At 62.1% G+C, this 230686-nt stretch carries 179 protein-coding genes, 3 tRNA genes, 3 rRNA genes and 3 pseudogenes (2 of these 188 only partly in view); 90 read left to right on the forward strand and 98 right to left on the reverse strand.

All coding sequences use genetic code 11. The annotated features are described in order from the left end of the window. The 3 genes from AC5O5R_RS00625 to rrf (AC5O5R_RS00635) form a co-directional block, all read left to right on the forward strand. A 23S ribosomal RNA gene (locus AC5O5R_RS00625) occupies nt 1–1676 on the forward strand; it begins 1216 nt to the left of the window's first position. Nucleotides 1677–1819: 143 nt separating this feature from the next. Continuing rightward, nucleotides 1820–1935 (forward strand): 5S ribosomal RNA (gene rrf, locus AC5O5R_RS00630). 109 nt (nt 1936–2044) lie between these two features. Next, nucleotides 2045–2160 (forward strand): 5S ribosomal RNA (rrf, locus tag AC5O5R_RS00635). A 67-nt stretch (nt 2161–2227) separates the two neighbouring features. Here the strand turns inward: rrf (AC5O5R_RS00635) and AC5O5R_RS00640 are convergent. From AC5O5R_RS00640 to AC5O5R_RS00655, 4 genes are all read right to left on the reverse strand, one after another. Then, on the reverse strand, nt 2228–4642 hold the full coding sequence (locus AC5O5R_RS00640) for a TonB-dependent siderophore receptor (RefSeq protein WP_172288014.1): 2415 nt from the start codon (nt 4640–4642) through the stop codon (nt 2228–2230). A gap of 167 nt (nt 4643–4809) precedes the next feature. Then, nucleotides 4810–5778, reverse strand: coding sequence for a FecR domain-containing protein (locus AC5O5R_RS00645; RefSeq protein ID WP_172288011.1), 969 nt, complete (start codon nt 5776–5778; stop codon nt 4810–4812). 4 nt (nt 5779–5782) lie between these two features. After that, on the reverse strand, nt 5783–6286 hold the full coding sequence (locus AC5O5R_RS00650; RefSeq protein ID WP_172226834.1) for a sigma-70 family RNA polymerase sigma factor: 504 nt from the start codon (nt 6284–6286) through the stop codon (nt 5783–5785). 111 nt (nt 6287–6397) lie between these two features. Further along, a complete protein-coding gene (locus tag AC5O5R_RS00655; protein WP_172226837.1) occupies nt 6398–7087 on the reverse strand; it encodes a GntR family transcriptional regulator in 690 nt (229 codons plus the stop codon). A 203-nt stretch (nt 7088–7290) separates the two neighbouring features. Between AC5O5R_RS00655 and lapG the strand changes: the two genes are divergently transcribed. Beyond that, nucleotides 7291–8052, forward strand: coding sequence for a cysteine protease LapG (lapG, locus tag AC5O5R_RS00660; protein ID WP_172226841.1), 762 nt, complete (start codon nt 7291–7293; stop codon nt 8050–8052). Nucleotides 8053–8062: 10 nt separating this feature from the next. Then, a complete protein-coding gene (gene lapD / locus AC5O5R_RS00665) occupies nt 8063–10009 on the forward strand; it encodes a cyclic di-GMP receptor LapD (RefSeq protein ID WP_172226844.1) in 1947 nt (648 codons plus the stop codon). A 147-nt stretch (nt 10010–10156) separates the two neighbouring features. Here lapD and AC5O5R_RS00670 read toward each other — a convergent pair whose 3' ends face one another. Next, on the reverse strand, nt 10157–11515 hold the full coding sequence (locus AC5O5R_RS00670) for an HlyD family type I secretion periplasmic adaptor subunit (protein WP_172226867.1): 1359 nt from the start codon (nt 11513–11515) through the stop codon (nt 10157–10159). Between the two features lie 7 nt (nt 11516–11522). After that, on the reverse strand, nt 11523–13679 hold the full coding sequence (locus tag AC5O5R_RS00675) for a type I secretion system permease/ATPase (RefSeq protein ID WP_172226847.1): 2157 nt from the start codon (nt 13677–13679) through the stop codon (nt 11523–11525). Nucleotides 13680–14672: 993 nt separating this feature from the next. On the opposite strand from AC5O5R_RS00675, the gene AC5O5R_RS00680 reads away from it, so the two are divergent. Continuing rightward, nucleotides 14673–42146, forward strand: a complete 27474-nt coding sequence (locus AC5O5R_RS00680) for an immunoglobulin-like domain-containing protein (protein ID WP_494514888.1) — start codon at nt 14673–14675, stop codon at nt 42144–42146. A gap of 300 nt (nt 42147–42446) precedes the next feature. Next, complete coding sequence (locus AC5O5R_RS00685; protein WP_172229823.1) at nt 42447–42788, forward strand: tryptophan synthase subunit beta; 342 nt, start codon at nt 42447–42449, stop codon at nt 42786–42788. A gap of 41 nt (nt 42789–42829) precedes the next feature. Here the strand turns inward: AC5O5R_RS00685 and AC5O5R_RS00690 are convergent, their stop codons facing one another. Then, on the reverse strand, nt 42830–43387 hold the full coding sequence (locus tag AC5O5R_RS00690) for a WYL domain-containing protein (RefSeq protein WP_172229820.1): 558 nt from the start codon (nt 43385–43387) through the stop codon (nt 42830–42832). 207 nt (nt 43388–43594) lie between these two features. Here AC5O5R_RS00690 and AC5O5R_RS00695 point away from each other — a divergent pair, with 207 nt between their 5' ends. From AC5O5R_RS00695 to AC5O5R_RS00720, 6 genes are all read left to right on the forward strand, one after another. Next, nucleotides 43595–44389 carry a tetratricopeptide repeat protein gene (locus tag AC5O5R_RS00695; RefSeq protein ID WP_172288159.1) on the forward strand — a complete coding sequence of 265 codons (795 nt, stop codon included), beginning with the start codon at nt 43595–43597 and terminating at the stop codon, nt 44387–44389. Between the two features lie 245 nt (nt 44390–44634). After that, entirely contained in the window at nt 44635–45087 is a 453-nt protein-coding gene (locus tag AC5O5R_RS00700; protein ID WP_172288157.1) for a MarR family winged helix-turn-helix transcriptional regulator, read from the forward strand. After that, nucleotides 45084–47171 (forward strand): FUSC family protein, encoded by a 2088-nt coding sequence (locus AC5O5R_RS00705; RefSeq protein WP_172288155.1) that lies wholly within the window; start codon nt 45084–45086, stop codon nt 47169–47171. The genes AC5O5R_RS00700 and AC5O5R_RS00705 overlap by 4 nt, the downstream gene beginning before the upstream one ends. After that, nucleotides 47168–47380 carry a DUF1656 domain-containing protein gene (locus tag AC5O5R_RS00710; protein WP_003255905.1) on the forward strand — a complete coding sequence of 71 codons (213 nt, stop codon included), beginning with the start codon at nt 47168–47170 and terminating at the stop codon, nt 47378–47380. Before AC5O5R_RS00705 ends, AC5O5R_RS00710 begins: the two co-directional genes overlap by 4 nt. Then, nucleotides 47377–48252 (forward strand): efflux RND transporter periplasmic adaptor subunit, encoded by an 876-nt coding sequence (locus tag AC5O5R_RS00715; RefSeq protein ID WP_172225497.1) that lies wholly within the window; start codon nt 47377–47379, stop codon nt 48250–48252. Before AC5O5R_RS00710 ends, AC5O5R_RS00715 begins: the two co-directional genes overlap by 4 nt. Next, nucleotides 48249–49667, forward strand: a complete 1419-nt coding sequence (locus AC5O5R_RS00720; RefSeq protein WP_172225494.1) for an efflux transporter outer membrane subunit — start codon at nt 48249–48251, stop codon at nt 49665–49667. The genes AC5O5R_RS00715 and AC5O5R_RS00720 overlap by 4 nt, the downstream gene beginning before the upstream one ends. Nucleotides 49668–49778: 111 nt before the next feature. Here AC5O5R_RS00720 and AC5O5R_RS00725 read toward each other — a convergent pair whose 3' ends face one another. After that, nucleotides 49779–50234: an REP-associated tyrosine transposase gene (locus AC5O5R_RS00725; protein WP_172225491.1), complete on the reverse strand. Its 456-nt coding sequence runs from the start codon at nt 50232–50234 to the stop codon at nt 49779–49781. Between the two features lie 531 nt (nt 50235–50765). Between AC5O5R_RS00725 and AC5O5R_RS00730 the strand changes: the two genes are divergently transcribed. From AC5O5R_RS00730 to AC5O5R_RS00740, 3 genes are all read left to right on the forward strand, one after another. Beyond that, entirely contained in the window at nt 50766–51026 is a 261-nt protein-coding gene (locus AC5O5R_RS00730) for a hypothetical protein (RefSeq protein ID WP_172225488.1), read from the forward strand. Further along, complete coding sequence (locus tag AC5O5R_RS00735) at nt 51023–51274, forward strand: DUF3077 domain-containing protein (RefSeq protein ID WP_172225485.1); 252 nt, start codon at nt 51023–51025, stop codon at nt 51272–51274. The genes AC5O5R_RS00730 and AC5O5R_RS00735 overlap by 4 nt, the downstream gene beginning before the upstream one ends. Nucleotides 51275–51503: 229 nt before the next feature. Beyond that, entirely contained in the window at nt 51504–53435 is a 1932-nt protein-coding gene (locus AC5O5R_RS00740; protein WP_494514889.1) for an FTR1 family protein, read from the forward strand. A gap of 176 nt (nt 53436–53611) precedes the next feature. On the opposite strand, the gene AC5O5R_RS00745 is transcribed toward AC5O5R_RS00740, so the two are convergent. Together AC5O5R_RS00745 and AC5O5R_RS00750 are read right to left on the reverse strand one after the other, a co-directional pair. Then, a complete protein-coding gene (locus AC5O5R_RS00745) occupies nt 53612–53857 on the reverse strand; it encodes a TIGR02647 family protein (RefSeq protein WP_172225479.1) in 246 nt (81 codons plus the stop codon). A 70-nt stretch (nt 53858–53927) separates the two neighbouring features. Further along, nucleotides 53928–54227: a hypothetical protein gene (locus tag AC5O5R_RS00750; RefSeq protein WP_172225476.1), complete on the reverse strand. Its 300-nt coding sequence runs from the start codon at nt 54225–54227 to the stop codon at nt 53928–53930. A gap of 147 nt (nt 54228–54374) precedes the next feature. Between AC5O5R_RS00750 and AC5O5R_RS00755 the strand changes: the two genes are divergently transcribed. Further along, nucleotides 54375–55037: a glutathione S-transferase gene (locus AC5O5R_RS00755; RefSeq protein WP_494514890.1), complete on the forward strand. Its 663-nt coding sequence runs from the start codon at nt 54375–54377 to the stop codon at nt 55035–55037. Between the two features lie 65 nt (nt 55038–55102). Here the strand turns inward: AC5O5R_RS00755 and argH are convergent, their stop codons facing one another. Continuing rightward, the gene (argH, locus tag AC5O5R_RS00760) at nt 55103–56503 is read right to left on the reverse strand and encodes an argininosuccinate lyase (protein WP_494514891.1); all 1401 of its coding nucleotides are present in this window, start codon (nt 56501–56503) and stop codon (nt 55103–55105) included. 296 nt (nt 56504–56799) lie between these two features. Between argH and AC5O5R_RS00765 the strand changes: the two genes are divergently transcribed. The 7 genes from AC5O5R_RS00765 to rsd all read left to right on the forward strand — a co-directional run bounded on the left by AC5O5R_RS00765 (nt 56800) and on the right by rsd (nt 63255). After that, nucleotides 56800–57543, forward strand: coding sequence for a LytR/AlgR family response regulator transcription factor (locus tag AC5O5R_RS00765; RefSeq protein WP_172225467.1), 744 nt, complete (start codon nt 56800–56802; stop codon nt 57541–57543). Nucleotides 57544–57738: 195 nt separating this feature from the next. Continuing rightward, nucleotides 57739–58680 (forward strand): hydroxymethylbilane synthase, encoded by a 942-nt coding sequence (gene hemC, locus AC5O5R_RS00770; protein WP_172225464.1) that lies wholly within the window; start codon nt 57739–57741, stop codon nt 58678–58680. Beyond that, the gene (locus tag AC5O5R_RS00775) at nt 58677–59444 is read left to right on the forward strand and encodes a uroporphyrinogen-III synthase (protein ID WP_372242900.1); all 768 of its coding nucleotides are present in this window, start codon (nt 58677–58679) and stop codon (nt 59442–59444) included. Before hemC ends, AC5O5R_RS00775 begins: the two co-directional genes overlap by 4 nt. A 45-nt stretch (nt 59445–59489) precedes the next feature. Beyond that, complete coding sequence (locus AC5O5R_RS00780) at nt 59490–60590, forward strand: uroporphyrinogen-III C-methyltransferase (protein ID WP_372242899.1); 1101 nt, start codon at nt 59490–59492, stop codon at nt 60588–60590. Further along, nucleotides 60587–61825, forward strand: coding sequence for a heme biosynthesis protein HemY (locus AC5O5R_RS00785; RefSeq protein WP_494514892.1), 1239 nt, complete (start codon nt 60587–60589; stop codon nt 61823–61825). Before AC5O5R_RS00780 ends, AC5O5R_RS00785 begins: the two co-directional genes overlap by 4 nt. Nucleotides 61826–62046: 221 nt before the next feature. Then, nucleotides 62047–62553 (forward strand): disulfide bond formation protein B, encoded by a 507-nt coding sequence (locus AC5O5R_RS00790; protein ID WP_172225458.1) that lies wholly within the window; start codon nt 62047–62049, stop codon nt 62551–62553. A gap of 231 nt (nt 62554–62784) precedes the next feature. Continuing rightward, entirely contained in the window at nt 62785–63255 is a 471-nt protein-coding gene (gene rsd, locus AC5O5R_RS00795; protein ID WP_172225456.1) for a sigma D regulator, read from the forward strand. A gap of 9 nt (nt 63256–63264) precedes the next feature. On the opposite strand, the gene AC5O5R_RS00800 is transcribed toward rsd, so the two are convergent. Beyond that, the gene (locus tag AC5O5R_RS00800) at nt 63265–63903 is read right to left on the reverse strand and encodes an FKBP-type peptidyl-prolyl cis-trans isomerase (RefSeq protein WP_172286903.1); all 639 of its coding nucleotides are present in this window, start codon (nt 63901–63903) and stop codon (nt 63265–63267) included. A 329-nt stretch (nt 63904–64232) separates the two neighbouring features. Here AC5O5R_RS00800 and AC5O5R_RS00805 point away from each other — a divergent pair, with 329 nt between their 5' ends. Further along, entirely contained in the window at nt 64233–65243 is a 1011-nt protein-coding gene (locus AC5O5R_RS00805; RefSeq protein ID WP_494514893.1) for an AlgP family protein, read from the forward strand. Here the strand turns inward: AC5O5R_RS00805 and AC5O5R_RS00810 are convergent. Then, on the reverse strand, nt 65219–65701 hold the full coding sequence (locus AC5O5R_RS00810) for a TIGR02444 family protein (protein ID WP_494514894.1): 483 nt from the start codon (nt 65699–65701) through the stop codon (nt 65219–65221). The two genes, AC5O5R_RS00805 and AC5O5R_RS00810, sit on opposite strands and share 25 nt — an antisense overlap. A 50-nt stretch (nt 65702–65751) precedes the next feature. Here AC5O5R_RS00810 and AC5O5R_RS00815 point away from each other — a divergent pair, with 50 nt between their 5' ends. Beyond that, complete coding sequence (locus AC5O5R_RS00815) at nt 65752–67662, forward strand: ATP-binding cassette domain-containing protein (protein WP_172231820.1); 1911 nt, start codon at nt 65752–65754, stop codon at nt 67660–67662. A gap of 201 nt (nt 67663–67863) precedes the next feature. Beyond that, the gene (locus tag AC5O5R_RS00820) at nt 67864–68496 is read left to right on the forward strand and encodes a LysE family transporter (RefSeq protein ID WP_172287461.1); all 633 of its coding nucleotides are present in this window, start codon (nt 67864–67866) and stop codon (nt 68494–68496) included. A 48-nt stretch (nt 68497–68544) separates the two neighbouring features. Here the strand turns inward: AC5O5R_RS00820 and AC5O5R_RS00825 are convergent, their stop codons facing one another. Both AC5O5R_RS00825 and AC5O5R_RS00830 read right to left on the reverse strand, forming a co-directional pair. Then, nucleotides 68545–69297, reverse strand: coding sequence for a slipin family protein (locus AC5O5R_RS00825; protein WP_494514895.1), 753 nt, complete (start codon nt 69295–69297; stop codon nt 68545–68547). 2 nt (nt 69298–69299) lie between these two features. After that, nucleotides 69300–69782, reverse strand: a pseudogene (locus tag AC5O5R_RS00830) (NfeD family protein); the annotation flags it as partial. A gap of 182 nt (nt 69783–69964) precedes the next feature. Between AC5O5R_RS00830 and AC5O5R_RS00835 the strand changes: the two are divergent. The 3 genes from AC5O5R_RS00835 (at nt 69965) to AC5O5R_RS00845 (ending at nt 71433) form a co-directional block, all read left to right on the forward strand. Further along, entirely contained in the window at nt 69965–70423 is a 459-nt protein-coding gene (locus AC5O5R_RS00835; protein ID WP_172232256.1) for an aminoacyl-tRNA deacylase, read from the forward strand. Between the two features lie 60 nt (nt 70424–70483). Then, on the forward strand, nt 70484–70726 hold the full coding sequence (locus AC5O5R_RS00840) for a DUF2789 domain-containing protein (protein ID WP_172232253.1): 243 nt from the start codon (nt 70484–70486) through the stop codon (nt 70724–70726). Between the two features lie 68 nt (nt 70727–70794). Further along, entirely contained in the window at nt 70795–71433 is a 639-nt protein-coding gene (locus AC5O5R_RS00845; protein WP_172232250.1) for an NADH:ubiquinone oxidoreductase subunit N, read from the forward strand. 8 nt (nt 71434–71441) lie between these two features. On the opposite strand, the gene AC5O5R_RS00850 is transcribed toward AC5O5R_RS00845, so the two are convergent. The 14 genes from AC5O5R_RS00850 to AC5O5R_RS00915 form a co-directional block, all read right to left on the reverse strand. Further along, nucleotides 71442–71879 carry a CBS domain-containing protein gene (locus tag AC5O5R_RS00850; protein WP_172287460.1) on the reverse strand — a complete coding sequence of 146 codons (438 nt, stop codon included), beginning with the start codon at nt 71877–71879 and terminating at the stop codon, nt 71442–71444. A 249-nt stretch (nt 71880–72128) separates the two neighbouring features. After that, nucleotides 72129–73439 carry a VWA domain-containing protein gene (locus tag AC5O5R_RS00855; protein ID WP_494514896.1) on the reverse strand — a complete coding sequence of 437 codons (1311 nt, stop codon included), beginning with the start codon at nt 73437–73439 and terminating at the stop codon, nt 72129–72131. Between the two features lie 8 nt (nt 73440–73447). Beyond that, on the reverse strand, nt 73448–73930 hold the full coding sequence (locus tag AC5O5R_RS00860; protein WP_494514897.1) for a vWA domain-containing protein: 483 nt from the start codon (nt 73928–73930) through the stop codon (nt 73448–73450). Further along, complete coding sequence (locus AC5O5R_RS00865) at nt 73906–74679, reverse strand: hypothetical protein (RefSeq protein ID WP_494514898.1); 774 nt, start codon at nt 74677–74679, stop codon at nt 73906–73908. The genes AC5O5R_RS00860 and AC5O5R_RS00865 overlap by 25 nt, the downstream gene beginning before the upstream one ends. A 46-nt stretch (nt 74680–74725) precedes the next feature. Next, nucleotides 74726–75229, reverse strand: coding sequence for a hypothetical protein (locus tag AC5O5R_RS00870; protein WP_172287457.1), 504 nt, complete (start codon nt 75227–75229; stop codon nt 74726–74728). Between the two features lie 13 nt (nt 75230–75242). Next, nucleotides 75243–75977 (reverse strand): hypothetical protein, encoded by a 735-nt coding sequence (locus AC5O5R_RS00875; protein ID WP_172229668.1) that lies wholly within the window; start codon nt 75975–75977, stop codon nt 75243–75245. A gap of 24 nt (nt 75978–76001) precedes the next feature. Further along, nucleotides 76002–77552 (reverse strand): formylglycine-generating enzyme family protein, encoded by a 1551-nt coding sequence (locus AC5O5R_RS00880; protein ID WP_172229665.1) that lies wholly within the window; start codon nt 77550–77552, stop codon nt 76002–76004. Then, complete coding sequence (locus tag AC5O5R_RS00885; protein ID WP_172229651.1) at nt 77542–78765, reverse strand: ABC transporter permease; 1224 nt, start codon at nt 78763–78765, stop codon at nt 77542–77544. The genes AC5O5R_RS00880 and AC5O5R_RS00885 overlap by 11 nt, the downstream gene beginning before the upstream one ends. Then, the gene (locus tag AC5O5R_RS00890) at nt 78749–79447 is read right to left on the reverse strand and encodes an ABC transporter ATP-binding protein (protein ID WP_172229649.1); all 699 of its coding nucleotides are present in this window, start codon (nt 79445–79447) and stop codon (nt 78749–78751) included. Before AC5O5R_RS00890 ends, AC5O5R_RS00885 begins: the two co-directional genes overlap by 17 nt. A gap of 6 nt (nt 79448–79453) precedes the next feature. Further along, nucleotides 79454–81406, reverse strand: a complete 1953-nt coding sequence (locus AC5O5R_RS00895; protein ID WP_494514899.1) for a vWA domain-containing protein — start codon at nt 81404–81406, stop codon at nt 79454–79456. Further along, nucleotides 81403–82428 carry a hypothetical protein gene (locus AC5O5R_RS00900; RefSeq protein WP_172225923.1) on the reverse strand — a complete coding sequence of 342 codons (1026 nt, stop codon included), beginning with the start codon at nt 82426–82428 and terminating at the stop codon, nt 81403–81405. Before AC5O5R_RS00900 ends, AC5O5R_RS00895 begins: the two co-directional genes overlap by 4 nt. 5 nt (nt 82429–82433) lie before the next feature. Further along, nucleotides 82434–85145 (reverse strand): virulence factor SrfC family protein, encoded by a 2712-nt coding sequence (locus AC5O5R_RS00905; protein ID WP_494514900.1) that lies wholly within the window; start codon nt 85143–85145, stop codon nt 82434–82436. Continuing rightward, entirely contained in the window at nt 85142–88219 is a 3078-nt protein-coding gene (locus tag AC5O5R_RS00910; RefSeq protein ID WP_172225929.1) for a virulence factor SrfB, read from the reverse strand. Before AC5O5R_RS00910 ends, AC5O5R_RS00905 begins: the two co-directional genes overlap by 4 nt. A 20-nt stretch (nt 88220–88239) precedes the next feature. Then, entirely contained in the window at nt 88240–89751 is a 1512-nt protein-coding gene (locus tag AC5O5R_RS00915) for an SrfA family protein (RefSeq protein ID WP_494514901.1), read from the reverse strand. A 207-nt stretch (nt 89752–89958) separates the two neighbouring features. On the opposite strand from AC5O5R_RS00915, the gene AC5O5R_RS00920 reads away from it, so the two are divergent. Continuing rightward, nucleotides 89959–90864 carry an ATP synthase subunit B family protein gene (locus AC5O5R_RS00920; protein WP_172225935.1) on the forward strand — a complete coding sequence of 302 codons (906 nt, stop codon included), beginning with the start codon at nt 89959–89961 and terminating at the stop codon, nt 90862–90864. A 40-nt stretch (nt 90865–90904) separates the two neighbouring features. Here the strand turns inward: AC5O5R_RS00920 and AC5O5R_RS00925 are convergent. From AC5O5R_RS00925 to AC5O5R_RS00935, 3 genes are all read right to left on the reverse strand, one after another. After that, nucleotides 90905–90981 (reverse strand) — tRNA-Arg (locus tag AC5O5R_RS00925). Nucleotides 90982–91057: 76 nt separating this feature from the next. Further along, nucleotides 91058–91921: an ABC transporter ATP-binding protein gene (locus tag AC5O5R_RS00930; RefSeq protein ID WP_494514902.1), complete on the reverse strand. Its 864-nt coding sequence runs from the start codon at nt 91919–91921 to the stop codon at nt 91058–91060. After that, nucleotides 91918–93519 (reverse strand): ABC transporter permease, encoded by a 1602-nt coding sequence (locus tag AC5O5R_RS00935; protein WP_256678480.1) that lies wholly within the window; start codon nt 93517–93519, stop codon nt 91918–91920. The genes AC5O5R_RS00930 and AC5O5R_RS00935 overlap by 4 nt, the downstream gene beginning before the upstream one ends. A gap of 297 nt (nt 93520–93816) precedes the next feature. On the opposite strand from AC5O5R_RS00935, the gene AC5O5R_RS00940 reads away from it, so the two are divergent. Together AC5O5R_RS00940 and AC5O5R_RS00945 are read left to right on the forward strand one after the other, a co-directional pair. Continuing rightward, complete coding sequence (locus tag AC5O5R_RS00940) at nt 93817–94854, forward strand: ABC transporter substrate-binding protein (RefSeq protein WP_494511926.1); 1038 nt, start codon at nt 93817–93819, stop codon at nt 94852–94854. A 37-nt stretch (nt 94855–94891) separates the two neighbouring features. Further along, nucleotides 94892–95797, forward strand: coding sequence for a TauD/TfdA dioxygenase family protein (locus tag AC5O5R_RS00945; protein ID WP_172225944.1), 906 nt, complete (start codon nt 94892–94894; stop codon nt 95795–95797). Nucleotides 95798–96086: 289 nt separating this feature from the next. On the opposite strand, the gene AC5O5R_RS00950 is transcribed toward AC5O5R_RS00945, so the two are convergent. Then, nucleotides 96087–97001 (reverse strand): LysR family transcriptional regulator, encoded by a 915-nt coding sequence (locus AC5O5R_RS00950; protein WP_172230811.1) that lies wholly within the window; start codon nt 96999–97001, stop codon nt 96087–96089. Nucleotides 97002–97193: 192 nt separating this feature from the next. Between AC5O5R_RS00950 and AC5O5R_RS00955 the strand changes: the two genes are divergently transcribed. The 5 genes from AC5O5R_RS00955 to AC5O5R_RS00975 all read left to right on the forward strand — a co-directional run bounded on the left by AC5O5R_RS00955 (nt 97194) and on the right by AC5O5R_RS00975 (nt 105863). Continuing rightward, the gene (locus AC5O5R_RS00955) at nt 97194–99530 is read left to right on the forward strand and encodes a TonB-dependent receptor (protein WP_494514903.1); all 2337 of its coding nucleotides are present in this window, start codon (nt 97194–97196) and stop codon (nt 99528–99530) included. Between the two features lie 17 nt (nt 99531–99547). Continuing rightward, the gene (locus AC5O5R_RS00960) at nt 99548–101224 is read left to right on the forward strand and encodes an aryl-sulfate sulfotransferase (protein ID WP_494514904.1); all 1677 of its coding nucleotides are present in this window, start codon (nt 99548–99550) and stop codon (nt 101222–101224) included. A 338-nt stretch (nt 101225–101562) separates the two neighbouring features. Beyond that, nucleotides 101563–103005 carry an NADP-dependent succinate-semialdehyde dehydrogenase gene (gabD, locus tag AC5O5R_RS00965; protein ID WP_172225001.1) on the forward strand — a complete coding sequence of 481 codons (1443 nt, stop codon included), beginning with the start codon at nt 101563–101565 and terminating at the stop codon, nt 103003–103005. Nucleotides 103006–103186: 181 nt separating this feature from the next. Continuing rightward, nucleotides 103187–104464 carry a 4-aminobutyrate--2-oxoglutarate transaminase gene (gene gabT, locus AC5O5R_RS00970; protein ID WP_172225005.1) on the forward strand — a complete coding sequence of 426 codons (1278 nt, stop codon included), beginning with the start codon at nt 103187–103189 and terminating at the stop codon, nt 104462–104464. A gap of 139 nt (nt 104465–104603) precedes the next feature. After that, on the forward strand, nt 104604–105863 hold the full coding sequence (locus tag AC5O5R_RS00975) for a response regulator (protein ID WP_172225008.1): 1260 nt from the start codon (nt 104604–104606) through the stop codon (nt 105861–105863). Nucleotides 105864–105991: 128 nt separating this feature from the next. On the opposite strand, the gene AC5O5R_RS00980 is transcribed toward AC5O5R_RS00975, so the two are convergent. After that, nucleotides 105992–107020 (reverse strand): GGDEF domain-containing protein, encoded by a 1029-nt coding sequence (locus AC5O5R_RS00980; protein WP_172225011.1) that lies wholly within the window; start codon nt 107018–107020, stop codon nt 105992–105994. A gap of 100 nt (nt 107021–107120) precedes the next feature. Continuing rightward, nucleotides 107121–108305: a delta-9 fatty acid desaturase DesA gene (desA, locus tag AC5O5R_RS00985; protein WP_172225014.1), complete on the reverse strand. Its 1185-nt coding sequence runs from the start codon at nt 108303–108305 to the stop codon at nt 107121–107123. Nucleotides 108306–108451: 146 nt separating this feature from the next. Between desA and dibA the strand changes: the two genes are divergently transcribed. Beyond that, on the forward strand, nt 108452–110347 hold the full coding sequence (gene dibA / locus AC5O5R_RS00990; RefSeq protein WP_494514905.1) for a phosphodiesterase DibA: 1896 nt from the start codon (nt 108452–108454) through the stop codon (nt 110345–110347). A gap of 116 nt (nt 110348–110463) precedes the next feature. Here dibA and AC5O5R_RS00995 read toward each other — a convergent pair whose 3' ends face one another. The 9 genes from AC5O5R_RS00995 to tcyJ form a co-directional block, all read right to left on the reverse strand. After that, on the reverse strand, nt 110464–111108 hold the full coding sequence (locus tag AC5O5R_RS00995; RefSeq protein WP_079230410.1) for a methionine ABC transporter permease: 645 nt from the start codon (nt 111106–111108) through the stop codon (nt 110464–110466). Beyond that, complete coding sequence (locus tag AC5O5R_RS01000) at nt 111098–112207, reverse strand: methionine ABC transporter ATP-binding protein (RefSeq protein WP_494514906.1); 1110 nt, start codon at nt 112205–112207, stop codon at nt 111098–111100. The genes AC5O5R_RS00995 and AC5O5R_RS01000 overlap by 11 nt, the downstream gene beginning before the upstream one ends. A 1-nt stretch (nt 112208) precedes the next feature. Continuing rightward, the gene (locus tag AC5O5R_RS01005) at nt 112209–113015 is read right to left on the reverse strand and encodes a MetQ/NlpA family ABC transporter substrate-binding protein (RefSeq protein ID WP_494511935.1); all 807 of its coding nucleotides are present in this window, start codon (nt 113013–113015) and stop codon (nt 112209–112211) included. Then, entirely contained in the window at nt 113008–114399 is a 1392-nt protein-coding gene (locus AC5O5R_RS01010; protein WP_494514907.1) for an LLM class flavin-dependent oxidoreductase, read from the reverse strand. Before AC5O5R_RS01010 ends, AC5O5R_RS01005 begins: the two co-directional genes overlap by 8 nt. After that, nucleotides 114399–115580: an SfnB family sulfur acquisition oxidoreductase gene (locus AC5O5R_RS01015; RefSeq protein WP_172225032.1), complete on the reverse strand. Its 1182-nt coding sequence runs from the start codon at nt 115578–115580 to the stop codon at nt 114399–114401. Before AC5O5R_RS01015 ends, AC5O5R_RS01010 begins: the two co-directional genes overlap by 1 nt. A 150-nt stretch (nt 115581–115730) precedes the next feature. Beyond that, a complete protein-coding gene (locus AC5O5R_RS01020; protein WP_494511937.1) occupies nt 115731–116972 on the reverse strand; it encodes an SfnB family sulfur acquisition oxidoreductase in 1242 nt (413 codons plus the stop codon). Nucleotides 116973–117235: 263 nt separating this feature from the next. After that, entirely contained in the window at nt 117236–117994 is a 759-nt protein-coding gene (tcyN, locus tag AC5O5R_RS01025; protein ID WP_172287944.1) for an L-cystine ABC transporter ATP-binding protein TcyN, read from the reverse strand. 2 nt (nt 117995–117996) lie between these two features. Then, nucleotides 117997–118665, reverse strand: coding sequence for a cystine ABC transporter permease (gene tcyL, locus AC5O5R_RS01030; protein ID WP_172225041.1), 669 nt, complete (start codon nt 118663–118665; stop codon nt 117997–117999). Further along, on the reverse strand, nt 118662–119456 hold the full coding sequence (tcyJ, locus tag AC5O5R_RS01035) for a cystine ABC transporter substrate-binding protein (RefSeq protein ID WP_172225044.1): 795 nt from the start codon (nt 119454–119456) through the stop codon (nt 118662–118664). Before tcyJ ends, tcyL begins: the two co-directional genes overlap by 4 nt. A gap of 373 nt (nt 119457–119829) precedes the next feature. On the opposite strand from tcyJ, the gene epsC reads away from it, so the two are divergent. Both epsC and betT read left to right on the forward strand, forming a co-directional pair. Next, nucleotides 119830–120762, forward strand: a complete 933-nt coding sequence (epsC, locus tag AC5O5R_RS01040; RefSeq protein ID WP_172224328.1) for a serine O-acetyltransferase EpsC — start codon at nt 119830–119832, stop codon at nt 120760–120762. A gap of 228 nt (nt 120763–120990) precedes the next feature. Then, nucleotides 120991–122994: a choline transporter BetT gene (gene betT, locus AC5O5R_RS01045; RefSeq protein ID WP_172224331.1), complete on the forward strand. Its 2004-nt coding sequence runs from the start codon at nt 120991–120993 to the stop codon at nt 122992–122994. A gap of 134 nt (nt 122995–123128) precedes the next feature. On the opposite strand, the gene tauD is transcribed toward betT, so the two are convergent. The 4 genes from tauD to tauA are packed head-to-tail and all read right to left on the reverse strand — an operon-like array spanning nt 123129 to nt 126634. After that, nucleotides 123129–123962: a taurine dioxygenase gene (tauD, locus tag AC5O5R_RS01050; protein ID WP_172287751.1), complete on the reverse strand. Its 834-nt coding sequence runs from the start codon at nt 123960–123962 to the stop codon at nt 123129–123131. A 48-nt stretch (nt 123963–124010) separates the two neighbouring features. Then, nucleotides 124011–124850, reverse strand: coding sequence for a taurine ABC transporter permease TauC (gene tauC, locus AC5O5R_RS01055; protein ID WP_494514908.1), 840 nt, complete (start codon nt 124848–124850; stop codon nt 124011–124013). Continuing rightward, nucleotides 124847–125635, reverse strand: a complete 789-nt coding sequence (tauB, locus tag AC5O5R_RS01060; protein WP_172287745.1) for a taurine ABC transporter ATP-binding subunit — start codon at nt 125633–125635, stop codon at nt 124847–124849. The genes tauC and tauB overlap by 4 nt, the downstream gene beginning before the upstream one ends. A gap of 27 nt (nt 125636–125662) precedes the next feature. Next, complete coding sequence (gene tauA / locus AC5O5R_RS01065) at nt 125663–126634, reverse strand: taurine ABC transporter substrate-binding protein (RefSeq protein WP_172224342.1); 972 nt, start codon at nt 126632–126634, stop codon at nt 125663–125665. A gap of 543 nt (nt 126635–127177) precedes the next feature. Between tauA and AC5O5R_RS01070 the strand changes: the two genes are divergently transcribed. From AC5O5R_RS01070 to AC5O5R_RS01105, 8 genes are all read left to right on the forward strand, one after another. After that, nucleotides 127178–128512, forward strand: a complete 1335-nt coding sequence (locus tag AC5O5R_RS01070; RefSeq protein ID WP_172287742.1) for an OprD family porin — start codon at nt 127178–127180, stop codon at nt 128510–128512. A gap of 170 nt (nt 128513–128682) precedes the next feature. Further along, nucleotides 128683–129321 carry a peroxiredoxin gene (locus tag AC5O5R_RS01075; protein ID WP_019096904.1) on the forward strand — a complete coding sequence of 213 codons (639 nt, stop codon included), beginning with the start codon at nt 128683–128685 and terminating at the stop codon, nt 129319–129321. Nucleotides 129322–129611: 290 nt separating this feature from the next. After that, on the forward strand, nt 129612–130205 hold the full coding sequence (ssuE, locus tag AC5O5R_RS01080) for an NADPH-dependent FMN reductase (RefSeq protein ID WP_172224348.1): 594 nt from the start codon (nt 129612–129614) through the stop codon (nt 130203–130205). A gap of 84 nt (nt 130206–130289) precedes the next feature. Then, on the forward strand, nt 130290–131255 hold the full coding sequence (locus AC5O5R_RS01085; protein ID WP_494514909.1) for a sulfonate ABC transporter substrate-binding protein: 966 nt from the start codon (nt 130290–130292) through the stop codon (nt 131253–131255). Nucleotides 131256–131314: 59 nt separating this feature from the next. After that, on the forward strand, nt 131315–132463 hold the full coding sequence (ssuD, locus tag AC5O5R_RS01090; protein WP_172224354.1) for an FMNH2-dependent alkanesulfonate monooxygenase: 1149 nt from the start codon (nt 131315–131317) through the stop codon (nt 132461–132463). A gap of 10 nt (nt 132464–132473) precedes the next feature. Beyond that, nucleotides 132474–133271, forward strand: a complete 798-nt coding sequence (ssuC, locus tag AC5O5R_RS01095) for an aliphatic sulfonate ABC transporter permease SsuC (RefSeq protein WP_172224357.1) — start codon at nt 132474–132476, stop codon at nt 133269–133271. Beyond that, nucleotides 133268–134080: an aliphatic sulfonates ABC transporter ATP-binding protein gene (gene ssuB / locus AC5O5R_RS01100; RefSeq protein ID WP_172287267.1), complete on the forward strand. Its 813-nt coding sequence runs from the start codon at nt 133268–133270 to the stop codon at nt 134078–134080. Before ssuC ends, ssuB begins: the two co-directional genes overlap by 4 nt. 44 nt (nt 134081–134124) lie before the next feature. Continuing rightward, nucleotides 134125–134340, forward strand: coding sequence for a TOBE domain-containing protein (locus AC5O5R_RS01105; RefSeq protein ID WP_008095172.1), 216 nt, complete (start codon nt 134125–134127; stop codon nt 134338–134340). Nucleotides 134341–134468: 128 nt separating this feature from the next. On the opposite strand, the gene AC5O5R_RS01110 is transcribed toward AC5O5R_RS01105, so the two are convergent. The 4 genes from AC5O5R_RS01110 to AC5O5R_RS01125 all read right to left on the reverse strand — a co-directional run bounded on the left by AC5O5R_RS01110 (nt 134469) and on the right by AC5O5R_RS01125 (nt 139533). Beyond that, complete coding sequence (locus AC5O5R_RS01110) at nt 134469–135095, reverse strand: TetR/AcrR family transcriptional regulator (RefSeq protein WP_494511944.1); 627 nt, start codon at nt 135093–135095, stop codon at nt 134469–134471. Further along, nucleotides 135095–136672 (reverse strand): glutamate--cysteine ligase, encoded by a 1578-nt coding sequence (gene gshA, locus AC5O5R_RS01115; RefSeq protein ID WP_175586318.1) that lies wholly within the window; start codon nt 136670–136672, stop codon nt 135095–135097. Before gshA ends, AC5O5R_RS01110 begins: the two co-directional genes overlap by 1 nt. Before the next feature lie 153 nt (nt 136673–136825). Next, nucleotides 136826–137209, reverse strand: coding sequence for a PaaI family thioesterase (locus tag AC5O5R_RS01120; protein WP_050580765.1), 384 nt, complete (start codon nt 137207–137209; stop codon nt 136826–136828). Next, complete coding sequence (locus AC5O5R_RS01125; RefSeq protein ID WP_494514910.1) at nt 137209–139533, reverse strand: Tex family protein; 2325 nt, start codon at nt 139531–139533, stop codon at nt 137209–137211. Before AC5O5R_RS01125 ends, AC5O5R_RS01120 begins: the two co-directional genes overlap by 1 nt. 217 nt (nt 139534–139750) lie before the next feature. On the opposite strand from AC5O5R_RS01125, the gene ompR reads away from it, so the two are divergent. Next, nucleotides 139751–140491 (forward strand): osmolarity response regulator transcription factor OmpR, encoded by a 741-nt coding sequence (gene ompR, locus AC5O5R_RS01130; RefSeq protein ID WP_079230429.1) that lies wholly within the window; start codon nt 139751–139753, stop codon nt 140489–140491. A 13-nt stretch (nt 140492–140504) separates the two neighbouring features. Next, nucleotides 140505–141818 carry an ATP-binding protein gene (locus AC5O5R_RS01135; protein WP_172230538.1) on the forward strand — a complete coding sequence of 438 codons (1314 nt, stop codon included), beginning with the start codon at nt 140505–140507 and terminating at the stop codon, nt 141816–141818. Between the two features lie 98 nt (nt 141819–141916). On the opposite strand, the gene rimK is transcribed toward AC5O5R_RS01135, so the two are convergent. Next, nucleotides 141917–142822: a 30S ribosomal protein S6--L-glutamate ligase gene (rimK, locus tag AC5O5R_RS01140; protein ID WP_086976046.1), complete on the reverse strand. Its 906-nt coding sequence runs from the start codon at nt 142820–142822 to the stop codon at nt 141917–141919. Then, on the reverse strand, nt 142819–143301 hold the full coding sequence (gene rimB / locus AC5O5R_RS01145; RefSeq protein ID WP_172230541.1) for a retropepsin-like aspartic endopeptidase RimB: 483 nt from the start codon (nt 143299–143301) through the stop codon (nt 142819–142821). The genes rimK and rimB overlap by 4 nt, the downstream gene beginning before the upstream one ends. A 109-nt stretch (nt 143302–143410) precedes the next feature. Here rimB and AC5O5R_RS01150 point away from each other — a divergent pair, with 109 nt between their 5' ends. After that, nucleotides 143411–143812 carry an RNA-binding S4 domain-containing protein gene (locus AC5O5R_RS01150; protein ID WP_172230544.1) on the forward strand — a complete coding sequence of 134 codons (402 nt, stop codon included), beginning with the start codon at nt 143411–143413 and terminating at the stop codon, nt 143810–143812. 71 nt (nt 143813–143883) lie between these two features. Here the strand turns inward: AC5O5R_RS01150 and AC5O5R_RS01155 are convergent, their stop codons facing one another. Next, nucleotides 143884–144678, reverse strand: coding sequence for a phosphatase PAP2 family protein (locus tag AC5O5R_RS01155; RefSeq protein WP_172285738.1), 795 nt, complete (start codon nt 144676–144678; stop codon nt 143884–143886). 119 nt (nt 144679–144797) lie between these two features. On the opposite strand from AC5O5R_RS01155, the gene hslO reads away from it, so the two are divergent. The 3 genes from hslO to AC5O5R_RS01170 all read left to right on the forward strand — a co-directional run bounded on the left by hslO (nt 144798) and on the right by AC5O5R_RS01170 (nt 148035). Then, on the forward strand, nt 144798–145697 hold the full coding sequence (gene hslO, locus AC5O5R_RS01160; RefSeq protein ID WP_172285737.1) for an Hsp33 family molecular chaperone HslO: 900 nt from the start codon (nt 144798–144800) through the stop codon (nt 145695–145697). A 179-nt stretch (nt 145698–145876) separates the two neighbouring features. After that, the gene (locus AC5O5R_RS01165; protein WP_172226495.1) at nt 145877–147418 is read left to right on the forward strand and encodes a phosphoenolpyruvate carboxykinase; all 1542 of its coding nucleotides are present in this window, start codon (nt 145877–145879) and stop codon (nt 147416–147418) included. A gap of 176 nt (nt 147419–147594) precedes the next feature. After that, nucleotides 147595–148035 (forward strand): acyl-CoA thioesterase, encoded by a 441-nt coding sequence (locus AC5O5R_RS01170; protein ID WP_172285736.1) that lies wholly within the window; start codon nt 147595–147597, stop codon nt 148033–148035. Nucleotides 148036–148091: 56 nt separating this feature from the next. Here the strand turns inward: AC5O5R_RS01170 and AC5O5R_RS01175 are convergent, their stop codons facing one another. Further along, on the reverse strand, nt 148092–148571 hold the full coding sequence (locus tag AC5O5R_RS01175) for a glycine zipper domain-containing protein (protein ID WP_172226501.1): 480 nt from the start codon (nt 148569–148571) through the stop codon (nt 148092–148094). Between the two features lie 209 nt (nt 148572–148780). Then, nucleotides 148781–149611: a formate dehydrogenase accessory sulfurtransferase FdhD gene (gene fdhD / locus AC5O5R_RS01180; RefSeq protein ID WP_172226504.1), complete on the reverse strand. Its 831-nt coding sequence runs from the start codon at nt 149609–149611 to the stop codon at nt 148781–148783. A 170-nt stretch (nt 149612–149781) separates the two neighbouring features. On the opposite strand from fdhD, the gene lysM reads away from it, so the two are divergent. Continuing rightward, nucleotides 149782–150222: a peptidoglycan-binding protein LysM gene (gene lysM, locus AC5O5R_RS01185; protein WP_172226507.1), complete on the forward strand. Its 441-nt coding sequence runs from the start codon at nt 149782–149784 to the stop codon at nt 150220–150222. 112 nt (nt 150223–150334) lie between these two features. On the opposite strand, the gene yrfG is transcribed toward lysM, so the two are convergent. Beyond that, nucleotides 150335–150997, reverse strand: a complete 663-nt coding sequence (gene yrfG / locus AC5O5R_RS01190) for a GMP/IMP nucleotidase (RefSeq protein ID WP_172285735.1) — start codon at nt 150995–150997, stop codon at nt 150335–150337. A 64-nt stretch (nt 150998–151061) separates the two neighbouring features. Here yrfG and nudE point away from each other — a divergent pair, with 64 nt between their 5' ends. Both nudE and cysQ read left to right on the forward strand, forming a co-directional pair. After that, nucleotides 151062–151628, forward strand: a complete 567-nt coding sequence (gene nudE / locus AC5O5R_RS01195) for an ADP compounds hydrolase NudE (RefSeq protein ID WP_494514911.1) — start codon at nt 151062–151064, stop codon at nt 151626–151628. Next, the gene (gene cysQ / locus AC5O5R_RS01200) at nt 151625–152443 is read left to right on the forward strand and encodes a 3'(2'),5'-bisphosphate nucleotidase CysQ (protein WP_172226515.1); all 819 of its coding nucleotides are present in this window, start codon (nt 151625–151627) and stop codon (nt 152441–152443) included. Before nudE ends, cysQ begins: the two co-directional genes overlap by 4 nt. Nucleotides 152444–152581: 138 nt before the next feature. Here cysQ and AC5O5R_RS01205 read toward each other — a convergent pair whose 3' ends face one another. Genes AC5O5R_RS01205 through rfbC form a run of 4 tightly spaced genes read right to left on the reverse strand, consistent with a single transcriptional unit; the run spans nt 152582 to nt 156842 of the window. Next, nucleotides 152582–153037 (reverse strand): thioesterase domain-containing protein, encoded by a 456-nt coding sequence (locus AC5O5R_RS01205; protein WP_494514912.1) that lies wholly within the window; start codon nt 153035–153037, stop codon nt 152582–152584. After that, complete coding sequence (locus AC5O5R_RS01210) at nt 153034–154443, reverse strand: sigma-54-dependent transcriptional regulator (protein WP_172285734.1); 1410 nt, start codon at nt 154441–154443, stop codon at nt 153034–153036. Before AC5O5R_RS01210 ends, AC5O5R_RS01205 begins: the two co-directional genes overlap by 4 nt. After that, complete coding sequence (locus AC5O5R_RS01215; RefSeq protein WP_172226524.1) at nt 154440–156254, reverse strand: sensor histidine kinase; 1815 nt, start codon at nt 156252–156254, stop codon at nt 154440–154442. The genes AC5O5R_RS01210 and AC5O5R_RS01215 overlap by 4 nt, the downstream gene beginning before the upstream one ends. 42 nt (nt 156255–156296) lie before the next feature. After that, nucleotides 156297–156842 (reverse strand): dTDP-4-dehydrorhamnose 3,5-epimerase, encoded by a 546-nt coding sequence (rfbC, locus tag AC5O5R_RS01220; protein ID WP_494514913.1) that lies wholly within the window; start codon nt 156840–156842, stop codon nt 156297–156299. Nucleotides 156843–157109: 267 nt separating this feature from the next. Between rfbC and aguA the strand changes: the two genes are divergently transcribed. Then, entirely contained in the window at nt 157110–158216 is a 1107-nt protein-coding gene (aguA, locus tag AC5O5R_RS01225; RefSeq protein WP_172285733.1) for an agmatine deiminase, read from the forward strand. A gap of 482 nt (nt 158217–158698) precedes the next feature. On the opposite strand, the gene AC5O5R_RS01230 is transcribed toward aguA, so the two are convergent. Continuing rightward, a complete protein-coding gene (locus tag AC5O5R_RS01230; protein WP_494514914.1) occupies nt 158699–160771 on the reverse strand; it encodes a TonB-dependent receptor in 2073 nt (690 codons plus the stop codon). A gap of 425 nt (nt 160772–161196) precedes the next feature. On the opposite strand from AC5O5R_RS01230, the gene AC5O5R_RS01235 reads away from it, so the two are divergent. Then, complete coding sequence (locus AC5O5R_RS01235; RefSeq protein WP_494511952.1) at nt 161197–162516, forward strand: OprD family porin; 1320 nt, start codon at nt 161197–161199, stop codon at nt 162514–162516. Between the two features lie 42 nt (nt 162517–162558). On the opposite strand, the gene AC5O5R_RS01240 is transcribed toward AC5O5R_RS01235, so the two are convergent. From AC5O5R_RS01240 to AC5O5R_RS01250, 3 genes are all read right to left on the reverse strand, one after another. Then, complete coding sequence (locus AC5O5R_RS01240; RefSeq protein ID WP_494514915.1) at nt 162559–164223, reverse strand: FMN-binding glutamate synthase family protein; 1665 nt, start codon at nt 164221–164223, stop codon at nt 162559–162561. Nucleotides 164224–164312: 89 nt separating this feature from the next. Further along, nucleotides 164313–165680 (reverse strand): ATP-binding protein, encoded by a 1368-nt coding sequence (locus AC5O5R_RS01245; RefSeq protein WP_494514916.1) that lies wholly within the window; start codon nt 165678–165680, stop codon nt 164313–164315. A gap of 1 nt (nt 165681) precedes the next feature. Beyond that, the gene (locus AC5O5R_RS01250) at nt 165682–166401 is read right to left on the reverse strand and encodes a response regulator (protein WP_494514917.1); all 720 of its coding nucleotides are present in this window, start codon (nt 166399–166401) and stop codon (nt 165682–165684) included. A gap of 141 nt (nt 166402–166542) precedes the next feature. On the opposite strand from AC5O5R_RS01250, the gene AC5O5R_RS01255 reads away from it, so the two are divergent. The 3 genes from AC5O5R_RS01255 to AC5O5R_RS01265 all read left to right on the forward strand — a co-directional run bounded on the left by AC5O5R_RS01255 (nt 166543) and on the right by AC5O5R_RS01265 (nt 170023). Further along, nucleotides 166543–168840, forward strand: coding sequence for a TonB-dependent siderophore receptor (locus AC5O5R_RS01255; RefSeq protein ID WP_494514918.1), 2298 nt, complete (start codon nt 166543–166545; stop codon nt 168838–168840). 302 nt (nt 168841–169142) lie between these two features. Further along, a complete protein-coding gene (locus tag AC5O5R_RS01260) occupies nt 169143–169496 on the forward strand; it encodes a type II toxin-antitoxin system HigB family toxin (RefSeq protein WP_494514919.1) in 354 nt (117 codons plus the stop codon). Nucleotides 169497–169549: 53 nt separating this feature from the next. Beyond that, nucleotides 169550–170023: a helix-turn-helix domain-containing protein gene (locus AC5O5R_RS01265; RefSeq protein WP_494514920.1), complete on the forward strand. Its 474-nt coding sequence runs from the start codon at nt 169550–169552 to the stop codon at nt 170021–170023. Between the two features lie 395 nt (nt 170024–170418). Here AC5O5R_RS01265 and AC5O5R_RS01270 read toward each other — a convergent pair whose 3' ends face one another. From AC5O5R_RS01270 to AC5O5R_RS01300, 7 genes are all read right to left on the reverse strand, one after another. Beyond that, nucleotides 170419–171813, reverse strand: a complete 1395-nt coding sequence (locus AC5O5R_RS01270; protein WP_494514921.1) for a nucleotide-binding domain-containing protein — start codon at nt 171811–171813, stop codon at nt 170419–170421. A gap of 11 nt (nt 171814–171824) precedes the next feature. Next, nucleotides 171825–172391, reverse strand: coding sequence for a Pycsar system effector family protein (locus tag AC5O5R_RS01275; protein WP_197890321.1), 567 nt, complete (start codon nt 172389–172391; stop codon nt 171825–171827). Nucleotides 172392–172535: 144 nt separating this feature from the next. Then, on the reverse strand, nt 172536–172811 hold the full coding sequence (locus tag AC5O5R_RS01280) for a hypothetical protein (RefSeq protein WP_494514922.1): 276 nt from the start codon (nt 172809–172811) through the stop codon (nt 172536–172538). Next, nucleotides 172808–173788, reverse strand: coding sequence for an integrase domain-containing protein (locus AC5O5R_RS01285; protein WP_494514923.1), 981 nt, complete (start codon nt 173786–173788; stop codon nt 172808–172810). The genes AC5O5R_RS01280 and AC5O5R_RS01285 overlap by 4 nt, the downstream gene beginning before the upstream one ends. 928 nt (nt 173789–174716) lie before the next feature. Then, nucleotides 174717–176036 (reverse strand): tyrosine-type recombinase/integrase, encoded by a 1320-nt coding sequence (locus AC5O5R_RS01290; protein WP_494514924.1) that lies wholly within the window; start codon nt 176034–176036, stop codon nt 174717–174719. A gap of 162 nt (nt 176037–176198) precedes the next feature. Further along, nucleotides 176199–176274: transfer RNA gene (locus tag AC5O5R_RS01295), tRNA-Thr, on the reverse strand. Between the two features lie 98 nt (nt 176275–176372). Next, complete coding sequence (locus AC5O5R_RS01300) at nt 176373–176621, reverse strand: hypothetical protein (protein ID WP_172286329.1); 249 nt, start codon at nt 176619–176621, stop codon at nt 176373–176375. A gap of 570 nt (nt 176622–177191) precedes the next feature. On the opposite strand from AC5O5R_RS01300, the gene AC5O5R_RS01305 reads away from it, so the two are divergent. After that, nucleotides 177192–177479 (forward strand): DUF3077 domain-containing protein, encoded by a 288-nt coding sequence (locus tag AC5O5R_RS01305; RefSeq protein ID WP_494511962.1) that lies wholly within the window; start codon nt 177192–177194, stop codon nt 177477–177479. A gap of 285 nt (nt 177480–177764) precedes the next feature. On the opposite strand, the gene AC5O5R_RS01310 is transcribed toward AC5O5R_RS01305, so the two are convergent. The 5 genes from AC5O5R_RS01310 to AC5O5R_RS01330 form a co-directional block, all read right to left on the reverse strand. After that, a complete protein-coding gene (locus AC5O5R_RS01310) occupies nt 177765–178970 on the reverse strand; it encodes a methyltransferase (protein ID WP_494514925.1) in 1206 nt (401 codons plus the stop codon). A gap of 124 nt (nt 178971–179094) precedes the next feature. Continuing rightward, complete coding sequence (locus AC5O5R_RS01315) at nt 179095–179784, reverse strand: ABC transporter permease (RefSeq protein ID WP_172232923.1); 690 nt, start codon at nt 179782–179784, stop codon at nt 179095–179097. Further along, on the reverse strand, nt 179781–180476 hold the full coding sequence (locus AC5O5R_RS01320; RefSeq protein WP_172226993.1) for an ABC transporter permease: 696 nt from the start codon (nt 180474–180476) through the stop codon (nt 179781–179783). Before AC5O5R_RS01320 ends, AC5O5R_RS01315 begins: the two co-directional genes overlap by 4 nt. A 54-nt stretch (nt 180477–180530) precedes the next feature. Then, nucleotides 180531–181283, reverse strand: coding sequence for an ABC transporter substrate-binding protein (locus AC5O5R_RS01325; protein WP_172226996.1), 753 nt, complete (start codon nt 181281–181283; stop codon nt 180531–180533). Between the two features lie 11 nt (nt 181284–181294). After that, entirely contained in the window at nt 181295–182068 is a 774-nt protein-coding gene (locus AC5O5R_RS01330) for an ABC transporter ATP-binding protein (protein ID WP_172226999.1), read from the reverse strand. Between the two features lie 640 nt (nt 182069–182708). Between AC5O5R_RS01330 and gabP the strand changes: the two genes are divergently transcribed. Next, on the forward strand, nt 182709–184094 hold the full coding sequence (gene gabP / locus AC5O5R_RS01335; RefSeq protein WP_172227002.1) for a GABA permease: 1386 nt from the start codon (nt 182709–182711) through the stop codon (nt 184092–184094). 90 nt (nt 184095–184184) lie between these two features. Here gabP and AC5O5R_RS01340 read toward each other — a convergent pair whose 3' ends face one another. Beyond that, complete coding sequence (locus tag AC5O5R_RS01340) at nt 184185–184628, reverse strand: hypothetical protein (RefSeq protein ID WP_172227005.1); 444 nt, start codon at nt 184626–184628, stop codon at nt 184185–184187. A gap of 131 nt (nt 184629–184759) precedes the next feature. Between AC5O5R_RS01340 and AC5O5R_RS01345 the strand changes: the two genes are divergently transcribed. Continuing rightward, nucleotides 184760–185296, forward strand: coding sequence for a hypothetical protein (locus AC5O5R_RS01345; RefSeq protein ID WP_172227008.1), 537 nt, complete (start codon nt 184760–184762; stop codon nt 185294–185296). A gap of 213 nt (nt 185297–185509) precedes the next feature. Here AC5O5R_RS01345 and AC5O5R_RS01350 read toward each other — a convergent pair. The 4 genes from AC5O5R_RS01350 to AC5O5R_RS01365 form a co-directional block, all read right to left on the reverse strand. Continuing rightward, nucleotides 185510–185585: transfer RNA gene (locus tag AC5O5R_RS01350), tRNA-Phe, on the reverse strand. Nucleotides 185586–185675: 90 nt separating this feature from the next. Continuing rightward, nucleotides 185676–185948 carry an oxidative damage protection protein gene (locus tag AC5O5R_RS01355; RefSeq protein ID WP_172227011.1) on the reverse strand — a complete coding sequence of 91 codons (273 nt, stop codon included), beginning with the start codon at nt 185946–185948 and terminating at the stop codon, nt 185676–185678. Next, a complete protein-coding gene (mutY, locus tag AC5O5R_RS01360; protein ID WP_172227014.1) occupies nt 185945–187012 on the reverse strand; it encodes an A/G-specific adenine glycosylase in 1068 nt (355 codons plus the stop codon). The genes AC5O5R_RS01355 and mutY overlap by 4 nt, the downstream gene beginning before the upstream one ends. After that, complete coding sequence (locus AC5O5R_RS01365; protein ID WP_172227017.1) at nt 187009–189267, reverse strand: AsmA family protein; 2259 nt, start codon at nt 189265–189267, stop codon at nt 187009–187011. The genes mutY and AC5O5R_RS01365 overlap by 4 nt, the downstream gene beginning before the upstream one ends. A gap of 385 nt (nt 189268–189652) precedes the next feature. Here AC5O5R_RS01365 and AC5O5R_RS01370 point away from each other — a divergent pair, with 385 nt between their 5' ends. From AC5O5R_RS01370 to hisF, 6 genes are all read left to right on the forward strand, one after another. After that, on the forward strand, nt 189653–191314 hold the full coding sequence (locus tag AC5O5R_RS01370; RefSeq protein ID WP_172227020.1) for an OFA family MFS transporter: 1662 nt from the start codon (nt 189653–189655) through the stop codon (nt 191312–191314). Nucleotides 191315–191595: 281 nt separating this feature from the next. Then, nucleotides 191596–192189 (forward strand): imidazoleglycerol-phosphate dehydratase HisB, encoded by a 594-nt coding sequence (hisB, locus tag AC5O5R_RS01375; RefSeq protein WP_172227023.1) that lies wholly within the window; start codon nt 191596–191598, stop codon nt 192187–192189. Further along, nucleotides 192190–192828 (forward strand): imidazole glycerol phosphate synthase subunit HisH, encoded by a 639-nt coding sequence (hisH, locus tag AC5O5R_RS01380; protein ID WP_172227026.1) that lies wholly within the window; start codon nt 192190–192192, stop codon nt 192826–192828. Beyond that, complete coding sequence (locus tag AC5O5R_RS01385) at nt 192829–193089, forward strand: DUF2164 domain-containing protein (RefSeq protein ID WP_172227029.1); 261 nt, start codon at nt 192829–192831, stop codon at nt 193087–193089. A 27-nt stretch (nt 193090–193116) separates the two neighbouring features. Further along, complete coding sequence (gene hisA / locus AC5O5R_RS01390; RefSeq protein ID WP_172286324.1) at nt 193117–193854, forward strand: 1-(5-phosphoribosyl)-5-[(5-phosphoribosylamino)methylideneamino]imidazole-4-carboxamide isomerase; 738 nt, start codon at nt 193117–193119, stop codon at nt 193852–193854. 10 nt (nt 193855–193864) lie between these two features. After that, nucleotides 193865–194635 carry an imidazole glycerol phosphate synthase subunit HisF gene (gene hisF, locus AC5O5R_RS01395; protein ID WP_172227698.1) on the forward strand — a complete coding sequence of 257 codons (771 nt, stop codon included), beginning with the start codon at nt 193865–193867 and terminating at the stop codon, nt 194633–194635. Nucleotides 194636–194770: 135 nt separating this feature from the next. Here the strand turns inward: hisF and choV are convergent, their stop codons facing one another. The 3 genes from choV to AC5O5R_RS01410 form a co-directional block, all read right to left on the reverse strand. Then, nucleotides 194771–195949: a choline ABC transporter ATP-binding protein gene (choV, locus tag AC5O5R_RS01400; protein ID WP_172227700.1), complete on the reverse strand. Its 1179-nt coding sequence runs from the start codon at nt 195947–195949 to the stop codon at nt 194771–194773. After that, nucleotides 195946–196794 (reverse strand): choline ABC transporter permease subunit, encoded by an 849-nt coding sequence (gene choW / locus AC5O5R_RS01405; RefSeq protein ID WP_172227716.1) that lies wholly within the window; start codon nt 196792–196794, stop codon nt 195946–195948. Before choW ends, choV begins: the two co-directional genes overlap by 4 nt. Before the next feature lie 81 nt (nt 196795–196875). Then, a complete protein-coding gene (locus AC5O5R_RS01410) occupies nt 196876–197823 on the reverse strand; it encodes a choline ABC transporter substrate-binding protein (protein WP_172227702.1) in 948 nt (315 codons plus the stop codon). Nucleotides 197824–198276: 453 nt separating this feature from the next. On the opposite strand from AC5O5R_RS01410, the gene AC5O5R_RS01415 reads away from it, so the two are divergent. Then, nucleotides 198277–199653, forward strand: coding sequence for an L-serine ammonia-lyase (locus tag AC5O5R_RS01415; protein WP_172227704.1), 1377 nt, complete (start codon nt 198277–198279; stop codon nt 199651–199653). Nucleotides 199654–200160: 507 nt separating this feature from the next. Then, nucleotides 200161–201267, forward strand: a complete 1107-nt coding sequence (gene gbdR, locus AC5O5R_RS01420; RefSeq protein WP_172227706.1) for a choline metabolism transcriptional regulator GbdR — start codon at nt 200161–200163, stop codon at nt 201265–201267. 358 nt (nt 201268–201625) lie between these two features. Here the strand turns inward: gbdR and AC5O5R_RS01425 are convergent, their stop codons facing one another. Continuing rightward, nucleotides 201626–201883 (reverse strand): hypothetical protein, encoded by a 258-nt coding sequence (locus AC5O5R_RS01425; RefSeq protein ID WP_159412923.1) that lies wholly within the window; start codon nt 201881–201883, stop codon nt 201626–201628. 465 nt (nt 201884–202348) lie between these two features. Between AC5O5R_RS01425 and AC5O5R_RS01430 the strand changes: the two genes are divergently transcribed. Further along, nucleotides 202349–203857, forward strand: coding sequence for a zinc-dependent metalloprotease family protein (locus tag AC5O5R_RS01430; protein WP_172227708.1), 1509 nt, complete (start codon nt 202349–202351; stop codon nt 203855–203857). A 52-nt stretch (nt 203858–203909) separates the two neighbouring features. Here the strand turns inward: AC5O5R_RS01430 and AC5O5R_RS01435 are convergent, their stop codons facing one another. From AC5O5R_RS01435 to choX, 4 genes are all read right to left on the reverse strand, one after another. Beyond that, nucleotides 203910–204377 carry a thioesterase family protein gene (locus AC5O5R_RS01435; protein WP_494514926.1) on the reverse strand — a complete coding sequence of 156 codons (468 nt, stop codon included), beginning with the start codon at nt 204375–204377 and terminating at the stop codon, nt 203910–203912. 10 nt (nt 204378–204387) lie between these two features. Next, a complete protein-coding gene (locus tag AC5O5R_RS01440) occupies nt 204388–205353 on the reverse strand; it encodes an L-carnitine dehydrogenase (RefSeq protein ID WP_172227712.1) in 966 nt (321 codons plus the stop codon). A gap of 20 nt (nt 205354–205373) precedes the next feature. Then, a complete protein-coding gene (gene cdhC / locus AC5O5R_RS01445) occupies nt 205374–206258 on the reverse strand; it encodes a 3-dehydrocarnitine:acetyl-CoA trimethylamine transferase CdhC (RefSeq protein WP_494514927.1) in 885 nt (294 codons plus the stop codon). 120 nt (nt 206259–206378) lie between these two features. Further along, nucleotides 206379–207323, reverse strand: coding sequence for a choline ABC transporter substrate-binding protein (gene choX / locus AC5O5R_RS01450; protein WP_172227256.1), 945 nt, complete (start codon nt 207321–207323; stop codon nt 206379–206381). Nucleotides 207324–207469: 146 nt separating this feature from the next. Between choX and AC5O5R_RS01455 the strand changes: the two genes are divergently transcribed. Further along, nucleotides 207470–208432, forward strand: coding sequence for a GlxA family transcriptional regulator (locus tag AC5O5R_RS01455; protein WP_172227254.1), 963 nt, complete (start codon nt 207470–207472; stop codon nt 208430–208432). Here the strand turns inward: AC5O5R_RS01455 and AC5O5R_RS01460 are convergent. From AC5O5R_RS01460 to AC5O5R_RS01470, 3 genes are all read right to left on the reverse strand, one after another. Then, a complete protein-coding gene (locus AC5O5R_RS01460) occupies nt 208423–208911 on the reverse strand; it encodes a hypothetical protein (protein WP_494511969.1) in 489 nt (162 codons plus the stop codon). The two genes, AC5O5R_RS01455 and AC5O5R_RS01460, sit on opposite strands and share 10 nt — an antisense overlap. A 127-nt stretch (nt 208912–209038) precedes the next feature. Then, nucleotides 209039–209755, reverse strand: coding sequence for a hypothetical protein (locus tag AC5O5R_RS01465; protein ID WP_256676230.1), 717 nt, complete (start codon nt 209753–209755; stop codon nt 209039–209041). A 113-nt stretch (nt 209756–209868) separates the two neighbouring features. Then, the gene (locus AC5O5R_RS01470) at nt 209869–210270 is read right to left on the reverse strand and encodes a lysozyme inhibitor LprI family protein (protein ID WP_172285246.1); all 402 of its coding nucleotides are present in this window, start codon (nt 210268–210270) and stop codon (nt 209869–209871) included. Nucleotides 210271–210555: 285 nt separating this feature from the next. Between AC5O5R_RS01470 and AC5O5R_RS01475 the strand changes: the two genes are divergently transcribed. The 8 genes from AC5O5R_RS01475 to AC5O5R_RS01510 all read left to right on the forward strand — a co-directional run bounded on the left by AC5O5R_RS01475 (nt 210556) and on the right by AC5O5R_RS01510 (nt 220674). After that, entirely contained in the window at nt 210556–211533 is a 978-nt protein-coding gene (locus AC5O5R_RS01475; protein WP_172227248.1) for a dipeptidase, read from the forward strand. Between the two features lie 75 nt (nt 211534–211608). Next, on the forward strand, nt 211609–212139 hold the full coding sequence (locus AC5O5R_RS01480; protein WP_016497619.1) for a DUF5943 domain-containing protein: 531 nt from the start codon (nt 211609–211611) through the stop codon (nt 212137–212139). 15 nt (nt 212140–212154) lie between these two features. Then, a complete protein-coding gene (gene dgcA / locus AC5O5R_RS01485; RefSeq protein ID WP_172285247.1) occupies nt 212155–214215 on the forward strand; it encodes a dimethylglycine demethylation protein DgcA in 2061 nt (686 codons plus the stop codon). A gap of 176 nt (nt 214216–214391) precedes the next feature. Beyond that, nucleotides 214392–216344, forward strand: coding sequence for a dimethylglycine demethylation protein DgcB (dgcB, locus tag AC5O5R_RS01490; RefSeq protein WP_172285248.1), 1953 nt, complete (start codon nt 214392–214394; stop codon nt 216342–216344). After that, nucleotides 216344–217576: an electron transfer flavoprotein subunit alpha gene (etfA, locus tag AC5O5R_RS01495; protein ID WP_172285249.1), complete on the forward strand. Its 1233-nt coding sequence runs from the start codon at nt 216344–216346 to the stop codon at nt 217574–217576. The genes dgcB and etfA overlap by 1 nt, the downstream gene beginning before the upstream one ends. A 10-nt stretch (nt 217577–217586) precedes the next feature. After that, nucleotides 217587–218357, forward strand: coding sequence for an electron transfer flavoprotein subunit beta (gene etfB, locus AC5O5R_RS01500; RefSeq protein ID WP_172227241.1), 771 nt, complete (start codon nt 217587–217589; stop codon nt 218355–218357). 788 nt (nt 218358–219145) lie between these two features. Beyond that, nucleotides 219146–219943, forward strand: coding sequence for an RHS repeat-associated core domain-containing protein (locus AC5O5R_RS01505; protein WP_494515455.1), 798 nt, complete (start codon nt 219146–219148; stop codon nt 219941–219943). Then, complete coding sequence (locus AC5O5R_RS01510) at nt 219940–220674, forward strand: RHS repeat-associated core domain-containing protein (protein ID WP_494514928.1); 735 nt, start codon at nt 219940–219942, stop codon at nt 220672–220674. Before AC5O5R_RS01505 ends, AC5O5R_RS01510 begins: the two co-directional genes overlap by 4 nt. 48 nt (nt 220675–220722) lie before the next feature. On the opposite strand, the gene gbca is transcribed toward AC5O5R_RS01510, so the two are convergent. Further along, nucleotides 220723–222015, reverse strand: a complete 1293-nt coding sequence (gbca, locus tag AC5O5R_RS01515; RefSeq protein ID WP_172285252.1) for a glycine betaine monooxygenase oxygenase subunit — start codon at nt 222013–222015, stop codon at nt 220723–220725. A 294-nt stretch (nt 222016–222309) separates the two neighbouring features. Here gbca and gbcB point away from each other — a divergent pair, with 294 nt between their 5' ends. Continuing rightward, nucleotides 222310–223410 carry a glycine betaine monooxygenase reductase subunit gene (gene gbcB / locus AC5O5R_RS01520; RefSeq protein ID WP_172221449.1) on the forward strand — a complete coding sequence of 367 codons (1101 nt, stop codon included), beginning with the start codon at nt 222310–222312 and terminating at the stop codon, nt 223408–223410. A 158-nt stretch (nt 223411–223568) separates the two neighbouring features. On the opposite strand, the gene AC5O5R_RS01525 is transcribed toward gbcB, so the two are convergent. Further along, the gene (locus AC5O5R_RS01525; protein ID WP_404943662.1) at nt 223569–224441 is read right to left on the reverse strand and encodes a methyl-accepting chemotaxis protein; all 873 of its coding nucleotides are present in this window, start codon (nt 224439–224441) and stop codon (nt 223569–223571) included. After that, a pseudogene (locus tag AC5O5R_RS01530) lies at nt 224424–225194 on the reverse strand (MCP four helix bundle domain-containing protein); the annotation flags it as partial. The gene AC5O5R_RS01525 and the pseudogene AC5O5R_RS01530, both read right to left, overlap by 18 nt. 278 nt (nt 225195–225472) lie before the next feature. On the opposite strand from AC5O5R_RS01530, the gene AC5O5R_RS01535 reads away from it, so the two are divergent. The 4 genes and pseudogenes from AC5O5R_RS01535 to AC5O5R_RS01550 all read left to right on the forward strand — a co-directional run bounded on the left by AC5O5R_RS01535 (nt 225473) and on the right by AC5O5R_RS01550 (nt 228089). Then, nucleotides 225473–225703 (forward strand): hypothetical protein, encoded by a 231-nt coding sequence (locus AC5O5R_RS01535; protein ID WP_172221455.1) that lies wholly within the window; start codon nt 225473–225475, stop codon nt 225701–225703. Further along, a complete protein-coding gene (locus AC5O5R_RS01540) occupies nt 225700–226002 on the forward strand; it encodes a cell division protein ZapA (protein WP_172221458.1) in 303 nt (100 codons plus the stop codon). Before AC5O5R_RS01535 ends, AC5O5R_RS01540 begins: the two co-directional genes overlap by 4 nt. Nucleotides 226003–226196: 194 nt before the next feature. Further along, nucleotides 226197–227225, forward strand: a pseudogene (locus AC5O5R_RS01545) (HAMP domain-containing protein); the annotation flags it as partial. A gap of 135 nt (nt 227226–227360) precedes the next feature. Further along, the gene (locus tag AC5O5R_RS01550; protein WP_494515456.1) at nt 227361–228089 is read left to right on the forward strand and encodes a methyl-accepting chemotaxis protein; all 729 of its coding nucleotides are present in this window, start codon (nt 227361–227363) and stop codon (nt 228087–228089) included. 116 nt (nt 228090–228205) lie between these two features. On the opposite strand, the gene AC5O5R_RS01555 is transcribed toward AC5O5R_RS01550, so the two are convergent. Further along, nucleotides 228206–229246, reverse strand: a complete 1041-nt coding sequence (locus tag AC5O5R_RS01555) for a threonine aldolase family protein (protein ID WP_172221464.1) — start codon at nt 229244–229246, stop codon at nt 228206–228208. A 337-nt stretch (nt 229247–229583) separates the two neighbouring features. Here AC5O5R_RS01555 and AC5O5R_RS01560 point away from each other — a divergent pair, with 337 nt between their 5' ends. Then, on the forward strand, nt 229584–230686 hold the 5' portion of the coding sequence (locus AC5O5R_RS01560; protein WP_172221467.1) for a serine hydroxymethyltransferase. It continues 151 nt past the right edge of the window; 1103 of the gene's 1254 nt are visible here — the first part of the coding sequence; its start codon is at nt 229584–229586; its stop codon lies off the right edge, out of view.

Genomic DNA, 230686 nt, shown 5'->3' on the forward strand with positions numbered 1-230686 from the left:
GCTTGCTGGAGGTATCAGAAGTGCGAATGCTGACATGAGTAACGACAATGCGAGTGAAAAACTCGCACGCCGAAAGACCAAGGTTTCCTGCGCAACGTTAATCGACGCAGGGTTAGTCGGTCCCTAAGGCGAGGCTGAAAAGCGTAGTCGATGGAAAACAGGTTAATATTCCTGTACTTCCAGTTATTGCGATGGAGGGACGGAGAAGGTTAGGCCAGCCTGGCGTTGGTTGTCCAGGTTTAAGGTGGTAGGCTGAAATCTTAGGCAAATCCGGGATTTCAAGGCCGAGAGCTGATGACGAGTTGCCTTTAGGCGACGAAGTGGTTGATACCATGCTTCCAAGAAAAGCTCCTAAGCTTCAGATAACTGGGAACCGTACCCCAAACCGACACAGGTGGTTAGGTAGAGAATACCAAGGCGCTTGAGAGAACTCGGGTGAAGGAACTAGGCAAAATGGCACCGTAACTTCGGGAGAAGGTGCGCCGGCGAGGGTCAAGGACTTGCTCCGTAAGCCCATGCCGGTCGAAGATACCAGGCCGCTGCGACTGTTTATTAAAAACACAGCACTCTGCAAACACGAAAGTGGACGTATAGGGTGTGACGCCTGCCCGGTGCCGGAAGGTTAATTGATGGGGTTAGCGCAAGCGAAGCTCTTGATCGAAGCCCCGGTAAACGGCGGCCGTAACTATAACGGTCCTAAGGTAGCGAAATTCCTTGTCGGGTAAGTTCCGACCTGCACGAATGGCGTAACGATGGCGGCGCTGTCTCCACCCGAGACTCAGTGAAATTGAAATCGCTGTGAAGATGCAGTGTATCCGCGGCTAGACGGAAAGACCCCGTGAACCTTTACTATAGCTTTGCACTGGACTTTGAATTTGCTTGTGTAGGATAGGTGGGAGGCTTTGAAGTGGGGACGCCAGTTCTCATGGAGCCATCCTTGAAATACCACCCTGGCAACTTTGAGGTTCTAACTCAGGTCCGTTATCCGGATCGAGGACAGTGTATGGTGGGTAGTTTGACTGGGGCGGTCTCCTCCCAAAGAGTAACGGAGGAGTACGAAGGTGCGCTCAGACCGGTCGGAAATCGGTCGTAGAGTATAAAGGCAAAAGCGCGCTTGACTGCGAGACACACACGTCGAGCAGGTACGAAAGTAGGTCTTAGTGATCCGGTGGTTCTGTATGGAAGGGCCATCGCTCAACGGATAAAAGGTACTCCGGGGATAACAGGCTGATACCGCCCAAGAGTTCATATCGACGGCGGTGTTTGGCACCTCGATGTCGGCTCATCACATCCTGGGGCTGAAGCCGGTCCCAAGGGTATGGCTGTTCGCCATTTAAAGTGGTACGCGAGCTGGGTTTAGAACGTCGTGAGACAGTTCGGTCCCTATCTGCCGTGGACGTTTGAGATTTGAGAGGGGCTGCTCCTAGTACGAGAGGACCGGAGTGGACGAACCTCTGGTGTTCCGGTTGTCACGCCAGTGGCATTGCCGGGTAGCTATGTTCGGAAGAGATAACCGCTGAAAGCATCTAAGCGGGAAACTTGCCTCAAGATGAGATCTCACTGGGATCTAGAATCCCCTGAAGGGCCGTCGAAGACTACGACGTTGATAGGTTGGGTGTGTAAGCGCTGTGAGGCGTTGAGCTAACCAATACTAATTGCCCGTGAGGCTTGACCATATAACACCCAAGCAATTTGCTCATGCAGATTGCGGTGGTGAAGATGACACGAACCGAAAGTTCGCACTGTTCACAAAGCATCACAAACATCACATATCCGAATTCGCTGGGCTGTCCATCTGGACATTCTGGCTACAGAATTTCTTGACGACCATAGAGCATTGGAACCACCTGATCCCATCCCGAACTCAGTAGTGAAACGATGCATCGCCGATGGTAGTGTGGGGTCTCCCCATGTGAGAGTAGGTCATCGTCAAGATTCATTTCGCAAAACCCCTATCTGCGCATGCAGGTAGGGGTTTTGTCTTTAAGTAGGAACTACAGAGATTCGCAGGTACGTCCGAGGGACGGGCCAGCACACAGAATTTCTTGACGACCATAGAGCATTGGAACCACCTGATCCCATCCCGAACTCAGCAGTGAAACGATGCATCGCCGATGGTAGTGTGGGGTCTCCCCATGTGAGAGTAGGTCATCGTCAAGATTCAAACCCAAAGCCCCTGTCTGCGATGCAGACAGGGGCTTTGTCTTTTCCGGGCAGTGGTGGCTGATCAGAACTGATAGCTGACCGTTGCGCTGACGTTGCGCTCTTCACCCATGTAGCAGTAGTTCAGGCTGGCACACGAGGTGATGTAGCTTTCATTGGTCAGGTTGTTGGCGTTCAAGCGTACATCCACACCTGCGAGGCCGATCTTGCCCAGGTCATAGCCGATGGAAGCGTCGAACAGGGTGTAGGAAGGCACCTTCATGCTGTTTTCCGCATCGACCCAGCTGTACCCCACATAACGCACGCCACCGCCCAGCCGCAGGCCATCCAGAGCCCCCTGGTGGAAGTTGTAATCTGCCCACAGCGAGAGCATCTGTTTCGGTGCCTGGGTTGGCGAATTGCCTTTGTTGTCCAGGCTGCCGGACACCAGGCTCGGCATCGACTTGGAATACTCGATGTCGGTAAAGGTGTAGCCACCCAGCAGCTTCAGGCTGTCAGTGAGCTGAACATGCGCTTCCAGTTCAAGCCCTTGCGAACGAACTTCCCCGACAGGGCGATAGAAATCCTCGTTTGGCTGTTTCGACGCCAGGTTCTCCTGCTCGATGCGGAACACCGAAGCAGTGAACAGGTTGTCGCTGCCAGGGGGTTGATACTTGATACCGGCTTCCCACTGGGTGCCCTCCGTAGGTGCCAGCGGGCGGCCGTCCTGATCGGATACGGTATTGGGGTTGAACGACTCCGAATAGCTGATATACGGCGCAATGCCGTTCTCGAACAGGTAGAGCACCCCGGCGCGGGTAGTGAACCTGGAGCGCTGATCGCTGGCCTTGGTATCGCTGTCCCGGTTCTCTTCGGACACCTTTACCCAGTCCTGGCGAAGCCCGAGGGAAAAGCGCCACTGGTCCAGCTCGACCAGGTCCTGCAAGTACACGCCGGTTTGTTGCAAGCGCCGCTGGTAGCGGTTCTCGCCCAGCACCTGAAGGTTGCCATTACCGTACTGCGGGTTGCCGGCATCCAGTGGATCGACTGTGCCGTAACGCCAGGCCACGTCGGCTTTGCGGCGCTGATAGTCAGCACCCAGCAGCAGGGTATGCTTGGCCGCGCCAGTGAAGAACTCCGCCTGCAGCATGTTATCGATGATGTATGAATGCAGGCGCTCGTCGCCCCCGGTGTACGCGCGATTGAGGATGTTGCTGTCGGCATCGGCCCAACCGGCGGAGTACACCTGGTCCATCGACACATCCGAATCCTGATAACGGAAGTTCTGTCGTGCGGTGAAGACGTCGTTGAAGCGGTGCTCGAACTGGTAGCTGAAGGACTGTTGGGTGCGCTCGTAGTGGTCGATACCCGGTTCGCCCTCGAAGAAATGGTCCGACAGCCGCAAGCCGTTGCGCTGGTGCAGCATGCCGTCGGCAGGATTGCCGCCGTGGTACCCGCCGTTCGGGTCGTGTTGCAGGTAGGCTTGCAGGGTGAGCGAGGTGTCTTCGCTGAAGTCGATGCTGATTGCCGGCGCAATGGCGTAGCGTTCTTCCTTACTGTGGTCGAACTGTGTGTCAGAGGCATCCGCCAGGCCTGTCAGGCGGTAGGCGATGCGCTTGTCGTCATCTACAGGGCCGCTGAAGTCAAAACCCATGCCGCGCTGGCCCTGGGTGCCCACCGTCGCCTGCAGTTGATGGTAGGGCGTGAACTGTGGCTTCTTGGTAGTCAATGCCACAAGCCCTCCAGGCGAGCTACGGCCATATAGCACCGAAGAAGGCCCTTTGAGAATGTCGATACGTTCGAGGAAGTACGGGTCGACCTGCATGGTGCTGTAGGTGCCGTTGTCACCCATCGACTTGAGCCCGTCGACGTAGATGTTATCCACCGACCCATCATTGAAACCGCGCATCGCCACGTAGTCATAGCGATGAGTTGCCCCGTAGGGGTTGGTCAGTACACCGGGGGTGTAGCGCATGGCCTGGGCGACAGTCTGCGAGCCCTGATCGTCCATCTGCTGACGGGTAACCACCGACACCGATTGTGAGGTCTCCACCAGCGGCATGCTGGTCTTGGTTGCCACCTGGCTGTGGGTGGCGTTGTAACCCTCCATGCTGCCCAGGGCATTGCCCAGGCTGAAGCTACGGACGTCGGTGTCTGGCAATGACAGTGCAGCGCTTTGAGGTTGTGCCTGCAGCACGTAGTTGCGCTCGCCCTGGCTTATGGCCTGCAGGCCGCTGCCATTGAGCAACTGGCGCAGCCCCTGTTCGGCAGCGTATTGCCCCTGCAAGCCGTTGGACTGCAATCCATCGGTGAGCTGTGGCGTGCTCGACAGGGTGATGCCCGCCTGCCGTGCAAACTGGTTGAGCACGTCATCCAGCGGGCCGGCCGGGATCGCGTAGCTATGGCTGGCCTGGACGACACCAGCGGCGACCGAGAGCTGCGGGGCTGTGATCAGCCCCAAGGCGGTACCGAACAGGGCAGCCCGGACAGCTTTGCGCAAAATAGCTGATTGCAAAACAGGTCGAAAATCATTCAGGGGTGAAATGTGCGTGTGCACAGGGTCGGTTGGCATGAGCGGTCCGTTGGCAAGTTGAGGGGCAGAGGGGATTGCTTTCTGTCCTAGCCGGACCGGCATTCAAAACCCGCCAAAAAATCATCAGGGCCTGATCAAGCCTGCTGTTCTACCCGCACCCACCAGCGGGTACGTTGCAGCAGCCGCACAGGTAACGTCTGTGGCAGCAGCTGCAGCAGCCGCTCCGGGTCTTCGAGGCGGAACACCCCCGACAGGCGCAAATCCGCAATCTCGTCGCTACAGCCCAGATAGCCATGGCGATACCTGCTGACCTGCGCGAGAAAGTCGAACAGGCGCATGTCCCGGGTAACGATCAGCCCTTCGCTCCAGGCCATCGCGTCCATGTCGACATGTTCCAGCCGTTGTGCACCTTGTGCATCCAGGCGCCAGTCCTCCCCGGCTTCTATCCACTGCAGCTGGCCATTGCCTGGCCGGTGGATGGCCAGCCTGCCATGGCTGACGCTGACGCGGGTGCAGTCACTGTCCTGGCGAGCAACAAAGCGCCCTTCGAAACCTTCCAGCAAGCCGTCGCGGGTTTGTATCAGCAAGGGACGCTGCGCGTTCGACGCCTGGCTGCAGGTGATCATCAATTCCCCCTGCTTCAGGCGAACCAGACGCTGCCGGTCATTGAAGGCCAGGTCCACAGCACTGCGGGTATTGAGTTGCATGAGCGAGCCATCGGGAAGGGCATAACTGCGTCGCTCACCCGTATTTGTGGCGTAGTCGGATGCCCAGTCGCTCACCATCTCCAGGTCTTTGCCCAGCCATGCCGTCGTTCCTATCATGGCAACACCGCCCAGCAGCTTCAGTGCCTGCCGCCGCTGCAGGCGCCGCTGGCTGGTTTCCAGGGTGCGCAAGGCGACACCGGCGCCGGGGATGGCGCGCAGGTCGAGGTCCTGTTGCAGGTAAGTGACCCGTTGCCAGGCCAGTTCATGCTCGTGGCGGGCACTGCGCCATTGTGCGCACTGTTGTTGCAGGGCCAGGTCATGGCCGCTTTCGCGCAGCCTCAGCGTCCACTGGATGGCCTGCTTGACCGCTGTTGCGCCAGGCTGTGCGGCAGTCATCGTCTCAGCACTCGTCTTCGTAGCGCAGCACGTAGCAATGGTAGAGCGCATCAGCGATGTAGCGCTCCACGGTACGCACCGAGATGCCCATCTGGTCGGCAATGGCCTGGTGCTTCAGCCCTTCGCACTGGGCCAGCAGGAACGCGCGGCGTACTTTCGGCTTGAGGCCGTCGAGCATGCGTGCGATGCGTTCCAGCAGTTCCAGCAGCAGTTCACGGGTTTCGGCGGAAGGGGCTTGTGCTTCCGGCACGTATGTCAGTGCCTCGAGGTAGGCCCTGTGCAGCTCCTCGCGGCGCCAATGATCGATCACCAACCCACGTGCGACCGTACGCAGGAAGGCTCTGGGCGTGTTCAGCTGGAGGGTTTCTCGCCGCTGCAGCAGGCGCACGAAGGTGTCCTGGGCAAGGTCGGCGGCATCGGCGGCATTGCCCAGCTTGCTGCGTAGCCAGGCATGCAGCCACCCATGGTGATCACTGTAAAGCGTTTGCACGGAGTCATTGCTGGACATGGGAGGAGGGCGCTGAGGTCAATGGACATGAATGATAATTAGTCTCATTGTTGGCATGGCCAGATGAATTTGCAACCCATCTGGTGCGCCGCGAGCTCCGCCGCTGAAGCGTCAGCGCCCCAGTTGGGTATCCAGATACTTGCGGATCACCCTTGCACCGCTATTCAGGTGCTGCTCCAGCACCGCTATCGCCTCATCTATCAGCTTGTCGCTGGCCGCATCCACCAAGGCGTTGTGATCGTCCTGGGTGAGCTTGCCCAGCCCCATGGATGAGAGATGAAAGCGCAGGAAGCGCTCCTCCTCGTTCAGCTCGTTCTCGATCAGGCGCAGCAGCTTCTTGTTCGGCGCCTTGCTGTACAGCGCCATATGGAAAAGGCGGTTCAAACGACCGATTTCGGCATGCCGGGTTTCGTTTTCCAGTTGCTGGATATACCCGCGGGCGCTGGTGATGTCGCTGGCATCGAGCAACGGAATGGACTGGCGCAGCGCTTCGCTCTCGAGCAATACCCGCAGGGCATAGGTGTCCACCGCATCCTCGCCGATCAGCGGCGCGACCACTGCGCCCTTGTGCATCTCCACCTTCAGCAACGATTGCGCTTCGAGTTGGCGCAGCGCTTCGCGCACAGGCATGCGGCTGACCCCGAACAAAGTGGCGAGCTCTTGTTGCCGCACCGCAGTACCTGGAGGTAAGCGGCCATCGAGAATGGCGCTACGCAGGCGTTCTTCGATCACGCCACGCGCCTGATGCGGCAGCAGCTGCTCGCTGGCCAGCACATTGCTCAGTTTGATTTTCTCGGCCACGTGACGCCTGCCTCAACGATGACAAAAGTTGGATCCAATGACACTAGTAACAGCTTGTAGGGGTGTCAAACCTGCTCTGCGCTGGCACGCGCGCCCCAAAAGCGCGGCTATGGTGGATGAAGTCGGCGGCCAAAGGAAGCAGCCTATAGAAGGATATATCCAGAAAGTGGAGGGTTGCTGACCGGCGGGGGCATGATTGCAGGGTGCCATTGTCTTTTGCCCTGGCAAGCCCCACCATCGCTGCTTTCGACTGGCCGGAACAGGGCTTCGCAGTGGCGATATCCTGGATGCTCAAAACCGTTGTGCGACGCGTCGGCCTGGCCGGGCTGCTGGGCTGCCTGCTGCTCGGCGGTTTGCATGCGGACTGGGATTTCTCCCAGATCAGCCGCCAGTCGCAGGCCCTCTATGGGCCGCTGGGTGCCGGGCAAGGCCGCATCGATGCCTGGCAGAACCTGATGGCCACGCAAAAGCAGGGGACCGAGCTTGAGCGCTTGCAAGTGGTCAACCGCTTCTTCAACCAGCAACTGCGCTATGTAGAGGATATCGACCTGTGGCATGAGGTCGATTACTGGGCGACGCCGGTGCAGGCACTGATCAAAGGTGCCGGGGACTGCGAGGACTACGCCATTGCCAAGTATTTCAGCCTGCGGCGCATGGGCATCCCCAGCGACAAACTGCGTATCACCTATGTAAAGGCGCTGCGGCAGAACCGGGCGCATATGGTGCTGACCTATTATTCAAGCCCACAGGCCCAACCCTTGGTACTCGACAGCCTGATGGACGCCATCAAGCCGGCAAGCCAGCGTACCGACCTGCTGCCGGTGTATGCCTTCAATGGCGAAGGGTTGTGGCTGACGGGTGCCACGGGCAACAAGAAAGTCGGCGATACCAAGCGGTTGTCACGCTGGCAGGATTTGTTGAAAAAAATGCAGGCCGAAGGGTTCCCGGCCGAGCCGGTTTACTGAAGGAGCACAGATGTCACTGTTCAAACAATTGCTGTTGGCCATTTGCCTGTTCCTGGTGGTCGCCTTCAGTGGCAGTTTCATGGTCAGCCTGGAAAGCTCGCGCAGCCAGTATGTCAACCAGCTGCGCTCGCATGCCCAGGATGCGGCAACTGCGCTGGCGCTGTCGCTGACGCCGAACATCGATGACCCGGCGATGGTCGAGCTGATGGTCAGTTCGATCTTCGACAGTGGTTACTATTCGAGCATCAAGGTCGTCGACCTGGGCTCCAATGCCGTGCTGGTAGAACGCCACGCCGAGCCTGACCCGGGTGGCGTGCCACGCTGGTTCGTGCAGTTGATCGGCCTGGAAGCAGCCGGTGGCGATGCCATTGTCAGTCGCGGCTGGCAGCAGGCCGCGCGCGTCGAAGTGATCAGCCACCCGATGTTTGCCATTGCCAAACTCTGGCAAAGCGCGCTGGGCAGCCTGGGCTGGTTGCTGGTGTGTGGCGCTGCCAGTGCCGTGCTCGGCGCCTTGCTGTTACGCCGCCAGTTGCGGCCGCTGGACTACATGGTCGAGCAATCCCACGCCATTGCCCGCCGCGAATTCCTCAGTCTGCCAGAACTGCCGCGCACGCCGGAGCTGCGCCGTGTGGTGCAGGCGATGAACCAGATGGTGGAGAAACTCAAGGCCCTGTTTACCGAGCAGGCCGAGCGCAGTGAACGGTTGCGTGCCGAGTCCTATCAGGACAGCCTCACTGGCCTGTCGAACCGGCGTTACTTCGAGATGCAGCTGAACACCCGGGTCAGCAACCTGGAAGAGGCGCGCGCGGGCTATCTTCTGCTGCTGCGGGTGCAGGGTCTGGCGGGTTTGAACGCACGTCTTGGCGGCCAGCGCACCGACCAGTTGCTGCAGGCGGTAGGTGAGCAGTTGCGCCGCACCTGTGCCAGCTTTCCGGAAACCAACGACCTGATTTCCCGCAGCCGCGGTGGCGAGTTCGCTGTGCTGGCGCCGGGCATGGTGCATGAAGAGGCGGTAAACCTTGCCCAGGCACTGGAGGCCACGCTGCAGAGCCTGCATGAGACCGGCGCCAGTGATATCGACCCGGTAGCCTGCATCGGCCTCGCGCCCTTCAGCCCCGGCGATGCGCCGCAGGCGTTGCTCAAGCTGGCTGACGAGGCCCTGGCCCGCGCCGAGAACCAGCCGACGCCAGGCTGGGTGTGCCTTGAGCAAGGTGTCGCCGCAGTTGCTGCAGACAGCCAGCATGCCTGGCACGAGCGGCTGGACCAGGCCTTCAACAACGGGCACTTCGAGTTGTTCTTCCAGCCCGTGGTGGATTGCGACAATGCGCAACGGGTACTGCACCATAAGGTGATTTCGCGCTTGCAGGATGGCCAGGGCGTGGCCTTGCCGGCCGGTCGCTTCCTGCCCTGGCTGGAGCGTTTCGGCTGGATGCCGCGGCTGGACGTGCTGGTGCTGGAAAAGGTGCTGGCCCACCTGCGCGGGCATGACCAAGTGCTGGCGCTGAACTTGTCGGCTGCCACCCTTGCCGACCCCAAGGCCCTGCAGCGAGTCTTCGAACTGCTGGGTCAGAACGCGGCACTGGGGCCCCGCCTGGTTTTCGAAATTGGCGAAGAGCAGTTGCCTGAACAGGCTGCTCTGGAGCAACTGACCCGGCGCCTGCACGCCCTTGGCTTCGGCTTGGCGCTGCAACGCTTTGGCGGGCGCTTCAGCATGATCGGCAACCTGGCGCACCTGGGGCTGGCGTACCTGAAGATTGACGGTAGCTACATCCGCAACATCGATCACGAGCAGCACAAACGGCTGTTCATCGAGGCCATCCAGCGCGCGGCTCACAGCATCGACTTGCCGCTGATTGCCGAACGGGTCGAGACGGAAGGCGAGCGGCGAGTGTTGAAGGAGATGGGTGTGGGCGGGATACAGGGGCAGTTGGTAGGCGAGCCCGCGCCCTGGCGCTGAGTTGTCGTACTGGCAGTTCCGGCCCTATCGCCGGCAAGCCAGCTCCCACAGATACTGCACAGCCTTTGAAGTCGGTGGAGTGCCTGTGGGCGCTGGCTTGCCGGCGATAGGGCCAGAGGAGCCACCAGAAAGCAGTGGCCAAGCTGATTACCGCTCGCGCAGCGCTTCCGAACGCGCCTTCATGATCGGCTTGAGCAAGTAGCTCATGATGGTCTTCTTGCCGGTCATGATGTCCACCGTCGCCACCATCCCCGGGATGATCAGCAGCGGCTTCTCGTCAGTCCCCAGGTGGCTGCGATCGGTGCGCAGTTTGATCAGGTAATACGTGGTCTTCTTGTCCTCATCGGTGATGGTGTCTGCGCCGATCTGCTCCAGCTTGGCCTTGAGCCCACCGTAGATGGTGTAGTCATACGCCGTGAACTTCACCGTCGCTTCCTGGCCAGGGTGCAGGAAGGCGATGTCCTTGGGCAGGATCTTCGCCTCGATGACCAGCGTGTCGTCCAGCGGCACCACCTCGATGATATCGCTGCCAGGCTGGATCACCCCGCCAATGGTGTTGACCAGCATCTGCTTGACGATACCGCGCACCGGCGAAGTGACCAAGGTACGGTGCACCCGGTCGTCCAGCGCCTTGCTGGTGGCGGTGGCCTTGTTCAGCTCGGTGCGCGCCTCGTTCAGCTGGGTCAGCGCCTCGCTGCGGAATTTGCCACGGGTTTCTTCGATCTTGCTTTGCACCTCACGAATGGCCGCCTCGGCACGCGGGATAGCCAGCGCGGTGGAGTCCAGCTGGCCGCGGTTTTCCACTTCGGCACGACGCAGGCGCAGTACTTCTACCTGCGAGATCGCACCTGTGGCCACCAGCGGCTCCGACATGCCGATTTCCTTGCGCAGCAATTCGAGGCTGTTTGCGTACTGCGAGCGTTTGGAGCTGTACTCGCGCAGTTCCTGCTGGCGCTGCACCAACTGTTGCTGCAGGCCGCCAATCTCGTCTTGCAGTTGCTGACGACGGCTCAGGTACAGCGACTCTTCGTTCGCGGCCTGGCTTGGTGCAGCTTTGCGCAGCTCTTCGTCGATTTTCAGCGGGCTGTCCTGCACCTCGGCACTCAGGCGCTCGACCCGCAAGGCCATGGCCAGGCGGTCGGCCTCGGTTTCACCGACGTTGGAGGCAAAGCGGGTTTCATCCAGGCGCAACAGCGGCTGGCCGACTTCGACAATCTGCCCCTCCTTGGCGAATATTTCGGCGACGATGCCGCCCTCCAGGTTCTGGATCTTCTGCACCTTGGAAGACGGAATGGCCTTGCCTTCACCTCGCGTGACTTCGTCGATGCGGGCGACGCTGGCCCACACGATCAGGAACACGAAGAACAGGATCACGCCCCAGATGGTCAGCCGTACTACCCGCGGCGCATCCTCGATCAGGGCTTTGTTGACCTCGGGCAACGGTTGCCCGCCCAACGAGTCGCTGCCTTTGAAATAGCGCCGCAGGCCGCTCTTGAACTGCCCCATATCCAGCTTATGCAACACTGATCTGCCCCTTCTTCAGCGCATCCATGACCGCGGCTTTCGGGCCATCGGCGACAATCTGCCCGCGATCGATCACGATCAGCCGGTCCACCAGCGACAGCAGCGAGGCACGGTGCGTGACCAGCAGCACTGTCTTGCCTTCCACCACCGCCTGCAGGCGCTGCTTGAGGCGTTCTTCACCGGTGTTGTCCATGGCGCTGGTCGGTTCGTCCAGCAGCAGAATCTGCGGGTTGAGCAGCAGCGCTCGGCCCAGGGCGACGTTCTGGCGCTGGCCGCCGGACAGGTTTTGCCCACGCTCGCCCACTTGCAGCTCGTATCCGTCCGGGTGCAGCCTGGCAAACTCGTGCACGCCGGCCAGTTCGGCAGCCTGCAGGATAAGCTCGTCTTCGATGTAGCGGGCGCCGCTGACCAGGTTGTCGCGCAGGGTGCCGGCCAGCAGCTGGATGTCCTGCGGCACGTAGCCGATGTTGTGGCGCAGCTCGCTGACGTCGATCTGGCGGATATCCACGCCATCCACCAGCAACGAGCCACCATCGGCTTCGTACAGGCCGACGATGAGCTTGGCCAGGGAGCTCTTGCCCGAGCCACTTCGGCCAATGATGCCGACCTTTTCGCCGGGGCGTATGGTCAGGTTGATGTTTTTCAGGGCCAGGTTCTGCTGGTTGGGGTAGGTGAAGTCGACCCCGCGAAACTCGACGCTGCCCTGCAGCACTCTGCGGCTGAGTGGGCGCTCTTCGAAGTTGCGCTCTTGGGGCAGCTCCATCATGTGGTCGGTGGAGACCATGGTCACCTTGGCCTGCTGGTAGCGGGCAAGCAGGCCGTTGAGCGACCCGAGCGGGCCGAGCGCGCGGCCGCTGAGCATGTAGCAGGCCACCAGGCCGCCCATGCTCAGGTTGCCGTCGATGATCAGGTACACGCCGACGCAGATCATCGCCACACCTGCCAGTTGCTGGATCAGCAAGGTGATGTTCATCGCCAGGCTCGACAGCACCTTCACGCGCAGTTCCAGCCGGCTGAGGGTGCCGAGGGTCTGCTCCCACATGTACTGGCGTTCGCTTTCGGCGTTGTTGACCTTTACCGCATCCAGGCCGGCCAGGGTTTCGATCAGGCTGGACTGGCGCTCCGAGGCCAGGGCCATGGTCCGCTCCATGGTCGCCATCAGCGGCCGTTGCAAGGCGTAGCCGATTCCCAGAGCCAGCGGGAAGGCGATGATCGGGATCCATACCAGGTGCCCGCCAATGATGGCGATGACGACCAGGATCAGGATGGTGAAGGGCAGGTCGATCAGGCTGGTCAGGGTCAGCGAGGCAAGGAAGTCGCGCAGGCCCTGGAACTCGTGAATATTCTGGGCAAAACTGCCGACCCTTGCCGGCCGGTACTTCATCGACATGCCGACGATGCGTTCGAACAGTGTCGCCGAAATGATCAGGTCGGTCTTCTTGCCGGCCAGGTCCAGGCAAAGCCCGCGCAGGCCCTTGAGGATCAGGTCGAAGATGTAGGCGCCGGCAATACCGATGGCCAGCACCCAAAGCGTCGAGGTGGCCTGGTTGGGTACCACGCGGTCATACACGTTCATCACGAACAGCGGCGCGGCCAGGGCGATCAGGTTGATTACCAGGCTGGCGGCGATGGCATCGATATACAGCCATTTGCTGCGCAGCAAGGTGTCGCGGAACCACGACTTTGTCCGCGGGATGAGATTGCCGTGGTTGACGTCGAACTTGTGTTGCGGCTGGGCGAAGAACACCCGGCCGCTGTAGTCGCTTTGCAGCGCTTCGCGGCTGACGTGCACTTCGCCGCCGTCGCTCTCGCTGAGCAGCAGGCGCGCGGTGTCATCGTTTTCCCAGCCCAGCAGGACGGCGCTGCGGCCTTCTTTGAGCAGCAGCATGGCCGGCATGGCGATTTTCGGGATCTGCTCCAGCTTGCGTTGCAGCAACCGCCCCTGCAGCCCGGCCCGGGCGGCGGCGCGGGGCAGCAGCTCGGGGCTCAGGCGCTGGGCAGGCAGCGGCAAGCCGGTGGTCAGCATGACCCGGCTGGCAGGTTTCTGGTGCAGGACACACAGGCTCAGCAGACTATCCAGCAGGGGGTCGTCATGCTGACTGCGTGGATCGTGGCTGAGTTGGACTCGACTGACTTCGGATTCCACGCGGCGCTCTCTTCATCCTTGTGGGTGGGTGGGGTGGGTGTGCCGCCGTACAGGCTGGCGGGCTCACCCTGGCTCTCTATGGTCTGTACCAGGCTGTGGGGCTGGGGACGCTGGCGTCCTCACGCCGGGGCAGGCCAATGGTCGCCTTGAATCGGTGTTGAGTAAACAATTCTACGTGGTTCATTTCTACCAGACGTGACTGGGTCATGGATGTTTCATTTTTGATCCGGTAGGCGACCTGCTGGAAGTCAGTTTGCAGCATAGCGTTCCTGATGCGAGTGGCAGCGAGGGGGTCACTGTCCAGCTTAGTCATTGTCATTAAACAGGCGCTGCTTTATTGGCGTAACGCTGTAAGTATTTAGTCAAAATTTATCTATAAAAAGCCGATCTCCAGGGACTCTGTGTTCAATAATTGCCGCCCGGATTCTGCAATGGAGTGACGGTAATGGCTGTCCCCACACTCACGTCTTTGATTTACAACATTTTCCCTGTCATTTGACAGCGTGAGGGCAGGTGTCTTTTGGTGATTTTGGCGGCCACGGACCATAGCGCTGCCTGGCCTGCAGGCCGCTATGTGGTTGGCTTCCCGGCAAGGTTTGTGCTTGTGTATCGCCTGTGGGGCAGGTGGCGGAATCTTTGACGCCTCAGACTTTGACAGACCCCATCGAAGGCGTGCCCCGAGGCGTGTTTCACGATCGCCGAAGGGGCTGAAACGGCACCTGAACCGCCAACGTTATCCGCTTTAAATCAAGCACGGAATTTGCCCCCCGGAAACGGTTGGCTAAGGTTCGAATATCAATGTGACATTACATTGCCGATTGTTTAGGATGGCCTGTATAAGGTCAATAGTTTGGCAGTTAAGTAATTCCAAATAGTTATAGACGGAATATTGGCGTCAAAAACGCCAAATGATCAATGACATAGTTCCGCCTGAAGTGGCTTAGAAGTGCCGCTCTGGCAGGGAAGTACCCACAGGGTCACACGGAGAGTCCAATGAGCAGCGTTGTAGCCATCGTCAAAAGTATTGTCGGCCAGGTTATTGCGGTATCCCCAGAAGGCATCCGCCGTGTGCTCATCGAGGGTGACCGTCTGTTGTCCGGTGAGGAGGTCCTCACTGGCCCTGGTGGCGCAGTTACTTTGGAACTGGCTGATGGCCGTCTGCTTGACCTTGGCCGTGACACCCAGTGGAGTGCCGATGCTCCCGACAGCAGCACCGACCTGAGCCAGGCCACCGCACAGGCTGCGCCGTCGGTTGAAGAGCTGCAGCAGGCGATCGCTGCGGGTGTCGACCCTACTACCGAGCTTGAAGCTACTGCGGCCGGCCCGTCGGCAGCAGGCGGTGGTGGCGCGCTGGGCGGCGGCCACAGCTTCGTGATGCTTGAAGAAACCGCAGGCAGGGTCGATCCGACTGTTGGCTTCCCGACTGACGGGCTGGGCTTCGCTGCGGTATTGGACAGTGAAGAGGTTGGCCTGCTGGACACCAATGGCAACAACCTGGTGACTACGCCGACCACAGATACCAACGTTGCTACTGACCTGATTCTTGGCGCCACGCCTTCTATCAGTGAAGCGGGTGGCGTAATCGTCTATACCGCCACGGTTGGCCAGGCACCGACCACCAGCCTGGTAATCACGCTGTCAAACGGTGCCGTCATCGTCATTCCGGCCGGGCAGACCAGCGGTAGCATCAACGTCGTGGTGCCGGCGAACGATACGCCCTATATCGATGGCGGCCAGATTTCGGCGACCGTGACAGGTGCCACCGGTGGCGGTGGGTTGACTGTAACGCTGCCGCAAACGCCTGCGGTTACCCAGGTCACCGATACCATCGACAGCACCACCGCGACACTGACCGCCTCGCCAAGCGTGACCGAAGGCGGCGTGATCACCTATACCGTGACCCTGAGCAACCCTGCCCAGACGCCGGTGACCGTGACCCTGTCCAACGGCCAGACCATCACTGTTGAAGCGGGCAAGACCCAAGGCAGTGTCGACTTCCAGACCCCGGCTAATGACGTCTACAACAACGGTTCCACCGTCAGCGTCACCATCGATAGCGCCACTGGCGGCAACTTCGAGCAGCTGACCCCGAACCCGACCCCTGCTCAAACCACGATCAATGATTCGGTCGATAACACCACTGCGACCCTGACCGCTTCGCCGAGTGTGACCGAAGGCGGCGTGATCACCTACACCGTGACTTTGAGCAACCCTGCTCAGACGCCGGTGACCGTGACTCTGTCCAACGGCCAGACCATCACTGTTGAAGCGGGCAAGACCCAAGGCAGTGTCGACTTCCAGACCCCGGCTAATGACGTCTACAACAACGGTTCCACCGTCAGCGTCACCATCGATAGCGCCACTGGCGGCAACTTCGAGCAGCTGACCCCGAACCCGACCCCTGCTCAAACCACGATCAATGATTCGGTCGACACCACTACCGCGACCCTGACGGCGAGCCCGTCGGTGACCGAAGGCGGCGTGATCACCTACACCGTGACCCTGAGCAACCCTGCCCAGACGCCGGTGACCGTGACCCTGTCCAACGGCCAGACCATCACTGTTGAAGCGGGCAAGACCCAAGGCAGTGTCGACTTCCAGACCCCGGCTAATGACGTCTACAACAACGGTTCCACCGTCAGCGTCACCATCGATAGCGCCACTGGCGGCAACTTCGAGCAGCTGACCCCGAACCCGACCCCTGCTCAAACCACGATCAATGATTCGGTCGATAACACCACTGCGACCCTGACCGCTTCGCCGAGTGTGACCGAAGGCGGCGTGATCACCTACACCGTGACCCTGAGCAACCCTGCTCAGACGCCGGTGACCGTGACCCTGTCCAATGGCCAGACCATCACTGTTGAAGCGGGCAAGACCCAAGGCAGTGTCGACTTCCAGACCCCGGCTAACGACGTCTACAACAACGGTTCCACCGTCAGCGTCACCATCGAGAACGCCACTGGCGGCAACTTCGAGCAGCTGACCCCGAATTCGACCCCTGCTCAAACCACGATCAATGATTCGGTCGACACCACTACCGCGACCCTGACGGCCAGCCCGTCGGTGACCGAAGGCGGCGTGATCACCTACACCGTGACTTTGAGCAACCCTGCTCAGACGCCGGTGACCGTGACTCTGTCCAACGGCCAGACCATCACTGTTGAAGCGGGCAAGACCCAGGGCAGCGTCGATTTCCAGACCCCGGCTAACGACGTCTACAACAACGGTTCCACCGTCAGCGTCACCATCGATAGCGCCACTGGCGGCAACTTCGAGCAGCTGACCCCCAACCTGACTCCGGCGTCGACTGTCATCAATGACAGTGTCGATACCGTCACCGTCAGCATCGTCAGCAATGGCAACGTGACCGAGGACCAGCAGCCGTCCTTCACAGTGAAAGTAAGCCAGGCACTGGACCGTCCACTGACTGTTACCCTGTCCAACGGCGACAAGGTGACTATCGAAGCCGGTAAAACCGAAGTCGAATACAAGGCCTCCGCCCAAGGCGATGATGTCATCAAGGACGCTGGCTCTCTCACCCTCAGCGTCACCAACGCCACTGTCCAGGGTGCCACCTTCGAGCACCTGGTCATCGGTGGCCCGGCTACCGTTGAAATCTCGGACACTATCAGTGAAGTCGTCGCCAGACTGACTGCTACACCTTCGGTAACCGAAGGTGGCGAGATCACTTATACCGTCACGCTGACCAACGAGGACGGCCTGCCGGTGGATAACCACTCGGCGCTGTACTTCACGCTAAGCGATGGCAAGACCGTTGTTGTGGTACCCGCCAACAGCAACACCGGCTCAATTACAGTCACTGCACCAGACAACGTGTATGTTGGCGCCAACGACCCGGTCGTGAAGGCTATTGCCGACGTCAGCGGTGCAGATGCGTGGAAGTTCGAACAACTGACCCTGGACAAGACCCCGGTCAGCACCACGGTTACCGATGAGCCAGGCACGCCAGGCAATCCAAACCCGGGTGGCGGTAACGAAGGTGACATCGTCAAGGTCACCATCACGGCTGACCAGGTATCGGTCGCCGAGAATGTGAAGCCGACCTTCACCGTGCACATCAACACTGCATTGGCCAACGACCTGGTTGTGACGCTGAGCAACAACGCCCAGGTCATCATCAAGGCTGGCGAGACCAGCGTGCAGTACACCCACGATGCGCAGGGTGACGACGTCTATCAGGATGCCGGCGAAATCAGCCTGGGTATCAAGACCGCCGAAGACGCCAAGGGCACCGCTTTCGAGAACCTGCAGTTTGGCGGTGATGCGTCGGTAAAAGTTACCGACACCATCAACGAAGTGGTAGCCAAACTGACTGCCACGCCTTCGGTGAACGAAGGCGGCGAGATCACCTACACCGTCACGCTGACCAGCAAGGACGGCCTGCCGATCAACAACCATTCGGCGCTGTACTTCACCCTGAGCGACGGCAAGACGGTTGTCGTGGTGCCGGCCAACAGCAGCACCGGTTCGATCACCGTCACTGCGGCAGACAACGTCTACGCTGGCGGCAACGACCCGGTCGTGAAGGCGATTGCCGACGTCAGCGGGGCAGATGCGTGGAAGTTCGAACAACTGACCCTGGACAAGACTCCGGTCAGCACCACCGTTACCGACGAGCCGGGTACGCCAGGCAATGAAGGTGATCTGGTCAAGGTCACCATCAGCGCTGACCAGGTGTCGGTCGCCGAGAACGTCAAACCGACCTTCACCGTGCATATCAACGCACCGCTGGAGCACGATCTGGTCGTGACCCTGAGCAACAACGCACAGGTCACCATCAAGGCCGGCGAGACCAGCGCCCCGTATACCCACGACGCTCAGGGTGACGACGTTTACAAAGACTCGGGTGAAATCAGCCTGGGCCTCAAGTCCGCTGCCGATGTCGATGGCCGTACCTTCGAGAATCTGCAGCTGGGCGGTGACGCTTCGGTTCAGGTGACTGATACCACCGACGAGGTGGTGGCCAAGCTGACTGCTACGGCTTCGGTCACCGAAGGCGGTGAGATCACTTACACCGTGACGCTGACCAACAAAGATGGTCTGCCGATCAACAACCACTCGGAGCTGTTCTTCAAGCTGACTGATGGCACCACGGTTGTTGTTCCCGCCAACAGCACCACTGGCTCGATCACCGTTACTGCTCCAGACAACGTGTATGTGGGCGCTAACGAGCCCGTGGTCAACGCCATCGAAGCGGTCAGCGGCGCAGATGCCTGGAAGTTCGAGAACCTGACCCTGGACAAGACTGAGGTCAGCACCACCGTTACCGACGAACCAGGTACCCCGGGCAACGAAGGCGACATCGTCAAGGTCACCATCACTGCAGACCAGGTGTCGGTTGCCGAGAACGTCAAACCGACCTTCACCGTGCACATCAACACCGTGCTGGCGCATGACCTGACCGTGACCCTGAGCAACAACGCGGTTGTGACCATCAAGGCTGGTCAGACTTCGAGCGAGCCGTACGCTCACGAAGCCCAGGGTGACGACGTTTACCAGGATGCCGGCGAAATCAGCCTGGGCATCAAATCGGCTGTCGATGCCACCGGTGCAGCGTTCGAGAACCTGGAGCTGGGCAACCCTGCCTCGGTAAAAGTTACCGACACCATCGACGAAGTTGTCGCCAAGTTGACCGCTACCGCCTCGGTGACCGAAGGCGGTGAGATCACTTACACCGTGACGCTAACCAACAAAGACGGTCTGCCGATCAACAACCATTCGGAGCTGTTCTTCAAACTGACCGATGGCACCACGGTTGTTGTACCGGCCAACAGCACTACTGGCTCGATCACCGTTACTGCTCCAGACAACGTGTATGTGGGCGCTAACGAGCCCGTGGTCAACGCCATCGAAGCGGTCAGCGGCGCGGATGCGTGGAAGTTCGAGAACCTGACCCTGGACAAGACCGAGGTCAGCACCACCGTTACCGACGAACCAGGTACCCCAGGCAACGAAGGTGACATCGTCAAGGTCACCATCACGGCTGACCAGGTATCGGTCGCCGAGAATGTGAAGCCGACCTTCACCGTGCACATCAACACTGCATTGGCCAACGACCTGGTTGTGACGCTGAGCAACAACGCCCAGGTCATCATCAAGGCTGGCGAGACCAGCGTGCAGTACACCCACGATGCGCAGGGTGACGACGTCTACCAGGATGCCGGCGAAATCAGCCTGGGTATCAAGACCGCCGAAGACGCCAAGGGCACCGCTTTCGAGAACCTGGAGCTGGGCAACCCTGCTTCGGTAAAAGTTACCGACACCATCGACGAAGTTGTCGCCAAGTTGACCGCTACCGCCTCGGTGACCGAAGGCGGCGAGATCACTTACACCGTGACGCTGACCAACAAAGATGGTCTGCCGATCAACAACCACTCGGAGCTGTTCTTCAAGCTGACTGATGGCACCACGGTTGTTGTACCGGCCAACAGCACCACAGGTTCGGCAACTGCAGTCGCACCGGACAACGTCTACGTTGGCGCTAACGAGCCGGTGGTCAATGCCATCGAAGCGGTCAGCGGCGCGGATGCGTGGAAGTTCGAGAACCTGACCCTGGACAAGACCGAGGTCAGCACCACCGTTACCGACGAACCAGGTACCCCAGGCAACGAAGGTGACATCGTCAAGGTCACCATCACGGCTGACCAGGTATCGGTCGCCGAGAATGTGAAGCCGACCTTCACCGTGCACATCAACACTGCATTGGCCAACGACCTGGTTGTGACGCTGAGCAACAACGCCCAGGTCATCATCAAGGCTGGCGAGACCAGCGTGCAGTACACCCACGATGCGCAGGGTGACGACGTCTACCAGGATGCCGGCGAAATCAGCCTGGGTATCAAGACCGCCGAAGACGCCAAGGGCACCGTTTTCGAGAACCTGCAGTTTGGCGGTGATGCGTCGGTAAAAGTTACCGACACCATCAACGAAGTGGTAGCCAAACTGACTGCCACGCCTTCGGTGAACGAAGGCGGCGAGATCACCTACACCATCACGCTGACCAACAAAGATGGTCTGCCGATCAACAACCACTCGGAGCTGTTCTTCAAGCTGACTGATGGCACCACGGTTGTTGTGCCCGCCAACAGCACCACTGGCTCGATCACCGTTACTGCTCCAGACAACGTGTATGTAGGCGCTAACGAGCCCGTGGTCAACGCCATCGAAGCGGTCAGCGGCGCAGATGCCTGGAAGTTCGAGAACCTGACCCTGGACAAGACTGAGGTCAGCACCACCGTTACCGACGAACCAGGTACCCCGGGCAACGAAGGCGACATCGTCAAGGTCACCATCACTGCAGACCAGGTGTCGGTTGCCGAGAACGTCAAACCGACCTTCACCGTGCACATCAACACCGTGCTGGCGCATGACCTGACCGTGACCCTGAGCAACAACGCGGTTGTGACCATCAAGGCTGGTCAGACTTCGAGCGAGCCGTACGCTCACGAAGCCCAGGGTGACGACGTTTACCAGGATGCCGGCGAAATCAGCCTGGGCATCAAATCGGCTGTCGATGCCACTGGTGCAGCGTTCGAGAACCTGGAGCTGGGCAACCCTGCTTCGGTAAAAGTTACCGACACCATCGACGAAGTTGTCGCCAAGTTGACCGCTACCGCCTCGGTGAACGAAGGCGGCGAGATCACCTACACCGTGACGCTGACCAACAAAGATGGTCTGCCGATCAACAACCATTCGGAGCTGTTCTTCAAGCTGACTGATGGCACCACGGTTGTCGTGCCGGCCAACAGCACCACAGGTTCTGCAACTGCAGTCGCACCGGACAACGTCTATGTGGGCACTAACGAGCCGGTGGTCAACGCCATCGAAGCGGTCAGCGGCGCGGATGCGTGGAAGTTCGAGAACCTGACCCTGGACAAGACCGAGGTCAGCACCACCGTTACCGACGAACCAGGTACCCCAGGCAACGAAGGCGACATCGTCAAGGTCACCATCACTGCAGACCAGGTGTCGGTTGCCGAGAACGTCAAACCGACCTTCACCGTGCACATCAACACCGTGCTGGCGCATGACCTGACCGTGACCCTCAGCAACAACGCGGTTGTGACCATCAAGGCTGGTCAGACTTCGAGCGAGCCATACGCTCACGAAGCCCAGGGTGACGACGTTTACCAGGATGCCGGCGAAATCAGCCTGGGCATCAAATCGGCTGTCGATGCCACCGGTGCAGCGTTCGAGAACCTGGAGCTGGGCAACCCTGCTTCGGTAAAAGTTACCGACACCATCGACGAAGTTGTCGCCAAGTTGACTGCTACGGCTTCGGTCACCGAAGGCGGTGAGATCACTTACACCGTGACGCTGACCAACAAAGATGGTCTGCCGATCAACAACCACTCGGAGCTGTTCTTCAAGCTGACTGATGGCACCACGGTTGTTGTACCGGCCAACAGCACCACAGGCTCGGCAACTGCAGTCGCACCGGACAACGTCTACGTTGGCGCTAACGAGCCGGTGGTCAATGCCATCGAAGCGGTCAGCGGCGCGGATGCGTGGAAGTTCGAGAACCTGACCCTGGACAAGACCGAGGTCAGCACCACCGTTACCGACGAACCAGGTACCCCAGGCAACGAAGGGGACATCGTCAAGGTCACCATCACTGCAGACCAGGTGTCTGTCGCTGAAAACGTCAAACCGACCTTCACCGTGCACATCAACACGGTGCTGGCGCATGACCTGACCGTGACCCTCAGCAACAACGCGGTTGTGACCATCAAGGCCGGTCAGACTTCGAGCGAGCCGTACGCTCACGAAGCCCAGGGTGACGACGTTTACCAGGATGCCGGCGAAATCAGCCTGGGCATCAAATCGGCTGTCGATGCCACCGGTGCAGCGTTCGAGAACCTGGAGCTGGGCAACCCTGCTTCGGTAAAAGTTACCGACACCATCGACGAAGTTGTCGCCAAGTTGACTGCTACGGCTTCGGTCACCGAAGGCGGTGAGATCACTTACACCGTGACGCTGACCAACAAAGATGGTCTGCCGATCAACAACCACTCGGAGCTGTTCTTCAAGCTGACTGATGGCACCACGGTTGTTGTACCGGCCAACAGCACCACAGGCTCGGCAACTGCAGTCGCACCGGACAACGTCTACGTTGGCGCTAACGAGCCGGTGGTCAATGCCATCGAAGCGGTCAGCGGCGCGGATGCGTGGAAGTTCGAGAACCTGACCCTGGACAAGACCGAGGTCAGCACCACCGTTACCGACGAACCAGGTACCCCAGGCAACGAAGGGGACATCGTCAAGGTCACCATCACTGCAGACCAGGTGTCTGTCGCTGAAAACGTCAAACCGACCTTCACCGTGCACATCAACACGGTGCTGGCGCATGACCTGACCGTGACCCTCAGCAACAACGCGGTTGTGACCATCAAGGCCGGTCAGACTTCGAGCGAGCCGTACGCTCACGAAGCCCAGGGTGACGACGTTTACCAGGATGCCGGCGAAATCAGCCTGGGCATCAAATCGGCTGTCGATGCCACCGGTGCAGCGTTCGAGAACCTGGAGCTGGGCAACCCTGCTTCGGTAAAAGTTACCGACACCATCGACGAAGTTGTCGCCAAGTTGACCGCTACCGCCTCGGTGACCGAAGGCGGTGAGATCACTTACACCGTGACGCTGACCAACAAAGACGGTCTGCCGATCAACAACCACTCGGAGCTGTTCTTCAAGCTGACTGATGGCACCACGGTTGTTGTACCGGCCAACAGCACCACAGGTTCGGCAACTGCAGTCGCACCGGACAACGTCTACGTTGGCGCTAACGAGCCGGTGGTCAATGCCATCGAAGCGGTCAGCGGCGCAGATGCCTGGAAGTTCGAGAACCTGACCCTGGACAAGACCGAGGTCAGCACCACCGTTACCGACGAGCCAGGTACCCCAGGCAACGAAGGCGACATCGTCAAGGTCACCATCACTGCAGACCAGGTGTCGGTCAACGAAGCGACAGAGCCGACCTTCACCATCAGCCTGAACAAGGCGCTGGACAAGCCGTTCACCGTGACCCTGAGCACCGGTGCCACCCTGACCTTCGCGGCAGGCGAGACCACCAAATCCTACGCTGCACCAGCGCAGGGCGAGGACGTGTTCAAGGACGAGGGCAAGATCACCGTCAGCATCAGCAAGGCTGAGGTGGTCGGCGAACAACTGGAAAACCTGGAGATCGGCAAAGCCGCTACCGTGGCCGTCACCGATACGCAGAGCCCGGTCACTGCCGAACTCACTGTGGATAACACCACCGTCACCGAAGGCGGCAAGATCACCTACACCGTGACCCTGGTCAGCGCAGATCCAACCCTGCCGGTTACCAATCACAAGGGCCTGACTTTCACCCTGACCGATGGCACCACTGTAACCATCAAAGCCGGCGAAGCTACTGGTTCGGTTACTGTAAGCGCGCCAGACAACGTCTACGTCAATGATCCGGTGACCATCACCCAAGGTCTGACCGACGTCTCGGGCAAGGGCGCCGACCAGTTCGAACAACTGGAGCTGGGCGCTACCAAAGTAAGCACCCAAGTCACCGATGAGCCATCTGGCGAAGGCGACCTGGTCAAAGTCAGCATCACCGCCGATCAGGTTTCGGTCAACGAAGCGACCGAACCGACCTTTACCATCAGCCTGAACAAGGCGTTGGACAAGCCGTTCACCGTGACCCTGAGCACCGGTGCCACCCTGACCTTCGCGGCAGGCGAGACCACCAAGTCCTACGCCGCTTCGGCGCAGGGCGAGGACGTGTTCAAGGACGAAGGCAAGATCACCGTCAGCATCACCAAGGCTGAAGTGGTCGGCGAACAACTGGAAAACCTGGAGATCGGCAAAGCCGCGACCGTGGCCGTCACCGATACCCAGAGCCCGGTCACTGCCGAGCTGACTGTGGATAACACCACCGTCACCGAAGGCGGCAAGATCACCTACACCGTGACTCTGGTCAGCGCAGATCCAACCCTGCCAGTCACCAATCACAAGGGCCTGACCTTCACCCTGACCGATGGCACCACCGTGACCATCAAGGCCGGTGAGTCGGTCGGCAGCACCACCGTGACTGCGCCGGACAACGTCTACGTCAACGACCCGGTGACCATCACCCAGGGTCTTACTGACGTCGCCGGCAAAGGCGTCGATCAGTTCGAACAACTGGAGCTGGGCGCTACCAAAGTCAGCACCCAAGTCACCGATGAGCCATCTGGCGAAGGCGACCTGGTCAAGGTCACCATCGTGGCTGATCAGGTATCCGTCAACGAGGCCACCGAGCCGACCTTTACCATCAGCCTGAACAAGGCGTTGGACAAGCCGTTCACCGTCACCCTGAGCACCGGTGCCACCCTGACCTTCGCGGCCGGCGAGACCACCAAGTCCTACGCTGCACCAGCGCAGGGCGAGGACGTGTTCAAGGACGAAGGCAAGATCACCGTCAGCATCACTAAAGCTGAAGTGGTCGGCGAGCAACTGGAAAATCTGGAGATCGGCAAAGCCGCGACCGTGGCCGTCACTGACACGCAGAGCCCGGTCACTGCCGAACTCACTGTGGATAACACCACCGTCACCGAAGGCGGCAAGATCACCTATACCGTGACTCTGGTCAGCACAGACCCGACCCTGCCAGTCACCAATCACAAAGGCCTGACCTTCACACTGACCGATGGCACCACCGTGACCATCAAGGCCGGTGAGTCGGTCGGCAGCACGACTGTGGCTGCTCCAGACAACGTCTACGTCAACGATCCGGTGACCATCACCCAAGGTCTGACCGACGTCTCGGGCAAGGGCGCCGACCAGTTCGAGCAACTGGAGCTGGGCAGCACCAAAGTCAGCACCGTAGTAACCGACGAACCGGGTACCCCAGGTAACCCAGGCGGCGAAAATGAAGGCGACCTGGTCAAGGTCACCATCGTCGCCGATCAGGTTTCGGTCAACGAGGCCACCGAGCCGACCTTCACCATCAGCCTGAACAAGGCGTTGGACAAGCCGTTCACCGTCACCCTGAGCACCGGTGCAACCCTGACCTTCGCGGCAGGCGAGACCACCAAGTCCTACGCTGCACCAGCGCAGGGCGAGGATGTGTTCAAGGACGAAGGCAAGATCACCGTCAGCATCAGCAAGGCTGAGGTGGTCGGTGAGCAACTGGAAAACCTGCAGATCGGCAAAGCCGCTACCGTGGCCGTCACCGATACCCAGAGCCCGGTCACTGCCGAACTCACGGTGGATAACACCACCGTGACCGAAGGCGGCAAGATCACCTATACCGTGACTCTGGTCAGCACAGACCCGACCCTGCCAGTCACCAATCACAAAGGCCTGACCTTCACCCTGACCGATGGCACCACCGTGACCATCAAGGCCGGTGAGTCGGTCGGCAGCACGACTGTGACTGCTCCAGACAACGTCTACGTCAACGATCCGGGGACCATCACTCAGGGTCTCACTGACGTCGCCGGCAAAGGCGCCGATCAGTTCGAACAACTGGAGCTGGGCGCTACCAAAGTCAGCACCCAAGTCACCGATGAGCCATCTGGCGAAGGCGACCTGGTCAAGGTCACCATCGTGGCTGATCAGGTATCCGTCAACGAGGCCACCGAGCCGACCTTTACCATCAGCCTGAACAAGGCGTTGGACAAGCCGTTCACCGTCACCCTGAGCACCGGTGCCACCCTGACCTTCGCGGCAGGCGAGACCACCAAGTCCTACGCTGCACCAGCGCAGGGCGAGGACGTGTTCAAGGACGAAGGCAAGATCACCGTCAGCATCAGCAAGGCTGAAGTGGTCGGCGAACAACTGGAAAACCTGCAGATCGGCAAGGCGGCGACCGTGGCCGTCACCGATACCCAGAGCCCGGTCACTGCCGAACTCACTGTGGATAACACCACCGTCACCGAAGGCGGCAAGATCACCTACACCGTGACCCTGGTCAGCGCAGATCCAACCCTGCCAGTCACCAATCACAAGGGCCTGACCTTCACCCTGACCGATGGCACCACCGTGACCATCAAGGCCGGTGAATCGGTCGGCAGCACCACCGTAACTGCGCCGGACAACGTCTACGTCAACGACCCGGTGACCATCACCCAGGGTCTCACTGACGTCGCCGGCAAAGGCGCCGATCAGTTCGAACAACTGGAGCTGGGCGCTACCAAAGTCAGCACCCAAGTCACCGATGAGCCATCTGGCGAAGGCGACCTGGTCAAGGTCACCATCGTGGCTGATCAGGTATCCGTCAACGAGGCCACCGAGCCGACCTTTACCATCAGCCTGAACAAGGCGCTGGACAAGCCGTTCACCGTCACCCTGAGCACCGGTGCCACCCTGACCTTCGCGGCAGGCGAGACCACCAAGTCCTACGCTGCACCAGCGCAGGGCGAGGACGTGTTCAAGGACGAAGGCAAGATCACCGTCAGCATCACTAAAGCTGAAGTGGTCGGCGAGCAACTGGAAAATCTGGAGATCGGCAAAGCCGCGACCGTGGCCGTCACTGACACGCAGAGCCCGGTCACTGCCGAACTCACTGTGGATAACACCACCGTCACCGAAGGCGGCAAGATCACCTATACCGTGACTCTGGTCAGCACAGACCCGACCCTGCCAGTCACCAATCACAAAGGCCTGACCTTCACACTGACCGATGGCACCACCGTGACCATCAAGGCCGGTGAGTCGGTCGGCAGCACGACTGTGGCTGCTCCAGACAACGTCTATGTCAACGACCCGGTCACCATCACCCAGAGTCTGACCGACGTCTCGGGCAAGGGCGCCGACCAGTTCGAGCAACTGGAACTGGGCAGCACCAAAGTCAGCACCACTGTCACTGACGAGCCGGGTACCCCAGGCAACCCAGGCGGTGAAAACGAAGGCGATCTGGTCAAGGTCACCATCGTCGCCGATCAGGTTTCGGTCAACGAAGCTACTGAACCGACCTTCACCATCAGCCTGAACAAGGCGCTGGACAAGCCGTTCACCGTCACCCTGAGCACCGGTGCAACCCTGACCTTCGCGGCAGGCGAGACCACCAAGTCCTACGCTGCACCAGCGCAGGGCGAGGATGTGTTCAAGGACGAGGGCAAGATCACCGTCAGCATCAGCAAGGCTGAGGTGGTCGGTGAGCAACTGGAAAACCTGGAGATCGGCAAAGCCGCTACCGTGGCCGTCACCGATACGCAGAGCCCGGTCACTGCCGAACTCACTGTGGATAACACCACCGTCACCGAAGGCGGCAAGCTCACCTACACCGTGACCCTGGTCAGCGCAGATCCAACCCTGCCAGTCACCAACCACAAAGGCCTGACCTTCACCCTGACTGATGGCACCACCGTGACCATCAAGGCCGGTGAATCGGTCGGCAGCACCACCGTGACTGCGCCGGACAACGTCTACGTCAACGACCCGGTGACCATCACCCAGGGTCTTACTGACGTCGCCGGCAAAGGCGCCGATCAGTTCGAACAACTGGAGCTGGGCGCTACCAAAGTCAGCACCCAAGTCACCGATGAGCCATCTGGCGAAGGCGACCTGGTCAAAGTCAGCATCACCGCCGATCAGGTTTCGGTCGACGAAGCTACTGAACCGACCTTCACCATCAGCCTGAACAAGGCGCTGGAGAAGCCGTTCACCGTCACCCTGAGCACCGGTGCCACCCTGACCTTCGCGGCAGGCGAGACCACCAAATCCTACGCTGCACCAGCGCAGGGCGAGGACGTGTTCAAGGACGAAGGCAAGATCACCGTCAGCATCAGCAAGGCTGAAGTGGTCGGCGAACAACTGGAAAACCTGCAGATCGGCAAGGCGGCGACCGTGGCCGTCACCGATACGCAGAGCCCGGTCACTGCCGAACTCACTGTGGATAACACCACCGTCACCGAAGGCGGCAAGATCACCTACACCGTGACTCTGGTCAGCGCAGATCCAACCCTGCCAGTCACCAACCACAAAGGCCTGACCTTTACCCTGACCGATGGCACCACCGTGACCATCAAGGCGGGTGAATCGGTCGGCAGCACGACTGTGACTGCTCCAGACAACGTCTATGTCAACGACCCGGTGACCATCACCCAGGGTCTCACTGACGTCGCCGGCAAAGGCGCCGATCAGTTCGAGCAGCTCGAACTGGGCGCAACCAAAGTCAGCACCGAAGTCACCGATGAGCCATCTGGCGAAGGCGACCTGGTCAAAGTCAGCATCACCGCCGATCAGGTTTCGGTCAACGAAGCGACCGAACCGACCTTTACCATCAGCCTGAACAAGGCGCTGGACAAGCCGTTCACCGTCACCCTGAGCACCGGTGCCACCCTGACCTTCGCGGCAGGCGAGACCACCAAGTCCTACGCCGCTTCGGCGCAGGGCGAGGACGTGTTCAAGGACGAGGGCAAGATCACCGTCAGCATCAGCAAGGCTGAGGTGGTCGGCGAACAACTGGAAAACCTGGAGATCGGCAAAGCCGCTACCGTGGCCGTCACCGATACGCAGAGCCCGGTCACTGCCGAACTCACTGTGGATAACACCACCGTCACCGAAGGCGGCAAGATCACCTACACCGTGACCCTGGTCAGCGCAGATCCAACCCTGCCGGTTACCAATCACAAAGGCCTGACCTTCACCCTGACCGATGGCACCACCGTGACCATCAAAGCTGGCGAAGCTACTGGTTCGGTTACTGTCAGCGCACCAGACAACGTCTATGTCAATGATCCGGTGACCATCACTCAGGGTCTGACCGACGTCTCGGGCAAGGGCGCCGACCAGTTCGAGCAACTGGAACTGGGCAGCACCAAAGTCAGCACCACTGTCACTGACGAGCCGGGTACCCCAGGCAACCCAGGCGGTGAAAACGAAGGCGATCTGGTCAAGGTCACCATCGTGGCCGATCAGGTATCCGTGAACGAGGCCACCGAGCCGACCTTCACCATCAGCCTGAACAAGGCGTTGGACAAACCGTTCACCGTGACCCTGAGCACCGGTGCCACCCTGACCTTCGCGGCAGGCGAGACCACCAAGTCCTACGCTGCACCAGCGCAGGGCGAGGACGTGTTCAAGGACGAAGGCAAGATCACCGTCAGCATCACTAAAGCTGAGGTGGTCGGTGAGCAGCTGGAAAACCTGCAGATCGGCAAAGCCGCGACCGTGGCCGTCACCGATACGCAGAGCCCGGTCACTGCCGAACTCACTGTGGATAACACCACCGTCACCGAAGGCGGCAAGATCACCTACACCGTGACCCTGGTCAGCGCAGATCCAACCCTGCCGGTTACCAATCACAAGGGCCTGACTTTCACCCTGACCGATGGCACCACTGTAACCATCAAAGCCGGCGAAGCTACTGGTTCGGTTACTGTCAGCGCACCAGACAACGTCTACGTCAACGATCCGGTGACCATCACCCAGGGTCTGACCGACGTCTCGGGCAAGGGCGCCGACCAGTTCGAGCAACTGGAGCTGGGCAGCACCAAAGTCAGCACCGTAGTAACCGACGAACCGGGTACCCCAGGTAACCCAGACGGCGAAAATGAAGGTGACCTGGTCAAGGTCACCATCACCGCCGACCAGGTCTCGGTCAACGAAGCTACTGAACCGACCTTCACCATCAGCCTGAACAAGGCGCTGGACAAGCCGTTCACCGTCACCCTGAGCACTGGTGCGACCCTGACCTTCGCGGCCGGCGAGACCACCAAGTCCTACGCTGCACCAGCGCAGGGCGAGGACGTGTTCAAGGACGAAGGCAAGATCACCGTCAGCATCACTAAAGCTGAGGTGGTCGGTGAGCAGCTGGAAAACCTGCAGATCGGCAAAGCCGCGACCGTGGCCGTCACCGATACGCAGAGCCCGGTCACTGCCGAACTCACTGTGGATAACACCACCGTCACCGAAGGCGGCAAGATCACCTACACCGTGACCCTGGTCAGCGCAGATCCAACCCTGCCGGTTACCAATCACAAAGGCCTGACCTTCACCCTGACCGATGGCACCACCGTGACCATCAAAGCTGGCGAAGCTACTGGTTCGGTTACTGTCAGCGCACCAGACAACGTCTATGTCAATGATCCGGTGACCATCACTCAGGGTCTGACCGACGTCTCGGGCAAGGGCGCCGACCAGTTCGAGCAACTGGAACTGGGCAGCACCAAAGTCAGCACCACTGTCACTGACGAGCCGGGTACCCCAGGCAACCCAGGCGGTGAAAACGAAGGCGATCTGGTCAAGGTCACCATCGTGGCCGATCAGGTATCCGTGAACGAGGCCACCGAGCCGACCTTCACCATCAGCCTGAACAAGGCGTTGGACAAACCGTTCACCGTGACCCTGAGCACCGGTGCCACCCTGACCTTCGCGGCCGGCGAGACCACCAAGTCCTACGCTGCACCAGCGCAGGGCGAGGACGTGTTCAAGGACGAAGGCAAGATCACCGTCAGCATCACTAAAGCTGAGGTGGTCGGTGAGCAGCTGGAAAACCTGCAGATCGGCAAAGCCGCGACCGTGGCCGTCACCGATACGCAGAGCCCGGTCACTGCCGAACTCACTGTGGATAACACCACCGTCACCGAAGGCGGCAAGATCACCTACACCGTGACCCTGGTCAGCGCAGATCCAACCCTGCCGGTTACCAATCACAAAGGCCTGACCTTCACCCTGACCGATGGCACCACCGTGACCATCAAAGCTGGCGAAGCTACTGGTTCGGTTACTGTCAGCGCACCAGACAACGTCTATGTCAATGATCCGGTGACCATCACTCAGGGTCTGACCGACGTCTCGGGCAAGGGCGCCGACCAGTTCGAGCAACTGGAACTGGGCAGCACCAAAGTCAGCACCACTGTCACTGACGAGCCGGGTACCCCAGGCAACCCAGGCGGTGAAAACGAAGGCGATCTGGTCAAGGTCACCATCGTGGCCGATCAGGTATCCGTGAACGAGGCCACCGAGCCGACCTTCACCATCAGCCTGAACAAGGCGTTGGACAAACCGTTCACCGTGACCCTGAGCACCGGTGCCACCCTGACCTTCGCGGCAGGCGAGACCACCAAGTCCTACGCTGCACCAGCGCAGGGCGAGGACGTGTTCAAGGACGAAGGCAAGATCACCGTCAGCATCACTAAAGCTGAGGTGGTCGGTGAGCAGCTGGAAAACCTGCAGATCGGCAAAGCCGCGACCGTGGCCGTCACCGATACGCAGAGCCCGGTCACTGCCGAACTCACTGTGGATAACACCACCGTCACCGAAGGCGGCAAGATCACCTACACCGTGACCCTGGTCAGCGCAGATCCAACCCTGCCGGTTACCAATCACAAGGGCCTGACTTTCACCCTGACCGATGGCACCACTGTAACCATCAAAGCCGGCGAAGCTACTGGTTCGGTTACTGTCAGCGCACCAGACAACGTCTACGTCAACGATCCGGTGACCATCACCCAGAGTCTGACCGACGTCTCGGGCAAGGGCGCCGACCAGTTCGAGCAACTGGAGCTGGGCAGCACCAAAGTCAGCACCGTAGTAACCGACGAACCGGGTACCCCAGGTAACCCAGACGGCGAAAATGAAGGTGACCTGGTCAAGGTCACCATCACCGCCGACCAGGTCTCGGTCAACGAAGCTACTGAACCGACCTTCACCATCAGCCTGAACAAGGCGCTGGACAAGCCGTTCACCGTGACCCTGAGCACCGGTGCGACCCTGACCTTCGCGGCCGGCGAGACCACCAAGTCCTACGCTGCACCAGCGCAGGGCGAGGACGTGTTCAAGGACGAAGGCAAGATCACCGTCAGCATCACTAAAGCTGAAGTGGTCGGCGAGCAACTGGAAAATCTGGAGATCGGCAAAGCCGCGACCGTGGCCGTCACTGACACGCAGAGCCCGGTCACTGCCGAACTCACGGTGGATAACACCACCGTGACCGAAGGCGGCAAGATCACCTATACCGTGACTCTGGTCAGCGCAGACCCGACCCTGCCAGTCACCAATCACAAAGGCCTGACCTTCACACTGACCGATGGCACCACCGTGACCATCAAGGCCGGTGAGTCGGTCGGCAGCACGACTGTGGCTGCTCCAGACAACGTCTATGTCAACGATCCGGGGACCATCACTCAGGGGCTGACCGACGTCGCCGGCAAAGGCGCCGATCAGTTCGAGCAGTTGGAGCTGGGCAGCACCAAAGTCAGCACCGTAGTAACCGATGAACCGGGTACCCCAGGTAACCCAGGCGGCGAGAACGAAGGCGACCTGGTCAAGGTCACCATCGTCGCCGACCAGCTGTCGGTCAACGAAGCTACTGAACCGACCTTCACCATCAGCCTGAACAAGGCGTTGGACAAGCCGTTCACCGTCACCCTGAGCACCGGTGCAACCCTGACCTTCGCGGCAGGCGAGACCACCAAGTCCTACGCTGCACCAGCGCAGGGCGAGGACGTGTTCAAGGACGAAGGCAAGATCACCGTCAGCATCACTAAAGCTGAAGTGGTCGGCGAACAACTGGAAAACCTGGAGATCGGCAAGGCGGCGACCGTGGCCGTCACCGATACCCAGAGCCCGGTCACTGCCGAACTCACGGTGGATAACACCACCGTGACCGAAGGCGGCAAGATCACCTACACCGTGACCCTGGTCAGCGCAGATCCAACCCTGCCGGTTACCAATCACAAGGGCCTGACTTTCACCCTGACCGATGGCACCACTGTAACCATCAAAGCCGGCGAAGCTACTGGTTCGGTTACTGTCAGCGCACCAGACAACGTCTACGTCAACGATCCGGTGACCATCACCCAGAGTCTGACCGACGTCTCGGGCAAGGGCGCCGACCAGTTCGAGCAACTGGAACTGGGCAGCACCAAAGTCAGCACCACTGTCACTGACGAGCCGGGTACCCCAGGCAACCCAGGCGGTGAAAACGAAGGCGATCTGGTCAAGGTCACCATCGTCGCCGATCAGGTTTCGGTCAACGAAGCTACTGAACCGACCTTCACCATCAGCCTGAACAAGGCGCTGGACAAGCCGTTCACCGTCACCCTGAGCACCGGTGCAACCCTGACCTTCGCGGCAGGCGAGACCACCAAGTCCTACGCTGCACCAGCGCAGGGCGAGGATGTGTTCAAGGACGAGGGCAAGATCACCGTCAGCATCAGCAAGGCTGAGGTGGTCGGTGAGCAACTGGAAAACCTGGAGATCGGCAAGGCGGCGACCGTGGCCGTCACCGATACGCAGAGCCCGGTCACTGCCGAACTCACGGTGGATAACACCACGGTCACCGAAGGCGGCAAGATCACCTATACCGTGACCCTGGTCAGCGCAGACCCGACCCTGCCAGTCACCAATCACAAGGGCCTGACCTTCACCCTGACCGATGGCACCACCGTGACCATCAAGGCCGGTGAATCGGTCGGCAGCACCACCGTGACTGCGCCGGACAACGTCTACGTCAACGACCCGGTGACCATCACCCAGGGTCTTACTGACGTCGCCGGCAAAGGCGTCGACCAGTTCGAACAGCTGGAGCTGGGCAGCACCAAAGTCAGCACCGTAGTAACCGACGAACCGGGTACCCCAGGTAACCCAGGCGGCGAAAATGAAGGCGACCTGGTCAAGGTCACCATCGTGGCCGATCAGATATCCGTGAACGAGGCCACCGAACCGACCTTCACCATCAGCCTGAACAAGGCGCTGGACAAGCCGTTCACCGTCACCCTGAGCACCGGTGCCACCCTGACCTTCGCGGCAGGCGAGACCACCAAGTCCTACGCTGCACCAGCGCAGGGCGAGGACGTGTTCAAGGACGAAGGCAAGATCACCGTCAGCATCGATGGTGCCTCCGTCCCGGGCCCAGCGCTGGAAAACCTGGTGATCGGCGACCCGGCCACCGTTCAGGTCTCGGACACCCTCAGCAAGGTCACGGCCGTGCTGTCGGTGGATAACACCGCTGTGGTCGAAGGCGGCAAGATCACTTACACCGTGACCTTGGTGAGTGAAGACACCAACTTGCCAGTGACTGGCCACGGTGGCATCACCGTGACCTTGACTGGTGGTACTCAGGTCGTCATCAACCCAGGTTCCGCCACCGGCACCGTGTCCATCGATGCGCCGAACGACCTGTATGTAGGCGGTCAGGACGCCATCACCAAGGCGATTACCGATATTTCGGTAGCGGGTACCGAGAAGTTCGAAAACCTGGTGCCTGACACGACCCCGGTCACCACCACGGTCAGCGATGACCCGAACGGTACCGGCAACCTGGTCAAGGTCAGCATCACGCCAGTCGTGGACTCGGTGAACGAAGCCACTGCGCCGACCTTCACCGTTACCTTGAACCAGGCCATCGACAAACCACTGACCGTGCTGCTGAGCACCGGTGAGACCGTGGTCTTTGCCGCAGGCGAAACCACCAAGACCATCTCTGCGCCTGCGCAGGGCGATGACGTGTTCATCGACAACGGCAAGATCACCGTCAGCATCGATGGTGCCTCCGTCCCGGGCCCAGCGCTGGAAAACCTGGTGATCGGCGACCCGGCCACCGTTCAGGTCTCGGACACCCTCAGCAAGGTCACGGCCGTGCTGTCGGTGGATAACACCGCTGTGGTCGAAGGCGGCAAGATCACTTACACCGTGACCTTGGTGAGTGAAGACACCAACTTGCCAGTGACTGGCCACGGTGGCATCACCGTGACCTTGACTGGTGGTACTCAGGTCGTCATCAACCCAGGTTCCGCCACCGGCACCGTGTCCATCGATGCGCCGAACGACCTGTATGTAGGCGGTCAGGACGCCATCACCAAGGCGATTACCGATATTTCGGTAGCGGGTACCGAGAAGTTCGAAAACCTGGTGCCTGACACGACCCCGGTCACCACCACGGTCAGCGATGACCCGAACGGTACCGGCAACCTGGTCAAGGTCAGCATCACGCCAGTCGTGGACTCGGTGAACGAAGCCACTGCGCCGACCTTCACCGTTACCTTGAACCAGGCCATCGACAAACCACTGACCGTGCTGCTGAGCACCGGTGAGACCGTGGTCTTTGCCGCAGGCGAAACCACCAAGACCATCTCTGCGCCTGCGCAGGGCGATGACGTGTTCATCGACAACGGCAAGATCACCGTCAGCATCGATGGTGCCTCCGTCCCGGGCCCAGCGCTGGAAAACCTGGTCATCGGCGACCCTGCCACCGTGCAGGTCTCGGACACCCTCAGCAAGGTCAACGCGGTACTGTCGGTAGACAACACCGCTGTGGTCGAAGGCGGCAAGATCACTTACACCGTGACCTTGGTGAGTGAAGACACCAACTTGCCAGTGACTGGCCACGGTGGCATCACCGTGACCTTGACTGGTGGTACTCAGGTCGTCATCAACCCAGGTTCCGCCACCGGCACCGTGTCCATCGATGCGCCGAACGACCTGTATGTAGGCGGTCAGGACGCCATCACCAAGGCGATTACCGATATTTCGGTAGCGGGTACCGAGAAGTTCGAAAACCTGGTGCCTGACACGACCCCGGTCACCACCACGGTCAGCGATGACCCGAACGGTACCGGCAACCTGGTCAAGGTCAGCATCACGCCAGTCGTGGACTCGGTGAACGAAGCCACTGCGCCGACCTTCACCGTTACCTTGAACCAGGCCATCGACAAACCACTGACCGTGCTGCTGAGCACCGGTGAGACCGTGGTCTTTGCCGCAGGCGAAACCACCAAGACCATCTCTGCGCCTGCGCAGGGCGATGACGTGTTCATCGACAAGGGCAAGATCACCGTCAGCATCGATGGTGCCTCCGTCCCAGGCCCAGCACTGGAAAACCTGGTCATCGGCGACCCGGCTACCGTGCAGGTCACGGACACCCTCAGCAAGGTCACGGCCGTGCTGTCGGTGGATAACACCGCCGTGGTCGAAGGCGGCAAGATCACCTACACCGTCACCCTGATCAGCGAAGACAGCAAGCTGCCAGTCACTGGCCACGGCGGCGTAACCGTCACCCTGACCGGTGGCACCACCGTGACCATCCCGGCAGGCTCCGCTACCGGCACTGCCTTCGTCACGGCGCCGAACGACCTGTACGTAGGCGGCCAGCCATCGATCACCAAGGCCATCACCGACATCGCTGTCACCGGTGACCTGAAGTTCGAGAACCTGATAGCCGATCCGAAACCGGTCACCACCACGGTCAGCGATGACCCGAATGGCGCCGGCAACCTGATCAAGGTCAGCATCACGCCAGTCGTGGCCTCGGTGAACGAAGCCACTGCGCCGACCTTCACTGTTAGCCTGAACAAGGTCATCGACAAGCCGCTGACCGTCACGCTGAGCACCGGCGAAGTGTTGGTGTTCAAAGCCGGCGAAACCACCAAGACCATCTCTGCGCCTGCGCAGGGCGATGACGTGTTCATCGACAACGGCAAGATCACCGTCAGCATCGATGGTGCCACTGTCCCGGGCCCAGCGCTGGAAAACCTGGTCATCGGCGACCCGGCCACCGTGCAGGTCTCGGACACCCTCAGCAAGGTCACCGCGGTACTGTCGGTAGACAACACCGCTGTGGTCGAAGGCGGCAAGATCACCTACACCGTCACCCTGATCAGCGAAGACACCAAGCTGCCAGTCACTGGCCACGGCGGCGTAACCGTCACCCTGACCGGTGGCACCACCGTGACCATCCCGGCAGGCTCCGCTACCGGCACTGCCTTCGTCACGGCGCCGAACGACCTGTACGTAGGCGGCCAGCCATCGATCACCAAGGCCATCACCGACATCGCTGTCACCGGTGACCTGAAGTTCGAGAACCTGGTAGCCGATCCGAAACCGGTCACCACCACGGTCAGCGATGACCCGAATGGCGCCGGCAACCTGGTCAAGGTCAGCATCACGCCAGTCGTGGCCTCGGTGAACGAAGCCACTGCGCCGACCTTCACTGTTAGCCTGGACAAGGTCATCGACAAGCCGCTGACCGTCACGCTGAGCACCGGCGAAGTGTTGGTGTTCAAAGCCGGCGAAACCACCAAGACCATCTCTGCGCCTGCGCAGGGCGATGACGTGTTCATCGACAACGGCAAGATCACCGTCAGCATCGATGGCGCCACTGTCCCGGGCCCAGCGCTGGAAAACCTGGTGATCGGCGACCCGGCCACCGTTCAGGTCTCGGACACCCTCAGCAAGGTCACCGCGGTACTGTCGGTCGACAACACCGCTGTGGTCGAAGGCGGCAAGATCACCTACACCGTGACCCTGATCAGCGAAGACACCAAGCTGCCAGTCACTGGCCACGGCGGCGTAACCGTCACCCTGACCGGTGGCACCACCGTGACCATCCCGGCAGGCTCCGCTACCGGCACTGCCTTCGTCACGGCGCCGAACGACCTGTACGTAGGCGGCCAGCCATCGATCACCAAGGCCATCACCGACATCGCTGTCATCGGTGACCTGAAGTTCGAGAGCCTGGTAGCCGATCCGAAACCGGTCACCACCACGGTCAGCGATGACCCGAATGGCGCCGGCAACCTGGTCAAGGTCAGCATCACGCCAGTCGTGGCCTCGGTGAACGAAGCCACTGCGCCGACCTTCACTGTTAGCCTGAACAAGGTCATCGACAAGCCGCTGACCGTCACGCTGAGCACCGGCGAAGTGTTGGTGTTCAAAGCCGGCGAAACCACCAAGACCATCTCTGCGCCTGCGCAGGGCGATGACGTGTTCATCGACAACGGCAAGATCACCGTCAGCATCGATGGCGCCACTGTCCCGGGCCCAGCACTGGAAAACCTGGTCATCGGCGACCCGGCCACCGTGCAGGTCTCGGACACCCTCAGCAAGGTCACCGCGGTACTGTCGGTAGACAACACCGCTGTGGTCGAAGGCGGCAAGATCACCTACACCGTCACCCTGATCAGCGAAGACACCAAGCTGCCAGTCACTGGCCACGGCGGCGTAACCGTCACCCTGACCGGTGGCACCACCTTGACCATCCCGGCAGGTTCAGCCTCGGGCACGGCCTTCATCAATGCTCCGGATGATGTGTACACCGGTGGGCAAAACACCATCACCAAGTCGATCACCGGCATCGCTGTTGCTGGCGACAAGGTGTTCGAGAACCTGGTGACCGGCACCAACAGTGTCAGCACTACCGTCAGCGACGAGCCAAGCGGCCAGGGCGATGTTGCCAAGGTGAGCATCAATGGCACCACTTCGCTGACCGAAGGCGAAACCGGTAGCTACACGCTGACCCTTACCCATGAATCCAAGGCTGAAGTGACTGTCACCCTCAGCTACAGCGGCACCGCCAAAAACGGTGAGGACTTCACCGGCGTGACCACCGTGAAGATCCCGGCCAACAGCACTGGCACCACCTTCACTATCGGTACCATTGACGACAGTCGAGTCGAAGGCACCGAGAATTTCGTGGTCAAGATCGAAACGGCCACCGGTGGCAACTTCGAGAACCTGCAGGTCGACAGCAGCAAGTCGAGCGTGACCACGGCCATCCTCGACAACGACCACCTGCCGGTTTCGCCTGGCGGTGCAGTGTCTGGCGTGGAGGACACCGATTACGTGTTCGGCTGGAGCGACTTCAAAGTCACCGATGCCGATGGCAACAACGGCCTGTCCGTGACCATTACCTCGATCCCGGTCGCCGGCAGCCTGAAGTTCTTCAATGGCACTGCATGGGTGGACGTGACCGTTGGCCAGGTGGTCAGCCAGGCGGACATTACTGCCAAGAACCTGAAGTTCGTGCCTTTGCTCAACCAGTCGGGGACGGACAACTACGGTGGCAGCGGCGTGGGCAACCAGCAGGCCGACTACGCGCAGTTCAAGTTCAAGCCGAACGATGGCACCAACCTGGGCACTGAAGTGACCATGAAGGTCGACATCAGCCCGGTCGCCGACAAACCGACCTTGAGCTTCGGCAGTGCCGATATCGAGTCCAAAGGCCTGACCAAGGAAGTGTGGAACACCCTCAAGGGCCTGGGTACTGGCGGTAACGGCATTACCGGCGACGATCTGAAGACGGTCTTTGCCAACTCCGGCAATGCCAACTCCAGCACTACCACCACCAACGTGCAGTCCGATGCCAGCGTCACCGCCGGCACCGGTTCGAAAACGTCGGGGCTTATCTATCTGGAAGCCGGCAAGACCTATACCTTCAGCGGCAGCGCCGACGACAGCTTCGTGGTCACCATTGGCGGCAAGACCGTGGTCACGGCCACCTGGGGTGCTGGTGGCCAGGTTTCGGGTACCTTCACCCCGAACACCAGCGGCTACTACCCGATCGAGGTCTACCATGCCAACCAGTCGGGCCCGGGCAGCTACGACCTGAACATCCAGTCAGGCTCGGGTGCTGCCGTGGACCTGAGCAGCTCGAACATCAAGATGTACCAGAACGTGACCGCCATGGCCAACGCCGGCCTGGGCGTGTCCGACCTGCACACCGTGAATGGCCAGAGCTACTACGACGGCTACAAACTCAACGAAGGGCCGGAAGGTGGTTCGGTGAAACTGGTGGGTATTTCCACCGGCCTGACCGATACCGATGGCTCCGAAACCCTTAACGTGACCCTGAGCGGTATTCCGAAAGGTACTGTGCTGAGCGATGGCGCGGGCCATACCGTGACGGTTGGTGGCACGCCAGTGGACGTGACTGGCTGGAAGCTCAGCGGCCTGACACTTACCCCGCCTTCGTACTACAAAGGCTCGTTCGACATCACGGTCACCTCGACTGCGACCGAAAGCCTGGGCGGTTCCGACAGCATTACCGGCAAGATTCCGGTGACTGTCTACGGCGCGACTTACAAGGCGGCGGTAGGCACTTCGGGCAACGACACGCTCACCGGCACCGAGGGCAACGACATCATCGTCGCCGACGTGGGTGGCTTGAACGTGGTTCAGGGCAAGAACTACAACATTGCCTTCCTGGTAGACAGTTCTGGCAGCATGAGCGACGACTCGATCGCCGCAGCCAAGACTCAATTGGCGGCTGTGTTCAAAACCTTGAAAGCAAGCTTGGGCTCCGATATCTCCGGGACGGTGAATATCCTCCTGCTCGACTTCGATACCCAAGTTAACAAGAACGTCACCGTTAACCTTGCCGACCCCGACGCCTTGAAGAACCTTCAAGCGGTCCTGAACTCGATGGTGGGTGATACCGGCGGTGGTGGTACCAACTATGAGGATGCGTTCAAGACGGCGGCCAACTTCTTCAAGAGTACCGTCGCTACCAGTAATACCAACGCGGAGAACCTGACCTACTTCATCACCGACGGCAAGCCGACCTACTATCAGAGCGGCGAGTCCATCAACCCTCGTCTGTGGAGCAATGGCCTGTACCTGGATGACGTTGTAAACGTCAATAAGTACAAGGTGGGTGATACCTACAGTGCTATGGTCGATGCGACTCACAAGGTCGAGATCAGCAGTAGCGGCGTTCTGAAAGTACTGACTTATGGATCCTTCTTCGGCACCACGTATCTTGAATCCACTCGAACGGTCGGAACCATTCATGCCCAGGGTGATGGCACTTACGAGCTGTCCAGCCTGGACGGGTCTGGCAAAGGCACCAAGGACAACTGGGCAGAAGCGGCGTCAGGGTCAACGGCAAGCTTTGCCCTGCTGGGCGATAAAGATACGGGTCTGAGCAAGGTAGTGGCGATCGGCCTCAACAGTGATATAAGCCTGAACGATCTCAAGGCCTATGACACCGCTGGCAAACCGCAAGTCAATATCGACCCATCCAAGCTCGCCGCCGCGATTCTCGGGCATTCCGAGGCAACCTTGCCGGGCACGGATACTGTCGATGGTGGCAACGGCAACGACATCATCTTCGGCGACCTGATCACCCTCAACGGCATCGCCAGCGAGGGCTACCAGGCCCTTCAGGAATATGTCGCGCAAAAGAGCAATGTTGATGTCGGCAGCATTACTACCAGCAACGTTCACCAGTACGTCACCGAGCACTACAACGAATTTGATATCTCCGGTGCCAATGACGCCAAAGACTTCCTGTCGGGCGGCAATGGCAACGACATCCTCTTCGGTCAAGGTGGTGATGACACGCTCGACGGTGGCAAGGGTAACGACATCCTGCTCGGTGGTTCTGGCAATGACACCCTGATCGGGGGCCAGGGCAATGACATCCTGATCGGTGGCAGCGGTGCCGACACCTTCGTGTGGAAGGCCGGTGATTTCGGTAACGATGTGATCAAGGACTTCAAGGTTGCCGAGAAAGACAAGATCGATCTTAGCGACCTGCTGCAAGGCGAGAAGGGCAGCACTATCGACAACTACCTGAAACTCACCACGGTGGAAGGCACGACGACGTTGCAGGTCAGCAGCGAAGGCAAGCTCAACGCCGACGGTGGCATTGCCAACGCCGACGTGACCATCAAGCTGGAAGGTGTGAACTGGTCCAACACCACGATCAACTCGTTGATCAGCGGTGCTGACCCGACCATCATCATCCACAACAAGGACAACTGATGCGGTAACTGGCCGCGCCTGACAGGCGCGGCCCTGTAGGAGCGGCCTTGTGTCGCGAAAGGGCCGCAAGGCGGCCCCAGGGTTTCAGCATCAAAGCCGAAATCGCCGGGGCTGCTCCGCAGCCCTTTCGCGACGCAAGGCCGCTCCTACAATGGATCGCGTCAGCCAGGCGGGCGCTACGCAGGCTCTTTTCTGCCTTCTTCCGACAGCGCATACTCTGGCGCCGGCCCTGCGCGGCCGGCGATCTTTGCCTATGCTGCTGTCTACCAACAAGGAACCAACGTGACGAGGGACACCGCCATGTTCTACGTGCAACGCGACGCCACCGGCCAGTTGCAGCGAGTAGAAGCAGCCGCTTTTGACGAATTCACCGAAATGCTCCCCGCCGACCATGCCGATATCCAGGAATGGTTTGCCGATGATGTGGTGGAAAACAGCCTTAATCAGCTCAAGCAAAGTGACCTGGACATGATCCGCGTGCTCGAGGACCTGATCGATGTGCTGACCGCCAAGGGCGTATTCAAGATCACCGACCTGCCTGCCGGTGCGCAGGCCAAATTGCTCAACCGTTCAACGGCGCGAAAGGCGCTCAGCAGCCTCAACAACCTTATCGATGAAGACGAGCAGGGCGGCTTGATCTGATTCTCGGCGCCGCCAATCCTGGTGAGGGCCAGTACAGGTCATCAACTAAGGTACTGCGCCGCCGCATTGCTCAGGATCTTGCCAATCTCTTCCCGCAACGGGCCAGGCTGCTCCACCACCACCCCATCCCCATGGCTCAACAGCCACCAACGCAACGGCCAGCCGTCGCTCACCGTGGCGCGCAACCGATGCCCATGCTCCAGCGCCGTCAACTGCATGTCGCCACTCAGCGGCGTATCCCGCAGCTGCCGCGCCAGTGCATCGCTGATGCGTGCCACCAGCTCCACCCCTTCACCCTGGGTTGGCTGCAACGCATCACCGCGCAGATACGTCAGCAAGTCGAAATTGCTGCGCAACTCGCCGACCGCGCTGGCCGACCAGTGCCAGCCGAACGGGATGCTCTTGTCATTGCGTTCCAGCGGAAAAATCAGCGACAGCTCATTGAGGTCTCGCTCGACCGTACGCTTGCTGACAGAGAAGCCCACATCACGCAGGCGCCATACCAATTCGGCGCTGGTAATGCCTGGGGAGCGGCTGGGCAGCTGGCGCAGCAGCGCCCACTGACGGCTGAGGGTGGCGCGGGTTGTGGCGAACGGCAAAATGTAACGTCCTTGTCTAGGCTTGCCGCAATAGGATGGCGGCACGCGAGGGGCATGGCAATTGGCCACAGCCTGCTCAGATCAAGGAAGTCGCATTTGGTTGCCTCGTGCCGAATCGTTCGCGACAGGTTTTGACGTGACATCACGCAGAATCACGCCTCATCACAGCCGAAGGTTGGGGTTGTGCGTCGTTCAATGAGGATGAACATGTCTGCTGCCAGCAATATCCATTCGCTGCTTGCCCGCCTTCTGCCCGAGCGGGTCATCGCCCCTCCGGCCCCTGTCGGGAGACGACAGCGGCTGTTTGCCGGGGTGGGCTTGCCCAGCCAGCGGTCACTGTTGGTCAACCGCCTGGACGAAGCCAGCGACCTGCAGGCGGTGTATGCCGACCTGCGCCGTCAGGCGTTGCAAGGCAGCGTAGCCGCGCTGAACGACCTTGGCTGGATCTGGCTCAACGGCAAGTACTGGCGCGCCGACACCCTGCTGGCCGGGCACCTGCTGCGCATGGCGGCGCTGCAAGGTAATGCTGCGGCGTGGTTCAACCTTGGGCAGCAGCACTACTTCGGCAAAGGCATCGACGCCTCCTATGTGCAGGCGGCGGAGTGTTACCGCCAGGCCTTCGAGCGGGGCATGCTACATGCCGCCGCGGCCTTGGGTGACTTGTACGAGGAGGAGGTGTGCGATGGCGATCTGGACTGGCAGGTCGACCTGGTGCAGGCCTACCAGTGGTTCATGCGTGGGGCCGAGCGGGGCGAGGCGCGGTGCCGCTTTGAAGTGGGTTACCGGTTGATGCATGGGCTGTATGTGGAGGCCGACCTGAAGGCTGCGCTGTACTGGCTGGAGCTGGCGGCAGCGGCAGGGGTGGTGCAGGCGGCCGAAGAGCTGGCGGTGCATTTCAGCAGCCGTGACGCGATGCGATACCAGGAGTGGCGTGACCGGGCGGTGCAGATGGGCAGCACATTGGCCTTGACCATGAAGCTGGAAGACCAGATTCAGCCCTGAGTTTTGTGTCGCCTGTGCCGTCCTCTTCGCGGGTGAACCCGCTCCCAGATGAAAACCACAAACCTCAGAATTTGTGGAGTACCTGTGGGAGCGGGTTCACCCGCGAAGAGGCCCGAACAGGCAGTGCTAAACCCCCAGCATGAACAACAATTCATCCATACCCCCCGTCACCCCCTGTTGACGACAGGGGGTGGGGCAGGCGTATATTGATAGTTAGCAAACTATGAATATCCTTGGTTCCTTTCATGCCCCTTGATCTCCTGCGCCTGCAAGTCAGCAGCGGCATGGTGGTTGCCGCCCGCCATTGGCGGCGCATCTGCCATACCGCCCTGACGGGCTACGGCATTTCCGAAGCCTGCGCGGCACCCTTGCTGATGATCGTGCGCCTGGGCGATGGCGTGCACCAGGTGGCCGTGGCCCAGGCTGCCGGCCTGGAAAGCCCGTCGCTGGTGCGCCTGCTCGACCAACTGTGCAAGGCCGGCCTGGTATGCCGCAGCGAAGACCCGCTCGACCGTCGCGCCAAGGCTCTGAGCCTGACCGACCAGGGCCGTGCCTTGGCCGAAGCCATCGAAGCCGAGCTGGTGCGCCTGCGCCGCGAGGTGCTGCATGGCATCGACCAGGCCGACCTCGAAGCCGCCTTGCGTGTACTGCGAGCCTTCGAAGCTGCCGGCCTGGGCAGCGCTGGCGGGGCGGCATGAACGGTTTCTTCAGCTCGGTACCGCCGGCCCGTGACTGGTTCTACGGCGTGCGTACGTTTGCCGCGTCGATGATTGCCCTGTACATCGCCTTGCTCTTGCAGCTGCCACGGCCTTACTGGGCCATGGCCACGGTGTACATCGTCTCCAGCCCGTTCGTCGGGCCGACCAGCTCCAAGGCCTTGTATCGCGCGCTGGGCACGCTGCTCGGCGCCGCCGGGGCGATCTTCCTGGTGCCGCCGCTGGTGCAATCGCCACTGCTGCTGAGCATTGCCATCGCCTTGTGGACTGGCACCTTGCTGTTCCTCTCGTTGAACCTGCGCACAGCCAACAACTACGTGCTGATGCTGGCCGGCTACACCTTGCCGATGATCGCCCTGGCGGTGGTCGACAACCCGCTGGCGGTGTTCGACGTCGCGTCCTCGCGTGCCCAGGAAATCTGCCTGGGGATCGTCTGCGCGGCGGTGGTCGGGGCCATCTTCTGGCCGCGCCGGTTGGCGCCGGTGGTGGTGGGCGCCACGGGTAACTGGTTCACCGAGGCCATTCGCTACAGCGACACCTACCTGGCCCGTGAAGCCAGTGCAGACAAGGTCGGCGGCATGCGCGGGGCGATGGTCGCGACGTTCAACTCGCTGGAGCTGATGATCGGCCAGCTCGGCCACGAAGGCGCCGGCCCGCACACCCTCAAGAACGCCCGCGAGCTGCGCGGGCGCATGATCCACCTGCTGCCGGTGATCGACGCCCTCGACGATGCCCTGGTTGCCCTCGACGGCCGTGCCCCGGCGCAGTTCGCCCAGTTGCGGCCGGTACTGGACGCCGCCCGTGAATGGCTGAAGGGCACTGCCGACAGCGCTTCGGTGGCCCGCTGGGCTGCCCTGCACGAGCAGATCGCGCGCTTGCAACCCGGCGCTGCGGCACTCGACCAGCGTGCCGAGCTGCTGCTGTCCAACGCCCTGTACCGGCTGACCGAATGGGCCGACCTGTGGCAAGACTGCTGCACCCTGCAACACGCCCTGCGCAGCGATGACGCCACACCCTGGCGCGCGGTGTACCGGCACTGGCGCCTGGGCCGCCTGACCGCGTTCTTCGACCGCGGCCTGATGCTGTACTCGGTGGCGTCCACCGTACTGGCGATTGTCGTCGCCTGCGGCCTGTGGATCGGCCTGGGCTGGCACGACGGCGCGAGTGCGGTGATCCTCGCTGCCGTATCGTGCAGCTTCTTCGCCGCCATGGACGACCCGGCACCGCAGATCTACAAGTTCTTCTTCTGGACGCTGATGTCGGTCATCTTCTCCAGCCTGTACCTGTTCCTGGTGCTACCCAACCTGCACGACTTTCCGATGCTGGTGCTGGCCTTCGCCGTGCCGTTCATCTGCGTCGGCACGCTGACTGTACAGCCACGCTTCTATCTGGGCACGTTGCTGACCATCGTCAACACCTCGACCTTCATCAGCATCCAGGGCGCCTACGACGCCGACTTCTTCACCTTCCTCAACTCCAACCTGGCTGGCCCCGTAGGCCTGTTGTTCGCCTTCATCTGGACCGTGGTGATGCGCCCGTTCGGCGTAGAGCTGGCGGCCAAGCGCATGACCCGCTTCGTCTGGCGCGACATCGTCGAAATGACCGAGCCAGCCACCCTGGCCGAGCACCGTCAGGTGGGTGTGCAGATGCTCGACCGCCTCATGCAGCACCTGCCGCGCCTGTCGCAAACCGGCCAGGACAGCGGCGTTGCGTTGCGTGACCTGCGCGTGGGGCTGAACCTGCTCGACCTGCTGGCCTACATGCCGCGTGCCGGCCAGCAGGCCCGCGAGCGCCTGAACACGGTGATCGAGGAAGTGGGCGCGCACTACGCTGCCTGCCTGCGTGCCGGCGAGCGCCTGCACGCCCCGGCCGCGCTGCTGCGCAACATGGAACGCGCGCGGCTGGCGCTGAACCTGGACGAGTTGTACGAGCGCGGCGATGCCCGCACCCACCTGCTGCATGCCCTCAGCGGCCTGCGCCTGGCCCTGCTGCCGGGTGTGGAGGTGATGCTCGAGCCCGCCGAACAACCGCAACTGCCCCCCGGGCTCGACGGAGCGCCCCTGTGATTGGTGAACTCGATATCAGCGGGGTGTTCCTGCCCACGCTGCTGGTGATGATGTTTGGCACCTACCTGCTGTTCCTGGGGGTGCACGCGGTGCTGGTGCGCCTGCATTTCTACCGCCTGGTCTGGCACCGGGCGTTATTCAACGTTGCCCTGTATGCCGTGCTGCTTGGCGCGGTGGACCACTTTTGCCGAAACCTGATGCTGCCATGAAAAAACCATTGCTTACCCTGGGCCGTGTGGTCCTGACCTTGCTGGTAGTGACCTTCGCCGCCGTGCTCGTGTGGCAGATGGTGGGCTACTACATGTTCGCCCCCTGGACCCGCGACGGCCACATCCGCGCCGACGTGATCCAGATCGCTCCGGATGTGTCCGGGCTGATCCAGAAGGTCGAGGTGCGCGACAACCAGACCGTCAAGCGCGGCGACGTGCTGTTCACCATCGACCAGGACCGCTTCACCCTGGCCCTGCGCCAGGCCAAGGCTACCCTTGGCGAACGCCAGGAAACCCTGGCCCAGGCTTCTCGCGAGGCACAGCGCAACCGCAAGCTGGGCAACCTGGTAGCGGCTGAACAGCTGGAAGAAAGCCAGTCCCGCGAGGCCCGTGCCCGTTCGGCCGTCAGCGAGGCGCAGGTGGCGGTCGATACCGCGCAGCTGAACCTCGACCGCTCGGTGGTGCGCAGCCCGGTGGACGGTTACCTCAACGACCGTGCGCCGCGTAACCACGAATTCGTCACTGCCGGCCGCCCGGTGCTGTCGGTGGTCGACAGCGCCTCGTACCACGTCGACGGCTACTTCGAAGAAACCAAGCTGGGCGGCATTCACATCGGCGACGCCGTGGATATCCGCGTGATGGGCGACAACACCCGCCTGCGCGGCCATGTGCAGAGTTTTGCCGCCGGCATCGAAGACCGTGACCGCAGCAGCGGCGCCAACCTGCTGCCCAACGTCAACCCGGCGTTCAGCTGGGTGCGGCTGGCCCAGCGCATCCCGGTGCGCATTGCTTTTGACGAAGTCCCGCAAGACTTCCGCATGATCGCCGGGCGCACCGCCACGGTGTCGATCATCGAGGGCCAGCGCCCATGAAACAGCTGATCCTGGCCGGCCTGTGCCTGTCGCTGGGCGCCTGCATGATGGTAGGGCCCGATTATGAGGTGCCGAAGGACGCTGCCGTGCAACGCAGCGACCTGAACGGCCCGCTGCGCCAGGATGCCGATAGCGTGGTGTCGGCACCCGTGCCCGAGGACTGGTGGCAGCTGTATCAGGATCAACGGCTGAACCAACTGGTGCGCCAAGCCTTGAGCGCCAACACCGAACTGCGCGTGGCTGCCGCCAACATCGCCAGGGCCCGCGCCCAGGTTGAAGTGGCTCAATCCCAGGGCGGATTCAACGGTGGTATCAAGGCTGGGGCGCAGCGCCTGCAGGAGTCTGGCGAAGCCTTCCTGCAGCCGGAGAAGGTGCCGGTAGCCAACATCGGCGAGGCCATCATCAGTGCCTCGTACCAGTTCGACCTGTGGGGCACCTTCAAGCGCGGCACCGAGGCCGCCAAGGCCAATGCCGACGCGGTACAGGCCGCTGCGGACACCGCCCGCATCACCTTGGTTGCGGACGTGGTCAGGGCCTATACCCAGGTGTGCTCGGCCAATGAGGAGTACCACATCGCCCGTGAGTCGCTGGATTTGCAGGAGCAGGGCGTGAAGCTCAATCAGCGCCTGCGCGATGCCGGCCGTGGCGACGAAACCCAGGTCACCCGCTCGCAGACCCAGTTCAAATCGCTGCGTGCCGAATTGCCACGCTTCAAGGCCGAGCGCGAGACCGGCATGTACACCCTGGCCGCCTTGCTGGCCAAACCGGTCGATCAGTTGCCTGCTGGCACTGCCGACTGCGCCGAGCTGCCGCACCTGAAGCAGCTGGTGCCAGTGGGCGATGGCGCGGCGCTGCTCAAGCGCCGCCCGGACGTGCGCCAGGCGGAACGCCAGCTGGCCGCTGCCACTGCCTCTATCGGCGTGGCCACGGGTGCGCTGTACCCGGACATCAGCATCGGCGCCCAGGTCGGCACCATTGGTATTCTGGAGAACCTTGGCAAACCGGCGACCAACCGCTGGGGCTTCGGCCCGCAGATCAGCTGGACCATCCCCACCAACGGCACCCGAGCGCGCATCCGCATGGCGCAAGCGTCGACCCAGGCGGCGTTGGCGAATTTCGATGGTGTGGTGCTGAATGCCATTCGCGAAACCCAGACCCGGCTCGCGCAATACAGCGCTCTGCTGGACCGGCGCGATGCGCTGGCCGAGGCGGAGGCGTCGGCCAGGGAAGCCGCGGACCAGACGCACCGGTATTACCAGGCCGGGCGTGAGTCGTTCCTGGCGGATTTGCAGGCCACGCGCACCTATACCGATGTGCGTGCGCAGCTGGCAGCGGCCAATAGCCAGGTGGCGTTGGGGCAGATTGGGGTGTTCCTGGCGTTGGGTGGGGGCTGGAAGGACGCCGCCAGGCCTTGAGGCCCAATCGCCGGCAAGCCAGCTCCCACCTCGACCGCGTCGGCGTAAAGCCATGTGCAATACCTGTGGGAGCTGGCTTGCCGGCGATAGAAACTCCCAGACAACACATGATCAGAGCCAAATCGCATCCCAATGCGGATAATCGCCAACCCTTGAAACCAGCCCCGCCCGCTTTGGGTTCAAGACTATGTACCGAGCCACCGCTTGTACATCGTCCTCCCTGCGCAATGCCCGGTCGTGAAAGCCCTTCTGCCAGAGCCGCCCACTTCGTCCTGTGTGCCTGTTGATCATCACTGTGCTCCGGGATTTAACCCGGCGCATTACACGCCTCAAGCTGGCCGGCCCAAGCTCGACCAGCCAATGAAAGTGGTCAGGCATTACCACCCAGGCCAATGACCTGACATCGCCTTCCTCTTGAGCCTGGCGTAACTCCGCCACCATCAATCTTGCGCAGTGGAAGTCACTGAACATTGGAACCCTGTCCAAGGTTGTGCTGGTGAGCAGATATAACCTGCTGGTCTCCGAAAATCGGCCGAGCCTTAACTGGTCTGAGTGGGGACGATCCATGTGCGCTCTCTCCTGATGAACTGCTCATCAGGCTAGTGGGAATGGACTTACCGGCGATGAATGAATTGGTACCCAGTATTTCCAGTAGCATCGGCGCAGCTTCATCGTTAGCAAGCCAGCTCCCACAGGTACCGCACTAGGCTTGAGAGCGATGCGGTCGGTGTGGGAGCTGGCTTGCCGGCGATCAAGGGCGAAGTCCTTGCCTGGGCCCTAAAGCCGTAGGACATTTCTGAACTTGCAACCAAATGCTTCAGTTCTGATTCTGTGTCGAATTATCCTACGGCCGCTATCGGAAGGTGCTGACTTGGCTGGAATGTGCTCTGGGAATAACGTCCTCGGGTCGCCTCGCAAGGCGATCGGGCGTGAGACACCCGGCTGGTACAGGTTGCATCGCTTATGGCGGTCGTGCACGGGCAGATTTCGGTCTGGCCGGGTCTCCTGTACCCCGGGTCTCAACCCGTGTAACGACTGCCACCCAAATCCGTGAGACGATGCGGAGGGCAGAATTCTTTTTTGTACAGGAGTTCCGCCATGAAAAAGCTCGTCCCCGACCCACCCGTCACCGATCTGCTCCTGCTCGACCCACCAAATCTCTCACTCATCGACTCGCTCAGCATCGACGACTGCAAGCGGCTGACCAGCGCTCTCACCCTGAGTATCGAGCACACCACCACTGTCCTGCTCGGCACCGACCCAGGTGACACGCGCAACGCCATGGGCATGAACATTCGCGTGCTGTGCGCGGTGATCAATGCTTTGTCCGAGCATGTACGGCAAGGGGGCAAGCGATGAGCAACGATCCAAGAGACACTTCCACCGTTGGCGCGGAAACCTTTGACCTGTTTCGCCTGCAGGCCAACGTGCCGTTCAATCATGCATTCTCCCAACTGTCAGTGCTCCTTGGCTGTATCCGGCACCTCACTACCGAGGCGGAAATGGAGAACGACCGCATTGCCGGGAGCGCGGCGCGGATACTCAGCGAGATGGCCAAGGCACTGATCGATGATATGGAGCGCGGAATGAGCAAGGTTCTTCAATAGAAGTACCTGGGGGCCGCTGTGCGGCCCATCGCCGGCAAGCCAGCTCCCACACCGACCGCATCGCCCTCAAGTCAAGTGCATACCTGTGGGAGCTGGCTTGCCGGCGATTGAGGCCCTGGCAGGCCACGCCCCCATCAATCCCGATGCCACCTCGCTTCATCTGATTTGTACCAGGATTTTTCATGAAATCCGCCCAGCACCCTTGAGAGAAGCAAAGTGGAAGTGAACAATGTTCTCTTTCGCATTCCCTTCGAGACTGGCCATGAATACCCGTACCCGTCTGCTTGCCTGGTTGCTAGGCCCGTTGTTGGCGCTGTGCAGCACCCTGGCGCAGGCAGAAGCCCCTGCCGAGGCCACCAAGGCCCTGCACCTGCTGGACTACATTGGCGCCGACTACCCGCCGACCGTGCAAGACGGCAAGGTGATCGACGACAGCGAATACCGCGAGCAGCAGGAGTTCAGCGCGGTGCTGGCCGATCTGGTCAGTGGCCTGCCTGCGCATGCCGAACAGGCGGCGCTGGGCCAAGGCGTCCAGGCGCTGCGCCAAGCCATCGACCAACGTGAAGATGGCGCGACAGTCGCCAGGCAGGCGCGCCAGCTGGGTGCACGCCTGGCGGTGGCCTACGAGGTCAGCCAGGCCCCGGTGATCACCCCGGACCCGGCGCGTGGCGCTGCACTCTACGCGCAGAACTGCTCGATCTGCCACGGCGACACGGGCGCAGGTGATGGCCCGGCGGGCGTGGGGCTGGAGCCTGCACCCGCCAACCTGCGCGATGTCTCGCGCCTCGACCAGTTAAGCCTGTTCGACCTGTACAACACGCTGGCGCTGGGTATCGACGGCACCGAGATGCCGTCGTTTGCCGACCAACTGGATGACCGCCAGCGTTGGGATATCGCCGCTTATATCGCCAGCTTCACCGCCAAGCCGGAAGCCGGCAAAGGCGACAAGACCTGGAACATCGCCGACCTGGCCCGCCAGACTCCGGCCGAGGTCGCTGCCAATGAAGGCGCTGCGGTGCTGGAAGCATTCCGCGCCCAGCGGGCCCAGCCGCCGCAGGTAAAACGCGGCCCGGCGCAGCTGCTCGAATACACCTCCAGCACCTTGGACAAGAGCCTGGCGGCCTACCGTGCAGGTGACCACGACCAGGCCTATGACCTGTCGGTGGCTGCCTACCTGGAGGGCTTCGAACTGGTGGAAAGCTCGCTGGACAACGTCGATACCCAAGTGCGCAAGGACACTGAAAAGTCGCTGATGGCTTATCGTCAGTCGCTGCAGGACGGGTTGCCCGTGGCCCAGGCCGAGCAACGTCTTGGCGAAGCCAAGGCCAAGCTCGACCAGGCTGCCAAGCTGCTGGGCAGTGATGGCCTCAGCTGGTCGTTGAGCTACATCTCCGGTTTGCTGATCCTGCTGCGCGAAGGCCTTGAAGCGATTCTGGTGCTGGCGGCGATCCTCGCGTTCCTGCGCAACACCGGCCAGCAATCGGCTGTGCGCAGCGTCAACGTCGGCTGGGCCCTGGCGCTGGTCGCCGGCTTCGCTACCTGGGCCCTGGCGGCCTATGTGATCGACGTGGGCGGTGCCCAGCGTGAGCTGCTGGAAGGCTGCACGGCGCTGTTTGCCGCGGTGATGGTGCTGTGGCTCGGCGTGTGGATGCACGACCGCCGTCACGCCGCCGCCTGGAAGGACTACATCAAAAGCAGCCTGGTCAGCGGCGGCGGGCGTTTCGGCTTTGCCGTGCTGGCGTTCTTCTCGGTATACCGTGAACTGTTCGAAGTGATCCTGTTCTACGAGACCCTGTGGCTGCAGGCAGGCCCTGCCGGGCATCAGGCGGTGCTGGCCGGTGGCGCTACTGCGCTGGTGCTGCTGGTGGGCCTGGCCTGGGTGATTCTGCGCGGCTCGGCCAAGCTGCCACTGACGCTGTTCTTCAGCATCAACGCCGCACTGCTGTGTGCACTGTCGGTGGTATTCGCCGGTCATGGGGTGAAGGCGTTGCAGGAAGCCGGGGTGCTGGGCACGCGGCCGGTGGCGTTCTTCGAGTTCGACTGGCTGGGGATTCACGCCGATGCCTACTCGCTGTCGGCGCAGGCGGTGGCGTTGCTGGCCATCGTGTGCCTGTATGGGCGCTCTTGGCTGGTGGAAAAGCGCAGGGCAACGGCCAACTGACCGGGGGCCGCGCTGCGGCCCATCGCGGGCAAGCCAGCTCCCACACCGACCGCATTGGCTTCAAACCATGTGCAGTACCAGTTGGATCTGGTCACATCGGTTTCAGGCCATTCGCAGTACCTGTGGGAGCTGGCTTGCCGGCGATGGGCTGCAGCGCAGCCCCTTGCAATCTCGGCTCAGGCCGGTTGTGGCGCCTTGAGAATGTTCTGCAGTAGCTGGACACTATCTACGGCGTCATGACCCAGGCTGGTCAGATAACCGCCATCAGGTTGATCGGTCAGCCCTTTATCATACAGGCGTTGCGCTGCTGCGATCAGGGCAGGTGCGGCGTTGCTGTTTATCTTGATGCCTTCCTGGCTGCTGTCGTGTTTGAACAGCGCGAGTACTTCCAGTTCGTCGATCAGATCGGGGGTAAAAGGCATGGCGACTCCTGACTTCCAGACAAGGATTACGGCACCGTTCAACGGTGCCTGACCTTCGAGTGTAGTCGGGTTATTCGTCGTCGCCTTGATCCATCTCAGGTGGCAGCTCTGGCAGCGCTCGTAGCGCGTTCTCATACCACTCGCGGTCGAACTCGCGATCTTCCTTCAGCATGTTGTCAACCTCGAAGGCCAGCACATGGGCCATCAGGTTGAGAATGTCTTCACGCTCGTAACCGACCAGGCTCAGTTTGTTGAAGGTGGCCTTGGCTGCCGCCGGATCGCCGCTTTCAATCTGGTTTTCGATGGCCTGGGTCAGCGTCGCCTCGGCGAAGGCTTCGTCGTCATTGTCGATGTCGGTTGGCTCGCTCATGGCGGTGCTCCTGTGATGGGATGCACAGTGTGCCATGCCCGTGGCGGCAATGCCTGGTCATCGACCGGGTGCATGACACTGGTCAGGGGCATGCGATAGGGCTATAAAAGCCGGGCCATCCCCATACGGCCTGGAGGCTGTTACCCCATGCTCAAGCTTCACGGATTCTCGGTCAGCAACTACTACAACATGGTCAAGCTGGCCCTGCTGGAAAAAGGCCTGCCCTTCGAGGAAGTCACCTTCTATGGTGGCCAGACCCCAGGCTCGCTGGAAGTCAGCCCGCGCGGCAAAGTGCCCGTACTGGAAACAGAACACGGCTTCCTCAGCGAAACCAGCGTGATCCTCGACTACATCGAGCAGACCCAGCCCGGCAAGGCGCTGCTGCCGAGCGATGCGTTCGGGCAGGCCAAGGTGCGCGAGCTGCTGAAGGAAATCGAGCTGTACATCGAACTGCCAGCCCGTACCTGCTACGCCGAGTCGTTCTTTGGCATGTCGGTGGAACCGCTGGTCAAGGAGAAGGCCCGAGCCGACTTGCTGGCCGGGTTTGCCACGCTCAAGCGCAACGGGCGTTTTGCCCCTTATGTAGCGGGTGAGCAACTGACGCTGGCAGACCTGATGTTCTGCTTCTCGGTCGATCTGGCGTACGCGGTGGGCAAGAAGGTACTGAACATCGACTTGCTGGCGGACTTTCCGCAGGCCAAGGCGCTGCTGCAGCTGATGGGCGAGAACCCGCACATGGCGCGGATCTTGGCAGACAAGGAGGCCTCGATGCCGGCCTTCATGGAGATGATTCGTAGCGGCAAGCGCTAACTGGGCCCAGCGCAAATCCTTGTAGGAGCAGCGCAAGGCTGCTCCTACAACAGCAGGGCAGTGGATCAGCCTTGGCGCGAAGCCAGCAGGGCGTTGCCACGAACAACGGCAGTACGCACCTGCGCCGGCGCAGTACCACCAATGTGGTCACGCGCATTCACCGACCCTTCCAGGGTCAGTACGGCAAACACGTCCTGCTCGATCTGGTCGCTGAACTGGCGCAGTTCGTCCAGGCTCATCTCGGCCAGGTCCTTGCCGGTGTCCACGCCGTACTTCACCGCGTGGCCAACGATCTCATGGCAGTCACGGAACGGCAGGCCACGGCGGACCAGATAGTCGGCCAGGTCGGTGGCGGTCGAGAAACCGCGCAGGGCCGCTTCACGCATGATGGCGTGCTTGGGCTTGATCGCCGGGATCATGTCGGCAAAGGCACGCAGCGAGTCGCGCAGGGTGTCGGCGGCGTCGAACAGCGGTTCCTTGTCTTCCTGGTTGTCCTTGTTGTAGGCCAGCGGCTGGCCCTTCATCAGGGTCAGCAGGCCGGTCAGGGCGCCGAACACGCGGCCGGTCTTGCCGCGTACCAGCTCTGGCACGTCCGGGTTCTTTTTCTGCGGCATGATCGAGCTGCCGGTGCAGAAGCGGTCGGGCAGGTCGATGAACTGGAACTGCGCGCTGGTCCACAGCACCAGCTCTTCGGAGAAGCGCGACAGGTGCATCATCGCGACGCTGGCTGCGGCGCAGAATTCGATAGCGAAGTCACGGTCCGAAACGCCGTCCAGCGAGTTGCCGGCCACGGCTTCGAAGCCCAGCAGCTTGCAGGTGAGTTCACGGTCGATCGGGTAGGTGGTGCCCGCCAGTGCGGCGCTGCCCAGGGGCATGCGGTTGGTGCGTTTGCGGCAGTCGACCAGGCGCTCGTAGTCGCGGCTGAGCATCTCGAACCAGGCCAGCAGGTGGTGGCCGAAGGTGACCGGCTGGGCCGTCTGCAGGTGGGTGAAGCCAGGCATGATGGTTTCGGCTTCACGCTCGGCCTGCTCCAGCAGGCCCTGCTGCAGGCGGGTGATTTCGGCCAGGATCAGGTCGATTTCGTCACGCAGCCACAGGCGGATGTCGGTGGCCACCTGGTCGTTGCGGCTACGGCCGGTGTGCAGCTTCTTGCCGGTGATGCCGATGCGGTCGGTGAGGCGCGCCTCGATGTTCATGTGCACGTCTTCGAGGTCGACGCGCCAGTCGAAGTTGCCGGCCTCGATCTCGCCCTGGATGGTATTCAGGCCATCAATGATGGTATCGCGCTCGGCATCGCTGAGCACGCCGACCTGCGCCAGCATGGTGGCATGGGCGATCGAACCCATGATGTCGTGGCGGTACAGGCGCTTGTCGAAGTCGACCGAGGCGGTGAAACGGGCGACGAATGCGTCGACGGGCTCACTGAAGCGGCCGCCCCAGGACTGATTGGTCTTGTCGGTGCTCATGGATTCACTCATTGCAGGCGTGAACGAAAAAGTGGCGCCGATGATAGCAGGGTTGGGCTGGCTGCCGCAGGGCGCCGGTCGACAGAAATGCCCGGAAAACGGCGCTGAAGGATTTCAAGGAATGAACGGCAGTGTTCCACGGACCGTCTACAGTTGGACAGAGGACTGGCGGTGAATCTGCCAGCCGAGTGAATCTTTGGCCATCGCACCGGTCTAGAGCGTGACCGCAGTGTCGCTCGAACCACACCTGTCTACGCTATACCTGTGCGAGACTCATTCAGGAATCCAGCGCAATTATGAATGTCCTGATCGTTGATGACGAACCCCAAGACCGTGAACGGCTCACCCGGCTGCTCGGCGAACTGGAGGGTTACACCGTACTGGAGCCCAGCGCCACCAACGGCGAGGAGGCCCTGGCGCTGATCGAAAGCCTCAAGCCCGATGTGGTCCTGCTGGACATCGGCATGCCAGGCCTGGACGGCCTGCAGGTTGCTGCTCGCCTGTGCGAGCGCGAGGCGCCGCCGGCGGTGGTGTTTTGCACCGGTGACGATGAATACGGTGCCGAGGCTTTCAAGGACAGTACCCTCAGCCATGTAACCAAGCCTTTCCACGGCCAGGCGCTGCGCGATGCCTTGCGCAAGGCCGAAAAACCCAACCGCGCCCAGTTGGCGGCGCTCACCCGGCCGGCCAATGAAGGTGGCGGCCCGCGTAGCCACATCAGTGCCCGCACGCGCAAAGGGATCGAGTTGATCCCGCTGCCCCAGGTGATCTATTTCATCGCCGACCACAAGTACGTGACCTTGCGCCATGAAGCCGGGGAAGTGCTGCTCGACGAGCCGCTCAAAGCCCTGGAAGACGAGTTCGGCGAACGCTTCGTGCGCATCCACCGCAACGCGCTGGTCGCCCGTGAGCGTATCGAACGCCTGCAGCGTACCCCGCTGGGGCATTTCCAGCTGTACCTCAAGGGCCTGGATGGCGATGCCCTCACTGTCAGCCGGCGCCATGTGGCCGGTGTACGCAAGATGATGCAGACCCTCTAAACCTGCACCGGCCCATCGCCGGCAAGCCAGCTCCCACAGGTGAAGCGCCAACCTTGAACCTTGCAGGGGGCCTGTGGGAGTTGGCTTGCCGGCGATTGGGCCGGTACAGGCAAGTACAGGATCCTGATCCGTATCTGCTAGCGATACCAGCGATGCTGTTATCATCGACAGCATTTCTCTGGATCGGGGCGTTTCATGTCCACTCGCGAAATCCGCATTGCCACCCGTAAAAGTGCCTTGGCCCTGTGGCAGGCCGAATACGTCAAAGCCCGCCTCGAACAGGCTCACCCCGGGCTGCTGGTAACCCTGGTGCCCATGGTCAGCCGTGGTGACAAGCTGCTCGACGCGCCGCTGGCGAAAATCGGCGGCAAGGGCCTGTTCGTCAAGGAACTGGAAACCGCCCTGCTGGACAACGAGGCCGACATCGCCGTGCACTCGATGAAGGACGTGCCCATGGACTTCCCCGAAGGCCTGGGCCTGTTCTGCATCTGCGAGCGCGAAGACCCGCGCGATGCCTTCGTGTCCAACCGTTTCGCCAGCCTCGAAGCATTGCCTGCCGGCAGCATCGTCGGCACCTCCAGCCTGCGGCGCCAGGCGCAGTTGCTGGCGCGCCGCCCGGACCTGCAAATCCGCTTCCTGCGCGGCAACGTCAACACCCGCCTGGCCAAGCTGGATGCCGGCGAGTACGACGCCATCATCCTCGCCGCCGCCGGCCTGATCCGCCTGGGCTTCGAAGACCGTATCACCGCCAATATCAGCGTCGACGACAGCCTGCCGGCTGGCGGCCAGGGGGCGGTAGGCATCGAATGCCGTAGCGCTGACCAGGAAATCCACGCCCTGCTGGCGCCACTGCACCATGTCGATACCGCCGACCGGGTGGTGGCCGAACGCGCCCTGAACAAACACCTGAATGGTGGCTGCCAAGTGCCGATCGCCTGCTACGCGGTGCTCGAAGGCGATCAACTCTGGCTGCGTGGCCTGGTCGGCCAGCCCAGCGGAGGTACCCTGTTGGTGGCCGATGCCCGCGCTCCCCGCGCGGCCGCCGAAAGCCTGGGCGTACAAGTGGCCGAAGACCTGCTGGGCCAGGGCGCCGAGGCCATCCTCAAGGAAGTCTATGGCGAGGCCGGCCACCCGTGAGTGAATGGCGCCTGTTGCTGACCCGGCCTGCCGAGGACTGCGAGGCGCTGGCGCAATGCCTGGCGGCAGCGGGGGTGGGCAGTAGCTGCCTGCCGTTGCTGGCGCTGGAGCCTGTGGCTGTGGATGCCCGGCAACGCCTGCTGCTGGAAAGCCTGCATGGCTTTGCCGCGATCATCGTGGTCAGCAAACCGGCCGCCAGGCTGTTGCTCGAGCAACTGGCCGAGGCTGGCCTGCGGCCTCCACAGCAGGGCTGGTTCACCGTGGGCGAGGCCACCGCCGCAGTACTGCAGGGCGCAGGCCTCGAGGTAAGCTTCCCGCCGCGTGGTGATGACAGCGAGGCCTTGCTGGCCATGCCTGGCCTGCACCAGGCGCTGGAGGTGGCAGCGCCATGCGTCTTGATCGTTCGTGGCGTCGGAGGTCGCGAACTGCTGGCAGAGCGTCTTGCACAGCAAGGTGCTAGTGTCGATTATCTGGAACTGTATCGTCGCTGCCTTCCGGCTTACCCGCCGGGCACGCTGATGCGCCGCATCGAAGCGGAACGCCTCAATGGCCTGGTGGTCAGCAGTGGGCAGGGTTTTGAACACTTGCAGCAAATGGCCGGCGCCGATTGGCCGCAGCTGGCACAGCTGCCGCTGTTCGTGCCAAGCCCGCGGGTCGCCGAACAGGCCAGGGCCGCCGGGGCCCAACAGGTTGTGGATTGCCGTGGCGCCAGTGCCACGGCCTTGCTGGCAGCCGTGCAGCGCAGCGCTGCACCTGCCTCTTAAGGCGCTAAGCTGAACGCGATGCGCCCCCATGCAAAGGATGGATACGTGAGCGAGACTGTCTTGTCCAATAACGATCAGCCGTCGGCACAGACGCCGGCGGACCCCGTTGCCCCGCCTCCTGCCAAGCGCTCTGGCAGTGGCCTGGCAGCACTGGCCCTGCTATTGGGCGCGGCCGGGGTCGCAGTAGGTGGCTGGGGTGTCTGGCAGGTGCGTCAACTGCAAGGCAGCGAGTTCAACCAGGGCCAGCACCTCGAGGCGCTGAACCAGCGCACCGAAGCCCTGCAGCAACGCGAGCAGCAAATCAGCGCGCAGCTGGCCAGCCTGCCGGCAGCCAGTGAGCTGGAAGACCGCCGCCGCCTGGTGGCGCAGCTGCAAGGCGACCAGCAGCGTCTCAGCCAGCGTCTGGAAACCGTGCTTGGCGAGAGCCGCAAGGAATGGCGCCTGGCCGAGGCCGAGCACCTGTTGCGCCTGGCGACCCTGCGCCTGTCGGCCCTGCAGGACATCACCAGTGCCAAGGCGCTGGTCGAGGGCGCCGACGAAATCCTGCGCGAGCAAAGCGATCCGGGCGCCTTCGCTGCCCGCGAGCAACTGGCACGCAGCCTGGCCACGCTCAACAGCACCCAGCAGCCTGACCGTACCGGCCTGTTCCTGAAGCTGGCCGCGCAGCGTGAGCTGGTGCAGCAGCTCAGCGCCCAGTCGCCCGAATTCGACAGCAATGCCGATGCCCTGGGTGCCCTGACCTCAGACGGTGATGGTGCCAGCCGCCTGTCGCAGTGGTGGGCTGAGATCTCCAAGTACTTCCAGATCGACTTCAACGCCGATGACAACGTGCGGCCGCTGTTGGCCGGGCAGCAACTGAACCAGCTGCGCCTGGCCCTGAGCCTGACCATCGAACAGGCCCAGTGGGCGGCGCTCAATGGTGACGCCAAGGTCTACAGCCAGGCGCTGGACGATGCCCGCAGCGTGCTGCTGGCCAACTTCAACGCCGACAACCCGCAAAGCAAGGCCATGCTCGACAGCCTCAATGCCCTGGCCGACCAGCCGGTGTCGGTGGTCACGCCTGACCTCAGCGAAAGCCTGGCTTCGGTGCAGGCCTATATCCAGCGCCGTCATCTGCCGGCCGAGGCTGGAGGGGGCAAGCCATGAAGCGTGTCTACCTGCTGGCGGTGCTGGCGATCGTGATCGCAGCGGCGCTGGGCATTGCTGTCGCCAAGCACAGCGGCTATGTGCTGGTTTCCTATGGCAGCTTCCGCTATCAGTCCGGGCTTTGGGCAGCCTTGGCCGGCTTGGTGGCCGTGGTCGCGGTGCTGTGGTTGCTGCGTTACCTGGTGGGCCTGGTGCTGACCTCCAGTGGCGTGGTCAACCCATGGTCGCGGCGTAACCGCAGCCGGCGTATCCGCCTGTCCATCGAACAGGGCCAGCTGGACCTCGCCGAGGGCCGTTGGGCCAGCGCTCAGCGCCACCTGCACCGTGCCGCCGAGGCCGAGCGGCAGCCGCTGCTGTACTACCTGGGTGCCGCGCGGGCGGCCAACGAGCAAGGCCGTACCGAAGACAGCGACAACCTGCTGGAGCGTGCCCTGGAGCGCCAACCGCAAGCTGAACTGGCCATCGCCCTGACCCATGCCCAGTTGCAGATGGACCGTGGCGAAAGTGATGGTGCCCTGGAAACCCTGCTGGCCATGCAGGAACGTCACCCGCACAACAGCCAGGTGCTGCGCCTGCTGCAGCGCCTCTACCTGGAGCGCGGCGACTGGTCGGCACTGATCCGCCTGTTGCCCGACCTGCGCAAGGGCAAGGTTTTGCCGGCTTCCGAGCTGGCGGCGCTGGAGCAACGCGCCTGGGGCCAGAACCTGAGCCTGGCGACGACCCGTGGCGAGGACGCGCAAGCTGCACGTCAGGCCCTGGAGCGAGCCTGGCAGCAGTTGACTGCGGCCCAGCGCCAGGAGCCGCAACTGGTGCTGGCCTATGCCGAGCAGTTGCGCCAGGTGGGCGCCGAAAGCGAAGCCGAGCAGGTGTTGCGCACGGCCCTCAAGCGAGACTACGAAAGCCACCTGGCACGCCTGTACGGCCTGGTGCGCGGTGACGACCCTGCACGCCAACTGCAAACCGCCGAAGGCTGGTTGAAGGCTCACGCGCAAGACGCCAGCCTGCTGCTGACCCTGGGCCGCCTGAGCCTGCAGAACCGTCTGTGGGGCAAGGCGCGTGACTACCTTGAAAGCAGCCTGCGCATGGAGCGCAACCCCGAGGCCTGTGCCGAGCTGGCCCGCTTGCTTGCCGGCCTGGGCGAGACCGAACGCAGCAACCAGCTATTCCAGGAGGGCCTCGGCCTGCTGGACGAGCGTCTGCTGGCCCTGCCTTTGCCAGAAGGCGTACGCGCCTGACCTACCCCATGGCCCGCGCCAAGGTGCGGGCCATGGGGGCGGGTAGCTTTTCCATTGATGTAAGTCATATCTGCCGTCCTTTTCTTCAGACGTTTCCTACCGCTCTGGTAGAAATATCCTTCGCGACTCAGCGACTTCTCGCTACTGTCTCGCCTTGAAACAAAGCGCGTCGTTCCTCTACTGTTTCAAGCCACTACATTTTCCCCGGACTTTCCCCGCCCATGCTGCCGGCCCGTTTGCGCACATTTTTTCTTCCTGCCTGCCTGGCCGCACTGACGGTACTGGCCGCGTCCTTCCAGCTTGAAAACATGCTCGGGCTGGTGCCGTGCCCGTTGTGCCTCAGTCAGCGGTTGGTGCTTGGCGTGTATGCGTTGCTGTGCCTGGCGGCGGTGTTGCAGGCACCAGGCGGGCAGGGCATCCGGCATTACGCGCGGGCGACGTTGGGCTGCTCCCTGGCCGGCGCGTTGCTGGCCGCACGGCATGTCTGGTTGCAGGGTGCCGATGGGGCGAGCCATGGCTGCCCCGTGCCGATCGGGCGGTTGCTCGAGCAATCCTGGGGCGAGGCTGCCCGGCAACTGTTGCTCGGTGGCCCGGGTTGCCACTCGCTGACCTGGAGCTTTCTTGACCTCACCCTGCCCGAGTGGAGCCTGCTGGCCTTTCTGCTTTTGGCGATGCTGCCCTTGAGCTGCCTGCTGGCGTATCGTTTCCGCAGCCTGGCAAGAACCTGACCTGGCGCAAGGCGGGGCCATTAGTGCGACCAATGGCGATATCACCGGGTATTAAACACTTGTATGAACTTAGTCTGCTGCGTACCTTGAAGGGCAGGCCGTGCGGGAATAATCTCCCAGCACGCATACTGAAAACACAACTGCTCGATGCCGTCCTGCTGATGTCACCTTTGTGCTTCGTCTTCGTCGCGCGAGGTGCAGCGGCATCTACCCAGAAGGGAAGAGATCGCCATGCTCGATAGTTGTCAGAACGCCCAGGAACGCTGGGGTGGGGTTCATGATCTGATCGACCGTTGGCTGAAGGAGCGCCAGGAACTGGTGCAGGCTTTCCGCGCACTGCGCGATTTGAAGCCGGCCTTCGCCGACAAGGACACGAACGGGGATTTTTGCGGCCTGCTGGTCGACTACGTTTCGGCGTGGCATTTCGAAGTCTGCGAGCAGCTGGTCAGTGAGGCCAAGGCGTTCGATGACCAGAAGGCGCTGAAGCTGGCCGAGGAGATCAACCCGCGGATCAACGACAGCACCCAGATCGCATTGGCGTTCAATGATCATTGCGCCAAGGGCGAATGCAAGGACACCGAGCGTTTCGCCGAGAAGCTGACCAAGTTGGGCGCTCTGTTGCACGAGCGCTTCGAGCTTGAAGACTGCCTGATCGAGGTATTGCACAACGCCCACAAGGAAGAAGGTGCGGTCGAGGCCTGAGGGCGTGCGTCAGTCGCCAACCGCCAGCAGCTCGATTTCGAATACCAGTGGCGTGTAGGGTGCAATCAAGTCACCCGCGCCCTCGGCACCGTAGGCTTGTGCTGACGGAATCACCAGGCGCCATTTGGCGCCAGCGTGCATCTGCGGCAATGCCACTTGCCAGCCTTCGATTACCGAGTCCAGGCTGAACCACTGAGGGGTCTGGTTCTGGTCGAACACCGAGCCATCCGGCAGCCTGCCTACATAGCGCACCTGTACCTTCCCGCCCGGTTTCGGCTGCGCGCCAGTGCCAGCTTGCAGTTCGCTGTACAGCACACCTTCCGGTAATTCATGCATGCCGTAACGCCCGCGCTCATTGGCCATGAAGCGTGTTTCGGCAGCCTGCAACTTTTGCGTGGCGGCATCGCCTTCCTGTGTTTCGTGCTGCTGGAGCACGGCCTGCATGCGTGCCTTGTCCAGCTTCAAAGGTTGGCCCTGGTAGGACTGGCGCAGCCCCTCGACCAGCGCATCCAGCTGCAGGCCTGGCATGTCCTGACGCAGCCGCTCGCCCAGGCTGGCGCCCAGGCTGTAGGCAAGGTCGTGCTCATCGCTGTCCGCCAGGGCGATGGGTGCCAGCAGGCACAAACCTAAAACAAGATATCGAGGCATGGTCGGCTCCTGGCGCGCAGTCCGTGTAGGAGCGGCCTTGTGTCGCGATAGGGGTGCGAAGCGCCCCCAGGGTTTGTGCATCAAGCTGATATTGCCGGGGCCGCTTTGCGGCCCATCGCGACACAAGGCCGCTCCTACAGGGATGCGTTGCAAGGCAACTGGCAAATATCAGCAATGATTAATTCTGCAACTACACTTTCATGCAGCTGCAAGATAACAACTTTGCCCAGGCATGCAACGCGGCGTAAATATTACTGTCAACATGCCCTAGCGGCGGTAGCAGCAGAAGCATAGTATGAGCCGCAATCTCGTCAGCCAGGAGGTAAACCATGTCGGCCAAGAAGAAGCCAGTAAGTACGCCGTTGCACCTGCTCCAGCAACTTTCGGGCAGCCTGCTCGAACACTTGGAAGATGCCTGCTCACAAGCGCTGGCTGATGCGGAGAAACTGCTGGCCAAGTTGGAAAAGCAGCGTGGCAAGGCTCAGGAAAAACTGCACAACGGTCGCCTGAAACTTCAGGATTCGGCCAAGGCAGGTAAAGCCAAGGCGCAGAACAAGGCGCAAAAAGCCATCGGCGAACTTGAAGACCTGCTCGATTCCCTCAAGGAACGTCAGACTCAGACTCGCGCGTATATCCAGCAACTCAAGCGTGATGCTCAGGACAGCCTGAAACTGGCCCAGGGTGTAGGCAAGGTTCGCGAAGCAGCTGCCAAGGCGCTTGATCAGCGCGCCGCCAAGACCACCAAGCCAGCTGCGGCCAAGCCAGCGACCAGAGCTACTGCTGGGGCGAAACCTGCGGCCAAGCCAGCTGCCAGAACTGCTGCTGCAGCCAAACCTGCTGCCAAGCCAGCTGCCAGAACTGCTGCTGCGGCGAAGCCTGCAGCCAAGCCAGCTGCCAAAGCCGCTGCTGCAGCCAAACCTGCAGCCAAGCCAGCTACCAAAGCCGCTGCTGCAGCCAAACCTGCGGCCAAGCCAGCTGCCAAAGCCGCTGCTTCAGCCAAACCTGCGGCCAAGCCAGCTGCCAAGGCCGCTGCTTCAGCCAAACCAGCGGCCAAGCCAGCAGCCAAAGCTACTGCTGCGGCCAAGCCGGCGCCAGCGAAAGCCGCTGCCGCCAAGCCAGCTGCAAAACCAGCTGCCGCCAAGGCACCGGCACGTACAGCGGCCAAACCCGCTGCAAAGCCAGCCGCCGCCAAACCGGCCGCCAGCAAGCCAGCCGAAGCGAAACCGTCTACGCCCGCCAGCACCCCGGCCACTGCGACCAACTCAGCTTCTCCGGCAGCTTCGACAGGCGCTTCGGCACCTGCCAGCACCCCGGCTCAGGCACCTTCTTCGGCGTCCTGAAGCGCGGCCGCCGCGACGCGCAACCGACCCAGCGCGTCGTGGTGCCGAGCCTGTTCCGGCGCCAGCCGGGTCAGCCAATCGTCCGTGGGCTCAGCCGAGTCCGCGGCCCACTGTAGCGAGCGTTTCTGCAAGCGCTCCAGCAAGGCCTTCTCGGCCTGCAGCTCCAACCCCTTGACCTGATCACGCAAGGTCGCCAGCTGCGCATCATCCTGCGCTGCAGCTCGCCATTGCTGGCGCAAGGTGCGTAAGGGGGTGACCACTTCTTGCTGCCAGCGCTGGGCAACCTCGCGCAGCGCCTGCACGCGCGCGTCCCCCACCGCTACCCCACGTGCTTGCAGCCAGGTTGCGCACAGCAGCAGGCAGACATCGCCACCCAGCGCCTGCAGGTCAAGGCAGGCGGCCTCTACGCCGGGCTTGGTATACAGGGCCAGGGCGTGATTCCACAGGTCGGTGTGCATGGTTCCACTCGCGCTATGGGCCGAGGAAGCTGGTAGACTCCGCGACCATCATGATCAGACTATCCAACCTCACTTTACAGCGTGGTCCGCAGCGCTTGCTAGATGGCGCCGAGATGACCCTGCACGCCGGTCACAAGGCCGGCCTGATCGGCGCCAACGGTGCCGGAAAATCCAGCCTGTTCGCCTTGCTGCGCGGTGAGCTGTCGCCCGATGGCGGCGATTGCCTGCTGCCCGGTGACTGGCGCATTGCCCACATGCGCCAGGAGGTCGACACCCTCGACCGCCTGGCCGTGGACTATGTGCTCGACGGCGACGTGCGCCTGCGCAAGGTCCAGGCCGAACTGGCGGTGGCCGAGCAAGCCCACGACGGCACCGCCCTGGCACGCCTGCACAGTGAGCTGGAAAGCGCCGACGGTTATACCGCCGACGCCCGTGCGCGCAAGTTGCTGGCGGGCCTGGGCTTCACCAACGAGCAGATGGATCGCCGCGTCGGCGACTTTTCCGGTGGCTGGCGGATGCGCCTGAACCTGGCCCAGGCATTGATGTGCCCTTCCGACCTGCTGCTGCTCGACGAGCCCACCAACCACCTGGACCTGGATGCCATCCTGTGGCTTGAAGACTGGCTCAAGGGCTACCCCGGCACGCTGTTGCTGATCTCCCACGACCGCGACTTCCTGGATGCCGTGGTCGACCATGTGCTGCACGTCGAACAGCGCAAGCTGAACCTTTACAAGGGCGGCTACAGCGCCTTCGAACGCACCCGTGCCGAACGCCTGGCGCAACAGCAGCAAGCCTACGAGAAGCAGCAGGCGCAGCGCGCGCACATGGAAAAGTACATCGCCCGCTTCAAGGCGCAAGCCACCAAGGCCCGCCAGGCTCAAAGCCGGATCAAGGCCCTGGAGCGCATGGAGGAGCTGTCTGCGGCGCATGTCGATTCGCCGTTCGACTTCGTCTTCCGCGAATCGCAGAAAATCTCCAGCCCGTTGCTGAGCATGTCCGAAGGCCGCCTGGGTTATGGTGACAAGGCCATCCTCGACAAGGTCAAGCTGCAGCTCACACCGGGTGCGCGTATCGGCCTGCTCGGCCCCAACGGTGCCGGCAAGTCGACCCTGATCAAGAACCTGGCCGGCGAGCTCGAACCGCTGTCCGGCCGCCTGGTACGTGGCGAAAACCTGGCCGTTGGCTATTTCGCCCAGCACCAGCTGGACTCGCTGGACGACAAGGCCAGCCCGCTGCTGCACCTGCAGCGCATTGCCCCCACCGAGCGCGAACAGACCCTGCGCGACTTTCTGGGTGGTTTCGACTTCCACGGTGCCCGCACCGACGAGCCGGTAGTGAATTTCTCCGGTGGCGAAAAGGCCCGCCTGGCGCTGGCCCTTATCGCTTGGGAGCGGCCGAACCTGCTGCTGCTGGACGAGCCGACCAACCACCTCGACCTGGAAATGCGCCTGGCGCTGACCATGGCCCTGCAGGAGTTCGAGGGGGCGGTGGTGGTGGTATCCCACGACCGTCACTTGCTCAAGAGCACCACCGACGATTTCCTGCTGGTGGCCGACGGCAAGGTCGATACCTTCGATGGCGACCTCGACGATTACAGCCGCTGGCTGGTCGAGTTCCGCCAGCGCAGCGCCCCGGCCAGCGCTGCCCCGGTCAACCCGGACAAGACCGACAAGAAAGCCCAGCGCCAGGCTGCGGCAGCCTTGCGCCAGCAACTGGCCCCGCACAAGAAAGCCGCTGACAAGCTGGAAAGCGAGCTCAACCAGGTGCACGCGCAACTGGCCGAGATCGATACCGTCATGGGTGACGGCGGTCTGTACGAAGCTGCACGCAAGGATGAGTTGCGTGACCTGCTGGCGCGCCAGACCAAGCTCAAGCAGCGCGAAGGCGAGCTGGAAGAGGCCTGGATGGAAGCGCTGGAGACCCTCGAAAGCATGCAGGCGGAGCTTGAGGCGCTGTCTTGATCGGGGGGCTTGGATTGGGTGAGGACTGAAGGGTGTTCGCCTTGACTCTTTCAGCGCCTGTGAGATCGAGCGCCGCGCGGGCGGCGCTCGGTCTCATAGACGATGCAGGTCTCAAGGCGAACGCCCCCAAAAATAACTGGTTATTTTTTCACCAACGCCTTAGCTTAACGTTTTGCAACATATGTTCGAGCGAGGTGCGTGATGTCGATGGAAGTATGGTTGGGCTTCTTTGCCGCCTGTTGGGTGATCAGCCTTTCACCCGGTGCCGGGGCGATCGCCTCGATGTCCAGCGGCCTGCAATATGGCTTCTGGCGTGGTTACTGGAACGCCCTGGGCCTGCAGTTGGGCCTGATTGTCCAAATCGCCATTATTGCCGCCGGTGTCGGAGCCGTGCTGGCTGCCTCTGCCACGGCCTTCCAGGTCATCAAATGGTTCGGCGTTGGCTACCTTGTCTACCTGGCTTACAAGCAGTGGCGGGCCCTGCCGATGGACATGAGCGACGAGTCCGCCGTGCGCCCGATCGGCAAGCCGCTTAGCCTGGTGTTCCGTGGTTTCCTGGTCAACGTCAGCAACCCCAAGGCGTTGGTGTTCATGCTGGCGGTGCTGCCGCAGTTCCTCAACCCGCATGCGCCGCTGTTGCCGCAGTATGTGGCCATCACGGTAACCATGATCAGCGTGGACATGCTGGTGATGGCGGGCTACACCGGCCTGGCCTCGCGGGTGCTGCGCCTGCTGCGTACGCCCAAGCAGCAGAAGCGTCTGAACCGCACGTTTGCCGGGTTGTTCATTGGTGCCGCTACCTTCCTGGCTACCCTGCGCCGCGCGCCCCTCTGATACACCGCAGGCAAGGCATTCGCAGGCTCGCCGACGAATGCCTTGCCGCTATTCCTGCCGGTCCATCAACCCCTTGAGCAAATCCACCGGCAACGGGAAGACAATGGTCGAGCTCTTGTCCCCGGCAATCGCGCCCAGCGTCTGCATGTAGCGCAACTGCATCGCCCCCGGCTCCTTGCCCAGCATCTGCGCCGCCTGCATCAGCTTTTCCGACGCCTGTAATTCGCCCTCAGCATGGATCACCTTGGCCCGTCGTTCGCGCTCGGCCTCGGCCTGGCGGGCGATGGCGCGTACCATCGATTCGTTGAGGTCGACGTGCTTGATCTCGACGTTGGCCACCTTGATGCCCCAGGCATCAGTCTGCGCATCCAGCACCTGGCGGATATCCGCATTCAGCTGTTCGCGCTCGGCCAGCAATTCATCCAGTTCGTGCTTGCCGAGCACCGCGCGCAGGGTGGTCTGGGCCAACTGGCTGGTCGCCACCATGAAGTCCTCGACCTGGATGATCGCCTTTTGCGGGTCGAGCACACGGAAGTACAGCACGGCGTTGACCTTGACCGAGACATTGTCGCGGGTGATCACATCCTGCGTCGGTACATCCAGCACCACGGTGCGCAGGTCGACCCGGACCATTTGCTGGATCACCGGGATCAACAGGATCAGCCCCGGCCCCTTCACCTGCCAGAAGCGTCCCAGCTGGAACACCACGCCGCGCTCGTATTCGCGCAGGATGCGAAATGCCGACAGCAACAGCATCGCCACAACGACTGCTATCGCGCCGAAACCCCCTTGCATGAACATGGTCACGCTCCTTGCGCCGCCAGCCCGGCGGCGCTGACTTCCAGCATCACGCCATTGCGCGCGGTCACCCGCACGTTCTGGCCGGCTTGCAGCGGTGTCGCGCATTGCACTTGCCATTGCTCGCCTTGCGCCAGCACCACGCCACGCAACGGGTTGCCCGCCATCACCTGGGTGACGGTGGCCAGGCTACCCAGCAGGCCGGCGTCGCCGCTTACCAGCGCCCGTCGGCGCGCCTTCACGGCCATCGCCAGCACCCCACCGATCAGCAGTACCAGCAGCAGTGCCAGCGTAGCGACCAAGGCCAGCGGGAGGCCGAAGCCGGGGGTATCGGTGTCGATCAGGCACAGCGCGCCGACCACGAAGGCGATGATGCCGGCAAAGCCGACTACGCCGTAGTTGGGCAGGAAGGCTTCGGCGAGCATGAAGGCGATGCCGAGGAGGATCAGTGCCGCGCCGGCGACACTCACCGGCAACAACAGCACGGCTTGCTCACCGGCCGCAGCCTGACCGCTCGGCGTGATGCCAAGCAGCAACAGCAGCAACAGCCAGCGCCAGCAGCGGGCGATCACCTGTCGTCACCTCGGTCGTCCTCATACAACAAGTTTAGCCCCGGCTGCCGGCAGCCGGCCTAAAATTGAAGATTGGGGGGCGAAACCGGAGGTGCACCATGCGTATGGCAAAGACCCTGCAGAATCGCCTGGACAAGGCCAACTGCGACTACGACATCATTCCCCATCCACATTCGGCCACCAGCCTGGAGTCGGCCCGCACGGCTGGCGTGCCCGCTGAGCGGGTCGCCAAGTCGGTGATGCTCGATGACCGGCATGGCAACTACATCATGGCCGTACTACCGGCCAACCGGCACCTGGACATGAGCAAGGTGCGCATGTCGGGGGCCTGGCAACTGACCCGTGAAAGCGGCCTGCCGAGCCTGTTCGGCGACTGCGAACGGGGGGCCGTGCCTGCGTTGGGCGATGCATACCAGATAAAGATGCTGCTTGATTCGAGTCTTACTCGCCAGGGCGATGTCTATCTGGAGGCGGGTGATCACGATCATCTGATTCACATGAGCATGGAGCAATATTTGAAGCTGGTGCCGCGCGCCGAAGTGCGTGAGCTCAGCTGATGCTCTCAACCCATGCCGGGCCGGCATCGTCGATGATCGGTTCGGCACCGAGGAGGAACCATGGACAATCCGATTCATCCTTTGTCTGAAATTTTCAAACAGTTGGGGCTGTCTGACGACCCGGTCGAAATCGACAGGTTCATCACGACTCACTCACCGCTCGACGACGATGTGAAACTGGTCGATGCCCCATTCTGGAACGATTCGCAGCGCGATTTCCTGAAAGAAAAATACATCGCTGATGACGACTGGATTCCCATGATCGACCAACTGAACGAGGCGCTTCATCCCCAGAAAAAATAAAGTGCCGAGCGGCACCTGACGAGTGATTGGCCGTTGCTATGCTCAGGAAAACAATAGGGGATAGCGCCATGAAAGATCCCTACGCACCAGGTTTCTGGTGCTCCGTGATGATCCTGGGCACGCTGACGGCCAGTTACTTCTACGGCATCAGGCATACGCAACAGATGAACCAGGCGGTGCACTTTCTGTATGCCGCCGCTGCAATCACTGTGGCGGCTGCTTTGGTGACGCTGACCTGGATCGCCTGGCAGCAGCTGCACTTGAACAAGCGCGAAGTGACCCAGGGCCGAACGCTGCTGACCATCTGGAACACCAAGGTCGCGCTGCGCCGCGTCGAAACCGTGTTCGACCGCTATTTCTGGGGCAGCTACTGGCATTCGGGGCGTACGTTCGAAGAGGTCATGGGTGAGCTCAAGGGCACCCCGCTGGAGCAGAGCCTGGATGCGCTGAAGCGCCAGTGCCGCACGCTTGACCGCGAAATTCACGACCATCACCACCACTGGCTGGCAAATGCCCGCGACCTGTCCAGCGTTGCCCAGGCCATGGCCCGCGAGCGCTATCAGCTGGACCTTGGCGAACCCACCCCTAGCGGCCATGGCAATACCGCCGTGCTCAACCGTGACCTGGAAGTGCTGGTGTACACCTGGTCGGCGCGCCTGCGCAGCTTCGACCATCAACTGGACGAACTGGAGCGCGCCTACCATTGAGAGGGGCCTCATTCGCCGCGGATGTATTGCTCCAACTGCAGGATAAGGCCGGCCTGTTCGGCGATGGTTTCCTTGACCAGGTCACCAATCGACAGCAGACCGAGCAACTCTCCGTTGCTGACCACTGGCAGGTGGCGCAGGTGGCGGTTGGTCATCAGGTTCATGCAGTACTCGAGGTTCTGCTTGGGTTCCACGGTGACCACAGGCGCACTCATGATTTCGCGCACCGGGGTGGCGGCGGAAGAGCGGCCCTTGAGTACCAGTTTGCGTGCATAGTCCCGTTCACTGACGATACCCACCACCTGGTTGCCCTCGACCACGGGCAACGCACCGACGTTTTTCTCCGCCAGCATTTTCAGGGCGTCGAGCACCGAGTCATCCGGGCCGATGGTGTACACGGTCTGGTGCTGGGACTTGGTCTTGAGGATTTGTTCGACGGTCTTCATACGGGCCTCTGCGGGTGGAAAACGGCGCTGTCTCGGAGTAACTAAAGCATCCGACACGGCGCTCTGCACGGCAATGCAGGAAACGGCATGCAGTCGATTGAAAAACGTCATCGGTGTTCGCCTGTGCGGGCCTCTTCGCGGCTAAAGCCGCTCCCACCGGAGTGGCACTGACCTCAAGGCCTGTGGTGCATCTGTGGGAGCGGCTTTAGCCGCGAACACCGGCGCAGCCGGTGCCATCCATCGCTGCGTCTACAGGCAACCACCCGCGGCAACCTCCTGGCTCGCCTCCTTGAGGGCCGCCGCCACTGCGGCTGCATCGTTGGCGGTGTAAACCCGCCCGCCGGTATTGCTGGCTGCGCAATTGGAACCGGTGCTGGCGCTGATGTTGACCACGTTGATCCGCAGGCGTGGCTGGCTCTTGGCTATCTGTTCCGACACGCTGCACACACTGGTGCCGCAACTGTCCCGGCCATCCACGAACATCACGATCACAGCGTCGCGGTCCCGCCCGTTCAGCTTGCTGGCTGCCGCTTCCAGGCTGATGCCCAGCCCTGTACCGCCACGTGCTTTCAGATCTGCGATGCGTTTGACCAGGTCGGCACGCTGGCCTTGGCCGAAGACCCCGTGGTCCACCGGGCTGCGGCAGCCATCGAAGGTGACCAGGCGCATGTCCACGTTCTTGTCCAGGTCGCCGATCACGGCAGTCAGCGAGCTTTTCGCCACGTCCATGCGGGTCAGCCGTTGCGGCTGGTTGTTGGCCAGCAGTTCATCGACGAACGGAATACGGGCGAGCAAGCCGATGTACCAGGGGTCTTCCGCCTGTTTCACCCTGATGCGCTGGTCCATGGAGCCGGAGGTGTCCAGCACCACCGCAAACTCCGAGGCCTGGAAGCCACCCCCTGGCATACAGATTGCCGCCTGCGTGTAGCCTTGCCAGCGCTGGTACAGCGCCGGCCAGCTGCTGTACAACCCATAGAGCAGTAGCAATAACAGACCCAGCAGCAACCACGGCCACAGGCGCCAGCGGCGGCGCTCGACCAGCACTACGCTTCGCTTGGTGACGGGTTTTGCGGTTGGCGCGGGTTTCGGCTGCGCCGGCGCTACCTTTGGCGGTGGCGGTGGCGGTGGCGGTGGCGGCACCGGCGCCGGCGCCGGCTTTGCCGTGGCAGGTGCCGGTTGCCCCCAGCGAATCACCAGCGGTTCGCCGTTGATGCTGTACAGGTTGGCCAGGTCCGGGTGCCCGATCAGCGTGCGCAACGCCTCTGCGGCCGGTGCCTGGCCGCGTTTGTGCAGTTCGTCCGCCAACTGGCCGACGGCTGCCTGGCGTTCTTGGTAGCGCCTGAGCAGCACGGCCTGCTGCTCGCGATCCAGCGTGGCATACAGGTGCGGTTGCCCTTCCAGCTCGGACCACCATTCCAGTACGCCGTCGCGCCCCTGCCTCGGTATCGCGTACAGGTGAGCGATGCCCGGCGGAAAATGCTGGCGAATCAGCGCCACCCGCTGTTCGAGGGCACTGGCAGCATCCTGGCTGGCATGGGTGTCGCGGTTTACCCTTTGCATGGTTCGTCCTAGTCGCAATCGGCCGTGCTGGAAACTTCCTGGCTGGCGTCCTTGAGGGCTGTGGCCACCTGCTCGGCATCGTTGGCGGAATAGATGCGACCACCGGTTTGCTCGGCGACGCAGCTGGCCAGGTTGCTGTTGCTGATGTCGATCAGGTTGACGCGCAGGCGTGGCTGCTCGCGGGCGATACGCTGCGCCACTGCACACACGTCCTGCTCGCACCCGTCGGCACCGTCGATAAACATTAATATCACCCCGTCGCGGTCACGGCCGTTCATGGCCCTGGCCGTCACGTCCAGGCTGGCCGCCAGGGCGGTGCCATCATTGGGCTCGAGTGCCTGGATGCCTTCGATCAGCGCCGGACGCTGGGCAAGCTTGAACACGCCATGGTCCAGGGGAGCGCGACAGCCGTCGAAGGTCACCACGCGCATGTCGATCGCCGGGTGCAGGTCGTTGATCAGGTGGGTCAGGCTGCTCTTGGCCACGTCCATGCGCACGGGGCCTGGGTAATGTGCGCGACGCGCTGCTGATCGATGTTCGGGTCATCATTGATGTGCTTGAAGAACCACGCTTCGTCCTCCGGGGTAGCGGCAACGTTGAGTTGCATCGAGCCCGAGGTGTCGAGCACCACGGCAAATTCGGGCGGCTGCAGCTGCGTGTCTTTCACGCAGGCGAAGGGCGTGGCAGGGCGGCTGCCAAGCCAGTGCTGCAGATACGGCCAGCCCAACCACAAGGCCAGGGCCAGCAACAGCAGGCCAAGCAACGGCAGCAGGAACCACGGCAGCCATACCCGGCGCCGGCGCACCACTGGCGCTGGGGCGGGCAAGGGTGCGGTTGCAGGCGTGACCGGGGCCGGCTCGGCCCAGCGCACGACCAGCGGCTGGCCGTTGACGCTGTACAGGTTGTTCAGGTCGGCAGGCCGGATGAGTTTTTCCAGCAGCGCTGCCTCATTGGTCTGGCCCAGGCTTTGCAGTTTGCCGACCAGTTGGCGTACCGCGTCCTGACGCTCGTCGTAAAACCGCAGCAAGGCAGCTTGCTGCTCGGCCTCAAGGTCGTGGTAGCGGTGTGGCTGGCCTTGCAGCTCCGACCACCATTCGCGCAGGCCATCCTTGCCGTCGCGCGGGGTGGCAAACTGATGAGCGATGCTTGGTGGGAAATGCCTGACGATGATCGCCATGGCTTGTTCGAGCACCCGCAGGTCGTTGCTGGCGGGGCTGGTGTCGCGGGTGACCCGCTGCATGTGCATATCCTGAAAAGATTCGGCAGCCGAAGCTGCCGAAGAGGTTCTACTCGTAACCCAGGCTCAGCTGAAGGCGGCTGACCTGTTGTTGCAGGTCCTTGAGTTTTTGTTTGCGGGCTTCGATCTGGGCGTTGCTGGCATTTTGCGAGGGTGCCGCCTGGTTGGTCTTGAGCTGCTGCTCCAGGCTGGCGATCTGCTTCTGCACATCGCTCTTGTTGCCATGCCGGGCCTTGAGGGTGCCGAGCAGCCCATTCAACGACTGCTCCAGGCTGGCCTGCTGGCGCTGCTGGCTTTGCAGGTCCTGGCGGGTCGAGGCCTGCAGCGCACTCAACTGCGCGTAGACCTCGTTGAACTGGCGGTTCTGCTCTTTGGCACTCAGCAGGTTCTGCTCGCTGTTGCGCACGCCTTCGGCATAGCCGCCGCCGTAGTCGCAGTTGAGTTTGCCAATCAGGCTGGCGTTGCTGTCGGAGGCATTGCACTGCGAGGCAGTGGTTGCACACCCGGCAAGGCTGGCCAGCAGGGCCAGGCACAAGCAATTACGCACGAACATGGGGTGCTCTCCTTCAGCCCAGGGTAATGGCCGAGCGCTGGCTGTAGAGGCCGTCGACCTCCTGCTGCAGCGACGCGACCTTGGTGTTCATCTTGGCGATTTCGCTTTCCACCTTCTGCACTTCGGCCTGGCTGGCGCCGCCATCGCGCTCCAGCTTGGTGACCTGCTGGTATTCGGTAACGCGGGCTTTCATGTTGTTCAGGTCTTTGCGCATCAGGCCGATGTTCTGGTCGATGTTGGCGATGTCCTGCTGCGCCTTGGCCTTGTCCACGGTCTTGGCCTTGATGCTTTTCTGAATGCTGGCGAGCTGTTGCTTGTCGTCGTTGATCACGCGCTGCAGCGTGTTGGTGCGCTCCGCGACCTTGGCGGTTTCACCCTGCACTTCGGTGGTCATCGCATTCAGGCGCTCGGTGGTATCGGCATACTTTGCCCGGCGCTGGTCCAGGTAATAGTTGGCCCCCATGGCCACACCGCACGCGGCGACACCGGCGATGATCGAGCAGGCAGCCTTGTTGCCGGAGTTGGACAGCATGCAGGCGAGGATGCCGCCGCCAGCGGCAATGGCGCAGGCCTGGAAGCCCGAGGTGGTGAAGAACTTGGCATCGTTGCCGGTGGTCAGGCGCGGGTCGGCGGTGCCCTGGCTACCGGTCAGCGAACTGCCGGTGTTGGCGCAACCGGTAAAGGCCAGGCACGCAGCCATGAGCAGACTGAGCCAAGGTGTGATGCGGGTCGATGTCGGGTTGGTCATGGTGCGGTTCCTGGGGTCCTTGGGTCAGTGTGCGACGGTCTTGCAGTTGTTCAGCCACGCGGTGGCGTCGATTTTCTGGGTTTTCAGGAACGACACCTGGTTGGCCCAGTGGGTTTGCAGGTACGGCGACAGTTCCTTGAGGTTCTTGTTGGCCTTGAACGAGCCGTCCAGTACCGGGACCTGGGCGTCGAGCAGGTCCTTGCCATACAGCGAACCGGACTCCACCAGTGAGCTGGCGTAGTAGCGGCTAAGTTTGTGCAGGCGTTCCTGTTGTTCTTCGAGCTTGACCTTGCGCACGCCACAGGTCGGGTCTTCTTCGCCGACCTTGCAGTTGCTGGCGTAGTTCTTCTGCAGAAAGTCGAGGTACTGGCCGTCGTCGAGCATCTTGGTGCAGAGGAACGCCCCCAGGTTGAGGCTGGCGCGGATCGCCTGGTCGCGGGCTTCCTGTTGCTGCTGGTTGCTGGCGCGCAGCTGGTTCTCGACGGTCTTGAGCTGGGTCTTGAGCGCTTCGTCTTCCACGTTCGAGGCCAGCTCTTCCAGCGCCTTGACGGTGCCCTTGTCCTTGCTCTGGGTGGCCGGTTGATCGCTGCCCAGGTTGCTCCAGCTTTTCTCGATGCTCTTGACCCGTTCGCGCGATGTCAGGGTGGGTGAAACCATGGCCAGGCGCAGGCCGTTGGTTTTCTTGGCCACGGCGCCTTCGGCGTTGTAGTACGGCTCTTCCTGGCGCAGCGAGGTGCGCAGGTCGCCTTCGCTGGTGAGGTAGTTGCCACCGCGTACCACATAGCCGCCGGCCTGGCCGTGCTGGCGGTCGAGCTTGTTCAGGCGAAACGGCTCGAACATCATCTCGCTGGCATTGCCGAGCATGTCGTGCAACCCCAGCGGGTTCGGCTTGAGCAGCCCGGTCAGCTGCAACTGGCCGTTGGCAGACTGGGCACCAGCGAACCACTCGTGGGCATTCAGGCCCTCGGGCATGGGGTAGCGACCCTCGCGGAACTCGGCGGTGCTCACTTGCAAGCCGCCGCGTGCGGCGAACTCCCATTCCACCTCGGTAGGCAGGCGCAGGAAGCCCAGGGCGCCGTCTTCCCGGGGCAACTTGGCGGCAGCATTGGCACGCAGCCAACGGTTGTATTTGTCGGCGGCCTGCAGGGCGTCCAGCCAGGCAACCGAGACCACCGGCAGGCGCTGCTTGTTGGAGGCAGTCGGGCAGGTTTCGTCGGTCAACGCTTTGTACTGCAACTGGCTCATCTCGTATTTGGCCAGCAGGTAGTAGCGCGACTTCTCGCCTTTGGGGCTGGTGAAGCTGCCGGCGATGAAAGCGGGCCGGGTCTGCTCCACATAGCCCCACTCGCCGCTGTCCTGGCCGATGTTGATCGGGTAGTCGTCCAGCGGGCCGGCGACCGGGATCATCACCTTGCGAAACACCATCGCCCCGTCGCAGGGCATGGGCAGCACTACGTCGTCGGCATCAGGCATCGGGTTGTAGTACTTTTCGTCCCAGGTTGCCGCTGCTGCTTGCAGCGCGAAGCCGAGACCAAGTGGCGCCAGAAGCAGGCGGCTGTAGGCTTTAGAGTTCACGCAGACTCTCCGCAGGTTGTATCCGTATGGCACGCAAGGCGCCTGTCAGGGCGACCAGGCCGGCGACCAGGAAGGCCAGCAGCAAGGCGACCAGGCCATGCCACACGGTGATATGACAGATGAAGGCGCCGGTGGCCTGGCTGCTGACCAGCAACCGGTCGAACAGCAGGCTGCCCAGGTAGTAGCAGCCGAGGCCGCCCAGGTAGCCGGCAAGGCTGAGCACCAGCGCTTGCAGCACTACGTAGGCCGACACCGCGGCACTGCTGAAACCCAGCAGGCGCAGTACCGCCAGGTGCCGGCGCTTGCGGTCGATGTTGGCCAGGAAGGCCCCGACCAGCGAGGCGATGCAGCCGATCAGGGCGGCGCCGGCGATGACGCCGAAAATAAGCCCCAGCACATGGTTGATCGCCTTGACGTTGTTGATCTCTGCCAGGCGGCTGGCGGTTTCGATGCGCTGCTCGTTCAGCCACTGCTCCAGTGGTGCCACGCTGTCGATGTCCCGTGCATAGACCCGCGCCCGGGCGTAACCGACTTTCAGCGCGTCGAGGGCTTGGCCGCTGCTGGCGCCAAGGCTGGCCACCAGGTAACCATCGCGGTAGTGCTCCAGTTCCATCAGCAGATCGGGGCTGACGAAAGCGGCTGGGCGGGCGAAGCGTACCGAGCTGACGACGGCACGTACCTGCAGGGCCCGCTCGCCACGCTCGTTGACGTCGTTCAGGCGCCGGGCAACGCGCAGGCGAACCGTGTCGCCAACCTTGGCATCCAGGCGTTGCGCGGCCCGTTCGCTGAGGATCAGCTGGTCGGTCGCCAGCTCGCTCAGGGCTGTCGCCAACAGCGGGTCATTGGCCTGGGTCGGGATGACCTCGACGTTATCGGCGAAGCGGCCATGCGCCCCGAGCAGATCGGCCTGGGTGTTCAGCGAGCGGGTCTGGCCGATGGCGAAGCCGACTTCCGGGCGCGCCTGCAAACGCTGCAGCCAGGCCTGCTCGTAGTGGCCGCTGCTGAGCATCTTCACCTCAAGGTTGCGTGGGTCGCTGAGCAGCTCCTGCTGCAACTGGCTGACCACGCCGTGCTTGAGGCCGAACAGCAGCAACAGCGGGGCGATGACGGCGACCAGCGAGGCGGCCATGCACAAGGAAACATTGCGGTCATGCCACAGGTCGGCCAGCGACAGCCTGATCAGCAGGGCCAGGCGTTTATGCCACGGGTTCAAAGCGTGTTTCCCCTTGACCATTGATGGCACCCAGGCGCGGCAGGCCGAAGCGCTCGACCAACGCCCAGTCGTGGGACACGATCAAGGCACTGAGCCCCAGCTCGGCCACCAGGTTCAGCAGCAGCTCGAACAAGCGCTCGGCGTTGTGTGGGTCCAGTGCAGCGGTCGGCTCGTCGGCCAACAGCACCCGTGGTTCGTGAGCGATGGCGCGTACGCAGGCGACCCGCTGGCGCTCGCCGATGGATAGCGCCTGGGGCAGTTTGCCCAGCAGCGGTGCCAGGCGCAGTGCCTCGACGGCCTTGTCCACGGCCGCGCAGCCAGGGGCCAGGCCAAGCAGGCGGCGCGGCAGCAGAATGTTGTCGCGCACACTGAGGAAGGGCAGCAGCCCGCCGTTCTGCAGCACAAAGCCAAGCTCCCGCGAGCGTAGTGTCGCCAACGCCGGTTGCTGGTCCTGGGCCAGCAGGCTGGCGACATCCTGGCGTTGCGGGCCAAGCCGGTAGTGGGTCAGTTGCTCGGGTTTGAGCAGCAGGCCGATGGCTTCCAGCAGCGTGCTCTTGCCGCAACCGCTTTCGCCGGTGATGGCGCGTACTTCGCCAGGCCGCAGGCACAGCTCATCCAGCCGTACCCGGTGAGCCTGCGATCCTTCGCCTCGAACAATCCGTAATCCCTTGATATCGAGCATGTGCGGTCAGGGCATCATTTCCAGCGGTACCGGGTAGACGTTATCGCGGCTGTCACTGCCCGGGGCCAAGGCGACCCAGCGGTCCACGTCCGCGTTGTAGCGCTGGTAATGGCGAAGCTTGCTGCTCAGGCTGCGAATGAATTTCTCCTGGGCCAGGCCATCCCAGCCTTTCCAGGTTTCTTCGTCCAGGTTCAGTACTTCGCTCTGGTAGGGCAGGTCTTGCAGGTACTCGCCGAGCACGCCCAAGTCGGCCACGCGGGTGGTCGAGCCCTGCTTCAGCTGGTTCGGGTCGGCACCCATGGTGGCGGCTACCGAGCGCAGGCGGGTGAACATTTCGTCGGGCGAAATCATGCCTTCGTTGGCGGCGTCGAGGATCTGCTTGAGCACATCGCTGAGGTCGCTGAGCTGGGCCTTGGTCAACAGCACGCGCACATCGGTGGTGGGCACGTTCTGCTTGATCAGGTCACGGTCGCTGATCCAGGCCTGGAACACGGGTGGCACCTGGGTGCCGTTGGCCTTGCCAAGGTAGGCCAGCTGCATGGCGTGGCCTATCAGCGCCGCATCCTCGAGCATTTTTTTCTCGGTGGGGTCGGCCTTGGCATTGGTCGCGCTGCCGATGGCGTCCTCGCCCATGTAGGCAGCCCGCACCTGCTGGGTGATGGCGGCGGCCAGGCCATCGACCTTGCGGCCGAAGGCCTCGACATCGCCGGCATTGACCGGGTAGTACAGGGAGGTATTGGTGCCCGGGTAGTTGGACAGGGTACGGTACTGCGCCTCGGCGCTGCTGTGGTTCTTCGAGCCGCTCGGGGTTTTCAGGTGCAGCGTGTACAGGGCAACACCCGGGTTGCTGGCTTCGATCTTGACCTGTTCGGCGCCAAGGCCGGTACTCGACAGTTTGTCGCCACCGTCGATGGCACCGGCATCGGTGATCAGTACCACATAGCGCGCGCCGAATGCGCTCCAGTCGATCTGGTCCACGGCCGACATCACACCGGCGAAGGCATCTTCGTTGAACTCGCTGCTGGACACCTTGGCCTGCTTGAGGTCTGCGACCTTGGCCATGAAGTCGGCACCGTCCTTCACGGTGTTGGGGTCGGCGTACATCTTGCTGACGTATTCCAGGCCCGGCACCGCCTTGGTGCTGGAACGGTAGGCGACCAAGCCGAACTTGACCTGCTTGCCCAGATTTTCCTTTTCGATCTGCGTGTAGACGCGCTTGATCGCTTCACGGGTACGGTCGATATACGGGTCCATCGAGATGGTCGAATCGATCACGAACACCACAGCGGCACTGAACGCTTTCAGCTGTTGGTTGGCGGCGGCCTGGCTCGGCGCTGGGGTTGCCGCTGCGGCGCTGTCGGCTTTGCTGACCGAGGCCACGTTGAGGATGCGGGTGCGGAAGCCTTCTTCGGTCATCACCTCTTCGCCGCTGAGCACTGGCAGCAGGTAGAAGTTCTTCTGCAGGTCGACGAAGTACTCGGGCTCTTCGGCCAGCACCCCGGCTGCCTCGGCGCCATGCTTGAGCTTGGCGCGCAGCGGTGCCACGTGGCTGACCGGGTCGGGGGCATTGAGGATGCCTTCGAGCTGGTTGCGCTCCTTGAAGAACATCAGCCGGTCGCGGTTGGCCGGGTTGGTGAAGGCCAGGGTCAGCTGCATTTTCCAGTCGACGGTGCAGTCGGCAGGCAGCCAGCCGATGCTCTTGCCCTGGGTGTCGGGCCCGACCCGCAGCCATTCATGGGCGTCGGCCTGGGCACGCTCGTACACGTAGAAGCGGCTGAAGGTAGGTTGCGCGGCGCCAGAGGCGGCGCCAGCGGCATCGCTCAGCTTGCACCCAGGGGTAGTCAGCACGCGCTGGAACAGGGTTTTCTTGCCGTCCTGCAACAAGGGCTTGTCGGCGGCCTGCAGGGCAGGGCTGAGGGACAAGGCCAGCAATGCGGCGCCAACGCTACGCATCTTCATGGCTTGAGCTCCTCGTAGCGCTGTTTGGCTTCGGCGTTGTTTTCATCGAAGCTGAGAATGGTCTCGTACCAGGACGCTGCGGTGGCGCTTTCCGGTGCCTTGAAGCAGTTGCTTGGCTGGTGGTACTTGGGGTCGTATTCGTGGGCGTAGGCCGTGGCGATCTGGATGTCACCGGCGTTGGCGCGGTTGGCATACAGGCGCTGGGCGACGTCGCAGTGGTCGTTGGCCTTGGCCTGGTTGATCACTGCCAGCAGTGCCGCACTGTCCGGTTGGCTCTGGATGCACGTCTGCAGGAACGCCAGGGAAGTCTGGCCTTGCATGCTTTCCAGCGAGCAGGGTTTGCCTGCGTCGGGCTGTGGCGCTGGCTGGTCTGCCGTCGGCTCAGGTGCAGGTGCTGCGGCTGGGCTGCGGTTGAACCACCACCAGCCGCCTCCAGCGGCAAGCGCCAGCAGGATCAGAATCAGCAGTGGCAGCAGCCAGGTGTTGGCCTTTTTGGCAGGCGTGGGCGGCGGCGTTACCGGTGCCGGCCGGGGCGCGGGCTCCGCAACCACTGCCGGGGCAGGCTCCGGCTCCGGCGTAGCGACCGCAGGTGGCTCGATAACCACCGATGCACTTGGCAACGGCGCCGGTGGCGCCGACTGCTCCAGTGCCGGCCCCGACTCGACGGAGGCAATGATGGCGCTGTTGATACGCACCATGCCCATGTCGCTGCGCCCGGTCTGCGGGTTGCTGACTTCGATGCGGAAGGTGGCGGTGCCGCTGGCTTGCAGCAACGGGTTGATCAGGTTGGGGCCAATTCGCGTCTCGATTGCCGGCGCGCCCGCAACGGCGCCCAGGTTGTCCAGGCGGAACCAGTGGGCGACGTTGCCCCAGTGCCCGCCTTCATGCAGGTACTCGTGGGACTGGCTGCTCTGCAGGGAGCATTGCAGCCCTTCACTGGCGCCCTCCCAGCCGGTGATCCGCAGCAGGCCCTGGCCTGGCGTGTTCACTTCCAGTGGCAGCACATCAACTCTGATACCCATTGCAATCAACTCGCTTGAAAGGTGTTCAGCAACACCGCCAACTGGCGGCGCTGCTCGGTGGTGATTTCCGGGTCGGCGCCACTTTTGGCGTTTTCCTGGGTCAGCCAGGCCAGGCCCGACAGCCAGTCGACCAGGAAGCGTTGTTCATGGTGCGGTGGCTGCTCCGGCAGCACCGGCAGCTCGCCCTGGGGCACGCTGTGGTAGAAGTCGAACACCGGTTCGCGCGAGCCCAGCAGGCTGTTGGGGCGCTCACCGGCAGGCTTTTCCAGCAGACCGAACCAGGACAGGAAGTCGCGCATGGCCAGCTGCACGGTCAGTACCTGGCGCTGCACCATCTGGTCGCGGCGCATGCCGTTGAGCACCCGGCGCATGACGGCGGCGTCCAGCTGCTCGATGAACAGCGGCCGGCGTACCGCGCTGACCAGCTCTTCGACCAGGGCTTCGACCACTTCACGGCTGAGGCGCAGGTTGGCCAGGCGCGCGGGTTGCGTGCCCAGGTCGCGCATGTGCTTGATCCACGCCTTCAGCGCCGCGCGAACAAAGCGCTGCTCCGAGGTCAGGCGCTTGGCCAGGGGCTTGGGCGCCGGTGCCGGTGCTGCGGACGGGTTGTTGGCGAACAGGTTGCCGAAGCTGATGGCCGGGGCTTTGTTGGCCGGGGCCTTGGCAGCCTGTTCCGGCTCGTCGGCGGCCTCGCCGTCAATGCCGTCGATGTCGTACACACCGCCCAGGTAAAGCTCGCGCAGCTGCTCGACAGGTACCTGCAAGGCATGGATCAGCTCGCTGATTGCGTCCGGGTCGGCACCCAGGTTGTCGAGCAGGTACTGGGTTTTTTCACGTTTCTTGTTCAGCAGCTGTTCGAAGTCTTCTTCGCGCCAGGTGTTCAGCCCGTGTTCAAGCAGGTCGACGCGGCACTGTTCCAGCTGCTCTTCGATACGCGCCAGCTTGAAGTCCAGGTCATTGATCGACGCGAAGCTGGTGCTGAAACGGCTGATACCGCCATCGTTCAGCGTCATCATGGCATCGAACGCGGCACCGGTATCCGCCACATGGCGGTTGGCAGTGGGGAAGTCGACCACGTATTGCCTGAGCCGTTGAATATCCCCGGCGTAGCTCTCGATCAACCGGTGCTCCTGGCCCTGCGCGTCACGTTCGATGAACGCGGTTTCTTTCAGGCGTGGCTTGCGCACCATGTAGGTATTGTCGAATGGCTTGCCGACCGACCACTCCTTCATCCATTCCTGGCTGCCGAAGCGCTCGACGATGGTGATTTTCATCAGCCGCTCGGCGGCTTGGATCAGGTGCGTGTCTTCCTTGCCGAGGGTGCTGTTGATCCACCCGTCGCACATGGTAAGGGCCCAGATCAGCCCTGGCGCGCGTTGGCCCCGCTCTTTCGGCGTGGCGCCCTGGGTATTGTGGATCCAGCGGGTCAGTACCGGGGCGACGCTGATCACGTCGCTCTGCTTCATGGTGCTGGTGCACACCACCAGGGCATTCATTTCCTGAGCTTCGCTGTAGCGCTCGAAGAGATAGGCAACCTTGCCGCGCAGGATCAGGTTCCAGTACGGATAAACCTCATCGGTGGACTCTTTTACTGCCGCTTCGTCAACCGACAGGTATTTGTTGCGCGTGCGGTAGCCGGGGAAGTCGAGAATGTCGACGTCCTGCGCAACCGAGGCCGTCGGCCTGTTCAGCAGGCTGAAGTTCACCTCGACTGCCAGCGTGGCCAACTGGGCGATGCTGATGCCGACGCTGGCCTGCAGCTTGCCATCCAGGCTGGGCCGGACCTGAAGTTGCTGATCACGCCCAGTGTCCAGGCGGCTGAGCACGTCCACGCTCATGATGTTGCAGGGCGACGCCGTAACGCTGTCGGTATCCTGCTTGAACACGCTGACGGGTGCATAAACCGTTTGTGCATGGCCCAACCGCTGCAGCGCCCCTGCCAACACACTGTAAAGGTCGGTAATGGGCGCCTGCCCACCCCACAGCACCGAGAACAACTTTGCCCGCTCGCGGGGGGCAAGGCGTGGCGCCAGCTTTACTGCGCGTGGCCAGTAGTGTTCATCCAGAAGGCGGGTGGACTTCTCATAGTTGCTTCTCAGGTAGTCCCACAGCGCGACCACGTCATCGCTGCTTACCCCGGCTTGCGCCTGGTTTTTTTCCTGGCCTTCGAAGTCATTGAGCGCGGCCTGGATCCGTTGCTCGGTAAAGCTGTAATCCATCCGTTCATGGTCGAAGTCCTCGAACCACGCATTGCAGAGGATTTTCGCGACTTCGATTTCGCTGAACAGCTTCAGCTCGACGGGATAGCTGGCGTCCTGGCTTGGCGTGGATTTGTGGCTGAACCGCGTGACCAGGCCAGTGGCCTCGCCGCCACCGCCTGGCGGGTTTACATGCTGGATGAAGTCCAGAACCTGGCCACCGAAATTGCTCTCCAGCTTGCCATTGGCATCGGATGCCAACGCCGAAATCAGGTACGACTTACCCGCCTGCGAGAGGCCAAAAAAACCTACGGCCATTGGGCTGCTGGCGCTGCGCTGGAGGTTCTTCGCCCGGTTGCGCGCGCGCCTCAGGCGCAGGCCAAGGCCATCGGCCTCGGCCTCGACGCTGGCGGCGTTGCCACGCACCTGCTCGATCCATTCCAGGGCCTCGCCGGCGCCTTTGTGAATGGCGCCCCAGGCACCCATCAACTGCTGTTGCTTTGGCGTAAGGTCGCTCATTTTCCTTTGACGTTCCCGCTGTCGAGCCAATAGTCGCTGTCACTCAAACTCATGGTCGGCATGGTGTTGAGTGAGAGTTCAAGATCCCGGTCGAAGTCGAAGTCGGCATCCTGGATGTTCGATTCCAGCTTCTGGATGACCAGCTTGTCGCTGATCAGCCCCTGCTCGCGTTCTTCCTGATCGAACTGCTCGATCTCCAGGCGAATGCGCAGTACCGGGGCTTCGCCGTTCTTGCCCGCCGCGCGGGAAAACGCCGCGCTGCCCGAGGGGGTGAAGCGCAGGGTGTACAGCGGTGAGGCCGACCACCGCTCGGCGGCCAGCTGGCGGTAGCCCAGGTGCATGTCGCCGCGCATTTCCAGCCAGGGCGTGCCGCGCTCCTCACCCTCGCCGACGATCGGCAGCTCGATCAGCCCCTTGTCGGACTTGAGGTCGTGGTAGAGCACGTCGGCGCGCTTGATGGTGCCGGCGTTGTCGATCTGGCCGAAGTGCTTGATCACCGAGTAGGGCTTGAGCGCGGCCGTGCGGAAGTAGAAGTTCGGCACGCTGTGCTTGGAACACAGCAGGCAGATCATCGCGCCCACCGAGGCGGTGCTTTTCGGGTCGTCGATCAGGCCATTGCGGTGGAACGGGTACCAGCCACCGGTGCGGTAGTTCTGCATCGGCAGGATGCGCCCCGGCGGCAGCGGCAGGCGCTGGCGGATGAACGCCTGGATGCCGGGCAGGCGCGAAGGGCGGCCGGTCAGCAGAAGCATGTCGCAGGGATAGTTGAACACCACCTCGCACAGTTCGCCGAGCACTTTGGTGATGTTGATCTGGCCACCCATGAAGGCGGCGTGGACCTGCTCGAGGTCGAAGCTGATGGGCGTCTGCAGCAGGTCGAGGGCACCATCGCGGCCGACCTCGCGGCGCACGGCGGCGTTGACGAAGGCCAGCACGCTGTCGCTGACCGTGGCCTCGCCCAGTACCTGTTGCCAGGTCTGCTCCTGCGCAACTTGCGGCTGCGCCGGGTCGAACTGCTCATAGGCCTTGAGCAGGGCCAGGCCCAGTGGCACGAACACTTGCAGGTTCAGTTGCTGGCGCAGCAGGCGCTCCTGGGCGGTGGCGTCGCCATTGCCACACAGGCGCGACATCAGTGCATCGGGGGCCGGTACGCCGGCCGTGCGCAGGGCAGCGGCGAAGGACGGCAGGATGAACTCCTGGATCATGTCCAGCAGGATGTCATCGCCGGCAATCTTGAAGCCATCGCGGAAGCGCTGGGTGGGCACGATGTGCACGTTGGCCCCGGCACCGCCACCTGCGCCCCGGTCCAGCCGGTAATCGGTGATTACCAGGTCGGTGGTACCGCCGCCGATATCGATGGTGGCCAGGGTGATCTGTTCGTGTTCCTGTTTGTCGGGGCGCGCCAGGGCGACGAAGAATTCTTCCGGGTGGCCGGCAAAGTTTTCGTTGACCTCGTTGTACAGGTAGACCAGCTGGCCGCAGCTGGCTTCGTCCCACTCCACGCGCACGCTGGGGAACGGTGTGCGGGTGTTGACGTCCTTGCCCTTGAACGGGTTGCTCTCGTCCTGATGCCAGCCCAGGCTCTTCCAGACCAGGCCGATGGCTTCGTACAGGCGGTTGCTGAGCAGGCTGCGTTCTGCCTGGGGCATGCCCGGTGGCACGGTCAGGGTGATGCTGTTGAGCTGGCGCGGTACCCGCGCATGGCCCTGGCGCGAGCGCTGGGCCGGGCTGTTGATCTGGCTCAGCGCCTGGGTTACCACCTCGGCCAGCATGAAGGTCATCAGGCTGCTGCGCGAATAACGCGGGCTGAATACCGGCATGTCGAAGGGCTTGAGGTACAGCGGCTGGCCACGGTCGTTGATCAGGTTGGCGAATGGCGCGGCAACCGCCATCGGCTCCTTGTCGGTCTTCACGTAGGCGGTGTTGAAGCGCCAGCCGTGGCCGTAGGCCTTCTCATCCCACAGATAGCGTTTCGGGCTGGAAAGGCCGGTCGAGCCCTCGGTGCCGCGGTTGCGGCTGGCCAGGCGGCCGGCTTCGCCGCCAACCCGGGCGATGGTCGGCCACTGGAAGGCGTTGTGCCGGCCGCTCTTGATCGACAGGTGGTCCTTGCCGAAGGCGGCGTGGGTGAACTCGACGCGGCTCTCGAAGGCCTGGTTGTAGACCTTTTCCGGCTCGCTGAGGTCGCGCAGGGCCAGCACGTAGTTGTGACGCATGCCCGAACCCGCCTGGCCATGGTCCTCGATAAGGATGCCGCAGGTGCGCGAGTTGCCCACGTCCAGCACCAGGTCCACCGGGATCGGCTTGACGATGCCATTGGCCGCGTTGGCAATCACCTTGAGTTCCGGGATCTCGACCTTTGGTTTTTCGCTGCTCTGCTCGGCCGGCACCGGGCGGCGCAACAGGCTTAGCAGGTTCAGGTAGTGGCCCAGGTGGCGGTTACCCTGCAGGTCACGGTCCAGGCGTTCGCGCGTCCATTCCGAACGGGCCTCGGTGTACACCTCGGTGAGCCAGTCGCGGATCCAGGTGTGGGTCAGGAACCAGCCATATTCACGGGCACTGCACGCCAGCTTGAAGGCCACGCCGGAGCGCACGTCGTCTTCGTTGGGGGCCAGGTACGGTGCACCGGCAACCTGCGCCATGGTGCGGCTGTCGAAGCCCAGGGTAAGGCGGTGGGTATTGCCGTCCACATCGGGCTCGGCGAGCTTGACCAGGCGCATGCGCGCCCAGTTGTTCGGGCCCTCGTCAAAGCGATAGGGCGGCGTGAAACGCAGGAACGGGATGGGCAACCACACCCCGTTCAGCAATTTGAGGCTGTCTTCCATCGGCAGGCGGAAGTGGCTCTCTTCGCTGGTGTCGAACTCGACCTGCACCACTTTGTCCGGCTCGGGCTCGTAGAAGTCCTTGTATTCCTTGGACCACAGCAGGCGCGTCGGCACCATGCCGTTGTTGAGCTGGACGAATTTGCCGGTCTGCTCGCCATCCGGGCCGAGACGCAGGGCGAAATCCATGAATTGAATTCCGGTATCGCTGACCAGCGTGACCGTTTCTTCGAACTGGGTGATTTCGGGCAGCATCTTCTGCGTTTCTCGTGTGATTAGCCGGCTTTTTTCATTTGCATCGGGAAGCCTTCGGCGCCGTAGTTGGCGTTGCAGTCGGCCGCGCCAGTGGCGTTGGGTTTGCAATCGACTTGGGGCAGGTCGTAGCTGCTGCCGTCAGCACAGGCAGCCTGGCCTGCACTGTTGATCGACAACTGGCCGCCCTGCATGGCCGCCGACACGGGCGCCTGGCAACGCACGCCGTCCGAGCGGCTGACCGTGGCCTGGCCCTTGCCATTCTGGAAGTCGTATTTCAGGCGCAGCGGCTTGCCGGTACCTGCCTCCTGAATACCGGCCCCGGCCCAGTTGCCATTGAGGAAGTCCGCGTTGCCGTCGGCTGCATCCGGGGGAATGCTCAGCTGGTCTGGCAGTGCTGGTTGAGTGCTGGCTTTCCCTTGCTCTTCGGGGAGCTGCGGCGGGGCGGGTGGTGTGTGCCCAGGCGGCGAATCTTCGGGAGCGCCGGGTGGTGGCGTGTCGGCCGTCGGCTCCGGCGCTGGCTGTTGCTCAGCCGCTGGTTCCGGCGTGCCTTCTGGTGGGGCTTGAGCGGCAGCATCCTGGGCGGGCGTTTCGTTGCCACCTGGTGGCGTGCCATTGCCGGCTTCGGGCTGATCCGTCGGCAGGGCGGTAGCGCCACCTTCAGGCGTCAGCTCACCTGCCACAGGCACACCGGCCTGGCCGTTCGGCACGTCGACAAGGTTCGACGCACCGCTTGGCGCCCTGGAGAGGTCGCTGTTGCCGACAGCGGTATCGCGGCCAAGGTCCGGTATGCCAATGCCCGGTAGATTGACCCCGGGGATGCAACCGCGCAGCCCGAACAGCAGCAGGAGCAGTAGCGCCAACAACAGCAGGAACGGCAGCAGCCAGCGCCAGTTGCGCCACCACGGCAGGCGAGCGACGGCAGCGGCTGGTAGTGCCGCTGCTGCCGGTGCGACCGGTGCAACGGGCGGCGCCAGCGGCGCGGCGACAGGCTCGGGGATGGGGGCTGTGCGTGGATACAGGCAATGCAGGGGCTGCCGGCTGCGCTCGGCGCCGGCATGGATAAAGCCCCAGAAGGTCAGTACCGGCCGGCCGTCGACCAGGTAGACAAAATTCTCGTCAGGGAACGGCACCACACAGGTGAGCAGCTTGCCGAACACGGCATTGTCGCCCTCGGCAGCCTTTCTGGCCGTTGCCGAGGGTTGGCCATTGGCGTCCAGGCCGAGCAAGGTGTTGCTGAGTGCGTTGATCTTGCTCTGCAGCATTTCAAGCTGCACCCGTGCTGGCGCGCGCTCTTCCTCGGTGGCACTGCTCCAGGGGATCACATCGCCCGGGCGGTCGCTGTACCAGTCGATGGTGTTGCCCAGCTCGTCGCTCTGGGGAATGGCCAGGTGCTCGATCAGCTCCGGATGGTCCGGATACTTGCGGCGAATCGCTTCGCGAATCTGCAAAGCCGCGCGATAGACGGGCTGGCCGGTCTCGCCCAATGCGGTGAAGTGCTCACTTCTGCCGCTGCGTAGTAATACTCCGCGCATCCTTGTAGACCTACCTAGTCTATTAGCCGAATCCATTCGGTATCCCTTAATTAATACCGAAAAACCGAGCAACACTAATGGCAAAGTGCTTTTTTCGTCAATTCATATGGCTGCATTTTGGCGTCAAAGCAAGAATTATCCGGTTACACTCCGCGATCCGATCACCGGCATCGGCACCTCATCATCGACGAATGGAGCACGAAGAGCATGAGCCTTTGGGATGACCTGAAGAAGAAGGCCTATGATGCCAACCCGGAGCTGGCCGCCAAGGCCGCCCAGGCGTTGGAGAAGGCCCGCGACCTGGCGGTGGAGGCAGGGCAGAAAGCCGCGCCCATCATCAAGGAAGCCAGTGACAAGGCCGCGGGCTACGCACAAGAGAAAACCCCGGTGCTCAAGGCCCAGGCCTTGAAGGCCATCGACGATGCGCGGCAGCGCCGTGCCAAGCTGCAGGAGCAGGCCAGGCAAGACAAAGCCGCGCGCGCAGAAATGATCCGCACCATGTACGACGTCACCCTCACGCCGGAAGACGTCAACTTCATCGAAGAGCCATTCAACCACTTCGAGCGGCAGCTGATGTTCTTCGTGCGCAATGGCGAAGTGCTCGAAAGCGAGAAGCGCAACCAGACGCACATGGATGCCTATCACTCGCACCAGGCAGGCGGCGGCACCCTCTGGAAGGGTACCGGGACCATCGCTGGCAGTTCATCCACCCTGCAGGTCAGCGCCCGCAACGTTCAGGAGCATGAGTTCTGGGTGCGCCTGGAAAACGGCACCGAGGCGTGCTTCCAGCTGAACAACAACGATGTCCGCATTCGCCCAGGGCAGCACGTGAGCATGGCGTTTCTGCGCAACGCCAACCAGGACATGGGCCAGATGGTGGCGCTGTACAACCACAATGCCGGGCAGAACTACGTGACCTTGTCGCCCAAGGGGATCAACCAGCAATTCCAGCTTTACCTGAAAGAGCCCGGTATCTTCAACGCCAACGAAGTCAACGGCACCCGCGACCGGCTGCTGCAGGCGCTGGGCAAGCGTATGGATCAGTTGGCCAGGTACATGGCCCTGCACGGCGACCGGCGCGGCGGCCAAGTGATAGACGTACAGCCGGAATAAACGAAAAAGCCCCGGGAGATCTCCCAGGGCTTTTTTGATATGGCGCACTCGGCGGGATTCGAACCCACGACCCCTGCCTTCGGAGGGCAGTACTCTATCCAGCTGAGCTACGAGTGCAACGCGCACGCATGATACCCATCTGTATCGGTGGCGTCCATCGCCTTGATCCGTAGCTGTTTTTACCCGTTGCAAGTCAAAGGGCGATCAGCTCCGGCCGCAGGCCTTCCACCCGACGCGCCGGCTGCGGAAGGTAGCCGCCGTCGCCGGTAATCTGGTGCAGCACTTTTTCGCGCAGGCCGTGCAGGGCAACGCCGGTGCGCAGGCGTGGGCGCGGCAGGTCGACTTCCACCACCGCCTTGATCCGCCCAGGGCGTGGCTCCAGCACCACCACCCGGTCGGCCAGGTAGGTGGCTTCTTCGGCGTCGTGGGTGACCAGCAGCGTGGTGATGCCAGCCCGGTCGCGAATGGCCAGCAGTTCATCCTGCAGTTGCTGGCGGGTCAGCGCATCCAGCGCGCCAAACGGCTCGTCGAGCAGCAGGATGCGCGGGCTGGCCACAAGGCCGCGGGCGATCGCCACGCGCTGGGCCATGCCGCCGGACAACTGGTGCGGGTAGGCCGACTCGAAGCCCGCCAGCCCCACCAGTTGCACGAACTCGTGCACCCGCCGGGCGCGCTCGCCCTGAGTGAGGGACTGGTTGGCCAGGCCCAGGGCAATGTTCTGCTCGACGCTCAGCCAGGGGAACAGGCGATGCTCCTGGAAGACGATGCCGCGTTCGCCACCAATGCCACTTACCGCACGGCCGTCGACGCGGATGTTGCCGCTGTAGTCGGTATCCAGCCCCACCAGCAGGCGCAGCAAGGTGGACTTGCCACAACCGGAAGCGCCGACGATGGCGATGAATTCGCCTTGGTTGATCGACAGGTTGAAGTTGCGGATCGCCTCGAGCGGTTGGCCGTCGACGCTGAACACTTTGCCAACCCCCTCGAAGCTGACCAGCGGCGGAGTGGTGTCGGGCTGATTGGCCGCGTGCAGATGCGAAGTATTGAAAGCGTTCATGCGGTTCTCCAGCGCGTGGCGCGCGATTCGAGGCGTTGTCCAAGGGTGCCGAGCAGGGCGCCGACCAGGCCGATCAGCAGCATGGCGGCCATTACCTGGTCCATGCGGAACAGTTGCTGGGCGCCGATCATCAGGCTGGCGATGCCACCGTCCGAGGGCATGAAGTATTCGGCGCCGATGGTGCCCAGCCAGGCGTAGATCAGCGACAGGCGCAGGCCGGCGAATATCGCCGGGGCCGCGCCGGGCAGCACCAGCAGGCGCAGGCGTTGCCACAAGTTCAGGCGCAAGGTGCTGGCGGCTTCGCCCAGTTGAGGCGAAAGGCTGGCGATACCGCGCTGGGTGGCAATCAGCAAGGGGAAGAACGCCGCCAGGCCGACGAACACATGCTTGGCGCCCTCGCCCAGGCCGAACCAGGCGGTGAGCAGCGGCACCCAGGCGAACAGTGCCACCTGGCGCAAGGCCGACAGGCTTGGCCCGAAGAAGCGTTCGGCAGGCTGCGACAGGCCGAGCAGCAAACCGGCCAGCAGCCCGGCGCCGCCGCCCAGCGCCAGGCCGGTCAGGGTGCGCTGCAGGCTTAGCAGCAACGCCTCTGGCAATGAACCATCGGCCAGGCCGACCAGCAGGGTGCGCAACACATCAAGCGGCGAGGCCAGGATGTTCGAGTCGACCCAACCTGAACTGCTGCTGGCCTGCCACACCGCCAGCAGCGCCAGTGGCAGCAACAGGCTTTGCCAGCCGCGTGGCAGCGGCCCGCGCTGTTGTTCGCCGGTAGCTGCTTGTGGCCAGAACAACAGGCGCTTTTCAACGACAGAAAAACCGCGCTCGAGCACCGCCCCGACCAGCCCGATCACCAGGATGCACAGCAGCACCAGGTCAAGCATGAACAGCTGCCGCCCCCACACCATCAGGTAGCCGATGCCCTCGCTGGAGGCCAGCAGCTCGACCGCCAGCAGCGACGTCCAGCCAGTGGCCAGGGCCAGGCGCACGCCGGTAAGGAAAGCGGGCAGGGCGGCCGGCAGCAATAGCCGCAGCAGCACCAGGTGGCGCGGCAGGCCCAGGGCAGCCGCCGCCTCACGCAGCTTGGGCTGGGCATCGCGCACGCCTACCAGCGTGTGCAAGGTGACCGGCACCACCACCGCCTTTACCAGTACCACTAGCTTGAGCAGCTCGCCGATGCCGAAGAACAGCATGAACAGCGGGATCCAGGCCAAGGTAGGAATCTGTGCCAGTGCCACGAAGGTTGGCAGCACTAGCGTCTGCGCCCGTCGCGAAGCGCCAAGCCAGACGCCCAGCAGCAACCCGCCGCCGATGCCGACCGCCAGCCCCCAGAACAACCTTTGCAGGCTTATCCACAGGTGCCCCCACAGCTCCCCGGAGCCAAATTCGACCGCGCTCTGCCATACCAGCGCTGGTGCCGGCAGGATCTGCTCGCTCATCCAGTGCTGACGGCTGGCCACCGCCCACAACAACGCAATCCCTATAGGCAAAACCCACGGCAGCAAACGCACACCGACCCTGTAGGAGCGGCCTTGCGTCGTGATAGGGCCGCGCAGCGTCCCCCGAAGCCACCGCCGATTCCTGCTGAGAACTCCATTCATGGGCCATCTCTCGAAGCGTTGTGAGTTTATTCGTTTATGGAATTAAAAAATCCGACAAGCGATCTTCAAGAGATAAGAGCACGCCCCCTCTGCATACGGAAGCCCTCACCCGTTGCGTTTTCCTCATATTTTCCATGCGTATTCCGCAAGCTTCGTCCAGGCCCGCATAGCGCCTGATTTATGCCTTCCAGTTACTAAAAAATGAGTTTTTGATCTTTGTAGGTTCTAACCAGACTTGCCTAGCTTCTGGCCATAGCGCCGGCCATCGCCGGTGGCAGCCTGACCAGGAGCCTTGCCATGAAAACCCCGTTGCGCCACCTGATAACCGCCCTTGGCCTGGCCTTCACCCTTAGCGTCCAAGCGGCGGAGCCGAGCAAGCCAGAGAGCATTCGCATTGCCGTGCCCGACCTCAGTGCTGGCAGCAAGCCCAGCGCTGGCGGTGTGGTGGATGTGCTGCGTGACCAACAACTGCTTGAGAAGGCGTTCGCCAAGGACGGCATCCGCATCGACTGGCATTTCTTCAAAGGTGCCGGGCCGGTGGTCAACGAGGCATTGGCCAACGGCCAGGCCGACTTCGCCTACCTCGGCGACCTGGCCGCAATCGTCGGCAAGGCCAATGGCCTGGACACCCGGGTGCTGTCGGCGGGGGTGCGTGGGGTGAAGAGCTACCTGGGCGTGGTGCCCGGCTCCGGCATCAAGACCCTGCATGACCTGAAGGGCAAGCGCGTTGCGGTTTTCCGCGGCACGGCCAACCAGCTGTCGTTTGCCAGCGCCCTGGCCAGCCAGGGGCTGAGCGAGCGTGAGCTGAAGGTGATCAACCTCGACTTCAACGCCGCTAACGCAGCGCTGGCCGCCAGGCAAGTCGACGCGACCTGGGGCTTGTCCAGCCTGCTGTCGCTGCGTGAGCGCGGGCTGGTGGAGCTGCCGGTGAACTCGCGTGACCTGGAAGGCGCTGGCAGTACCCAGGCCGTGCTGCTGGGCACTGGCGACTTCATCCGCAAGTACCCCGATCTGGTGCAGCGCCTGGTCAACGCCCAGGAGCAGGCCAGCGCCTGGCTGCGCGATGAACACAACCGCGAGGCCTACCTCGACCTGGTGGCCAGCAATGCCAACTGGCCGCGCAGCATCCTCAGCGATGACCTGGCCAGGGAAGACCTTGCCCACTACTTCGATCCACGCCTGGACGCCGCATTTGTCGGCCAGCTGCAGCAGGGTGTGGACCTGGCTGCCAAGGAACGCCTGATCCGCCGTGGCTTCCAGGTGGCGGACTGGATCGAACCGCGTTTCCTCGACGCCGCCCTGCAACACCAACAGGCCGTGCAGGCCGCCCGCTGACTCGAACAACCCGACAATGACCGCAAGGACCACCACCATGAGTAATGCCGCCCTGGCCACCGTGCCACAAACCCTCGCCCTGGACATTCACCCGGTTGCCGGCCGTATCGGCGCCGAGATCCGCGGGGTGCAGTTGTCTGCCGACCTTGATGCCGCCACCCTCGATGCCATCCAGGCCGCGCTGGTGACGCACAAGGTGATTTTCTTCCGTGGCCAGACCCACCTGGATGACCACAGCCAGGAAGCCTTCGCCAAGCTGCTCGGCGAGCCCGTCGCCCACCCCACCGTGCCGGTGGTGGATGGCACCAGCTACCTGCTGCAGCTCGATGGCGCCGAAGGCCAGCGGGCCAACTCCTGGCACACCGACGTGACCTTCGTCGATGCCTACCCCAAGGCCTCCATCCTGCGCAGCGTGGTAGCGCCGGCCGCTGGTGGCGACACCGTCTGGGCCAACACTGCGGCAGCTTATCAGGAGCTGCCCGAGCCGCTGCGCGAGCTGGCCGACAAGCTGTGGGCGGTGCACAGCAACGAGTACGACTACGCCAGCCTCAAGCCTGACGTGGACCCGACCAAGCTGGAGCGTTACCGCAAGGTGTTCACCTCCACCGTGTATGAGACCGAGCACCCGGTGGTACGTGTGCACCCGATCAGTGGCGAACGGGCGCTGCAGCTGGGGCATTTCGTGAAGCGCATCAAAGGCTATTCGCTGGCCGATTCGCAGCACTTGTTTGCGGTGTTGCAGGGGCATGTGACGCGGCTGGAAAACACCGTGCGCTGGCGCTGGCAGGCGGGGGATGTGGCGATCTGGGATAACCGTGCAACGCAGCATTATGCGGTGGACGATTACGGCACCCAGCCGCGGGTGGTGCGCCGGGTGACATTGGCGGGTGAGGTGCCGGTGGGGGTGGATGGGCAGTTGAGCCGAACGATCCGCAAAGGCTGAAGGAGCCGGGGCCGCGCTGCGGCCCATCGCCGGCAAGCCAGCTCCCACACCGACCGCGCCGGCTTCGAGCCATGTGCAGTCCCTGTGAGAGCTGGCTTGCCAGCGATTGGAAGGGGAGCCCTGCCCACAGGTACTGCACATGGCTTGAAGCCGGCGCGGTCGGTGTGGGAGCTGGCTTGCCGGCGATTGGAAGGGGAGCCCTGCCCACAGGTACTGCACATGGCTTGAAGCCGGTGCGGTCGGTGTGGGAGCTGGCTTGCCGGCGATTCGGGGGTGAAGCCCCAGCCTGCTACACCTCGGTATCGCAGGCAATCAGTTGCCTGACCAGCCCCTGAGCCAACGGCGACAGGCCATATCCCACCCGGCTTACTACCCCATAGCGGGTATAGAAGGATTCTTCCTGCTCTGGCACCAGGTCCGCCAGCTCCAGCGCCACCAGCCCTCCGTCCCGCTGATACGGCCGCAAGTTGGCATTGCAGGCAATGCCGATAGTGTCCGAATGCATCACCACATTCAGCAGCGCATACCCATGCTCGCACTCCACCGACGGCAGAAAGTCTTGCCGCCCGCTCAGGTCGCTGAGGATCTTGCGGATGTTCGGTGGGCGCAAGGTGGTGGCCAGCGGGTAGTCGAACACATCCCGTGCGCGCACTTCGGCCTGCTCGGTCAGCGGGTGGCCGGCACGGCAGCAGAAATGCCAGCGCTGCGGCGTCAGCTTGTGCACCTGGTAGTCCGGGTCGGACTCGAACTGGCGCGTGTCAGCGACGAAGAACTCGATCTCCTCGGCAACCAGCTTGCGGTTCAGTGCCTGCCAGTTATCGACCTGAAAACAGGTACGTGCCGCTGGGTATTGCGCCACGAAGCGGGCCACCGCCCGTGGTACCAGGCCACCGGCTGGCGCCGGCCCGCAACCGAAACGCACCAGCCCGTTGGTAGCGCCGTTGAACTGGTGGATCTCGTTGACCAGGTTATGCGCCCCATGCACCAGGCGCCGCGAATGCTCGAGCACCAGCAAGCCCTGGCGGGTGGGCGCCAGCTCCTTGCTGGCGCGGTCCACCAGGCGGCAGCCGATGTTGTGCTCCAAGGTCTGGATGCTGCGGCTGAAGGCCGATTGGGACAGGTTAACCGCGGCCGCCGCGGCAACGAAGCTGCGGTGTTCGACCAAGGCAATGTAGTGACGCAACTGACGCAGATCGATATGCATTTTCTACATTGAAACCTTCGGTCAAATGCAATTGCTGACAAGGATGAGTCCCCTTATAAAGGGACTTACTTATTCCACAAAATATGAATTACACATATTTATATCTCTTAAAAGAATATAAGCCCAACTGAATGCGATTCGGTTCCGCCAACGGAAATGCTCGCCAGGGCTCATGCCTCAAGGAGCATTTGCATGTCCGGACTTACCCGTTGGCCTGCGCGCGCGTCGCGTTTCACCTTGCAACCCTTGGCCGCTGGCGTGCTGCTGGCAGCATCATCGGGGAGCTACGCCGAAGAGCCGGTCAGCGCTGCACCTGCCGTAGAGCAGGAAGCCAGGCTTGGCACCGTCACAGTCAATGCCCGCCGCCGTGAAGAAACCGCGCAAAGCGTGCCCACGCCGATCAGTGTGCTGGACAGCGAAACCCTTGAAACCCAGCGCATCTACCGTGTGCAGGACCTACAGCAACTGGTGCCCAGTACCAACGTCGCCTACGTGCATGCCCGTCAGTCGAGCATCTCGATCCGTGGCCTGGGCAACAACCCCGCCAGCGACGGCCTGGAAGGCAGCGTCGGCATCTATCTGGACAACGTCTACCTCGGCCGCCCCGGCATGGCGGTATTCGACCTGCTGGACGTGGAGCAGCTGGAAGTGCTGCGCGGTCCACAGGGCACATTGTTCGGCAAGAACACCACTGCCGGCGTGCTGAACATCACCACGCGCAAGCCCACCTTCCACCGCGAGGGCAGCATCCAGCAGTCGATTGGCGAAGACGGTTACCTGCAGACCCAGGGCAGCTTTTCGGGGCCCATCAGCGACACGTTGGCCGGGCGCATCAGCGCCTACCGCAGCGAAGACGACGGCTATGTGAAGAACATCCACAACGGTGACGACCTGAACGGTGGCAAGCGCCAGGGTTTTCGTACCCAGCTGCTGTTCAAACCCAGCGAAACCTTCAACCTGCGCTGGATCGGTGAATACAACGAAGAAGACTCCAACAACGGCATCCTCAGCCTGTACAGCACTGGCCCCACCATCAATGGCGTGAACCGCTACGAGAGCCTGGCCGCCCAGGCGGGCGCGACGCTGGTGTCGGGCAAGGAGCGCAAGGTCAATTTCGACGCCGACCAACAGGTAACGGTGTTTCAGGGCGGTACCTCGGTGGAGGCCAACTGGACCCTGCCAAATGATTTCACCCTGACTTCGATCACTGCCTACCGCTGGTGGGACTTTACCCCGCGCAACGACGACGGCCTGAACGTACCGGTGTTCTACAGCGCCGGAGTCTCGGTACGCGACAAACAGTACTCACAAGAAATCCGCCTGGCTTCGCCCACTGGTAGCGTCTTCGACTACGTGCTGGGTGCGTACTACTTCAAGCAGGACCTGGACAACAAGTCCTTTACTTATTACGGGCCGCAGGCGGATATCTGGAATGTGACCCCGGCCGGCGCCCTGGCCAATGTCGATACCATCGGCAATGGCCACATCGATACCGACAGCTACGCGCTGTTCGCCCAGGGTACCTGGCACATCACCGACCGCCTGGATTTCACCGCTGGCATTCGCGGTACCTATGAAGAAAAAAGAGCCTGGGTGACACGCGATTCGCCGGTCGGTGGTACGGCAGTGACCGGCGCCGCTGCCACGGCACGTCAGGCCAGGGTCGGGGCCTACGACTCGGGTGACCTCAACCAGTACAGCTTCAGCCCCTCGGGCCTGCTGGGCATGAGCTACCGCTTCAACGAACAGTTGCTGGGCTATGCCACGCTTACCCACGGCGAAAAATCTGGCGGCATCAACCTTACTGTCGGCGCCGCGCCACGTTTGGGCACCGACTCGCTGCTGGTCGGCACCGAGCGGGTCAACAACGCCGAAGTGGGCTTGAAGAGCGCGCTGTTCGACAACCGCCTGCAGCTCAACACCAACCTGTTCTGGGCCGAGGTACATGGCTACCAGGCCAACGTCTACGACCAGATCAACCGCGTGCAGTATCTGGCCAACGCCGGCAGCGTTCGCTCGCGAGGCCTGGAGTTCGAAGCCACGGCGCTGCCGGTACGCGGCCTGACGGTCAACGTCAATGGCTCGTGGAACGACGTGCGCTACACCGAATACAAGGACGCGCCATGCCCGGCCGAGGTGAGCCTGGCCAATGCCACCGCCACCTGCGACTTGTCCGGTCATCAGGTGGTCGGTGCCTCCAAGTACATCGCCAACCTCAACACCCAGTACAAGTGGCGGGCGACCGACCACGTCGAGCCCTACGTCACCGCCAGCTACGCCTTCCGCTCGAAAGCGGTCGGCACCATCGACGATTCCGATTTCGGCCAGATCCCCAGTTACGCGTTGGTCAACCTCTCCGCCGGTGTGCGCCTGGACCAGGGCGACGGCGTGGTCGACCTGTCGCTGTGGGTGAAAAACGCCGGCGATAAAACCTACTTCACCAGCCTGTGGAACTCGGCCAACGGTGGTTATGCCGGCGTGCTCGGCACCCCGCGCACCGTTGGTGCCACTGCCCGTTACGACTTCTGAGCACAAGGAACTATGCCATGAATGCCAAGACCGAAACCCCTGCATTGCCTGAAGGCGCCTGCCTGACCGCCAGGGTCCCCGAGCGTGACCAGGCACTGCTCGGCGATGTTGTGGTCAACCCTTACCGGCTGGCGCCGCTGACGGCCATCATTCGCGACGGTGGGCGTGCGCTGAGTGCTGCACACGTGCGTGTACTGGGGCGTGGCGAGCGCGGCGTGGACATTGTCTACGAGGTGTCTGACCGCTCGTTGTGGACCTACGGTGGCATCCCGGTATTCGGCTTGTATCCGGATCATGTCAACCAGGTGGAAGTGACCTACAAACTCGACGGCGAGCGCATTCGCGAGCAGTACCAGATCTACGCACCGGCCGTGCGCTTGCCGGTGGTGGCCAGGCAGACCGCCGCATTGCCGCACGTGGAGCCGGTCAAGGTAACGCCAGGCTTCGAAAACCGCCTGTACCTGTTCAACCACCTGCAGGGTGACATCCCCGGCGGGCGGGCCTTCAAGTGGAACGGCCTGGGCGGCGCGGCGGAATGGGACCAGGTAGGTAACAACTGGATTGCCGACAGCAATGGGGATGTGCGCTGGTACCTGGATATCGAGCAGATCCACGACTCCAACCGCCGCGACGGCCTGGGCGGCACCATGGGCTTCCAGCAGACCCGCGACGGCAAGCTGATCTGGGGCCAGGGCCAGACGTATTCCAAGTACGACCTGCTGGGCCGGCGTATCTGGCAGCGCAGTCTGCCCGACAAGTTCGCCGACTTTTCCCATGAAATCCGCGAGACCGCCAATGGCACCTATCTGCTACGGGTGGGCACCAGCGACTATCGCCGGCCCGACGGCAAGCGTGTGCGTTCGATTCGCGACCACATCATCGAGGTCAACGAGGCGGGGGATGTGTTGGACTTCTGGGACCTGAACCAGATTCTCGACCCTTACCGCGGTGATCTGCTGGAGACCCTGGGCAAGGCGGCGATCCAGTTGCCGGACGGGGTGCAGAAGCAGGCCGAACGGCTGGCCAACGAACTTGCCGAGGGCGACCAGCCCTTTGGCGACACCCCGGGGGTGGGCACCGGGCGTAACTGGGCACATGTCAATGCCATCGATTACGACGCAGATGACGACAGCATCATCGTTTCAGCACGTCACCAGGGCGTGGTGAAGATTGGTCGCGACAAGCAGGTAAAGTGGATCCTGGCCTCGCCACAGGGCTGGCCTGAGCGTCTGCGCCAAAAGGTCCTTACGCCGGTGGCAAGCGAGGGCTTTGACTGGTCGTGGACCCAGCACACCGCCTGGCTGACGGGCAAGGGCACGTTGACCGTGTTTGACAATGGCTGGGGCCGTGACTTCACCCCGACCAAGCTGACCGGTAATTACAGCCGTGCGGTCGAGTACCGCATCGATGAGGACAAGGGCACGGTCGAGCAGCTGTGGGAGTACGGCAAGGAGCGCGGCGACGAGTGGTACAGCCCGGTGACCTCGGTGGTGGCGTACAGGCCCGAGACCGACACCCAGTTCATCTACTCGGCTTCGGTGAATTTCCTGACCCCCGAGAAGCTGACCACTACCGTGCTCAACGAAGTGCGGCGCGGGACCCAGGAGGTGCTGGTGGAGCTGAAGGTGCACAGCCGGCAGCCAGGCTCTGTTGGTTACCGTGCACTGGTGATCGATCTGGCCAAGGCGTTCTGAGCCATCCCCTCCGGGAGGGCCGTCGGTCCTCCTTTCACATTTCTTTCAGTTCATTCGTCTAACCTGTACCGGCCCAATCGCCGGCTGCCAGCTCCCACAGGGACCCCACTAATTCCAGCACCTGTGCAGTCCCTGTGGGAGCTGGCTTGCCGGCGATTGGGCCGGCTGCCACAACACAAAAATGTGAAATTTCCGCCCGGCTGTTCAACCATTTGTTCTTTTTTTCGAACAGCCTATTGTCCAACACCCCAGCAGCCGCTTAGCATTCGTTTGAGATTTCAAACGCTCGATGCCCTGCCTTGGGCGCTTTTCAACAATCAACAATTCGGGAAGCCGACATGCAGCTCAAAGACGCTCAGTTGTTCCGCCAGCAAGCCTATATCAATGGTGAGTGGCTGGATGCGGACAATGGCCAGACCATCAAGGTGACCAACCCGGCCACCGGCGAAGTCATCGGCACCGTGCCGAAGATGGGCACCGCGGAAACCCGCCGCGCCATCGAAGCCGCCGACAAGGCCCTGCCGGCCTGGCGTGCCCTGACCGCCAAGGAGCGTTCGACCAAGCTGCGTCGCTGGTTCGAACTGATGATCGAGAACCAGGACGACCTGGCTCGCCTGATGACCACCGAGCAAGGCAAGCCGCTGGCTGAAGCCAAGGGCGAAATCGCCTACGCCGCCTCGTTCATCGAGTGGTTCGCCGAAGAAGCCAAGCGCGTCTACGGCGACACCATCCCGGGTCACCAGCCAGACAAGCGCCTGATCGTCATCAAGCAGCCAATCGGCGTTACCGCGGCCATCACCCCGTGGAACTTCCCGGCCGCCATGATCACCCGTAAAGCCGGCCCGGCCCTGGCCGCTGGCTGCACCATGGTGCTCAAGCCTGCCTCGCAGACCCCGTACTCCGCCCTGGCCCTGGTTGAACTGGCCCACCGTGCCGGCATCCCGGCTGGCGTGCTGAGCGTGGTTACCGGCAGCGCCGGCGAAGTTGGCGGCGAGCTGACCGGCAACTCCCTGGTGCGCAAGCTGTCCTTCACCGGCTCGACCGAAATCGGTCGCCAGCTGATGCAGGAATGCGCCAAGGACATCAAGAAGGTTTCCCTGGAGCTGGGTGGCAACGCCCCGTTCATCGTGTTCGACGACGCCGACCTGGACAAGGCGGTCGAGGGCGCGATCATCTCCAAGTACCGTAACAACGGCCAGACCTGCGTCTGCGCCAACCGTATCTACGTGCAGGACGGCGTTTACGACGCGTTCGCCCAGAAGCTGGCCGCTGCCGTTGCCAAGCTGAAGATCGGTAACGGCCTGGAAGACGGCACCACCACTGGCCCGCTGATCGACGGCAAGGCTGTCGCCAAGGTTCAGGAACACATCGAAGATGCCGTTTCCAAAGGCGCCAAGGTGCTGTCCGGTGGCAAGCTGATCGAAGGCAACTTCTTCGAGCCGACCATCCTGGTCGACGTACCGAAGACCGCTGCCGTCGCCAAGGAAGAGACCTTCGGCCCACTGGCGCCACTGTTCCGCTTCCAGGACGAAGCCGAAGTCATCGCCATGTCCAACGACACCGAGTTCGGCCTGGCTTCGTACTTCTACGCCCGCGACATGAGCCGTGTGTTCCGTGTTGCCGAAGCCCTGGAATACGGCATGGTGGGTATCAACACCGGCCTGATTTCCAACGAAGTTGCACCGTTCGGTGGCATCAAGGCTTCGGGCCTGGGTCGCGAAGGTTCCAAGTACGGTATCGAGGACTACCTCGAAATCAAATACCTGTGCATCAGCGTCTGATAGCACGGTAAAGGCTTTACCTCTGCCAGCGGGGCGCGAGAGCGACGTCTCGCTGGCCTTTTTTACATGTGGTACCTGGTGGCCAGGGCGTTTGCGGCAGTCGATCAACGAATACTGTTCGCCAGCACACCCAGCCACCCCCGAATAAAAGCGCCATTCCTGTCGGCGCAATGAGGGCATTATGAGCAAGACCAACGAATCCTTGATGCAACGTCGTGTAGCCGCCGTCCCACGTGGCGTCGGCCAGATCCACCCGATCTTCGTCGACACCGCGAAGAACTCGACCGTGATCGACGTTGAAGGCCGCGAACTGATCGACTTCGCCGGCGGCATCGCAGTACTGAACACCGGCCACCTGCACCCGAAAGTGGTCGCGGCCGTTCAAGAGCAGCTGACCAAGGTCAGCCACACCTGCTTCCAGGTGCTGGCCTACGAACCCTACGTAGAGCTGTGCGAAAAGATCAACAAGCTGGTACCAGGCGACTTCGACAAGAAGACCCTGCTGGTCACCACCGGCTCCGAAGCCGTTGAAAACGCCGTGAAGATCGCCCGTGCCGCCACTGGCCGCGCTGGTGTAATCGCCTTCACCGGCGCGTACCACGGCCGCACCATGATGACCCTGGGCCTGACCGGCAAGGTCGTGCCGTACTCCGCTGGCATGGGCCTGATGCCAGGCGGCGTGTTCCGCGCGCTGTTCCCGAACGAGCTGCACGGTGTGAGCGTTGACGAAGCCATCGCTTCGGTCGAGCGTATCTTCAAGAACGACGCCGAGCCTAAAGACATCGCCGCAATCATCCTCGAGCCAGTACAAGGCGAAGGCGGCTTCCTGCCAGCGCCGAAAGAGCTGATGAAGCGCCTGCGCGCCCTGTGCGACCAGCACGGCATTCTGCTGATCGCCGACGAAGTACAGACTGGCGCTGGCCGTACCGGCACCTTCTTCGCCATGGAGCAGATGGGCGTCGCGCCTGACCTGACCACCTTCGCCAAATCCATCGCTGGCGGCTTCCCGCTGGCCGGTGTCTGCGGCAAGGCCGAGTACATGGACGCCATCGCTCCGGGCGGCCTGGGCGGTACCTACGCCGGTTCGCCGATCGCTTGCGCTGCGGCCCTGGCCGTGATCGAAGTGTTCGAAGAAGAGAAACTGCTGGACCGCAGCAAGGCTGTAGGTGAGCGCCTGACCACCGGCCTGCGCGAAATCCAGAAGAAGCACCCGATCATCGGCGACGTCCGTGGCATGGGTTCGATGATTGCCGTCGAAGTGTTCGAGAAAGGCACTCACACCCCTGACGCTGCTGCTGTTGGCCAGGTTGTGGCCAAGGCACGTGACAAGGGTCTGATCCTGCTGTCCTGCGGCACCTACGGCAACGTCCTGCGTATCCTGGTCCCGCTGACCGCCGAAGACGCACTGCTGGACAAAGGCCTGGCCATCATCGAAGAGTGCTTCGCTGAACTCGCCTGATGTGACACGCTTCTGAAAAAACCCGCCTCGGCGGGTTTTTTTTATGCCCAGAAAAGCCTAGGGGCGCTATGGTTGTCGGAGGACTGGCTTAGGAAGCTGCGAAGGATTGTGTGTCAGGGCTATTCAGGAGTAGTTGGCGATGAACGCTGCAGACCCCACCCCGCCCAGCGTGCTGATTGTCGAGGGCGACCCCTGGGTACGTGACATGCTACGGGAGATGCTGCTCAGCGTGCGTTGCGACGCCCGCCTGCAGGTATGCGCCGACGGCTCGCAGGCGCTGACCGCCTTGTCCAGCAAACCTGACCTGATCATTGCTGCTCGCGAGCTGGCTGGCGTCGATGGCCTCGATCTGCTGCGCAAGGTGCGCGCAAAAGGGCCGGGGTTGCCGTTCATCCTCATGAGCAACCGCAGCGACAGCGCCAGCGTGCGCGAAGCACTGCCCCTGCACCCGACCGCCTACCTGAGCAAGCCGCTGAACCTGGACACCCTGCGCAAGCGCCTGGAAGAGCTGCTGGTGGCCGTTGGCGAGGAGATCCTCTGCCCGGTGCCAGCCTTGCAGGAAGGTGCCAGCCTGCCGGCCTACCTTGAGCAGCGCCGAGCTACCGCTGATGGCGGGCCGCTGCTGGCCGACGTGCAGGTGGCGATCAAGCGCGCCCTCAACCCTCAGGGGTTGAACCTGAAGGTGCTCGAAGAGGAAGTGCGCAGCGACCCTCAGGTGACTGCCGTGTTGATTGCAGCAGCAAACAGCGCAGCATTGCACCGCGACGCACCTGTGCAGACGTTGCTGCAGGCGCTGAACAAGCTGGGCACCACCCAGAGCATGAACCTGATCCTGGGCATGACCCTCAAGCGCAGCGCACGCCTCAGCGACCCGCTGCTGGCGCAGCATGCGGCGCATTACTGGAACCTTTCCCTGCACACGGCCGAATATGGCCGCACCTTGGCGCGCCTGCTCGAGCTGGACGAAGGGCGTTGTTATTGCGCGGGCTTGCTGCATTGCCTGGGCGACCTGGCGGTGCTGCGCTGCCTGCAGGAATGGCAGCTGGCCGGCGGCGAGCTGGACCAGGACAAGGTCCAGCTGTCACTTAATGAATTCGGTGCTGCATTCGGCTCGGCGCTGCGTACCCGCTGGCGTTTGCCGCTGGCACTGCGCGAGTTGATCGCGGCGATCTACCAGCTGGGCGGGGGTGTGTATTCGCGGGAAATCCTGGCCATGAACCTGGCTGGGCAGTTGTCCCGGTTACCGGCTGAGCAGGGGTTGGAGAAGGTGGCCGGCGGCAAGACGGCGCGTTTGCTCAAGTTGGGTTTGCCGGAGCTGAGCCGGTTGCGCAAGGTGGAAAGTCCTGAAACCAAGCCGCAGGAAGAGCCGCCGATGGCTGAGGCCGAAGTGTCGGGCTGATGTTGGGGCCGCTTTGCGGCCCATCGCCGGCAAGCCAGCTCCCACCTCGACCGTATTGACCTTACGCCCTCGGCAGTACATGTGGGAGCTGGCTTGCCGGCGATGGGGGGCAAAGCACCCCCAGGTTCTCAGCCGCGGACGATCTGGTTCTTGCCCTGCCGCTTGGCCTGGTACATCGCCGCATCGGCCCGGGCATACAAGCTGTCCAGTGTCACGTCTTCATCGGTCAGCCCGGTCAGCCCCTGGCTCACTGTTACCCCGTAGGTCTGCTCCCCATGGCTGAAACTCAAACGCTGAATCTGCCGCTGCAGGCGCTCTGCAATCTGTTCGGCTACCTCGGCACTGCAACCCGGGAAAACCGCCGCAAATTCTTCGCCACCAATACGCCCGAACAGGTCGCCACGGCGTAGCACGGCCTTGCCGCTGTCGGCGATCTGCTGCAACACCTGGTCGCCTTCCTGGTGGCCATAGCTGTCGTTGATGCGCTTGAAGTCGTCGATGTCCAGTAGCAGGAAGGCCAGCGGGGTACCGTCTTCACGGGCGCTGTCGAAGGCCTGCTGGGCGCATTCGAAGAAGTGCCGACGGTTGCTGCTCTGGGTCAGCACGTCGGTGGTGGCCAGGCGCTGCAGTTCGCCCTCAAGCTGCTTTTTCTCGGTGATATCTTCGGCGATGCCGACAATGATCACCCGGTCGCCATCGTGCTGCTGGTTGATGTAGCACTTGTCGCTCAGCCAGCGCACCTGGCCGTCAGCGTTGATGATGCGGTATTCGCGGTCTTCCACCGCGCCCTTGAGCAGCACCTGGGCCAGGCTGCGCTCGGCGAACTCCAGGTCGTCGGGGTAGATGCTGTCGCGCCACTCGTTGAAGTCGGCCATTACCAGGCTGGTCGGGCGGCCGAAGATGCGTTCGTAGGCGGGGCTCACGTACAACACCTGGCGGGTTTCCCAGTCGAAGGCCCAGAGCACCGCGTTGACGCTATCGAGCAGCGAGCTGAACAGCTGCTCGCGTTCGCTCAGGCGGGCAACCTCGCCTTGGGCATGCAGCAGCGCAAGCAGCGTCTGGGCGGCTTCGGGAGGCGGTGTCCCGGTTAGCGTCGTTGGAATGTTCTTGGCCATGTGCACAAAGCAGGTCTCGACAGGAAAGCGTGCGGCCAGCATCCGGCCCGCCACGCGGGCGATGTGCCGTTTTTGAGTAGAGACGAAGGGGTGAAGTTCCGGTCGGCACGCCCCGCCAGCTGGGCGTACCGATCAACGGCGGTCAGGCGCTGGTAGGGCGCAACGAGTAGGTCTTGAGTTGTGCCGCGAAGTCGCGCAGGGCATGGATACCGCTGGTTTCGGCTTCGTGTACCCAGTCCTTCATGGCCGCCAGCATGTCGTGGCCGTTGGCGCTGGTGCGCGCCCAGATCTGCTGCAGGGCCAGGCGTTTTTCGTAGATGGTCTTCAGCGCCTGGCTGTGGGCCAACAACGACTCGATGCGCACGTGGTGGCGGTCTTCCAGCAGGCTGGTCTCACGCGACAGCAGGCGCTTGGCCCGGCGGAAGTGGTGACTCACCGAGGCATCGACCCGTGCCAGCTCCTGCTTGACCAGCGGGCCGATCACCAGCTTGCGGTACTGGGCCATGATCTGGAAACGGTTGTTGAGGATGGCCATGGCGGTGTCCATGTCCAGGCTGGCCTTGCCGGCAACCCGGTGGGCAATGGGGGCCACGCGCTGCACCTTGGCCAGGCGCAGCAGGCAGAACAGGCGGATCCACGCCCAGCCCATATCGAACTCCCAGCGCTTGACCGACAGCTTGGCCGAGTTGGGGTAGGTGTGGTGGTTGTTGTGCAGCTCTTCGCCACCAATGACGATGCCCCACGGCACCAGGTTGGTGGCGGCGTCGCGGCATTCGAAGTTGCGGTAGCCGACGGCGTGGCCCAGGCCGTTGACCACGCCGGCGGCCCAGAACGGTATCCACATCATCTGCACCGCCCAGATGGTGATGCCGATGGTGCCGAACAGCAGCAGGTCGATCACCGCCATCAGCACGATGCCGCCCAGCTTGTAACGCGAGTAGAGGTTGCGCTCGATCCAGTCATCCGGGCAGTTCTTGCCGTAGATGCGCAGGGTTTCGGGGTTGCGCGCCTCTTCACGGTACAGCTCGGCGCCTTTGCGCAGCACTGTGCCCAGGCCCTTGTACACCGGGCTGTGCGGGTCGTCGGGCGTCTCGCATTTGGCGTGGTGCTTGCGGTGGACGGCGGTCCACTCGCGGGTGTTCTGCGCCGTGGTCAGCCACAGCCAGAAGCGGAAGAAGTGCTTGAGCGCGCCGTTGAGCTCCAGCGCCCGGTGCGCGGAGTAGCGGTGCAGGTAGACCGTGACGCAGACAATGGTCACATGGGTCATCAACAAGGTGATGCCGACCAGTTGCCAGGCCGACAAGTCGAGCAGGCCGTTGTACCACATAGGTGTAAAAACCCTCGGAATGCAGGAGGAGGGGCTGATTATCCCTTGGTGGGGAAATAAAACCAGTCACCCCTTCAGATAGGAAGTCACGACATGTTTCAGCCTTTATAATGCCCCATCCTTGGTCATGGCCTACCCCACCCGACATGTCTGTTTCCGTTCGCGACGCCTTGCGCATGGCTGCGCTGTATGTGGTGCTCTCGATCCTCTGGCTGGCCCTGGCCGAGGTGATGCTGCACAGCATGACTGATGACCCCCTGGCCTTGACCGTGGGGCGACAGATCAATGTGGTGGTCTGGGTGCTGCTCAGTGCCGTACTGATTTACGTGTCACGTGTGCGCCTGCTCAATTTCATTGGTGCGGGCGCACGCTTGCGTTGCGAAGACCGTGAACGGCTGCGCATGGCTGCCGCGGTGTTCGACAGCACGCTGGAAGGCGTGCTGGTGACCGACCGCCAAGGCCTTATTGTGCACGTCAACCGAGCCTTCATGCGTATCACCGGCTATCAGCAGGACGAAGTCATCGGCCAGCGGCCGAGCAAGTTCAAGTCCGGCCGCCACGGCCTGGCGTTTTACCAGCAGATCTTCGCCACCCTGGCCGAAAAGGGCGAGTGGAGCGGCGAAATCTGGAACCGGCGCAAAAGCGGCGAAATCTACCCGCAGTGGCAAACCATCTGTGCCATCCGCGATGACGAGGGTGAGGTCAGCCATTACGTGGCGGTGTTCAGCGACATCAGCGCGATCAAGCATTCGGAGCAGGAACTGGCCTATCTGGCCCATCACGACCCGCTGACCGGGCTGCCCAACCGGCTGCTGTTCACTGACCGGCTGGAGCAGGCGCTGGCGGCGGCGCAGGCCAACAAGCGCGGCTGTGCCCTGTTGTTGCTCGACCTCGACCACTTCCAGAGCATCAACGACGGCCTGGGCCACACCATCGGCGACCAGCTGCTGAAGCTGGTGGGCGAGCGCCTGGTGCAAGTGCTGGGTACGGGCGTGACCCTGGCCCGCCTGGGCGGTGACGAATTCGGCGTACTGGCCGAAAACTGCCAGCAGGTTGGCCAGGCGGGCAAGCTGGCGCAGTGCATCATCGAACGCATGCGCGAGCCGTTTCTGTTCGACGGTCATCGCCTGTTTATCAGTGTCAGTGCCGGTATCGGCCTGTTCCCCAGCGACGCGTTGAGTGCCGGGCAATTGCTGCGTAACGCCGACTCGGCGTTGTACAAGGCCAAGAGCAACGGGCGCGCGTGTTATGCGCTGTACACCGAGGAGCTGACCGCCCACGCCCAGCACCGGGTCGAGACGGCCGGCGAGCTGCGTCGGGCATTGGAGCAGGACGAGCTGCGGGTGTTCTTCCAGCCTGTGCATGACCTGGCGACGGGCAGCAAGGTCGGGGTCGAGGCGCTGGTGCGCTGGCAGCACCCTCAGCGCGGCCTGGTGCCACCGGGGGAGTTCATCCCGATTGCCGAGCGCACCGGGCTGATAGCCGAGATTGACACCTGGGTGCTGCGCCAGGCGTGCTGGCAGATGGTGCAATGGCAGGCCGAGGGCCGGCAGTTGGCATTTGTGGCAGTGAATATCTCCAGCCGCCTGTTTGGCCAGCACGATTTGTACCGGCAGGTGGCCGAGGTGTTGCACGACACCGGTCTGGCCCCTGCTTTGCTGGAGCTGGAGGTGACCGAGAGCGCGGTGATGGATGACCCGGAAGTGGCGCTTGAGCAGCTGCATCGGTTGCGTGAGCTGGGGGTGACCTTGGCCATTGATGATTTTGGTACGGGCTATTCGTCGTTGCTGCGGCTCAAGCGCTTGCCGGTGCAAAAGCTGAAGATCGACCAGGGCTTTGTTGCCGGGTTGCCGCTGGATGAGGATGACATCGCGATCGTGCGGGTCATCATCGCCCTGGCCCGCAGCATGGGCATGCAGGTGCATGCCGAAGGGATCGAGCAGGCGGAGCAGGCCGGTTTCCTGCTGCAGGAGCAGTGTCAGCTGGGCCAAGGGTACTGGTTCGGGCGGCCGGTACCGGCTGCGGATCTGCGCTGGGATTGAAATTGCCGGGGCCGCTTTGCGGCCCTTTCGCGACACAAGGCCGCTCCTACAGGGATACGCGGTCGCCTGTAGGAGCGGCCTTGTGTCGCGAAAGGGCTGCAAAGCAGCCCCTGCATTCAACGCTTGTTCAAGCCTTTCGCCAAGCGGTCCCCGCCCAGTTGGATCAACGCCACCAATGCCACTAACATGGCAATCACCGTCAGCATGATCTGGCTGTCGAAACGCTGGTAACCATACCGGTAGGCAATATCCCCCAAGCCGCCGGCTCCGATGGCTCCGGCCATGGCCGAGGAGTTGATCAGGGTCACCAGGGTAATGGTGAAGCCGCCAACAATTCCCGGCAGCGCCTCGGGCAACAGCACGTGCCAGACGATGTGCCAGCGCCGGCAGCCCATGGCCTGTGCGGCTTCCACCAAACCATGGTCGACTTCGCGCAGGCTGACCTCGGCAATGCGCGCGAAGAACGGCGTTGCCGCGATGGTCAACGGCACCACCGCCGCCCACACGCCATAAGTGGTACCCACCACCAGCCGGGTAAAGGGGATCAGCGCGACCATCAGGATCAGGAACGGTATCGAGCGGAACAGGTTGACGAACGCGCCCAGCACCCGGTTCAGCAGGGGCGCCTCGAAGATGCCACCTTTGTCGCTGGTGACCAGCAACACCGCCATCGGCACCCCCACCAGCAGCGCGACAAGCGATGACACACCTACCATCAGCAGGGTATCGAGCAAACCTTCGAGCAGGCGATCAAACCACATGGCCCAGTACCTCCACGTCCTCGGCCCAGCGGCGGGCGCGCTCCAGTAATTGATACGTGTCATGCGGCGAGTGCTGTACCGACAGAATCAGCTGCCCCAAGGCATGCTCGCCAATGGTTTCCACACCACCCTGCAACAGGCGCACACGGCCACCCAGCTCGTTGAACAGGGCAGACAGCTCGGGCTCGCCGAGCAGGGTCAGCTTCAGTACCACGGCACTGCCGCCGCTCGCCGGGCTGGCCCGCAAACTGGCTTGCAACGCCGCAGGCAAACGGGGCTGCAAGGGTGCCAGGAGGGTGCGGGTGACCTCGTGACGCGGGGCGCCGAACACCCGCCAGACTTCACCTTGCTCGACCACTTGGCCACGTTCGAGCACCACAACTCGGTGGCAGATATCGCGGATCACTGCCATTTCGTGGGTGATCAGCACGATGGTCAGGCCCAGGCGTTGGTTGATGTCGCGCAGCAGCTCAAGGATCGAGGCGGTGGTTTCCGGGTCCAGCGCCGAGGTGGCTTCGTCGCACAGCAGGATTTCGGGGTCGTGCACCAGCGCCCGGGCGATGCCCACGCGCTGTTTCTGCCCGCCGGAAAGCTGCGCCGGGTACATGTGGTGCTTGTCCTGCAGGCCGACCAGTTGCAGCAGGTCGGCCACCTTGCGCTGGCGCTCGGCCTTGGCCACGCCGGCCACCTTCAAGGGCAGCTCGACGTTCTGCCACACGGTCTTGGCCGACATCAGGTTGAAGTGCTGGAAGATCATGCCGATGCGCCGGCGCAGCGCCACCAGGAGGTCCTCGTCGAAGGGTGCGATGTCCACCTGGTCGATCAGCACCCGGCCCTGGCTGGGTTGCTCCAGGCGATTGATGGTGCGCAGCAACGACGACTTGCCGGCGCCGCTGCGGCCGATGATGCCGAAGATCTCGCCATGGCGGATGTTCAGGTCGATGCCGTGCAAGGCCGGTTGCGCTTGGCCTGGGTAGGTTTTGCCCAGGCCGATGAAGCGCACATGGGCCTGATTGACCTCCGGGCGCAGGGCCTGCTCCCTGGCCGTTGGCGGCAGTGGTTGTACGGTGGGCGCCCTGAGCGCGCTGGCCTGGCTCATGTCAGCCCTCCCAACCGGCCTGGTAGAGTTTGCCGTGGGCTTTGTCCAGGGCCGCACGCACGGCAGGCGAGTGCTGATAGATGTCAACGAACCTGGCCAGGCGCGGGTCGTCCTTGTTCTGTGGGCGAATGACGAACTGGATCACGTATTCCTTGTTTTCCAGGCCGTCGAACAGCAGCGCCGAGCCGGCGTCGAAGGTGTTCGCCAGGCGGATGTAGGCCGGGTAGCCCTGCACCAGGTCGGCGTCGTCATAGGCGCGCACCAGCTGCACGGCCTCGACCTGCAGGATCTTCAGCTTTTTCGGGTTGGCGACAATGTCGTCCTCGGTGGCCTTGTAGCCAACCCCGGGTTTGAGGGTGATCAGGCCTGCCTTGGCCAGCAACTGCAAACCACGCCCGCTGTTGATCGGGTCGTTGGCGATGGCCACGCTGGCACCGGCAGGCAGCTCGTCGAAGCTTTTGTACTTTTTCGAGTACAGCCCGACGTTGTTGATGATCCCCGGGGCATAGGGTACGAGGTTGAAGCCGGCAGCGGCCTTGGCGTTCTCCAGAAACGGGATGTGCTGGAAGTAGTTCACGTCGATATCGCCGCTGTTGAGGCTGACATTGGGCGCGATCCAGTCGCTGAATTCGATCAGCTTCACTTCCAGCCCCTGCTTGTGCGCCTCTTCCACGGCGGCTTCCAGCGGAATGGCAAAGGCGGAGGTGGTGCCGATCTTGAGCGGCTCGGCTGCCAGGGCGGTGGCGGACAGGCCGAGGCCGAGGCCAAGGGCAATGGCCGCGACGGGCCGGAACAGTTTTTCAAGCATGGTGCAGGGCTCCAGTCGGGGCAGTGGTCGGGGTAAAGCGATAAGCCGCGCCAGGGTGGCCGGCGGGCAGGTGCGGGTGGTCGGCCTGGAACAGTTTTTCGCGCAGGGTGCCTTCGGCGTAGGCGGTCTTGTAGCGGCCGCGCTGTTGCAGGTGCGGGATGACCAGGTCGATGAAGTCCTCGAAACTTTCCGGGGTTACCGTGCGGGTCAGGTTGAAACCGTCCAGGCCGGTTTCGTCGACCCAGCCGATCAACTGCTCGGCCACTTGCTCGGGCGAGCCGACCAGGGTCACGTAGCGGCCTCCCAAGGCGTGCTGCTGCAGCAGGCGGCGCCGGGTCCAGGCGTTTTCCTGCAACTGGCGCGTGGCCGACTGGATCGCGTTGCCTTTGCTGGAGGCAATGGGTTCGTCCAGCGTGTAGGCGGCGAAATCGATGCCAGTGGAGGCGGCGAAGTGCGCCACCCCCGCCTCGGGGCTGGCATGGTGCAGGTACTCGGCATGCTTGGCCTGGGCCTGTTGCTCGGTCGGGGCGACGATCACCGTGATGCCCATGAACACCTTGACCGCCTGCGGATCGCGGCCGGCGGCCTCGGCGGCCGCGCGCACCTTGTCGACTTGGGCGCGGGTGGCAGCCTTGTCCTGACCACTGATGAACACGCACTCGGCATGGTTGCCGGCGAAGGCCAGGCCACGCTGCGAGCTGCCGGCCTGGAACAGCACCGGCGTGCGTTGCGGCGAGGGCTCGCTCAGGTGATAGCCCTCGACGGTGTAGAACTCGCCTTGATGCTGCACCTTGCGCACCCGGTCTGGCCTGGCGTACACCCGTTGCTGGCGGTCGGCGACCACGGCATCGTCTGCCCAGCTGCCCTCCAGCAGCTTGTACAGCACCTGCAGGTACTCGTCGGCCTGGTCGTAGCGGCGGTCGTGTTCTGGTTGCCGGTCCAGGCCCATGGCCCGGGCGGCGCTGTCGAGGTAGCCGGTGACGATGTTCCAGCCCACCCGGCCATTGCTCAGGTGATCAAGGGTGGAAAGCCGCCGGGCAAACAGGTAAGGCGCCTCGTAGGTGAGGTTGGCGGTAAGGCCGAAACCCAGGTGGCGGGTGACGGCGGCCATGGCCGAGACCAGCAGCAGCGGGTCGTTGACCGGCAGCTGGATCGACTCCTTGAGGGTGACGTCCAGCGACTGGCCGTAGACGTCGTAGGTGCCGACGATATCGGCAATGAACAGCCCGTCGAACAGGCCCCGCTCAAGCAGCCGCGCCAGGTCGGTCCAGTAGTCGAGGGTCTTGTACTGGGTCGAGGTATCCCGTGGGTGGGTCCACAGGCCGTGGTTGATGTGCCCGATGCAGTTCATGTTGAAGGCATTGAGCAGAATCTGCCTGGCCATCAGATGGTCCCCCGACGTGGCGGGTTGGTAGCATTGAGGTAGTAGTTGCCGATGGCGTGGTATTTCCAGCGTACCGGGTCGTGCAGGGTGTGCACGCGGGCGTTGCGCCAGTGGCGGTCCAGGTTGTGCTCGGCCAGGGTGGCCTGGCTGCCGCCCAGTTCGAACAGGGCGGTGCCGGCGGCAAGAGAAATCTCGGTGCTGATGGCGCGGGCTTCGGCGACGGCGATGGAGGCAGCGGCAACATTGTCGGCGCTGCTGTCGTCGCGCGCACGGTCCAGGTATTCGCCCGCCCGTTCCAGCAGGGCCTCGGCGGCATGCAGGCGGATCGCCAGGTGGCCGAAGCTTTTCAGCGTCAGCGGGTCATCGCTGGCGTTGTCCAGGCCGGAGTCGACCCAGGGGCGGCTGCGGGTGCGCACGAAATGCAGGGCATCCTCGTAAGCGGCGCGGGCAATGCCGGTATCGATGGCGGCATGGAGAATCTGCGCCAGCGGGCCGACCGGGGTAGGGCGCTCGAAGGCACTCTGGAATGGCACCACGTCGGCCGCGCTGACGAATACGTTGTCGAATACTACCGAGCCGCTGCCAGTGGTGCGTTGGCCAAAGCCGCTCCAGTCGTCGATCACCTGCAGCCCGTGGCTGTCGGCCGGAACGAACACCAGATGCTGCACGCCGTTTTCGTCGACCACCGAGGTGGGGATGCGCTGGGCGTAGATGGCGCCAGTGGAATAGAACTTGCGGCCGTTGATGCGGAAGCTGTCGCCGTCACGGCTCAGGCGGGTGGTGCGGTCGTTGGCAGTTTTGGTGCCCAGTTCGGCCAGGGCATTACCGAAGCGGCGGCCGGCGAGCACTTCGGCATACAGGCGTTGCTGCTGTTCGGCGCTGCCGTTTACCCGCAGTACTTCCAGGCCGTAGAAATGGTTTTGCGGGATCTGCCCGAGCGAGCCGTCGGCCTGGGCGATACGGGCGATGACCTTGGCCAGGGTGACGTTGGAAACGCCGGCGCCGCCGTAGGCCTTGGGCACGCTGATACCCCACAGGCCGGAGCGGGTGAACAGTTCGAGCTCGGCGTGCGGCAGGCGGCGCTCGCGGTCGCGCAGGGCGCTGTCGCGGCGCAGTTGTTGGGCGATGTCTTCGGCGACGGCCAGGGCTTGGGTGTCGCTGGTGATGATGTTTGTAGTCATGTTGTTCTCCGGGGGCTTAGGGGCCGCTTCGCGCCCCAATCGCCGGCAAGCCAGCTCCCACAAGGACACCACAGGTCCTGAAACCAGTGCCGGACCTGTGGGAGCTGGCTTGCCGGCGATGGGCTGCAACGCAGCCCCAGGGCCCGCAAATCAGATCCAGGAATGCCGCGCAGGCAGCGTGCCGTTCAGGTGGTAAGCGCCCACCGCGTGGTACTTCCAGCGCACCGGGTCATGCAGGGTGTGCACCCGGGCATTGCGCCAGTGGCGGTCGAGGTTGAACTCGGCAAGGGTGGCGCGGCTGCCGGCCAGTTCGAACAGTTTCTCGCTGGCCTGCAGGGCGATTTCGGTGGTCAGCACCTTGGCCTCGGCCACCGCGATCGAAGCCCGCGCTGCGCTGGCTGCGTCGATTGGCGCAGCGTTGACCTCGTCAAGCACCCGCGCGGCCTTGCGCAGTAGCGCTTCGGCGGCGTGCAGCTCGAGCTTCAGGCGGCCGATGTCGGCGATCACATAAGGATCGTCGCTGGCGCGGTCGACATTGGCTTCGATCCATGGCCGGGACTTTTCCCGCACGAAAGCGATTGCATCCTCGATTGCCGCCTCGGCGATGCCGGCATCGATCGCTGCCTGGATCAGCTGCGAGCTCGCGCCCTGGATGTTCGGGATATCCCGCTGGCGCCAATTGTCGATCAGCAGTTCTGCATCCACCGGCACCTGGTCCAGCAACACCGTGCCGCTGGCGGTGGTGCGCTGGCCGAACCCGGACCAGTCATCGACGATGCGCAGCCCCGGGCTGCCGCGACGCACAAACGCCAGGCGCTGTCGGCCTTCGTCGTCCAGTGCCTTTACCGCTACCCAGTGGGCGAACAGTGCGCCGGTGGAGTAGAACTTCTCGCCGCTGATGCGATAGCTGTCGCCTGCGCGGGTGATCCTGGCCTTGAGGGTAAGGGTGTCCTTGGTGCCGCGCTCGGGCCCGGCATTGCCGATGCGCCAACCATCGAGCACGCTGCGGAAGATCACCGCCTGTTGCGCCTCGGTGGCCGTAAGGCGCAGCAATTGCAGCATGCCGAACTGGTTCTGCGGGATCTGCCCCAGCGCCGGGTCGGCGGCGCTGATCAGGCGGAACACTTCGGCCACGGTTTCAAACGACACCTCGGGGCCGCCGTGGGCCTTGGGTACGCTGATGCTGCCCAGGCCACTGCGGGTGAACAGCTCGATCTCGGCCCAAGGCAGTTTGCGTTGCTGGTCGCGGCGGGCGGCTTGCTCGCGGGCGGCCTCGGCCAGTTCGCGGGCCGCTTGCAGGGCTTCGGCGTCATTGCGCAGAACCTTGGCCGGCAGCAGCAGGGGCGAGCTGTCGAGATCGCTGTGAAATTGGGTATTTGGCTGGCTGGACATCAGTGCCGCTCCTTGGCTGCACTCAATGCCCTGGCGATACGCACTGGGGTGATTGTGACCCTGACCATTCCTGACCTCACAAAAAAGTTACGTCGCTACAGCTGATCGCGACAGAAATGTGCTGGTCCGGTGGTCCGGTTTATATACCCTAATGGTTTATAAAAAGTTTATGAACTAACTTTTTGGAATATTTATAGAAGGAGGAATTGCTGTGGATGTTCCGGCCTCTTCGCAGGCGTGCCCGCGAAGAGGCCGGAACAGACTTACTCGGACGCCGCAGTCCCGAGGAACTTGCGCAGGAACTGCCGGGTACGTTCTTCCTTCGGCGCCGCAAACAGCGCCTTGGCCTCGCCCTGTTCCACGATCACGCCTTTGTCGAAGAAAATGACCCGGTTCGCCACATCCCTCGCAAAGCTCATCTCGTGGGTGACGATGATCATGGTGCGCTTTTCCTCGGCCAGGCCGCGGATGGTCGCCAGCACTTCACCGACCAGCTCCGGGTCCAGCGCCGAGGTGGGCTCGTCGAACAGGATCACCTCGGGCTCCATGGCCAAGGCGCGGGCGATGGCCACCCGCTGCTGCTGGCCGCCGGACAGGCGCCTGGGGTAGGCGTCTTCCTTGCCCGCCAAGCCGACCTTGGCCAGCAGGCGCCGGCCCAGTTCGATGGCCTGCTCGCGGGGCGTCTTCTTGACGATTACCGGCCCTTCGATCACGTTTTCCAGGGCGGTGCGGTGGGGGAACAGGTTGAAGTTCTGGAACACGAACCCGGCCTGCTGGCGCAAACGGCGAATTGCACTTTGCTGACCACCCAATGGGCGGTTGGCATCGATGCTGATGGCACCGATCTGGATCTGCCCGGCGTCGGGGGTTTCCAGCAGGTTCAGGCAGCGCAGAAAGGTGGTCTTGCCCGAGCCGCTGGGGCCGATGATGGCCACCACTTCGCCGGGGCGCACGGTCAGGTCGATGCCGTTGAGCACGGTCTGGCCCTTGAACCGCTTGGTCAGGCCTTTGACTTCAATCATGCTCATTGCTCCTGGTCATGCTGGTTGACCCGCGCTTCCATGCGGTTCTGGAAGTGCGCAAGGATGCTGCACAGCACCCAGTAGATGACCGCGACCGCCACGTACATGGTGAACACTTCGAAGGTACGCGCGGTAATCAGCTGGGCCTGGCGGAACAGCTCGGGCACCTGGATGGTCGCCGCCAGGGCGGTGTCCTTGACCAGCGAGATGAAGCTGTTGCCCAGCGGTGGCAGGGCAGTGCGCAAGGCCTGTGGCAGGATCGCCCGGCGCATGGCCTGCACGCGGGTCATGCCGATGCTGGCTGCAGCTTCCCACTGGCCACGGTCGATCGAGGAGATCGCTGCCCGCAGGATTTCGCAGATATAGGCTGCCATGTTCAGCGACAGGCCAATCAGCGAAGCGGGGATGGGGTCGAGTTCAATGCCGATTTGCGGCATGCCGAAATAGATGACGAACAGCTGCACCAGCAGCGGCGTGCCGCGGAAAAACGACACGTAGATCCGCGCCAGCCAGTTCAGCGGCAAAATCTTCGACAGCCGCATCAGTGCCAGGGCAAAGCCCAGCACCAGGCCGAAGAACATGCCGCCAACGCTGAGCAGCACCGTATACCCCGCGCCCTTCAGCAGGAAGGGGGCGGAGTCGACAACGAGTTGCAGGCTTTCAGCGATCATTTGGTGACATCGGCACCGAAGTATTTCTCGGACAGCTTGGCCAGCGTGCCGTCAGCCTTGAGCTTGTCGATGGCCTTGTTGATCGCCGCCAGCAGCTCCGGCTCACCCTTGCGCAGGGCCACACCGCTTTCAAGGCGCGAGAAGGCTTCGCCAGCCAGTTCGGTGTCCTTGGCTTTTTGCGCGTATTCCAGCGCAGCCAGGCGGTCGATCAGGATGGCGTCGATGCGGCCGTTGCGCAGGTCGGCGAACTTGCTCGGGTCGTCCTCATAGGTACGCACTTCGGCCTTTGGCACGTCCTGCTTCACCCACTGCTCGTAGTTGGTGCCCAGGCCCACGCCGACCTTCTTGCCGGCCAGGTCCTGCGCGGTCTTGATATTCAACTGCTCGGCTTTCTTCTTCAGGATCAGCGCCTGGATGCCGGAAACGGTGTAGGGCTCGGAGAAGTCGTACTTCTTCTTGCGCTCTTCGGAAATGGTCACCTGGTTGATGACCACATCCAGTCGCTTGGACTCCAGTGCGGCAAGAATGCCATCCCACTTGGTCGGCTGCACCTTGGCCTTGACGCCCAGCTCCTTGGCGATCAGCTCGGACAGCTCCACCTCGAAGCCGCTCAGCTTGCCGTTCTCGTCCTGAAAGCTGAACGGTGGGTAGGTGCCTTCAAGGCCGACGTTGATCACGCCTTTTTCCTGGATGGTCTTCAGCTGCTCGCCGGCGAAGGCCTGGCCGAGCAGGCCGGCGCCCAGCAGGACTGCCAGGCTGGCGTTGAGTAGCGGTTTGGCGAATATCGACATGTCAGAGCCCCGCGCTTGTTGTGTAAGTAGTGGGTGGCGACTATAGGGTTGGCTTCTTAGGCCAGGAAATACTAAAAAATTATTTTGTTATTTCCTTTTGTTTTATTGCCAGGTGTTGGCTGCTTTTGAGGGTAGGCGAGGTTCTCCGCGCCGTCATCGCCGCTTATGCCTGACTTAGCGCAGGATGGAATAAAGCGTTGTTTTTTCCAAGGGACGGATTTGCCGTAAAGTGGATTGCACGCAGGCAGGTCTGGCCCTTTCGCGGGTGAACCCGCTCCCACAGGCGCCGTGACATCAGTGGGAGCGGGTTCACCCGCGAAAGGGCCAGACCTGCCGATAAAAACAGTTTGGCCGACTCAGGCAGGAGAAAACCGTGAGCGAACAACCCTCATCAGCGCACTGGCAGTTGCAGAGCATCGTCAGCGGCCTGCGCGGCGCCCGTGAGCAATGGCGTACACGCAATGGCCGCAGTATTGGCGAGCAGGGCGGGCGCGAACTGCCATCGCGCGAGGCGATGCGGCAGATCCTGGAGCAGCTGTGCGGCGCACTTTTCCCCATGCGCCTTGGCCCGGTCGACCTGCGCGAAGAGAGTGAAGATTTCTACGTTGGCCATACCCTGGATGCCGCGCTGACTGCCTTGCTTGCCCAGGCACGTCTCGAACTGCGCTACGCGGCGCGGCAAAGCAAAGCCGGGCTGGCTGGCGTCGACGCCCAGGCGCTGAGCCTGATCCAGGGTTTTGCAGCGGCGCTACCGGAGCTGCGGGTGCTGCTCGACACCGACGTGCTGGCCGCCTACCACGGCGACCCGGCAGCGCGAAGTGTCGATGAAGTGCTGCTGTGCTACCCGGGCATCCTGGCGATCATCCATCACCGCCTGGCCCACCATCTGTACCAGGCCGGCTTGCCGCTGCTGGCGCGGATCAGCTCGGAGCTGGCGCATTCGGCCACCGGCATCGACATCCATCCGGGGGCGCAGATTGGCCCGAGCTTCTTCATCGACCATGGTACCGGTGTGGTAATTGGCGAAACCGCGATCATCGGCGAGCGGGTGCGCATCTACCAAGCGGTAACCCTGGGCGCCAAGCGCTTCCCCAGTGACGAGTCGGGCACGCTGCATAAAGGCCTGCCACGCCACCCGATCGTCGAGGACGATGTGGTGATCTATGCCGGCGCCACGGTGCTGGGGCGCATTACCATCGGCAAGGGCTCGACCATCGGCGGCAATGTGTGGCTGACCCGCAGTGTGCCGGCCGAGAGCAACATTACCCAGGCCAACCTGCAGCTGGATTGCCAGGACAAGAACTGATCGGGCATCTCTGCTGATTGTTCCGGCCTCTTCGCGGGTTCACCCGCGAAGAGGCCGGAACAGGGGACACCAATCAGCGCCCCAATTCGCATTGATATCCAATCCATGTTTAACTTGAACGCTTGTTCAATGAAAAAACGCTGGTCCGCTGCCGGTGTTCAACAGGAGGATTCCTTTGCTGAACCCGTTCATTCCGAACCTCACGTCATTTGACGAGGTGCACGCCCCATGAGTGCACCGAACCCTTCGCTTGCCGATAGCAAGATGCGCATGAACCCCCCGGTGTTCTACTTTGCGGCAAGTTTCATCCTTATCTTCGGCGTGGTGGTCATCTCCAACCCGCAAGCTGCAGGCGACTGGTTGCTGGCGGCGCAGAACTGGGCGGCCAACACGGTCGGCTGGTACTACATGCTGGCGATGACGCTGTACCTGGTCTTCGTGGTGGTCACCGCCTTGTCCGGCTACGGCAAGATCAAGCTCGGTGCCGACCACGACGAACCCGAGTTCAGCTACCTGTCGTGGGCCGGCATGCTGTTCGCTGCCGGCATCAGCATTACCCTGTTCTTCTTCTGCGTCTCCGAACCCCTCACCCACATGTTGCAGCCGCCCCAGGGCGAAGCGGGCACGGCCGAGGCCGGGCGCCAGGCCATGCAGATCCTGTTCCTGCACTGGGGCCTGCATGGGTGGGGCGTGTTCGCCTTCGTCGGCATGGCGCTGGCCTACTTCGCCTACCGGCACAACCTGCCCCTGGCCTTGCGTTCGGCGCTGTACCCGCTGATCGGCAAGCGCATCAACGGGCCGATCGGCTACGCAGTGGACGGCTTCGGCATCATCGCCACGGTGTTCGGGCTGGGTGCCGACATGGGCTTTGGCGTGCTGCACCTGAACGCCGGCCTCGACTACCTGTTTGGCATCAGCCATAGCCAATGGGTGCAGGTGATCCTGATCACCCTGATGATGGGCGCGGCAGTGGCCGTGGCCGTCGCCGGGGTAGAGAAGGGCGTGCGGGTGATGAGCGACATCAACCTGTTCCTGGCCTGTGCGCTGCTGCTGTTCGTGCTGTTCGCCGGGCCTACCCAGCACCTGTTCAATACCCTGATCCAGAACCTGGGCGACTACCTGGGCGCCTTGCCGCGCAAGAGCTTCGACGTGTATGCCTACGGTGAGAACCGTGACTGGCTGGGCGGCTGGACGGTGTTCTACTGGGCCTGGTGGATTGCCTGGGCGCCGTTCGTGGGGCTGTTCATTGCCCGCATCTCTCGTGGCCGCACCATCCGCGAGTTCGTCTTTGGCGTGCTGTTGATCCCGCTGGGCTTCACCCTGGCGTGGATGTCGATTTTCGGCAACAGCGCCCTGGACCAGGTCATCAACCACGGCATGACCGCCCTGGGCCAGTCTGCCCTGGATAACCCGTCGATGAGCCTGTACCTGCTGCTGGAGACCTACCCCTGGAGCAAGGTGGTGATCGCCACCACGGTGTTCATCAGCTTCGTGTTCTTCGTTACCTCGGCCGATTCGGGCACCGTGGTGCTGTCGACCTTGTCGGCTACCGGCGGTGGTGCGGACGAAGACGGGCCGAACTGGCTGCGCATCTTCTGGGGCGCGATGACGGCACTGATCACCAGTGCGCTGCTGTTTGCCGGCAGCATCGATTCACTGAAGTCGGCAGTGGTGCTGACCTCGCTGCCGTTCTCGCTGATCCTGCTGTGCATGATGTGGGGGCTGCACAAGGCGTTCTACCTCGAGTCGCAACGGCAGATCGCGCAGATGCACTCGCTGGCACCGTTCGCCCAGTCACGCCGCGGCCGTGGTGGTTGGCGCCAGCGCCTTAGCCAGGCGGTGCATTTCCCGTCGCGTGATGAGGTGTATCGCTTCATGGACGACGTGGTGCGCCCGGCGATTGCCGAAGTGCGTGATGTGTTCGAGCAGAAAGGCCTGGTACTGATTACGCAGGACGACCCCAGCCATGACAACGTCAGCCTGAAGATTGGCCATGGCGAGGAGCAGCCGTTCATTTACCAGGTGCAGATGCGTGGCTATTTCACGCCATCGTTCGCCCTGGGTGGGTTGGGTACGCAGGATTTGAAGAACCGCCGCTACTACCGGGCGGAAGTGCACCTGAGCGAAGGCAGCCAGAACTACGACCTGGTTGGCTACAGCAAGGAGCAGATCATCAACGACATCCTCGACCAGTACGAACGGCACATGCAGTTCCTGCATCTGGTCCGTTAGCCCGCCGGGGCCGCTGTGCGGCCCATCGCCGGCAAGCCAGCTCCCACAGGTATCTCACAATCTTCAAACCTGTGGTAATCCTGTGGGAGCTGGCTTGCCGGCGATTGGAGGCCGAAGGCCTCCCCATCGGACTATCAGAAGGGCGCATCCCCCAGGATGGTCGCCCGATGCATCACCCGCCGGTTCGGCCGGTAGTCATCCACCGCAAAATGCTGGGTCACGCGGTTGTCCCAGAACGCCACGTCATGCTCCTGCCAGCGCCAGCGAATGCTGAACTCCGGCCGCGTCGCATGGGCGAACAACAGCTTCAGCAGCGCCTCGCTTTCCAGCTCGCTCAGCTCGTTGATGCGCGTGGTGAACCCTTCATTGACGAACAGCGCCTTGCGCCCGCTAACGGGGTGGGTTCGCACCACCGGGTGCGACAGCGGCGGGTTGTTGCGCCGCGTCGCCTCCCAGCGCGCCAGGTCTTCCGGAGTAGTACCAAAGCGCTCCAGCGGAAACGACTTGGTGAAGTCGTGGGTAGCGGTCAGCCCGTCGAGCATCTCGCGCAATGGCGCCGACAAGGCCGCCAATGCTGCGATGCCGCTGGCCCACAGGGTATCGCCACCGTAAGCCGGCAACTGCTTGGCGCTGAGCACTGCGCCCAGTGCCGGGGTCGGCAAAAAGGTCACATCGGTGTGCCACACGGCGTTGTCGCGCACATCGGTGACCGCCGTATCCAGCACCAGCACCTGCGGGGTTTCCGGCACATTCGGGTAGATCGGGTGAATGTGCAGGTCGCCAAAGCGGGCGGCAAAGCGCGCCTGTTGCTGCGGGGTGATCGGCTGGTCGCGGAAGAACAGCACTTGGTGCTGCAACAGCGCCTGCCCGATGGCGTCGCGGTCGGCGGCGCTGATCTCGCGGCTGATGTCCACGCCACTGATCTGGGCGCCGAGCGCCGGGCTGAGAGGGGTGATGGTCAGGCTCATGTCGGTCTCTTTGGTCAGGCGCCGATATGTCGGCGTGGTCAGTCGAATTCAGTGGCTTTGCCCATGCCAGGGCACCAGCTTGCGCTGCAGGGCACGCAGGCTCATTTCCAGGGCGAAGGCGATCAGGGCGATCAGCAGGATGCCCAGTACCACCACATCGGTGACCAGGAACTGCGCCGCCGACTGCACCATGAAACCCAGGCCGCTGGTGGCCGCGATCAGCTCGGCCGCCACCAGGGTCGACCAGCCGACACCCAGGCCGATACGCACGCCGGTGAGGATGTCGGGCAGCGCGCTGGGCAGGATCACATGGCGAATCAGCTGGGCCTTGCTGGCGCCCAGCGACTGCGCCGCACGCAACCTGGCCGGGTCGACCGTGCGCACGCCGGTGGCCGTGGCAATCGCGATCGGCGCGAAGATGGCCAGGAAGATCAGCAGCACCTTGGACAGCTCGCCGATGCCGCACCAGATCACAATCAGCGGCAGGTAGGCCAGCGGCGGGATGGGCCGGTAGAACTCGATCAACGGGTCGAGAATGCCGCGTGCCACTCGGTTGTAGCCGATGGCGATGCCCACCGGGATGGCGGTGAGCGTAGCGGCCAGCAGGGCCACGCCGATGCGCCCGAGGCTGGCGCCCAGGTGCTGCCACAGGCTGGCATCCATATAGCCTTGGGTCAGCAGGGCCCAGCCCTTGGCCAGGATGTCGGCGGGCGAGGGCAGGAACAGTGGCTCGATCCAGCCGCCGGCGGTCACTAGCCACCAGGCAAATAGCAGGCTGGCGAGGGTCAGCGTGCTGATCCAGCGGGTGGACAAGGGGCGGCGCTGCCCGGTGGCGCGCCGGGCTCGGCTATCAGGTTTGCCGGCAACCGGCAGGTCCAGGCTGTTCATGCGCGCTCCTGCAGACTTTGGCGTTGGGCGAACACGCTGGCCAGCACGTGCTCGCGGGTTTCGATGAAGCGAGGGTCGGACTTGATCGAGCGGGCCGACTCGCCGGCGGCATAGCGCTGCCCGTAGTCCAGTTGCAGGCGCTCGACCACGCGACCCGGGTTGGGCGCCAGCAGCACCAGCTCGCTGGCGAGAAACACCGCTTCTTCGATGTCGTGGGTAATCAGGAACACCGGCTTGGCGGTGCGTTGCCACACCTGCAGCAACAGCTCCTGCATCTGTTCGCGGGTAAAGGCATCGAGGGCGCCGAACGGTTCGTCCATCAGCAGCACCCGCGGGTCGGCTGCCAGCGCCCGGGCCAGGCCCACGCGCTGCTTCTGGCCACCGGACAACTGCCAGATACGGCGTTCGCCAAAACCGTCCAGGTCGACCAGGGCCAGCATCTCGCGGGCCTTGGCTTCACGCAGCGCGCGCGGTACACCGGCCAGCTCAAGGCCGAAGGCAACGTTGCCCAGCACGTTCTGCCAGGGCAGCAGCGCATCGTCCTGGAACACCACGCCGCGCTCGGCACCTGGGCCCTGCACCGGTACGCCATCCAGGGTGATACGCCCGCTGCTGGGCGCGACGAAGCCGGCGATAAGGTTGAGCAGCGAGGTCTTGCCGCTGCCGGAAGGCCCCAGGGCTACCAGCAACTGGCGCGGCCCCAGGCTCAGGTTGATATCGGCCAGCACCGGGGTATCGGCGCCGGGGTACTGTGCGCTGATGCGCTCCAGTTCGAGCAAGGCCATGGTGGGCTCCGGTCGGCTTTTACGGGGTCAGTTCGGGAGGTACTGGGCGCTGACGTACGGCGAGTAATCCGGCAGCACCGCGTCTACCTTGCCTTGCTGCTTGAGGAAGGTGGCGGTGTCGGTCAGTGCCTGGGTGGTGGGCGCGCCCAGTGCGCTGGCCTGGTCGGCAGCCAGCGGGTAGACGTTGCCCTGCAGCAATACCGGGATGTCGGCAGGCTTGGCGCCGGACAGCTTGGCCAGCTTGCTTACATTGTCGGGGTTGGCCAGCCAGGCTTTGGGGTCGTTGCGGTAGTCGGCGTAGGCGTCGAGGGTGACCTTGGCAAACGCCTTGACCACGTCCGGGTGCTTGGCAGCGAAGTCCTTGCGCACGATCCACGCGTCGAACGTGGGTGCACCTTTTTCGGCCAGTTCGCCAGAGGTGATCAGCACCTTGCCGTTTTCCTTGGCCACGCCCAGGGCCGGGTCCCAGACGTAGGTGGCGTCGATATCGCCACGCTTCCAGGCGGCAATGATGGCCGGCGGTGCGAGGTTGAGGATTTGTACCTTGGACGGGTCGATGTTCCAGCTTTTCAGTGCCGCCAGGAGGCTGTAGTGGCCGGTGGAGACGAACGGCACGGCGACTTTCTTGCCGACCAGGTCTTGCGGGGACTTGATGCTGTCACGGGCGACCAGCGCTTCACCGGCGCCAATCTGCGTGGCGATCAGGAATGTTTCGACCGGCAGCTTGCGGGTGGCCGCTGCGGCCAGCGGGCTGGAGCCCAGGTAGCCGATTTGCACGTCGCCACTGGCCACTGCGGTGATCACGTCGGCGCCGTTGTCGAACTTGCGCCAGTCGATGCTGGCTTTGCTGGCTTTTTCATAGTTGCCATCGACCTGCGCCACCTTGGCCGGGTCGACGGTGGTCTGATAGGCAACGGTGAGGTCGGCAGCCTGGGCAAACCAGCTTGTACTGGCGAGGGTCAGGGCTGCGAACAGGCGCAGCGGGGTGTGCGGGATCATGGTGGACCTCTCGTCAGGCAATCGGTGGGATGGATGACGAGAAGGCTAAATGATCTAAGAACCTTAAAATAAATAACTTTTTTGCATTAGCTTAGGAGCCAAATGCTTTAAGGGTCGGGCTGGGCAGACGCAAGTTCCCACCTGGACCACGTGAGGCAGCTGGGCCGATGATCTCGCTCAATGGCGGAATCAGAACGGCCTGCTAGGCTCTTTCGTCCTTATAGAACGATCGGGAATTAGGTTATGAGCAAACGTTTGCAAATAACCGATAGTTATGAATTCTTCCGCTTCTACAACGAAAAGCAGCAAAGGTTCGTAACATATTCCGTAAAAATCTTAGAAATTCACAAAACGGTCATTTTGGATTTATAGGATTGTCATTATCCTGTAGCGCAGGTGGCGTCTTAGACCAAAGTCGCGAAACGTTTAGAAACGATTGACTTAAGGGTCACGCTTTGGGACTAAATCGCCAATCCACGGTGAGCGGGGCAGCAGATCCCTCCGCCAGAGATACACAAAAATTAGAACGTAGAGGAGCAGAACATGTACAAGTCCAGCCTGGCCGTGGCCGTGGCACTGGGGGTTTTCGCCCAAACAGCAGGCGCTGCCGGTTTCGTTGAAGACAGCAAACTGTCGCTCAGCTCGCGCACCATGTATTACGACAACAACAACCGTGAAGCCCACGGCGCTGTTCGCCCGGATCAGCGTGAGACTGGCCAAGGCTTCAAACTTGACTACATTTCGGGTTTCACCGAGGGGACTGTTGGGTTTGGTGTTGATGCCCAAGCACTTTGGGGTATCCATTTGGATGGTGGCCGTGGCTACCACAAAAGCGGCTTCATGCCAGACGACAGCGATGGTTCTTCTGTAAGCCAGTGGGCCCGTGTCGGCGCTAACGCGAAGGCGCGCTTCTCCAAAACTGAAGCTCATTTTGGTAGCGCCTTGGCGCCTAACCTGCCGATTCTGGTCGCGAACGACGGCCGTGTGCTGCCTCAAACCTTCGAGGGTGGCACCATCCAGTCGAAGGAAATCGACAATCTGACCATCAATGCTGGCCAGCTGACGCACGCCATGGGCCGTGCCTCCAGCAACCGTACCGGCCTGTCGGTCTCCGGCGCATCTGCTGACAGCAACAAGTTCCGCTACGGTGGTTTGGACTACAAGCTTACTCCCGACCTGACCCTGCAGTACTACTACTCGAACCTTGAAGACTTCTACAAACAGCATTTCCTGGGCGCGACTCACGTCTTCAAGATCGCTGACAACCAGTCGTTCAAGACCGACCTGCGTTACTTCGACAGCAGCAGCGACGGTAAGAACGGTAGCGGCGGTGGTTACAACTTCGATAACAACAGGGGCTACGCCAAAACCGCTGGCGAGGTCGACAACAAGACCTGGTCCGCCATGTTCACCTATACCCTGGGTGGGCATGCGCTGATGCTCGGCCATCAGCAGATTGGTGATGACGGTGGCTTCGTGTGGTTGAACCAGGGCGGTGTCGTCGATGGTAACAACCGTAACGAAGGTGCTGGCGGTTCCAGCTTCTACCTGTTCACCGACAGCATGATCAATCAGTTTGCCCGTGCTGGCGAGAACACCACCTTCGGTCAGTACTCCTATGACTTCGCAGGCCTGGGTGTACCAGGTCTGAAAGCATCCGTGGCCTACCTGCGTGGTGATGACATCCGCAACCGGTCGGGCGATGGCACCTATAACGAATGGGAGCGCGACGCTCGCGTCGACTACACCATTCAGCAGGGGACGCTCAAAGGCCTGGGCTTCAGCCTGCGTCAAGGCGTCTACCGTGGCGCCGGTGAAAGCAGCGATGACCAGGATCAGACTCGCTTCATCGTGAACTACACTTACGCCTTCATGTAAGTTCGTAGCGTTACCAAAAGAGCCTCGCCTAGTGCGAGGCTTTTTTATGCCTGTAATTCCGTATGCAATATGGTTATAAACAAATCAATATTTATTCTTTTTGTTTTTAATCGGATGCAGGCACATTAAACCCACACGGTGTACAGAACCCCGCACAGGAGCCGCAGCCCATGAGCCTAAAACTCGGCGATATCGCCCCCGATTTCGAACAGGATTCCAGCGAAGGCAAAATCCGCTTCCACGAGTGGCTGGGCAACAGCTGGGGGGTGTTGTTCTCCCACCCGGCCGACTTTACCCCGGTGTGCACCACCGAGCTGGGCCTGACTGCCAAGCTCAAGGACGATTTCGCCAAGCGCGGGGTCAAGGCCATTGCCTTGTCGGTGGATCCGGTCGACTCGCATCACCGCTGGATCGATGACATCAACGAGACCCAGAACACCGTGGTCAACTTCCCGATCATCGCCGACGCCGACCGCAAGGTGTCGGACCTGTACGACCTGATCCATCCGAACGCCAGCGACACCCTGACCGTGCGTTCGCTGTTCGTGATCGACCCGAACAAGAAGGTGCGCCTGACCATCACCTATCCGGCCAGTACCGGGCGCAACTTCAATGAAATCCTGCGGGTGATCGACTCGCTGCAGCTGACCGACAACCACAAGGTCGCCACACCAGGCAACTGGCAGGACGGCGACGAGGTGGTGATCGTGCCCTCGCTCAAGGATGAGGAAGAGATCAAACAGCGCTTCCCCAAAGGTTACCGCGCGGTCAAACCCTACCTGCGGCTGACCCCTCAGCCCAATCGTTGATGAATTCCTCGTTGCATTGCTCTTAGCCAAGCAGGGATTTTCGGGCCGTTTCGACGGCCCTTTTTTATGCCTGCTGAAAACCGCGTGGGCCTCTTCGCGGGTAAACCCGCTCCCCACAGGGTTAAGCGCCGTCCTCAAGGTTTGTGGTGTCCCTGTGGGAGCGGGTTCACCCGCGAAAAAGCCGGCACAGGAAATAATCAAAATGGAATAAACAAATGAAAAAATATGATTTCTAGATATATGTAAGCGCTGTTAATGTCACTCCCAACAGAACACAAGGAAGCGCTGCAATGCTGGTCGTCTCAATCGGTGGTAGCCCAAGTACCCGTTCACGCTCCGGCGTGCTGCTGGAGCGTTCGCGCCAGTGGCTGCAGAACCGCGGCGTCGAAGTGGTGACGTTCCAGGTGCGTGACTTTGCCGCCGAAGACCTGCTGCATGCCCGTTTCGACAGCCCGCAGGTTCAGCATTTCCAGCAACTGGTGGCCCAGGCCGATGGCCTGATCGTCGCAACGCCGGTGTACAAGGCATCGTTCGCCGGCGCTCTGAAAACCTTGCTCGACCTGTTGCCCGAGCGCGCCCTGGCTCACAAGATCGTGCTACCGATTGCTACAGGCGGCAGCATCGCCCACATGCTGGCGGTGGATTACGCACTTAAACCCGTGCTGTCGGCACTCAAGGCGCAAGAGACCCTGCAAGGGATCTTCGCTGACGACAGCCAGGTTACGTACGCAGAAGGCTCCAGACCCGCGCAACTGTTACCGGTGCTGGAAGAACGCCTGCATGACTCGCTGGAAACCTTCCACGCTGCCCTGGCCCGTCGGCCGAGCCCCGTCGCCCCAGGCCTGTTGAACGAACGCCTGATCAGCGCCCGCTGGAGCATCTGACCAGCACAACCCGCTTTACCACCTTACTCGCCCGACAACGAGGCAAGCAGGTGCAACCCGAACCCATTCGCACAGGAGAGCGCCATGCGCACAGTCTTCTTGCGTCGCGGTCTGGTCGCCCTGTTTGCGGCGGCTGTGTCCTTCGGCGCCATTACCCAAGCCCAGGCCGAGAGCCTGCGTATCGGCTATCAGAAATACGGCACCCTGGTGCTGCTCAAGGCCAAGGGCACGCTGGAAAAGCGCCTGGCCGAGCAGGGCGTGCAGGTGCAGTGGACCGAATTCCCCGGCGGCCCGCAGCTGCTTGAAGGGCTGAATGTCGGCTCCATCGATTTTGGCGTCACCGGCGAGACCCCACCCGTGTTCGCCCAGGCTGCTGGTGCCGATCTGCTCTACGTGGCGTATGAGCCGCCGGCGCCGCACAGCGAGGCGATCCTGGTGCCGAAGGGCTCGCCGATCCAGTCGGTCAAAGACCTCAAGGGCAAGAAAGTCGTCCTCAACAAAGGCTCCAACGTGCACTACCTGCTGGTCCGTGCGCTGGAAGATGCCGGCCTCAAGTACAGCGACATCCAGGCCGTCTACCTGCCCCCGGCCGACGCTCGCGCCGCCTTCGAGCGCGGCAGCGTGGATGCCTGGGTGATCTGGGACCCGTACCAGGCTGCCGCCGAGAAACAACTGCGGGCACGTAGCCTGCGCGACGGCAAAGACCTGGTCGACAACCACCAGTTCTATCTTGCCACCCGCGACTACGCGACCCAGCACCCAGCGGTGATCAACACCGTGATCGAGCAAGTGCGCGCCGTGGGCGAATGGTCCCAGGCCAACCCGCAGGAAGTGACCGATCAGGTCGCCCCGCTGCTTGGGCTGCCCGCCGACATCACCCTGACTTCGGTCAAGCGCCAGGGCTACGGCGCCGCGCCGCTCACCCCAGAGGTGGTGGCCGCGCAACAGAAAATCGCCGACACGTTCCATGCGCTGAAGCTTATCCCCAAGCCGCTGAGCATCAAGGACGTTATCTGGACACCCCCGGCCAAGGTCGCCAGCGCGCCTTGATTGACTTGCCTGCGCCGGGGCGCCGCCCCGGCTGAGCCACCCTTGAGGAGACAACTCCAATGAGCCTTAACATTTTCTGGTTCCTGCCCACCCACGGTGACGGTAAGTACCTGGGCACCTCCGATGGTGCTCGCGCGGTCGACCATGGCTACCTGCAGCAGGTCGCCCAGGCGGCCGACCGCCTTGGCTTCGGCGGCGTACTGATCCCTACCGGGCGATCCTGCGAGGATTCCTGGCTGGTGGCGGCATCGCTGATCCCGGTTACCCAGCGCCTGAAGTTTTTGGTCGCATTGCGCCCCGGCATCATTTCGCCGACCGTGGCGGCACGCCAGGCAGCCACCCTCGACCGCCTGTCCAACGGCCGTGCGCTGTTCAACCTGGTGACCGGTGGCGACCCGGACGAGCTGGCGGGTGACGGCCTGCACCTGAACCACCAGGAGCGCTACGAGGCCTCCGTGGAGTTCACCCGTATCTGGCGCAAGGTGCTGGAAGGCGAAACCGTCGACTACGACGGCAAACATATCCAGGTGAAGGGCGCCAAGCTGCTTTACCCGCCAATCCAGCAACCGCGCCCGCCGCTGTACTTCGGTGGCTCATCGGATGCCGCACAGGACCTGGCCGCCGAGCAGGTCGAGCTGTACCTGACCTGGGGCGAGCCGCCGAGCGCGGTCGCAGAAAAAATCGCCCAGGTGCGCGAGAAAGCCGCCGCCCAGGGCCGCGAAGTGCGCTTCGGCATCCGCCTGCACGTGATCGTGCGGGAAACCAACGAAGAAGCCTGGGCTGCCGCCGACAAGCTGATCTCGCACCTGGACGATGACACCATCGCCCGTGCCCAGGCCTCGCTGGCACGCTTCGACTCGGTCGGCCAGCAACGCATGGCGGCGCTGCACAACGGCAACCGCGACAAGCTGGAAGTGGCCCCCAACCTTTGGGCGGGCGTCGGCCTGGTCCGCGGTGGTGCCGGCACCGCCCTGGTAGGCGATGGCCCGACCGTTGCGGCGCGGGTCAAGGAATACGCCGAGCTGGGCATCGATACCTTCATCTTCTCCGGTTACCCGCACCTGGAAGAATCGTACCGGGTTGCCGAGCTGCTGTTCCCGCACCTGGATGTGCAGCGCCCGGAGCAGGCCAAGGCCGGTGGTTACGTGAGCCCGTTCGGCGAGATGGTGGCCAACGACATCCTGCCCAAGTCCGTTGCGCAAAGCTGAGGGCCAGGCCATGAGTCGTGCAACTTCCAATACCCTTGCCCAGCGCCTGGCGCCGTGGGCGCTACCGGTGCTGCTGCTGGCCGCCTGGCAGCTGGCGGTCAGCGCCGGCTGGCTGTCGACACGCATCCTGCCAGCGCCTAGCGCGGTGGTCAGTGCCGGCGTCGAGCTGGTGCGCAGCGGTGATATCTGGACCCACCTGGCCATCAGCGGCTGGCGTGCCGGGCTGGGTTTTGTCATCGGTGGCAGCATCGGCCTGGTGCTGGGCTTTATCACCGGCCTGTCGAACTGGGGCGAGCGCTTGCTCGACAGCTCGGTGCAGATGATCCGCAACGTGCCGCACCTGGCGCTGATTCCGCTGGTGATCCTGTGGTTCGGCATCGACGAGTCGGCGAAGGTTTTCCTGGTTGCGCTGGGCACGCTGTTCCCGATCTATCTGAACACCTACCACGGCATCCGCAACGTCGACCCGGCGCTGGTGGAGATGGCGCGCAGCTATGGTTTGTCCGGCTTCACCCTGTTCCGCCAGGTGATCTTGCCGGGTGCGCTGCCTTCGATCCTGGTGGGCGTGCGCTTTGCCCTGGGCTTCATGTGGCTGACCTTGATCGTTGCCGAAACCATCTCGGCCAATGCCGGCATCGGCTACCTGGCGATGAACGCCCGGGAATTCCTGCAGACCGACGTGGTGGTACTGGCCATCGTCCTGTATGCCGTGCTGGGCAAGCTCGCCGACCTGGCCGCCCGCGGCCTGGAACGTGTGTGGTTGCGCTGGCACCCGGCCTATCAAGTAGCCAGGAAGGAGGGCGCATGACCGTGCTCAAGGAACAGCCGCCACGCCTGCTGCGTGGCATCCCGCTGGCCTGCAACGGCCTGCGCAAGGCCTTTGGCCAACGCGAAGTGTTGAAGGGCATCGACCTGCACATCCCCGCAGGCCAGTTTGTCGCCATCGTCGGCCGCAGCGGCTGCGGCAAGAGCACCCTGCTGCGCCTGCTGGCCGGGCTCGACCAGCCCAGCGCCGGGCAATTGCTGGCCGGTGCCGCGCCGCTGGATGAGGCGCGGGACGAAACCCGCCTGATGTTCCAGGATGCCCGCCTGCTGCCGTGGAAGAAGGTGATCGACAACGTCGGCCTGGGCCTGTCCGGCGACTGGCGCGGGCGTGCGCTGGACGCGCTGGAGGCGGTTGGCCTGGCCGACCGGGCCAATGAATGGCCGGCAGCGCTGTCGGGCGGGCAGAAGCAGCGTGTGGCGCTGGCGCGGGCATTGATCCACCAGCCGCGTCTGCTGCTGCTGGACGAGCCACTGGGGGCGCTCGATGCGCTGACCCGCATCGAGATGCAGCAACTGATCGAACGCTTGTGGCGTCAGCACGGCTTCACCGTGCTGCTGGTCACCCACGATGTCAGCGAGGCAGTTGCCGTGGCTGACCGGGTGATCCTGGTCGAGGACGGCGAGGTCGGGCTCGACCTTACCGTCGACCTGGCGCGGCCCCGGGCGCGTGGTTCGCACCGCCTGGCGGCGCTGGAAAGCGAAGTGCTCAACCGTGTTCTGTCAGCCCCGGGCACTGCGCCCGAGCCAGACCCTGTAGCCCCTTTGCCCACGCAATTGCGTTGGGCGCACTGAAAACTCACTTACCAGACTGAAGCCCACAGAGAAGGAAGCAAATCATGACTATCAAAGCCATCAACGTTCGCAACCAGTTCAAAGGCACCGTGAAAGAAATCCTTGAAGGGCCTGTGCTGTCGGAAATCGACGTGCAGACTGCCTCGGGCATCGTCACTTCGGTGATTACCACCCGCTCTGTGAAAGAGCTGGAATTGCAGGTGGGTAGTGAAGTGATTGCTTTTGTGAAGTCGACTGAAGTGTCTATCGCCAAGCTGTGATGAAAGTGGCCCGCGGGGCTGCGTTGCAGCCCGATCGCCGGCAAGCCAGCTACCACAGGTACTGCGCAGGTTTCAGGCCTTGTGCTTTATCTGTGGGAGCTGGCTTGCCGGCGATGAGGCCATTGAATTTAACGCTTGGCCAGAAACGGCGGCAGGTACAACCCCAGATAGGCCTCGAACACCCGCTTGCCCTCTTCGGCCATGCGCGGCGTAATCGCCTCATGCAACTGCACCGACCGTGCATAAACCCGGTCGCTCAGCTCCATGGCCAGCGCAAACACATCCACATCCCCCGGCATCACCGGCAGATGAAAATGCTGGTCGAACAACTTGTACATCAAGTCGCCCAGTTCCATGTCGTGCTGCCGATCGGCCTGCACCACTTCGCTCAGGCCATGCTGGGCCAGGATCAGCTGCCGCGCCGCAGCATCGTCGTTGTAGATATCCAGCATGCGCTGCTCGATCAGCCGTGACAGTTCGTGCCAGGTGCTGAACGCACTGCTGTCGATGGGCGCACTCAACGCATCACGGAAGGCCCGGTGCACGTCGGCGGTCAGCGCCTCGAGCAAGGCAGGCACGCTGGCGAAGAAGTGGTACACCGATGAGGGCGGAATCTGCGCCCGCTCGGCCACGCTGTACACCGACAGGCCTGCCACCCCCAACTCGGCCAGCAGCTCGCGAGCAGCCGCCAGGATCGCCTCGATCCTGGCCTGGCTGCTTGCACGCGGCTTGCGCGAGGTGGCAGTGCGGGTCATCAGTTGCTGATTGCCAGGATGCTGGCCTGGTAGCCACCGACGAACAGGTCGAAATCACCGACTTCTTCCTGTTCCAGCTCGGACTGTTTGGCGAGCGACTCGCGGGCCAGCGTTTCAAAGGCCTGTTGCTGTTCGTTGCTCAGCGGTTGCCCGCGGAACGTGTCGGCGTGGAGGCGGCTTTGCCGCAGCGAGAACTGGATGAAGCTCTCGTCATGCTCGGTCATGCGTGCCAGTACCTGCGCCGACGGGGTCAGCTCGGGGTCGTTGACCTTGGCCTGCTGGGCATCCAGGGCATTGCCGTGCTCATCAAGGCCTTGCGCCTTGTCAAGCAGATCGGCCAGCGGGCGGATACGCTCGATCAGTTCGCTGGCCCAGTCTTTCAGGGCAATTGGCTGGCCGTTGCGCTGCAGCTCCAGGCCTGGGCGTCGGCCTTCCTTGACCACGGTCAAGAAGTTGTCAGTGCACTGGCCGCACTCACTGTTTTCCAGTTGCGGGCTGTCTTCCAGCGCGCAGAACAGCAGGAATGCATCGAGGAAACGCGCCTCGGTCAGGTCGATACCCACCGGCAGGAACGGGTTGATGTCCAGGCAGCGCACTTCTACATACTGCACGCCACGCGAGGTCAGGGCCTGGATCGGCCGTTCGCCGGTGTAGGTGACCCGCTTGGGGCGAATGTTCGAGTAGTACTCGTTCTCGATCTGCAGGATGTTGGTGTTCAGCTGTACCCACTCGCCGTCCACGTGCGTGCCCACTTCAACATAGGGCGGGTAGGGCGTGCCCACCGCCTTGCGCAGGCTGTCGGTGTAGCTGGCCAGGTTGTTGTAACACGGTGTCAGGCCGGCCTGGGCGTTGCTCTGGTAGCCCAGGTCACTCATGCGCAGGCTGGTGGCGTAAGGCAGGAACAGGGTTTCGGCGTCGAGCTCTTCGAGCTGGTGCGGGCGGCCGCGCAGGAAGCCTTTGTCCAGGGCCGGCGAGGCGCCGAACAGGTACATCAGCAGCCAGCTGTAGCGGCGGAAGTTGCGGATCAGCGCGATGTAGGCCGACGACTGGTAGTCGCGGTCGCTCTCGTTGCCACCTTCGTCTGCGCGCAGCAATGGCCACAGCGCTTCGGGCAGCGAGAAGTTGTAATGGATACCGGCGATGCACTGCATGGTGCGGCCGTAACGCAGGGCCAGGCCCTTGCGGTACACGTGCTTGAGCTTGCCGATGTTGGAGCTGCCGTACTCGGCGATCGGGATGTCCTCCTCGGCCGGCAGCGTGCATGGCATCGACGGGCTCCACAGGTATTCGTCGCCCAGCTTGCTGTAGACGAATCGGTGGGTCTGTTCGAGGCTTTCGAGCACCTTGGCCGGGTCGGGCAGCGCTGGGGTGATGAACTCCAGCAGCGACTCGGAATAATCGGTAGTGATCTGCTCGTTGGTCAGCGCCGACCCCAGTGCTTCCGGATGCGGGGTCTGGGCCAGGCGACCTTCATCGGTCACGCGCAGGCATTCGCGCTCAATACCGTGCAGGCACTGCTTGAGCAGGGGGAGATTTGCGCCGAGCAGGCTCAGGCGGCGGTTGAGGAGTTTGCTCAAGATGTATTCCTTCACGCGTCAGTCGCCCCAATATGGGGGTAGAAATAACGGTCTACAAGGGTAGGAAGAAAGGAACTGGCGTTGTCGCCTTGTCAGCGCGGATCCAGCAGTGCCAGCGCACTGCTGAAAATACCGCAGATACTGCTTGGTGAGCTAGAGAACCGCGAAGGTTCCCTGTGCTTTCGCCACCAGCTTGTCGCCCTGGACTACGTCGGCGTCGACCACCAGGGTGCGCCGCCCGGCGTGCAGCACGCGGGCAGTGCACAGGACTTCGCCGTCACTGACGGCGCGCATGTAGTTGATCTTGCACTCGATGGTGACGCTTTGCTGGTCAAAGCCATGGCTGGCCGAGCAGGCCAGGCCCATGGCGATGTCCACCAGGCTGAAGATCGCCCCGCCGTGCAGCTTCTGGCCACGGTTGCGCAGCTGTGGCTCGAGCGCCAGAGCGACCTCGGCAACGCCTGTGTCCAGGCGTTGCAGGCGGCAGCCCAGCAGCTGGCTGAAGGCGCTTTCGACGTATTCACGTGGAACGTCCATCACTTCTTCTTCAGCTGCTTGGCGTTGGCAAACAGCGATGCCATGGCGTTGTTGGCCGGCGCCGCCGCGGTGGTTTCGCGCTGGCGCGGGGCCTGCTGCTGGCGGGTGCCGCCATTGCCACGGTTGCCACCGCGGTTGCCTTCAACCTTTTCGCCCGGGGTATCGCCCATGCGCATGGACAAGCCGACGCGCTTGCGCGGGATGTCCACTTCCATGACCTTGACCTTGACCACGTCGCCGGCCTTGACCGCTTCACGCGGGTCCTTGACGAATTTTTCGGACAGCGCCGAGATGTGCACCAGGCCGTCCTGGTGCACACCGATGTCAACGAAGGCGCCGAAGTTGGTGACGTTGGTCACCACGCCTTCGAGGATCATGCCGGGCTCCAGGTCCTTGAGGTCTTCGACGCCGTCCTGGAAGGTGGCGGTCTTGAACTCGGGGCGTGGGTCGCGGCCAGGCTTGTCCAGTTCCTGCAGGATGTCGGTGACGGTCGGCAGGCCGAAACTTTCGTCGGTGAATTTCTTCGGGTCCAGGCGCTTGAGGAAGCTGCTGTCGCCGATCAGCGAGCGGATGTCGCGGTCGGTGCCCGCAGCGATGCGCTGTACCAGCGGGTAGGCCTCGGGGTGAACTGCAGAGGCGTCCAGCGGATTGTCGCCGTTCATCACCCGCAGGAAGCCGGCGGCCTGTTCGAAGGTTTTCTCACCCAGGCGGCTGACCTTTTTCAGCGCCGCGCGGGTGGCGAACGGGCCGTTGCTGTCGCGGTGGGCGACGATGTTCTGCGCCAGGGTCGCGTTGAGGCCGGAGATGCGCGTCAGCAGCGCCACCGAGGCGGTGTTCACATCCACACCCACTGCGTTCACGCAGTCCTCGACCACGGCGTCCAGGCCACGGGCCAGTTTCAGCTGCGATACATCGTGCTGATACTGGCCGACACCGATGGATTTCGGGTCGATCTTGACCAGTTCGGCCAGCGGGTCCTGCAGGCGACGGGCGATCGACACGGCGCCACGGATCGACACGTCCAGGTCCGGGAACTCGCGGGCGGCCAGCTCGGATGCCGAGTACACCGAGGCACCGGCTTCGGAGACCATGATCTTGGTGATCTGCAGCGCTGGATATTTTTTAACCAGTTCTGCCACCAGCTTGTCGCTTTCGCGGCTGGCAGTACCGTTGCCGATGGCGATCAGCTCCACCGAGTGCTTGGCGCACAGCGCAGCCATGATGGCAATGGTGCGGTCCCAGTCATTCTTTGGCGCATGCGGGTAGACCGTGGTGTAGTCCAGCAACTTGCCGGTAGCGTCGACCACGGCGATCTTGCAGCCGGTGCGCAGGCCCGGGTCGAAGCCCAGGGTGGCGCGCGGGCCGGCCGGCGCGGCCAGCAGCAGGTCGTGCAAGTTGCGGGCGAACACGTTGATCGCCTCGCCTTCGGCGTTGTCGCGCAGTTCGCCGAACAGGTCTGTTTCCAGGTGGGTGTAGAGCTTGACCTTCCAGGTCCAGCGCACCACCTCGCCCAGCCACTTGTCGGCGGCGCGGTTGCGGTTTTCAACGCCGACGTGGTTGCCGATCATCACCTCGCAGGGGTGCAGGGTGCCAGGCAGTTCCTCGCCAATCTTCAGCGACGCGCTGAGCACGCCTTCGTTGCGCCCGCGGAAGATCGCCAGGGCACGGTGTGAGGGCGCGTTGCGCAGCAGCTCGTCATGGGCGAAGTAATCGCGGAACTTGGCGCCTTCTTCTTCCTTGCCGGCGACCACGCGGGCGCTCAGCACGGCTTCCTGCTTGAGGAAGCTGCGCAGCTTGTCGAGCAGGGCGGCGTCTTCGGCAAAGCGCTCCATGAGGATGTACTTGGCGCCTTCGAGCGCGGCCTTGACGTCGGCTACGCCTTTTTCGGCGTCGACGAAGCGCGCGGCTTCGCTTTCCGGGGCCAGGGTCGGGTCGTTGAACAGGCCGTCGGCCAGTTCGCCAAGGCCGGCTTCAAGGGCGATCTGGCCTTTGGTGCGGCGCTTCTGCTTGTACGGCAGGTACAGGTCTTCGAGGCGGGTCTTGGTGTCGGCCAGCTTGATCTCGCGGGCCAGTTCCGGGGTCAGCTTGCCCTGCTCTTCGATGCTGGAGAGGATGCTGGCGCGGCGGTCGTCGAGTTCGCGCAGGTAGCGCAGGCGCTCTTCCAGATGGCGCAGCTGGGTGTCGTCCAGGCTCCCGGTCACTTCCTTGCGGTAACGGGCGATGAAGGGCACGGTCGAGCCTTCGTCCAACAGGCCCACGGCCGCCTCGACCTGCTGGGGGCGTACGCCCAGTTCCTCGGCGATACGGCTGTTGATGCTGTCCATGTAAACCACCTGACATTTGTGAAAACGGGGGTCGCCTGTGGGCTTTTCGCCCGGCGGCGCTGGATGAAAGCCGCGCATTATACCCATCGTAAACGGCTTGCGGTGATGGCGCCCGGCCAGCCGGAACTGGCGCCCGGGGAAAAATCTGCTAACAATGCTCACGCAACGTGCAGCAATGGCTACGCCATAATGCGCGGCGAAACCAGAGGAGTTATTCATGACCGGCACGCCAAACACCGCTGAAGGTGACAAGATTCTCATCGTCGATGACGATCCAGGGCTGAGCAGCCTGCTGGAACGTTTCTTCACCAGCAAGGGCTACCGTGCCCGTGCGGTGCCGAACACTGAACAGATGGACCGCCTGCTGCAGCGCGAGGTGTTCAACCTGGTGGTGCTCGACCTGATGCTGCCGGGCGAGGATGGCCTGTCCGCGTGCAAGCGCCTGCGCCAGCAGAACAACCAGATCCCGATCATCATGCTCACCGCCAAGGGCGACGAGCTCAGCCGTATCAAAGGCCTGGAACTGGGCGCCGACGACTACCTGGGCAAACCGTTCAACCCGGACGAGCTCATGGCCCGGGTCAAGGCCGTGCTGCGCCGCCAGTCACCCAGCGTACCGGGTGCACCGGGCAGCGAGGACGAATCGGTCACCTTTGGCGACTACGAGCTGTCGCTGGCGACCCGCGAACTCAAGCGCGGCGACGAAGTGCACATGCTTACCACCGGTGAATTCGCCGTGCTCAAGGCCCTGGTGATGCACGCCCGCGAGCCGCTGACCCGCGACAAGCTGATGAACCTGGCCCGTGGCCGTGAATGGGATGCGCTGGAGCGCTCCATCGACGTGCAGATCTCGCGCCTGCGCCGCATGATCGAACCCGACCCTTCCAAGCCGCGCTACATCCAGACCGTCTGGGGCGTGGGCTATGTGTTCGTGCCTGACGGAAACGCCGGCAAATGATGCCTGGTCGTCGATGAAAACACCGCTCTGGTTTCCGCAAAGCTTCTTCGCCCGCACGCTGTGGCTGGTGCTGATCGTCGTGCTGTTCTCGAAGGCATTGACCCTGGTCTACCTGCTGATGAACGAGGACGTGCTGGTCGACCGTCAGTACAGCCACGGTGTGGCGCTGACCCTGCGCGCCTATTGGGCGGCGGATGAAGAAAACCGCGACAAGATCGCCGAGGCTGCCGGGCTGATTCGGGTTACCGGCTCTGGTGTGCCGGAAGGCGAGCAGCACTGGCCCTACAGCGAAATCTACCAGCGGCAGATGCAGGCCGAGCTGGGTGATGACACCGAGGTCCGGCTGCGCATTCATGCGCCACCAGCGTTGTGGGTCAACGCGCCTAGCCTGGGCCCCGGTTGGTTGAAGGTCCCGCTGTACCCGCACCCGCTACGTGGGCAGAAGATCTGGAACGTGCTGGGCTGGTTCCTGGCCATCGGCCTGTTGTCCACCGCCTCGGCCTGGATTTTCGTGCGTCAGTTGAACCAGCCGCTCAAGCGCCTGGTGTTCGCTGCCCGCCAGCTGGGCCAGGGCCGCAGCGTGCGCCTGCCGATCAGCGATACGCCCAGCGAAATGACCGAGGTGTACAAGGCCTTCAACCAGATGGCCGAGGATGTCGAGCAGGCCGGGCGCGAGCGCGAGCTGATGCTGGCCGGGGTTTCCCACGACTTGCGCACACCGCTGACACGCCTGCGCCTGTCGTTGTCCCTGCTGAACAGCGACAGCGAACTGAGTGACGACATGGTCCGCGATATCGAGGACATGGACGCGATTCTCGATCAGTTCCTGGCGTTTATCCGCGATGGCCGAGACGAGCCGGTGGAGGACGTTGACCTGGCTGAGCTGGTGCGTGAGGTGGTAGCACCCTACAACCAGCCTGAAGAACGTGTGCGCCTGTGCCTGGAGCCGATTCCCCCGTTCCCGGTGCGTCGGGTTTCGCTCAAGCGCATGCTGGGCAACCTGATCGGCAACGCCCTGCACCATGCTGGCAAGGGGGTTGAGGTGGCTGCCTATGTATCGGGCGACGAGAGTGCGCCGTATGTGGTGCTGAGCGTACTCGACCGCGGCACCGGGATCGACGAATCGGAACTGGAGACCATCTTCAACCCGTTCATTCGTGGAGACCGCGCCCGGGGCGGCAAGGGCACCGGGCTGGGGCTGGCGATCGTCAAGCGGATTGCGGCGCAGCACGGCGGCAATGTCGAGTTGCGCAATCGCTCGGGTGGCGGGATCGAGGCTCGGGTGCGGCTGCCGCTGGGATTGCTGTTGCCGCGAAATGCAGTGTGAGACTTACCGGCCTCTTCGCGGCTAAAGCCGCTCCCACAGGTACTGCGCTATTCCTGTGGGAGCGGCTTTAGCCGCGAAGAGGCCGGTACAAGCTTGAGTCAGCCTTTACCCTTGGTCCGGGTCTGATTCGGCCCGCCATTCTTCTCCAGGTGCTCGATGATCATCCCCGCCACGTTCTTGCCGGTGGTCATCTCGATGCCTTCCAGCCCCGGTGACGAGTTCACTTCCATCACCAGCGGCCCATGGTTGGACCTGAGGATATCCACACCCGCCACGCTCAAGCCCATCACCTTTGCCGCGCGAATGGCGGTAATGCGTTCTTCTGGCGTGATCTTGATCAGGCTGGCGACGCCGCCGCGGTGCAGGTTGGAACGGAATTCGCCCGGTTTGGCCTGACGTTTCATCGAGGCGATCACCTTGTCACCCACCACGAAGCAGCGAATGTCGGCACCGCCGGCCTCCTTGATGTACTCCTGCACCATGATGTTCTGCTTCAGGCCCATGAAGGCTTCGATCACCGACTCGGCCGCCTGGGTTGTCTCGCACAGCACCACGCCGATGCCCTGAGTGCCTTCCAGCACCTTGATCACCAGCGGCGCGCCGTTGACCATCTGGATCAGGTCGGGAATGTCGTCCGGCGAGTGGGCGAAGCCGGTGATCGGCAGGCCGATGCCGCGCCGCGACAGCAGTTGCAGCGAGCGCAGCTTGTCGCGCGAGCGGGCAATTGCCACCGACTCGTTGAGCGGGTACACGCCCATCATTTCAAACTGGCGCAGCACCGCGCAGCCATAAAAGGTTACCGAGGCACCAATACGCGGAATCACCGCGTCAAAGCCCTCCAGCGGCTTGCCGCGGTAGTGGATCTGCGGCTTGTGGCTGGCGATGTTCATGTAGGCCCGCAGGGTATCGATCACCACCATTTCGTGGCCACGCTGGGTACCGGCTTCGACCAGGCGGCGGGTGGAATACAGACGCGGATTGCGCGACAGCACAGCGATCTTCATGCAGCACCTGTGACAGGAGAGAGGGTGGCCGCGAAGGCCGGTTTGTCTTGTACGTACTTCAGGCCTGGGTTGACCACCAACTGGCCGTGGATCAGGGCTTTGGCCCCAAGCAACAGGCGGTAGCGCATGTTCTTGCGGCAGGTCAGGGTGAATTCCACTTCCCACACACGATCACCCAGGGCCAGTGACGTGCGGATGACATAACGGGCCTGGGCCTGGCCGTTGGAGCTCTTGATGGTTTTCATGGTGACCAGCGGTGCCTCGCAACGGCGGTGGCGCAGCTGCACCAGTGAGCCCAGGTGGGCGGTGAAGCGTACCCATGGCTGGCCATCACGCTCGAACGGTTGCACCTCGGTGGCGTGCAGGGTGGAGGTGCTGGCGCCGGTGTCGATCTTGGCGCGCAGCCCGGCCACGCCAAGGTCGGGCAGGGCGACCCACTCGCGCAGGCCGATTACAGTCAAATGGTCAAATGTCTTCACGAAACGCACCCTGCCAATGAGGTGGTGAACTGTAAGCATCGCGGGGACTTTTTGCATCCGTATGTGAAGGTAGTACAGTTCGATGAAAGACAGAATCCGAGGAAACGGGATGGCACAAAAAGCCGAAGACGACGACAAGGTCCGCCTGGACAAGTGGCTGTGGGCGGCGCGGTTCTACAAGACCCGGGCGCTGGCCAAGGCTGCTATCGAAAGCGGCAAGGTGCATTGCCGGGGCGAGCGTTGCAAGCCAGGCAAGGAGCCACGTGTGGGTGACGCGTTTGTGCTGCGCACCGGGTTTGATGAGCGCACCGTTGTGGTGAAGGCGTTATCGGTGGTGCGGCGCGGGGCGCCGGAGGCGCAGGCGCTGTATGAAGAGACCGAAGAAAGTGTGCGGCGCCGTGAGCAGGCGGCGCAATTGCGCAAGGCGGGGGCGATGGGGGTGACCACCGATGGCCGGCCAAACAAAAAGCAGCGGCGGCAGATTCACCAACTGCACGGGAGCTTTGAATAGCCGGGGCCGCTTCGCGCCCCATCGCGACACAAGGCCGCTCCTACAGGGGGGCGCGAAGCGGCCCCGGAAATTTAGCGGATCACCGCCAATCGACCGACCAACGGTAGCCTGGCCGCAACGTTGAATAGCGGTGCGGTCCAGCGAATCAACGCGGCACTACCCTTGGCCGCCAGCGGCGTGTAATAGCTCCAGCCCAGCGCCAGTACCGCCATCAGCAATCCGCCGATGTAGTCATCTTGCCCCCAGTGCGCCCCGGCCACCAGGCGCGGCAGCATGAACAGCAGCGCCAGCCCCCAGATCACCAGGTACTGCAGCAGGCGGCGGCTGAACACGCTCATGAACAGCGCCCAGATCAGCAGCACCGAGGCATGATCACCCGGAAAACTCTTGCTTGAACGGTCCTTGAGCTCCCAGGCCGCTTCCAGGTTGGGGTAGTAATCGCTGAGGTGCACCACGCCGTCGAGGATCATCGACGGGCTCTTGTGTTGCCACCCGGCTGCATCCACCCACTTGGAAAACAGCGCGCGAATCACCACTAAGAGGAGTAGCGTGACCAGAAAACCGAAAAAGGCCTGGCGAACCTGGGCTGCCTTGAACACCCAGTTGCCCCGGATAAGCGCGGCCAGCAGGATCAGGCCGACGACGATGTCGAACGGGCGCAGGCTACCTACGGTCCAGATGTAGCGCCAGGCAGTGCTGTCGGCCAGCGGCGCATTCAGGCTGTGGAACAGCCACTCGTCGAAAGTCAGGCACAGGGTATGGCCAATGGGCCATAACCAGAAACACAGTAGAGCGATGGGCAGCAGCGTACACGCTGCCAAAGGTCCCAAGGACCACCTTGCTTGGAACAGTGGCCGATTGTCCATAAAATACCTCTATTGCAAACAGAAATCGGAGCGCCTTGTAAGCGCTCTGTCACGGGTTTTCGCAGGTTGTCGATAACCCTTGTAACCATTTTGTCATCATTTTCAGATAGCCAAAACCTATGAGCGATTTGCCGGATACCGATTTCACCCAACGTTTCATCTTCGACGAGCGCGATGTGCGCGGCGAGTGGGTGTCTCTCGATGACAGCTACGCCGCGGTGCTGGCGCGTCACGAGTACCCCCAGCCAGTGCAGGCATTGCTCGGCGAATTGATGGCCGCCACCGCCCTGCTGGTGGGGGCGCTGAAGTTCGACGGCCTGCTGATCCTGCAGGCGCGTTCCGCCGGGCCGATCCCGCTGCTGATGGTCGAATGTTCCGGTGACCGCGACATTCGCGGCATGGCCCGTTACGAAGCGGAGCAGATCTCGGCTGATGCGACCCTGTCGCAACTGATGCCTGACGGGCACCTGACCCTGACCATCGACCCTGTCAAAGGCCAGCGCTACCAGGGCACCGTCGATCTCGATGGCACCAACCTGTCGGAGTGCTTCACCAACTACTTCGTCCAGTCGCAACAGCTGAATACCCGCTTTTGGCTCAACGCTGAAAACGGCAAGGCCCGTGGCCTGCTGCTGCAGCAGTTGCCGCGTGATCGCCAGCCTGACGACGAAGAGCGCGAAGACAGCTGGCAGCACGTGATCGCCCTGGCCAAGACCCTCAAGCCAGAGGAATGGGCCGAGGGTAACGAAACCCTGCTGCACCGCCTGTACCACGAAGACGCCGTGCGCCTGTTCGACATCCAGCCGCTGCGCTTCAACTGCAGCTGCTCGCGCGAGCGCTCCGGTAATGCGCTGGTCAGTCTGGGCGAACATGACGCCAAGGCGCTCGTCAAAGAGTGCAACGGGCAGGTGGAGATTGATTGCCAGTTCTGTAATCAGCGCTATTTCTTCGATGAAAGCGACGTGGCGCAACTGTTTGCGGGTGGTGGCACCGACGTGGCCTCAGAAACTCGTCACTGAAACGTTTAAGCTCAGGACAATCTCCCGTCGAATTGCGCAAAAGCGCAGTTCTGACAGGAGGGGCCTACTTTTTTTGGGCTTTTCTGGCATAATCCGGCCACTTTTTTCGCTGTAGTAGTTTTTTCAAGACAACTACAAAACGTTTGGAGCACTCGGCCTCGGGCCGGATGGGGTATCTCATGACGCAAGCCAACAACACCGTGTACACCGACCTGAGCGTCGATGAGCTGGTAAAAGAAGCGCTGCAACGCGGTGAAGGCGTACTAGCCGATACTGGCGCACTGGTCGTGGAGACTGGTCACCGTACTGGCCGTTCGCCGGCTGACCGTTTCATCGTCGAAGAACCTTCCACCCAGGACGCCATCTCCTGGGGCCCGATCAACCGCAAGTTCCCGGCCGACAAGTTCGATGCCCTGTGGGACCGCGTCGAGGCGTTCAACAACGCCCAGGATCACTTCGTTTCCTACGTTCACGTAGGGGCTGCAGCCGAGCACTACCTGCCGGTGAAGATGACCACCCAGACTGCCTGGCAGAACCTGTTCGGCCGTTGCCTGTTCATCAACCCGGAGCAGTTCAACCCGGCTGGCCGCGACCAGTGGCAGGTCCTCAACGTCGCCAACTTCGTTTGCGAGCCTGAGCGTGACGGCACCAACTCCGACGGTTGCGTCATCATCAACTTCGCCGCGAAGAAGGTGTTGATCGCAGGCATGCGTTACGCCGGCGAAATGAAGAAAGCCATGTTCTCGGTGCAGAACTTCCTGCTGCCGGCTGCCGACGTGCTGCCGATGCACTGCGCTGCCAACATCGGCGAAGAAGGCGATGTGACCCTGTTCTTCGGCCTGTCCGGCACTGGCAAGACCACCCTGTCGGCCGACGAAAGCCGTTACCTGATCGGTGACGACGAGCACGGTTGGGGCGAAGGCGTTGTCTTCAATATGGAAGGCGGCTGCTATGCCAAGTGCATCGACCTGTCCGAGAAGAACGAGCCGGTGATCTGGAAAGCCATCAAGCATGGCGCCGTACTGGAAAACGTGGTGCTCGACGCCAATCAGCACGCCGACTATACCGATGTCAGCCTGACCCAGAACAGCCGTGCGGCCTACCCGCTGGAGCACGTTGCCAAGCGTTCCGAAGCGAACCTGGGCGGCGAGCCGAACGCAGTCATCTTCCTGACCTGCGACCTGACTGGTGTTCTGCCTCCGGTTTCGATCCTGAACAACGAGCAGGCGGCTTACCACTTCCTGTCCGGCTATACCGCGCTGGTCGGTTCCACCGAAATGGGTTCGGGCGGCGGCATCAAGTCCACCTTCTCCACCTGCTTCGGCGCACCGTTCTTCCCGCGCCCGGCTGGCGAATACGCCGAGCTGCTGATCAAGCGTATCAATGGCTTCAACTCCAAGGTCTACCTGGTCAACACCGGCTGGACCGGCGGTGGCTACGGCGTTGGCAAGCGCTTCAGCATCCCGACCACCCGTGCCGTGATCGCTGCGATCCAGAGCGGTGCGCTGGTGGGTGCCGAAACCGAGCACCTGGATATCATCAACCTGGACGTGCCGAAGGCTGTTCCGGGCGTTGATACCGAGCTGCTCAACCCGCGCACCAACTGGGCTGACAAAGCAGCGTACGACGCAGCCGCCCAAGGCCTCGCCAAGCTGTTCATCGAAAACTTCAAGAAGTTCGAAGTTTCCGACGCCATCAAGGCCGCTGGCCCGCAGCTGTAAGCTGCACCCAGCCGCAACGAGAGAGCCGCCCCAAGGGGCGGCTTTTTCCATTCTGTTGCCTGCACGGGCCCTTTCGCGGGTAAATCGGATCGCCGCGAAAGGGCCCGTGCAGGCAGCCAACGTCTGGAATTTCTGTTTCACTGTCAGCATTCATTGCGATGACACGAGCCAGCCAGATGATCGAATCCCCTCAGCGCACTGCCTTCTCCCACTTTCACCCCATCCTCACTCGCCCGCAGGACAACGACGCCAACGGCCATATCGCCAGTGCCACCGTGCATTGTTTTTTCGAAACCGCCATCCAGGCGTTTCTCGTCGAGCAGGCGGAGCTGGACCTGCGTGATGGCGAGTTGGCGGCTTTTGTGGTCAGCTCTGCGGCGGATTACTTCGCCCTGCCGGGTTTCCCCGACGTGCTGGAAGTGGGCCTGGGCATAACGCGCCTGGCCGGCAGTACGGTGGAGTACCGTCTGGCGCTGTATCGTCCAGGCGAAGCGGATGCCTGTGCTGCGGGCACGGTGGTGCAGGTGTTCATCGAGCGCGCAAGTGGCCGGCCGGTACAGCTGCCAGAGGTGCTTCAGGGCATTCTTGCCGGGCTGCAACTCGCCCCGCAGGCATGAAAAAGCCCCGCCATGAAGGGCGGGGCTTTTGGCTACCTGGGTATCAACCCGAGGTATCAGTCGCGCCAGTGGCGCTTGTGCTTGCGGTGGCCATAGTGGTGGCCACGGTCGTAGTGACGACGGTCGTCGTAACCACGACGGTAGCGGCGGTCGTCATGGCGCTCGTCTTCATCGGCCTTGTTGCCCATGTAGTTGCCGAGCGCGCCACCGGCACCGCCGCCTGCGGCTGCACCAATGTAGCTACCAGTGGTGCCGCCCACCGAGCGACCGACCACGTTGCCGCCTGCAGCGCCCAGTGCGCCGCCGATTGCAGCCTCACCGCGCTGGCGTTTGTCGGCACCCAGGGCACCGCCGGCCGCGCCGCCCAGGCCGGCACCAATGGCGCCGCCGGTGCTGCCGCCGATGGAGTTGCCCACCACGGAGCCGAGTACCCCACCCAATGCGCCGCCAATGCCGGCCTCGGTATTGCCGCCTGCCATGGCAACGCCGCTGAGCAAGCTGAAAGACAACAACAAAATCGAGGAGTACTTCTTCATCAAGAGAGCCTCATAGGGATGACGAGGCGAATTTGACGCCATGGGGCCCGGCTGGCAATTGAAATCCGACGAGTAACACGAGTTGTACACAATTCTCTAAGTTACTGTATTTGCTGTGAAACTTAATCGATTTTCGGCTGTCTGAGACCTTTATGACGAAGCCCTGAACCGCAATGGAACAGGGCTTTTCTCGTTTTTGGTGCAGGCAATCACGATAGCGCCGCTGGGCTATAGACCCGCGGTGCGCTGTGCTTGGGCAAGTGGATAAGGTTGAGGTTGTGCTTGCGCGCCCATTGCAGGGCAAGCCCGGTGGGCGCCGACAGGCTGACCAAGGTCTGGATACCGGCGCGCAGTACTTTCTGGATCAGCTCCAGGCTGCAGCGGCTGGTGACGATGGCCAGGCCGCCCTGGCTATCGATGCCCTGGCGCAACAGGGCGCCGATCAGCTTGTCGAGGGCGTTGTGCCGGCCGATGTCCTCGCGGCCGATCAGCAGCTGGCCCTCGCGGTCCATGAACAGCGCCGCATGCACGGCGCCGCAATGTTGGCCCAGCGGCTGGAAGGCATCGATGCGCTCACGCAAGCCGGCCAGCCATTGCGCTGGCGGCAAGGGGGCGCCGGGCAGCTCGGCCAGTTCCGGCAGGGCCTGCTCCAGGGCTTCGACCCCGCACAGCCCGCAGCCACTGGTGCCGGCCAGCTGACGGCGCTGGTTTTTCAGGTTCCAGAATGCCCGGCTGGATATTTCCAGTTCGGCATACATCGCCGAGCCGTTGCCGGAGAGTTTCAGGTCGTAGATTTCTGCGGTGCCTTCGACAATGCCGCTGCCGACGCTGAAACCGACGGCAAAGTCTTCCAGGTCGGTGGGGCTGACCAGCATCACCGCTTGGTTTAGCCCGTTGTAGGCGATGGCCAGGGCCACTTCTTCAGCCAGCGGGGTACGGTCGCGTTCGCCGTCGCTGAGCTGGACATAATCGTAGGTATTGCTGGCGGCAGGCATGGCCAAAGGCAAGGAGGCCGTGCACACCGGAGGCTTGCTGTTCATCTGGGCTGTCGGCTGCTTTCTGATAGCACCAGCCTAGGCTCGCGGGCCGGCGGCGTCTAGTCGCCAGGCTCTATGCCTTGATAGACCGCGTCGATGGGATGCAGAGGGGCGCCAGGGGAAAAGCTGGCCTAGACTGCTGAGTCCGAGGTCTCGACAACAAGGAGAGCGCTATGAGTCTGTTCAGTTTCGTGAAGGAAGCCGGCGAGAAGTTGATCGACCTGCTGACCCCCGGCAACGCCAACGCCGAGGAACAGCTGAAGAAACACGTGGAAAGTGTCGGCTTGGGCAACCCCAACATCACGGCCACCGTAGACGGAGACAAGATCATCCTCAAGGGTGAAGTGGCCAGCCAGGAGGAGAAAGAGAAGATCATCCTGGCAGCGGGCAACATCAATGGGGTGGCCAGTGTCGATGACCAGATCACTGTGACCGGGCCGGTGGTGAAAGCGGCAAGGTTCGTCACGGTGAAGAAGGGTGACACGCTGTCGGCCATCTCCGTGGTCGTCTATGGCAACGCCAATGAGTACAACAAGATCTTCGAGGCGAACAAACCGATGCTGTCGCATCCGGACAAGATCTACCCGGGGCAGGTGCTGCGCATTCCTGAGTAATCCCTACTGCCCGTGCCGGCCCATTCGCGGGTAAACCCGCTCCCACAGGTACAGCGCCAACCGTAAATGGGGCGCTATACCTGTGGGAGCGGGTTCACCCGCGAAGAGGGCCTCACAGGCCTGCCAACAACTCCCGGTAGTCCTCGACCGCCGCAAACTCCTCGGTGTCCCGCAGCCCTGCCTGGCTGTCCGGCTGGCGCACCGCCAGCAGATGCCCCACGCCAAACCGCCGGGCACTGCGCAGAATTGCCAGGGTGTCATCTATGAACAGGCTGCGCGCCGGCTCGAAGCCGATATCCGCCTGCAGCGCATCCCAGAACTGCGGGCTTTCCTTGGGGTAGCCGTAGTCGTGCGAGCTGATCAGCCGCTCGAAGTACGGCGCCAGCTCCACCCGCTCCAGCTTCAACGACAGCGAATCGCGGTGGGCATTGGTGATCATCACCACGCGCTTGCCCGCCTGGCGGATGGCTGCCAGAAAGGTATCGGCATCCGGGCGCAGGGCGATCAGGTGGGCAATTTCCTGTTTCAGCTCGCGAATCGGCAGGCGCAGTTCGCGGCTCCAGAAGTCCAGGCAATACCAGTTCAGCGTGCCGGCATTGCGCTCGAACAGCGGCTGCAGCTCCATTTCTGCCATGGCCCGGCTCACACCATGCAGCTCGGCGTAGCGCTGGGGCAGGTGGTGCAGCCAGAAGCGGTTGTCGTAATGCAGGTCGAGCAGGGTACCGTCCATGTCCAGCAGGACGGTATCGATGTCAGACCAGGGAAGAACAGGCATGGGAAACTCTCGTTCAGTCGGCAAGCCACGGTATAGTAACCCGTTCACGCCAAGGAGCCGCCCCATGCGCCAGACACCCACCGTACTCAGCCGCGAAATCGTCGCCAGCAGCCGCCTGTTCCGCGTCGAAGCCGTGCAATTGCGCTTCAGCAACGGCACCGAGCGCACCTATGAGCGCCTGGTGGGCCGGGGCAACGGCTATGGCGCGGTGATGATCGTGGCCATGCTCGATGCCGAGCACGCCGTACTGGTGGAAGAATATTGTGGCGGCACTGACGAATACGAGCTGTCGTTGCCCAAGGGCCTGATCGAGCCGGGCGAGGATGTGTTGGCGGCGGCTGATCGGGAGCTCAAGGAAGAGGCCGGTTTTGGTGCTCGCCAGCTGGAGCACCTGACCGAGCTGTCGCTGTCCCCGGGCTACATGAGCCAGAAGATCCAGGTGGTGCTGGCCACCGACCTGTATGAAGAGCGCCTGGAAGGCGACGAGCCGGAGCCGATGCGGGTCGACAAAGTGAACCTGCGTGAGCTGTCGGCGCTGGCCATGCACCCGCAGTTCACCGAGGGGCGTGCGCTGGCGGCGCTGTACCTGGCCCGGGACCTGCTGATCCAGCGGGGGTTGATGGACGCATGAACGACCAGCAACTGATGCATGAAGTGGTCAAGCTGGCGCTGTCGGCGGGTGAGGCCATCCTGCCGTTCTGGCGTGCCGATGTGGCTGTGATCACCAAGGCCGACGATTCGCCGGTGACTGCTGCCGACCTGGCGGCGCACCGGGTAATTGCGGACGGGCTGCAGGCACTGGCGCCGCAAATTCCGGTCCTGTCGGAAGAGGACTGCAACATTCCGTTGGCCGAGCGCCAGGGCTGGAGCCGCTGGTGGCTGGTCGATCCGCTGGACGGCACCAAGGAGTTCATCGCCGGCAGCGAGGAGTTCACCGTCAACATCGCCCTGGTCGAAAACGGCGAGGTGGTGTTTGGCGTGGTGTCGATGCCGACCAACGGGCGCTGCTATTTCGGTGGGCGTGAGCTGGGCGCCTGGCGTGCGGAGGCGGGTGAGGTCGCGCAGCCTATCCAAGTGCGCAACGCGCCGCCGCCGGGCGAGCGTTTTACCGTGGTGGCCAGCCGTCGGCATTCCAGCCCGGAGCAGGAAGCGCTGCTGGCGGGTTTGGGGGCTGCGGTGGGTGAGCTGGAGCTGGCCAATATTGGCAGTTCGTTGAAATTCTGCCTGTTGGCCGAGGGCAGCGCCGATTGCTATCCGCGGCTGGCGCCGACTTCACAGTGGGATACTGCGGCGGCGCAGGGCGTGGTGGAAGGGGCAGGTGGCGAGGTGATCGGGGTTGATGGCCTGCCTTTCCGGTATCCGCCGCGTGAGACGTTGCTGAACCCGTTTTTCCTGGCGTTGCCGGCCGCTGCAAGCTGGCGCCAGGCCTTTCTGAAGCTGATCTAGCAGCGGTTGCAGGAGGGGCTGCGGAAGCGGCAAATGCCGCGACAAGCACCTGTCAGCCCTGATGCGATCCCTGTGGGAGCGGCTTCAGCCGCGAACACCGGCAAAGCCGGTGCCATCCACCCCAGTGGTCGCTTCGCCTCAGCGGTGCAGCACATACTGCCCGCTGAACCTGACCGCCGGCTCGTCACTCCCGGCATTGCTCACTGTGGTCTCCAGCATCAGCCGCGCCCGCCCGCGGCGCTGGTACATGGCCAGGAACCGCTCCCAGGCCTTCTCATCCGGCGCTGCACACCGCGCAACCGCCGCACCGGTCACCGGCAGCGGATAACTGATCTGCCCTTCGTGGATGACGATATGCCCGTCATCGATCCCCAGCTCGCGCAGGCGCAGGTGCAACCAGCCCCAGCCCACCAGCACCGCCGCGCAGTACAGGCTGCCGCCGAACATGGTGCTCTTGTGGTTGACGTTGGCCGCCAATGGCAATTGCAGGCGCAGGGTGTGCTGCTGCCAATCGATCACTTCCAGGCCCATTTCACGGGTTTGGGGGATGTCGCTGTGCAGTACGGACTGCAGGTACCGGGTATCGCTGCTCATTGACGGTGGTCCTCTTGATCATCATGCCCGCCGCTGCCGCCCTCGAAGCTCAGCGCATGCTTGCGCAGCTTGTCGTGAAGGGTCTTGCGCGGGATGCCCAGCGCCTCGGCGAGGCTGCGCATGGAGCTGTGCGGCTGGGCCAGTTCGGCAGCGATCAGCGAGCGTTCGAACTGCTCGACCTGCTCGCTCAGGTTACCGCGCGGTACCGCTGCCGAAGGCGTTGTCGCCGGTGGCGCCTGGCTGTCCAGGGCCAGTTCCAGACCAAGGGCGAAGCGCTCGGCGGCGTTTTGCAGCTCGCGCACGTTACCCGGCCAGGTATGGCGCAGCAGCAGCGCGCGCTGCGCCGGCTGCAACGCATGCGGCGGCAGGCCGTGGCGTTGGCTGGCGGCGTCGGCGAAATGCTGGAACAGCACCAGAATGTCATCGCCGCGCTCGCGCAGCGCCGGAATACGCAGCGGCGCCACGTTCAGGCGGTAGTACAAGTCGGCGCGGAAGCGCCCCTGGTCGGCGGACTGGCGCAGGTCTTCCTTGGTCGCGGCAATGATGCGGATATCCAGCGGGATCAACTGGTTGCCGCCCAGGCGCTCGACCACCCGTTCCTGCAGCATGCGCAGCAGTTTTACTTGCACGTCCAGGCTCATGCTCTCGATTTCGTCGAGGAACAGCGTGCCGCCGTTGGCGAACTCGAACTTGCCGATGCGGCGTTTTTGCGCACCGGTGAACGCGCCGGGTTCATGGCCGAACAGTTCGCTCTCGACCACCGACTCGGCCAGCGCGCCAGCGTTGATCGCCACGAATGGCCCATCACGGCGGCTGGACAGGTCGTGCAGGGCGCGGGCCACTACTTCTTTCCCGGCGCCGGTCTCGCCCAGGATCAGCACATCGGCGCGGGTCCCGGCCAAGGCGCCGATCTGCTCGCGAAGGCGCTGCATGGCGGGTGAGTGGCCGACCAGGCGGGTGGCCAGTTGCTGGCGGTCGCTCAGGGCCAGGCGCAGGCTGCGGTTGTCCAGCACCAGCCGGCGCAGGGCCAGGGCGCGGCGCACGCTGTCGAGAAGGGCGTCGCTGGCAAAGGGTTTTTCCAGGAAGTCGTAGGCCCCGGCGCGCATCGCCTGCACGGCCAACGGCACATCGCCGTGGCCGGTTATCAGCAGCACCGGCAGTTCGCTGTCGCGGGCGTGCAGTTGCTCCAGCAGTTGCAGGCCATCGATGCCCGGCATGCGGATATCGCTGACCACCACCCCCGGCCAGTCGGCCTCGATACGGTCGGCCAGGCCTTGGGCATCGGCCAGGGCGACCACCTTGAGGCCGGCCAGATCCAGGGTCTGGCTCAGGGCCTGGCGCAGGTGCGGGTCATCGTCGACCAGAATGACCTGGGCCTGGTTGTCGATCTGTGTCTCGGTGGTCATGCCGAGGAGTCCTCCGAATTGGGCAAAGTAGCGCCAGGCGCAGCCACACGCAGCTGCAAGGTCAGCAGCGCGCCACCTTCCGGGTGGTTGGCCAGCAGCAGTTCACCGCCCAGGGCGCGCATCAGGCTTTCGCAGATGGCCAAGCCCAGGCCCAAGCCTTGAGTGCTGGTCTTGGTGGTGAAGAACGGCTCCTTGGCCTGCTCCAGGGCCTGGCGGCTGAAGCCGGGGCCGTTGTCGCGGATGTACAGGTAGACGCAGCCATCGCGCTGCTCGGCACTTAGCCACAGGCGGCGCGGGTTGGCCTTTTCGGTGAGGGCGTCGAGGGCGTTGGCCAGCAGGTTGCCGAGCACCTGGCGCAGGCGGGTTTCACCGGCCTGCACCCACAAGGTGGCTTCCGGCAGGTCGCGGATCAGCTCTACGGCCATTGCCCGGCGACGCTTGGCCAGCAGCGCCAGGGCATCGTCCAGAGCCGGCTGCAACGCCACGCTTTCCGGCGCATGTCGGTCGCGGCGGGCGAAGGCGCGCAGGTGGGCAATGATCGAGGCCATGCGCCCGGTCAGTTCGCCGATCAGCTTGAGGTTGCCGCGGGCGTCTTCGGTGCGCTGGTGGTCCAGCAGCACTTCGGCGTTTTCCGCGTAGCTGCGGATGGCGGCCAGCGGCTGGTTGAGCTCATGGCTGATGCTGGCCGACATGGTACCGAGCACCGAAAGCTTGCCGGCCTGCACCAGCTCGTCCTGGGCACGCACCGCCTCCTGCTGGGCGTTCTCGCGCTCCAGCACGGCACGCTTGAGCCGGGTATTCAGGCCTTCAAGGTCGGCGGTGCGCTCGACCACGCGCTTTTCCAGCTGCTGGCGGCCACGCGCCTCGAAGTCGATGCGGTCGATGTAATGGCGGCGCCGCTGCATCACCAGTCCGGCCAACAGCATCACTACCAGCAGGGTGCCGGCGCCGATCGCCATCACCGTCTGCACCGAGCGGTCGACCAGCATGCGCGGGGCAAGGATGCTCACCTGCCAGCCGGTTTCCTTGATGTCGCGGGTCTGGGTTAGCCAGGCATCGGGGTTGAGCATCAGCGGTTGTGGTGCCTGGGTCGGGTAGGGCTGGATGGCGATGATGGCCTGGCGCTCGGCTTCGGTCAGCGCACGGGTGGCACGGAAGCGCCAGTCCGGGCGCGAGGTGAGAATGACCACGCCATTGTGATCGGTCAGCAACAGCTGTTCGGGGGTGCGACCCCACAGGGTCTCGGTGTGGTCGAGGTCGACCTTGACCACCAGTACGCCGACGATGCGCTCGCGGTCATGCACGGCGGCGGCAAAGAAATAGCCGCGCTTGGCCGAGGTGGTGCCCTGGCCGAAGAAACGGCCCAGGCGGCCGGCCATGGCCTCGTTGAAGTAGGGGCGGAAGGCGAAATTGCGGCCGACGAAGCTGTCGTGCTTGTCCCAGTTGGAGGCCGCCAGAGTGTTGCCGCTGACATCCATCAGGTACATCACTTCGGCACCGGTCTGCTGCACGATGCCCTTCAGCAATCGGTTGGCATTGGTCACGGCTTCCAGGCGAAACGGGTCGTCAAGTACACCCCGCAGCGCCGGCAGGTCGCCGAGGATCTGCGGCAAGGTTTCGTAGCGGTGCAGGGTGCCGAGCAGGTTGGCGACGTACAGGTCGAGAGTCTGGCGGTTCTGCGAGGCCAGTTCGTCCTGGTAGTAACGTTCGGCCAGATGGTGCAATGGCCACAGCAACGGGGCCAGGCACAGCGCCAGCAGGGCCAGGCTGCGCCAGCGGGGACGGCGTGGAGGCGTGGGTTTTGCAATCATCAGATCAATGCGCCAGAAAAGTCTGACGCAATTATGCGCTAGTTAAGGCAGCACTTCCGCCTCTGCCAGCGGCAGGCCGACCTTGTCCTTGTCCGACAGCAACGGTGGCTGCTGCAGGCCCCAGTCGATGTCCAGCTGCGGATCGTCCCAGCGGATACAGCGGTCGGCGCTGGGGTTGTAGTAGTCAGTGGTCTTGTAGAGGAACTCGGCCGATTCGCTCATCACCGCAAAGCCATGGGCGAAGCCCGGTGGAATCCACAGTTGACGGTGGTTGTCGGCCGACAGGTGCACGGCGACCCACTGGCCGAAGGTTGGCGAGCTTTGGCGCACATCCACGGCGATATCACGGATTTCGCCCTGCACCACGCGCACCAGCTTGCCTTGGGTGTTTTCCACCTGATAGTGCAACCCGCGCAGTACCCCTTTGATGGACCGCGAATGATTGTCCTGCACGAACGCGACATTCAAGCCGGTCTGCCGTGCGAACTCACGGGCGTTGAACGCCTCGAAGAAAAAACCACGGCTGTCACCGAAAACCTTTGGCTCGATGATCAGCACTTCGGGGATTGCGGTAGGAATGATGTCCATGGCGGCTCGCTGTCCGATTGCCCAAGTATTGGCCTCGCTGCAGTCTACCCCACGGCGATTGAACAGGATGCACAAGGTGTGGCTATGGTGGATGGCAGACCCGTCGAGGTGCTGGAGCAGGCGGTTTTTTGTCGATTGTTATCGGCTTTATTTTGCAGTTGAAGTCAAAATTCCCCGATGCACGGGCTTTAAATATCGATATATATCGGTTATAAAATGACGATTGCCCCGGCACATCCAGGCTCAGGGCCATCACAGAGGTTACCCATGAAAACCCTCAATTCCACGCCCCGTGCCGATGGTTTCCACATGCCCGCCGAGTGGGCGCCGCAAACCCAGGTGTGGATGGTCTGGCCGGAGCGCCCGGACAACTGGCGCCTGGGCGGCAAGCCGGCGCAAGCTGCCCACGTAACACTGGCCAAGGCCATTGCCCGCTTCGAGCCGGTGACTGTCGCAGCCTCTGCCGGCCAGTACGAAAACGCCCGTCGCCAGCTTGATCAGCCTAACATTCGGGTGGTCGAAATCAGCAACGACGACGCTTGGGTGCGTGACACCGGGCCGACCTTCGTCATCAACGACCAAGGTGAAGTGCGCGGCGTGGACTGGGGTTTCAATGCCTGGGGCGGCTTCGATGGCGGCCTGTACGCACCGTGGAACCGCGACGAGGAGCTGGCGGCCAAGGTTCTGGAAATGGAGCGTTGCCAGCGTTACCACACCGAAGGCTTCGTGCTCGAAGGCGGCTCGATCCACGTGGACGGTGAAGGCACCGTGATCACCACCGAGGAATGCCTGCTCAACCGCAACCGCAACCCGCACCTTGGCCGCGAGCAGATCGAGGCGGTGCTGCGCGAGCAACTGGCGGTCGACACCGTGGTCTGGCTGCCGGATGGCCTGTACAACGATGAAACCGACGGCCACGTCGACAACTTCTGCTGTTACGTGCGCCCAGGCGAAGTGTTACTGGCCTGGACCGATGATTCCAACGACCCCAACTACGCCCGCTGCCATGCGGCCATGAAGGTGTTGAAGAATACCCGCGACGCCAAGGGCCGTGAGTTCATCGTGCACAAGATGCCGATTCCTGGCCCGTTGTTCGCCACCGCCGAAGAGTGTGACGGTGTCGATCAGGTGGCTGGCAGCCAGGAGCGTGACCCGTCGGTACGCCTGGCTGGCTCTTACGTGAACTTCCTGATCGTCAACGGCGGCATCATCGCGCCAAGCTTCGACGACCCGGCAGATGCCGAAGCCAGAGCGATCCTGGCGCAAATCTTCCCTGATCACGAAGTGGTGATGATCCCCGGCCGTGAATTGTTGCTGGGTGGGGGCAACATCCATTGCCTGACCCAACAGCAGCCAGCGCCGATCAAGCGCTGAAAAGAAGCTGTTAGAAAGTAGCCCGTCCTGGTGACGGGCTTTTTTTTTCTGCGACGCCCGGCAGCCCGTTTTGGCATATGTTTTGTATTGTTTTCAGATAGATAGCTTGGCAAGGCCGGGCTCTCGGATCTGTAACAATACTTACGTAAATTAGCCGCTCACGGGCCAGGGAGTACTTGGAGAAATGAACGCAGCAAGTGAGTCGGCTTTGCGCCCATCAGCAGTGAATCACCGATCGCTCAGGGTTGTGGCGACGTGGCTGAAACACCATGGATGCATCAGGGTCAGGACGACCGACCCACGACGTCTGCTTGCCGGACGCTACCCCCAAGGGCTGATCAGCGAGGCAGAGATGCAGGCGCTGATGGCGGTGTGGCACTGATCGATCGGTTCACCCTGTGCCGGCCTCTTCGCGGCTGAAGCCGCTCCCACAGAAACAGGAGCGGGTTTGCCCACGAGGAGACCGGCACAGCCAATAACGATCAGAAGCTGTAACTGCCCGTCACCACCAGGCTACGCGGGTCACCCACCTGGATCTGCGCCGCACTGGTCGCCGAACTGTAGTAGGTCTTGTCGGCAATGTTGCTCAGCGCCGCCCGCACATCCCAGTCATGCGTGCGATACCCCGCCAGCGCATCCCAGCGGCCATAGCCCGGCAGCACTGTGGTGTTCTGGTTGTCCGCATAACGCTCGCCGACCAGTGTCAGACCGGTTTCGGCATACCAGCCCAGCTCTGGTTTCCAGGTCACGAACAGGCTGCCGTTGCGCTTGGCCACATCGTTGATGCGGTTGCCTTCCTGGCCATTGTTGTCCTTGACGATGATCGCATCCTGCAGGCCGATGCCGCCGCGTACATACCAGTTGCCGACGATGTTGCCGGTTGCCGTCAGCTCGATGCCGCGCGAACGCTGCAAGCCGCTGAGCAGGATGACTTGCGGGTCGTTGGCGTCGCGGGTGCGACGGTTGTACAGCTCCAGCTCATAGACGGCGAGGGTGGTGCTGAGGCGCTGGTCCAGCCATTCGCTTTTCACCCCGATTTCCTTCTGCCGGGTTTCCTCAGGCTTGGTGTCGTTGGTGTTGCCCGGCGCGCCCGGAGTTATGCCGATCAGCCCACCGCCTACCGGTGAGAAGGTCTTGCTCCACGAGGCGTAGAACGAATGATCGCGCCATGGGGTGTAGACCACGCCCAGGCGGGGGCTGGTGCTGGTGCTGTCCTGCGGTTCGCTGAAGTTTTCCTTGTTGGTGGTTTCCACTTCGAACTGGTCGAAGCGCACGCCGGCAAGGATCTGCCACTGATCGTTCAGGCGGATCTGGTCCTGCAGGTAAAGGCCGCGGCTGTCGACCACAGTGTGGTTGTTGCTCGCGACCGTCAGCGTGCCGTTGTGCGGCTGGCTGGGCTTGCCCAGGCCCGATAGCGTCTGGTTGCCGGCGCTGTACAGCAGCGGGTCGCGCTTCTGGTTGCCGAACTCCAGGCCCAGCAGCAACTTGTGCTCCAGGCCCAAGGTGTCGAAGTCGCCCTCGGCCTCCAGGTTGTTGAACAGGTTGCGGGTGTTCAGGTCCTGCTGCCAGCGCTGGCGGGTCAGGGTGTCAGTGCTGGCGTTGTAGCCGGTGACGTAAGTGTTGTCGAACTCGCTGTCGAGCTTGAACAGGCCCAGGGTATGGCGCAGCTGCCAGGTTTCGTTCAGCTGGTAGTTCAGGCGCGAGCGCAGCGACTGGGCGCGGTCGTCGATGTAGTCGCGCTGGGTGTCGCCATAGGTGGTGCTGCGGCTGACGTCGGCCGGGCGGCCGTTGACCCCGGGGATGCCACGGTCGGGTGTGCGGTTGTAACGGCTGTACTCGTACTGCACCAGCCAGTTCAGGTCGGGGTTGATCTGCCAGCTGATGGAGGGGGCGAACAGCTGGCGGCTGCCATCGATGCCGTCGAGGAAACTGTTGTTGTCCTGGTTGCCCATGTTCAGGCGCAGGCTGACGGTGTCGCTGAGGTCGGTGCTGAGGTCGGCGTACAGGCTGCGCAGGTCTTCGCTGCCCGCCTGTGCTTCGAGGGTTGAGCGGCGCCCTTGTTCCGGCGCCTTGCTGACCCGGTTGACGATACCGCCCTGGCTGCCACGGCCATACAGCACTGCCGCCGGCCCCTTCAGTACCTCGACCCGCTCGATGTTGTGCAGGTCGCGGATGTACTGGCTGTCATCGCGAATCCCGTCCAGGTAGAAGTCGTTGCTGGCGTCGAAGCCGCGAATGCGCACGCTGTCGAAGCGGGTGTCGGCGCCGCTGCTGACGTTGGGGATGCCTTCCAGTGCCTTGCCCAGGGTATTGCTGCCGTAGTCCAGTACGTTGGCGGTCTTCACGCTGTCGATGGCCTGCGGCACGTAACGCACCGGCGTCGAGGTGCGGGTGGCGGTGCTCACCTCCTTGACCCGTGGGTTGTCCCTCTCGCGTTCACTGTCGGCGGTGACAGAGAGTTCCGGCAGGGTAGTGGAAGCGGCGCTGGCCAGGCTGGCGCTGACCAGCAGCGACAGGCCAAGCGTGAGGGGGGAAAGGCGGCAGGGAACAAGCATGGACACATCCGGACCGGGCAGGTGGAAAAGAGGTGCGAATGGTAATGCTTGCTATTTGCTCCTGCTCGAGTATTTGTAAAGGGTTGTCTTTACATATGTATCACTTTGTAAATATGCCTTAAGAGGGTGATGGCCGCCTCAGATATTCGTCCGATTAGTCAGGAAGACAAATCCTACAAAAGACAAAATTCCCGCCTACAGCGCGATCATGCGTGGAAATGCCCCGTGACAACGCTTTATTTTGGTTATATCAACCTGCATTTCACGTTTTTTTGACATTTGTAATCGCGCGCGGCTAGGATTCGGCCACGGCCTGCCGTGCAGGCCCGCCAGTCTGGATCCGCATAGCGTCGAACCTACGAAGGGGCGTTGGTTCCTGGCGTCAAATTGCGCAGTGTTTTTGATTAATAATTTAGGAAAACAACATGTTGAAAACCAGGATCAGCCTGGTCGCTCTGGCGATGATCGCCGCGACCCAGGCCCAGGCCAATGAGCAGGCCGACAGCAAGGGCTTCATCGAGGACAGCCACGCCAACGTCCTTCTGCGCAACGCCTACATCAACCGTGACAAGAAACACGGCACCGACGACCAGATCGAATGGGGCCAGGCGGTCATCGCCAACTTCTCCTCCGGTTTCACCCAGGGCACCGTCGGCGTCGGTGTCGACGCATTCGGCCTGTACGCCCTGCGCCTTGACGGCGGCAAAGGCCACAACGGTGGCGGTGGCGTCGACTTCTTCAAGCCGCACGAAACCACCAACGCCGATGGCAATGCCAGCTCGCCGCACAACCTGGCCCGTGGTGGCGCTGCCGTGAAATTCCGCATCTCCAACACCGTGCTGAAGTACGGTGACCAGATGCCGGCCCTGCCAGTGCTGCAGTACGACGATGCACGCCTGCTGCCAGAAAGCTTCACCGGTACCCTGATCACCTCGAAAGAAATCGAGGGCCTGGAACTGAACGCCGGCCGCTTCACCCAGGAAGCGCGCAAGAGCGCCGAGCGCCGTGACGGTGGTGGCCTGAAGTCGATCAATGTCCTTGGTGGTAGCTACAAGTTCACCGACAACTTCAGCGGCTCGCTGTACACCTCCGACAACGAAGACGTGATGCGCAAGCACTACCTGGGCCTGAACTACGTCTTCCCGATCGCCAGCGACCAGTCGCTGACCCTTGATTTCAACGGCTACAAGTCGGACATCAACAACAAGTTCGTCAAGGCTGCAGGGCTGAACGGCGACTCCAACACCATCTGGAGCCTGGCCGCCACCTACGCCTACGGTGCGCACTCGTTCACCCTGGCGCACCAGCGCAGCACCGGCAGCACCGGCTACAACTACGGCTTCTACCAGAACGCCGGCGGCGTGGGTGACGGTGGCTCGACCATCTACCTGGCCAACTCGTACTGGTCCGACTTCAACGCCGAAGACGAGCGCTCCTGGCAGCTGGGCTACGGCCTGGACTTTGGTGCCTACGGCATCCCGGGCCTGACCTACAAGCTGGCCTACGTGGTGGGTGACAACATCAACACCCGCAACGTTGCCAACCCACAGGGCTTCGGCGAGGGTAAAGAGCGCGAGATCTTCAACCAGATCCGTTACGTGGTGCAGGACGGCCCGGCCAAGGACCTGTCGGTCAAGCTGCGTAGCTCGTTCCTGCGTACCAACAACGCCGTGCAGCAGAACGGTTACAACGACGACGGCAACGAAGTCCGCGTATTCGTCGAGTACCCGATCAGCATCTTCTGATCCTGATCTGATGGTCTGGGGCTGCCTTGCGGCCCCAGGCTTTCATGCCGGCTCGGCAGCCCTGCGCCGAACCCCTGCAGCCCGCACTTCCCCTTCCCCGGTCTCCGGCGCAAAGCTGTCGCTACGTGCCATCCGCCACATCCGCGCATAAAATTCGCTTTCGATCGAGCCGCTGAGCAATTCGCCCGGCTTCAGAAACGTGTGCAGGTCCGAAAACAGCCCGATTTCACTGGGGCTGACCCGCCGTGCCAAATGTTTGGGCTTCAGCTCCGCAGGGTGCTCCAGGCCAGCGGCCGCCAGCATCTCGGCCAGCGCGTGCAGGGTGTTGCGGTGGAAGCTGGCTACCCGCTCGGCCTTGTCCGGCACCACCAGTGCGCGCTGACGCAAGGAGTCCTGCGTGGCCACGCCGGTCGGGCATTTGTTGGTGTGGCAACTCTGCGACTGGATGCAGCCGATGGCGAACATGAAGCCACGTGCCGAATTGACCCAGTCCGCCCCGATGGCCAGCACACTGGCAATGTCGAAGGCACTGACGATCTTGCCCGCCGCGCCAATGCGGATGCTGGCGCGCAGGTTCAGGCCGACCAGGGTGTTGTGCAGGAACATCAGGCCTTCGCGCATCGGCACGCCCATGTTGTCGCTGAACTCCCGCGGCGCCGCGCCGGTGCCGCCCTCCTTGCCATCGACAACGATGAAGTCCGGGGTGATACCGGTGGCCAGCATGGCCTTGGCAATGCTCATGAACTCCCACGGGTGACCCAGGCAGAACTTGAAGCCCACCGGCTTGCCCCCCGACAACTCGCGCAGGCTGGCCACGAACTGCAGCAGCTCGACCGGCGTGCGAAAGGCGCTGTGCGCTGCCGGCGAAATGCAGTCCTCGCCTACGCGCACGCCACGGGTTTCGGCAATTTCGCGGCTGACCTTGTGACCCGGCAGGATGCCGCCGTGGCCCGGTTTGGCACCTTGGCTGAGCTTGACCTCGATCATCTTCACCTGCGCCGAGCGCGCCTGCTCGGCAAAGCGTTGCGCATCGAAACGCCCGTCCGCTGTACGGCAGCCGAAGTAGCCGCTGCCAATTTCCCAGATCAGGTCGCCGCCGTGTTCGCGGTGGTAAGGGCTGATGCTGCCTTCGCCGGTGTCATGGGCAAAACGGCCCATGCGTGCGCCGCGATTGAGTGCGGCAATGGCGTTGGCGCTGAGGGCGCCGAAGCTCATGGCCGAGATGTTGAAGATCGACGCCGAGTACGGCAGGCGGCATTGCGGCCCGCCAATGGCAATGCGGAACGAGGCCGGGTCTGGCGTGGCCACCGGCAGCATCGAATGGCTGATGAACTCGAAGCCGGGCTTGTAGGCATCGTTGAGCGTGCCGAAGGCTTTCTCGGCGCTTTCATTCTTGGCGCGGGCGTACACCAGCGAGCGCTGTGATCGCGAGAACGGCAGTTTGTCATCGTCGCCCTCGATCAGGTACTGGCGGATTTCCGGGCGGATGGTTTCGATCAGGTAGCGGATGTTGCCCAAAATCGGGTAGTTGCGGCGCACCGCATGATGGCTTTGGCGCAGGTCGTTCAGGCCGACCAGGCTGAGCAGCGCAGTAAGCAGTGTGATCGGCCACAGCCAGGCATGTTGCGGCAGCAGTGGCAGGCTGGCGAAGCTGAACAGCAGGCAGATGGTGAGGCAGGCGTAGCGGCTGGGAAGAGAGTGTTTCATGGGTCCATCGCAGGCAGGATGACCGGGCCTAGGATAGGCAAAGGCAGGCCAGGGAAAACCTGGGCAATTGGTAAAAGACTGTTACCTGATCAGATGGGCAGCAGCACGCTGACCCGCAACCCGCCGCCCTCGCGGTTCGACAGCATCAGCTCACCGCCATGGCTGCTGGCGATTCGCTGGGCGATGCTCAACCCCAGGCCATAGCCGCCGGACGCCTGATTGCGCGATCCTTCACCACGCACGAACGGGTCGGTGATGGTCGCCAGCAGGCCCGGCGCAATGCCTGGCCCGCGGTCGTCGATATGGATGAACACCCCGGTGGGCGCGCGTTCCAGTGTGACCGAAACATCCTTGGCGTAACGCAACGCATTGACCAGCAGGTTTTGCAGGCAGCGCTGCAGCAGCAGGGCATCGACCTGCAGGCTGCCCGCCTGGCCGTGCACCGGCAGCGGTTCTTCGGCAGTGGCCAGGTCGGCGCACTGGCGTGCTACCAGCCGGTCCAGGTCCACCTGCTGCAGGTTCTGCTGCTCCCCCGCGCGCAGATAGTCGAGCACCTGGCCGATCATGTCGTCCATCTGCGTGATGTTCTGCCGCAGGCGCTGGCGGTGTTCGTCGTCCGGCAGGCGTTCCAGGCGCAGGCGCATGCGCGTCAGCGGGGTGCGCAGGTCGTGGGACACGGCGGCCAGGAAGTAGGCTTTGTCATTGACCATCTCGATCAGCCGCTGCTGCATGGCGTTGAAGGCCTGAGCCGCCTGGCGCACTTCCTCCGGCCCATCCAGCGCCAACGGCGGTTGCTCCAGGTTGCCCCCCAGGCCGCGGGCGGCATCGGCCAGACGTCGCAACGGGCGCAGGCACAGGCGCACGGCAATCAGGCACACCAGTAATACCGCGACAATGCGCAGTGCATACACCCGCACCAGGTAGTCGCTGATCAGCACCCAAGCCGACTCGCCGCTCCAGCCTTGCAGCTCCTGGCCGTCGATGGTCAGCCAGTGGCCATCGGCCAACGGCACCGCAAATTCGATATGGGCATGGGCGGTGCGCAGGCCGAACAGGCTGCGCCAGACGATCGGCTGGCCCAGCTCATCAGTCAGTTGCACCTTCAACAGGCGCACCTCCTGTGCGTGCCCCAGCTCGTACTTGAGGGCCTGTTGCAGTAGCAGTTCGACGCGGCGGCGCCCGCGGCGCTCGTCATGCCCCGGCGCAGGTAGCGTCTCGGCGCAGCGTAACTGGTAATGGGCCGGTGCCTGTTGCCCGCCGCCGTGGCAGGAAGCGCTAGCAATCAGGGGGGCGCTGCGCGCCGCGATCAGCCGCACAGGGGCTTCGAGTACCTGGGCAAAACGCACGTCGAACCAGATGCTGCTGGACATCAACTGGATCGCCAGCGTGCCGCTGACCATGATCAGTAGCAGCTGGCCGAACAAGGTGCGCGGCCACAGCCGGCGAAGCCAGCGCATGTCAGGTATCGGCCAGGTGGCTGGCGACGCTCAGCAGGTAGCCTTCGTTGCGGATGGTGAGGATTTGCGCGGCACCCGCCGGCGCCCGGCGCAGGTGCTGGCGCAGACGGCTGACGCACATGTCCACCGAGCGGTCGTCGGGCAGGTGATCGCGGCCAAATGCGCTGCGCGTCAGCTGGTCGCGGGACACCACCCGGTTATTGGCTTCGAGCAATTCGCGCAGCACGCGGTAGTCGGAACGGGGCAGGGTCAGCGTCTCGCCGTCGGGCCGGGTGAGCAGGCGTTTTACATGTTCAAGACGGAACCCGGCGAACAGCCGGGCGTCCGCCGCCGGCTCTTCGGCGGTGCTGTCCAGGCGTTGCGGGCGACGCAGCACGGCCTTGATCCGGGCGATCAGTTCACGCGGTTCGAAAGGCTTGGCGAGGTAGTCGTCGGCACCTACTTCCAGGCCGATGATGCGGTCCAGGGTGCTGCCCTTGGCCGACAGCATGATCACCGCCAGCCCCGGTGTGGCCTGCAACTGCCGGCACAGGCTCAGGCCGTCCTCGCCAGGCAGCATCAGGTCGAGCACCACCAGGTCCACTTTCTGACGGGCCAGCTGTTCACGCATCTGCCCGCCGTCGGCAGCTGCCAGCACGCTGTAACCGGCATCCGTGAGGTAATCACATAGAAGTTCGCGGATCTCGTCGTCATCGTCGACAACCAGCAGGGTCGTGCTCATACGCAAAAAAAACCTGTTCGGAGAGGGCCGAGGGCACTCGTTACGTTCAATTACATCCCCGTACATGTCGGGTCTGGAGCCGGGAGGGCCGATGCCTAGAATCCTAACAAAAAATCATCTGCAAATACGAAGCCTTCCCAAATGAATCCCAAGAGCACCCCGAAAGCTTTCATTCCCATCAGCCAAAATGGCAATCGCCTCAACCCCTTGGCCTTTTTCATCGCCGTCGCCATCAGTGGTGGCGTCATGGCGGCAGACAGTAAACCGCTGGAGCTGGATGCCACACAGATCGAGGACAGCGCACTGCTGCCCGCCGACGACGCAGGCCAACTGGGTTACACCGTCGAGCGCACCCGCAGCTCCACCGGCCTGAACCTGACGCCGCGGCAAACGCCTCAGTCGGTCACCACCATTACCCGCCAGCAAATGGAAGACCGCGGCATCCACACCATCGAACAGGCACTGGAAACCACGCCCGGCGTAACGGCCAACAAGTCCGAGGTGGGCGGGCGTACCGACTACCGTGCCCGTGGCTATTCGATCAGCAACTGGAAGGTCGATGGCCTGCAGACCCAGGGCGGCTCTGACTTCAGCGGCAGCGGCAACGCGCTGAACATGGACCTGTACGAACGCATCGACATCGTGCGCGGCGCCAACGGCCTGCTGGGCGGCACCGGCGACCCCTCGGCCACCGTCAACCTGATCCGCAAGGCGCCGACCAGGACCTTCGGTGGCAGCGCCTACGCCACATATGGCAGCTGGGACAAACGCCGCCTGGGCGCAGACCTCAACCTGCCGCTGTCCGAGGACGGCCGCCTGCGTTCACGCTTCGTGATGACCCAGCAGGACGCCAACTCGTTCCGTGACAACCAGTCCGAGCGCTCCCGCGCCGCGCTGGCCAATTTCGAGTTCGACCTGGACGAGGCCACCACCCTGGGTGCCGGCTACCAGTACGAGTACAACAAGGTGGTGGGTGGCGGCTGGGGTGCGAACATCCCGCTGTGGTACCGCGACGGCAGCAAGACCGACCTGCCACGCAGCACCAACGTGGTGCCCAGCTGGAGCTTTGGCGAGTACACCACCCGCACTGCATTCGGCTCGCTGGAGCACCGCTTCGACAACGACTGGACGCTGGACCTGAAAGCCTCCCAAGCCACCACCGAGGCCCTCAACCATCGCGGCTTGGCCAAGGTCAATTCGGCTGGGCGCGGCAGCTACGGCGGCTATTGGGACCAGGACGGCAGCGGCGCCGTGTTGAACGGCCTGCACAGCTCCAGCGACACCACCCAGCAATCGGCACAGATCGACCTGTCCGGCCCGTTCCAGCTGTTCGGTCGCACCCATCAGGCCATGGTCGGCTACAACGACAGCCGCACCGTGGGCTGGTCGCCGCAATACACCTGCACCATGGTTGGCGACGGCATGGCCAGCGCGCCCGCGCTGGGCTGCCAGTTCCGCGCCAACAACGGCTTCCCGGTCAGCAACTGGCACAATGGCGTGGATGATGACTATGACATCATCGCCTCGCGTACCGGCCTGCACAGCAAGACCACCACCCGCCTGCAGGGCATGTATGCCGCTACCCGCCTGAGCATTACCGACCCCTTGTCGGTGATTGTCGGCGTACGCACCAGCAACTACTCGTCGGTTACCCGCAGCGTGGCCGGTGAGCGCAGCAGCCAGGAAGAAAACGGCATCGTCACCCCGTACCTGGGTGCGGTCTACGACCTCAACGACAACTACTCGCTGTACGCCAGCTACACCGACATCTTCACCCCGCAAACGTCGGAAACCGTGAGCGGCAGCAAGGTCGAGCCGATTCGTGGGCAAAGCTACGAAACCGGGGTCAAGGGCGAGTGGTTCGACGGCCGCCTGAACGCCTCGGCGGCGTACTTCCGCACCAAGCAGGAAAACAAGGCCGTGCTCGATGGCGACCTGACCACGCCGACTGGGGCCAGCGCCTACAAGGCAGGCTCCGGCGTGGAAACCGACGGTATCGACCTGGAAGTCGCCGGCGCGCTGACCCCCAACTGGAACGTGTACGCCGGCTACACCTACCTGCACTTCCGCCGCATCGACAGCGACGGCCGCAGCGACCCGTCGCACCTGTTCAAGGCCTCGACCACTTACCGGATGGGCGGCCCGCTTGACCGCCTGACCGTGGGTGCCGGTGTGACTGCACAGACCAACATCCGCGCCATTTCAAGCCCGGCCGGCCAGCCCACCAATGGCGTGAGCAACGGTGCCACCGACGTGAACTGGTCCGGCTATGCCATCTGGAATGCCATGGCCAAGTACCAGGTGACCGATGACGTCAGCGTCACCCTCAACGCCAACAACCTGTTCGACAAGCATTACTACACCCAGTACGGGTTCTATGCCGGGGGCATCTATGGCGACCCGCGTAACCTGTCGTTGACGGTGAGCACTGCGTTTTGACTGAGGCGGCAGGGGGCTGCTGCGCAGCTCTTCGCCGGCAAGCCAGGCTTCTGCAGGGATTGCGTCAGGGCCGGTAGGTGCATGCCACAAGATATTATTCAGCGCTCGATTTCACAGGCGCTGCACCCCTTGCGGCAAGCCCCTGTCAGCCCTGATGCAACCTGTTAAAGACCAGCCCATCGCCTGTGAGATCGAGCGCCGCGCGCCGCTTCGCGGATTTATCTGGCTCGCAGATATCTGCTTGACAGATATCTGGATATGCGATAATTTTTGTTGCATGTAAGCACGCCGGAGCATAGAACATGCGAGTGGTAACCAAGACGGCGGTTGCACAGGCTATCGAGAAGTATAGTCAGTGGAAAGAGCCACTGAACCTGTGGCTGACCACCTTTGACAGACCGCCCCTTCGGTTTGAGTCCTTAGAGCAGATTCGTGGCGTGTGGGTAACCGCCTCAGGGTGGAACGTTGATCGCATCCCTCACTCAAAGCTGAGACACCCAAGCAAAAAAGGACCACTTGATATCTATGTCTTTGATATCAAGAAAAATGAGTGTCGACTCATCGCATGGGTCAACACGCGAACCGGCACCATTTACCTGAAGGATATTCTGCCCCATGCCGGATATGACAAGTGGTGCAGAAGTGATGTCAAGTAGCTGGGCGGGAAGATTGGCTCTATTAATATGTAATGCAATTACAGGTGACAAAAATGAAGCGTGATAAGATCGAAGCCACTGGACTAGATTCCTTCATAGCTAACATTTCACCCATGTTCGATAGTCTGAGCGATCAGATATCCACAATGTCCAAATTGCTATCTGCATGTCATGATCCTATTAAAGACGATAATGACTTGCACGGGCGAATGGCGATAATCGATGAGCTTTACTCGCATGCGGATAGTGAAGATCACGCAGCAGCACGTTTTGCCGAGCTGGTCGCCGATCGAGTGTACGAGTACGAAACTGAAACGGTGTTGATACCTCAGACCTCCCAGGCGGAAGCGCTCGCGTTTCTGATTTCGGACAGGGGTGTTAAACAAAAGGATTTGTCTGATATTGCAACGCAAAGTGCTGTTTCTGAAATACTGAACAATAAAAGGAAAATGACGGTTGCCCAGATAAAAGGGTTTGCTGAGTTCTTTAGTGTTCCGGTTGAGTTTTTTATGCAAGGTGCAGTTTAAAGAAAGTCTCGAATTTTTCGGCCGGATTTGTCACCCGGTTTACATTGACTCGCATTGAGCATTTGGATACTGCGTATGGTGCGGCACCAGGAGTCGAAGCGTGTGATAAATATATGATTTGTATATATTTTTCTAAATTATTTTTCAGTCTATCCCTAAAACTATCCTTTGGCAGTCGCCTGATGATTGAGATGGGCGGCATAAGACGGATTTTGAACATATGGTCGATAGATGACTGCGTACCCTTCTTTAATAGCCGGACGGTTGCGGGGGGCATCAGGCTGCCCCACGCTGAGCTTGGCGTAGGTAAATGTCGGTCAAAAACGGCCCTGGATTGAGGTCGCACACCACGCAAAAACTAATAACAACACCTATTGGAAAAGGCCGCTCAAAAGCTATCTGATATATACTCCAATAATGTCTTTAAATATAACATCCCCCTTGACGTCAGTTACTACAGCTTCCATGGTATGCAACCCGCGATACGCTGTTGAATCTGTATGAGTCTGAGGGTCAGCCCTAAAGAAACTTGTCAAATAGTTGTTGTCTTTAATAACTGAAGTTTTTGTAATGGGGAAAGTCCCTCGCTGCCCTTTCAGTTGAGCTTCTATACCATAATTTCGCTTCGTCAACTTCAGCTCGAGAGGGAAGTCTTGGTTGGCGTGGACCGACTTGTCAAATGTAACTTTGAATTTAAGGCTGAGGTTTTTGTCAAGCATTCTTGAAACCGACGGATACTCAACCAAAGTATTTCCATCTACAATGAAGCACTTAAATGATATGCCAGGGCATGACACCACCATCGAGTTTGGATGCGATTCTTTTAGTTCAGTTGCAAATGGAAGCAAATCTCTATATTTAGCATGATCCAGCTCTCTCACCTTGTATGTGTGAACCCGTCCTTCTCGATCCGTATATGACTTAGGGAGATTCGGCAGAGAGATAGTTTCTATCTCGCCGTTTTTATTTTTTTGAGTGCGAGTTCTGATTCTTGTGTAATCCTCAGGGAGATCAATTTCTTCCATGATACTTCGACCAAGCATCGACTTGTTCTTACCCGCGATACCTTGAAGCTTGGCCGCAACATCCACAAAGAAAGATGTTGGAGTTACTTCGTAAACGCCTCTAAATCCGTAAGACGCCCACAACACGTCATCGTGAGAGCCGTAGTCCAAGCCAATGCGAAAACCCAAATAATCTGCCTTGGGATTCTGAACATATTTTTGCTCAAGGACAGGAATGATGGTTCCGGTCATCAAGGACTCAAGAACCGAAACGCAATTAATAGCGTTAATTATGCTGTCGTCCTTATCCTGTGCTTTACCTCCAAAGAAGGCTAGCAAGGCGTCTCCCATAAACCGATGAACATGCCCGTCCATGGCCCGCACGGTTTCAGCTGCAGCTTTCAAAATCGTATTCTTGATAGCTACGACTTCATGAAGCTCATATATAAAAGTAAGTCTTGTTGAGTTTTTTATGTCCAGAAAAAGCGAACAGATGTAATGATTCTCCTGATCATCAGTTTCCGCGAGATGCACGAAGTCAGGATGAGTTCCAATTTTGCTTTGGTTAACTCCATCCCTTTTAAATGAAGTGCGAATATCCTGCTGAATTGCTTCCTGATCAAAAGCATCTGATGTCGCAAGTGACTTTTCAATATGTTCATTCAAGTGTTCCATAGATGCGCGCCCCAGCGCAGCATCCATTGCGAAAGACTTCTTTTTATTGCTCTTCTTTATTTCCGAATCTAACATTCGGGCAAAAGATTCTCTTGAAATACTTCTCTTCAACACAGATCCCTCTACGAAAAAGCCTTAATAACAAAAGTCACAAGAAATACGGAGATGCACGCAAAATGAATACACAGAACAACGGATAATTTTTGGATGAGCCAAAATTTTCGATCGACAATTTTTGCCAAAGTAAACACTTGGCCACTCAAGTCATTTAAATAGTCTTCGTCAGAGACTTCAATGATTCGTTTAGCGTAACCATCAGAACCGTTTTTGGTGCCTGCTATATCGCCATAAAAAATTAGTGACTCTCCTCTGTTTTTATCAGGGCTACTAAATGTCACGGGGAATATAGTAAAACACGCCATTAGCATGCAGGTAATAGCGGCAATCAAGCTAAAACAACCAAACAAGCCAATGCATACGATAATCGGAGTTGTATTTGCCACTTCCAGCTTACCAAGCAGAGCAAATATCAGCGCAATTACTGCAGCGCAGTAAGACATGATAATCGTACACTTGGTGTTGGTAGTGCCAATGTAGACATCTATCCGTTTGATTACCTCAAACTGATTTTTTATCTTTTGCTCTATAACCTTGCTCAAGTCATCACCTTGCTGCTTACAATCAGTCATGGATTTCCCTATGATATAACTGGGAGGTTAGGTATAAGAGCAATAATACATAGAATACACCGAAGCTGTAGCGACAATAGCTCAACGCCATCACCACGTCTAGCGATGGTCAACGGGTCTTCTTCTCTTGACTAATCCGCTGCTTTAGAGATTGAAAATCCATGACGTTCCTAAACGTCGAGCAAGCAGCCGGACAGTCAGCAAGTAGTAATATCGCGTAGCGTCGCTGTGTTGACGCATGCGATGTTCGAGAAACCATGCCAAATTTTTTCTTTGCCAAGCCCAAGGTGTGTCTCGCTGCCAGCGCTCTGCAGTTGCAGCCTGGATGATTCTCGCCTGTCGTACATGGCGTTGGCGGGTAGCGTGAGACCCGGTAAGCACACCATCCAAGAACAATTCCATATCAAATGGCTTGCTCATGTCCGTCCTCCGATATAGGCCGCGACCACGTCGATCCGACCGTGACCAAGCTCGTAGCTGACATGCATCCGAGCCTCACGATCAAGGTTTCTATCTGCCAGGCAACATTGGCCGCCGTGGATAGGCGCCCGGTACTGGGTGATTTGCTCATAGCGCTCACATGCGTACGCCGCTCGTAGCTCATGGAAGCCTTTGAGTTTGTGTGCATGCAGGATGGCCCGCGCAGGGTTGATGATTTCTTGCAGAAAATTTAGGTAGCTTTCGTGTGGCGCAATTAAGTTGCGACTACCTGCAGGCGAAACCTGCCTTGCAAATCCAAGGGCACCTCGAACATGGTCGTTCACCGCAATCCAACGTGGCGCTGAGGCGCCGGCTCGGCCACCTTTAGTGCCATCCTGAATGTTAATCCTGCCTTGGCCGTTAGCCTCGCGGATTAGCCGTGGCAGGTCAGCCAAGATGGCCTCACGCAAGCGCATGCCGGTGGCTCGCGCCAACAGAACGATCGCCGCAACTCGTAACTGATGATGGCGGCAAAGCGCATCGACGATCTGTTTAACCTGCGCACGGTCTTGGCCCTGCGGCACTGAACGTCGAACCCCTGTGCGCTGCATACCCAACGCCTTGCTAGGGCTGGACAATTTCACGCACTGATCACCGCGAAGCGCAGCCATGGTCCTGTTAACGCTGGATAGCCGGTTTTGCGCGGTGCTGACGGCGAGATCACCGCGCTTAACAATGTCGCGCAGATACGCCGCGTAGTCGGCCAATACCTTTCGATCAATCTGCCGCGCATCATTGATACCCGGCCCCTGTTCGGAGCGGCACCACTTCACGAATGCTTGCCACCGATCACAGTGCGCCTTGACCGTGCCGTAGTGGCCTCCGCCGAACATATCTTTCAGCGCTTGCGGCCCTGCATAGCTCAATTGCCTGCCGTAGCCAAAATTACGGCCATCGCGTCTACCCACCAATGCCATGTCGATCACCTCATCGTCCGCTCTCCGATCCTCGCCCCACGTCATCCCGCCAAGAATGCTGAGTGTTATCAGGGATCAAGGCCCCTGCGACCTGTGGGGAATGTCCTCTACGCGGGACTGGCGGCTCCTTACGACCGGGAGCAAGGGCATCTCATGATCTGGCCTCCTTAACACCGTTGCCGGTGGGCGGGCGGAGGCAGTGCTGGCTGACTAAACCAGCGCCTGAAGATCCTGAGCCGGGTGAACGCAGCGATGCGATGACGGGGCATGCCTGACTGTCAGTCAGGTGCAGTCCATTCCTTGGTCTGCGGCACCATCATCTACAGCGCTGTTGCTGGTGACATCGGCGTTTGTCACGCCGATTGTCACGAGTGAAGTTGCCGCAAAGCCAAATGCGATGAGGGCTGCAGCAGTATTAGACGCGCCCGTCTCTTTCCAGGTGAAAGAGACGGGCGCAGGTTGGCGCACGCGAAATGGCCAAGCGGATAGGTTGCTGCTGAGCAGATGGGTAGGGTGGTTGCCGCAGGGGCAACGATATTGAGTTGGCATCCATCACATGGGTAGTGACCGTACGAGCTGCCGGACGCGAATCGTACTTGCGGGTGAACCACCGCAGGAGCGGCGTGACCTTAGGTTCGGGTCACCTGGGGTGCTGTCATCGACAGCTCTTGCGACTCCCGGTCTACGCTTGTGGACAATATTCGTCAAGCAGCGCGATATCAGGGATTTAGCGCCTGTGGATAAAACTATCCCCCGGTGGACATCAGTGGTTTTCCACAGACGTAAGCTGTGCCAGCAATTTTTTTCTTAGGTATGGTCCTTTCAAACGGGGCGGCTTTGCAGCCCCGTTTGAAAGGACCCGCGCGGAGGAGCTTAATGCGGTGCTGTGGGTAACTTCACAGCGAGTTTGAGGTGGTGGTGCGGCGGGTTACTCGGTTCTCTTGGCACTGCGAAGGCGCGTGACGTTCTCGCCCGTCTGCTTGGCAAACTCATGCGGCGTCACATGGTCCTCGCGGTTCGCCTCCAGAAACCGGCTCCACCAGGTCATGATCATCCGGCGCTCTTCGAGGAACTCGGCCTTGTGGGTATAGGCGGCGCGCACGTTGTTGCGTTCCTTGTGGCTCATCTGTCGCTCGATAGCCGTCTCCGACCACAGCCCGGACTCGACCAGCGCACTGCACGCCATGGCTCGGAAGCCGTGGCCGCAGATATCCACCTTAGTGTCGTAGCCCATCGTCCTGAGCGCTGCATTCACCGTGTTCTCGGACATCGGTTTCCACGGCTTGGCATCCCCCGCGAACACCAGTTCGAACTTGCCGGTGATCGCGTGGATCTGCTCAAGCAAGGTCACTGCCTGCGGAGATAAAGGTACAACGTGAATGTCACCGGCCATCTTCGTACCCCTTGTAGAGAAGGGCACTCCGTCCAGCGCCGGGCGGGTGTCGGGGATCTCCCAGATGCCGCGATTGAGATCGAACTCGTTCCAGCGGGCGAAGCGCAGCTCACTGGAGCGTACGAACACGTGCAACGACAGCATCACGGTAAGGCGTGTGAGTGGACGACCTTTGTAGCCGTCGATGCGCGCCTGTAGCTCTGGCAGCCGCGATAAGGGTAGTGCGGGTCGATGTGTAACCCGTGGTGCTCTGATTGAGCCATCGAGGTCGTGGGCTGGGTTCGTCGTGATCAGCCGCAGCCGTTTGGCTTCGCGCATGATGCTTTGCAGGTAGTTCTTGATCCTGAGCGCCACGTCGATGGTGCCGCGCTTTGTCACGGCTTCCAGTGGCTGCATGAGGTCGTGGGTGTCCAACTCAACGATTGCTCTGGCACCGAGCAAAGGGAATACATGAGTCTTCAACCGGCTGAGTACAGTCTTGGCGTGGCCCGGCGCCCACTTGGGCACCATCCCGGCATACCAATCGAGCGCAACGCTTTCGAAGGTACGGCCATTGATTACGGCTTGCACCTTGGCCTGCTGCTTGGATTGGATGGGGTCAATGCCGTTGGCGAGCTGCTGTTTGAGCTCGAAGCGCTTGTGGCGAGCGTCAGCCAGCCCGACCACCGGGTAATTGCCGAGTGAGGTCAGGCCCTCGCGGCCATCGGGCTTTACGTACCTGAGCCGCCAGCCTTTGCGACCGTTGGGCTTCACGAGCAGGTAAAGGCCATCGCCGTCAAAAAGCTTGTACTCACGTTCGCGAGCCTTTGCAGTGCGGCAGGCGTTGTCGGTAAGGGGAGCCGTTGTGCGAGCCATAAGGGTACTTTCCAATATCGAATTGGTAGGTATCCTTAAATGTACCCTTATTAGCGCTGGCTACCCTCGGAATCCGACGGAACGCCAAAACGAAAAAACCCGCCAGAAGGCGGGTTTTTCGGGGGTTCCAGAGATTTTGAAAGCTTTCTATGGAACCTTGAATGGTGCCGGCACCAGGAATCGAACCCGGGACCTACTGATTACAAGTCAGTTGCTCTACCATCTGAGCTATACCGGCAATGGGGCGTCATTATAGCGATCGGTTGGCGTCTGTAAACCACTTACTTGCGATTGTTCGAAAAAGACCTAAGTCACCGCCCCAAAACAAGAATTTTCCTACCAGCCGCGGTGGATGGTGTTTACGTTCGGCTCGGTTTTGCCCGGGTTGAAGAACAGCTTGTCGTTGTCGCAGCCGCGCTTGCGGCACGGGCTTTCGGTGCGCATGGGCAGGCCGTTGTCACCGCCCAACTGCATGCCGGGGTGGTTCCAGCCCAGGTTGCTGTTGTGATGAGGTGGCGTGCCGCTGGCGCAGGCGGTCAGGGCCAGGGCCAGGGTCAACAGGGCGAGGGGTTTGGCTTGGGTCACGATGGTGAGGTCCGGTGGTCCATTGTCGGTCTGGCACAGCGCCAGAAGGCCGCGGGGCTGGCGGGCAGCGCGCGACTTCACTTTTTAATGATTTGGACGGCGGATGATACACCGTTGCGGCGGTGGGGCATTAGCCTTGTGTTGCCTGGCAGGACCTCTTCGCGGGTGAACCCGCTCCTACACAGGGATGGAATGCTCTTGAGGCCGGTGCGGTACCTGTGGGAGCGGGTTCACCCGCGAAGAGGCCATCAGCTGTATGAAAATCCTGAATCAGAGCCCAAAAGCTTCAGGATTTTGCAGCTTCGGAACTATCCTACGCGCGCCGCCGAAGTATCGCTGTTGTCGGGGAAATGGCTCACGGATACCGTTTACGGGTCGCTTTGGCGACCGGGTGTGAGAACCCGATTACGAATTTAGCGGCTGCGTATGGCGACCGTGCGCGGGCAGACTTCGGTCTGGCCGAGGCTTCCTATATTCACTCGGTTTCTCACCCCGTGCACGGTTGCCACCATTTGTTCCGTGAGAAAGAACGAATGTGGCAACTCCTTGAGGAATATAGGAGTTTGAAAATTGAAAATAATCCCGCCAGACAATGTCCCCAAGCCAATCACCACCGCAGGCGTAGAAACCTTCCTCGCCGCCGGCAACCCGTCCCTCAATCTGCTCCGCGTAGAACCCGGTATCCCGGTGGACTCTGCCTATGAACATGTCTCGATTCTGATGGGCTACATCAAGCACCTGGTGCGCGAGGGGGATATGGAGGATGACCATAAATTCCTGGGTGCGGCCGATTACCTGTGCGACATGGCCAAGGCGTTGATGAACGATATCGAGATTGCCAAGAACAAGGCGCACTGATCTTTGAGCCGGGGCTGCTTTGCAGCCCTTCCGCGACACAAGGCCGCTCCTGCACACCCGCGCAACTGGCCTCTGCGCTAACCACAAGAAATGTTTATGCACAAGTGGCATTGGCGCCTTGCGCGAAAGGCATGCCGGATTCCTATGCCGCTGGTCTTTGCGCAAATGCCTGTTTTTACTGGGCTTGACCAGCGCGCAGGAATAAGCCAAGCGTTTGAAATAGCGCTTGGCACCAACAGGTAATCACAAGCTTGTTCACAGACTTATCCACAGGTTGTGCTGCGGCTAACGGTCGCGTTCTGCGAGGATAAGCAGGTTGCGCGGCGTCAGCGGATAATCGCAGAACAGGCCCACGCGCACGTCGTAGCCTTGTTCTTCGAGGAACAGGGCACGGTCCAGTACCAACCACATTTCCAGGGGCCGGCGGAACAGGTTGCGCATGCGCTCCAGATTGCGTACCTCGGCCAGGCGCTGCCAGCCGTCGGCTTCCAGGGCGGGCCAGTCGGGGTTGCCTTGCAATGGCAATTGCTTGAGCTCGGCCAGGTCACGGCAGTATTGCTCGAAAGGCTTCTCCAGCCAGGCCACGGGCAACGATGGTGTGGGCAGGTATTCACTGGTCTGGCGCTGCTGGCGCTGCAGCAGGTCGAAGCCCAGGCGCCGGGCCATCGATGTGTCGCGCTGGCGGCGTACGCGGGCGCCGGCGGTGACGGTTTCGCTCAAGGGCAGGCCCAGGTCGTCCAGCGAAAGCTGCAGGTTGGAGGCTTGCGCGGCTGTGGATAACGCCTGGTACTGCTGCGCGGCAATGCGGTTGTAGCAGCAGGGCGCCACGGCCAGCTGTCGGCAGCCCTGTTGGCTGGCCAGTTGCATCAGGCGTACGTGCAGGTCGCCGCATGCGTGCAGGGCGACCACGCTTTTTTCGCCATGCAGATGACGAGCGCTGTCGCTGGCCAGCACGTCCTGCTGCACGTGTTGCGCGGGCAGGTGGTGGTGCGCGCTCAAGGCCTGGCCGGCGGCAACCAGTTCGGTGTCGTATTCCAGGCAGGTCAGCTGCTGGCCGGGTTGCAGCAGGCGGCGGCCGAGGTGGCCTTTGCCGGAGCACCAGTCCAGCCAGTGGCGGGGCGGCTCGCGGAATGCCAGGTGGCTGGCGAAGGCTTCGATCTGCTGCCATTTGCGGCCGGGGACGGCGACGTCAAGACGGTGGCTTGCAGTGGGCAGGTCTGTTGCCGGGAGGTTGCCCAGGGCGGCCAGCTGTCGGGCTTGCAGCGCCAGTTGCGGGAACGGGGCGGGCAAGTGGTCGGCTGCGCTGTCGGTTTCGGCGTCCGCCAGGGAGCATTGGCGCAGGTGGGCGGCCAGCTCGGGGTGGGTGGCTTCCCAGGGCAGGTTCAAGGTGGTGAAGGGGCGGGGTTTCCACAGCTGCTGGTGCTCGATCAGGAACTGGTCAAGGGCCTGGAAGCGGGCGTTCAGGTGGTGGCTGTGGAGGTAGCTTGGCATGGGATGTGTGTTGGGTTGAGGGCCTCTTCGCGGGTGAACCCGCTCCCACAGGATTGGCACAGATTTCAAGGCCTGTGGGGTACCTGTGGGAGCGGGTTTACCCGCGAAGATGGCTCAGGAGATATCAGCGCCCTTGGCAGGCGTCCACGCGCAACCAGCGCTCAAGCAGCTTGAAGCCTTGCACCAGCATGAACGAGATCACCAGGTAGAACACCCCGGCGGCAAAGAAGATTTCCACCGGCAGGTAGGTGCGGGCGATGATGGTACGGGCCATGCCGGTCAGTTCCAGCAGGGTCACGGTACTGGCCAGGGCGCTGGCCTTGAGCATCAGGATCACTTCGTTGCTGTAGGCCGGCAGGCCGATCCGCGCGGCGCGCGGCAGCATGATGTAGATCAGCGCCTTGGCCCGTGACATGCCCAGTGCCCGGGCGGCTTCGATCTCGCCTTTGGGGATGGACTGCAGCGCGCCGCGCAGGATCTCGGCGATGTAGGCGGCCGTGTGCAGGGTCATGGTCAGCACCGTGCACCAGAACGGATCGCGCAGGTACGGCCACAGCGCACTCGAACGTACTGCATCGAACTGGGCCAGGCCGTAGTAGACCAGGAACAGCTGCACCAGCAACGGCGTGCCACGGAAGAAGAAGATGTAGCTGAACGGCACGGCGCGCACATACCAGTGGCGCGAAGAGCGGGCGATACCCAGCGGGATGGCCAGGATCAGCCCGGCCACCACCGCAATGGCCACCAGCTCCAGAGTCAGGGTCGCACCCTGGGCCAGGCGTGGCAGCCATTTGAAGATGACTTCCCAATTCATTGTTCGGCCCTCGCAAAGCCGCGAGCGGCGCGTTTTTCCATGAAGTGCATGCCGGTCATGGCAATGACGGTCAGGCTCAGGTAGATGCAGGCCGCGACCATGTAGAAGGTGAACGGCTCTTTGGTCACGGTCACGCCAATTTGCGAATGACGCATGATTTCTTCCAGGCCGATTACCGACACCAGTGCGGTGTCCTTCATCAGGATCATGAACAGGTTGCCAAGGCCGGGCAGGGCGATGCGCCACATTTGCGGCAGGATGATCCGCGACAGGATGCGGCCTCTGGACAGGCCCAGTGCCAGGCCGGCTTCACGGTGGCCCTTGGGGATCGCCAGGATCGCGCCGCGGAACACTTCGGTGGCATAGGCGCCGAAGCACAGGCCCAGGGCGATAACCCCCGCAGCGAAGGCGCTGAGCTCCAGGCCCGGCATGTTCAGGGCTTCACCCAGGCTGTTCATCAAGCCCACGGTGCCGAAATAGATAAGCAGGACCCACAGCAGCTCGGGCACGCCGCGCACCAGGGTCGAGTAGAAACCGCCAAGCCATTGCAGCGGCTTGAGCGGGGAGGTCTTGGCCAGGGCGCCGAGCAGGCCCAGCACCAGCCCCAGCAGCAAGGCGCAAAGCGCCAGTTTTACGGTCATCACGGTGCCGGCCATCATGGCCGGACCGAATCCGTGCAGGTCGATATTCATGGGCAGGTCATTCTAGGGACAGGCGCGCCACAAGGGCGCGCCGGTCAGGGCGGGTCATTCGATGCTGAACGGGAAGTACTTGTCGTTGATCTTCTTGTACGTACCGTCGGCTTTGATTTCTGCCAGGGCTTTGTTCAGGTCGTCGCGCAGCTTGGTGTCACCCTTGCGCACGGCAATGCCGATCTTGTCGCTGTCCATCACCGGCTCGCCCTTGAACTCGTAGTTCATGCCGTCTTTGCTTTTCAGCCACTCGTACTGCACGTACTTGTCGGCGAGAATGCCGTCGATGCGGCCGGAAACCAGGTCGAGGTAGGCGTTTTCCTGGGTGTCGTAGAGTTTGACGTCGACATCCGGGAAGTTGTCTTCAAGGTAGGTGCCAGCCAGTGTGGCGCGCTGGGTGCCGATGGTCTTGCCTTTCAGCGAAGCCTTGTCGGTCTTGAAGTCGACGTTTTTCGGCGCAATGAACTGCAGCTTGTTGGAGTAGTAGGGTTCGGTGAAGTCCACCGCCTGCTTGCGCTCGTCGGTGATCGACAGCGACGACACCAGGAAGTCGAACTTCTTGGCGTTCAGGGCCGGGATGATGCCGTCCCAGTCCGAGGTTACAACCGAGCATTCGACTTTCATCTTGGCGCACAGGGCGTCGCCGATGTCCTTGTCGAAGCCGACCACGTTGCCGCTGGCATCCTTGTTGTTGAACGGTGGGTAGGCGGCTTCGATACCCATGCGCAGTTTTTCTGCGGCCATGGCGTTTGCCGACATCACCAGCGTGGCAGCAGCTGCCAGGAGAAACTTCTTGTAAGTGTGCATGTATTGCTCCGTTAGCGGTGGCTGGACATGAATTGCTTGCAACGCGCCGAGGTCGGGTTCTCGAAGACCTGCTGCGGCGATCCCTGCTCTTCGACCAGGCCCTGGTGCAGGAAGACGACTTCACTGGACACATGGCGGGCAAAGCTCATCTCGTGCGTTACCAGCAGCATGGTACGGCCTTCTTCGGCCAGTGCGCGGATAACGTTTAGCACTTCCTGGACCATTTCCGGGTCGAGCGCCGAAGTCGGCTCGTCGAACAGGATGACCTTGGGCTTCATGGCCAGGGTACGGGCAATGGCGGCGCGCTGTTGCTGGCCACCGGAAAGCTGGGCGGGGTAGCTGTGGCGCTTGTCGTAGATGCCGACCTTGTTCAGCAGCGCTTCGGCAGCCTCGATGGCCTCGGCCTTGCTCTGGCCGAGTACGCGGCGTGGCGCCTCGGTGATGTTGTCGAGGATCGACATGTGCGGCCAGAGGTTGAAGTTCTGGAAGACAAAGCCGATTTCGCTGCGCAGGCGGTTGATCTGGCGGTTGTCGGCGGCGAACAGGTCGCCGTTCTTGGCGGGCTTCAGCTTGAGGGCTTCGCCGGCGACCAGGATTTCGCCCTGGTGCGGGTTCTCGAGCAGGTTGATGCAACGCAGCAGGGTGGACTTGCCGGAGCCGGACGACCCCAGGATGGAGATCACGTCACCGTCGCGTGCGGTCAGCGAAATACCCTTGAGAATTTCCTGCTCGCCGTAGCGTTTGTGCAGATTGCGGATTTCCAGCGCGGGCGTGGCCTGAGCCATGTGCGGTCCTCATGTGTTCGGGTGCGTTCCCAGCTGTTGGCGGCCTTCCTGGCGTGCGCCAAGCTAGCATAGCGGCATTATGACGGCCAACAGGGTCGCCAGGGACTCTGGGCATTGGTGGGGCGGTTTGTCGCATCGCTACAGCGTAACGTCGCGCAGATGTCCGCGAAGGTGTCGCCCAGCACCAGAGCCTTGATGAAAAAAGGCGCGATGGTGCCAGCTTTGGCCTGCTCATGGAAGCGGTTTTGACCCATTCGCGGGTAAACCCGCTCCCACAGACCAGACAATCCCTGTAGGAGCGGGTTTACCCGCGAAGGCCGTCACGCGATTTCAAGGTTGTACCCGGCGGTTGCGCTTTTTGGCGTTGCGCTGGTGCATAGGTGTTACCGAGGAGCACCTTTGGTGCATTTGTAAGTGAGTATTTCAGTAATCCGATGATTTGGCGGGCTTTCGGTCATGGTCTGGCCGAATGCCCTCCAAAGCGCAGCCTTGAAGGCTTGCAGTCGATTATGACGAATGGATTCAGCAGCTGGCGCGGTTATTGCCAGCATGAAACCGCCGATTGCAGCGACGCCTAGTCCAACCCCAGGCGCGCCTGGTTTCGCAGTCGGAGTGGTCCACTCCTTACAAAGGTAGTTTTATGAGCGGTAACAATTCCAATGACCTCGCTCAGGGGCTCAAACAACGGCATGTCACCATGCTGTCCATCGCTGGCGTCATCGGTGCCGGCCTGTTCGTAGGCTCCGGCCACGCTATCGCCGCTGCCGGCCCCGCCGTGCTGCTGGCGTATGCCGCCGCCGGTACGCTGGTGGTGCTGGTGATGCGCATGCTGGGGGAAATGGCGGTCGCCTCGCCGGACACCGGTTCGTTTTCCACCTATGCCGACCGCGCCATCGGGCGCTGGGCCGGTTTTACCATTGGCTGGCTGTACTGGTGGTTCTGGGTGCTGGTGATTCCGCTGGAAGCCAACGCCGCCGCGGCCATCCTGCATGCCTGGTTCCCTGCGGTCGACCTTTGGGCGTTCTCGCTGATCATTACCCTGGCGCTGACCCTGACCAACCTGTGCAGCGTGAAGAACTACGGCGAGTTCGAGTTCTGGTTCGCCTTGCTCAAGGTGGTGGCGATCGTCGGCTTCATCGCCGTGGGTTGTGCGGCCTTGTTCGGCTTCGTGCCAGGCAGCCAGGTGAGCGGTGCCAGCCACCTGTTCGATACCCAGGGCTTCATGCCCAATGGCCTGGGCGCGGTACTGGCAGCCATGCTGACCACCATGTTCTCGTTCATGGGTACTGAAATCGTGACCATCGCCGCTGCCGAGTCCAAGGACCCGGGCAAGCAGATCAGCCGCGCCACCAACTCGGTGATCTGGCGTATCTGCCTGTTCTACCTGGTGTCGATCTTCCTGGTCGTGGCTCTGGTGCCGTGGAACGATCCGGCGCTGGCCGAGCTCGGTTCCTACCAGACCGTGCTGAGCCGCATTGGCGTGCCGAATGCCAAGCTGATCGTCGACATCGTCGTGCTGATCGCCGTGACCAGCTGCCTTAACTCGGCGCTGTACACCTCTTCGCGCATGCTGTTCTCGCTGAGCAAGCGGGGTGATGCCCCGGCCATTGCCCAGCGCACTACCAAGGCGGCCACCCCGCATGTGGCGGTATTGCTGTCCACCGCGGCGGCGTTCCTCTGCGTGTTCGCCAACTTCCTGGCCCCGGCGCAGGTGTTCGAGTTCCTGCTGGCCAGCTCCGGCGCCATCGCCTTGCTGGTGTACCTGGTGATTGCCGTGTCGCAGCTGCGCATGCGCGCCAAGCGTGAGGCCAGCGGCGAGCAGATCTCCTTCAAGATGTGGCTGTTCCCGGGCCTGACCTGGGTGACCATTGCCTTCATCGTTGCGGTGCTGGTGGTGATGGCGCTGCGAGAAGATCACCGTGCCGAAATCATCGCGACTGCACTGCTGAGCATTGGTGTGGTGGCGGCGGGCTTGCTGGTGCACCGCAAGCGTGAAGCTGCCGGGCGGGTTGCGCTGGATAACTGATCCGCACTGCAATGAAAAGGCCGCGTCCTGTGCAGGGCGCGGCCTTTTTTTGTTGCCGGCGATAGTGCCTGGGCGGGTTACGCAGGGCTATCAGCCAAACTGCTTCTGAAGCTGTTGCTGCTTGGCCACCAGTTCAGAGGCGGCGATATAGGCTTCCTGGAACTCGTCGCTCTCCAGCCAGGCCATGGTGGTGTCTTCGTCAGCGCCGTCCAGCCAGGTGCGGTAGGCATTGAACACCAGCACGATGTAGTCGGTGGCGTGCTCTTCCTTGTGCCCTTTGAGCACCAAAGCCAGCAGCGGGTCGACCAGGAACACCGAGATCATCGGTACCAGGCCGTTTTCCTGGGCTGCCTTCATCTTTTCGAACATCTCTTTGTAGCTGTCCGATTCCATGGCCTTGTTGAACACCTGCTCGATGCTGGCGCTGTCGCCGGCGCTGGCCTTGACCGCCTGGCCGCTGCGTACCATACGGTTTTGCTTGGCCTTGCTGGCGGCGCGCTTGGCGCGTTTCTGTTGCTTGGTGGAGGTGGCCATGGGGGCTAGGGTCCTTGGGTGGTGCTGGAAAAGTGCGTATTGAATCGCAGATGGCAGTGAAACCCAAGCGGCATTGCTGGGTCTGAGCCAGGCTGCCGGACATTCGGCATTCGCTCACAGGACATTCACGGATGAAAGCACCCGTCATGCTCGGCCTGCTGGCCGCCGCCCTGGCCGGCTGTGGCAACATCGCCGCAGTCAAATCCTTCAACACGCCCTATGGCTCGCCAAGTGCCGGCGATACCGCGCGCCTGCGAGTGATCGCCGACGGCATGGTGCGCGCGGTACCGGAAAAGGACTGCGTGGACTGGTACAGCCCCGGTGCCGGGGTGATTGCCGTACCGACCAAGGGTTTTGCCGACCGCAACGGCGAAACCCTCGGCATGCCTGCCGGTGCGCCAGCCCAGGCGGGTGACGCGGTCAGCGAGGTGCTGGTGCCGGCGGGCAAGCCGTTTACCCTGCACTTTCTCGATGGCGGTCGCTCGGCCGGTTACAACAGTGTGCAGAACTGCCTGGGCATGTTCTCGTTCGTGCCGGAAAAAGGCGCCGACTACGAACTGTTGGTGCACGGTTACAGCGCCTGTGGGGGCACCCTCAAGCGCCTGGACACGAACGAGCAGGTGGCCAGGCGCAAAGCCGACTATTGCAGCGCCTTGGCGAACTTCTAGGCCATCAGATTGGCCGGGCGAGTTACGGGTTTCCCACTAAGCCGCGTGAAGCCCGGCCGAACTGCAGTGCATCGAGTACACACCGTCAGGCTGTGGCAGCCAAGCGTTGGCTGCCAGGCCCTCGGCAAAAAATCACAGACAACAAAAAACCCGCACTAGGCGGGTTTCTTGTTGTCGCTTCGGGTAACTTTGCAACCACCAGAAGCTTGAAGGTGGTGCCCAGAGACGGAGTCGAACCGCCGACACGAGGATTTTCAATCCTCTGCTCTACCGACTGAGCTATCTGGGCGACGAGGTGAATTAAATAGATTTTCAGACCGCCCGTCAACGACTTTTTGAAAAAATTTTAAATTAATTCCGTCGCTTACGATTTTTGGGGTCATTCGGCCGGTGGAACGTAGCCTTCCGCCTGGGCGTAATCTTCGCCGGCGAAAAACTTGTCCATCTCGGCCTGGATGAACTTGCGGTCTTCGGCGTTCATCATGTTCAGGCGCTTTTCGTTGATCAGCAGGGTCTGGTGCTTCTGCCAGTCGGCCCAGGCCTTCTGCGAGACGTGTTCGAAGATTTCCTGGCCCTTGGCGCCCGGATACGGCGGGCGCTCCAGGCCTGGCAATTGTTCTTTGTACTTGCGGCACATCACGGTGCGGGTCATCGGGCGTCTCCTGCAGTCAGTTCGTCGGCCGCGCGTTTGAGCAGCTTCTTGACCGGGGCGGCAAGGCCCAGGCGCGGCGGGGTGGCGAGGTTATACCAGAGCCAGTCGGCCTCGGCCACGTGCTGGCCGACAGGGTCGACGCGCACCAGCCAAGGCTCGATCGCCAGCTGGAAGTGGCTGAAGGTGTGGGTCAGGCTGTCCATGGCGTGGCTGCCGGCCAGGCGCAGGCCGTGCTGGTAGGCCAGGTCGTCGAGCTGGGCGATGTCGTCCAGCTCGGGCAGGCTCCACAGGCCACCCCACAGGCCACTGGACGGGCGACGGTAAAGCAGGATGGCGCCGTCGTGGTTGGCCAGCAGCGGCATCAGCGTACGGCGCTGCGGCAGCGCCTTGCGTGGCTTGGGCTCGGGGTAGCGGGTTTCTTCACCATGCAGGTGCGCTTCGCAGCCACGCTGCAGCGGGCAGATCAGGCAGCTGGGCTTGCTGCGGGTGCACAGCGTGGCGCCCATGTCCATCATCGCCTGGGTGTAGTGGTTGGCGCGCTGCTGCGGGGTAAGGCGCTCGGCCGTGGCCCACAGCTGGTTAGCCACCTTCGGCTCGCCGGGGTAGCCGCCCTGGGCGGTGAAGCGGGCCAGCACGCGCTTGACGTTGCCGTCGAGGATCGGCGCGCGGATGCCCATGCTGATGCTGGCGATGGCACCGGCGGTGGAGCGGCCGATGCCGGGCAGCTCGGTGAGCTGCTCGACACTGCGCGGGAATTCTCCGCCATGCTGTTCGACGACAATCTTCGCGGCCTTCTGCAGGTTGCGCGCGCGGGTGTAGTAACCCAGGCCCGTCCACAGGTGCAGCACTTCGTCTTCCGGCGCCTCGGCCAGGGCCTGCACGGTCGGCAGGGCCTGCATGAAGCGGTCGAAGTAGTTGAGCACGGTGCTGACCTGGGTCTGCTGCAACATGATTTCCGACACCCACACCCGATACGGGTTGATGCCCTGTTGCCAAGGCAGGTCGTGCCGGCCGTGCTGGTCGTACCAATCCAGCACTGCGCTGGAGAACTGCTCGGGGCTCATCGCTTGAACAGCCCCTTGAGTGCTTCTTTGACTTCCGGGCTCACTTTGTCTCCGAGTTTGTCATCGAGCTTTTCATCGATCTTGTCTTTCAGGCGGTTGCCGGCCAGCTTGGCGGCAACCTTGCCCAGGCCGTCCTGGTCCAGGCGGCAGGCCTTGGCGCCCAGCTCCAGCGGGCCACGGCAGCGCAGCGGCACTTCAACCCCTACATAGCGGTCGTTGACCTGGCACGCCGGGTCGGGCATGGCACGCTGATCACCCTCGACCACTACACCCACGTTGTAATCCATACCCAGTACGCGCAGGTCGAGATCGCCATGGCCGTTGACGGTCAGGCCAGGAATGCGGGCCTTGAGGTCCGGGTTGCTGGCGACGCCATTGCGTATCACCAGGCTGCCGCGCAGCTCCTGGAACGGGGTGTCCTTGCCACGAGGCTCGCCGGTAAGGGTTTTGCGGTTGAGCGTGGCGATGGCCTGGCACAGTTGCTGTTCAAGGTTGGCGTTGACCAGCACGCCGTCGTTGATGGTGAAGTGTGCGTTACCGTTGAGGGTGTCCACCAGTGCCTTCTGGCTGTTGCCGGTGGCGGTGAGATCGCTGGCAAGGGTCAGCAGGCCTTTGACGGGTGGCGCCTGGTCCTTGCCTTCGGTCTTGATGAAGTGCTCCACCGGCACCCGCTGGATGTTGGTGTTGACGCCCAGTTGTGGCACCGCAGGGCGCACGTCGACCGTGCCCTTGGCTTCGAAGGTGCCGTTGTACAGCTCGCCACGCAGGGTTTGCAGGGTCAGCAGGCCGCCTTGGCCGACGGCCTTGAGCTGGGCATTTTCGATCGGCAGCTTGTCCAGGGTCAGCGCGCCGAAGCTTAGCTCGGCCTGCAGGTCGAGGGCGCGCAGGCGGTCGACCGGCAGCAGTTTGTCATTGCTCCAGGCCACCTGGGTCGGCGCGTTAGGCAGCGGCGAGCTGCCGGCCCCGGCCCCGGCCCCGGCGACGGCGCTGGCCTCCTGTTGCTTGACCTCGGCCTGGCGTGCGGCAGTGGCGCCCTTGGCTTCTTCGCTTTTGGCCGGCAGGTAACGGTCGGCGTCGAAGGTGTCGCCTTTAAGCTGCAGGCGCAGGGCCTGTTTGGCGAAGTCTTCGACGGCCACGCGGCCACTGAAGGTGCTGTCGTCCAGCTTCACGGCCAGGTCTTCCATGGCCAGGCTGGTCGGTGTGCCCTGCAGGCGGGTGACCAGTTCCAGCTTGGCGAAGGCTGCCGGATCGTTGGTAGCCGGCAGCGGGCGGCCAATGCTGTCGAGGAAGGTGCGCAAGTTGAACTGGGCAATGGACAGACCACCGCTCAGTTGCGGCGCCTTGTCGAGATCACGCAGGTTCAGCTCGCCCAGGGCGCGCAGCTGGTTGGCCGAGATCTTCAGGCCGCTCCACGAGGCGACATTGGCGGCCAGGTCGACCAGCAGCTGGCCCTGGGCGGCAAAGGTCACGGTCTTGCCGCCGGTGGGTTCACCCGAGGTCTCGCCCGACAGGCGCATGTCTTCCAGGTTGTAGCGCTTGAGCTTGCGGTCGAAGCGCAGTTCGCCGGCCAGCTCGGTGCGGGCCTTGATGTTCGGCTGGCTGGCGCTGATGAAGGCGCTGGCCTTCAGCGCAATGTTCGCGCCCTCGTGGACCGGGCCGGTGCTCAGCTGGATGCTTTCGGCGCTGAAGCTCTGCCCGGTCTTGGCATCGGTGTACTGCACGCGCGCGTTGTTCACGGTCAGGCTGTCGATATCCAGCTTGACGGCGCGGTCGTTGCTGGCGGCGGGCGCCGAGCTTTGTTCGGCGGGTGCCTGGGCCTGCGCATCGGCGGGGGCGCCGTTCTGGGCGGGCAGCGGTTTGCCGATGTCTTCCCAGTTGCCGTGGCCTTGTTCGTCACGCGCCAGGGTCAGGTTCAGGCCTTCGACACGTACGTCGCTCATTTGCACTTCGCGCCGCAGCAACGGCAGCACCCGTACCGACAGGCCGAGCATCTGCAAGTCGGCGAACGGCGCCTTGGGTGTGTTCAGGGTGGCGATGCTGGCGTCGTGCAGCTCCAGGCCCAGCCACGGGAACAGGCTCCAGCCGATGTCACCGTTGAGGGTCAGCTCGACGTGCGCCTTGTCGCGTGCCAATTGGCGAATCTCGTCTTTGTAGTCGTTGGGATCGAAGAGGTGGGTCAGGGCGAAGCCCAGCGCCACGATGATCAGCAGCAACCCGAGAAGCCCCAGTCCCAGGATTTTGCCGAACGCTTTCATGGGCGAGTCCTTGTAGTCCGATTTTGAAATTCAGCGGCAGAGTATAGCGCCGCCGTGTACGGCCCTGCGTATTCGACAAGAGATGCAGGACGATTCCTACGTTTGCAACAGATGGTACGGCTTTCGACAGCCATGATTTTGCTTGTTCAAAAAAGCTTGCCTTGATTGGCCCTATCGCCGGCAAGCCAGTTCCCACAGGGATCGCATAGCCTTCAAGGCCTGCGCTATACCTGCGGGAGCTGGCTTGCCGGCGATGGGGCCGGTACAGGGAAAATGACCGTTTCAGCCAAGCAAGAATTAACGATATCAGATTGCTTTCACGCCACTTGATACTGCTAACCTTGCGCCGCTTTGCCTGCACATCCATATAAAAAGGATCAGATCCATGAGCAGTACCGTCGCGACGGGCGCCTCGGCCAGTGCGCCAGGCTTTCTGTCAAAGGAGCGCATCATCGCCCGCCCAGGCTTCAACCGCTGGCTGGTTCCGCCTGCCGCGCTGGCCATTCACCTGTGCATCGGCATGGCCTATGGCTTTTCGGTGTTCTGGCTGCCGTTGTCGCAAGCCCTCGGCATCACTGCCCCGGTTGCTTGTGCCGCAGATATGGGCTTCATGGCCCGCATGTTCAGCGCCGAGTGCGACTGGCCGATCTCGATGCTGAGCTGGATTTACACCCTGTTCTTTGTCTTTCTCGGTTGCTCGGCGGCCGTGCTGGGCGGCTGGCTGGAACACGCCGGCCCGCGCAAGGCCGGCCTGGTATCGGCACTGTGCTGGTGCGGCGGCATGCTGATTTCGGCCATTGGCGTGAAAACCCACCAATTGTGGCTGATGTGGCTGGGCTCCGGCGTGATCGGTGGTATCGGCCTGGGCCTGGGCTACATCTCGCCGGTATCGACCCTGATCAAGTGGTTCCCGGACAAACGTGGCATGGCCACCGGCATGGCGATCATGGGCTTCGGCGGCGGCGCGATGGTGGGGGCACCGCTGGCCACCGCGCTGATGGGGCATTTTGGCAATGCGCAGGAAGTGGGCGTGTGGCAGAGCTTTGTGGCGATGGCCGCAATCTACTTCGTGTTCATGACCGCCGGCGCCCTGGCTTATCGCGTGCCGCCGACCGGCTGGAAGCCCGAAGGCTGGACAGCCCCGGTGAAAAAGGCTGGCAATACCATGGTCACCGACCGCCACGTGCACGTCAGTGTGGCCTGGAAAACGCCGCAGTTTGCCTTGATCTGGCTGGTATTATGCCTGAACGTGTCGGCAGGTATCGGCATTCTCGGTATGGCTTCGCCGCTGCTGCAGGAAGTGTTCGCCGGCAAGCTGCTGGGCAATGAACTGACCTTCAGCCAGCTCAACGCTGCCCAGCTGGCGCAGATTGCCGCGATTGCTGCTGGCTTCACCGGCCTGTTGAGCCTGTTCAACATTGGCGGGCGGTTTTTCTGGGCGTCGTTCTCCGACTACATCGGCCGCAAGAATACCTATTTCGCCTTCTTCGCCCTGGGCGTGGGTTTGTACAGCATGGTGCCGAACATGGGCCACCTGGGCAACGTGGCGCTGTTCGTGGCAGCGTTCTGCATCATCTTGTCGATGTATGGCGGTGGCTTTGCGACGGTGCCCGCGTACCTGGCGGACCTGTTTGGTACGCAGATGGTGGGTGCCATTCATGGTCGTCTGCTGACCGCCTGGGCGGCCGCTGGGGTTCTCGGGCCGGTGCTGATCACCTACCTGCGCGAATATCAGCTGGCGGCAGGGGTGGAGCGTGCGGCGGCCTACGACATGACCCTGTACATCCTCGCCGGCCTGCTGGTGCTGGGCTTCATCTGCAACATGCTGGTGCGCCCGGTGGCGGACAAGCACTTCATGAGCGATGCCGAACTGGCGGCCGAGCGGGCCTTGAGCCACGACAAGGGCGCTGATGGCGCGCGGTCGCTGGAGTGGAAGGCTGCGCCGGGCAGCGTGCCACTGGTGCTGCTGGCCTGGGCTGTGGTGGTTGTGCCGCTGGCATGGGGTGTGTGGATTACCCTGCAGAAGACGGCGGTGCTGTTCCATTGACGAGTGATGCAGCCGGTTGAGTTTTCCGGCTGTAGCGGCCCTATCGCCGGCAAGCCAGCTCCCACAGGTACACCTCAGGCCTTGAACATTGTGGGGGGCCTGTGGGAGCTGGCTTGCCGGCGATAGGCCTGCAAAGTAGCACCATGCGCGGTTGTATAGACCTGTAGCGCTATCAACCCCCCGTAATTGCTTGCCTTGCCATATGTCATCCGCGTTTCAAGCTGGCGTGTTCTGGGCCTATAATGGAACCCTTTTCGCCCAATGATTTTGCGGAGCTGGTGATGGTCGAACGTAAGGCTTCCGTCGAGCGCAATACCCTGGAAACCCAGGTCAAGTGCTCGATCAACCTCGATGGCAGTGGCAAGGCCCGATTCGATATCGGCGTGCCTTTCCTCGAACACATGCTGGACCAGATTGCCCGCCATGGGCTGATCGACCTGGATATCGAGTGCAAGGGTGACACGCATATCGACGATCACCATACCGTCGAAGACGTCGGTATCACCCTGGGCATGGCTTTCGCCCAGGCCATCGGTGACAAGAAAGGCATCTTCCGCTACGGCCACGCCTACGTGCCGCTGGATGAAGCGCTGTCGCGCGTGGTCATCGACTTCTCCGGCCGCCCAGGCCTGCAGATGCATGTGCCGTACACCCGCGCCAGCGTCGGCGGCTTCGATGTCGATCTGTTCCAGGAGTTCTTCCAGGGCTTCGTCAACCACGCCCTGGTAACCCTGCACATCGACAACCTGCGTGGCCACAACACCCACCACCAGATCGAAACCGTGTTCAAGGCATTCGGCCGCGCCCTGCGCATGGCCACCACCCTCGACGAGCGCATGGCAGGCCAAATGCCTTCCACCAAAGGGTGCCTGTAAATGCAGACGGTAGCCGTAATCGACTATGGCATGGGCAACCTGCACTCGGTGGCCAAGGCGCTTGAGCATGTGGGCGCCGGCAAGGTGCTGGTCACCAGCGATGCCGCAGTGATCCGCGAAGCCGACCGCGTGGTGTTCCCGGGCGTAGGCGCGATCCGCGACTGCATGGCCGAAATCCGCCGCCTGGGCTTCGACAGCCTGGTGCGTGAAGTCAGCCAGGATCGGCCGTTTCTCGGCATCTGCGTGGGTATGCAGGCACTGCTGGAGCACAGCGAAGAAAACAACGGCGTCGACTGCATCGGCCTGTTCCCTGGCCAGGTGCGCTTCTTCGGCAAGGGCCTGGAAGAAGACGGCGAGCACCTGAAGGTGCCGCACATGGGCTGGAACGAAGTGACCCAGGCCATCGACCACCCGCTGTGGCACGACATCCCTGACCGTGCCCGCTTCTATTTCGTGCACAGCTACTACATCAATGCCGGCAAGCCGGGCCAGGTGGTCGGCCGCGGCCATTACGGCGTCGATTTTGCCGCCGCGCTGGCCGATGGCTCGCGCTTTGCCGTGCAGTTCCACCCGGAGAAGAGCCATACCCATGGCCTGCAGCTGCTGCAGAACTTCGTCGCCTGGGACGGGCGCTGGTAGATGAGCAAGTCGAAGACCAAGGCACCGGTCATTACCCTGGCCCCCGAGCAGGAGCGCGAAGCGCTCGACACGCTCAAGCGCTTTCTCGAAGACCGTTTCGAGCTGCAACTGGGCTCGTTCGAGGTGGCCGAGGTCCTCGACCTGTTCAGCAAAGAAATTGCACCCCATTACTACAACAGGGCGATTGCCGATGTTCAGCTGCACCTCAAGGAGCGGTTCGAGAGCATCGAAAGTGATCTGTGGGCGCTCGAGAAGCCCTGAAACCCCAAGAACAGACAGGTTCCCAAGATGCTGATTATCCCCGCTATCGATCTGAAGGACGGTGCCTGCGTGCGCCTGCGCCAGGGCCGTATGGAAGACTCCACGGTATTCTCCGACGACCCGGTCAGCATGGCTGCCAAATGGGTCGAGGGTGGCTGCCGCCGCCTGCACCTGGTCGACCTGAACGGCGCCTTCGAAGGCCAGCCGGTCAACGGTGAAGTGGTCACCGCCATTGCCAAGCGCTACCCCAACCTGCCGATCCAGATCGGCGGTGGCATCCGCTCGCTGGAAACCATCGAGCACTACGTCAAGGCCGGCGTCAGCTACGTGATCATCGGCACCAAGGCGGTCAAGCAGCCGGAGTTCGTCGCCGAGGCGTGCAAGGCGTTCCCGGGCAAGGTCATCGTTGGCCTGGACGCCAAGGACGGCTTCGTGGCCACCGACGGCTGGGCTGAAGTCAGCTCGGTGCAGGTCATCGACCTGGCCAAGCGTTTCGAGGCCGATGGCGTCTCGGCGATCGTCTACACCGACATCGCCAAGGACGGCATGATGCAGGGCTGCAACGTGCCCTTCACCAAGGCCCTGGCCGAAGCCACGCGTATTCCGGTGATCGCCTCGGGTGGCATCCACAACCTGGGTGACATCAAGGCCCTGCTGGACGCCAAGGCTCCCGGCATCGTCGGCGCCATCACTGGCCGTGCCATCTACGAAGGCACCCTGGATGTCGCCGAGGCCCAGGCCTTCTGCGATACCTACCAAGGCTGAGGACTGAACCATGGCACTGGCCAAGCGCATCATCCCTTGCCTGGACGTGGATAACGGCCGGGTGGTCAAGGGCGTCAAGTTCGAGAACATCCGTGATGCCGGCGACCCGGTGGAAATCGCCCGTCGCTACAACGAGCAAGGTGCCGACGAAATCACCTTCCTCGACATCACCGCCAGCGTCGATGGCCGCGACACCACCCTGCATACCGTCGAGCGCATGGCTAGCCAGGTGTTCATCCCGCTGACCGTGGGCGGTGGCGTGCGTACCGTGCAAGACATCCGCAACTTGCTCAACGCCGGTGCCGACAAGGTTTCCATCAATACCGCCGCAGTGTTCAACCCGGAGTTCGTCGGCGAGGCTGCTGACCGGTTCGGTTCGCAGTGCATCGTCGTGGCGATTGATGCCAAGAAGGTGTCCGGACCTGGCGAAGCGCCGCGTTGGGAGATCTTCACCCACGGCGGGCGCAAGCCGACCGGGCTGGATGCCGTCGAGTGGGCGAAGAAGATGGAAGGCCTGGGGGCGGGTGAGATCCTGCTGACCAGCATGGACCAGGATGGCATGAAGAACGGCTTCGACCTGGGCGTTACCCGTGCCATCAGTGATGCGCTGGGTATTCCGGTGATTGCTTCGGGTGGTGTTGGCAACTTGCAGCACCTGGCCGACGGCATTGTGGAAGGGCATGCCAGCGCGGTGCTGGCGGCCAGTATCTTCCACTTTGGCGAGTACACGGTGCCGGAGGCCAAGGCCTATATGGCTGCCCGCGGCATCGTCGTTCGCTGATCGATTGATGGGGGCTGCTTTGCAGCCCATCGCCGGCAAGCCAGCTCCCACAGGTACAGCGCAGGCCCTGTGCCTTGTGCATTACCTGTGGGAGCTGGCTTGCCGGCGATGGGCCGCAAAGCGGCCCCAATAGCTTCAACCGTGATTCTTGCCGAGCAAAGCGTGATAAAGCTCGGTATCCCCAAGAATCCCCACCATCTTGTCATTCTCCTGCAGCACCAGCTTGTTACCAGTCTGGTAGCGAATCTGCAGTGCCTCGCGCATGCCGATATCCGCATGCACCAAGGTTGGCCGACGCCCCAGCCCTTCCACGGACTGCCCCGGCGCCCAGTTCTGCATCTCCAGCCCGTTCTGCCCCTGGCGCGCGCGCTTGATCGAGTTGCCTTCGCCCAGGTCCAGCCACGAATCGCCACCCGGGTCCAGGCACACCGAGCCATTCACCCGCTTGCACTTGTCCAGGCTGCGCATCAGGCTGCGGCCGCACAGCACGTTCAGCGGGTTGGTATGGGCAACGAAGGTACGCACGTATTCGTCGGCAGGGTTGAGCACGATCTCTTCCGGTTTGCTGTACTGGATGATGCGCCCGTCCTTCATGATGGCGATGCGGCTACCCAGCTTCAGTGCCTCGTCAAGGTCGTGGCTGACGAACACGATGGTCTTGCTCAGCTTGGCCTGCAGGCCCAGCAGTTCGTCTTGCAGGCCTTGGCGGATCAGTGGGTCAAGGGCCGAGAACGGTTCGTCCATCAGCAGGATGTCGGCATCCATCGCCAGCGCCCGGGCCAGGCCCACGCGCTGCTGCATGCCACCGGACAGCTCGTCCGGTTTCTTGTTACGCCATTGGGTCAGGCCCACCAACTCCAGTTTTTCGTCGACCAGCTTGCGCCGTTCCTTTTCCGGCCGACCCTGCATTTCCAGGCCAAAGCTGATGTTCTCGCGTACCGTCAGCCAGGGCATCAGGGCGAACTTCTGGAACACCATGGCAATGCGCTTGGTGCGCATCATCTTCAGCTCGGCCGGGGTGCAGTGGGCAATGTCGATGTTCTTGCCTTCATGCTCGACGAACAGCTTGCCGCGGCTGACGGTGTTGAGGCCGTTGATGCAGCGCAGCAGGCTCGACTTGCCCGAGCCGGACAGGCCCATCAGTACGCAGATCTCGCCTTTCTGGATGTCCAGGTTGGCTTTTTCGACGCCGACCACCAGGCCGGTCTGCTTGAGGATCTGCTCGCGGGTCTGGCCCTTGTCGAGCAAGGCCAGGGCCTCGCGCGGCTTGTTGGAGAAGATGACGTCGACGTCTTCGAATCGAATGATGCTCATGCTTCACCCCTTACCGGCAGTTCCGGTTGCTTGCAGATACGGTCGAGCATGATCGCCAGCAGCACGATCGCCAGGCCCGCTTCGAAGCCCAGGGAGATATCGGCGGTGTTCAGTGCGTTGACCACAGGTTTGCCCAGGCCGTCAGCGCCGACCAGCGCGGCGATCACCACCATCGACAGCGACAGCATGATGCACTGGGTAACGCCGGCGGCGATGCTCGGCATCGCATGCGGCAGTTCGATACGGGTCAGCAGCTGGCGCCGCGAGCAGCCAAAGGCCTTGCCGGCATCCATCAGCTCTTGCGGCACGTCGCAGATACCCAGGTAGGTCAGGCGGATAGGTGCGGCGATGGCGAACACCACCGTCGAGATCAGCCCGGGCACCACACCAAGGCCGAAAAGGGTCAGGGTAGGGATCAGGTAGACGAAGGTAGGCACCGTCTGCATCAGGTCGAGCACCGGGCGCATGGCGGTATAGAACATCGGCTTGTGCGCGGCGACGATGCCCAGCGGCACGCCGATGGCCACGCATACCACCGTGGCGAAGGTGACCTGCGCCAGGGTTTCCATGGTTTCCTGCCAGTAGCCCAGGTTGAGGATCAGCAGGAACGACACTGCCACGAAGGCAGTCAGCGCCCACTTGCGCTGGATCAGGTGCGCCAGGGCGGCGAACAGGGCGATGAGGACGAACGGGTTGAACCAGGTCAGGGCGCTGGTCACGCCATGAATCATGAACTCCAGGCCTTGCGCGATGGCGTCGAAATATTCAGCGCCGTTCTGGGTCAGCCATTCGACGAACGACGCGATGTACTGGCCCAGGGGTATTTTCTGATCGATAAGCATGATAGCGAGCTTCCACCTGCGTAGATTGAAATCAACCCGGGGCAGGCACGGTCCTGCCCCGAGGTAGCGCTATTGCGTATTTCGTTATTGCGTCAGCTTGGCCTTGGCCGCCTCAAGGCCGGGTTTGCCGTCCACGGTGGTAACGCCAGCCAGCCAGGTGTCCAGCTTGCCGGGGTTATCCTTGAGCCACTTCTTGGCGGCTGCTTCGGGTTTCATCTTGTCGTCCAGGACATAGCCCATCATGGTGCTTTCATCCTTGAGCTCGAACGACAGGTTCTTCAGCAGCTGGCCAACGTTGCTGCACTCCTGCGCATAGCCCTTGCGGGTGTTGGTCAATACCGTCGCCTTGCCGAAGTCGGGGCCGAAAAAGTCGTCCCCGCCGGTCAGGTACTGCATCTTGAAGCGGGTGTTCATCGGGTGCGGTTCCCAGCCCAGGAATACCATCGCTTCACCGCGCTTTTGCGCGCGGTCGACCTGCGACAGCATGCCGGCCTCGCTGGACTGCACGATCTTGAAACCGGCGTCCTTGAGGCCGAAGGCGTTCTTGTCGATCATGCTCTGGATGGTGCGGTTGCCGTCGTTGCCGGGCTCGATGCCGTAGATCTTGCCGTCCAGTTCCTTCTTGAACTTGGGAATGTCGCTGAAATCCTTCAGGCCCTTGTCGTACAGCGCCTGAGGCACGGCGAGGGTGTACTTGGCGTTTTCCAGGTTGGCGCGCACGGTCTCGACAGTACCGGCATCGCGGTACTGCTTGATGTCGTTCTCCATGGTCGGCATCCAGTTGCCGAGAAACACGTCCAGGTCCTTGCCGGTGGCCAGCGACTTGTAGGTCACCGGTACCGAGATCATGGTGGTGTGGGTCTTGTAACCCAGGGCTTCGAGCACAACGCTGGTGGTCGCGGTGGTGACCGTGATGTCGGTCCAGCCGACATCCGAGAAACGTACCGTTTGACACTGCTCGGGTTCGGCAGCCTGGGCCAGTAACGGCGCAGACAACATCGCAACCAGCAACAGCGAGGGTGAACCTTTCATGGATGGACTCCTGTGATTTTGTCTTCGGGTTCGCGTGGGTCGCCGGGCTTTCTGAGGGTCCGGTCGACCAGGCCTGCAGAGGGCAGGATGCGTGGCCGTGCTTTACGAGTCGCTTTCGATAATCCTCCAGCGCCGGGCAATCGCCTACTGGTGGGGTCGTAACCAGTACGGAACGGGTCGTATCCAGTACGGGCGATGTCGCTTATGAGTTTTTCCACCCCTCCAGCCGCATTTTTGCGTCACCAGGCCACCGGAAAGCGGCGTCATGGTGGCAACTTTCCGGCCTGAAACAGCGAGGCGCTGCTGGACAAAAGTACGTCGGTTGCAGACGGCGAGGGGGGCGGGAAAAGCCCGATGATGCTGGCATTCAAGGCGGCCCGCTGTTTCAGCCTAGCAGCTGCCCCGCCCTGCGCATGGCGCGCAGAGACAAGCCCAGCAAGAGGTGAAGCGACAATGGCCATCAGCGTGTTCGACCTGTTCAAGATCGGTGTCGGGCCTTCCAGCTCCCACACCGTTGGCCCCATGCGTGCCGGCGCCCTGTTCGTCCAGGGCCTGCGCGAACGCGGCGAGCTGGAACGTGTGAAGCGTGTCGAAGTGCGCCTGTACGGCTCGCTGTCGGCCACCGGCATCGGCCACGGCACCGACAACGCCACCATCATGGGCCTGATGGGCGAATGGCCTGATGCCATCGACCCCACCCAGATCGTGCCGCGCATCGCCGACCTGCGTGAAACCAACACCCTGCAGCTGGACAACCGCCTGCCCATCGAATTCGTCTGGGCCCGCGACATGCTGCTGCTGGACGAAAACCTGCCGTACCACCCCAACGCCATGACCTTGGTTGCCGAAGGCGAGCAGGGCGAGTTGCACCGCGACACCTACTACTCGGTGGGTGGCGGCTTTGTGGTCGATGCCGCCCAGGCCGCCAGCGGTGTGCTGGATGCTGATCAGACGGTGCTGCCGTATGACTTCAACAGCGCTGCCGAACTGCTGCGCCTGTGCAAGCAAAACGACCTCAGCGTGTCGCAATTGATGATGGCCAACGAGAAGGTCTGGCGCAGCGAGGAAGAGATCCGCGCCGGCCTGTACAAGCTCTGGGAAGCCATGCAGGAATGCGTCAACAACGGCCTCAAGTACGAAGGCACACTGCCCGGCGGGCTGAATGTGCGCCGACGTGCCGCCAAGCTGCACCGCAGCCTGCAGGAAATCGGCAAGCCCAACGTCATCGGCTCGACCATGAGCGCCATGGAATGGGTCAACCTGTTCGCCCTGGCGGTCAACGAAGAGAACGCCGCTGGCGGGCGCATGGTCACCGCGCCTACCAACGGTGCGGCGGGCATTATCCCCGCAGTACTGCATTACTACATGCGCTTCAGCGATGCGGTGGACGAATCCAACGTGGTCGATTACTTCCTGGCCGCTGCGGCCGTGGGCATCCTGTGCAAGAAAAACGCCTCCATTTCCGGTGCCGAGGTTGGCTGCCAGGGTGAGGTCGGTTCAGCTTGTGCCATGGCTGCTGCCGGCCTGGCCGAAATACTCGGTGCGACTCCCCCGCAAGTGGAGAATGCTGCGGAAATCGCCCTGGAGCACAACCTGGGCCTGACCTGCGACCCGGTGGGCGGGTTGGTACAGGTGCCGTGCATCGAGCGCAACGCCATTGCCGCAGTAAAAGCCATCAATGCGGTACAGATGGCCCTGCGTGGCGACGGGGAGCACTTCATTTCTCTCGACCAGGTGATCCGCACCATGCGCGACACCGGTGCCGACATGCACGACAAGTACAAAGAGACTTCGCGCGGTGGCCTGGCGGTCAGCGCGATCGAATGTTGATCGTGTAGCGGACTTCACTGGCCTCATCGCCGGCAAGCCAGCTCCCACAGGGATTCCATAGCTCTCAGAGGCGGTGGTGGACCTGTGGGAGCTGGCTTGCCGGCAATGGGGCCTGTGCTACCACACAGGTGCATGACAAGAACCAATGCCCTCTTATGGTGCGGCATGACGCCTACCGATCGTCGGGTGTCGTTATCAGTGTGGGCATTGTCGGTGACACTCAAGAGTGTCGTTTCTGGGCAACTTACACTGCCCCTGTCACCAAATTGCTCAGCGGTTACACGCACGGCGCCTAGCACGGCGTTTTGCGATAGTTGGCCAACTCGACCAAAGCACCTGATTTGCCTGATAAAGGCGTCGTTTTCAGGTTTTTTTGGATAGCCGTTCAATTTCAGGCACGGCGTTTGCGTTGAGATTGGCACCCAGCCCTGCACATGAAACGGGGCAATAACAAGAAATCAGTGCCCGCCTGAGGCACACCCTGCATTTGTGTGAGGAGAAATCGCGATGACGTCGTACACCTCCGGGACCCCAACCCAGAACCGCACAGCACCCCAGTCCATCGGGTTTCTTCTATTGGACAATTTCACCCTCATCTCACTGGCCTCGGCGGTCGAGCCATTGCGTATGGCCAACCAGCTTTCTGGCCGGGAGCTGTACCGCTGGCACACGCTGACCGTCGACGGCGGGCAGGTATGGGCCAGTGACGGTCTGCAGATCACCCCCGATGCCGCCATCACCAATGCCCCCCCCATCGACACCGTTATCGTCTGCGGTGGGGTTGGCATCCAGCGTTCGGTCACCCGTGAGCACGTTACCTGGCTGCAGTCTCAGGCCCGTCAGTCGCGCCGCCTTGGTGCGGTGTGTACCGGCAGCTGGGCACTGGCCTGCGCCGGCCTGCTGGATGGCTTCGATTGCAGCGTGCACTGGGAATGCCTGGCGGCGATGCAGGAGGCTTACCCACGGGTGAACATGAGCACCCGCCTGTTCACCCTCGACCGCAACCGCTTCACCAGCTCTGGCGGTACCGCGCCGCTGGACATGATGCTGCACCTGATCAGCCGCGACCATGGCCGCGAGCTGTCGGCGGCGATTTCGGAAATGTTCGTCTACGAGCGCATTCGCAACGAGCAGGACCACCAGCGCGTGCCGCTCAAGCACATGCTCGGCACCAACCAGCCGAAGCTGCAAGAGATTGTCGCGCTGATGGAGGCCAACCTCGAAGAACCGATCGATCTGGACGAACTGGCGGTGTATGTGGCGGTGTCGCGTCGGCAGCTCGAGCGGCTGTTCCAGAAATACCTGCATTGCTCGCCATCGCGTTATTACCTGAAGCTGCGGCTGATCCGCGCACGCCAGCTGCTGAAGCAGACGCCGATGTCGATCATCGAAGTGGCGTCAGTGTGCGGTTTTGTGTCCACGCCGCACTTCTCCAAGTGCTACCGCGAGTACTTCGGCATCCCGCCGCGTGACGAGCGTGTGGGCTCCAACACTGCGCAGCAGGTGGCGATGATGCCGATCCCGCAGGCCATGACCCTGTCGCCGCACAGCGGGCCGTTGGGGGCATTGAGCCAGGCGCGCAACGAGTCGACGTTTGCCAGTGTGAGGCTCTGACACTGCGTCGCTTGCTTCGCGGCTAAAGCCGCTCCCACAGGGACCGTGCAAGCTCAAGCCTGTGCACGGCCTGTGGAAGCAACTGTCTTGCACAGAATTTAAAAAGCGTGCGCGATCTCTGTGGGAGCGGGTTTACCCGCGAAGAGGCCGGACCTGCTGGCCACTATCCTTGGGCATTCACCGTTTCTTCCGAAAGTTTGAGCCTGATCATTCCGGTGTTCGCCGCCCTGCCGGCGTTCTTGGCCAAAACCATGCGCGGGTTATTGGCTTATCCCCAGGTTCGGCACAAGTGTCGGGGCTTGTGTGATCCCTGTGGGGGCTGGCTTGCCGGCGATTGGGCCGGAACAGGACGACTCGGTCAGGCGCGCCTGCTGAACTGCGCCAGGGCCGGCAACAGCTGCTTGTCGATCGCCTGGCGCACCGCCGGCAGAATCGTCGCGCTACCGGTATACATCTGCTCCACCATCCCCTTCAGCGCACGCGCATTGGGCTCGGTCAGCCCACGCACCACCGCTTCGCAGGCCTGCTCGGCACTGGCCCCGGCGGGTATGTCGAACCCGCGCGCGCGCAGGTGGCCTGCCAAGTCGTCCTGGTCAATCAAATCCGCATGCATCATGGCTGTTGTCCCTTTTATCGCTAAGAGAGTGCTGCTGTGATTTACGACCGATTCTGTGACGACCGCGACATACCCGCAACAACAGAATGCCGGCATGGCTGCTTTGGCTAAGAACAGGTCGTTTACGGCTAAATCCACCCTCCGCGAAGTGAGCACACTCAAGCCATCTACCGCAACGGAGGGTTTGGTCACCCTCGTTCATGCACAGTGGATGCTGCTCGCTCTTGGCCCCGGATGCTCACGGCTTTCCGGGGCTATTTTTTATGCGCAGGCTGGACCTGCCTGGCATTTCTGCCAGTTGTGACAGTGCGCTGTCTGCTTTTAAGTGGTCTCGAATTTCCACTGTGGAGTGAGATCGTGAAAGCAATGGCTCTGAGGTGTCTGGGGATAATCTTACCGGCCCTTCTTGTAGCGGCCTGCAGCGTTCCGGCTACTGCGCCCCCGAACTCTCGAGCTCCATCTGCGATGCTTTATGAGCTGCGAGCGGCACAAGGGCGTCAGTCGCTGGAAGCCCTCCTACATGAGCCTGGGACATACCCTTATCTCGCTACCCTGCTAGCCGCCCCGGCCACCCTTGATATCCAGGAAGTGGACGTCAGGCCATCTGCCATTTCAGCTGAAGCCAAGACACTGATCGTGCAGTCGACCAGCGGTAAAGTCAGCCATTATCAACTTAGAAATTCCGATTCGCCGGCCCCAGGGATGATCGGTTGGGTGGGTGACGTCGCAACTGATCGCAGGCAGCGCTTTACATCCCCTTCCGAAATGGATTTTGACCCATTCAACTGGGTTTCCATTGTCCGTGAAGGCGATAAGGTGGTGGGCGATATCCACATTGATGGTCAACTCTATCGCTTGGATTACATCGGCAACCAAAGGCATGTGCTGGTCAAAGTTGATGAAGCTAAGTTATCACCGGAGGCCGAGCCGTTGGCTGCCCTCGACTCAGGAATTAAAGACCCCAGCACAGGCAAGCAGCCGCAATCGGCGTACAGCATAATACGCATGTTGCTGGTGTCTACTAAACAGTCCAGGGCAATAAATCCCAGTTACCGGCTGCCTTTTGCCCAGGCACTGCAAAATGCCAACCTCTACATGCGGAACAGTCGTGTAGCCATCACCTACCAGCTTGCGGGTTTTTATGACGCTGACTACGATGAGACAGGCAGGACTTACAAGCAGCAACTAGATGACATGCGCCTGGCGAAACCTTTTGGACCTGATCTACTCAAGGTACGAGACGCAGTGCGTGCCGACCTGGTTTCCATGTACTCTGCAGGTAGAGAGTACTGCGGTATGGCGTGGCTGAACACATCCAAAGCTCAAGGGCACTCTGTGGTTTCATGTTTTGGTTCTTTGGCTCATGAGCTGGGGCACAATTTAGGCGCCCACCATAATTGGCATGACGGAGACCCAGTCGGCAGGCCACCCTATATGTTTGGATATCGATATATTACGGGAAGTCCTAGGTTCAGCACTCAGATGTCATATGGCTGCAATCCCGCTTGCCCACTGATACCGTATCACTCAAATCCGGATATTGAGTTTGAAACTATACCTGTTGGAACACGAGAGCATCACGACGTGGCGCGCCGCTTCAATGAGCGCAGAGAAGTAGTGGAGGACTTTTATGCGGATGGTAATAACTTCACAGTCTACGAGCATGCAAACTATCAGGGAAACGCCTGCACCTTCACCAGTAAAGGTGGAGTTAGCGCCTACCTTGCAGACATGTGTGGCGAGGGATGGCAGAAAAGAGTGTCGTCCTTGAAAGTTTCCAAAGTCAAACCGGGTGCCAGGGTTCGCATTCTGTCCGATTCAGGCAGCGGGGCAAGGTACATTAGCCTCAGGCTGGACGGTGATCTTGAGCTGCCCACATTGCAGGGACCTGTCGAAATCCCTGGTGCTGAGCTCAACTGGCTTGGCGGCTCGCTCGACGATAAGGTCTATCAGGTGTGGAGCAATGAGTACTGAAACGCACTGCCATAATTTGCCAGCGGGCTCTACACCGCTGGCAAAACTTCGGTTAGCGGCCTAGCCCGATACATCTGCCCACGTACTGCGGGCATGCCGACCCTACGGCGGTCTGGAGTTCCCGTAGGCAAGCGACGCTGTGCTCCGCGAACGGCGCCGACCTCGGCCCTGCCAGGTCAACATGCAGCAACATCTGCTCGCTTGCCGCCAATGCCTCGGCAAAGCCATCGCGGTGCAGGCTGTGATACACGTGCAGGCGCTTGCGGTCGAAGTCGAGGATCTGCGTTTGCACCCACACCTCGGTCCCCAGTTTCACTTCGTGCAGATAATTGATGTGCGCTTCCAGGGTAAACAGTGAATGACCGTTTTGGCCACGGCTCTCCGCATCCAGGCCGATCCGTTCCATCAGTGCGTCGGTGGCGTAGCTGAAGATCAGCAGGTAGAAGGCATCGCGCAGATGGCCGTTGTAGTCCACCCAGTCCGCCTGGACCGGGGTGCGGTAAGTGATCAGTTCGGGCATCGCGTGCTCCTTAATCGCCAAAGGCCATGCCGTGCTCGGCTTTGCTGGTTTTCACCGCCTCCAGCACCGCCAGCAGGGTGTCATCACGATAGCGCTCCAGCGCGGCGATGCTGCGATCCCCCAATTGTTCCGAGGTGCCGTCGACCACGTCGTCGATCAATTGGTCGGTCAGCTCCGGCGCTGGCAGGTAGGTCCACGGCAGCTTCAGGGCTGGGCCGAATTGCGACATGAAGTGGCGCATGCCGGCATCGCCACCGGCCAGGGTGTAGGTGAGAAACGTACCCATGAACGACCAGCGCAGGCCGGCGCCAAAGCGGATCGCGTCGTCGATCTCGCCGGTAGTCGCCACGCCGTCATTGACCAGATGCAAGGCCTCGCGCCACAGCGCTTCGAGCAGGCGGTCGGCAATAAAGCCGGGCACTTCCTTGCGCACATGCAACGGGCGCATGCCCAGTGCGGTGTAGATGGTTTTTGCAGCCTCGATGGCCGCTGGCGAGGTTTGATTGCCGCCAACGATTTCCACCAGTGGTAGCAGGTAAACCGGGTTGAACGGGTGGCCGACCACACAACGCTCTGGGTGAATGGCGGATTCGTAGAACTCGCTGGGCAGAAGGCCAGAGGTGCTGCTGCCGATGATCGCGTCGGGCTTGGCGGCGGCGCTGATTTTTGCGTGCAGGTCGAGCTTCAGGTCCAGCCGCTCTGGTGCACTTTCCTGAATGAAGTCGGCATCGCGTACGCATTCTTCGATGGTGGCAACGAACTTCAGGCGATCTTGGGCTGCACCTGGGGCGAGGCCTTGTTTCTCCAGGGCCGGCCACGCGTTGGCGATACGTTTGCGCAGCGCTTGCTCGGCGCCGGGGGCAGGGTCCCAGGCGACTACGTCCAGGCCGTGGGCCAGGGCGCGGGCAACCCAGCCGCTGCCGATTACGCCGCTACCCAGGGCAGCGAAGGTCTTGATCTCGGTGATGAAGGGCATATCAGGGCTCCAGAAGGGCATCAGCGGCGGTTGAGGTTCATTTTTTCCCGGCCCTCAGCCGGGGTGAGCACGCGGCCACCCAGGCGGGCAATGATTTCGCTCGCGCGCTCGACCAGCTGGCCGTTGCTGGCCAGCACGCCCTTGTCCAGGTACAGGTTGTCTTCAAGGCCCACCCGCACGTTACCGCCGAGCAACACCGCCTGCGCGGCCATCGGCATCTGCATGCGGCCGATGCCGAAGCCGGCCCAGGTGACGTTGGCCGGCAGGTTGTCGACCATGGCTTTCATGGTGGTGGTGTCGGCCGACGCGCCCCACGGGATGCCCAGGCACAGTTGGAACAGCGGGTCTTCGAGCAGGCCTTCTTTCATCATCTGCTTGGCGAACCACAGGTGCCCGGTGTCGAAGATCTCCAGTTCGGCCTTCACGCCCAGTTCGGTAATGCGCTTGGCGCCTGCGCGCAGTTGCGCCGGGGTGGAAACGTAGATCGAGTTGCCATCGCCGAAGTTGAGAGTGCCGCAGTCGAGGGTGCAGATTTCAGGCAGCAATGCTTCAACGTGGGCCAGGCGTTCCAGCGGGCCGATCAGGTCGGTGCCGGGGCCGAATTCCATCGGCGATTCGCCTGGGCCGATTTCCAGGTCACCGCCCATGCCGGCGGTGAGGTTGACGATGATGTCGACATCGGCCTCGCGGATGCGCTCCATGACTTCGCGGTACAGCGCTACATCGCGGCTGAAGCGGCCGGTTTGTGGGTCGCGGACATGGCAGTGGACCACGGTGGCGCCGGCCTTGGCGGCTTCGACGGCAGACTCGGCGATCTGTTTGGGAGTGACCGGGACCAAGTGGCTCTTTGAAGCAGTGTCGCCGGCGCCGGTGAGGGCGCAGGTGATGATGACGTCGTGGTTCATGGATCGGTTCCTTGTGTTGTCTGTGCTGGCCTTTTCGCGGGCATGCCCGCTCCCACAGGGTCAGCAGTGACCCTGAGCCTTACACCTGTAGGAGCAGCCTTGTGCTGCGAAAGGGACCTGTCAGTTGGCGGTGAGCTTGAGGTTGTCCGCAGCCGGCTTGCCGTCGAAGGTAGTCACACCTTCCAGCCAGCGGGCTTTGTCCTCGGGGTGGTCCTTGAGCCACTGGCGGGCCGATTCCAGCGCATCCTTGTGGTCGAGCAGCGGCTGCATCATGCGGCTCTCGTCCTCGGCGCTGAAGTTCAGGTTGGCCAGCAGGCGGTGGGCGTTGGGGCAGCGGTCGGCGTAGTCTGGCGCGGTCACCGTCCACACTGTGGCACGGCCTTCGTCAGGGCCCAGGGCGTCCTGGCTGTCGCCCAGGTAGGCCATGTCGATGTTCACGTTCATCGGGTGCGGGGCCCAGCCGAAGAACACCACCGCCTCCTTGCGTCGCACGGCGCGGTCGACGGCGGCAAGCATGCCCGCCTCGCTGGACTCGACCAGCTGGAACTTGCCCAGGCCGAACTGGTTCTTGGCGATCATCGCCTTGATCTGGGTGTTGGCGCCGGAACCTGGCTCGATGCCGTAGATTTTCCCGCCCAGCTCCTTTTCGAACTTGTGGATATCGGCGAAGGTCTTCAGACCCTTGTCTGCCAGATACTTCGGCACTGCCAGGGTTGCCCTCGCATCTTCCAGGCTCGGCTTGTCGAGCACCTTGACCTGCCCGGCATCGACGAACGGGGTAATGGTCTGGGTCATGATCGGGTTCCAGTAACCCAGGAACATGTCCAGGCGTTTGTCGCGGATACCGGCAAAGATGATCTGCTGCGAAGCGCTGGTCTGTTTGGTCTGGTAGCCCAGGCCGTCGAGCAGCACCTGGGCCATGGCGCTGGTGGCAATGACGTCGGTCCAGTTGACCACCCCCAGGCGCACGTTCTTGCAGGCCGCAGGCTCTGCGGCAAAAAGCGGTGAGGTGGCGATGCTGCTCAGGGCAAGGGTCAACAGGCTGCGGCGGATCAAGCTGTGCATGGTGGCTCTCCATCGGCAGTGCATATTGTTATGGGTTTCGATCTCTGTGGATCGTGTGAACACGCTACGCTGCTGGCAGGGTGAAAAATCGCACCCTGGCGACCAACACTTGCACGGAGGCGACCACCTTTGCCGTGGAGCATTCAATGCCGCAAATCATTCATTTCCTGCTGCTGCCCGGGTTCTCCGCCATGGGCTTCATCAGTGCCCTGGAACCTCTGCGCGTGGCCAACCGGTTCAAGGGGCCGTCGTACCGCTGGCAGGTGCTGAGCCTGGATGGCGGCGCGGTGCAGGCCAGCAATGGCATGTCGGTGAACGCCGACGCGGCGCTGGCCGCAGCCGATCCGGGTGGCATCCTGCTGATCGTGGCCGGCTTCGAGCCGCTGGCCTGCTATGGGCCGGCGCTGCAGCAGGCGTTGCGCCGGCTGGACCATGACGGGGTGATTCTGGGTGGCATCGATACCGGCGCGGTGGTACTGGCCGAGGCCGGCCTGCTCGACGGCCACCGCGCCACCGTGCACTGGGAAGCGCTGGAGGCGTTCAAGGAAAACTACCCGGGCCTGCAGGTGACCCAGGAGTTGTTCGAAATCGACCGACGGCGCATTACCTGTGCCGGTGGCACGGCTTCGATCGACCTGATGCTCGACCTGATTGCCCAGGCCCACGGCGGCGAGCTGGCGGTGCAGGTGTCGGAGCAGTTCGTGCTCGGTCGCATCCGGCCACGTCAGGATCACCAGCGGATGCAGATTGCCTCTCGTTATGGCATCAGCAACCGCAAGCTGGTGCAGGTGATCGGTGAAATGGAAAAGCATACCGAGCCACCGCTGAGCACATTGGAGCTGGCAGCCCGCGCCAAGGTGACCCGGCGTCAATTGGAGCGCTTGTTTCGTTTGTATCTGAATGACACGCCGAGTGGGTTTTACCTTGGCTTGCGTCTGGACAAGGCGCGGCAGCTGCTGTGCCAGACGCAGATGAGCATCACACAGGTCAGCGTGGCGTGCGGTTTCGAGCTGCCGTCGTACTTCACGCGCTGCTACAAACGGCGTTTCGGCCATTGCCCGCGGGCAGAGCGACAGGCACTCAAGCCTCAGTTGGCTGATCAGATCTGATCGAGGTCTGACAGTGCCCTGAGCCGGGCCTCGATGCGTACGCGCTGTACCTCGAAGGCCTGGGGCAAGAGTCTGGCACCCAAGTGATCCAGGTGCAGGGTCAGGCGCGTTCGTGGGGTGTCTGCAGCAGTCGTACACCACAGGTGGAATACAAGCGCCACCGGGCTGTCAGGGTCATCATGGTCAAAACCGATGCGCATATGCGAGCTGGTTGATGTACTGCACAGGAGTGCAAGGTCAGGCTGCCGCAAGCCGTTGAGCACATCGCTTGCCACCCGCCTGAAGCTTTGGTTGCGGCCCTGAGGTGGTGGAATCCAGCCGGCGAAGACCTCCTCAAACACAGCATCCGTTGGGGTGCAGTTGAAGCTCTTGGTTGTTCGTTCGAACAGTTCGACACCGCAGTCTTCCAGGGTTTTCAGAAAAAAGCTGAACCACTGCTGGCCGTGTTGCTGACGGTCGTGGGCCAGGTTGGCATCCATTTGTGCCAGGCGCAGGCAGTCGTGAAGGTCTTCGAGGTGTTGGGGGGCAGGTGATGCGGGCATGGTTCAGGCCATTGTGTGTATGTAAATACCCGAAGATGGCGCCGCAGGCGGCGCCAAATCTGGCTTAGATGTCCAGTGCCAGGATGTCGGCCGCTTGACTGGCCAGCTTCAACCTGACGGCTTCGCGCATGGCACCGAAGTGGCGAACACTGAACGAACCTTGTTGCGAGGCTCGGTAGACACGGGTGTTCGATTTGTCGAGGATGCGGCCGGACGAGCCTGCGGCCTTCTCGGCTTTGTCATAGCTCAACTGAACACTGGTCATGTGCATGATCGGCAGGCCCTGTGGCGTCATTTCGCAGGCCGAAATCTGCACGGTGCTGGATTTACCCGAAACGCTCACGCTGCTTTCTTCAAGCAGTTGCTGTGCCTTTGGCGTTTTCACGATCACTTCGAAAGAGCGTCTGACACAGCGGCTCAGACGATGGTTATGGCCGATCTGGACGGTGACAATTTCAGGGGCCAGGGTTGCCAGCGTGTGAGTGTCCTTGTCCAGCGCCTCTTCGACGTGAGCGGCGCCGGTCAGTGTCCAGCCGAATTTGCCCAGGCCATCGTTGTAGAAGTTGTACCATTCGCGCTGCTGGGTTTCTTTGTCGAACTTCTTGTTTGCCGACAGGTTCATCAGGCGCATGCCATCCAGCACGTCTTCGGCAACTGTGGCCGGTACATCCGGGGCGAAAATGCAGACGGTGTTGGCGACCATTACAGCGCGTTCTTCGCCTTCTTTCTTCAGCGCGGCAATGGCGCTGTCCATGTCGGTTTTGCTGATGTTGGAAGTCATGTCTTGGTTTCCTTCAGTACAGTGCGACGCCTCGGCTGAGGCGTCTGGCGTGCACTGTGTTTCGGATTGCCAAGTCAGATAAGTTGCAAGCTTTTCCTAACGGGGTAACGTGTCTATTGCTGCCCAATCGCCTGCAAATACTCCGAGCGGTCATCACTGCGCTGCGCCACGCAGGTGTCCCACGCCGCCTGGAACGCTTTGCTGCCGGGCTTCTCGGCATAGGTCTCGACCTTGCAGTCGGCATCGCGCAGCTGCGTCCACAGCTGCTCTGCCGCATCCAGACGCGCGATCAGGGCCGTGGTCTGGTCACCCTCGTCGGCGTACTGGTCGCGGATGCGCTGGATCAGGTCGTCATAGGCCGCTTTCAACTCGCGCTCGGCGGTCTGCTTGTTGAACGCAGCGCAGGCGTAGGACTGCTGGTCGGTGTCGACGTTGTCGCACGGGGTGCTTTCTTCCTCGCCGGCCTGGGCGCCCGATACGACTGTCATCAATACCAGCCATGCCATTGATCTCATCCGCTTTCTCCTCAACAGGCTGACGAATGGCAGGGATTCTCGCTCAGCTTACGGCAAGGTGGTAGGTCCCTGACGAAATGTTCATGAAACGGCCGGATATGTCGTTATCGAGACTGTCTCTCATCGCCAGGCAGCATGCCAGAGGGCGCGATGTCGCGCATTGACGCTTTCGGCAAACCCCCTGTCGTTTTTGCATCGGGGCGCCTTTGGGCACAGGCATATGCTGGCCCCAAAGCGCCGGCAGAAGATTCGGCGCGGCCCAAATCAACAAAAGGGGACAGCCTGATGAGCCCAGCCGAACTTCACGCCGACAGCATCGTCATCGACGGCCTGATCATTGCCAAATGGAACCGTGAGCTGTTCGAGGACATGCGCAAAGGCGGGCTGACTGCGGCCAACTGCACGGTGTCGGTCTGGGAAGGTTTCAAGGCTACCGTCGACCAGATCGCCGCCAGCCAGAAGCTGATCCGCGACAACAGCGACCTGGTCATGCCGGTGCGCACCACCGCCGACATTCGCAAGGCCAAGGAGCTGGGCAAGACCGGCATCCTGTTCGGCTTCCAGAACGCCCATGCCTTCGAAGACCAGATCGCCTACGTCGACGTGTTCAAGCAGCTGGGCGTGGGCATCGTGCAGATGTGCTACAACACCCAGAATCTGGTGGGCACCGGTTGCTACGAGCGTGATGGCGGGCTGTCGGGCTTCGGCCGCGAGATCGTGGCGGAAATGAACCGTGTCGGCATCATGTGCGACCTGTCTCACGTCGGCTCGAAAACTTCCGAAGAAGTCATCCTCGAATCGAAAAAGCCGGTGTGCTACTCGCACTGCCTGCCGTCGGGCCTTAAAGAGCACCCGCGCAACAAGTCGGACGAAGAGCTCAAGTTCATCGCCGATCATGGCGGCTTCGTCGGCGTGACCATGTTCGCGCCATTCCTGGCCAAGGGCATCGATTCGACCATCGACGACTACGCCGAAGCCATCGAGTACACCATGAATATCGTCGGCGAAGACGCTATCGGTATCGGTACCGACTTTACCCAGGGCCACGGCCAGGACTTCTTCGAGTACCTGACCCACGACAAGGGCTACGCCCGCCGCCTGACCAGCTTCGGCAAGATCATCAACCCGCTGGGCATCCGCACCGTGGGCGAATTCCCCAACCTCACCGAGACCTTGCTCAAGCGCGGCCACTCCGAACGCGTGGTGCGCAAGATCATGGGCGAGAACTGGGTCAACGTCCTCAAGGACGTGTGGGGCGAGTAAGCCGCTCTCCAAGCCTGAAGCCCCTGCCAGCAACGCCGGGGCACCCAAACAAAAATTTTATGGAGTTGAGTTTCCATGGCCAAGATCGCCCCGCAATTGCCAATCGAAGTCGACAGCGAAACCGGTGTCTGGACCAGCGACGCCTTGCCGATGCTGTATGTGCCGCGCCATTTCTTCGTCAACAACCACATCGGCATCGAGGAAGTGCTGGGCGCCGACGCCTATGCCGAGATCCTCTACAAGGCCGGCTACAAGTCGGCCTGGCACTGGTGTGAAAAAGAAGCCGAGTGCCATGGCCTGGAAGGTGTGGCGGTGTTCGAGCACTACATGAAGCGCCTGAGCCAGCGTGGCTGGGGCTTGTTCGAAATCCAGGACATCGACCTGGACAAAGGCACCTGCAGCGTCAAGCTCAAGCATTCCGCGTTCGTGTACGTGTACGGCAAGGTCGGCCGCAAGGTCGACTACATGTTCACCGGCTGGTTCGCCGGCGCAATGGACCAGATTCTCGCTGCCCGCGGCAGCTCGATCCGCACCGTGGCCGAACAGGTCTACGGCGGGTCAGAAGAAGGCCACGAAGATGGCCTGTTCGTTACAAAGCCGTTGTAAGCCGGAGATAGCGTCATGGCATTCGAAGCAATGTTCCAGCCGATTCAGATCGGCAAGCTGACCATCCGCAACCGTGTGCTCAGCACCGCGCACGCCGAGGTCTACGCCACTGACGGCGGCATGACGACCGACCGCTACGTGAAGTACTACGAAGAAAAGGCCAAGGGCGGCATCGGCCTGGCGATCTGCGGCGGCTCGTCGGTGGTGGCCATCGACAGCCCGCAGGAGTGGTGGGCGTCGGTCAACCTGTCGACCGACCGCATCATCCCGCACTTCCAGAACCTGGCCGACGCCATGCACAAGCATGGCGCCAAGATCATGATCCAGATTACCCACATGGGCCGTCGCTCGCGCTGGGACGGCTTCAACTGGCCGACCCTGATGTCGCCGTCGGGCATCCGTGAACCGGTCCACCGCGCCACCTGCAAGACCATCGAGGTGGAAGAGATCTGGCGGGTGATCGGCAACTACGCGCAGGCTGCGCGGCGGGCCAAGGAAGGTGGCCTGGACGGCGTGGAGCTGTCGGCCGTGCACCAGCACATGATCGACCAGTTCTGGAGCCCGCGGGTCAACAAGCGTACCGACGAATGGGGCGGCAGCTTCGAAGGCCGCATGAAGTTCGGCCTGGAAGTGCTTAAAGCCGTGCGTGCCGAGGTCGGTGACGACTTCTGCGTGGGCATGCGTATCTGTGGCGACGAGTTCCACCCCGATGGCCTCAGCCACGAGGACATGAAGCAGATCGCCGCGTACTACGACGCCACCGGTATGCTCGACTTCCTTGGTGTGGTCGGCTCGGGCTGCGACACCCACAACACCCTGGCCAACGTCATCCCCAACATGAGCTACCCGCCGGAGCCGTTCCTGCACCTGGCGGCCGGTATCAAGGAAGTGGTCAAGATCCCGGTGCTGCACGCGCAGAACATCAAGGACCCGAACCAGGCCACGCGCATCCTCGAAGGCGGCTACGTCGACATGGTCGGCATGACCCGCGCGCACATGGCTGACCCGCACTTGATCGCCAAGATCAAGATGGGCCAGATCGACCAGATCAAGCAGTGCGTCGGTGCCAACTACTGCATCGACCGTCAGTACCAGGGCCTGGATGTGCTGTGCATCCAGAACGCCGCCACCTCCCGTGAATACATGGGTGTGCCGCACATCATCGAGAAGACCACCGGCGTCAAACGCAAGGTCGTGGTGGTGGGGGCAGGCCCTGCCGGCATGGAAGCGGCCCGTGTGGCCGCCGAACGTGGCCACGACGTGACCCTGTTCGAGAAGAAAGACCAGATCGGCGGGCAGATCACCATTGCCGCCAAGGCGCCGCAGCGCGACCAGATTGCCGGCATCACCCGTTGGTACCAACTGGAACTTGCGCGGCTGAAAGTTGACCTGCGCCTGGGTACGGCAGCCAGCGTGGACGCCATCCAGGACCTGCGCCCGGATGTCATCGTGCTGGCGGTGGGCGGCCATCCATTCGTCGAGCAGAACGAGCACTGGGGCGCCGCCGAAGGGCTGGTGGTCAGCAGCTGGGACGTGCTCGACGGCAAGGTGGCACCGGGCAAGAACGTGCTGGTGTACGACACCATCTGCGAATTCACCGGCATGTCGGCGGCGGACTACATCGCCGACAAGGGCAGCCAGGTGGAGATCGTCACCGACGATATCAAGCCGGGCGTGGCCATGGGCGGTACCACCTTCCCCACCTACTACCGCAGCATGTACCCGAAAGAAGTGATCATGACCGGCGACATGATGCTGGAAAAGGTCTACCGCGAAGGCGACAAGCTGGTGGCGGTGCTGGAGAACGAATACACCGGCGCCAAGGAAGAACGCGTGGTCGACCAGGTAGTGGTGGAAAACGGCGTGCGTCCTGACGAAGAGCTGTATTACGCACTGAAGGAAGGTTCGCGCAACAAGGGCCAGATCGACGTGGAGGCGCTGTTTGCCATCCAGCCACAGCCGATCCTCAGCCAGCCGGGCGAAGGCTACCTGCTGTATCGCATCGGCGACTGCGTGGCCCAGCGCAACGTGCATGCGGCGATCTACGACGCCTTGCGCCTGTGCAAGGACTTCTGATCGAAACAAATCGTCGCCACCGGGCGTGGTCCCTGTGGGAGCGGGTTCACCCGCGAATGCGTCAGCGCTGACAACGCCGTTGCCTGACCGGGCGCATTCGCGGGTAAACCCGCTCCCACAGGGGCCAATCCCAGCTTCAGAGTGGTGCAAGAATCCAGCTGTTGTGGGAGCCTCCCATGTTGAACACCCTTCTACCCATCCTGCTGTTCGCTGCCCTTGGCCTGGCAGTGCTCGGCGCCCTGCGCCGGGTGCGCATGTGGCGTCGTGGCCGGGCCGCCAAGGTCGATCTGATCGGCGGCCTGCTGGCCATGCCGCGCCGTTACCTGGTGGACCTGCACCATGTGGTCGAGCGCGACAAGTACATGTCCAACACCCACGTGGCCACTGCCGGTGGCTTCGTGCTGTCGGCCGCGCTGGCGATCCTGGTGCATGGCTTCGGCCTGCAGAGCAAGATTCTTGGCTACGCGTTACTGGTGGCCACGCTAATCATGTTCACCGGTGCCTTGTTCGTCTTCAAGCGCCGCCTCAACCCGCCCTCGCGCCTGTCCAAGGGCCCATGGATGCGCTTGCCGAAAAGCCTGCTGGCATTCGCCGTGAGCTTCTTCATTGCCACCTTGCCGGTCGCCGGCATCCTGCCCGCGAACACCGGCGGCTGGGTCATGGTCGGTATCCTTGGCCTGGGCGTGCTGTGGGGCGTATCGGAGCTGTTCTTCGGCATGACCTGGGGCGGCCCGATGAAACACGCCTTCGCCGGTGCCCTGCACCTGGCCTGGCACCGCCGCGCCGAGCGCTTCGGCGGTGGCCGTTCCACCGGCCTGAAACCGCTGGACCTGGAAGACCCGAACGCGCCGCTGGGCGTGGAAAAACCGGTGGACTTCACCTGGAACCAGCTGCTGGGCTTCGATGCCTGCGTGCAGTGCGGTAAATGTGAAGCGATGTGCCCGGCATTTGCCGCCGGCCAGCCGCTGAACCCGAAAAAACTCATCCAGGACATGGTCATCGGCCTGGCCGGTGGCACCGATGCCAAGTTCGCCGGCAGCCCGTACCCGGGCAAGCCAGTCGGCGAGCACGGCGGGCACCCGCACCAGCCGATCGTCAATGGCCTGGTCGACGCCGAAACGCTGTGGTCGTGCACCACCTGCCGTGCCTGCGTCGAGGAATGCCCGATGATGATCGAGCACGTCGATGCCATCGTCGACATGCGCCGCCACCTCACCCTGGAAAAAGGCGCGACCCCGAACAAGGGCGCCGAGGTGCTGGACAACCTGATCGCCACCGACAACCCCGGCGGCTTCGCCCCTGGCGGGCGGATGAACTGGGCCGCCGACCTCAACCTGCAACTGCTGTCCGAGGTGAACACCACCGAGGTGCTGTTCTGGGTGGGTGACGGTGCCTTCGACATGCGTAACCAGCGCACCCTGCGCTCGTTCGTCAAGGTGCTGAAGGCCTCGGGCGTGGACTTTGCCGTGCTCGGTCTGGAAGAGCGCGACAGCGGCGACGTGGCACGCCGCCTCGGCGACGAAGCGACCTTCCAGCAGCTGGCCAAGCGCAATATCCAGACCCTGGCCAAGTACAAGTTCCAGCGCATCGTCACCTGTGACCCGCACAGCTTCCACGTGCTGAAGAACGAGTACGGCGAGCTGGGCGGTGACTACCAGGTGCAGCACCACAGCACCTACATCGCCGAGCTGATCGCCGCGAAAAAACTCAACCTCGGTCAGCACAAGGGCGGCAGTGTCACCTACCACGACCCGTGCTACCTGGGTCGTTACAACGGCGAGTACGAAGCACCGCGCGAAGTCCTCAAGGCACTCGGTATCGAAGTGCGCGAAATGCAGCGCTCGGGCTTCCGTTCCCGCTGCTGCGGCGGTGGCGGCGGTGCGCCGATCACTGACATCCCCGGCAAGCAGCGGATTCCGGACATGCGCATGGACGACATCCGCGAAACCGAGGCCGAACTGGTGGCCGTGGGTTGCCCGCAGTGCACTGCGATGCTCGAAGGCGTGGTCGAACCGCGCCCACAGATCAAGGACTTGGCAGAGTTGGTGGCTGACGTGCTGATCGAAGAGGACGCGCCTGCCACCGCAAAGCCGCAAACGGCCAAACGTGAACCTGCGGAGGTGCACTGATGAGCGACATTATCCGCCGCGACCCACGCGCCGAGTGGATCGCCCGTAACCGCCTGCACCCGCTGCACGCGGCCATGCAGACACAGCAGACCAGCTGGATGGGGCCCAATGGCCTCATCCGCAAGAACCCCCATGCGATTGCCGCAGGCTTTATCGGCCCCGCGGGCATCAAGCGCATCGACCGCAGCGGCGCCCAGCAGGGCACCGGTGTGGGCGGGCGGCGTACGGCGGCGACCGAGGTCAAGCTGCCGCTGCACCAGGTGCCGGAGCCGGCGTTCTACATTGCCGTGGTGCCGGACATGGTCGGTGGCCGCCTGAGCAGCCACGACCGCGACCTGCTGGGCCTGGCTCACAGCCTGGCTGGCAGCGACGGTGCTGTGCTGGCGGTGGTGTTTGGCGAACACAAGGAAAACAACTTTTCCACAGCCGGCGTCGACAGGCTGTTGGTCATCGAAGGGGAGGCCTTCGAAGGTTATGTACCGGAGCAGCTGGTACAGGGCCTGCGGGCTGTGGATAACCAGTTCACGCCACGCCACTGGTTGCTGCCAGACAGCCGCACCGGCGGCGGCGAACTGGGCCGGCGCCTCGGCGCAGCGCTGGGCGAGCGCCCGGCCACGCGGGTATGGCAAGTCAAGGATGGCCAGTGCGTAGGCCGCGCTGGCGCTGGCCAGCAAGACCTGCAACGCGCCGTGCCGCGTCTGATCCTGGCGGCGGCTGAGTGCGCCGAACCGGTCAGCGAAACCCGTCACGAAGCCTTGCCGGTGGAGTTGTCCACAAGCGTGGCGCGCAGCCTGTCGCGCATCGAAGACCTTGGTTCGGTGGCCGTGGACCCGGCCACCATTGCCATGGCCGAGGCCGAGTTCATCGTCTCGGGCGGCAACGGGGTCAAGGACTGGGACCTGTACCACCAGGCGACTGCGACGCTGGGCGCCACAGAAGGCGCCTCGCGGGTGGCGGTGGACGACGGCTTCATGCCGCGCAACCGCCAGGTGGGTGCGACCGGTACCTGGGTGACCGCGCGGGTCTACGTGGCTGTGGGTATCTCGGGGGCGATCCAGCACCTGCAGGGCATTGGCGCCTGCGACAAGGTGGTGGCGATCAATATGGACCCGGGCTGCGACATGATCAAACGGGCTGACCTGTCGGTGATTGGCGACAGCTCGGCGATTCTCAAGGCACTGATCGAAGCTGTGGACAACTACCGCAGCGGCGGCCAGCGCGACGCGGCATAAGGGCACGAGCATGAGTACGAAAGTGATCAGCCTGGTTTCCATCGGTGCCCACCCAAGCTCCGGTCGCGCTCGCCGCGCCGAGCAGGATGCTCGCGCCGTCGAACTGGGCTTGCAACTGGCTGGGGATAACTTGCAGGTGGTGCATGCCGGCGACCCGCAGGAAGAGGCGCTGCGTGCCTACCTGGGCATGGGGCTGGACCATCTGGATGTGCTGGAGCAGCCGGCCGGCGCCGATGTGCTGGGTGTGCTGGGCGATTACCTGCGCGATGCCGGCGCGCAACTGGTGCTCACCGGGAGCCAGGCGGAAACGGGCGAGGGGTCGGGCATGTTGCCGTTCCTGCTGGCTGAAAAACTCGGTTGGCCGTTGATTGTAGGGTTGGCCGAGGTGGAGTCGATCGACAACGGCACCGCCCAGGTATTGCAGGCGCTGCCGCGTGGTCAGCGGCGTCGGTTGAAAGTGCGCCTGCCGTTGCTGGCGACTGTGGATAACGCTGCGCCGAAACCGCGTCAGAGCGCCTTCGGCCCCGCACGCCGGGGAGTGCTGGCGGCGCGCAATGTGGCCATAGTCGACGACGAGCTGTTGGCCGATGCCGAGTTGCAACCGGCCCGTCCTCGGCCCAAGCGGTTGAAGGTGATCAAGGCCAAGAGCGGTGCTGACCGGATGAAGGCGGCGACGGCCAAGGCCAGTGGCGGCGGCGGCAAGGTGCTGAAGGATGTTTCTCCACAGGAAGGCGCCGAGGCGATTCTCAAGCTGTTGGTGGAAGAGGGCGTGCTCCGCTGACACTTGTACCGGCCTCAACGCCGGCAAGCCAGCTCTCACAGGGTCACCACTGCCTCCGGGGTCAGTGCAATACCTGTGGGAGCTGGCTTGCCGGTGATTGGCCCTGACAGGCTAATGATGCCCGCTGGCCACATTGAACGCCCAGTAGCCCCAATCCCCCGCCCTCCATCGAACCACTTTACGGTTCCCTCTTGGCGCTGTGCATAAGTCACTTCTGAGTAATGCCAAAGTAGTGGTCATTACCCCATCACTTTTCTTCATTTCACGATACTGGCACAAATGTCGGGTGCGCCTCTGTTTTGCCCACCGAATCTGTTCGCCAAGGTGTGGATAAAGTGTTTGTGCTTCGCTGGAGGCCGCGTGGTTTGCGGGCTTCATTGGTTTGATCAAAAAACAATCAATCTCCCCTCGGTCAGCGGTGGTGCTTTTTCAGGTTTCCCACAATTGCTGTTGGCCAGCCTGTGGGTAACATGTTCGTGCTCGCCTGTGAGGCCCGGGGCTCATGGGCTTGAAGCTATTGAGCAAATTATGAGCATTAGCGACTGAATGCATTGGAACTGTGATGCTGTCCCCGCTGTACCATACAAACATGTGGATAAGTTGTGGGTACAAGCCACGCCTTGATCTGCGCAGGTAGGCGATGGAAGGAAAAAATCGGGCTGGTGGGCCTATCAGTTTTACCAGTATCTGAGCCTGTCGGTCAGCGTTAATGTCGTCTTCAAAATCCTGTGTCAGAGCACTAACAGATGACGCGAGCCTCCTCACTCATTACAGATGCGCAGCGCTCGGTGAATACGGGATCACGCGATCAAAGATCCTCTGAAAGGACGTACACCTGTTATGGGCACTCGCCATCTGGCCCTGGTCCTCTGCCAGCGTTCGCAAGCGAGCGTCATGACCAGGTGACGGCCTGTTACCACCTTGGCAACGGGTACAGGCTCTATAGCCCCTCTCTGATGCGTTTTCTCAATCCCGATCGGTTGAGCCCCTTCGGCCGGGGCGGAATCAATAAGTATGCCTACTGTGCTGGAGACCCCATCAACAGAATCGACCCATCAGGTAGATTCTGGGAAGTGCTGACCTCCATCGAAGTTACCAGAGCGACGACAGTTGCTGCCTATACCGGTCTGAATATTGCCGCGTTGACGAGCAGAATTCAGAACCGCTCCGGACTTTGGGGCAATTGGCAACTCTTGGTTGAGTCGGCGCTGGTACTGACGGGAACGACTTTATTATTCACTGGCTCGGAAAGGCTGCAACCCGTCGCTTTAGGCATGATGAGTGTTGGCAACGTAACTTCCATTGCCAAGTCTGCCGTAACAATCGCCAGCAACCTGACCGGCGGCTTCAGGGGGGCTGCTGACGCAGCGTGGCAGAATATGCGTCTTATGACCGGTTATGCACAGTTGGGTGAGCAGGTACAGGTGTCGCCTTCTCAGCAAGCTTCTGGATCTGTCGTGATCAATATCAATCCGAGAGTGGTTAACATAAACATGGATTCCTCATCATCATCACCATCACCTGCTGCAGCGCTCAAAAAAGTCAGAAGGAACTCCACAGGGTCCATCGAGGCTACTCGCCTATGATTCGGCACGGCCATCCACGTGGTTTCACCGCATATGGCGCCTCTAATGGGCTATCTGGGTCACGCTTGGCATTCTGCGGAGAGTACCGCGACTCAATGACAGGCCACTATCATCTTGGCAATGGCCATCGCACCTATAACCCGATACTCATGAGATTCCATGGTGCCGATGCGCTGAGCCCGTTCGGTATGGGTGGGATCAATACCTATACCTATTGCACAGGTGATCCAATTAATCGGGTCGATCGCAATGGCGGATTCTCCATGCCTAATGCGATTTTCCTGACCGGTTTGTTAGAAGGTGCACTGAATATTGTCGACGGCGTCTTGTCTGCGTTCAACCTGGTCGTTCAACGTAGGGGGGAGGCTGGTTCTTCGATTTCTTTTGCCAAGCAATTCCAGGTATGGGCCAAGACTCACAAGGGGACTTTGAAAGTTGCTGCCGCTGCTGTTGTCTGGAGTGAGCAGGGGGGACCATCGATGCCGTCCGTAACCGACAGTGTCGTGATAGGGGCGGCGGCAACAAGCCTCGGTATCACGGAGCGTTCATTGAACATCCAGCATCACGCGACTGAGGTGGGGGCCTACTTGACGCAGAATCCGGCCGAGATACCCGGTGTGGTCATGGAAACAGTGGGAATTCTGTCAGGAGTCACTCCGGTGCTGACGATAGGCTGGGATGTTGTGCAGAAGATTCGTGGCGACTCGGTGCGGCCAAACGTTCATGCATGAAGTCAAGAACCGGGCAACCAATCGCTTGCCTGCCCGGTTCATCATTGATTACTGCGCCTGCACTTCCTTCAGATAAGGTGCCGGCTCCGCCCCCAGGTTCTCAAGAACCCGCTGGCTATACCAGTCAATGAAGTTGACCACACCAAACTCGTAAGTCTTCGAGTACGGGCCCGGCTGGTAAGCGGTAGAGTTGATCCCGCGCTGGTTCTCTTCCGCCAGGCGACGGTCCTGGTCGTTGGTAGCGTCCCACACTTTGCGCATGCGCTCAGGGTCGTAGTCCACGCCTTCCACGGCATCCTTGTGCACCAGCCACTTGGTGGTGACCATGGTTTCCTGGGCGCTGATCGGCCACACGGTGAAGACGATGATGTGGTCACCCATGCAGTGGTTCCACGAGTGCGGCAGGTGCAGGATGCGCATCGAACCCAGGTCCGGGTTCTTGATGCGGCCCATCAGCTTCTGGCAGGCCTGCTTGCCGTCCATGGTCATCGACACGGTGCCCTTGAGCAGCGGCATGCGCACGATGCGGTTACGCAGGCCGTGGCTTTTGTGCAGGTAAGGGATTTTCTCGGCTTCCCAGGCGGCGGCAGAGCTGGCCACGTGGTCCTTGAATTCCTGGCTGGCGCGCGGGTCGTTGGTGTCGTCCCACTCCAGCAGGGTTTGCAGCAGTTCCGGGTGCGAACCGCTGCAGTGGTAGCACTCGCGGTTGTTTTCCAGCACCAGTTTCCAGTTGGCCTTTTCCATCAGGGTGGTGTGCACGGCCACCTTGGTGTTCTCCATGTCGTACGGTTCCATGTAGTGCTCGAGGGTGCCCAGGAACTCGTCGATGGCAGGCGGGTTTTCCGCCAGGCTGATGAAGATGTATCCGCCGGAAACCTTCACGTGTACCGGTTTCAGGCCGTATTCCTTCATGTCGAAGTCGGCGCCCATTTCGGTGCCGGCGAACAGCAGGCGGCCGTCCAGCTCATAGGTCCACTGGTGGTAGTGGCAGACCAGCTTGGCCACTTTGCCCTTGTCGCTCACGCACAGCCGCGAACCGCGGTGGCGGCATACGTTGTGGAAGGCATGCACCTTGCCTTCGGCACCGCGCACCACCAGGATCGGGTTCTTGCCGATCTGCAGGGTGATGTAGTTGCCTTTTGCCGGGATTTCGCAAGTCATGCCGGCGATCAGCCATTCTTTCTGGAAGATCTCCTGCATGTCGATCTGGAACAGACGCTCGTCGGTGTAGAAAGGCTGGGGCAGCGAGTAGGTGCGCTCGCGGGTCTGCAACATCTCGGCGGTGGCCTTGCGTGCAGGTTCCAGTGGATCGCCCAGGCTCAGGGTTGCGGTGACGTCCATCGTGTATTCCTCGGGGCCGTGTGCGGCCGGCAAAAGGTGGCTAATCGTTGTTGTGGTGCCGCAAGGTTGCTCTTGAAAAGCAGCTAGTTGTTTTGCCGTGGAGTGTGCGTCCGAAGACGCCGCGAACCGTATCCATGGACGACATGGCCGATTTGAATAACGACGCCCCAGCCCTTGTATTGCGGGGCTGGTCGCGATAAGCACGCCGATGTCGCTGGCAGGAATGTACGTCGCTCACGGGTTGAGCATTATCGGAGCCATGAAAAGGGCCATAGTCGGCCGCTGGAGATGAACATGTCCGATACCTTCCTCAATCCGGTCACCACCCAGACCTGGGCCAACGGCCGCCACATCGTGCGCTGCGTCAAGGTCATCCAGGAGACCTGGGACGTGCGCACCTTCTGCTTCATGGCAGACCAGCCGATCATGTTCTTCTTCAAGCCGGGGCAGTTCGTCACCCTCGAGCTGGAAATCGAAGGCAAGCCGGTGATGCGCTCGTACACCATCTCCAGTTCGCCGTCGGTGCCCTACAGCTTCTCGATCACCGTCAAGCGCGTGCCGGGCGGCCAGGTGTCCAACTTCCTGCACGACACCATGCACGAGGGCGCCGAGCTGCCAGTGCATGGCCCGGTGGGGTTGTTCAACGCCATCGACTTCCCGGCCGGCAAGGCGTTGTACCTGTCCGGTGGTGTCGGTATCACCCCGGTCATGTCGATGGCGCGGTGGTTCTACGACACCAACGCCAATGTCGACATGGTGTTCGTGCACAGTGCGCGTTCGCCGAAGGACATCATCTACCACCGCGAGCTGGAACAGATGGCCTCGCGCATTCCCAACTTCAGCCTGCACATCATTTGCGAGAAGCATGGGCTGGGCGAGCCGTGGGCCGGCTATCGCGGTTACCTGAACCAGCGGTTGATGGAGCTGATCGCGCCGGACTACATGGAGCGTGTGGTGTTCTGCTGCGGCCCGACGCCGTACATGACAGCGGTCAAGCGCATGCTCGAGGCGGTCGGCTTCGACATGAAGAATTATCACGAAGAATCGTTCGGTGCGACCCCGGCGGAGGCCAAGGCCGATGCGGTTGAGCATGCCGAGCAGGCGGCCGATGCGCCGGAGCTGGATGTTTCCGACCTGAACCTGGTGGAGTTCATCGGCAGCGAGAAGAGCATTCGCATCGCCCCGGGCGAGACCGTGCATGCGGCGGCGGCCAAGGTCGGGCTGATGATCCCGAAAGCGTGCGGCATGGGCATTTGCGGTACGTGCAAGGTTCTGAAGCTGGGCGGCGAGGTGGAAATGGACCACAACGGCGGCATTACCGAAGAGGACGAAGCCGAGGGCTACATCCTGTCGTGCTGCAGTGTGCCGAAAGGGGATGTGCGGATCGATTACTGATCTGAAGTTGCTGGGGCTGCTTCGCAGCCCATCGACGCGGTTCGTCGCCACGACAAGCGCGGCTCCCACAGGTACTGCACAAGCCAGGAGAGTTGCGCGGTCGGTGTGGGAGCTGGCTTGCCGGCGATGGGCCGCAAAGCGGCCCCGGCTTTTAGAAGTCAGGTACGGAAACGGGCTACCAGACCATTAAGGTCAACAGCCAGACGCGACAGCTCGGCGCTAGCCGCGCTGGTCTGATGCGCCCCGGTAGCACTCTGCACCGACAGGTCATTGATATTCACCAGGTTGCGGTCCACCTCCCGCGCCACTTGGGCCTGTTCTTCTGCCGCGCTGGCGATCACCAGGTTACGCTCGTTGATCTGCGCCACGGCACCGGCAATGGTATCCAGCGCCATGCCCGCACCACGGGCGATGTTCAGCGTCGATTCGGCGCGTTCGGTGCTGGTGCGCATCGACTCCACCGCTTCCTCAGTACCGCCCTGAATACTGCCGATCATCCGCTCGATTTCGCTGGTCGACTGCTGGGTACGGTGGGCCAGCGCCCGCACTTCATCGGCCACTACGGCAAAACCACGGCCCGCCTCACCCGCACGCGCGGCTTCGATAGCAGCGTTAAGCGCCAGCAGGTTGGTTTGATCGGCCAAGCCACGGATCACGTCCAGCACCTTGCCGATATCACGCGACTGCTCGGCCAGGTGGGTGATCAGCTTGGCAGTGGCTTGCACATCACCACTCATGCGCTCGATGGCGCCCACGGTTTCCATCACCAGGTCACGACCGTCACCGGTCGAGCGGCTGGCTTCACTGGACGCTTCGGAGGTGCTTACGGCATTACGTGCCACTTCTTCCACCGCACTGGTCATTTCCGTAACGGCCGTGGCTGCCTGTTCGATTTCGTTGTTCTGTTGTTGCAGGCCACGGGCACTTTCATCAGTGACTGCATTCAGCTCTTCGGCAGCCGACGCCAACTGGGTGGCGGAACCGGCGATCTGTTGCAAGGTGTCGCGCAGCTTGTCCTGCATGCGGGCCATGGCGCGCAGCAGTCGGGCGGCTTCGTCGGTACCTTCGGCGCGAATGACGTGGGTCAGGTCACCGTCGGCAACCTGTTCGGCCGACTTCAGTGCCTCTTCAATGGGCCTGACGATGCTGCGCGTCAGCAGGAATGCGCAAAGGAAGGTCAGCACCGTGGCTGCAATCAGCAGCCCGATCACCAGGGCGAAGGCGGCGGCATACTGGCTGGCGGCTTTCGCGTTGGTGGCGCGGGTCTGGTCGGTGTTGATGCGCACCAGGGTGTCCATGACCTTGTTGATCTGCTCGGAGTTGGCCAGCAGGTCGCGGTTCAGCAGGTCGCGCAGCTCATCAAGGCGGTCGGCCTGGCTCAGGCTGCGCATGCGCGATTCCAGCTGGCGGTACTGGCTGAGCAATTGGCCGTACTGGTCGAACGCGGCCTGCTCGTCGGCGGCACCGATCATCGGCAGGTAAGCCTGGCGCGCTCGGTCGATCTGGGTGTTGCGCTGATCCAGCAGGTTGAGGGTATCGCGCTGGGTCTCTGGCTCGCGGTTGAGCAGCAGGCGGTAGGAAAGGGTGCGCATGCGCAGGTTCAGCGCGGTGAGTTCGTCGAGAATCTTGATACTCGGCACGCTGACCTGTTCGATGGCGACGCCGGCCTGGCGAATGTTGCCCATTTGTATCAGCGAGAAGATACCGAGGCCGAGCATCAGCACGCCGATGAGCGCAAAGCCGAGCAACGCGCGCGGGGCGATATTCATGTTGCGTAGAGACATGGAGGGGAGGATCCAGGCAAGGGAGAAAGAGTGCGCAAAAGTGCGACAAAACAAGACTTGCCGGGCTATCGGTCGTGACCGGTGAGTCTTGAGTGCGACAGGGTCAATTTTGTGAGGTGGCTATCTTTTTCCTGACCGGCGGTTGACCCAGATCGGAACAAGGGGGCAGATACCCTGTCAATCTGCGGGTTAGACACCTTATGAATCTGATATTTAATGGCGATGGGCCGTACTTTTCTTTATCGTGTGCGCCCCTCGCAACAACCTGAGATAGACCCATGCTGGAAGCATCCCTGAATCAAATCGAGCAACTGGTCAGCGACCTGATGCAGAAAAACGCTCAACTCACCGAGCAGAACTCCGCCCTTGGCCAGGAACTGGCCCAGGCCAAGGAAGAAAACGAAACCCTGCAGCTGTCGCTGATGGAGCAGGAAGAAAAGAACGGTGCTACCGCTGCACGCATCCAGGCTCTGGTTGAGCGTGCCAGCGCGGGTGTCGTCGGCGCATGAGACTGCAAGAGCAGCCGATCAATGTGGTGTCGATCCTCGGCATCGATTATTCGATCAAGGCACCCGAAGGCCAGGAAGAGACGCTTGCCCAGGCGGTGCGGATGCTCAACACCGCCTTGAACGAAACCAAGCGCCAGTATCCGACCTTGATCGGCGACAAGCTGCTGGTGCTGGCCGCTCTGAACCTGTGTTCCAAGCAGGTTGACCTGCAGAATGAACACCGCAAGACGCTTGAGCGCACCCAGGCGCAGATCGACGCTACCGTCGATGCCATCGTTCGGACCATCGCAGAGTCCTGATCGATAGCCGGGGGCGCCTGTGGGAGCGGGTTCATCGGTGCGCCGAACCCGCTCCTACAGGGCGCGCCTGATTGTCTTAGATCACTGGATTAACTGGATACGCAAGTGTATACACTTTCCGCACAACAATAATGTGCGGGGAGTAGGGCATGGGTATCTGGCGTAGAAGCATCCAGTGGCAGTTGATCACCAGCATGGGCGCCGCCCTGCTGGCGAGCATCCTGGTGGTGGTCATCATCTTCACCGTGGCGCTCAACCGCCTTACCGAGCGCTACCTGGTCGACACCGCGCTCCCGGCCAGCATCGAAGCTATCCGCAACGACATCGAGCGCATGCTCGGCCAGCCGCTCACGGCGGCGGCGGACATTGCCGGCAATACCCTGCTGCGCGACTGGCTTGCGACCGGTGAAGACCCCGCCCAGGCCCCTCATTTTCTCGAATACCTGCAAGCTGCCAAGCAGCGCAATCACGCCTTCACCACGCTGTTTGTGTCGACCGGAACCGGTCACTACTACAACGAGAACGGCCTGGATCGCACCCTCAGCCGCAGTAACCCCAAAGACAAGTGGTTCTATGGCTACATCGACAGCGGCGCCGAGCGCCTGATCAACATCGACATCGACGGTGCCACCGGTGAGCTGGCGCTGTTCATCGACTACCGCGTGGAAAAAAACGGCCAGCTTGTCGGCGTGGCTGGCATGGGTCTGCTGATGACCGAGCTGTCCAGGCTGATTCACGACTTCAGCTTCGGCGAGCACGGCAAGGTTTTTCTGGTGCGTAACGATGGCTTGATCCAGGTTCACCCGGACAACGCCTTCAGCGGCAAGCGCCAACTCACCGAGCAGCTTGGTGCGGATGCGGCCAAGGCCGTGATGACCGGCGGTGAAGGCCTGCGCAGTAGCCGTTTCAGCCGAGATGGCGAGCCCTTCCTGGCGCTTGGCCTGCCTTTGCGCGATCTTGACTGGACCCTGGTGGCCGAGGTGCCGGAGTCGGAAATCTACGCACAGATGCATCAGGCGGTGTGGCTGACCAGTCTGGTCGGTGGTGTCGTGGCTTTGGTGTCGCTGCTGCTGGTGGTGCTTCTGGCCCGTGGCCTGGTGAGGCCGTTACGCCGTGTCACCGCTGCGCTGGTGCAGATCGGCAGCGGCGCGGGTGACCTCAGCCACCGGCTGGATGATGCACGTCAGGATGAACTGGGCGACCTGGCCCGTGGTTTCAACCGCTTCCTCGACAGCCAGCGCAGCCTGATCAGTGAAGTGTTGAGTACCTCTGACCGGCTGCACCGTGCCGTGGAGCAGGTGACTCAGGTTGTGGACAACACCGCAGAGCGTTCCGGGCGGCAGCAGGAAATGACCGAAATGGTCGCCACCGCCGTACATGAAATGGGCCTGACCGTGCAGGACATCGCCCGCAATGCTGGCGAGGCGGCTCAGGCATCACAGTCGGCACGTGATGAGGCGCTGCAGGCGCGCGAGGTAGTGCGGCGTTCGATCCAGGGTATCGAAGGCATGTCCGGGGATATCGGCAAGGCCGCCGATGCGGTAAGCCAGTTGGCAGATGAAGTCGCCTCTATCGATGAAGTATTGGCGGTAATTCGTAGTATTTCCGAGCAGACCAACCTGCTGGCGCTGAACGCCGCCATCGAGGCCGCGCGTGCCGGGGAGATGGGTCGCGGGTTTGCGGTGGTGGCTGACGAAGTGCGAACGCTGGCGCGGCGCACGCAGCTGTCCACCGATGAAGTGCAGCAGATGATCCAGCGCTTGAAACAGGGCGCAGGCTCGGCGGTGAGTTCGATGCAGGCGGGGCAGCAGGCGACCGGCAGCGGGGTGGAGTCGAGCCAGCGCACCGGGGCGTCGCTGGGCGCGATTACCGATCAGGTGGAACACATCAGCGACATGAACCATCAGGTGGCCACGGCGACCGAGGAGCAGTCGGCGGTGACCGAGGAGATCAACCGGACGGTGCAGGGCATTTCCGACCTGGCGCGGGAGACGGCGGCAGAAGTGCAGGGGTGCCGGGAGGAATGCCAGGCTTTGCGTGGCTTGGCCGATGACTTGGCGCGGCAGATGGGTGGGTTCAGGCTTTAGATAGTCGGGGCTGCTGCGCAGCCCATCGCCGGCAAGCCAGCTCCCACACCGACCGCACAGGATTCAAGCCCTGTGGGAGCCGCGCCACTGGGCTGCGGAGCAGCCCCAGCAATCTGTCAGGCAGTAATGATGCTGCGGATATCCGCCGCCAGCTCACGCACCCGCTCTTCCTCGGTATCCCACGAGCACATGAACCGCGCCCCACCGCTGCCAATAAAGGTATAGAACCGCCAGCCCTTGCCGCGCAGCGCTTCAATGGCCTGCTCAGGCATCTGCAGGAACACCCCGTTGGCCTCTACCGGGAACATCAGCTCCACGCCCGGCAGATCACTCACCAGCGAGGCGAGCAACTGCGCGCAATGGTTGGCATGGTTGCCATGGCGCAGCCAGGCGCCATCTTCGAGCAGCCCTACCCACGGCGCCGACAAAAAGCGCATCTTCGACGCCAACTGCCCAGCCTGCTTACAGCGGTAGTCGAAGTCCTCAGCCAGCTGGCGGTTGAAGAACAGAATCGCCTCACCCACCGCCATGCCGTTCTTGGTGCCGCCAAAGCACAACACGTCGACACCGGCCTTCCAGGTCAGCTCGGCCGGGCTGCAACCGAGAAACGCGCAGGCATTGGTAAAGCGCGCGCCGTCCATGTGCAGGTTCAGGCCAAGCTCCTTGCAGGTGGCGCTGATCGCCTTCAGCTCATCGGGGCGATAGACGGTACCCACCTCGGTGGCCTGGGTAAGGGTGACCACACGCGGTTTGGGGTAGTGGATGTCCTGGCGCTTGAGCGCCACTTCGCGGATGGATTCGGGTGTCAGCTTGCCGTTGACGCTGGGCGCGGTCAGCAGCTTGGAACCGTTGGAGAAGAACTCCGGCGCGCCGCATTCATCGGTTTCGACGTGAGCGGTCTCGGAGCAGATCACGCTGTGGTAGCTCTGGCACAGCGAGGCCAGGGCCAGCGAGTTGGCGGCGGTGCCGTTGAAGGCGAAGAACACCTCGCAGTCGGTTTCGAACAGCTCGCGGAAGTACTGCGCGGCGCGCTCGGTCCACTGGTCGTCGCCGTAGGCGCGGTCGTGGCCGTGGTTGGCCTTTTCCATGGCAGCCCAGGCTTCGGGGCAGATGCCGGAATAGTTGTCGCTGGCGAATTGTTGGCTCTTATCGGTCATGACCCTGTCCTGTGAACGACGCAGAACAGCACTCTAAACCATCGATTCAGCGGTTGCCTATACAAGCGGTGCATCGGTTGGTTTCAGCTTTGCCTGTACAGGCCCTATCGCCGGCAAGCCAGCTCCCACAGGCGCTCCACAAGGCCTGAGGGCAGCGCATTTTCTGTGGGAGCTGGCTTGCCGGCGATGGGGTCAGAGAGCCCAGTGCAAAACGAATGTCGTAAACGCGCCATTGCAAGGCGTGCGCAGGCATCTGACCTGCCCCGGCCAGTCATAACATCGCCACAAAGGGCCACAGTGCTCTACGACAAAAACGATCGCTGCCGGGAGATACACGATGTTCAGCAAGCAAGACCAGATCCAGGGTTATGACGATGCACTGCTGGCGGCGATGAATGCCGAAGAACAGCGCCAGGAAGACCACATCGAGCTGATCGCCTCGGAGAACTACACCTCCAAGCGTGTGATGCAGGCCCAAGGCAGCGGCCTGACCAACAAGTACGCCGAAGGCTACCCGGGCAAGCGCTACTACGGTGGCTGCGAGCATGTGGACAAAGTCGAGGCACTGGCCATCGAGCGCGCCAAGCAGCTGTTCGGCGCCGACTACGCCAACGTCCAGCCACACTCCGGCTCGTCGGCCAACGGCGCGGTGTACCTGGCCCTGCTGCAGGCCGGTGACACCATCCTGGGCATGAGCCTGGCCCACGGCGGCCACCTGACCCACGGCGCCAAGGTGTCGTCCTCGGGCAAGCTGTACAACGCTGTGCAATACGGCATCAACACCGACACCGGCCTGATCGACTACGACGAAGTCGAGCGCCTGGCGGTCGAGCACAAGCCGAAGATGATCGTTGCCGGCTTCTCGGCCTACTCCAAGACCCTCGACTTCCCACGCTTCCGCGCCATCGCCGACAAGGTCGGGGCGCTGCTGTTCGTCGACATGGCCCACGTTGCCGGCCTGGTTGCCGCTGGCCTGTACCCGAACCCGATCCCGTTCGCCGACGTGGTCACCACCACCACCCACAAGACCCTGCGCGGCCCACGTGGTGGCCTGATCCTGGCCAAGTCCAACGAAGAGATCGAGAAAAAGCTCAACGCCGCCGTATTCCCGGGCGCCCAGGGTGGCCCGCTGATGCACGTGATCGCCGCCAAGGCGGTGTGCTTCAAGGAAGCGCTGGAGCCTGAGTTCAAGGTGTACCAGAAGCAAGTGATCGAAAACGCCCAGGCCATGGCTCAGGTGTTCATCGACCGTGGCTACGACGTGGTGTCCGACGGTACCGACAACCACCTGTTCCTGGTCAGCCTGATTCGCCAGGGGCTCACCGGCAAAGACGCCGACGCCGCCCTGGGCCGCGCGCACATCACCGTCAACAAGAACGCCGTGCCGAACGACCCACAGTCGCCGTTCGTCACCTCGGGCCTGCGCATCGGCACCCCGGC

The sequence above is a fragment of the Pseudomonas sp. 8_5_2 genome, assembly GCF_059295255.1.

Excerpts from the sequence above, each read along its gene's own strand:
- AC5O5R_RS00645 (WP_172288011.1), bottom strand. The coding sequence starts at position 5,778 with ATGACTGCCGCACAGCCTGGCGCAACAGCGGTCAAGCAGGCCATCCAG.
- AC5O5R_RS00650 (WP_172226834.1), bottom strand. The coding sequence starts at position 6,286 with ATGTCCAGCAATGACTCCGTGCAAACGCTTTACAGTGATCACCATGGG.
- lapD (WP_172226844.1), top strand. The coding sequence starts at position 8,063 with ATGTCACTGTTCAAACAATTGCTGTTGGCCATTTGCCTGTTCCTGGTG.
- AC5O5R_RS00670 (WP_172226867.1), bottom strand. The coding sequence starts at position 11,515 with ATGGGGCAGTTCAAGAGCGGCCTGCGGCGCTATTTCAAAGGCAGCGAC.
- AC5O5R_RS00680 (WP_494514888.1), top strand. The coding sequence starts at position 14,673 with ATGAGCAGCGTTGTAGCCATCGTCAAAAGTATTGTCGGCCAGGTTATT.
- AC5O5R_RS00685 (WP_172229823.1), top strand. The coding sequence starts at position 42,447 with ATGTTCTACGTGCAACGCGACGCCACCGGCCAGTTGCAGCGAGTAGAA.
- AC5O5R_RS00695 (WP_172288159.1), top strand. The coding sequence starts at position 43,595 with ATGTCTGCTGCCAGCAATATCCATTCGCTGCTTGCCCGCCTTCTGCCC.
- AC5O5R_RS00700 (WP_172288157.1), top strand. The coding sequence starts at position 44,635 with ATGCCCCTTGATCTCCTGCGCCTGCAAGTCAGCAGCGGCATGGTGGTT.
- AC5O5R_RS00705 (WP_172288155.1), top strand. The coding sequence starts at position 45,084 with ATGAACGGTTTCTTCAGCTCGGTACCGCCGGCCCGTGACTGGTTCTAC.
- AC5O5R_RS00715 (WP_172225497.1), top strand. The coding sequence starts at position 47,377 with ATGAAAAAACCATTGCTTACCCTGGGCCGTGTGGTCCTGACCTTGCTG.
- AC5O5R_RS00720 (WP_172225494.1), top strand. The coding sequence starts at position 48,249 with ATGAAACAGCTGATCCTGGCCGGCCTGTGCCTGTCGCTGGGCGCCTGC.
- AC5O5R_RS00725 (WP_172225491.1), bottom strand. The coding sequence starts at position 50,234 with ATGGATCGTCCCCACTCAGACCAGTTAAGGCTCGGCCGATTTTCGGAG.
- AC5O5R_RS00730 (WP_172225488.1), top strand. The coding sequence starts at position 50,766 with ATGAAAAAGCTCGTCCCCGACCCACCCGTCACCGATCTGCTCCTGCTC.
- AC5O5R_RS00735 (WP_172225485.1), top strand. The coding sequence starts at position 51,023 with ATGAGCAACGATCCAAGAGACACTTCCACCGTTGGCGCGGAAACCTTT.
- AC5O5R_RS00740 (WP_494514889.1), top strand. The coding sequence starts at position 51,504 with ATGTTCTCTTTCGCATTCCCTTCGAGACTGGCCATGAATACCCGTACC.
- AC5O5R_RS00745 (WP_172225479.1), bottom strand. The coding sequence starts at position 53,857 with ATGCCTTTTACCCCCGATCTGATCGACGAACTGGAAGTACTCGCGCTG.
- AC5O5R_RS00750 (WP_172225476.1), bottom strand. The coding sequence starts at position 54,227 with ATGAGCGAGCCAACCGACATCGACAATGACGACGAAGCCTTCGCCGAG.
- AC5O5R_RS00755 (WP_494514890.1), top strand. The coding sequence starts at position 54,375 with ATGCTCAAGCTTCACGGATTCTCGGTCAGCAACTACTACAACATGGTC.
- argH (WP_494514891.1), bottom strand. The coding sequence starts at position 56,503 with ATGAGCACCGACAAGACCAATCAGTCCTGGGGCGGCCGCTTCAGTGAG.
- AC5O5R_RS00765 (WP_172225467.1), top strand. The coding sequence starts at position 56,800 with ATGAATGTCCTGATCGTTGATGACGAACCCCAAGACCGTGAACGGCTC.
- hemC (WP_172225464.1), top strand. The coding sequence starts at position 57,739 with ATGTCCACTCGCGAAATCCGCATTGCCACCCGTAAAAGTGCCTTGGCC.
- AC5O5R_RS00785 (WP_494514892.1), top strand. The coding sequence starts at position 60,587 with ATGAAGCGTGTCTACCTGCTGGCGGTGCTGGCGATCGTGATCGCAGCG.
- AC5O5R_RS00790 (WP_172225458.1), top strand. The coding sequence starts at position 62,047 with ATGCTGCCGGCCCGTTTGCGCACATTTTTTCTTCCTGCCTGCCTGGCC.
- rsd (WP_172225456.1), top strand. The coding sequence starts at position 62,785 with ATGCTCGATAGTTGTCAGAACGCCCAGGAACGCTGGGGTGGGGTTCAT.
- AC5O5R_RS00800 (WP_172286903.1), bottom strand. The coding sequence starts at position 63,903 with ATGCCTCGATATCTTGTTTTAGGTTTGTGCCTGCTGGCACCCATCGCC.
- AC5O5R_RS00805 (WP_494514893.1), top strand. The coding sequence starts at position 64,233 with ATGTCGGCCAAGAAGAAGCCAGTAAGTACGCCGTTGCACCTGCTCCAG.
- AC5O5R_RS00810 (WP_494514894.1), bottom strand. The coding sequence starts at position 65,701 with ATGCACACCGACCTGTGGAATCACGCCCTGGCCCTGTATACCAAGCCC.
- AC5O5R_RS00815 (WP_172231820.1), top strand. The coding sequence starts at position 65,752 with ATGATCAGACTATCCAACCTCACTTTACAGCGTGGTCCGCAGCGCTTG.
- AC5O5R_RS00820 (WP_172287461.1), top strand. The coding sequence starts at position 67,864 with ATGTCGATGGAAGTATGGTTGGGCTTCTTTGCCGCCTGTTGGGTGATC.
- AC5O5R_RS00825 (WP_494514895.1), bottom strand. The coding sequence starts at position 69,297 with ATGTTCATGCAAGGGGGTTTCGGCGCGATAGCAGTCGTTGTGGCGATG.
- AC5O5R_RS00835 (WP_172232256.1), top strand. The coding sequence starts at position 69,965 with ATGCGTATGGCAAAGACCCTGCAGAATCGCCTGGACAAGGCCAACTGC.
- AC5O5R_RS00840 (WP_172232253.1), top strand. The coding sequence starts at position 70,484 with ATGGACAATCCGATTCATCCTTTGTCTGAAATTTTCAAACAGTTGGGG.
- AC5O5R_RS00845 (WP_172232250.1), top strand. The coding sequence starts at position 70,795 with ATGAAAGATCCCTACGCACCAGGTTTCTGGTGCTCCGTGATGATCCTG.
- AC5O5R_RS00850 (WP_172287460.1), bottom strand. The coding sequence starts at position 71,879 with ATGAAGACCGTCGAACAAATCCTCAAGACCAAGTCCCAGCACCAGACC.
- AC5O5R_RS00855 (WP_494514896.1), bottom strand. The coding sequence starts at position 73,439 with ATGCAAAGGGTAAACCGCGACACCCATGCCAGCCAGGATGCTGCCAGT.
- AC5O5R_RS00860 (WP_494514897.1), bottom strand. The coding sequence starts at position 73,930 with ATGGACGTGGCCAAGAGCAGCCTGACCCACCTGATCAACGACCTGCAC.
- AC5O5R_RS00865 (WP_494514898.1), bottom strand. The coding sequence starts at position 74,679 with ATGCAGCGGGTCACCCGCGACACCAGCCCCGCCAGCAACGACCTGCGG.
- AC5O5R_RS00870 (WP_172287457.1), bottom strand. The coding sequence starts at position 75,229 with ATGTTCGTGCGTAATTGCTTGTGCCTGGCCCTGCTGGCCAGCCTTGCC.
- AC5O5R_RS00875 (WP_172229668.1), bottom strand. The coding sequence starts at position 75,977 with ATGACCAACCCGACATCGACCCGCATCACACCTTGGCTCAGTCTGCTC.
- AC5O5R_RS00890 (WP_172229649.1), bottom strand. The coding sequence starts at position 79,447 with ATGCTCGATATCAAGGGATTACGGATTGTTCGAGGCGAAGGATCGCAG.
- AC5O5R_RS00895 (WP_494514899.1), bottom strand. The coding sequence starts at position 81,406 with ATGAAGATGCGTAGCGTTGGCGCCGCATTGCTGGCCTTGTCCCTCAGC.
- AC5O5R_RS00900 (WP_172225923.1), bottom strand. The coding sequence starts at position 82,428 with ATGGGTATCAGAGTTGATGTGCTGCCACTGGAAGTGAACACGCCAGGC.
- AC5O5R_RS00905 (WP_494514900.1), bottom strand. The coding sequence starts at position 85,145 with ATGAGCGACCTTACGCCAAAGCAACAGCAGTTGATGGGTGCCTGGGGC.
- AC5O5R_RS00910 (WP_172225929.1), bottom strand. The coding sequence starts at position 88,219 with ATGCTGCCCGAAATCACCCAGTTCGAAGAAACGGTCACGCTGGTCAGC.
- AC5O5R_RS00915 (WP_494514901.1), bottom strand. The coding sequence starts at position 89,751 with ATGCGCGGAGTATTACTACGCAGCGGCAGAAGTGAGCACTTCACCGCA.
- AC5O5R_RS00920 (WP_172225935.1), top strand. The coding sequence starts at position 89,959 with ATGAGCCTTTGGGATGACCTGAAGAAGAAGGCCTATGATGCCAACCCG.
- AC5O5R_RS00930 (WP_494514902.1), bottom strand. The coding sequence starts at position 91,921 with ATGAACGCTTTCAATACTTCGCATCTGCACGCGGCCAATCAGCCCGAC.
- AC5O5R_RS00935 (WP_256678480.1), bottom strand. The coding sequence starts at position 93,519 with ATGAATGGAGTTCTCAGCAGGAATCGGCGGTGGCTTCGGGGGACGCTG.
- AC5O5R_RS00940 (WP_494511926.1), top strand. The coding sequence starts at position 93,817 with ATGAAAACCCCGTTGCGCCACCTGATAACCGCCCTTGGCCTGGCCTTC.
- AC5O5R_RS00945 (WP_172225944.1), top strand. The coding sequence starts at position 94,892 with ATGAGTAATGCCGCCCTGGCCACCGTGCCACAAACCCTCGCCCTGGAC.
- AC5O5R_RS00950 (WP_172230811.1), bottom strand. The coding sequence starts at position 97,001 with ATGCATATCGATCTGCGTCAGTTGCGTCACTACATTGCCTTGGTCGAA.
- AC5O5R_RS00955 (WP_494514903.1), top strand. The coding sequence starts at position 97,194 with ATGTCCGGACTTACCCGTTGGCCTGCGCGCGCGTCGCGTTTCACCTTG.
- AC5O5R_RS00960 (WP_494514904.1), top strand. The coding sequence starts at position 99,548 with ATGAATGCCAAGACCGAAACCCCTGCATTGCCTGAAGGCGCCTGCCTG.
- gabD (WP_172225001.1), top strand. The coding sequence starts at position 101,563 with ATGCAGCTCAAAGACGCTCAGTTGTTCCGCCAGCAAGCCTATATCAAT.
- gabT (WP_172225005.1), top strand. The coding sequence starts at position 103,187 with ATGAGCAAGACCAACGAATCCTTGATGCAACGTCGTGTAGCCGCCGTC.
- AC5O5R_RS00975 (WP_172225008.1), top strand. The coding sequence starts at position 104,604 with ATGAACGCTGCAGACCCCACCCCGCCCAGCGTGCTGATTGTCGAGGGC.
- AC5O5R_RS00980 (WP_172225011.1), bottom strand. The coding sequence starts at position 107,020 with ATGCTGGCCGCACGCTTTCCTGTCGAGACCTGCTTTGTGCACATGGCC.
- desA (WP_172225014.1), bottom strand. The coding sequence starts at position 108,305 with ATGTGGTACAACGGCCTGCTCGACTTGTCGGCCTGGCAACTGGTCGGC.
- dibA (WP_494514905.1), top strand. The coding sequence starts at position 108,452 with ATGTCTGTTTCCGTTCGCGACGCCTTGCGCATGGCTGCGCTGTATGTG.
- AC5O5R_RS00995 (WP_079230410.1), bottom strand. The coding sequence starts at position 111,108 with ATGTGGTTTGATCGCCTGCTCGAAGGTTTGCTCGATACCCTGCTGATG.
- AC5O5R_RS01000 (WP_494514906.1), bottom strand. The coding sequence starts at position 112,207 with ATGAGCCAGGCCAGCGCGCTCAGGGCGCCCACCGTACAACCACTGCCG.
- AC5O5R_RS01005 (WP_494511935.1), bottom strand. The coding sequence starts at position 113,015 with ATGCTTGAAAAACTGTTCCGGCCCGTCGCGGCCATTGCCCTTGGCCTC.
- AC5O5R_RS01010 (WP_494514907.1), bottom strand. The coding sequence starts at position 114,399 with ATGGCCAGGCAGATTCTGCTCAATGCCTTCAACATGAACTGCATCGGG.
- AC5O5R_RS01015 (WP_172225032.1), bottom strand. The coding sequence starts at position 115,580 with ATGACTACAAACATCATCACCAGCGACACCCAAGCCCTGGCCGTCGCC.
- AC5O5R_RS01020 (WP_494511937.1), bottom strand. The coding sequence starts at position 116,972 with ATGTCCAGCCAGCCAAATACCCAATTTCACAGCGATCTCGACAGCTCG.
- tcyN (WP_172287944.1), bottom strand. The coding sequence starts at position 117,994 with ATGATTGAAGTCAAAGGCCTGACCAAGCGGTTCAAGGGCCAGACCGTG.
- tcyL (WP_172225041.1), bottom strand. The coding sequence starts at position 118,665 with ATGATCGCTGAAAGCCTGCAACTCGTTGTCGACTCCGCCCCCTTCCTG.
- tcyJ (WP_172225044.1), bottom strand. The coding sequence starts at position 119,456 with ATGTCGATATTCGCCAAACCGCTACTCAACGCCAGCCTGGCAGTCCTG.
- betT (WP_172224331.1), top strand. The coding sequence starts at position 120,991 with ATGAGTGCACCGAACCCTTCGCTTGCCGATAGCAAGATGCGCATGAAC.
- tauD (WP_172287751.1), bottom strand. The coding sequence starts at position 123,962 with ATGAGCCTGACCATCACCCCTCTCAGCCCGGCGCTCGGCGCCCAGATC.
- tauC (WP_494514908.1), bottom strand. The coding sequence starts at position 124,850 with ATGAACAGCCTGGACCTGCCGGTTGCCGGCAAACCTGATAGCCGAGCC.
- tauB (WP_172287745.1), bottom strand. The coding sequence starts at position 125,635 with ATGGCCTTGCTCGAACTGGAGCGCATCAGCGCACAGTACCCCGGCGCC.
- tauA (WP_172224342.1), bottom strand. The coding sequence starts at position 126,634 with ATGATCCCGCACACCCCGCTGCGCCTGTTCGCAGCCCTGACCCTCGCC.
- AC5O5R_RS01070 (WP_172287742.1), top strand. The coding sequence starts at position 127,178 with ATGTACAAGTCCAGCCTGGCCGTGGCCGTGGCACTGGGGGTTTTCGCC.
- AC5O5R_RS01075 (WP_019096904.1), top strand. The coding sequence starts at position 128,683 with ATGAGCCTAAAACTCGGCGATATCGCCCCCGATTTCGAACAGGATTCC.
- ssuE (WP_172224348.1), top strand. The coding sequence starts at position 129,612 with ATGCTGGTCGTCTCAATCGGTGGTAGCCCAAGTACCCGTTCACGCTCC.
- AC5O5R_RS01085 (WP_494514909.1), top strand. The coding sequence starts at position 130,290 with ATGCGCACAGTCTTCTTGCGTCGCGGTCTGGTCGCCCTGTTTGCGGCG.
- ssuD (WP_172224354.1), top strand. The coding sequence starts at position 131,315 with ATGAGCCTTAACATTTTCTGGTTCCTGCCCACCCACGGTGACGGTAAG.
- ssuC (WP_172224357.1), top strand. The coding sequence starts at position 132,474 with ATGAGTCGTGCAACTTCCAATACCCTTGCCCAGCGCCTGGCGCCGTGG.
- ssuB (WP_172287267.1), top strand. The coding sequence starts at position 133,268 with ATGACCGTGCTCAAGGAACAGCCGCCACGCCTGCTGCGTGGCATCCCG.
- AC5O5R_RS01105 (WP_008095172.1), top strand. The coding sequence starts at position 134,125 with ATGACTATCAAAGCCATCAACGTTCGCAACCAGTTCAAAGGCACCGTG.
- AC5O5R_RS01110 (WP_494511944.1), bottom strand. The coding sequence starts at position 135,095 with ATGACCCGCACTGCCACCTCGCGCAAGCCGCGTGCAAGCAGCCAGGCC.
- AC5O5R_RS01120 (WP_050580765.1), bottom strand. The coding sequence starts at position 137,209 with ATGGACGTTCCACGTGAATACGTCGAAAGCGCCTTCAGCCAGCTGCTG.
- AC5O5R_RS01125 (WP_494514910.1), bottom strand. The coding sequence starts at position 139,533 with ATGGACAGCATCAACAGCCGTATCGCCGAGGAACTGGGCGTACGCCCC.
- ompR (WP_079230429.1), top strand. The coding sequence starts at position 139,751 with ATGACCGGCACGCCAAACACCGCTGAAGGTGACAAGATTCTCATCGTC.
- AC5O5R_RS01135 (WP_172230538.1), top strand. The coding sequence starts at position 140,505 with ATGAAAACACCGCTCTGGTTTCCGCAAAGCTTCTTCGCCCGCACGCTG.
- rimK (WP_086976046.1), bottom strand. The coding sequence starts at position 142,822 with ATGAAGATCGCTGTGCTGTCGCGCAATCCGCGTCTGTATTCCACCCGC.
- AC5O5R_RS01150 (WP_172230544.1), top strand. The coding sequence starts at position 143,411 with ATGGCACAAAAAGCCGAAGACGACGACAAGGTCCGCCTGGACAAGTGG.
- AC5O5R_RS01155 (WP_172285738.1), bottom strand. The coding sequence starts at position 144,678 with ATGGACAATCGGCCACTGTTCCAAGCAAGGTGGTCCTTGGGACCTTTG.
- hslO (WP_172285737.1), top strand. The coding sequence starts at position 144,798 with ATGAGCGATTTGCCGGATACCGATTTCACCCAACGTTTCATCTTCGAC.
- AC5O5R_RS01165 (WP_172226495.1), top strand. The coding sequence starts at position 145,877 with ATGACGCAAGCCAACAACACCGTGTACACCGACCTGAGCGTCGATGAG.
- AC5O5R_RS01170 (WP_172285736.1), top strand. The coding sequence starts at position 147,595 with ATGATCGAATCCCCTCAGCGCACTGCCTTCTCCCACTTTCACCCCATC.
- AC5O5R_RS01175 (WP_172226501.1), bottom strand. The coding sequence starts at position 148,571 with ATGAAGAAGTACTCCTCGATTTTGTTGTTGTCTTTCAGCTTGCTCAGC.
- fdhD (WP_172226504.1), bottom strand. The coding sequence starts at position 149,611 with ATGAACAGCAAGCCTCCGGTGTGCACGGCCTCCTTGCCTTTGGCCATG.
- lysM (WP_172226507.1), top strand. The coding sequence starts at position 149,782 with ATGAGTCTGTTCAGTTTCGTGAAGGAAGCCGGCGAGAAGTTGATCGAC.
- yrfG (WP_172285735.1), bottom strand. The coding sequence starts at position 150,997 with ATGCCTGTTCTTCCCTGGTCTGACATCGATACCGTCCTGCTGGACATG.
- nudE (WP_494514911.1), top strand. The coding sequence starts at position 151,062 with ATGCGCCAGACACCCACCGTACTCAGCCGCGAAATCGTCGCCAGCAGC.
- cysQ (WP_172226515.1), top strand. The coding sequence starts at position 151,625 with ATGAACGACCAGCAACTGATGCATGAAGTGGTCAAGCTGGCGCTGTCG.
- AC5O5R_RS01205 (WP_494514912.1), bottom strand. The coding sequence starts at position 153,037 with ATGAGCAGCGATACCCGGTACCTGCAGTCCGTACTGCACAGCGACATC.
- AC5O5R_RS01210 (WP_172285734.1), bottom strand. The coding sequence starts at position 154,443 with ATGACCACCGAGACACAGATCGACAACCAGGCCCAGGTCATTCTGGTC.
- AC5O5R_RS01215 (WP_172226524.1), bottom strand. The coding sequence starts at position 156,254 with ATGATTGCAAAACCCACGCCTCCACGCCGTCCCCGCTGGCGCAGCCTG.
- rfbC (WP_494514913.1), bottom strand. The coding sequence starts at position 156,842 with ATGGACATCATTCCTACCGCAATCCCCGAAGTGCTGATCATCGAGCCA.
- aguA (WP_172285733.1), top strand. The coding sequence starts at position 157,110 with ATGAAAACCCTCAATTCCACGCCCCGTGCCGATGGTTTCCACATGCCC.
- AC5O5R_RS01230 (WP_494514914.1), bottom strand. The coding sequence starts at position 160,771 with ATGCTTGTTCCCTGCCGCCTTTCCCCCCTCACGCTTGGCCTGTCGCTG.
- AC5O5R_RS01235 (WP_494511952.1), top strand. The coding sequence starts at position 161,197 with ATGTTGAAAACCAGGATCAGCCTGGTCGCTCTGGCGATGATCGCCGCG.
- AC5O5R_RS01240 (WP_494514915.1), bottom strand. The coding sequence starts at position 164,223 with ATGAAACACTCTCTTCCCAGCCGCTACGCCTGCCTCACCATCTGCCTG.
- AC5O5R_RS01245 (WP_494514916.1), bottom strand. The coding sequence starts at position 165,680 with ATGCGCTGGCTTCGCCGGCTGTGGCCGCGCACCTTGTTCGGCCAGCTG.
- AC5O5R_RS01250 (WP_494514917.1), bottom strand. The coding sequence starts at position 166,401 with ATGAGCACGACCCTGCTGGTTGTCGACGATGACGACGAGATCCGCGAA.
- AC5O5R_RS01255 (WP_494514918.1), top strand. The coding sequence starts at position 166,543 with ATGAATCCCAAGAGCACCCCGAAAGCTTTCATTCCCATCAGCCAAAAT.
- AC5O5R_RS01260 (WP_494514919.1), top strand. The coding sequence starts at position 169,143 with ATGCGAGTGGTAACCAAGACGGCGGTTGCACAGGCTATCGAGAAGTAT.
- AC5O5R_RS01265 (WP_494514920.1), top strand. The coding sequence starts at position 169,550 with ATGAAGCGTGATAAGATCGAAGCCACTGGACTAGATTCCTTCATAGCT.
- AC5O5R_RS01275 (WP_197890321.1), bottom strand. The coding sequence starts at position 172,391 with ATGACTGATTGTAAGCAGCAAGGTGATGACTTGAGCAAGGTTATAGAG.
- AC5O5R_RS01280 (WP_494514922.1), bottom strand. The coding sequence starts at position 172,811 with ATGAGCAAGCCATTTGATATGGAATTGTTCTTGGATGGTGTGCTTACC.
- AC5O5R_RS01285 (WP_494514923.1), bottom strand. The coding sequence starts at position 173,788 with ATGGCATTGGTGGGTAGACGCGATGGCCGTAATTTTGGCTACGGCAGG.
- AC5O5R_RS01290 (WP_494514924.1), bottom strand. The coding sequence starts at position 176,036 with ATGGCTCGCACAACGGCTCCCCTTACCGACAACGCCTGCCGCACTGCA.
- AC5O5R_RS01310 (WP_494514925.1), bottom strand. The coding sequence starts at position 178,970 with ATGCCAAGCTACCTCCACAGCCACCACCTGAACGCCCGCTTCCAGGCC.
- AC5O5R_RS01315 (WP_172232923.1), bottom strand. The coding sequence starts at position 179,784 with ATGAATTGGGAAGTCATCTTCAAATGGCTGCCACGCCTGGCCCAGGGT.
- AC5O5R_RS01320 (WP_172226993.1), bottom strand. The coding sequence starts at position 180,476 with ATGAATATCGACCTGCACGGATTCGGTCCGGCCATGATGGCCGGCACC.
- AC5O5R_RS01325 (WP_172226996.1), bottom strand. The coding sequence starts at position 181,283 with ATGCACACTTACAAGAAGTTTCTCCTGGCAGCTGCTGCCACGCTGGTG.
- AC5O5R_RS01330 (WP_172226999.1), bottom strand. The coding sequence starts at position 182,068 with ATGGCTCAGGCCACGCCCGCGCTGGAAATCCGCAATCTGCACAAACGC.
- gabP (WP_172227002.1), top strand. The coding sequence starts at position 182,709 with ATGAGCGGTAACAATTCCAATGACCTCGCTCAGGGGCTCAAACAACGG.
- AC5O5R_RS01340 (WP_172227005.1), bottom strand. The coding sequence starts at position 184,628 with ATGGCCACCTCCACCAAGCAACAGAAACGCGCCAAGCGCGCCGCCAGC.
- AC5O5R_RS01345 (WP_172227008.1), top strand. The coding sequence starts at position 184,760 with ATGAAAGCACCCGTCATGCTCGGCCTGCTGGCCGCCGCCCTGGCCGGC.
- AC5O5R_RS01355 (WP_172227011.1), bottom strand. The coding sequence starts at position 185,948 with ATGACCCGCACCGTGATGTGCCGCAAGTACAAAGAACAATTGCCAGGC.
- mutY (WP_172227014.1), bottom strand. The coding sequence starts at position 187,012 with ATGAGCCCCGAGCAGTTCTCCAGCGCAGTGCTGGATTGGTACGACCAG.
- AC5O5R_RS01365 (WP_172227017.1), bottom strand. The coding sequence starts at position 189,267 with ATGAAAGCGTTCGGCAAAATCCTGGGACTGGGGCTTCTCGGGTTGCTG.
- AC5O5R_RS01370 (WP_172227020.1), top strand. The coding sequence starts at position 189,653 with ATGAGCAGTACCGTCGCGACGGGCGCCTCGGCCAGTGCGCCAGGCTTT.
- hisB (WP_172227023.1), top strand. The coding sequence starts at position 191,596 with ATGGTCGAACGTAAGGCTTCCGTCGAGCGCAATACCCTGGAAACCCAG.
- hisH (WP_172227026.1), top strand. The coding sequence starts at position 192,190 with ATGCAGACGGTAGCCGTAATCGACTATGGCATGGGCAACCTGCACTCG.
- AC5O5R_RS01385 (WP_172227029.1), top strand. The coding sequence starts at position 192,829 with ATGAGCAAGTCGAAGACCAAGGCACCGGTCATTACCCTGGCCCCCGAG.
- hisA (WP_172286324.1), top strand. The coding sequence starts at position 193,117 with ATGCTGATTATCCCCGCTATCGATCTGAAGGACGGTGCCTGCGTGCGC.
- hisF (WP_172227698.1), top strand. The coding sequence starts at position 193,865 with ATGGCACTGGCCAAGCGCATCATCCCTTGCCTGGACGTGGATAACGGC.
- choV (WP_172227700.1), bottom strand. The coding sequence starts at position 195,949 with ATGAGCATCATTCGATTCGAAGACGTCGACGTCATCTTCTCCAACAAG.
- AC5O5R_RS01410 (WP_172227702.1), bottom strand. The coding sequence starts at position 197,823 with ATGAAAGGTTCACCCTCGCTGTTGCTGGTTGCGATGTTGTCTGCGCCG.
- AC5O5R_RS01415 (WP_172227704.1), top strand. The coding sequence starts at position 198,277 with ATGGCCATCAGCGTGTTCGACCTGTTCAAGATCGGTGTCGGGCCTTCC.
- gbdR (WP_172227706.1), top strand. The coding sequence starts at position 200,161 with ATGACGTCGTACACCTCCGGGACCCCAACCCAGAACCGCACAGCACCC.
- AC5O5R_RS01425 (WP_159412923.1), bottom strand. The coding sequence starts at position 201,883 with ATGATGCATGCGGATTTGATTGACCAGGACGACTTGGCAGGCCACCTG.
- AC5O5R_RS01430 (WP_172227708.1), top strand. The coding sequence starts at position 202,349 with ATGCTTTATGAGCTGCGAGCGGCACAAGGGCGTCAGTCGCTGGAAGCC.
- AC5O5R_RS01435 (WP_494514926.1), bottom strand. The coding sequence starts at position 204,377 with ATGCCCGAACTGATCACTTACCGCACCCCGGTCCAGGCGGACTGGGTG.
- AC5O5R_RS01440 (WP_172227712.1), bottom strand. The coding sequence starts at position 205,353 with ATGCCCTTCATCACCGAGATCAAGACCTTCGCTGCCCTGGGTAGCGGC.
- cdhC (WP_494514927.1), bottom strand. The coding sequence starts at position 206,258 with ATGAACCACGACGTCATCATCACCTGCGCCCTCACCGGCGCCGGCGAC.
- choX (WP_172227256.1), bottom strand. The coding sequence starts at position 207,323 with ATGCACAGCTTGATCCGCCGCAGCCTGTTGACCCTTGCCCTGAGCAGC.
- AC5O5R_RS01455 (WP_172227254.1), top strand. The coding sequence starts at position 207,470 with ATGCCGCAAATCATTCATTTCCTGCTGCTGCCCGGGTTCTCCGCCATG.
- AC5O5R_RS01460 (WP_494511969.1), bottom strand. The coding sequence starts at position 208,911 with ATGGATGCCAACCTGGCCCACGACCGTCAGCAACACGGCCAGCAGTGG.
- AC5O5R_RS01465 (WP_256676230.1), bottom strand. The coding sequence starts at position 209,755 with ATGACTTCCAACATCAGCAAAACCGACATGGACAGCGCCATTGCCGCG.
- AC5O5R_RS01470 (WP_172285246.1), bottom strand. The coding sequence starts at position 210,270 with ATGAGATCAATGGCATGGCTGGTATTGATGACAGTCGTATCGGGCGCC.
- AC5O5R_RS01475 (WP_172227248.1), top strand. The coding sequence starts at position 210,556 with ATGAGCCCAGCCGAACTTCACGCCGACAGCATCGTCATCGACGGCCTG.
- AC5O5R_RS01480 (WP_016497619.1), top strand. The coding sequence starts at position 211,609 with ATGGCCAAGATCGCCCCGCAATTGCCAATCGAAGTCGACAGCGAAACC.
- dgcA (WP_172285247.1), top strand. The coding sequence starts at position 212,155 with ATGGCATTCGAAGCAATGTTCCAGCCGATTCAGATCGGCAAGCTGACC.
- dgcB (WP_172285248.1), top strand. The coding sequence starts at position 214,392 with ATGTTGAACACCCTTCTACCCATCCTGCTGTTCGCTGCCCTTGGCCTG.
- etfA (WP_172285249.1), top strand. The coding sequence starts at position 216,344 with ATGAGCGACATTATCCGCCGCGACCCACGCGCCGAGTGGATCGCCCGT.
- etfB (WP_172227241.1), top strand. The coding sequence starts at position 217,587 with ATGAGTACGAAAGTGATCAGCCTGGTTTCCATCGGTGCCCACCCAAGC.
- AC5O5R_RS01510 (WP_494514928.1), top strand. The coding sequence starts at position 219,940 with ATGATTCGGCACGGCCATCCACGTGGTTTCACCGCATATGGCGCCTCT.
- gbca (WP_172285252.1), bottom strand. The coding sequence starts at position 222,015 with ATGGACGTCACCGCAACCCTGAGCCTGGGCGATCCACTGGAACCTGCA.
- gbcB (WP_172221449.1), top strand. The coding sequence starts at position 222,310 with ATGTCCGATACCTTCCTCAATCCGGTCACCACCCAGACCTGGGCCAAC.
- AC5O5R_RS01525 (WP_404943662.1), bottom strand. The coding sequence starts at position 224,441 with ATGGCCCGCATGCAGGACAAGCTGCGCGACACCTTGCAACAGATCGCC.
- AC5O5R_RS01535 (WP_172221455.1), top strand. The coding sequence starts at position 225,473 with ATGCTGGAAGCATCCCTGAATCAAATCGAGCAACTGGTCAGCGACCTG.
- AC5O5R_RS01540 (WP_172221458.1), top strand. The coding sequence starts at position 225,700 with ATGAGACTGCAAGAGCAGCCGATCAATGTGGTGTCGATCCTCGGCATC.
- AC5O5R_RS01550 (WP_494515456.1), top strand. The coding sequence starts at position 227,361 with ATGGTCGCCACCGCCGTACATGAAATGGGCCTGACCGTGCAGGACATC.
- AC5O5R_RS01555 (WP_172221464.1), bottom strand. The coding sequence starts at position 229,246 with ATGACCGATAAGAGCCAACAATTCGCCAGCGACAACTATTCCGGCATC.